The following is a 230,686-nucleotide window of genomic DNA, read 5'->3' on the forward strand; positions in this document are numbered from 1 at the left end:
CATCAACTTCTCCCGTCCGGCGGGTCAGGTGATTGCGCAGTACTATGAATTCCTGCGCCTCGGTCGTGAAGGCTATACCAAAGTACAGAACGCCTCTTACCAGGTTGCTGCTTACCTGGCGGATGAAATCGCCAAACTGGGGCCGTATGAGTTCATCTGTACGGGTCACCCGGATGAAGGTATCCCGGCGGTGTGCTTCAAACTGAAAGACGGGGAAAATCCAGGATATACCCTGTATGACCTCTCTGAACGTCTGCGTCTGCGCGGCTGGCAGGTTCCGGCATTTACTCTCGGCGGTGAAGCCACCGACATCGTGGTAATGCGCATTATGTGCCGCCGTGGCTTCGAAATGGACTTCGCTGAACTGTTACTGGAAGACTACAAAGCCTCCCTGAAATACCTCAGCGATCACCCGAAACTGCAGGGCATTGCCCAGCAGAACAGCTTTAAACATACCTGATAACCGAATGTCACCTGCATGCCAGGAGCATGCGGGTGTAATTCATTCACGGTAAAGAAATATATCCTATAAATAAGAGCAGTGGCGTAATGATCAGGATGCTAATTCTGATCATTTTTTTGTTTTTTGGGAAATTCATATAATTGAATAATTTGCAATATAAATTAAATCTTGTACAAATTAAAATAGAATACATCAGTTATTATTCATATCCGTTATTATTGCTTATTTTTTTCTCTAACAGATTGAAAAATAAGTGACCCGGAACAATGCTTCTAACCACTTAGGATGCTACTCTTTTTTTTTCGTTTAAGCTTTGTTTAAGTCGCGATTTGACTTAGGGTGTTGGCGTGCTACATTAAATACAATAATATGTTTCTGTTATAGTGTATTAATGATGCAATCACTACATGGAACTTGTTTAATTGCGTACGCAAAGCATAAATATATTCTCACCATGCAGAATGGTGAATATCGCTGTTTTAACGGTGGTGATTTGGTTTTTGCGGATGCAAACCAGATTTTAATTGATAAATGTGCAGAGAACGTCGTCTTTGTCACTAAGGAAACACTTTCATTATTTCTCCCGATGCTCAAGGAGGAGGCATTAAATCTTCATGCCTGTAAAAAAGTTCCTTCGTTAATTGTGCATCACTGTACCCGAGATATCCCTGTTTTTCAGGAAGTTGTGCAGCTTTCACAGAGTAAAAATCTCCGCTATGGTGAGGTCTTACGTAACAGGGCATTAATATTCGCGATATTGTCGGTTTTTCTTGAAGATGAACAGTTTATAGCGCTACTCATGAATATCCTACAGCCCAATATGCGAACGCGGGTTTGTACGGTTATTAACCGTAATATCGCTCATGAATGGTCATTGGCGAAAATAGCCAGCGAGTTATTGATGAGTCCTAGTTTGTTAAAGAAAAAATTACGTGAAGAAGAGACGTCTTATTCGCAATTGCTTACCGAATGTAGAATGCGAAGAGCGTTACAACTCATTGTAATACATGGCTTTTCTATAAAGCGAGTGGCCGTGTCGTGTGGCTATAACAGTGTGTCGTATTTTATTTATGTTTTTCGCAATTATTATGGCATGACACCGACAGAGTATCATGAACGAATAGCTGAAAGAGGGTGTGATAACCCTCTGATGATGGATATTTGTGTAGCAGAAAAGTGTTGTCACCCTGAAAGGATAGTAAGGTTATAATTGCTTTTTGAAGATAAAAAAAACCCGGCATAGGGGACCGGGAAGAGGATAGTCTGCCGTCTCCAGACTAATAAGCCGTTATAACACTCCATGTTGGCACGGGAAACTTTGTGCTCTCAGTGGGTTAAATATAACTTTTGCTGGAGATAAGATCAGCCAATTTTTTATAAACATAAGCTATACACAAATTTAAGATATATCACGCATGCATTTACTTTTTATGGCTTAACTGATATATGCGCTTATGTATGTGATTACTTTTTGGTCCTACCAATTTTGGCAGTTTTGGCTTTTTACAGGAGTCATACATCATTTCATTTGTATACTGAAATTGTAATGGTTGTAGTAATGGAATATAAGGGCTTGTCATGACACACGTTTGCTCAGTGATCCTCACCCGCCGTTCATTTGATATTTATCATGAGCAGCAGAAACTCTATTTGCAAAAAGAGAGTATTCTTTTGATGGACAAAAATATGGTGGAGAGTTTTCCTTTTGATGAATCCTATGCCCGCAGACTAGATATCGATGAAAGGATCATTAGCTATTACTTGCACAATATCCGTCTTTCGGGGCGGTGTTTAGGGCTGCATGGTAAAAAACGGTTGCTAGTTAACCCAACACCACCAATGCCGCTGGTCACTGCGATATTTGATAGTTTTGCTCAAGAAGATATTGCGTCCAGGACATTAAGTAATATGCTTTACTTTTCCTGCCTTTCGATGTTTTCACGAAATAAAGAACTTATTCCTTTCCTTTTTAATAGCATTAGTACCGTTTCAGGTAAAGTTGAACGCATTATTGGCTGTGATATAGCCAAACGTTGGTATCTGCGTGATATCGCCGAAAAAATGTATACCAGTGAAAGCCTAATCAAGAAAAAATTGCAGGATGAAAATACCTGCTTCAGTAAAATATTATTGGCCTCGCGAATGTCGATGGCCAGACGATTACTCGAGTTACGACAAATCCCGCTGCCGATGGTCGCAGAAAAATGTGGCTATAGCAGTACGTCGTACTTTATTAATACTTTCCGCCAGTACTATGGCGTAACACCGCACCAGTTTGCGCAACAGTCAACTGGGACCTTTAACTGACTGGATTTCTCATTCGAAAGTCGGTCAGGATCTCCCTCACACTTCATGTGAAAATCTTTCCTCATTAACTCTGCCGGGTCACCGGCAAGTTTGCTTTCGCAGTTTGCAAAACAGTAAACGTATTTTCAGGAGGAAAAGACGCGACATGTTCAGGATTATTAAGTTTGCAATTCATACAATTACGGGAATTCTGGTCAGTGTCGTGTTGTTTAAATTGATAACCAACGGTTGGAGCGGGTTCTACTTTCAATGCTGTTTACTGAGTCTGATGTTCCTGGCGGTAAGCTGGCTGTTGAGTGGCGAGTGGTTAGCGGGAAAGAGTAAGGCTGAACCCTCACGCTCAACCTTACTCTCGTTTACGCGTTACGCTTTTTTAAAGCGGGCAAAGAGATGTTCCACCACAACGAAAAAGACCGGAACGAAGTAAATCGCCAGCACCGTTGCTGCAAACATCCCCCCCATAACGCCTGTACCTACTGCGTTTTGCGCACCGGAGCCTGCGCCATGACTGATAACCAGCGGCAGCACGCCGAGAATAAAGGCCAGAGAGGTCATCAGGATTGGGCGTAAGCGCATCCGTGCCGCTTCGATAATCGCTTCCATCGGTGTCTTCCCTTCTTTTTGCATCATCTCAACCGCAAACTCGACAATCAGGATGGCGTTCTTGGCGGAAAGCCCAATGGTGGTCAGCAGACCAACCTGGAAGTAGACGTCATTGCTTAAGCCGCGCAGGTCTGTAGCCAGTAACGCGCCAATTACCCCAAGCGGTACGACCAGCATTACTGAGAATGGAATTGACCAGCTTTCATAAAGTGCGGCGAGGGCAAGGAACACCACGACCAGCGAGATGGCATATAGTGCCGGAGCCTGGTTGGAAGATAACGCTTCCTGATATGACAGTCCGGTCCATGAATAGCCAACGCCAGTCGGAAGTTTTGCGACCAGATCCGCCATAAATTTCATTGCGTCACCCGTACTTTTTCCTGCCGCCGCTTCACCTAAAATCTCCATTGCTGGAATACCGTTGTAGCGTTCCAGACGTGGTGAGCCGTAGGTCCATTCTGTTGAAGAATAAGCAGAAAGCGGCGCCATCGTGCCGGAGGCGTTGCGCACATACCATTGGTTTATATTGTCTGGCAGCATGCGGAACGGTGTTCCCGCCTGGACATACACTTTTTTCACTCGTCCCTGGTTAAGGAAGTCGTTCACGTAGCTACTACCGAAAGCGGTGGAAATGGTCTGGTTGATATCGGACAACTCCACGCCCATCGCCTCAGCTTTCGCGGCGTTAACGTTGACTTTGAACATCGGTGTATCTTCCAGGCCGTTCGGGCGTACCCCGGTGACCTGGTCAGGGGATTGTGCTGCCAGAGACAGTAACTCGTTTCTCGCCTGGGTCAGCTTTTCATGTCCCAGGTTACCGTTGTCCAGCAGTTCCATATCAAAACCTGACGCTGTCCCCAGTTCTGCTACCGCCGGTAAGTTGAACGGGAAAATAACTGCTTTATTGATGCGGCTAAGAGCCACCATCGCCCGCTGAATAATCGCGGTCACCGAATTTTCTTCGCCGACGCGTTCAGACCACGGCTTCAGGCTGATAAACGCCAGACCGTTGTTTTGCCCCTGGCCGCTGAAACCAAAGCCGCCAACGGTAAACACCGACTGAACATTATTTTTCTCTTTTGTCAGATAGTAATCGGTCACCTGCTGCAGCACTTTAGTGGTGTTAACCATCGTGGAACCTGATGGTAGCTGTGCAGTGGTCATAAATACCCCCTGATCCTCTTCCGGCAAGAAGGAGGTCGGTGTACGCAGAAATAGCACCGCCATCCCGGCACAAATCAGCAGGTAAACCACCATATAGCGACCCGTGCAGCGCAGCAGTGAGCGGGTACTGTCGGTATAGTGTTGAGTTGATTTTTCAAACAGATGGTTAAATCGCACAAATAACGCATTCTGTTTGTGACCTCCTTCTGGAACGGCTTTCAAAATGGTGGCGCAAAGGGCAGGCGTTAGACTCATCGCCACAAACACCGAAAGCAACATGGAGGAGATCAGCGTAATGGAGAACTGACGATAAATTTCCCCTGTCGCGCCGCTCATAAAGGCCATTGGCATAAACACCGCGGAAAGCACAACGGCAATCCCGACCAGCGCACGTTGGATTTGCCCCATTGATTTATGCGTCGCTTCCTTCGGCGGCAGCTTATCTTCTGCTATCACGCGCTCGACGTTTTCTACCACCACGATAGCATCATCAACCAGCAACCCTATCGCCAGCACCATCCCGAACATGGTGAGGGTGTTGATGGTAAAACCGACCGCCGACAAAATCGCAAATGTGCCGAGAATAACGACCGGAACGGCAATAGTCGGGATGATCGTAGCGCGAATGTTTTGTAAAAACAGATACATGACCAGGAAGACGAGGATGATGGCCTCAACCAGCGTTTTGAAAACTTCCTGGATTGAAATCTTAATAAATGGTGTCGTGTCGTAAGGATAAACCGTCTTCAGGCTGGCGGGGAAATAGGCCGATAAACGGTTGAGCTCTGCTTTTACCGCCCGCGAGGTATCGAGCGCGTTTGCTCCTGTAGCCAGTTTGATAGCGATCCCGGCGGCAGGTTTGCCGTTAAAGCGCGCTACGGTGGAGTAATCTTCCGCTCCCAGCTCGACGCGGGCAACGTCGCGCAGCAGCACTTGTGAACCATCTTGCTGAACTTTCAGCAGGATTTTGCCAAATTCTTCCGGTGTTTGCAGACGTGTCTGCACAATGATCGAGGCGTTCAGTTGTTGGTCTGCCGCCTGTGGCATTCCGCCCAGTTGACCGCCGGAAATCTGGTTGTTCTGTACCTTAATTTGGGAAATAACATCGGCAGGAACAAGGTTGTATTTATTGAGTTTTTGCGGGTCCAGCCAGATACGCATGGCGTACTCTGAACCAAAGAGCTGCACGCTACCGACACCTGCGGTACGACTTAATGGATCTTTAATATTAGAAGCCACATAGTCTGCAATGTCGTACTGATTGAGGCTGCCGTTTTCAGAGATAAACGCTGCCACCATCAGGATATTGCTGCTCGACTTATTGACGCTAATCCCTTGTTGCTGTACTGCTTCGGGGAGTGATGGCATGGCAAGTTGTAGTTTATTCTGCACCTGAACCTGCGCAATATCGGGCGACGTTCCTGTCTCAAAGGTCAGTGTGATGGACGCATTACCCGCCGCATCACTGGTTGATGACATATACATCAGGCCATCAAGTCCATTCATATTTTGCTCAATCACCTGAGTGACTGAATCTTCTACCGTTTGCGCATCAGCACCCGGATAGGTGGCGCTAACGGTGATGGTCGGTGGTGCAATCTGCGGATATTGCGCCACCGGTAAGTTCATGATCGCCAGCCCGCCTGCGAGCATCAAAATAATGGCAAGTACCCAGGCAAAAACCGGGCGATCAATAAAATAGTTAGCCATGAAAGTCCCCTTAAGCCTGCAACGTTATTGTTTCGATTCGGTGCTGGCGTTTTCCTGGCTGGAGGAAATTGCGCGTGCTTTGATACCTGGGCGAATGCGTTGCAAACCGGAAACGATCACCCGATCGCCAGCTTGCAAGCCAGAAGTGACGACCCACTGGTCACCAATGGCTTTAGTGGCCTCAATTTCACGTAACTGCACGACGTCATCTTTATCAAGAATGAGCGCCGTTGCTTTGCCCTGAGCGTTATGGGTAACGCCTTCCTGAGGCACCAGTAACACATTCTGGCGACTACCTTCATCCACTAATGCTGTGACGTACATGCCTGGCAGTAAGTCACCGTTTGGATTGGGGAAAATCGCCCGTAACGTCACGGAGCCGGTGGTTTCATCCACCGTCGGGTCAGAGAATTTCAGCGTACCGGTCTGGCTGTAACGTTTACCATTTTCCAGATTGAGCTGTACTGGTGTACTACCCTGAACCTGTTTGATTTGCCCACTGGCGACCTCTTCTTTCATGCGCAAAAAATCTTGTACCGACTGCGTGAGATCGACATAAATCGGGTCCAGACGCTGTACGGTAACCAGTGAATCCGCCTGGTTAGCGGTAACGAGTGCGCCGACGGTCACTGATGATTTCCCGCTGACGCCCGTAATGGGCGAGGTGACATTTGCGTATTGCAGATTGATGGTCGCCTGCTCAACAGCCGCTTTGGCAACGGTGACATTGGCTTCCGCCTCATTCAGCTGGGTGCGCGCGGTGTCGTAATCCTGACGGCTGACGTAGTTGGTTTTCAGCAACGATGCCTGGCGATTAAAGGTAATGCGGGCATTGCTGGCGGTAGAGAGGGCTTTCGCCAGCGAACCTTTGGCTGAGTTCAACTCTGCCTGCAAGGGCGCAGGGTCAATCTGATACAACGAATCGCCCTGGTTAACTTTATCGCCTTCGATAAAATTGCGTTTAATGATGATGCCACCCACCTGCGGGCGAATCTCAGCAACTTCATAAGGAACAGTTCTGCCAGGCAATTCGCTCATGACATTGATTGAGCCGGGGGAGAGCTTCACCACGCCCACTTCTGGCGTCATGGCGGCAGCATTTTGCGCTGATTTGTCGTCGCATGCGGTGAGTATTACGCCGCAGAATAACAACGGTATTAACAGTTTTCTTTTTCTGTTCATTTTATTCCCTGAAAATTCGTGAAAAATTACGGATTTTTTGAATGTGTGCGGGGAGAGGCATGAGGGATTTACAGACCAGCGGCATAGTGCAGGCCATGGGGATGTATGCCTGTGATGGCGCATGCAGGCCGAGTGACCAATGTGGTGATTTAGATGGCAAAAAAAATGTTGCCGTTCTGCTGACAGTCTCTGCCTGCGTCCGGGCAACGAATGTTTCTACTGGTGGATACATAAACCAGGGGAATAAGTTCGTTTTTGCTTCTCCTTTGGTTATCACCGGGAGTAATGGAGTCAGCATTTGCATCCCTCGTCATGCCAGCCGTCAATTTCAGGCACTTATCGCTGGGCCACATCAACGCCTTCTTAAAAATAAGAAGAGATCCCCAGAGTCACGATGTCGCTCATACGTCTAAGTTTCAGCTTGTACATAATATTGAATTTCTGGATCTTTAATGTCTGCTGTGAAATTTTCAGTGTTGACGTGATATTACTTTCATTTTTGTTCTTAAGGATTAATTGCATAATTTTGAATTGATTATGCGAGAAACATAATTGAGAATTCTTATGAGGCAAGTGTTTTCCATAAGTAATATCAATCAGGTTTTTAATGCTTTCTTTACGGCTGATAAAAAAGATAGGCGACTGACTTTTAAGTTTACTGATGTGGTAAGGTGCCAGAACAATGATTCTTTCAGCATCTAACTTCTCAAGAAACTTAATCGCTTCTTCATCAAGGATATGATTATGATAGGTATCAATGATCACCTTGAATGGTTTGTTACCTATGCTTTTTATCTCTGACAGGGAATTGATTTTTATCATTTCGTGATTATCTTTCAACTGCAAAAAGCCCTGTAAAAGAAAAGAATCCTTCGTCATGAGAAAAATCATAACTTGCTCCTTAGCCGTTATTGTTTCGAACATGTCATCCTTTTCATTATTTACATCCATGTCCGAATTCGTTGTTCAATATAGTAAACGCCTATAAGAACGTTGCCCTTCGTGAACTAATACGTCTATTAACACTAATCAAAACTTGAGATTTATCCATCACGCACTCCATATATTGATCCTAGGTAATATTCCTGGTTGTTATAAATTTGTTAGTACTAACAGGAAATTAACAACTCCCATATTTTTACCAAGAATAAGTTATCAATTTAAAGTTTGTGATTTCTGAATGATAAAACTAAAATAAAAAAGTAATCCGATTTAAATATCGAGTCTCCTTGTTTCTACTTAAGCTGGCAATTGGATTGCCAGCTTTCTTTTTAATTTTTGGGGAAAATTAACATAAACTGCATTAATTACCTTCTTATTGAGACAATGCTTGCCAAATCTTGATTTCATTTTCCCACAGCACTTTTAAACATTAAACCTGACTACAGAAAATATCAGCCATGATAATGTTTGAAATGGCTAATTTGCTGTGAAATTTATAAAACCATAAAGGTTTCAGCGAGTTGTTTAATGAGTCGCACGGTAATTATTTCAACGATGGTTTATGTTTTGCCCTGGTGGCGATATGAAGCGGGAGTGTTATATGCCTCATAGTCACCATAAGTGATTATGAGGCGGTGTGGGAAATACTGTGTCGACGGTCTGATATTGATTATTTTTTAACGAATAAACTAGCGAAGCTAAACAAGCTGGCAGCGCTGAATATTAGTTCTATCCCCACCAGTGTAGAAACTAGTGTTACAGAAACCATTGGCGTTGCACCCAGGAATATCCATGCGATGATGATATCCAGGATACCAATGACTAGTTGTAGCCAGCTGCCTTTCATTGAACGCTGGCGATACCAGCTCATCAAGCGAATAACCCCAGCGACACAAAACAAGCCAGCGATAAACGCCGCAATAGCAAAAATTCCCAGTTCTGGTGCGCGGATGAAGAAATAGCCGATCAACAAATAGGCGACAGCGACAAGGAAGCCGGATAATACAGGCCAGAAATTATGACTCCGGTTGCTGAATAAACCGACAATAAGCGCAATACCTGAGCAGATTAATAATGCGCCAACGACCGTGCTAAGGATATCGCCAGAGACAAACGGGAAGCTTATACACAGCAAACCGACAATAAACAGTAGCACAGCAATAAACTGGATTGCTCTCCGATGCTTCTTAAGCATATCCAGATCAAATTTCAAAATTGTTGCCTTATCTATATATAACATAGAACCACCCTATAAATTTAAGAAGAAAAACCCCTGCTATCAATCTATGCCAAAAATGCATCCAGGAATGCATGTGATTTAATAAAAATTTCCTAATTAATGTGTATGACACCCATGTAACTTGTTGTATTTAAATAAAAATATCTGATTTTGATATTTTATCTCAACATGACATACCCAAAAAACCAGGTTATAACCTCAATGTCGAAATTGATTCGTGACGGCTCTTTCACTTTATAGTTGAGGATATTACGATGAAAAAAGTATTAGGTGTAATTCTTGGTGGCCTGCTTCTTCTGCCAGTTGTGAGCAATGCCGCGGATGCACAAAAAGCAGCTGACAATAAAAAACCTGTCAACTCCTGGACCTGTGAAGATTTCCTGGCTGTGGACGAATCCTTCCAGCCGACTGCAGTCGGTTTTGCTGAAGCACTGAATAACAAAGATAAACCAGAAGATGCGGTTATGGATGTTCAGGGCATTGCAACCGTAACCCCAGCTATCGTTCAGGCTTGTACTCAGGATAAACAAGCCAGCTTTAAAGATAAAGTTAAAGGCGAATGGGACAAGATTAAGAAAGATATGTAATTCATGGAATGCGTTGCATCGTATTTCCTTGAATATTGAACAGGCAGGAATACCTCGCGTTAAAAGCAGATAATCCTCCTGTTCATATATACTTTATTTGTTGAATGGGTTGTAAAATGAATATTTCATCTCTACGTAAAGCCATGATTTTCGTTGGCGCTGTAGCGGCACTTTCACTGGTTAATGCACAATCTGCACTGGCTGCTAATGAATCTGCTAAAGATATGACTTGTCAGGAATTTATTGACCTGAATCCAAAAGCGATGACACCGGTTGCATGGTGGATGCTGCATGAGGAAACGGTTTACAAAGGTGGTGATACTGTAACCTTAAATGAAACTGATCTGACTCGGATTCCTAAAGTGATTGAATATTGTAAGAAAAATCCGCAGAAAAATTTGTATACCTTCAAAGATAAATTGGCAAATGTCCTGCCGAATTAACAGGAATAAAGCAAAAAGGAGTAGCAAGTTGAGCCATCTTGCTGCTCCTTTTTGCATTTTTATATGACTGCAGAATTTATTATTCGTCTAATCCTGGCTGCTATTGCCTGTGGTGCTATTGGCATGGAAAGGCAAATCCGCGGCAAAGGGGCAGGGCTTCGTACACATGTCTTAATCGGTATGGGTAGCGCCCTGTTTATGATTGTGTCGAAATATGGTTTCGCTGATGTGCTGGCGCTGGATCATGTCGGGCTTGATCCCAGCCGTATTGCCGCTCAGGTTGTCACTGGCGTCGGTTTTATAGGCGCGGGTAATATCCTCGTTCGTAATCAAAATATTGTCGGCCTCACCACCGCTGCGGATATCTGGGTAACAGCAGCAATCGGTATGGTGATTGGTAGCGGCATGTATGAGCTGGGGATTTACGGTTCTGTAATGACCTTGTTGGTACTGGAAGTCTTCCATCAATTAACTTTCCGGCTGATGAACAAGAATTACCATTTACAGCTGACGTTGGTGAACGGTAATACGCTGTCGATGCTCAACTGGTTTAAACAACAAAAAATAAAAACTGATTTAGTTTCGTTGCAAGAAAATGAAGATCATGAGGTGGTTTCCATTGATATTCAGCTTCATGCCACGACGTCGATAGAAGACCTGTTGCGATTATTAAAAGGCATGGCAGGGGTGAAAGGCGTTTCAATTAGCTAATCTGTATCGCTATTTATTCGGCAGGAGTACCAGAGCGGTACTCCTGTTGGTTTAATGATCGAGGACAATCAGCGGAGAATGATTGGCAGGGGCGTTTAATACAGTAATATCCGCGCCATAGAGCATAGTCAGCGCCTGCTGTGTCAATACGTCCTGCGGTTTGCCATTTGCGACAACCTTTCCTTTTTGCATCAAAACAACACGGTCAGCATAACGGGCTGCAAGATTAAGATCGTGCAATACGCAGCAGACGTTAAATTGCCGTTCGCGAACTAACTGGCGTAATAAACGAAACAGATGCTGCTGATGATGAATATCCAGCGCCGACGTTGGTTCATCAAGAAATAACCATTTCGGCGAGGGTATTGCTTCCCAAAGTTGTACCAGCAGGCGCGCTAATTGCACACGCTGTTGTTCACCGCCGGATAATTGCCGATAGTCGCGGTTTGCTAACGCCTGACAGTCGCATAGCGCCATTATCTGTGCCGTTTCATCCCCCTGATTACCGGTACGATGCGGATGGCGCCCCATCTGGATCACTTCTTGTACGCTGAATGGAAACGCCATATGGCTATTCTGACGCATCACGGCCCGGTGTTTCGCCAGTTCGGTAATTGACCATTCATTTAATGGCTTATTAAATAAGCGGCATTCACCGCTATCAGGTTGAAGATAGCCGGTGAGCTGGCGAAGCAACGTAGATTTTCCCGCACCATTAGGGCCGAGAATGGCAACAATTTCCCCGCCGGGAAAAGTCAGCGAGACATTGTCAGTCAGGCGTCGCCCATGAAGGCTATAAACCAGGTTCCGGGCGCTAATCATGCGATCCTCCGGTTGCGCAGAATCAACCACATGAAATACGGACCGCCAAGCAGGCTGGTTAGTAATCCTACAGGCATTTCTGCGGGCTGTACCAGTGTGCGGGCAAGCGTGTCTGCCATCAGTAATAAGCAGGCTCCGGCAAGGGCAGAGCAAGGAATTAGCCAGCGATGATTTGCTCCGGTTATCATGCGAATCAGATGCGGGATCACCAGGCCTATAAAGCCAATAATGCCGCTTACCGATACGGCAGCGCCAACGAGCAGTGAGCTAATCAACAGTAATTGTTGGCGTTTACGCTTTACGTTCACGCCGAGGTAATGGGCTTCTTCATCACCAAGTTGCAGCAAATTCAGCGTTCCGGCGAGACACGTTGTTGCCATAATGGCGGGCAGAATGAAGGAACTGGCAACCAATAACGTTGGCCATTGCGCCTGACCGAGATTGCCCATCATCCACAACGTGAGTTGTCGTAGCTGTTGCTCATCGCCGATATAGCTCAGTATGCCGATCGCTGCGCCGCACAGGGCATTGATGGCGATACCGGCGAGTAACAATTGCATCATGCTGCCATCGCGATGGCGCTGCGTGATGAGAAAAATGATGGTGCAGACCACTAAACTTCCGGCGATGGCAAACACCATTTGTTCATAAAGCACCAGCACCACGGGGAAGGAGAAGGGCAGCACAATAGCAACGCCAACCATTAATGCCGAACCGCTACTGACGCCAAGTAATCCAGGGTCAGCCATTGGGTTGCGAAAAAGCCCCTGCATAATTACCCCTGCGGTTGCCAACGCTGCACCTACCAGCACCGCCAGCAAAACCCGTGGTAGACGAATATTGAGCCAGATATCGCGGTATTCCTCATCAAAAAGGGCATCAAAACTGATCTTTAACGCTCCCTGACTGGCACCGAACAGCACCAGAGCTAGCAATAATAGTGATAGCCCCATAAAGACCCTGGAGGAAGAGAGTGAATCCTTGAGCACGCAAAACTCCGTTATGACGTTGCGGCGCGGAGAGTCTGCGCCGCATGGGATTACGCCGGTTTCAGGTCCGGTTCAATCAGACTGTAGATCTGCTTGTTGAGTGCTGGCGCGTTTGCCAGTTCATGAATGTGTGCGGCGACATCGGCACGGTGAACAAAACCATGACACTCCTGATTTTGTATCCGTTGTGCTTTGCCTGTTGCTGCGCCGTCAAGCAGACCGCCAGGGCGGAGAATGGCGTAGTCTAGCTGGCTGGTTTGCAGCCAGCTTTCCGCCAGTGTCTTTTCGCGCACCGCCTGACCAAACGCGGCTTTTGCCCGATCCGATAAGAACGGCCAACTATCGCCGCATCCCAAAGAAGTCACCAGAATCATGCGACGGATGCCTGCCTTTTCGGCCTCATCAATCACCGTTCTGTGGGCCAGATAATCCTGTGCGCCGCCCATTGTTGAGATGATAAGTGCTTGCGGACCAGCCGCGCGGCAGGCGGCTGCGACTACGCTGGCGTCACAAGCGTCGCCAGTAAAAACCTGCACACCTTGTTGCGCCAGTTGAGCCGCAGCGTCTGCACGGCGAACGACAGCGACGACCGGACGTTGTTCTGTCAGCGCCAGTTCAAGCGTTCTGGCGCCCACACCTTTTCCGCCCGCACCAAAGAGTAGCCACGGTGTCATCAGGCGTGTTCCTTCAACGATGCTGCCAGAGCATGGAAGGCGCTGACTTGTTCGCTCAGGAGCTGACGATGGTCATCCCTACCGAGGAAGATTTTCAGCATGGCGCTGCCTTCTTTGTTGAAAAAGAGAATGGATGCGGTGTCCATGCCCATAAATTTACGTTCGATTAAGGCAATATGCGTGCAGTTTTCTGCTTTGATATGCCCGGACATGCCGTGCTTTCCACGCAGATTGAAATAGCCGTGGCGGTGGAAACCCGAAGGCAGTTCGCCGCTAAATTCGAGGATCACATCGGCAGTATGCACCAGCGTGGTGACGTTGCCCCATTCGCAGACGGTATCCCAGACAGTATCGAATTTATCGCCTGACACAACTGTCGGAGAGGGCAGATTTTTCACTACCTCCAGCAGCGTGGTGTTGTATTGTTCGGCGATCGCCTCCAGCGTACCGTCTGGCTCCGTTTTCAAAAATTCCTGTAACGAGACATGGCTCATAAATCACTCCTGTTATGGTTTTTCAAGCGCAATCGCTGGCGCATTAAGTACCTGAATCAGTTCATTAAGAGACTGCAAAATGTTGCTTGCCCAGAAACGACCTTCATTGGTCAACCGCAGGCACGTTGAAGCATCGCGGCTTAAGCCTTTTTGGTGCCACTGGGCCAGTAATGGTGCGAGTTTTTCAGCATGTGGCGTAAGTTCGTCCAGCGGTACACGCGCCGTTTCAATGCCCGACTGCAAGATATGACGCCACTGCGCGTTACGTTCGGCGTTACGCATGATCATCATCAGCGGTTTTTTGCCTGCCGCGACGGATTCATGCCAGGTCTGTAGATTGCGTTCGTTCATCCAGGAGTAACCATTAATCGAACCGCCGGCGCCGGAACCAAAGGCCAGACAATCGGCACCTTGTTTTATCAGCAGGTTATAGAGATTGCGTTCGCGTGTGGTACGGCCCCAGTGGCTGTTACTGATGCAGCGCCAACCAGCATCGTCCATAAAATCACACCCTTGCAGGTAAAGATCGCGACGCTCCGCCGGAGAGGGCACGGTAGTGCGCCCGTTTTCCACGGCTTTGCCCAGTGGCGTGTTGGGCAGGACGTTGAGCGCATAGAGGTCGACACCGTCAAGACCGATATCGCGGGCAATAGCCAGATCTTCTCCCCAGGTTTGCGCATCCTGACCTGGCAGGCCAAACAGCAGGTCACAGACCACCGCAGCACGGTCGCGTTTGACCAGGCTTTCCATAAACGCAATGGCGGTTGGGCCATCCGAGGTGCGGGCCATTTTCTTGCGGATTTTGCTGTTAAACGACTGAATACCAATTGAGAAGCGGTTTGCTCCCGCATCAAGGCAAGCGTCGATTCGCTCAGCGTCAAAATTCAGTACCCGGCCTTCAATGGTGATTTCACAATCGGGTGCCAGTGGTAATTTCTCTCGTAGTGTGGTGATGATTCTTGCCAAATCGCGCGCGGAGAGTGCGGAAGGCGTACCGCCACCGAAATAGACCGCATGGATGGGCGCGGACTGATGCAATACACTGTCTGCCTCCTGTTCGATTTCTCGAATCAGGGCATCGGTATAATGAGCACACGCATCTTCATTAAAACGATTCTGATAAAAACCACAAAACGTGCAGTGTGTCGCGCAAAAAGGAATATGAAGATAAACCAGTCGCTTACGAGGTGAGGTTGTTTGACTGATCATCTCTTGCCAGGTCTGTGCCAGTTGTTCTTTGGCGACCGGAATGGCCCCACGAAACGGCATCATGGCACGCCTGTCTTTAAATGGCTGGTCACCGTCTAAAGCAAAATGAGGCGTGAGATCCAGGGTATTTTTCATGTTCATACGTCTGATTTAAATCCGTTTATTGCGGCCAAATTTGCTGGTGTAAAGACTCAACGACATCAGCAATACGCGGGCCCATTCCCAGAATCAGGTTTTGATCAACGGTGATAATGCGCTGGTTCTTCCAGGCGGCGGTGTGGGTAATTCCGGCAATAGAACGTAGCCGATTAATATCGCCATCGACCATTTGTGAGGTTACGACAATCACTTCAGGGTTAGCCGCAATCAGCGATTCCGCGCTGTAGCTTTTGTACTGCTGGTGGGTAGCGACGTTTTCTGCTCCGGCAAGCGACAGAATGGCGTCCGCGACGCTGCCTTTACCGGCAACCTGTGGCGCACTTCCGCCTGCGGAGAGAATAAACATGGCTTTAACCGGGGCTTTTTTGGCCGCCACGTTTTGCTGTACTCGCTCCAGGCGTTGGTTGATCTGTGTCACCAGCGCCTCGCCTTGTTCAGGAACCTGTAACGTTTTTGCCAGTTGGCGAATGTTGGCGTACATCTGCTCAAGGGTGGCTGGTACACGCGGCAGAGTGACGACGTTGACTTTTTGCGCCCGCAGTTGGTCGAGCACAATTTGCGGTCCTGCATCCTGCCAGGTAATTACACTATCCGGGCGAAGTGACAAAATGCCTTCGCTGCTGAGTTGTTTCCAGTAGCCAATATGCGGCAGTTTGGCGGTTTCTGGTGGATAAGATGTCGTTTCATCGACACCCACCACGCGCTCGCCAGCACCCATCGCGTAGATTAGCTCCGTCAGTGATCCTCCAGCGACCACAATGCGTTCGGCAGCCGTTGCGCTAAAAGCCCAGCTAAGAGCCAGTACTGCCGTAAACAATTTTTTTCGTTTTACCGCAGTCTTCGCGACAGAGGCCACGGCTGAAATACATAACATTAGTGGGGAAAAAAGATACGGCCTGTTGGTGATCCTTGGCATCATATGAGAACTCTTATCGAATTGAGAATGATCATGATTATCATTTGAGTTATATATGAAACACAACCGTCGATTCAATACGCAAGGCGTTACAAGCGTATTTATTTTTGATTTTTATCAAGATGCTTCGTCAGCTAACGTTCTTGTTACCGACAAAATTTCAGGGCGGGAAAAAGCTGAGATCTCCGAGATATCGCGGCTTGCAGAGCAAAGAGAAAAGAAAATTATTGCGGTTAACGACAACGTTTCGTTATGAGGTCGTGGGGGACTGCCACAAGAAAAAAATGGTTTTCTGGATACAGGATAGCTTTCATAACCCCCTGTTTATTGTGTTAATGGCGGTTAAAAAAAAGCTTGATCATAAAAAATTGATCGATAATAATTCTCATTATCACGTCTGGCTTTAACAAAATATGACTATATGGATAACAAAATCATAGCTTTTGCAAGGGATAGCGCACAGCGCTCTTCACTCCAGATGCGGCATATCGCTTTGCCTGACAAAGAGGGCGAATTGTCCGGGATACCAGGCAATTTCTCCGGATATAAACGCCTGTTAACTCACCCGGCGAATATTATCGCTTTGAATTGTAAATAAATTTATTTTTCGCCAGCCATCCCGGTATTAATCCAGGTAGCCAGCATTTTTTATTTTCCTCATGGAGAATCGCTATGTCACGTCCGCAATTTACCTCGTTGCGCTTGAGTTTGTTGGCTTTGGCTGTTTCTGCCACCTTGCCAACGTTTGCTTTTGCTACTGAAACCATGACCGTTACGGCAACGGGGAATGCCCGTAGTTCCTTCGAAGCACCAATGATGGTCAGCGTCCTCGACACTTCCGCTCCTGAAAACCAAACGGCGACTTCAGCCACCGATCTGCTGCGTCATGTTCCTGGGATTACCCTTGATGGTACCGGACGAACCAACGGTCAGGATGTAAATATGCGTGGTTATGACCATCGCGGCGTGCTGGTTCTTGTCGATGGCGTTCGCCAGGGAACGGATACCGGACACCTGAATGGGACTTTCCTCGATCCAGCGCTGATCAAACGTGTCGAGATTGTCCGTGGACCTTCGGCATTATTGTATGGCAGTGGCGCGCTGGGTGGCGTTATCTCCTACGATACGGTCGATGCAAAAGATTTATTGCAGGAAGGACAAAGCAGCGGTTTTCGCGTTTTTGGCACCGGTGGCACGGGGGACCATAGCCTGGGATTAGGCGCGAGCGCGTTTGGGCGAACGGAAAACCTGGATGGTATTGTGGCCTGGTCCAGTCGCGATCGTGGTGATTTACGCCAGAGCAATGGCGAAACCGCGCCGAATGATGAGGCTATTAATAACATGCTGGCGAAAGGAACCTGGCAAATTGATTCTGCCCAGGCTCTGAGCGGATTAGTGCGTTACTACAATAACGACGCGCGCGAACCAAAAAATCCGCAGACCGTTGAAGCGTCTGACAGCAGTAATCCGATGGTTGATCGTTCAACGATTCAACGTGATGCACAGCTTTCTTATAAGCTCTCTCCAGTGGGCAACGACTGGTTAAATGCTGATGCAAAAGTTTACTGGTCGGAAGTTCGTATTAATGCGCAAAACACGGGAAGTTCCGGTGAGTATCGCGAGCAGACAACGAAAGGTGCCAAACTGGAGAACCGTTCCACTCTGTTTGCCGAGAGTTTTGCCTCTCACCTGCTGACGTATGGCGGTGAGTATTATCGTCAGGAACAGCATCCGGGCGGCGCGACGACGGGCTTCCCGCAAGCAAAAATTGATTTCAGTTCCGGCTGGCTACAGGATGAGATCACCTTACGCGATCTGCCGATTACCCTGCTTGGCGGAACCCGTTATGACAGCTATCGCGGTAGCAGCGACGGTTACAAAGATGTGGATGCCGACAAATGGTCGTCTCGTGCAGGGATGACTATCAATCCGACCAACTGGCTGATGTTATTTGGTTCATATGCCCAGGCATTCCGCGCGCCGACGATGGGCGAAATGTACAACGATTCAAAGCACTTCTCGATTGGTCGCTTCTATACCAACTATTGGGTGCCAAACCCGAACTTACGTCCGGAAACCAACGAAACTCAGGAATACGGCTTTGGGCTGCGTTTTGATGACCTGATGTTGTCCAATGATGCCCTGGAATTTAAAGCCAGCTACTTTGATACCAAAGCGAAGGATTACATCTCCACAACCGTCGATTTCGCGGCGGCGACAACCATGTCTTATAACGTCCCGAACGCCAAAATCTGGGGCTGGGATGTGATGACGAAATATACCACTGACCTGTTTAGTCTTGATGTGGCCTATAACCGTACCCGCGGCAAAGACACCGATACCGGGGAATATATCTCCAGCATTAACCCGGATACCGTTACCAGCACCCTGAATATTCCGATCGCTCACAGTGGCTTCTCTGTTGGTTGGGTCGGTACGTTTGCCGATCGCTCAACACATATCAGCAGCAGCTACAGCAAACAACCTGGCTACGGCGTGAATGATTTCTACGTCAGTTATCAAGGGCAGCAGGCGCTCAAAGGCATGACCACGACTCTGGTATTGGGCAACGCCTTCGATAAAGAGTACTGGTCGCCGCAGGGCATCCCACAGGATGGACGTAACGGCAAAATTTTCGTGAGTTATCAATGGTAATCATCAGCCCCGATATTTCGGGGCATTTATCTGGAAGGAAGAGAGGCAATGAACCACTACACACGCTGGCTTGAGTTAAAAGAACAAAATCCCGGAAAGTACGCGCGTGACATCGCAGGTTTAATGAATATTAGCGAAGCAGAACTGGCATTTGCGCGCGTCACTCACGACGCGTGGCGGATGCGCGGCGATATTCGTGAAATTCTGGCGGCGCTGGAAAGCGTTGGTGAAACCAAATGTATTTGTCGTAATGAATATGCAGTCCATGAGCAAGTTGGCTCGTTCACAAACCAGCATTTGAACGGTCATGCCGGATTAATACTCAACCCGCGCGCGCTGGATTTGCGACTGTTTCTCAATCAGTGGGACAGTGTTTTCCATATAAAAGAAAACACGGCTCGCGGTGAACGTCAGAGTATTCAGTTCTTTGATCATCAGGGCGATGCATTACTGAAAGTTTATGCTACTGACAATACCGATATGGTGGCATGGAATGAGCTTCTGGCACGCTTTATCGTCGAGGAAAATACGCCGCTTGAGTTAACAACGATTGATGCGCCTGCCGCACAAACCGACGTCGATGCCAGTGTTGTAGAACAAGAGTGGCGTGCGATGACGGATGTCCATCAGTTTTTTACGTTGCTCAAGCGCCACAATCTGACTCGTCAGCAGGCGTTCAATCTGGTGGCAGACGATTTGGCCTGCAAAGTATCTGGTAGTGCGCTGGCGCAGATTCTGGAATCTGCACAGCAGGATGGCAATGAAATCATGGTGTTTGTTGGCAACCGTGGCTGCGTACAGATTTTCACGGGAGTGGTCGAAAAAGTGGTGCCAATGAAAGGTTGGCTGAATATTTTCAACCCGACGTTTACTCTTCATCTATTAGAAGAGAGCATTGCTGAAGCCTGGGTTACCCGTAAACCGACCAGCGATGGCTACGTAACCAGCCTGGAACTGTTTGCTCATGATGGTACGCAGATTGCGCAACTTTATGGTCAGCGTACTGAAGGGGAACAGGAGCAGGCGCAATGGCGTAAACAGATTGCGGCGCTGACGCAGGAAGGCGTTGCTGCATAACGAGTCATTGTCCGGAGGTCTGGCTGTCGCCGGGCCTCTTTATAAATATCAGCTGGAGATTTCAGACCAGATAATCAATATGTTGATGACGTACCAGTTCGTTGATCCGTTTAAGATTGAGGATCATCATAATATTGTGTTTATGGCAGTAGAATGTTTTCAGCGATATTTTGAGTTTACCCAGAATATCTTCTGTCGTCATTTGATTCGCAATGCAGCTCAGAACCTGATGCTGTTTGCGCGAGAGTGACACGTCCGCTTCTGGTACAGAGCAATAACTGCCATTGAGCAGCGCGACGAAGTCAATAATCGTAATATTTCTCTGGACAAAGGTTACCGGAACTTTCCCCAGACAGCGTTTAATATTAAACGGCGAGAAAACAATGACATGAACAGGCCGCAGGCGTTCAATTTTGTTGAGCATTGATGAGTGGAATACATTATTCATTAATGTATCAATAATCACTAAGGCATTCTGATGCAACGTTAAGTCAATCTCTTTTTCGTTCTGTATATGAACGACATCACCTTTACTTACAATGTTTTTCATCGCGGTGAAAAACATGGTGTCTTTGGTAATTATAAGAAACATAACCGACTCCCGTTGCGAACATTAACTTTATAATCAGGTCGCCAAAGGTAATAAAAAGGTCAGGGCTTGTAATTATAGTTATATAGAAATGATTTTATTGAAGATGCAGATATTTGAAAAATATCTGCATCTTTAAACCAAATTATTTCACCAGTTCTGGCGTTACCTGGCTAACTGCATTGGTGTAGTACGGTGTGCCCCAGCCGGGTTCAGGCCAGAATGCGCCGTAGCCGTAATCCCACAAGTTGTAGGTGGTATTGACCACTTCTCTCAAATGCCATACCTGAATCCCCTGCACATTTACGTCAACGAAGTTATATGGGACTTTATTGATAAATCCAGGTTGTTCGCCCTGAATAGTGCCGAGAACGGTGACAAAGTGGTTACGGTAGTTCACTGGGTCAAGGAAGCCGCTTTGTCTGGCGAGCAGTCGCCCTTGATAGTTGGCCTCAATGTCAGGTTTCGCATAGCTATCCAACGGCAATACGGCGATTTCTAGCAACGTATCTGTTTTACCGTTGATAACGTTGATAACCTTCCCGCCGAAGCGTGCCTGTTGGCCAACATACAAATTCGGTTGGTTATGAACAGCAACAAAACTTTTTTGAATATCAGGTTGGTTATTGCCTTTGATATTTTGCGGAATCGAACTACATGCGGCAAGAAAAAATGAAAGGCTGAAGATGAGTGCACCTTTTGTCTTGTTCATGTTACTATCCTTATCAACAAATGTTAAAACCATAATAGATATTTCTTTATAGTTTTCATCTGATTTTCAGGTGATATGCCTGATAGTAACGTAAACCTGTCTGATATTTATATCCTTGCAGATGAGTTCCGGAAAGCATTGATGTGTGATGTTATTATGTGTCTCCTTATTAATATGGGATATTATTAAGGAGGCTCTTATTTCTAATGGCACATGGCGTAAAAATTGTTATTGATGTGATGATAATGGTTTATAAATGTTAGATATGCAAGCCATTCGTAATTTTAACTTTGGGGATCTTCAATTTTAAAACGCTTATTATATGACTCATTTTATCTGTTCATTAAAAAACATTGTTTATCCGTCCTGCGTGGATATCAATAATTTACTGAAATTGCACGATCGAAATTATGTATTTTTTGTCAATAATGAGAGGGCGCAGCCGCCCCCTTTGTTTATTTTAATCGTTTACCCGCCTCATCAACCACTTTCTCGCCATCTTCCTTGGTGAACGCGCCTTGTTGCGCATCTGGCAGAATTTCCAGCACCACTTCTGAAGGGCGACACAGGCGAGTTCCCAGCGGCGTCACTACAATCGGGCGGTTAATCAGGATGGGATATTGCAGCATAAAATCAATTAACCGATCGTCAGTAAATTTATCTTCTGCAAGGCCCAGTTCCTCATACGGTTCGACGTTTTTACGCAGCAGCGCGCGTACGGAAATCCCCATATCGGCAATGAGTTTGACCAGTTCATCGCGCGTCGGCGGTGTTTCCAGATAATAGATAATGGTCGGTTCTGTACCGCTGTTGCGGATCATCTCAAGCGTATTACGCGACGTGCCGCAGGCCGGGTTGTGATAAATGGTAATGTTGCTCATATCAGTATCTCATTACGATGTGAAAGAGAGGCGTAGCGCCAGCGCGGCGAGCGTCACAAACAGTACAGGCAGGGTCATGATAATCCCTGTACGGAAGTAATATCCCCAGCTGATTGTCATATTCTTCTGCGAAAGTACGTGCAGCCAGAGCAGCGTTGCCAGGCTACCAATCGGGGTAATTTTCGGTCCCAAATCGCAGCCAATCACGTTGGCATAAACCATCGCTTCTTTGATAACGCCAGATGCCGTGCTGCCATCAATGGACAACGCGCCAACCAGTACCGTCGGCATATTGTTCATAATAGAAGAGAGGAAGGCGGTGATGAATCCGGTGCCGAGCGTCGCGGCCCACAGGCCGTTATCCGCCAGCATGTTGAGTACGTCAGAAAGATGTTCCGTTAATCCGGCATTGCGCAGGCCATAAACCACCAGATACATGCCGAGCGAGAAGATGACAATCTGCCAGGGTGCACCGCGCAGGACTTTGCCCGTATTAATCGCATGACCGCGTTTAGCGACGACAAATAATATCAGTGCGCCCACAGCTGCAATGGCGCTCACCGGAATGCCGAGCGGTTCCAGGACGAAAAATCCCACCAGCAGAAGCAGTAAAACAACCCAGCCAGTTTTGAACGTAGCAGGATCTTTAATCGCTTCGGTGGGAGATTTCAGCAGCGCCATATCGTAGTTCTGCGGAATATCTTTGCGGAAATAGAGATGCAGCATTACCAGCGTGGCAACAATTGCGGCGATATCCACCGGCACCATCACCGAAGCGTATTCGCGAAAGCCAAGACCAAAGAAATCTGCCGAAACGATATTCACCAGGTTGGAGACAATAAGCGGCAGGCTGGCGGTATCGGCAATGAATCCCGCTGCCATCACGAACGCCAGCGTCGTGCCTTTACTGAACCCTAAAGCCAGCAGCATGGCGATGACAATCGGCGTTAAAATAAGCGCCGCGCCATCATTGGCAAACAGGGCCGCAACGGCGGCACCGAGCAGGACAATCCAGGTAAACAGCAAGCGACCGCGTCCATTGCCCCAGCGTGAAACGTGCAGCGCTGCCCATTCAAAAAAGCCGGACTCATCCAGCAGCAGGCTGATGATAATGACGGCAATAAACGCAGCCGTCGCGTTCCAGACGATATTCCACACCACCGGAATATCACCCGGATGGACCACGCCCGTAACTAACGCCAGTACTGCGCCGAGGGTTGCACTCCAGCCGATGCCTAAACCTTTCGGCTGCCAGATAACCAATACGATGGTCAGGACAAAGATAGCGCCTGCCAGTAACATAATGCCTCCCGGATAAAACACATGTGCAAATCCATATGTGTTTAGCTAAATTTTTTAACCGCAAATGTTCTTACTGTCTGCGGAACAGTTTTGCCGAGCCAGGTTGCGGACAATCGCCTGAACCTTTTCCTGTTCACACCGCCAGGCCTGCTCAATAATTTTCGCCGCCCATGCTGGAATATGCGGCGATAAGCGGTAATGAACCCACTTACCTTGCTTGCGATCCAGCAATAGCCCGCTTTCACGCAGCAATGCCAGATGGCGGGATATCTTGGGCTGCGACTGATCGAGGGCAGTGCAGAGATCGCAGACGCATAACTCTCCCAGTTCGCTGAGCAGTAAAACGATGCCCAGACGGGTTTCATCGGCAAGAATTTTGAACAGTTGGATGGGTAACAGAAATGACATATTGCGCTCCTGATTGTTGCAGGTAGTGTCTCTCTTCGAAGCGGATAAGTCAAAAACATATATGACTTAACGAATGTGTAAGTGCAGAGGAAGGTAATAGGTGTGAATTTTGAGTTGGCTATTCATTTGAAAGGAGGTCTGAATCAGGACGTAAAAAAACCGACTTCGCGTCGGTTTTTTACTCTTCAGCCTGAGTTGGTGGCTCTGGCTGGAGTGAGAATGCCCACATCTAACGGTTCAATACTATTAGCCAGTGGCTAACATTACAAGCGTTAGCGATTTCTTCAGCTGGCGAAGGGACAGTTTGCTATACATGTTGGTGAAAGAGGATTTATATACTTTCACCGGATTATCGCCGTATTAAGGCTTGTCCGAATCAGGACGTAAAAAAACCGACTTTGCGTCGGTTTTTTTACTCTTAAGCCCAGAGTTGGTGGCTCTGGCTGGAGTGAGATAGCCATCATCTAACGCATCAATGCTAATACCATACTGAAACTATTGCAAGGACATGCTGGTTTTATAACCTGAATATACTGTATGATTATCCAGTTAGCTCTGAGACATTTTCACTCTGGCAATGCGCATAAACGCTTTCAAAGTCCTGGTCAGAAGTACGGGTGGTGCCGTTCACTGATGCTCTGGCCGGAGTGAGATAGTCGTCATCTAACAATGAGACATGCGCCGTGACAGGCAATGGATGAGTAAGCGGATGCATTCTCACTCCATCGCATGGAGAAAACGGGTGATTGACAAAGCAATCATCGTTCCTGGAGCGTTAATTGCGCTGCTGGAACTGATCCGCTTTCTGCTTCAGCTTCTGAACTGATAGCGGAAACGTAATTAAGGGCTAAGAGCACACTACTCTTAGCCCTTTAACATTTAACGCATTGTCACGAACTCTTCTGCCGCCGTCGGGTGAATGGCGACGGTATTGTCGAAGTCTTTTTTGGTTGCGCCCATCTTCAGCGCCACCGCGAAGCCCTGCAACATTTCATCCATACCAAAACCAATGCCGTGAATACCGACAATCTTTTCTTCTGGCCCAACGCATACCAGCTTCATGCGGCACGGCTGGCGATGAGTGGTGACGGCGGTATACATTGCGGTGAAAGAGGATTTATACACTTTCACCTGATCGTCGCCATACTGCTCGCGCGCCTGCGGTTCCGTTAAACCAACAGTACCAATCGGCGGATGGCTGAAGACCACGGTCGGAATGTTGCTGTAATCCAGATGCTCGTCCGGCTTGTTATTAAACAGGCGTTCAGAGAGACGGCGACCCGCTGCAACTGCCACCGGTGTCAGTTCCACTGCACCCGTGTTATCGCCCACTGCGTAAATACCTTCAACGTTGGTGTTTTGATATTTATCGACGACGATATAGCCTTTTTCGTTGGTTTTAACGCCAGCGGCTTCCAGGTTGATGTTGTCATTGGCAGGCTCGCGACCAATCGCCCAAATCAGGCAATCCACCGTTTCACTACGCCCATCTTCCAGCTCCAGCGTCAGGCTGCCGTCGGCATTTTTCACCACCGCTTTCGGAATGGCATTGGTATGCAACTGTGGGCCTTCGGCGTTCATCACTTCGAGCAGCGTTTCAGAGATCATCGGGTCGAAGCTGCGCAGCGGCGCATGTTTACGCACAAACAGATGCGTTTTCGCGCCCAGGCCGTTAATCACGCCCGCCAGCTCAACAGCGATGTAACCTGCGCCAACAACCGCCACGCGCTCTGGCAAAGCAGGAAGGGCGAAGAAGCCATCAGAATCAATACCGTATTCCACGCCTGGAATATCCGGGTGGCTCGGACGACCGCCGGTGGCGATCAGAATATGATCGGCCGTGATGGTTTCGCCGTTTACCTCCAGCGTTTTGGCATCAACGAAACGGGCAAAACCTTTGATTACATCAACGTTATTTTTACCGAGCACGTTTTCATAGGAAGTATGAATACGGTCGATATAGGCGGTACGGCTGGCGATCAATGTTTCCCAGTTGAATTTATTGATAGTGGTATCGAAACCATAATCCGGGCCGTACATATGGATCGCTTCACGGATTTGCGCCGCGTGCCACATCACTTTTTTCGGCACGCAGCCGACGTTCACGCAGGTGCCGCCCAGCTCTTTGGCTTCAATCAGCGCGCATTTCTGGCCGTACATAGCCGCGCGGTTGATGGAGGCGATACCGCCGCTGCCGCCGCCGATGGCGATGTAATCATAGTGTTTAGTCATGACAGAGTGTCCTTATCGTTGATTACCGCGATTGTAGCGCGAGACGTAATAGGTGCCAGCAATGGCTGCAATTACTCCGGCACGATCCAGCTTACGGTGGCGTGCCCGGTGCCAGCCGGAACCAGTTTGCTGTGCAGCCACGGCAGCACGTTATTCATCTGCTGTTCCAGCTTCCACGGCGGGTTAATCACAATCATGCCGGAAGCGGTCATGCCGCGGCGATCGCTGTCTGGCAGTACCGCCAGTTCAATTTGCAGAATTTTGCGAATGCCGGTTGCTTCCAGGTCGTGGATCATGCGCTTAATTTGCTGGCGCAGCACCACTGGATACCACAATGCGTAAGTGCCAGTGGCGAAACGTTTGTAACCTTCTGCTATCCCGCTGACCACCGCCTGATAGTCGGTTTTCATTTCATACGGCGGGTCGATAAGGATTAAACCACGGCGGGAAACCGGCGGCAGTTTGGCCTTAAGCTGCTGGAAACCGTCGGCTTTTTCCACGCGCGCACGGTTGTCTTTCTGAAATTCAGAACGCAGCAACGGGTAATCGCTCGGGTGCAGTTCGGTCAGTTGCAGGCTGTCCTGTTCACGCAGTAGCTGGCGAGCAATCAACGGCGAACCGGGGTAGTAACGCAACTGACCGCTACGGTTGAAGTGTTTTACCACATTGATGTACGCCTCCAGTTCTGCGGGCAAATCGTCCTGCTGCCAGATACGGGCGATACCTTCGAGATATTCGCCGGTACGCTCGGCATGTTCGCTGCTTAACTGATAACGCCCGGCACCCGCGTGGGTATCGAGATAGAGAAACGGTTTATCTTTCTCTTTCAGCGACTCGATGATCAGGCTCTGAACGGTATGTTTAAGGACGTCGGCGTGGTTGCCAGCGTGAAAGCTGTGGCGATAACTGAGCATGGGTAAAGGTGTTCCGGTAAGTAAAAATCGGCCCGTATTCGGGGCGCACAAAAGCCTATCAGGACAGTATACCGAAAAGAGGCCGCCGCCGCGAAAGCGTAACGTTTCTCATTGAAATTCACTACACTTAACCCCATGCTACACACATTATGTAAAGCGCCTGTTGAGCGCTTCCTTAACCTCTTTAACCAGGACTGCGCTAATGACGAATCCGTTACTGACCCCCTTTGAATTGCCTCCGTTTTCTAAAATTCTCCCGGAACATGTGGTTCCAGCCGTGACTAAGGCGCTGAACGACTGCCGCGAAAATGTGGAGCGCGTAGTCGCGCAAGGAGCACCGTACACCTGGGAAAATCTCTGCCAGCCGCTGGCGGAAGTGGACGATGTGCTGGGGCGTATCTTCTCCCCGGTCAGCCACCTGAACTCGGTGAAAAATAGCCCGGAGCTGCGCGAAGCGTACGAACAAACCCTGCCGCTGCTGTCGGAATACAGCACCTGGGTAGGGCAACATGAAGGGCTGTATAAAGCGTACCGCGACCTGCGCGATGGCGATCATTACGCCACGCTGAACACGGCGCAGAAAAAAGCGGTTGATAACGCACTGCGCGACTTCGAACTTTCTGGTATCGGTCTGCCGAAAGAGAAACAGCAGCGTTACGGTGAGATTGCCACCCGTCTTTCCGAGCTGGGCAACCAGTACAGCAACAACGTCCTTGATGCGACGATGGGCTGGACCAAACTCGTTACCGACGAAGCTGAGCTGGCGGGGATGCCAGAAAGCGCGCTGGCTGCGGCAAAAGCCCAGGCCGAAGCGAAAGAACTGGAAGGCTACCTGCTGACGCTGGATATCCCAAGCTACCTGCCGGTAATGACCTACTGCGACAACCAGGCTCTGCGCGAAGAGATGTATCGCGCTTACAGCACTCGCGCCTCCGAGCAAGGCCCAAACGCCGGTAAATGGGATAACAGCAAGGTGATGGAAGAGATCCTCGCGCTGCGTCACGAACTGGCGCAACTGCTGGGCTTTGAAAACTACGCCTTTAAATCCCTTGCCACTAAAATGGCAGAAAACCCGCAGCAGGTGCTGGATTTCTTAACCGATCTGGCAAAACGCGCGCGTCCGCAAGGTGAAAAAGAGCTGGCGCAACTGCGCGCCTTCGCCAAAGCCGAATTTGGCGTCGATGAGTTGCAACCGTGGGATATCGCATACTACAGCGAAAAACAAAAACAGCACCTTTACAGCATCAGTGACGAACAACTGCGTCCGTACTTCCCGGAAAACAAAGCGGTTAACGGCCTGTTTGAAGTGGTGAAACGTATTTACGGCATCACCGCTAAAGAGCGTAAAGATGTTGATGTCTGGCATCCGGATGTACGTTTCTTCGAACTGTATGACGAGAACAACGAACTGCGCGGTAGCTTCTACCTCGACCTGTATGCCCGTGAAAACAAGCGCGGCGGGGCGTGGATGGATGACTGCGTAGGCCAGATGCGTAAAGCCGACGGTTCGCTGCAAAAACCGGTCGCGTATTTGACCTGTAACTTCAACCGCCCGGTAAATGGTAAACCGGCGCTGTTTACCCATGACGAAGTGATCACCCTGTTCCACGAGTTCGGTCACGGCCTGCATCATATGCTGACCCGCATCGAAACTGCCGGAGTGTCTGGTATCAGCGGGGTACCGTGGGATGCGGTCGAACTGCCGAGCCAGTTTATGGAAAACTGGTGCTGGGAGCCTGAGGCGCTGGCGTTTATCTCCGGTCACTATGAAACTGGCGAACCGCTGCCGAAAGAGTTGCTGGATAAAATGCTGGCGGCGAAGAACTACCAGGCGGCGCTGTTTATTCTGCGTCAGCTGGAGTTCGGCCTGTTCGATTTCCGCCTCCATGCAGAGTTCCGCCCGGATCAGGGAGCGAAAATCCTCGAAACTCTGGCAGAAATCAAGAAACTGGTTGCCGTGGTACCGTCTCCGTCATGGGGCCGTTTCCCACATGCATTTAGCCATATCTTTGCTGGTGGTTATGCCGCAGGTTACTACAGCTACCTGTGGGCCGATGTGCTGGCAGCAGATGCCTTCTCGCGTTTTGAGGAAGAGGGCATTTTCAACCGTGAAACCGGGCAGTCGTTCCTCGACAATATTCTGAGCCGTGGCGGTTCAGAAGAGCCGATGGATCTGTTCAAACGTTTCCGTGGTCGTGAACCGCAACTGGATGCGATGCTGGAGCATTACGGCATTAAGGGCTGATCATTCAGTGAAAATCTGCTTAATTGATGAAACGGGCGCCGGAGACGGCGCCTTATCTGTTCTGGCGGCCCGCTGGGGGCTGGAACATGATGAAGACAACCTGATGGCGCTGGTGTTAACGCCGGAGCATCTGGAGCTGCGCAAGCGCGATGAGCCAAAGCTTGGCGGCATTTACGTTGATTTTGTTGGCGGGGCGATGGCACACCGCCGCAAATTTGGCGGTGGTCGCGGTGAGGCGGTGGCGAAAGCGGTGGGCATTAAAGGCGATTATTTGCCGGATGTCGTCGATGCTACCGCAGGACTTGGTCGCGATGCCTTTGTGCTGGCTTCGGTCGGCTGCCGCGTGCGGATGCTGGAGCGTAATCCAGTGGTTGCTGCATTGCTCGACGATGGCCTGGCGCGTGGTTATGCGGATGCGGAGATCGGCGGCTGGTTGCAGGAGCGTTTGCAATTAATTCACGCCTCCAGCCTGACGGCGCTGACTGATATTACCCCGCGCCCGCAGGTGGTCTATCTCGACCCGATGTTCCCGCATAAGCAGAAAAGCGCGCTGGTGAAAAAAGAGATGCGCGTGTTTCAGTCGCTGGTGGGGCCGGATCTTGATGCCGATGGATTGCTGGAGCCTGCGCGGCTGCTGGCGACCAAACGTGTGGTGGTAAAGCGCCCGGACTACGCGCCGCCGCTGGCGAATGTTGCTACGCCAAACGCGGTTGTCACCAAAGGGCATCGCTTTGATATTTATGCTGGTACACCGGCGTAAAAGTAAAACAGGGTAGCGATAACGCTACCCTGTTTTCTGCAAGAATAATCAATGGCTTTCCGGCGTCTCAATCATTCGTTTCAGCCACGGCACCATCAACAGCATCACTACAGCAACGCCCAGCGTGACCAGACCAATCTTACCAAACACGTTGGTATAGACAGGCAGCGTCTCAAGCGGGTCGGTAATGTTGTCTGGTACTGCGGTAAATGTTGCCACATAGCCGCCCAGCAAGAACGCGGCAGCCTGCGTAAGGAACCACATCCCGAGAATAAAGCCCATCAAATGTTGTGGCACCAGAGCGGCAATCATTGCCAGGCCCAGGGCGCTAATAAGCAGTTCACCTAAGCTCTGGAATAAGTAAACCAGCACGATAAACCATGGCGATGTCAGCCCCTGGGCATCCGCAAACCACATTCCCGCTGCGGCGGCTGTCAAAAAGCCCAGCGAGCACATAAACATACCGAGGGTAAATTTCATCGGCATGGAGAGGTCTTTGCCTTTGTTACCCAGATGCGTGTAAATGCCTGCCAGAACTGGGCTAGCGAGCACCACCCAGAACGGGTTAAGCGCCTGGAAGCTCACCGGGTTGATGGAAAAACCGAGAATTTCATGATGCACGTTGTTGATAGCAAAGAAGTTCAGCGACGTTGGCATCTGGGCGTAGAGGATGTAAAACACTACCGCTTCAAGCATCAGCACAAAGGCGACAAACATCTTATTGCGCCCGGTTTTATCCAGCTTGAATGCCTGACGGAAGAAGATAATGGTCACGACGATAGAGAGCACAATCAGTACCAGATTGGCGACTTCCACGTTGTGCATCAGCCATGCGCAAACGAAAATCATCACCACGCTGCCAAGCAGCACGTACAACAATTTGCTGAAGTTCATCGGTCGGAAATCTGGTTCAGAACCAATATCTTTCACCATTCCGCGACAGGCGATGTAAACCAGTAGCGCGACAATCAATCCTGCTCCGCATAAGTTATAGGTGACGGAATAGCCAAATCTGTCAGCGATAACCGGTGCTAGCGACAGCGCAATCAACGAGCCGATATTGATCGACATATAGAACAGGGTGAAAGCGCCATCGAGACGTGGATCTTTCGGTGGATAGCACTTCGAAAGCAGGCTTGCCGGGTTGGCTTTAAACAGGCCGTTGCCGACGGCGATTGTTCCCAGCGCGATGAATATCAGGTCTGGCTTGAGTAGCGACATCCCGGTCATAAAGTAGCCCATCGCCAGAACAATTGCCCCAAGGACAATGGTGCGTTTAGTTCCTAACAGATGGTCGCCAACATAACCACCGATCGAGATAAGGCCATAGACCAGCGCAGCGAAGGCACCAAAGGTGACAAAAGCCTGTTCTTGCGAGAAACCGAGCTGTTTAACGAAGAAAACGGCCAGGACGCCTTGCACGCCGTAGTAACCGAATCGCTCCCATAGTTCGACAAAAAAGATCATGAAGAATGGGCGAGGTTGTTGCAGCATCCCAGTGGGTGTTGTTGTATTCATAATTTTTAGCCTTTCAATACCATCATGAAAAGTATGAACGCGTAAGTGATTGCGTGCGAAAGAGTTTACACACGTCTAAAATTCTTAATATTGATGTAATGAATGCATTAATGCACTATCACAATAAAAAACAACCAGCTAATCATGCTGGTTGTTTGAGATATGATGGCGCTAAATGCTATTTTGTCGTGATGTAAATTTGAATTATTCGATGCGTAGTGGAACTTTCTGACTGCGGATGAACACCGGCTTGATTGAGCACTCCCGTGTTTGTACCCGCACGTCGCATTCGGGTACAACACAAAAAGCAGAACGCCCGCATAAGCGGGCGCTCAGGAGCAAGTGGGGGAGATATTATTCTTCTTCGTCGCGCAGCGGAACAATCAGCATATCAACGTGAACGGTGTTGATCAGCTGACGCGCGGAAGACATCAGTTTGCTCCAGAAGTCCTGGTGGTGACCACAAACAACCAGGTCCATGTCGTATTTCTTGATCGCATCAACCAGAACCTGACCCAAATCGCCGCTGCCGCTAAGGGTTTCAGTGATGGGGTATCCTGCGTTGGTGGAGAGTTCGGTCAATGCATGATGAGTCTCTTCGGAAATGCGTTTCTGCATGTCACCCAGATTTACATCAATAAGTCCGGTGTATAGGTCAGAGTAGTTTACATCTACGTGGATCAGAGAAACTTTCGCATTGTAGGGGCGAGCCATAGAGACTGCTTTCTCTACCAGAACTTTGCTTTCCGGGGAGAGATCGACCGCGATGAGAATGTGTTTATAAGCCATAGTGTTACTCCTTCCATAAAGTTGTCGATGACTGGCCAGCTTGCGTTTCTTGTGCCGTTACGTCACCCGCGTCCTGCGAACTACGTGCGCGGGGCTAACCCAGCCGTAAAGATTCAGTGAAAAGACCATCCTTACCTTATAGCGACCCGGATGATCCGTCAATCCGCCTTGCTTACCAATCAGATAATCAAATTTTCTACATGAATGTATTGATAGTGGTTAACCTTATGGAAAAAAAACAACCTGATCTCCTACACTATCTATAGAGCCGCTCGGATGTTTGCCATCACAAAAGCGGTTTCTCCAGGACCTGGTGTTAACTGATTGGCAGCGTATCGGGAGCGGTAGCCCCGGAGGGGAACTCCGCGGGCAGGTCGCCGGGGAGGGGGTATGATAAGCACCGTCGCATTATTTTGGGCTTTATGTGTCGTTTGCATTGTTAACATGGCGCGCTATTTCTCATCACTACGCGCGTTGTTAGTGGTACTGCGTAATTGCGATCCATTGCTCTATCAATATGTTGATGGAGGGGGCTTTTTTACCTCACATGGCCAACCCAACAAACAGGTGCGTCTCGTTTGGTATATCTATGCCCAACGTTATCGCGATCATCACGATGATGAGTTTATCCGTCGCTGCGAGCGCGTGCGTCGTCAGTTTATTCTGACCAGCGCATTGTGTGGCCTGGTGGTGGTAAGCCTGATTGCGTTGATGATTTGGCATTAAGCGCCACGGTAATAACGCATAAAAAAAGCGGGCCAGTAAACTGACCCGCCCGAGACTGATTACAAACGCAAAATTGCCTGATGCGCTACGCTTATCAGGCCTACATAATCTCTGCAATCTATTGAATTTGCATGTTTTTGTAGGCCGGATAAGGCGTTCACGCCGCATCCGGCATGAACAAAGCGCACTATGTCAACAATCTGAAGCGGGTCAGTAAACTGACCCGCCCGTTTTTATGCGTGCGATTACAGGAACTGCAAGGAGATCCAGTACAGCGCACCGGAGAGCAGAACTGCAGCCGGGAGGGTAAACACCCAGGCCATCAGAATGCTGGTCACGGTTTTACGCTGTAAGCCGCCGCCGTCAACCACCATTGTCCCCGCTACGGAAGAGGAGAGTACGTGAGTGGTGGAAACCGGCATCCCGGTATAACTCGCCAGACCGATAGACACCGCTGCCGTCATCTGAGCAGACATCCCCTGAGCATAGGTCATGCCTTTCTTACCGATTTTCTCACCGATAGTGGTCGCCACACGACGCCAGCCAATCATCGTACCGATACCTAACGCCAGCGCGACCGCCATGATGATCCACACCGGAGCATACTCGATGGTGCTCAGCATATCGGACTTCAGTTTCTTCAACAGACGCTGATCATCCGCAGTGACGCCAGGCATTTTCACCACTTTGTCGATAGTGTCAGAAACGCACAGCATAATGCGGCGCATCTGGCTACGTTGGTCAAGCGACAGCTTGTCGTAGCTTTCCACATCGGCGGTCAGCATGCCTTTCAGGCGGTTGAGCGCGTTAATGGTATTCGACGGATGGCAATGGAACTCCGCAGGTTGTGTTGCGCCTGCTTCTGGTGTCGGTACTAACTGATCGGCACCGGTAGCCTGTTTAAGCAGCGCAGGATGCTGCTCAAAGTAAGCTTCCACATTGTTGATGGCATCACGGGTACGGGTGATTTCGTAGCCAGTGGCATTCATATTCACCACGAAGCCCGCTGGTGCGACGCCAATCAGAACCAACATAACCAGACCAATGCCTTTCTGACCATCGTTCGCGCCGTGAGAGAACGCCACGCCGATAGCGGAAAGGATCAGCGCGATACGCGTCCAGAACGGCGGCTTTTTCTTGCCGTCTTTCTTTTCACGTTCCGCTGGGGTCAGGTGGATACGGGCGCGTTTCTTGGTGCCGCTCCAGTAGCGACGCAGCAAGAAAATCAGACCGCCAGCAAACACCAGGCCGACAATAGGGGAAACGATCAGAGATGCGAAAATACTTAATACTTTCGGGATATTGAGTGCATCCACCACTGACGTACCGGTCATCAACGCATTGGTTAAACCAATACCGATGATCGCGCCAATCAGCGTATGGGAGCTGGATGCAGGTAAACCAAAGTACCAGGTACCAAGGTTCCAGATAATTGCTGCCAGCAACATAGAGAACACCATGGCAAGACCATGGGACGATCCCATATTAAGCAGCAGATCTGTCGGCAGCATATGCACAATGGCATAGGCAACACTAAGACCACCCAGCAAAACACCCAGGAAGTTGAACACTGCCGCCATAACCACAGCGAGCTGAGAACGCATCGCGCGGGTATAGATGACAGTTGCCACGGCGTTGGCTGTGTCATGGAAACCATTGATGGCTTCGTAGAACAGCACAAAAGCCAGTGCAAGCAATAATAACAGCCCGGTATGCAAATCCAGGCCAGCAAACAAATGTAGCATAGGACGTTACGCCATTTTGAGGACATGAACGCGGCGCATTATCAGTGACTTTCGCGGCGCGGGCAAAGTGAAATATAGATTTTTTTGATTTGCCTCCTGTATGAATTTCGCTCAAAAAATAATTATCTTATATAATTCAGGCAAATACTTCCCCTAAGTAATATTGCTGCTGGTGCGGCCACTGAGGAATCTTTACAATTCACGCCCATTTTTTCTAAGAGGAGCGCAACGTGGAAAGGTTTGATGCCATTATTATAGGCGCTGGTGCGGCGGGTATGTTCTGTTCTGCACTGGCAGGTCAGGCAGGACGCCGGGTTCTGCTGATCGATAATGGTAAAAAACCAGGGCGCAAAATCCTCATGTCTGGCGGTGGGCGCTGCAACTTTACCAACCTTTATGTCGAACCAGGCGCTTATCTGAGCCAAAATCCGCATTTTTGTAAGTCTGCACTCGCGCGTTTTACCCAGTGGGATTTCATTGATATGGTCAATAAACACGGTATCGCCTGGCACGAGAAAACGTTAGGGCAACTCTTCTGTGATGACTCCGCTCAGCAGATTGTCGACATGCTGGTGGATGAGTGCGAGAAGGGCAATGTGACCTTCAGATTACGTAGCGAAGTGTTGAGCGTGACGAAGGATGACGCGGGATTCACGCTTGAACTGAACGGCATGACCGTAGGTTGCGATAAACTGGTCATCGCGACCGGAGGCCTCTCGATGCCGGGTCTGGGCGCGTCGCCATTTGGTTATAAGATTGCCGAACAATTCGGGCTGAACGTGTTGCCGACGCGCGCAGGCCTGGTGCCATTCACCCTGCATAAACCGTTGCTGGAAGAGTTACAGGTGCTGGCAGGCGTTGCAGTACCTTCAGTGATCACCGCTGAAAACGGCACCGTGTTCCGTGAGAACTTACTCTTCACCCATCGCGGCTTGTCTGGCCCTGCAGTATTGCAGATATCCAGCTACTGGCAACCGGGTGAATTTGTCAGCATCAACCTGCTACCGGATGTCGATCTGGAAGCCTTTCTGAATGAACAGCGTAACGCGCATCCGAATCAGAGCCTGAAAAACACGCTGGCGGTTCATCTGCCGAAACGGTTGGTTGAACGGTTACAACAACTCGGGCAGATCCCGGACGTCTCGTTAAAACAGCTCAACGTGCGTGACCAACAGGCGCTCATTGCCACATTGACCGACTGGCGCGTACAACCTAACGGCACTGAAGGCTATCGCACCGCCGAAGTGACGCTCGGCGGCGTGGACACCAATGAACTCTCTTCACGGACGATGGAAGCGCGTAAAGTTCCGGGCTTGTACTTTATCGGTGAAGTGATGGACGTTACCGGCTGGCTAGGGGGCTATAACTTCCAGTGGGCGTGGTCGAGCGCATGGGCTTGTGCGCAGGATTTGGCCTCTGTGAATAAATAATAAAGTTAGGTCATTAATACAATATTTGTGTCAGTAATTCATTTTTTACGACATAAAGTGGTATCAATTTTTCTACATTATGTTTTTATTGTTTTTTTGCACTGTATATGAATTTTTATGTGCTGAGCATTTTATCCACTAAACTTATCTTAGGTGCAGTGAACCCGTGAGCGGCCTGAGATTTATCGAGGTTGGTATGAGCAGAGGCAGGCGGTTTACATCCCTTGAAAGCTATGAAAAGGCTCTTAAAGATGGTGTCGGTGTTGGTTCTGGTGAGTTCTACCAACCCTGGATACGCCCCCAGGATTTTACTGGTTCAAGAGGTAATCGCTCAGCCATTCGGGGACTTAAAACATTCAGGCAGCACAGTACGCTTTCAGGGCTTGAGACTGAGTTCTTTTATCTCGCAGAATTCAATGATGCTGTAATTGACATTCGCGAACAATTCCCCCTTTTACCGCTTACGTTAACTCAGAACATCGCTCGCATAATCGATGTCGAGCATCCATCTTTACGCAGAAAATCAAGTGACAAAGGCTCTCCACCCGTCCCCTCAATTATGACCACTGACTTTGTTCTCACTTTTCAAAACCCTGATGGTTCAGTCAGATATCAGGCCTATTCGATTAAATCAGATGATGTGATCACAAAAAGAAATGCTGAAAAGCAGGAGATTGAGCGTCTGTTTTGGGAAGGTATCAATGTACGTTTTCAGGTGTACACGGGAAGCGATATTACCCGAACGAAAAGTGACAACATCCGCTGGGTAACGTCCCCTTTCCGTATGAAAGGATTGCCTGATTATCGGCCTGAGAGAGGACTACTTAATGCATTCCCTCCGGGAAATTATGCTCTAGAACATATGGTAAGCAAAATCTCTTCAATGAGTGGCATTGACAGCGATACTGCCCTTGATTTACTGAAGTTGCTGATAGCAACTAAAGAGATTGAAGTTGATTTGTCTTTTAATATTCCAGCGACTCAGGCCCTTGTTGTATTGCGTAATAGCGCCTACAACATGGAGGTAGTAAATGAAAATCATTAGGAATTCTGTCTGGTCTACCAAAGATATGGTGGGGTTGAATGACGCAATTTACCGGGTTCTGCAGTTATGTCCAGAAGTGAACTCTTTGATTTTGTATGGGTTGGATAGCGATAAATCCAGCCGCCCGAAATTCTATCGAATTGAGCAATTCACCAGAGGCATACAGGAAGGGCTAATAAAACCATCCGAGGATCCGGTTCCCGTATGGATGTTGGTTGCGGAAGATAAAATCCCTGAGAAGCACCGCGCCAGAAGAGATAAAAATTATGCTTTGATTAGCCCTTTACTGGATGATCCTGATTTTCTTTACAATTTTGTAATAAATCAGCGAAGTCCCTTACTCCGTCGTTATGCTGTCGATAATGATTTACCGTATTCATCATTAAAAAAACTCCTCTGTTTGTGCTGGAAGTACGGAAGGGGCAAACAGTCTCTTCTTCCTGCATATGCGAAGAGTGGCGGACTCGGCATAAAAAAAACCGTCAAATCATCCCCAATAGGCAGGATGAAAAAGGGGAGAGTGTTGGCTGATGGGCGCGCTCAGATTTACATCATGCAAGAGAGTGACTCAAAAAATATAAAAAAAGTGCTCGTACGCAATTATCTCAAGCCCAATGGCAAAAGCCTTAGGGCATGCTGGCGGTTATTCCTGGGTATCTATTTTCCCAATATAACCACAATGACAACGAAAAACACGGCACCATACCCTTCCTATACACAGTTTCGTTATTGTGCCCGGCAACTGTTCTCACTGGATGAAATAGCTCGCAGAAGGACAACCGAGAGAGAGTTTTTGCGTAATAAGAGGGCATTATTGGGTTCATCGGCGAATATTAATACGTTGCCAGGTGAATTTTATGAAATTGATGCCACTGTAGCAGATGTCCATCTGATTTCAGAATTTGGTGGAAAGCTTATCGGCCGTCCTACTATCTATCTCATTACTGACCGGGCCACCCGGATGATTACCGGAATGCACGTATCGTATCTTTATGCTTCATGGAGAGCTGCAGCTCAGGCTTTAGCTAACTGCTTTTTGCCTAAGCAGCCATACTGCAAGATATTTGGTGTGAATGATATCAGTAATACTCGCTGGCCGTGTAGCCATGTCCCTGTAAGACTGGTTTGTGATAATGCAGAAATGCTGGGGCTGAAATCACAAAATACTGTTGTGCCGTTTACGGAGCTACAATTTGTACCTTCATACCGACCTGACCTGAAAAATATTGTTGAAAGCCGTTTTGGTATTTTGAATCGCGAGAAAATTCATAGCCTTATGGGGACAACAAGAGGTGGCTCTTTAGTGAGAGGAGAGGAAGATCCGAAAGCAAGAGCATGTTATACCTTACGGCAATTTACGGAATTCATGATTCGGGTAGTGGATGAGTATAATCACGCACTAAACGAAGAGCTCCTCTATATTAATCCACTTTTGCTGAAAAATGATATTGCGGCAACACCTGTAAATAGCTGGAATGTTAGCATCAATGCGTTACGGTTCAGTGGGTACAAAGTGACTGAACAGGAGGTGATTTCAAGACTCCTTTACGCAGATGAAGCAAGCATTACTGGCAAAGGTATTCAGTACTTCAATCGGTACTACACCTGTTCCGTTACAGAAATGATCAGAGCCCGAAATTTTGGTGTAACACGTTGTGATGTTCGTATCGATGACAATTGCATGGACAACATCTATGTCCAGTTCGGGAAAAATATGCCTTTTGTGCAAAGTACACTTCTTTCGCGTCGTAATATCTTTCGTGGCTTACCTCATATGGAAGCAGATATTGTTGCAGATATTTGTGATATCCAGCGAGAACGGTATGTCATAACACCCGAATCTATTGCAATGCAAGAGTACAATAAGAAATTAGAACAGGAAGGAAAGGCATCGCTTGCTGATCTGAAAACACAAGGGAAGGGGCGATTGAAAAATATGAGGGAGAATCGTAGACAGGAGCTATACCATGCGCAGAGAGGTGCCCCAGTCTCATCGGAAGAGGAATACCTTCTGCCTCTTGCCAATAATATTCATCTGCTCCCCGGCCCAGAAGCGCGTAAAGAATGGTTAGAAAAGCGTAATGCCCCGGACAAAAAGGGGAAATAATCATGATTGAAAGAGCCGTGTATTGCCAGGCGGATTTACCTGAATACCGGAATAACCCGCTTATAGAGGCCCTTCCGCTCCAGCTATCAAAATCGGAGGCAATGGTAGCCCTTAGTAATTTTCCGGAAATTAATGAAGCTGAAAGAGATTTGAAAGACATTTTGCGAGAGCAATACGTTGATCGTATTGGTTCCTTTCGTTGTCCGCAGGAATCCTTTTATGAGTGTTATAAAACGATAATCAGGCTTCTTAGAAATGGTTATATAAACAGGAATCCTTTAGATATAAAAACAGTTCATTATTTACACTATAATAATGACAGTATATCCGGCAATACCTTAGGTGATGGAACCTATCAACACCGAGCCGGAACATGCTCCATGACAGGTATTAGCGGTGTTGGTAAATCAACCACACTTGAGCAAGTATTAGGGTATTTCCCTCAGGTAATAGAGCATCAAAATTATAAAGGTTTTGAGCTTAGTGGGATGCGACAAATTGTCTGGTTGAAAGTGAACTGTCCTCCCAATGCTAAACCAAGAGACCTCAGCGAGTCGTTACTCATTGCTATTGATGATGCACTCGGTAACGAGCCGACTAAACCGCCATCAAGAGCAGGAACCCTTCTTAGGATCATTGCGCAAAAAATAAAATCATCTTTTATCGGCGTACTAGTCATCGATGAGATGCAGAGATTGACAAGAACTAACGGTGAAAATCATCTGATTGATTTTCTTCATGAGATTGTTGACTCACTGGGAGTTCCTTTAGTTTTCTGTGGTAATCCGGAGTTTGAAAATAAAATGCGTCATCGGTTACGCTTTGCCCGTCGAGCGGAAACCGCTGGTTTTATGCGGTTAAATCCTCTGGCATATCAGTCATCTGACTGGCAAACCTTTGTCCATTATCTCTGGCGATATCAATGGACAAATGTGGTGACCCCACTCACAAATGAATTGAATATAAGGCTTCATAAGCTATCTAAGGGGATACTTGCCATCGCTCAGCAAATATATATTACAGCTCAGCTGAAAGTGATTGGCTCGGGAAATGAAGTTATCACACCGGCATTATTAAATATTTCTGAATCTGTTTTATCCAGCCGTTCAGATGAGTTTATTCGAACAGAAGCACTGATCATCAATGATAATGACTATCCTTTGGAGCTAGCTGAAACAGCACCGAACAACAGGCCTTCACTATCTTCTCCATTTAAACCAACGCTTGTTTTGCCTGTGTATAAGCCCACCACGATTTTAGGCGATCTTAGCAGACCCCAACACGATGAGTTTGCTGCCCCACTTAACAACTACCTGGGGCAGACTGAAGCTATCATGGCTCAAACAACTGAGCAGGTTCTGATAAGGGCATTGTCGCTCAATAAGGGGCGCTACAGTGCGCTGAAGCACTATGCTCGATACTGTACAGATCCCAGTATTGAAAGCTGAACGTGGTCGAAGGAGAAGATATGTTATTAAAAGCATTTCCGGGAGAGCTTTTATTCGGCAGGCTTTGTAGAACCTTGTCTGTGCAGGGCTATACACCTCAGCAGTTTGCGGTTGGCCTCCATCTTTCTCCGAGAGCCTCATTTCATCCCTGTCTGACGGTTTACCTAGACAACATTGCCAGGATGTGCCCGGAGACGCCTGAGGAACTCTGGTTAAGACAAACGCTATTTCCGCTTTGGGCTTGGTCGATGCCGAAGCACATTAACGAGTTGAGACAACTAAAATGTTCACCAGCTCACCTTATTCGTGTTTGCCAGCTTACAAGTAACAATGAATACCGGGGGATGGTTCTTCGGTTTTGTCCTGTGTGTGCCGGGGAGGATGAACAGCGGTTTGGGGTTGCTTACTGGCATTGTGAACATCAAATTCCTGGTATCAATGCATGTTGCCGCCATGGTTGCCGGTTAATTTCAAAACCAGTACCACCTAGGCCCCATATTGCTGCGGAGTTTTATCCCGATGAAAACCATGATGAAATACCATGTGCCGAAAGCGAGCTAAGGTTTACCTGCTATGCCTGCCGAACCTTCTCTGATTTGATCGTGGGGCATATACATCAAGAAGTCGATTTAATGAGTATTCTTGCCGTAAAAGGTTATTTGAGTGGTGAGGGTAATGTTCGAAAAGAGAAACTTTTTGATGCGTTGCATGAGATTGTTCAGGATTTATGGCATACAGATGGCTTCTCTGAACCTTTAAATGAAAAACGCTTGCTGGCGAAACTTATCCATCACTCCAGCAATCTTTTCCCCTCTCACAAACTACTGGTTCAGTATTGTGTTGAAAATCTTCCAAGGCTTCCAGAGCAAAAAACACAGACATATAGCTCTCTTCCCGACAAGACAGGGCAGGATGCCATTTTGAAATTTTATCGCGCTGGCCACTCTATGAGCGAAATCAGCCGCCGGACAGGGAGAAGCCGATGCTACATCCGGGGGATCATAAGAAGAGAGGTTGGTACTGATTTCACTCAAACCAAAAAACTAACTCCTCAGATTGAAAAATATGTTATCACCATGGCCAGAAAAGGTTTCCACCGCAGATATATTGCGCAAGAGACGGGGCTGTCTGTTGGTAGTATTGAAGCTATCATTTCGGCCAGCAAGGGACTGGTTCAACGCAGAAAACAGATTCGGGAAGAGTCTAACAGGCGACGCTCTCGTTATCATGTGATCAACTGGATGCTAAATCATCCGGAAGGACGAAAAAAGGAGTTGCAGATTGCCTGTAGTCGACATTTTTACTGGTTATATTTTAACGATCATAATTGGCTTGTTGAGAATCTTCCTGCTGTGGTCTTGAGACGTCCTTCAGGAAGAGTTAACTGGGCAAAAAGAGATCTGGAACTGGCTAAAAAAGTACAGGCACTTTCAGAAGATAAAAGATTCAGGTTTTCACTTTCTCATTTAGATGCTGTCGTTGGAGCCAGAGGCGCAATTGTTCGTTACGGGCATAAACTTCCTCGAACAATGCAGGCTATTAATCAGTATTTAAAAACACGTAGATAGAAACAGTACTTAAATATATTTTACAAGGAGGAGTTGAAATGGGATTGATATCTGGCGGACGAGTTTTTTATGATGATGAACATATCATCAGTTTTTTGTTTCGGATGCAATTAATACATGGAATCTTTGATTTTTCGAATTTATTTCATCTCAATGGAAAACTTCGACATAATATTCAGACCCCTAAGTCTATTCTAGATATTTGCAGGGAGTATGATGAGTATCAGTTTGCGTATTCTTTTGCTTCCCATACAGATGAAGAAGGTATTGGTTGGGGGCCAATAAATTTTTCAAGAATGACAGTTGGACAATTTCTGGATAGTGGCGAAGTAACGATAGCGAAAAGAAATCATAATAATTTAAAGATATATTATTGCAAGACCTGTATTCAGGAGAGTATTGAAAAAAATGGTGTTGGCTATCTGAAGAAAAGTTGGTTAATGGGGGGGGGGTGTAAAATTCATAATAAAAAATTATTACCCCTAAAGCAAATTCCTATGCCACAAATGATAGATGTGTTATCTGATCTTCTAGTATCCGGAATTTTCACAGAGGATTACCCTGATGATGGAGGTACAGTCAACGTTGGGGAAAAACGGGTTAACATTGATGATGAGAATGTATATTATTCTTCAAATACATTTGAACCCAGCTTTGTATATATTAAACCATGTGTAAAGGAGTATTTTGCTCACTGGCTTTGTCTCCATCGGCGTTCACTTTCACGCCGCTACTATAAAGAACTGAGATATAAATATGCTGAACTGTTGGCTGTGGATTTGCAGGAAAACCCCGTTTTCTTTGTCCCCTATCTTTATTCAATTTTGATGGCTGATCAGCAATGTTCTTTCAAAGAGTATGTTGAAAAATCGACAAAAATTGACACGGAACTTGTCGGCATTCGGAATCAACGTCGTATACCTTTGAAGGTGATGAAGCTTTGCGGTGTTAATTGCAATCGTTGCCCATTGCCTGCAGTGACTGCTGATTGTCGAAATTATGGGAAGATTGCTTGGTTTCACCTGATGTCACCGGTGGTGAAGGAAATTCAATCGGGGATAATATCGACATTTACAAACAGGGATACGTCACGCCTTCAGATTTATCCAAGGTTGAATTTACAACACTGTCCATTCGATCTTTGGTGGCGACGCCGGGTCGATGTGGAAATCATTGGCTGGATAGATTCTGATATTTACTATTGCTGGCAACGTGATGTTTTATCATTACAATCGACCAGTTTAAATTCGTCAGAAGTGCTAGAAGATAAAAGGAGTTATTCATTGAGTTTAACAAGAAAAAATAAAGAGATTGAGAAATTTCAGAGAAAGGTTGTTTTTATCAGTCGGCAAAATGAATTGATAAAAAATTTCCTTGATACAATATATCACTCAGATTAAAAAGGGCTTTGTTAGCGTTTTTTAAAATCTTCAAAAGACCTGCATCCCGTTATTATCGGCGGCGAAGGCTTATTTTTTCTATACCAAGGTACTATCCTTTTCATCACTGCCCCCATAGACGCATTGGTCCATGGATGGGTTGTACATGTAGTCCATCAGAAAACTCGATTTCTCACCGTAGATGCTACTGCTTTATAGCAGATAGTGAATCAAGAGATTACCCCATGCTCCAACCGCGAGATCAACATCATGACCTCGTAGGCGCCAGTCTCTGATGTCATCAGTTCTACAGGCGTTTTCCAGCGCAAAGCCCTATTAGGTTCATTCAACCATTTTTGGGCCCCTTCCTTATTACCTTCAAACAATTCTACTGCATGATCAATAGCGCGGATGAGTCGTACCAGTCGCTCGCTTTGTTCAGCGCTGAATCGTGTTTTTGTGCTGCGACTAAATTCCATTGACGAAATACCGCATGCTTTACTCAAATCGTTTTGCGTCATATTTGCCCATTTCATAATTAGTCTGGCTACTTTGCCATCTAGTCCTTTGTGGATTTGATCAAGCACAGCCATACCATGAGAATGTCTTAACCCGACTACCTGCCATAAGCGTGGCGGCTTAGACTGAGTTGTAGCTAACCCAAAAGTTTTCATACCTAGTCCTCCGGTTCATAATTTCAGCATATTCGTATAGCTGATAGGGTGCAAATATTTGCCTTTTATCTCATGTGCTAATGACATCCTGATTTTTACCAAACTCGACCGACGAGGGCACAATGCAATGGGCATCAGAAAAACGGAGGAATAGCTGGCTGCTTCAGACACTGCAGTATGTGGCATTGATTAGTCCTGCTTCAAGACTCAAAACACTGTTTATAGGAACAGTATTTCTATGATCTGAATCATAATTAGTCTTTGCAATACCGTTGTTATAAATGTTTTTCTTTAATACTATATGTAGATGTAGGTGTTCTCATGTTGTCAATATATTGTGTTTCTTTCGGAGATATTCTATGCCTATCAACAAAAAGCAATCCTCACCTAAGCTAGCCTCTCAAGCAGCAAAAGCTCTACAAAATGAAAATTCCTCTGAAATTAAGAAGAAGCTTGCTGCTTCTGTGGTTGCCCAAGCTCATACAGGTAAGCAAACTGGTGCTGAGTTGGAGACGATAGCTTCCGCTGTTATGAAAAGTTCAAAGTACAGCGAGGAAACCAAAAGCTATGCAGCGTCACTGTTATCGCAGTCGAATAAATCTCGTTAAGTTCAGCTAAAGGAATTGATAAGTGGCAAGGACTGAAGAGCAGCGAGCTCAGGCAACAGCAATTTTCGCAACTTACAAAGCAGAAGTTGAGAAGCGTGAGCTCTCTAATACTGACAACTATGATAAGCATATTCTGACTTTATCATCTGCTGGCCTTGCTATCTCATTAACTGTCTTTAAAGATATAGCTCCTCAAGGTCAAACAGCACATATTTGGCTGCTTTTCTCTGCATGGGTATTATTTGGATGTGCAATATTATCAACTATATTTAGTTTCTTGATTAGTAATGCAGCATTGAGGGCTGAGCTAGAAATTGCTCATAAATATTACATCGAAGAAGATGAAAGTGTTTTTGGAAAAGTAAGCCTGATATCAAAGGTTTTGAGTTGGGTGAACAGATTCTCAGGTATTTTTTTTGTTCTGGCTATAAGCTCGGTCATCACATTTGGTGTGATCAACTTTGATAGAAGAGCAGAAGTCAGCAAAAGCGATATGGTAAAAAAAACGCAACAAATTAATAACGATTGGTTGCCGCCGCCAGTGATGGAAAGAATACCCACTGATAAAGGTAATATGGTCCAATTCATGCACCAAGGTACATCAACGATTCAGCCAGATACACCTGCGATTGATCCACGGTCATCTGCAAGTTCTACTGGTTCCCCCAAAGAATAAGGTAATGATAGGAGCTAATTTGAACGATAAATCTAAGATAATACAGTCAGTTTCAGCCATGATGGAGGGAGCTCCAATTCCCTCTATGCAGCGCGTATTTGTAGGAAATGGTGCAAATGTTCCTCAGATGCAGGCGATCCCTACCGCACCCGCTCCTCAACAATCATCTGGAGAGTCTACTCTGCAACCATCCACAACTTCGTCCAATAGAAGTGAGTAAATAAGGAGCCTAGTAATGAGTTCAAATAATTACAAAGCAGTTCGTATTGGAGATGGTGCCATATCACCTATGATGGTTAAAGTATCAATCTCTAATGTTGAGAAACATGGCGCAACAATGCCAAAAATGCAGCCAGTTCCCAGCCAATCATCAGGTAGCGCAACCTCAGCCACTAAAACAACGAATAATAAACAGTAGCCAAACCATCGATACGGGCCTTTGCGCTGAAGTAAAGGCTTGTAATTACACATATACGGGGTCTGAAGCCCAACCGTACGAAAACGTACGCTAAGTACGTTTTTTAACCAACTTCGTCTACTGGGATATTCTCCGGTTCAAAAAACAAACATGTATAGAGTCTTTGTTGGATGACAGGGACAAGCGCAAGCTTGCCCCTACGGGAATGATTAAGCACATGACGTTACTCTGGAAGTGTATAGATGCTACCTTTATCATCACGTTTCAACAGCTTCCAACACGCGCGATGCTGCTTACCGTATTTATCCTCAAACGCTGGCATTTTCTGCCCTTCGCGGGTCTGAATATATTCAGTGGTACCGTTAATAATCGACGCCCACTGCCCGGCGTGGGGCGCAATTTCATCAGTCCAGCGGGTAATACGAACAGGGTCGTACGATTTACCGATTTCGTCTTTATCCAGCAGGGCGCTGGCTTCATCAAAGCGGGCAAACCATTTCATTGAAGACTCTTTATCAAACTGAAGATTTTCGTATTCAGAGTAGAAATGCAGGCCATTGTGCCCATCATAGCGGATGGGTCGAATAATCTGGTTCACCTTCACCAGCAGAGGGGGCAGGCCTTCGGTTTTCAGCTCCCCCAGTGGAGGGGGTAGTTCACCGGCTTTAAGTACGACACCATTGTTATAGGGCAGCAGACTGATTTCAGGGGTTTTGGCTAAGCGATGCTTTAATTTTTCCGCTCCCCCCAGTTTTTCCAGCCACGGCGTACCCAGAATAGTGTACCAGCAGGCTCCTTTTAGCCCCTCCACGGCTTCGCCACCTTCAAGCGTTCCGAGAGAATCCACCATCACGCCGGAAAAACGCTGGGCCAGGGCATATTCATAGGGGAACATCCGTTCGAATGCGTAGGGAAGAACAAACGACAGTCCGGCATGTCCACTTTCCACGGTGAAGGTGTCACAGAGCCACATCAGCCAGTCTTCATAACGCTGCTTTCCATCAGGTTCTTTCAGCATAGACAGTGGAAATGTCAGTTTGATAACTGAACGGTCGTTGTCGTTGTGAAACACCCGTTTGCCCATGATGAGAATGTCATAGTCTGGGGCTAAATAAGACTCTGTGGCGCTACTTAGTGTCCAGTCGAAGATTTCTTCAGGCGTAGAATCAAGTATTGCCTGTTTTTGTTTGGCGTAGTTTTTCTCAGTGATCGCAGTCCACTTCTTCCCGGGTAATGTTTTTTTCAGATGTGGCTTAAATTTCGCATAGAAGCGATCGACGCACTCCACCATCCTGCGGCGGATTTCCGGCGTATGCCCGTCTTTAAAAAAGACGGTGATAATCAGACCGAGATTGACCGCCGGGCTGCCGTCTTTATACTTCACGGCGGCTTCCGGTAGCCATTTCTCGATGTAGTTCAGCTCAAAATCCTGTAATTCCATACCTGCTCCTGTTTAACCGGCTGCCAGTGCCGCCGTCCCCGTACCGAGAATAGCCGCCAGTGTTCCCCAGGCGCTGATTGCCAGGCGAACAATCAGTAAAAACGCGCCAATAATGGCTTCCGGGATACCCAGCGTTACCACCAGAACGCCGATACCTACGGCAACCAGAATAACGCCGACCGTTTTCGCGACGTTGGTTAAAACCTGTACCCAGTCCACCTGTTTGAGCATCTCGAGCGTCATATCAGTAGCGTGCTGTATTTCTGACCATGCGGCCTTAATCTGGGCGCTGGTCCAGGACTTCACCGACTTCCCGGTTTTACTGGCCCAGACCCAGGCCTCGCTTCCCTGCCGGTAAACCCACTCGCCGCTGTCGTTAAGCCAGCCAACCGCTGAATTCAGGACCTGCTGCGTCTCTTTTGACAGGGCATTCCAGCCTTCAGCGACACCACGCACCGCCCCCTCACTGAGGTCGGCCACGGCTTTACCGGCATAAGTCCAGGGCTCTATTCTGGCAGCAACAGGGGTGGATGGCGGACGGGGCATAAAGATTGGCGGGTAGAGAGCCAGCGGCCAGTATTTCGCACCGCTGGTCTGCCAGGCTTTCATCGTCACGTTGACCACCTGGTCCACCCACTGCTGCTCTTCCGGGCGGCAGTCGTGGATCTCCAGAATGGTCATGCGGCTACGGTCCTTGCCAACAATTTTCATATATTCGTCGTATTGCCCACGTTTTAGCTCATCTTCTGGAAACTTCACCTCTACCAGGCGGGCCAGATTGTCACCGTGCATATGGCCTTCGGTATCTGGCCCTGCCAGTCCCGGCCAGCGATCCTGTTTATCTTTAACAATAATGATATCCGGACGGCGGTAAATGCCCTTGCCGGGCACCGGGAAGGGATTGGTGGTATGACGTCTGCCAGAGCCATCTTTTTTCAACAGCGTACTGCTCAGAAAAGGACGGGGCGGCGTGGTGCGCATATCAAACGCCACCTCAGCCTTGTAGTACCAGCAATAATTTCGGGCGATCTCATCCACGCGAATAAGCCCACTCATCATGGTCTGCTTAAGGCTCATCCGGTAAGTTTTACCTTCCCGACGGATTTGTGCCGACAGTTGCGGAAAACGCATGGCGTATTCCACCTTGATGTGCAGGTACTGACGGTTTTCTGTGGTTGGCAGACGCGACTGCTTTTCGATCATTTCGACACCCGTCGTGGTGCAGTCCCACGGCTGGTTGTTCGCCCCGGTAGGAATATCAGATGTCGGTGTCTCGGGTAAATCGGGCATTTCCATTATGACTGGCTCTCCCTGAGTTCGGTTTCCAGTTGCTGCGTATCGGTTTCCCCCACAAACCACATCGTTTCTTCGGGTTGTGGTTTTTTAACAAGAACATGCAGTTCCACATCCTCCTGTTGACGGGTATAAACCGGCACGGAGCGGCCTGCGTTATCGCTGTACCCCGTTGCTGTCTGGCCTGATGGAGTGGTGAGGCGATAGGGGGTATTGACCAGAATATTGCCGTTTTTGTCCTGCAACTCATAGATAGCCGAGTAGATATGCGAAGTACCCATACGGGGGAATGTCATCGGCATACTCTGCGCAGCCGCCGTCATCGTCCGCTTCACCCGACGCATATAGGTTGCCGTCGTGCCGTATTCGACTTTTCCCGCTTCCAGCTTCAGGTAGCTGCCACCGCCAGTCAGGATGATGCGTTTCTTGCCGGTAAACGAAATATCACTTTCCGAAGCCAGGGTGAGTTTTTTCTCAGCAAACAGCCGCAGATTGCCGTTCCGGACTTGTACATCTATCGGGCCTTCACCTGATTTCAGGCTCAGTGGTCCGGTACGGGCAAACAGGCCGAGTTTGTCACCCGCCAGCGCCGTCATATTCCCCATCACTCCGGTACTGATATCGCCTCCGGCGTTGATGGCCACGTTCTGTACAGCCGCCAGCTGCATATCTTCCCCGCTGGTGAAGGCCATCCCTTCCGGAGCCGAGAAAAGCACGGCTTCGTTGAGCGGTTTCAGCCGCTGCTCAAACATCTGCATCTGGTCGTCCACATGTGCCTTCAGCGCCTGTGCCTGCTCCGCCGCCATTTCCAGCTGTTGCAGTTGCTGGTTGAGCCGCTCAATCTCCTTCAGCGCCACCTCCATGTCCAGCGCATCACCCTGCGCTTTGGCCTGTGCATCCGCGCTCACAAACACCCCTTTCCCCGCCCGGACAACACCATATTCATCGGTGCGCAGCTCGATACCCGCGCCTCTTTGCTGCTCCTGGTTATCCACCAGGTGCCCGCTGTTGAGCTGCGTTTTACCGTATTCCGTGGCGAGCTTGATATGCTCTTCACCCCGCTTATCCTCCATCCTCAGCTTATTGTTCGCCGGAGTTCGCAGGATATTACGGGTGTGATTGTCACGATTAACCAGGTCAGGATGCGCCGAATCGTGCATCGCGTGGGAGATATAGGGCAGGTCAATGTCGCCGTTGCTGTACGCAATCGCCACTTCGGTGCCGTCGATGAGTGGCGTATGCCAGCCGCATGTTTCACCGCTGTACGGCTTTGCCATCCGCAGCCACAGATAGCCATAGCCCTGTTCTGTTTCTTCCCTGTCAAAGTCCAGCTTTACCCGGTAGCGACCGTACCCGTCGAGATGCGCATAAATATCGTTTTTCTCCCGGCTCTCAATCCGTGCCGGAAGGGTGCCGTGAATTTCAGGACGAACGGTTTCAGCCGGGCGGAAGCTATATTCCTCGCGATACGGCATACCCCACACTGAGACATGCAGGCGGGAATCGCGGGATGCAATGTAAGACGCGAAGGTGATTATCATGCCATCCTTCAGATCCTGCAAAGTAACGCCTTCGGGGTCAATAACCATGCCCGGACCCAGCCAGGCAGCATTGCTGAACAGATGCACGCGTGCGGATTTATTGAGTTCCCGCTCATGGTGAATGCGGGCATAAAACGCGCCGCTTTCGGTTTCCGGCTCAGATGTGGTGTCGTCTCCGGCATCACGATACGGTTCAGCATAACGATAATGCTCTCCCGTGGTGACGGCAGGAGAACGGACGGAGACTGATGTATCCATTGGCTCTGATGCGGTAAGGGGGTTGTAATCACGGGCACTGACCCTCCCCGTCACCGTATTATGCCAGGTGCGAACACCCCAGCAACACAATTCAGCGCCATCATACAGGCCGGAAGGCTCGTGATACGGCAGTGCACCGTTAAAGAGATAGTGAAGCTGGCTGTCACCGAAGATCGTCAAATCAAGTTTCGTGACGTCGTTCATCTCCTGGCGAAACCAGATACCGACTTCAGATAGAATGCGCTGAATAAATTCAAGATCGGTTTCCCGCCACTGAGTGATCAGTTCACGAACCGGGTACTGGCGGGACAGCGAAAATTCAAAGTCCGGGCCTTCCATGCCATGTGCACGCAGCACCAGTTCCACGACTTCCGGCACGGAGACATTCTGATAAAGGGCACAGCGGCGTGAGCGGGAGAGGAGAGAAAGGCGGGATTCAAGTGTCACGCTGTAGTGGGACTCATCAGCACTGGTGGAGAGCCATTCCAGTCGGGTAATGATGCCGTGTACCACCTTGCTGTCCCGCATGGCAAAACTGGCGTACTTCATCAACACCTGTTCAGGGAGGATACTGCTCTGCGGGATTGTGAATTCAATACGCCAGGAGAAAGGTTTGCTTAATGCCTCAGTCCCCCGAAAACGCAGCACATCGGGGATAACCGGACTGTCATTAATCTCGAGCGTATAGGCGTTACCTGTAACTGCTGTTATATCCGTCAACACAGTGCCATCCTGAATGTGATTATCCGGTCATGTCCGGTGTGGAAACCCTTCTTTATATCCGGGTATTGTCTTCATATTAATCAGTGAGTACAAGCGTTCCCGGCTGTCCGCAAGGCCCTTTGAATTTCGGGCAACCGCTCGCTATGCTGGCCACCATCAAAGATGGGTCACAGTTTTTGCTTCATCAATGTATTTATAGAGCGTGGGTCTCGATACCCCCATTAATTCACAAATTTGTGCAACTGTATGTTTTTTTTCATCATACAGTCGAACAGCCAGGGCCTGCTTATCCTTATTCAGCACCTTCGGCCTCCCACCTTTCCGTCCTCTGGCCCGTGCAGCCTGAAGTCCAGCCTGCGTTCTTTCCCGCGTCAGATTGCGTTCAAATTCAGCCAGTGCGCCAAACAGATGAAATATCAGCATCCCGGAACTGGAAGTGGTATCAATAGATTCCTGAAGACTTTTTAAACCGATATTTTTTGACTCCAGCAGTTTAACCATTTCAATCAGGTCTTTCAGCGAACGGCTCAGGCGATCCAGTCGCCAGATAACCAGGGTATCTCCGGGACGGGCAAACGCTAATACATCCTGAAGCCCTGGTCGTTCCGCTTTAGCTCCACTGATCTGGTCTTCAAAAATTTTTTCACACCCGGCCACCTGAAGTGCATCCCGCTGCAAATTCAGATTCTGGTCATCGGTTGAGACCCGTGCATACCCGACTAACATGATTTCACCTACAAATTGTTAATATACCCGCCGATGCTCCATCAATATTAACATTGTTTTATTTACCGCGTATTTTACAAAGAATTCTTCAGTCATTCCGTTGAGATCCGAAACGGGAAATCAGAGTAAAGAAAACGACCGTTTTCTTTACTCATGCCAGGGAGGCCTTTTTGCCAGCCGATTTTTTAAATGCCGATCAACGGGCCAGCTATGGTCAGTTCTCCGGCGAGCCCAATGATGTTCAGTTGGCCCGCTTCTTTCTGCTGGATGAAGCAGATATGGAGTTCATTAACAACCGGCGCGGCAGAGCCAACCGTTTTGCAGTGGCATTGCTGATTGGATGTGTTCGTTTCCTTGGCACATGGCCTCACGACCTGCCATCGATTCCGGCTAACGTACAGTGGTTTGTTGCACGACAACTGGGCATATCTGATACACGCGTTCTTTCTGAATATTCCAGAAGAGAAACCACACTGCGCGAGCATCAGGCACTGATACGACGGCGGTATGGCTATCGTGATTTTGCCTGGCCGTGGACCTTCAGGCTGAGCCGGTTACTGTTCACCCGCAGCTGGCTAAGCAACGAACGACCGGGTCTGCTTTTCGATCTGGCTACCAGCTGGCTCCTGCAAAACAAAATACTGTTGCCTGGCGTAACCACATTGACCCGTCTGATATCGGAAGTTCGTGAAAAATCGGCAGACAGACTCTGGTCACGTCTTTCCGGACTGGCATCAGGAGAACAGTGCTCATTGCTTGAAGAACTGTTACAGGTGCCTGATGGAAGGCGCACTTCACGTTTTGATCAGTTAAGAAAAGGTCCTGTTGCCATTAGCGGTCCGGCATTTAATCAGGCCGTCGCGCGCTACCTGAAACTGAAAGCATTTGGTATGCAGGGACTCGACTTTACCGGTATTCCTCCGGTGCGTTTTAATGCTCTCGCACGGTATGCCGATATGATTTCAGTGTACAAAATAGCCAGGATGCCACCCGCAAGACGAACGGCGATGCTGGTTGCGTTTGTCCGCTCCTGCGAAATATCAGCACTGGATGACGCGCTGGACGTTCTGGATGGGGTTATTGCTGATATCGGTCGGGAGGCGAAAAAAATTGGGCAGAAAAAACGGCTGAGAACGCTGAAAGATCTTGATAAATCAGCACTGGAACTGGCACATATCTGCTCGGTACTTCTGGATGAAAATATCGACAGTGAGTTGCTTCGCTCGACAATATTTGAAAAATTTCCTCCGGCCAGGCTGGCCGATACCATCACATTTATAAACGCTATTGCCCGGCCTCCTGATGCCAGCTTTCATGATGAAATGGTGGAACAGTACGGGAGAGTCCGCCGTTTTCTTCCCTGTTTGCTGGAAAATATTGAATTCAGCGCTGCGCCGGCAGGTGAAAGCACGCTGGAGGCTATACGTTATCTTGCGGCGATCCGATCAACACGGAGGCAGCATATTGATGATGCGCCAATAGCGATAATTACCGGTCCCTGGAAACGGCTCAGCTATGGCAAAGACGGTCATTTATCCCGACAGGGCTATACCCTCTGCGTTATGAATAAGTTGCAGGACAGTCTGCGGCGACGGGATATTTACGTCGCACGGAGCGAACGCTGGGGAGATCCACGGGCTAAACTTCTCCAGGGGCAGGACTGGCACACCAACAGAGTGCAGGTGTATCGTTCCCTAGGCCATCCTCTTAATGCCGGGGACGCTGTCAATGCGTTGGCCCGACAGCTCGACACGGTGTACCGACAGGTTGCCCAAAATTTTTCCGATAATCAGGCCGTTTCGCTGGATTTCAGCGGAAAACGCACGAAACTGACCATTGCTCATCTGAGTGGACTGGATGAGCCGCCAACGCTGAAGTTACTCTCAAAACGTATATCTGACCTGCTGCCAGTTGTCGATCTGACAGAACTTCTTCTTGAAATTAACGCGCATACAGGATTTGCTGATGAGTTTACTCATGCAAGTGAGGCTGGCGCCCGAATGGAGGGCCTGACCGTCAGTATCTGTGCTGTGTTACTGGCCGAGGCCTGTAATATTGGGCTGGATCCATTTATCCGCCCGAATATCCCGGCGCTGACCCGTCATCGGCTGAACTGGACCAGACAGAATTACCTGCGTGCTGAAACGCTGGTCAGTGCCAATGCACGGCTGGTTGATTATCAGTCTACTCTGCCTCTGGCTCAGAAATGGGGCGGTGGTGAAGTGGCCTCTGCGGATGGTATGCGGTTTATTGCACCTGTCCGTACAGTGCATGCAGGGCCAAACCGAAAATATTTTGGCTCCAGCCGCGGGATCACCTGGTACAACTTTATTTCAGATCAGTATTCCGGATTTCATGGCGTTGTCGTTCCAGGCACGCTAAGGGATTCTATCTTTGTTCTGGAAGGGCTACTGGAGCAGCAAACCGGGCTAAACCCAACGGAAATAATGACCGATACGGCAGGCTCCAGCGATCTGATTTTTGGCCTCTTCTGGTTACTGGGCTATCAGTTTTCTCCGCGTCTGGCTGATGCAGGTGCTTCAGTGTTCTGGCGCGTGGATAAAGATGCGGATTATGGCGTACTGAATGATCTTGCCCGTAACACAGCCAGTCCGCGGAAGATAGAGCAGCACTGGGATGACATGATGCGTATGGCCGGTTCCCTGACACTGGGAAAAATCCGTGCTTCAGTGGCGATCCGTTCATTGTTGAGCAGCGAACGACCTTCCGGCCTGACGCAGGCGATTATCGAAGCGGGGAAAATAAATAAAACGTTGTATCTGCTTAATTATATTGATGATGAAGACTATCGCCGCCGCATCCTGACCCAACTTAACAGGGGAGAAAGCCGACATGCTGTAGCCAGAGCGATTTGCCACGGACAAAAAGGTGAAATCAGGAAACGCTACCAGGATGGGCAGGAGGATCAGCTGGGTGCGCTGGGACTGGTGACCAATGCTGTCGTTCTCTGGAATACCATCTACATGCAGGCTGCACTGGAGCATTTACGTAATGAAGGTGAAACCATAAATGAAGAGGATGAAGCCAGACTTTCACCACTGAGACACGCGCATATCAACATGCTGGGGCATTACACATTCTTACGGAGCAGGTAACAAAAGGCCAGCTAAGGCCATTGAAGCAAGCGGAAGAAACGGATGAATGGCCTCTGTGACGGTCATCAAGCCCCGAAAAACAGCTGCTGAGCGCATTAGAGCAGCTACAACAGGACTACTCGAAAAGGCTGGACGAGTGGGAGAACGCCTTCGAGGAATGGCGGATGATGTCTGGTCTTATGCAACGGGAGAACGCGGCGCTGAGCGAGCAGCGCAATTTACCGAGGGCTTTGCTGCGGGTTTTACCCGGTAGGCACCATATTCTCACCGAACCCGCCCTTAGCGGTGTGGGCAAGGGATGTTATGATAAATTATCTGCCAGTCTGAAAGCTGGCTGGCGAAGCAAAGGGAAAGGAGAACAACCTGATGAGCATTTTAGTGACGGTACAGGCCCAGCTAGTTGTCGGGGAGGAACAGGTGATAAAGAGCCTGGCTCCTGAGGGTATGCTGGCCGCCGTGTTCGAAGACGACGGCCAGACCGGGTATTTCTACGCGCTCGATGAGTCTGTCGAAGGAAACCCGATCATGGACGCAGTACACATCTACAATGCTGACGATGTTTCAGACGGACACATTCCTTCTGACGTTAAAATTGGCTGGTCAGAAGACAGTCAGAAATGCGTGCTCCTGATTAACGGATACCCGCACGGGGCATTCGATTTTGTGGGTAAAAATGGTTACTGCAGGAGCGGTTTTCCTCCCCCGATAAACAAGGTGTGGTCTGCTTCTGGCCACGAGTGGAGCGATTCTGTGGATGACTTTTTCCGGTGAACAACGGCGGGCTTGGCGCCTGCCGTCATGGTTCGAACATCGGATGAAAGAAGCGGCAAAGCGAAAACTATTTCTCCACAGGGAAAGGGTATAACAGACCATCACGACTGAGGTCATATTGAAAACCGTAATAGTCATTGGCTAGGGGAATAGAGGCGATGGTTTTACCGCTTAAGCCCCCTTTCGACACCACTAGCAAGGTACTACTCCCTTTACGAGGATCTCTTGTTGTTTCTAGGTGATAGAAATAGTTCCCGTTACGCATAGCGAACCCGACACTCTTATTGCTCTCATACCAGCCAATATCTTCATCGGTTTTTAATACCTGAAGTTCAGGCTTATTAATCGGACCATACGTGTAACGATAGACACCATAACCTGTCCCTGCTCGACACACCTCCACAGCCTTTTTATGGTCTTCAGTGTAGGAAAAGTAAAGGGTTTGGTAAGGATAGCAGTCGGCAAAGTTAATCGGCCGACCACTGTCTGCCACGATGTTCGCGTGAGCTAACAGATGGGTGGTCAGCAGAATGCCGCCAATAACGGTATTGCGTAGAATCATCATTGATTTGCACCATGAGGTATATTGCTGCAGTAGTGAGGACATGCGGTAAGTTTTTCCATCAAAAGTGCGTATTCTGATCGCGCTTCCCGCACTGGTTATTTCATACTGTAGTTTTTAACTTGTTTGATCGGTCGGCGCCAGTTTACGCATTTATTTACCTCTGAGATCAACTCGGTGCTCGTTATGTAGAAGCCGGTCCATCAGCGCATCGGCTACTGTCGGGTTTAGTCTATTTTTTTCGCATGGATTATCCTGCAGATTTGGTTGTAAACGGGGGTTGACACTCAACGGAACGATTTCATACGTTAAGTACTTTTTGTCTGATAATATTGTGGACAGTGAAAAATACGCCTAAAACGGTGTGTTTTTAATCGGTAAATGGCACTTAACATCGCGGGGCTTGATGACATCCTGTTCAAAAAACGTACTTAGCGTACGTTTTCGTACGGTTGGACTTCAGACCCCTATACCTGACTGTCTCCCCAATGACTCACACACCGCGATTTAAGTGATACCTCCATCAGATGTGAAAACAAGTGCGAACTTCCGCCCCTCGCTTACATCGGACTTTCAGCCCAATGAGCTTGCCTACTCCGTGTTAATAGCGAACCTTGTAAAAATCGATCACTTCTAACCAGCGGGGATCAGGTCAAGGTGGATGGTTATGTGATAGATATCGTTACATATCAATTTGTTGTGTTTTTAGTGACATTATTTTCATGTCAAATATTGAATTAGTAGCAGAACTTTTTTTTAACGCTACAGCCTCAAAATAACGCTTGCGTTACATATCCCATAACCACGGCCATTCCTAAAATTACCATCAGAAAGGCAATAATCATCGGCGTGCGAAACATCGATTTCAGCAAAATAACTTCTGTTAAGCTAGCACCCGCACTGCCGATGATGAGTGCCATTACGGCTCCCATCCCCATGCCTTTGGTCATTAATACCGAAGCGAGGGGAATTACGGCCTCTGCACGTATATAGAGCGGGATACCTATAACCGCGCTCAAGGGGATAGCCAGTGGATTATCCGTTCCGGCATGTGCTGCAATCCATTGTGCTGGAATAAAGCCGTAAATAAATGAGCCAATTAGCACCCCAATTAACAGGTAGGGAAGCACTTCTTTAAATTGCCGCCATGCATCCTTTATTGCCTGAGTCGGCAGGCTGGGGGGAGCCGTTTTGGCAGCACTACAGCAATTAACAGCAGGTTTTGCGGTACAGCAAGATGTGGTTTGCGGTGTAAACGTCACGGAGCGCAAGCTAATTACGGGTTTATCGAACACCGGTTTGCAGCAGCTCGCGTTGCTCCCCTTCGCCGGTATGACGTATCGTTCAAAGCCAACAAAATCCAGTAACAAACTGGCGGTCAGCGAAACGCCGCACGCAATAACGGCGTACAGCAACGTGACCTTCCAGCCAAATGTTGCCCACATTAGCCCGACGATAATCGGGTTGAGTAATGGTGAAACAAACAAAAAGGTGAGCGTTGGGCCAAATCCCGCTTTTGCAGAAAGAAGACCGCGAAGCATGGGAATGGTTGAGCAACTGCAAAACGGAGTCATTGCACCTAACATTGCTGCCAGCAAATAACCGCGCCCTTTACGCGCACCCATCATTTTCTGGATCTTATGATCCGGGATTTTATGACGGATTATGCTGACACCAGCACTGATAAGAAGAAAAAGTAACGATAGCTCTACGGCTAAGAACAGGAACATCCCGGCGGCGTCGCGCAGCCCTGGTAACCATTCAAACATTTTATACCCTCTTTAAAACTATATTTCTAAAATTATCGAAATAAAGAGCGGTGAGCAAGATATTTCTGGTATTATCGAAATATCAATTAGCCGGAGAAACTACTTATGGAACTGGAAGATGTCGCTAAGGCACTGAAAGAATTAGGTCATCCGACCCGTTTGTTTATTTTTCGTCATCTGGTCAAAGCGGGAGAACGCGGGATGCCGGTAGGCGAGTTACAGAAGGAACTTGCGATCCCCGCATCGACCTTGAGCCACCATATCTCGGCGCTGGTCTCCGTTGGTCTGGTTAAGCAAAACCGAGAAAGTCGCACGTTGATGTGTGTCTCGCAATATGATGTTCTGGAAGGGATTATTAGCTTTCTGCGTGAAGAGTGCTGCGTGAATAACGGGAAGTATTAATATTCGCCGGGCTGTAGCATAACCACAATCCGGCGAGAGTCATTATTTTTTCGCAGACCCCGCTTCTAATATAGAAACGATGGAAAACAGTGTAAAACACACTGCACCTAAGCCAACCAAAACTCGCGAAGGAATAAAATAAGCCATATCGGTTTGCGCAATTTCAGCAAGGAACGCTGCAAGGAACAGGCAAAACAGACAGGTAAATACTGGAATCATGGGTATTCTGTTGGCTAACGAACAGGTGCGTCGCCATACCAGCGCCAACAGCCACACTTTGGAGAAAATACTGTAGCAGATCATTCCCAGACAAATAAGAATAATGCCGGGTGCCAGTCTGGCACTTGCATCTGAACTGACTAAAACGTAGATGCCCTGAATAACAGTAAGTGAGCCAAGCAAAATAACCCAATAGCACCACAGCCAATGCTCTTTCATTGAGAACGTATTCCGCGTTTGATGGACAATAGTGGCGACAAGACCAATAAGACAAGCGCAAATTGCCGTTAACCCCAGCAGTACGTGACCAGCAACATAATGTGGTGTGATATTTGCACTACGTAACAGCGCGACTGACCAAATGAAACCAAAGAGAGTAAGCAGAACGGGAACGGCAATTAAGCCATTACCGATTGTTGAAGAATAAGCCTGCAACGGCGTACCATCACTCTTACTGCCCGAGGCGTTTTTGGGAATTAGCAGAAAATGCCCGGAAGACGCCGCCACGGTTGATACGCAGGCAGCAATCATCCCAACACCGAAAATAACATGTCCGGCAACAAATTCATCGGCCATGACATTATCACTTGCCAGCAGCAACCATCCCCAAATCATAGTTGCGACAGACCCAGCGTAACCAATAATAGGGAATAATGTGTTGTATAATTTATTCACACCATGAGTTAACTGAGAGATAATAATAAATGCCGTAGTGAACAACGCCAGGCATATTGCAGAAAGCGAAATAAGTACATGGCCCGCCACAAAATACTCACTTTGCCCGGAACCTGCTAATACAAAATCACCCAACGCAATACATATTATCCCCATAATTAAAGGGATTAATTTAAATAGCCATCCGATATATATGTTCATCTCAATCTCCATATGCGTTGCCGCTAATGTCAGAAAGCGTGTAAGTAGTATTTTTAGTTAGTTAAATATAACAATGAGATACCACTAATTGTAAAAAGTAACTTTACTATAGCCGGATTTATTGTTCTGAGTATCGATTTTTAGAAGCAAGTTAATGCTGGTAAATAAATATTTATCCTACGGCTAATTCTGAATTAATATCTTTTTCTTATTTTTCATCGTTGCTTAAAACGCTTTTTTTCTCATCTACCCTCTTTTTGCAAAAATACCTTATTACCTTTCGTTAAGATATTTGTACACAAGATAATAATAACACTGCGTGATAGTCACCTTTCCTGTTTAAGACTATTTTGGGTTAAAAACGCTATCGAACAGAAGAACATCGCGATGTATCACAAGCTGATGGTAATCAAATAGACAACATGAATATAACTGTTAGTATTTAATTGATTTCACTTATGAGTATGCGTGTTTCATTTACGGCCAGGAATGCTGATGATGACAACATTACTACCCGTTTTCACCAGACCTTCCCCGTTGGCGCTCAGTTTGCTGCGCCCTGGCCGCCTTTGCCGTTTCCTTCTTATCCCGGATGGAATAATTCGCTGAACATCGTTCGGTGGCAGTTGTAACACGCGTCGATTGCTTACAGGGATTATGGCGGGTCGATTATGGATAATATTAAGCGCCATCTGGCGTGGTGGGTTGTCGGGTTACTGGCGGTGGCGGCTATCGTGGCGTGGTGGCTGTTGCGCCCGGCAGGTGTGCCGGAAGGCTTTGCCGTCAGCAATGGGCGCATTGAAGCGACGGAAGTGGATATCGCCAGCAAAATTGCCGGGCGTATCGACACCATTCTGGTGAAAGAAGGCCAGTTTGTTCGCGAAGGTGAAGTGCTGGCGAAGATGGATACTCGCGTGTTGCAGGAGCAGCGACTGGAAGCCATCGCGCAAATCAAAGAGGCGCAAAGTGCCGTTGCCGCCGCGCAGGCTTTGCTGGAACAGCGGCAAAGTGAAACTCGCGCCGCTCAGTCGCTGGTTAATCAACGTCAAGCTGAACTGGACTCCGTAGCCAAACGTCATACCCGTTCCCGCTCGCTCGCCCATAGTGGGGCTATTTCTGCGCAACAACTGGATGATGACCGCGCCGCCGCCGAAAGCGCCCGTGCTGCGCTGGAATCGGCAAAAGCCCAGGTTTCTGCCTCTAAAGCCGCTATTGAAGCGGCACGTACCAATATCATTCAGGCGCAAACTCGTGTAGAAGCCGCGCAAGCCACTGAACGGCGTATCGCGGCAGATATCGATGACAGTGAACTGAAAGCCCCGCGTGACGGACGCGTGCAGTATCGGGTTGCCGAGCCAGGCGAAGTGCTGGCGGCAGGCGGTCGGGTGCTGAATATGGTCGATCTCAGCGACGTCTATATGACCTTCTTCCTGCCAACCGAACAAGCGGGCACGCTGAAACTGGGTGGTGAAGCCCGGCTGATCCTCGATGCCGCGCCAGATTTGCGTATTCCGGCAACCATCAGTTTTGTCGCCAGTGTTGCCCAGTTCACGCCAAAAACTGTCGAAACCAGCGATGAACGGCTGAAACTGATGTTTCGCGTCAAAGCGCGTATCCCACCGGAATTACTCCAGCAGCATCTGGAATATGTCAAAACGGGCTTGCCGGGCGTGGCGTGGGTGCGGGTGAATGAAGAACTTCCGTGGCCTGAAGACCTGGTGGTGAGGTTGCCGCAATGACGCATCTGGAACTGGTTCCCGTCCCGCCTGTCGCGCAACTGGCGGGCGTGAGCCAGCATTATGGAAAAACCGTTGCGCTGAACAATATCACTCTCGATATTCCGGCCCGTTGCATGGTCGGGCTGATTGGCCCGGACGGCGTCGGGAAGTCGAGTTTGTTGTCGTTGATTTCCGGTGCCCGCGTCATTGAGCAGGGCAACGTGATGGTACTGGGCGGCGATATGCGCGACCCGAAGCATCGCCGCGACGTCTGCCCGCGCATCGCCTGGATGCCGCAGGGGCTGGGCAAAAATCTCTACCACACCTTATCGGTGTATGATAATGTCGATTTTTTCGCTCGCCTGTTCGGTCACGACAAAGCGGAGCGGGAAGTCCGAATTAATGAGTTGCTGACCAGCACCGGGTTAGCACCGTTTCGCGATCGTCCGGCAGGTAAACTCTCCGGCGGGATGAAGCAAAAACTTGGGCTGTGCTGTGCGTTAATCCACGATCCGGAATTGTTGATTCTTGATGAGCCAACAACGGGGGTTGACCCGCTCTCCCGCGCCCAGTTCTGGGATCTGATCGACAGTATTCGCCAGCGGCAGAGCAATATGAGCGTTCTGGTCGCCACCGCCTACATGGAAGAGGCCGAACGCTTTGACTGGTTGGTGGCGATGAATGCCGGAGAAGTGCTGGCAACTGGCAGCGCCGAAGAGTTGCGACAGCAAACGCAAAGCGCCACGCTGGAAGAAGCATTTATAAATCTGTTACCGCAAGCACAACGGCAGGCGCATCAGGCGGTAGTGATCCCACCGTATCAACCTGAAAACGCAGAGATTGCCATCGAAGCGCGCGATCTGACCATGCGTTTTGGTTCCTTCGTTGCCGTTGATCACGTCAATTTCCTCATTCCACGCGGGGAGATTTTTGGATTCCTCGGTTCGAACGGCTGCGGTAAATCCACCACCATGAAAATGCTTACCGGACTGCTGCCTGCCAGCGAAGGTGAGGCGTGGCTGTTCGGGCAACCGGTTGATCCAAAAGATATCGATACTCGCCGTCGGGTGGGCTATATGTCGCAGGCGTTTTCGCTCTATAACGAACTCACCGTGCGGCAAAACCTTGAGTTACATGCCCGTTTGTTTCACATCCCGGAAGCGGAAATTCCCGCGCGAGTGGCTGAAATGAGCGAGCGTTTTAAGCTCAACGACGTTGAAGATGTTCTGCCGGAGTCATTGCCGCTCGGCATTCGCCAGCGGCTTTCGCTGGCGGTGGCGGTGATTCATCGCCCGGAAATGTTAATCCTCGATGAGCCTACTTCTGGCGTCGATCCGGTGGCAAGGGATATGTTCTGGCAGTTGATGGTCGATCTCTCGCGCCAGGACAAAGTGACCATTTTCATCTCCACCCACTTTATGAACGAAGCGGAACGTTGCGACCGCATCTCACTGATGCACGCCGGAAAAGTGCTCGCCAGCGGTACACCGCAGGAGCTGGTTGAGAAACGCGGAGCCGCCAGTCTGGAAGAGGCATTTATCGCCTATTTGCAGGAGGCGGCAGGGCAGAGCAACGAAGCCGAAGCGCCGCCCGTGGTACACGACACCACCCACGCGCCGCGTCAGGGATTTAGCCTGCGCCGTCTGTTTAGCTACAGCCGCCGCGAAGCACTGGAACTGCGCCGCGATCCGGTACGTTCGACGCTGGCGTTGATGGGAACGGTGATCCTGATGCTGATAATGGGTTACGGCATCAGTATGGATGTGGAAAACCTGCGCTTTGCGGTGCTCGACCGCGACCAGACTGTCAGTAGCCAGGCGTGGACGCTCAACCTCTCCGGTTCCCGTTACTTTATCGAACAGCCACCGCTCACCAGTTATGACGAGCTTGATCGTCGGATGCGTGCGGGCGATATCACGGTGGCGATTGAGATCCCGCCCAATTTCGGGCGCGATATCGCGCGTGGTACGCCTGTGGAACTCGGTGTCTGGATCGACGGTGCGATGCCGAGCCGCGCCGAAACGGTAAAAGGCTACGTGCAGGCTATGCACCAGAGCTGGCTACAGGATGTGGCGAGCCGACAATCGACGCCCGCCAGCCAAAGCGGGCTGATGAATATTGAGACGCGCTATCGCTATAACCCGGATGTAAAAAGCCTGCCAGCGATTGTTCCGGCGGTGATCCCGCTTCTGCTGATGATGATCCCGTCAATGCTAAGCGCCCTTAGCGTGGTGCGGGAAAAAGAGCTAGGGTCGATTATCAACCTTTACGTGACCCCCACCACCCGTAGCGAATTTTTGCTTGGCAAACAGCTGCCGTACATCGCGCTGGGGATGCTGAACTTTTTCCTGCTCTGCGGCCTGTCGGTGTTTGTATTTGGCGTGCCGCATAAAGGCAGTTTCCTGACGCTCACCCTGGCGGCGCTGCTGTATATCATCATCGCCACCGGAATGGGGCTGCTGATCTCTACCTTTATGAAAAGCCAGATTGCCGCCATTTTCGGAACGGCGATTATCACGTTGATCCCGGCGACACAGTTTTCCGGGATGATCGATCCGGTAGCTTCGCTGGAAGGGCCTGGACGTTGGATCGGCGAGGTTTACCCGACCAGTCATTTTCTGACTATCGCCCGCGGGACGTTCTCGAAGGCGCTTGATCTGACTGATTTATGGCAACTTTTTATCCCGTTGCTGATAGCCATCCCGCTGGTGATGGGCTTAAGCATCCTGCTGCTGAAAAAACAGGAGGGATGATGCGCCATTTACGCAATATTTTTAATCTGGGTATCAAAGAGTTGCGCAGTCTGCTCGGTGATAAAGCGATGCTGACGCTGATTGTTTTCTCGTTTACGGTGTCGGTGTATTCGTCAGCGACCGTCACACCAGGATCGTTGAACCTCGCGCCGATCGCTATTGCCGATATGGATCAATCGCAGTTGTCGAACCGGATCGTTAACAGCTTCTATCGCCCGTGGTTTTTGCCACCGGAGATGATCACCGCCGATGAGATGGATGCCGGGCTGGACGCCGGACGCTATACCTTCGCGATAAATATTCCGCCTAATTTTCAGCGTGATGTCCTCGCCGGACGCCAGCCGGATATTCAGGTGAACGTCGATGCCACGCGCATGAGCCAGGCATTTACCGGCAACGGGTATATCCAGAATATTATCAACGGTGAAGTGAACAGCTTTGTCGCGCGCTACCGTGATAACAGCGAGCCGTTGGTATCGCTGGAAACCCGGATGCGCTTTAACCCGAACCTCGATCCCGCGTGGTTCGGTGGGGTGATGGCGATCATCAACAACATTACCATGCTGGCGATTGTGCTGACCGGATCGGCGCTGATCCGCGAGCGTGAACACGGCACGGTGGAACATTTACTGGTGATGCCGATAACGCCGTTTGAGATCATGATGGCAAAGGTCTGGTCGATGGGGCTGGTGGTGCTGGTGGTATCGGGATTATCGCTGGTGCTGATGGTAAAAGGCGTGCTGGGCGTACCGATTGAAGGCTCGATCCCGCTGTTTATGCTGGGCGTGGCGCTCAGTCTGTTTGCCACCACGTCAATCGGCATTTTTATGGGGACGATAGCGCGTTCAATGCCGCAACTGGGGCTGCTGGTGATTCTGGTGCTGCTACCGCTGCAAATGCTTTCCGGTGGCTCCACGCCGCGCGAAAGTATGCCGCAGATGGTGCAGGACATTATGCTGACCATGCCGACGACACACTTTGTTAGCCTCGCGCAAGCCATTCTCTACCGGGGTGCCGGATTTGAAATCGTCTGGCCGCAGTTCCTGACGCTGATGGCAATTGGCGGCGTGTTTTTCACCATCGCGCTGCTGCGATTCAGGAAGACGATTGGGACAATGGCGTAAGGAAGGGAAACTTGACTTCATACTGTGATGTCATACTATTGATGTCATAAAGTGAAGTCATAAGGACATGCCATGAGAATCCAGGTACAGGCTTTACGGAAGAAACAAAAAAATACATTGGATCAAATAGTTAAATCTCCTGTTCCTCAAGGGATCAAGTGGTCTGATATAGAGTCACTGGTTAAAGCATTAGGCGGAGAAATTAAGGAAGGAAGAGGTTCGCGTTGTAAGTTCATACTAAATATGAGCGTTGCGTGTTTCCATCGGCCTCATCCGTCGCCAGATACCGATAAAGGCGCTGTAGAAAGCGTGCGTGAATGGTTACTAAGTATAGGGGTAAAACCATGATCAAACTGAAGACGCCAAACTCTATGGAGATTGCCGGGCAACCAGCTGTTATTACCTACGTGCCAGAACTGAATGCATTTCGTGGCAAATTCCTGGGCTTGTCAGGTTATTGTGATTTTGTCTCTGACAGTATTCAGGGGCTGCAAAAAGAAGGGGAGCTTTCCCTGCGAGAGTATCTTGAGGATTGTAAAGCTGCGGGTATTGAGCCGTATGCGCGTACAGAAAAGATTAAGACCTTTACGTTACGCTATCCAGAATCGCTGAGTGAACGCCTTAATAATGCGGCTGCGCAGCAACAAGTCTCTGTTAATACCTATATTATTGAAACACTGAATGAGCGTTTGAATCATTTATAAATTTTAGCGGCGTACATTACGCAGAATATCTGCCTTTACAGGATCTATCTATGCAACTGAACTTAATTTTATAAATTAAGTTCAGTTAATATCTTTTCTTTCCTCGTTTTAGAAATAACTCAATCTTCCTTCGGCAAGCACTGCAAATGCCCGTGCCGCACGCCGCGCTGGGCGATGACGTCATCGGCAAAATGCTGCACGTCGCCCATGTCACCTTTCAGCACGGCGATTTCCAGACAGTCGTCGTGATTAATGTGCACATGCAGCGTGGCGACCGAGAGATCGTGGTGATGATGCTGGGTGGAGACAATACGGCTGGCTAAGTCGCGTTTTTCGTGTTCATACACATACGACAGCACCGCGAAACCTTGTGTGCCGTGCTGCTGGGTAGCTTCCTGCGCCAGGGCGCTACGCAGAATATCGCGGATAGCTTCGGAACGGTTGTTATAACCACGACGCTGGCTCAGGCTGTCCAGCGTCTCCAGTAAATCGTCATCAAGCGTGATGGTGACTCGTTGCATTTGCGTTAAACCTTTTCTGTGGCGCGACGGCGCACGGGGAATGCGGGTAATACCGCGTTTTGTAGCACACGTCCGGCGTCAGAGGAAAAGGTTAATTTATCTCCCACCACTTGGGTTTCGACGATTTGTCCGTTGTCCATCACCATCACTCGCTGGCAAAAGCGTTCTACAAGACGTAAGTCGTGGGTGATGAACAGGCAGGCGGTGCCAAACTGTTGTTGCAGCTTTTTCAGCAGGCGAATGACGCCCGCCTGTAACACGAGGTCAAGGTTAGAAACCGCTTCATCCAGAATCAGCAGTTTCGGTTCGACCGCCAGCGCGCGTGCCAGGCAGACGCGCTGGAGTTGGCCGCCGCTTAACTGCGGTGGGCGTTTGTCGAGCACGCTGTCGTCAAGATCTACCGCCTTCAGCATTTCGCTGGCGCGCGCCAGTTGTTCGGATTTTTTCAGCGATAGCAGATGGCGCATCGGTTCACGCAGGATCTCGCGCACGGTTTTGCGCGGATTCACGGCGCTGATGGAGTCCTGAAACACCATTTGAATATCGCGGCGGAACGCTTTACGTTGCGCGCGATTAAGTTTCGCCAGCGGTTCGCCGCGCCATTTAATTTTCCCCTGCGCGGGCGACTCTAAGCCTACCAGCAGCCGCGCGAGAGTGCTTTTTCCGCAGCCGCTGCGCCCCAGCAGGGCGACGGTTTCGCCGCTTTTCAGGGTCAGGGAAACGTTATTAAGCACCGCCTGATGCTGGTGCTTACCGCTGAAACCACCGTGTGCGTAGTGATGGGAAAGGTCGCAGACGTTAAGTAAAGTCATGATGCCAGCTCCATACCGTAGAGGGCGAGATGAGCAGAAACCAGGCTGCGCGTCACCGCATGTTTGGGGGCGTTAAACAGCGTTTCGACATCGCCCTGTTCGACAATTTTACCGTGTGACATCACCGCCACGTCATCCGCCAGACGCGCCACAACGCCCATATCATGGGTGACCAGCAGCATTCCCGGTGCTTGTTTTTGCATAATGCTTTCCAGCAGATCGAGGATGCGCGCCTGCGCTACCACGTCGAGATCGGTGGTCGGTTCATCGGCGATGATAAACGGCGATTCACACAGCACCGCCATCGCAATCATCATGCGCTGCAACATACCGCCGCTCATCTCGAACGGGTACAGCTTCAATACGCGCGCGGCGTTTTCCAGCCCCACCGCTTCTATGGCAGCGGTAAGCGTGGCGTCGTCGGCGGGTTTCCCCAGCGCCAGGCAGGTTTCCCGCGCGTGGGTCTGCATGGTGTGTAGCGGATTAAAGGCGCTGCGCGGGTTCTGCATGATGGTGGCAATTTTGATGCCGCGCAGGGCGCAGGGAGAAACCGGTTTGCCATCGGCTAAAATTTCCCCCGCCGTCTGGCGAACGCCTGCGGGCAGAATGCCCAGCGCCGCGGCGCAGGTTAATGATTTCCCGCTGCCGCTACCGCCGACTAACGCCAGCACGCGCCCGCGTTGCAGGGTTAACGATACGCCGTGCACCAGCGGCTGCGCGGCCTGTAGCGCGATATTACGTAGTTCAATCTGTTGCGGCATTAGTGTGCGTGCTCCGTCACCAGATGAGGATCCAGATGATCGCGCAGTGCGTCACCCACCAGGTTAAAGGCCATCACGCTGATAAACAGCGCCAGCCCCGGCCAGAACATTTGCAGCGGCTGGGTCCAGATATACTGGCGCGCGTCGTTAATCATCACGCCCCATTCGGCGGTCGGCGCGGTCACACCGAGGCCAAGGAAGGACATCCCCGCGACGTGCAGCATCATATGGCCGATATCCAGCGTTGCCAGCACCAGCAGCGAGGGGATCACCGCACCTGCCAGATGATCAACAAACACCCGCACATGGCCCGCGCCGGAAAGCCGTGATGCCAGCACAAACTCGCGCTGGCGCAGTGAAATCACCAGGCTGCGCACCATGCGCGCGTACCATGCCCAGTGCGACAGGGCGATGGCGATAATCACGTTGGTTAACCCGGTGCCGAGCACGCCAACCATAAAGAACGACAGAATCGAGGTTGGGAAGGTCATAAACATATCCGCGACGCGCATGGTGGCCTGATCAACGCGCCCGCCAATCAGTCCGGCGCTGCCGCCGATAACCAGCCCTAATGTCAGCACCAGCAGCAGACAGGCCATTACCGAACCGAGCGACACGCGGGTCGCTGCCATCAGCCGCGAGAAAATATCGCGCCCTAAATGATCAGTGCCCAGCCAGTGCTGCGCATCCGGTGAAAGTAGGCGCGACGGCAGATCAATCGCCTGGGGGTCATACGGCAGCCACCACTGGCTGGTGAGCGCAATCAGCGCCAGCAGGGCGATAATGATCAGCGCCAGGCGTACCGACCAGCGGGAAGAGAGGAAAAAGTTCACGCGTGCGCTCCTTCATGACGACGAATGCGCGGGTCCAGCGCGGCGTTGAGCAAATCGACAATTAAATTACAGACCACAAAAACCACCACCATCATCAGCGTAAAGCACTGAATGACCGGATAGTCACGGTTAAAAATCGCCGACACCGCATAGCGCCCGACGCCCGGCCAGGCAAAGATGTTTTCGATAATCATCGTCCCGCCGATCAGTTCGCCGATGTGCATCCCCACGGCAGTAATCATCGGCAGCGAGGCATTGCGCAGAATATGGCGACGTTCGGTCTGTTTGTCGTTCAGGCCGCGCAACCGCGCCCAGGTGACGTGACGCTGACCGGCGACGTCCAGCATACTGGCGCGCAGCAAACGCGCGTTAATCGCCAGCGACATAAAGGCAATGGAAACCGCAGGCAAAATGATGTGCTGCCAGCCGCCGTAACCCATCGCGGGTAGCCATTGCAGATACACCGAAAACGCCATCACCAGTAAAAACGCCAGCCAGAAGTTAGGCATCGACACGCCAAGAAACGCGATGAAACGTACGGCGAAATCCGGCAGACGGTCGCGATGGCGCGCCGCCCAGATACCGAGCGGCACGGAAGTGAGCAGAATTAATACCAGCGCGGCACCTGCCAGTTCCAGCGTGGCGGGCAGGAAGTTCAGCATATCGTCCAGCACCGGGCGTTGGCTGGCGAATGAGATACCAAAGTCGAGATGCAGCGCCTTCCACAACCAGGTACCGTACTGGACGTACAGCGGCTGATCCAGCCCCAGCATGGTGCGGGTAGAGGCCAGCATCTCCGGCGTCGGCGGCAGGTTAGACAGACGCAGATAATCGAGCGCCGGGTCGCCGGTGCCGAGGCGCAGCATCAGAAAAATGATCACCGAGGCGGCGAGCACCATCGGGATCAGCAGCAGAAAGCGGCGTAATACGTAACGCAACATTAAGGTTTCACCGGTTTAATCTGTTCGAACGGAATTTCGGTGGCGATCGGCGCGTAGGGGATGTTACCCAGCTCCGGTTTTGATACCACCATCATTGAGATGTAACTGATAGGCAGATAAACCGCCTCGTCATGCAGACGGGTCAGAATGTCGCGATACAGCGCCTGACGTTGCGTTTCGTCATGGGTCGCCAGCACTTCGCCGATCTCTTTATCAATCAGCGGCTTGTCGGCTAATCCTTGCTGTGCCTGGAAGTCAGCGTGCGACGGTACGCGCATTGAACTCAGGAAGGCGTGTGGATCGTATGGCGCGCCCCAGGTGCGGTGGAAAATCATGCCAAAACGACCGTCGCGCTGACGAGCATAGATACTGCTCTCTTCTTCGCCAATCAGCGAGACATCTGCGCCAATCTGGCGCATATCAGCCTGAATGATTTCCGCCATCGATTTGCTTAACGCATCGGTGCCGATGAACGAAAGTTCAATGCGCAGCGGCTGACCATTTTTCTCGCGGATGTCTTTGCCTGCAGGCAGCGTCCAACCGGCTTTTTCCAGCAACTCTTTCGCTTTCTGCGGATCGTACTGGCGTGGTTTCAGGCCGAGATTAGCGTAAGGCACAGAAGGGGCAAACAGGGTGTCGGCAACCTGCTGGGTGCCATACAACGCGTTATCAATCAGCGATTTTTTGTTTACCGCGTAATTAAGAGCTTCACGTACTGCCAGCTCGTTGGTAGGGGCTTTGGCGGTATTAAGCGCCAGCATCACGGTTTCGATCGGCTGTGACAGTTGAGTGTGGTAAGCCGGGTTCTGGCTAAAGCGGGCGAAGGTATCGAGCGGTAATAACCCTTCGTTTCCGTACAGCAGGTCGATATCGCCAGTTTCAAACGCTACCGCGCGGGTAGTCGGGTCCGGGATGACGTTAAAAGTGATCTTCTTAATCGCCGGCTTTTCGCCCCAGTAGTTTTCGTTACAGACGAAGACATCGTACTGATTCAGTTTCGATTCCTGCAAAACCCACGGTCCGGTGCCAATCGGCGCTTTAATCCCGTTCATGGTTTCATGGTTTTTAAACTGCGAGGGGGCGATAAAGCGGAAAGGGCGTGGCAGGGCCAGTTCTTGCAGGAAAGGATAGTAGGCGCTTTTCAGGGTGATTTGCAGCTCTGTTTTACTGAGTGCTTTGACATCAACAATCTGGTTTGCCAGCTCCAGCCAGGCGTGACGTTGACGGTTATCGAGCACTGCGCGGAAGTTTTCTGCCGCCGCCTCTGCATCAAACGGTTCGCCGTTGGAGAATTTCACGTCATCACGCAGGGTGAAGGTCCAGGTTTTGCCATCTTCCGAATGGGTCCAGCTTTTTGCCAGCCACGGGATCACCGAACCATCAGCCTGATATTTCACCAGCGGTTCATAAACCATGCTCTGGGCGAACATCTGGTTAGGCGTGTAAAGGTGCGGGTTTAGTGGCCCGACGTTCACCGGCCAGGCGGTGGTGATTTCATCTGGCGCGGCGGCATGGACGATAAAAGACGCACAAGCCAGCAGCGCAAATAGAGTGCGGCGGAGTGTGGAGAGCATGGTAACCCCAATGGATTAAAATAGATGGCGGAAATAAGTATGACGATTTTAAGTATTCGTCATACTGATTACCTGTTCTGGATCAAGAGATGGACAGTCGGGTGGGCGGATCAGTTAACTGAATCGATCCATTGCACACTGTCGGCAGTGAGCGTAAAGGGGGTAGGGGTGCAGATTGCCAGGCTTAAATTGTCGAGCTGGCAATGGCTGACTGACAGCGAGGACTGATAGGTGCTGTCTACGCTGACGATTTGCCAGGCGCTGCCGCCACGCTGTTTAACGATGGCTTCTTTGCGCGTCCAGATGCGCCAGAACATTTCCAGCTGCTGATCAGGATGCACGGCGTCCATCTCAGCGTGTTCCCCGAGGCTGAACACCGCGTTCGCCAGCCAGCGCCAGTTGGCGCGCGGGCGAATCACTTCGATATCGCAGCCGACTTCGCCTTCATCGCTCAACAGCAGGGCGATATCGTCACCGCTATGGCTTAAGTTGAACCATAGCGGCGTTTCCGGCGCGAATGCAGGTTTGCCTTGTTCGCCATAGATGATCTCCGGTAGCGGGGAAAGCGTGTGCGAAAGCAATGCACGCCCCGCTAGCCAACGTTCGCGTCGTGGACCTTGCGGTGCTTGATCGCGTAAATCCGGTGGCAGTGGAGCTGCGCTTAAGGTCGAAACTTTCCCCAGAACTATCCGATACATATCAGGGCCAACGTTTAATGATGATGGATGTATTAATGCCGCCAAAGGCAAAGTTGTTACTCTGCAAAAACTCACAATCAACCTTGCGGGCTTCATGCATGATGTAATCCAGCGCGCCACAATTCGGGTCTGGTTTATTCAGGTTTAGCGTAGGCGCAAACCAACCTTCGCGCATCATTTGCAGACTCATCCAGGCTTCGAGCGCGCCACAGGCACCAAGCGTATGACCAAAATAACTTTTCAGCGAGGAGAGCGGCACATTATCACCGTAAATGGTTGCTGTCGCCAGACTTTCTGCCATATCACCGCGATCGGTCGCCGTACCATGCGCTGAAATATAGCCGATATCTTGTGCGCTTAACCCGGCGATTTTCAGCGATTGCTCCATACAATACTGCATGGTTTCGCGCTGCGGCTGGGTAATATGTGCCGCGTCGCAGTTAGTCGCAAAGCCGACGATTTCACCGTAAATGGTCGCGCCGCGCGCTTTGGCGTGCTCCAGTTCTTCGAGAATGAGCGTACCTGCGCCTTCACCAATCACCAGCCCGTCGCGGTTTTCATCGAACGGTGAAGGTGTGGTTTTCGGCGCATCATTGTGCTGGCTGGTGGCAAAAAGGGTATCAAACACCGCCGCTTCTGAAGGACATAACTCTTCGGCACCACCGGCAACCATCACCGTTTGATAACCGTGGCGAATGGCTTCCCACGCATAACCGATTGCCTGGCTGCCGGAGGTACAGGCGCTGGAGGTTGGGATCACCCGGCCGCGCAGGCCGAAAAAGAGGCCAGTATTAACGGCGGTGGTGTGTGGCATCATCTGCACATAGGTGGTGCCAGTGATGTTATTGGTGTGCTTTTCCGTCAGCATGGTGGCGAACTCGCTTACCGGGCCGGTACTGCCGGTCGATGAACCGTACGCAATGCCCGTTTCGCCGCTGGTTAATATCGGATCGCCAATCAACCCTGCCTGCTCTAACGCCAGCTCGCTGGCACGGGTCGACATTTGCGACACGCGGCCCATCGCACGGATACGCTTGCGGGTGTAGTGCTCCGGTAGCGTGAAATCATCAACAGGCGCGCCAAGCAGGGTGTGCAGACCATCGTAGACCTGCCACTCCGGCATTTTGCGCACCGCATTTTCATACGCCAGTAAGCGTGCAGAAACGTCCTGCCAGTTTTCACCAAAGGCAGTCACGCCGCCCATTCCTGTAATCACTACGCGACGTGTCATAACATCCCTCCGTTGATGGAAATAACCTGGCGGGTGACGTAACCCGCAATATCAGACATTAAATAGCTGGCAAGCCCGGCAACTTCTTCCGCCTGGCCCATGCGTTTCATGGGGATCATCGACATTGCCTCTTTCAGGGCGCTCTCTTCCATTTCGATCATCCCGGTATCAATAAGCCCCGGCGCGATGCAGTTGACGGTGATTTTGCGCTTCGCAAGTTCGATAGCCAGTGCTTTTGTTGCGCCGATAATTCCGGCTTTGGCAGCGCTGTAATTCACCTGGCCGCGATTGCCCATTACGCCGGAAACCGAGGATAGCGTGATGATGCGCCCACCCTGGCGTGCGCCGATCATCGGCATAATGCACGGCTGAATGACGTTGTAGAAACTGTCGAGGTTGGTGTGGATCACCGCATCCCAGTCGTCATCGCTTAAAGCCGGAAAAGCGGCATCGCGGGCGATCCCGGCGTTACTAACCACGCCGTACCAGGCACCGTGTTGCGCGATCTCGTGCTCCAGCACTTCCCGACACTGTTCGCGGTTTGCGACGTCGAAACTGAGCAAACGCCCGTTACCCCCGTTGGCGACAATGGCATTCAGCGTTTCCTGAGCGCCTGTGGCGTCACGGTGATAGTGAACGCCAATGTTAAAGCCGTCTGCCGCCAGTTGGCAGGCGATGGCGCGACCAATGCCTTTGCTGGCACCAGTAACCAGAACTGAACGACTCATCAGGACGCTCCTTGTTGAAACAGGGTGGTAAGTTCTTCCGCGGTCGGCTGGAAGGTGTTAATGCGGCCCGTCGCCTCGCCGTCGTTGATGCTGCACTCAAAACTGCCGAAGCGATCGTCTTGCATCAGCAGTTTGACGGTAATGGTCAGCGTCTGGCCTGCGGGCAGAATGCCAGCGGCGCAAAGCAATTCACGCGCGCCCAGTACCATCCCTAACTCAATACTGTTTTTGCCCTGCTGGTGGCGATGCCAGCCAGACCAGACGCCGACGGTTTGCGCCATCAGTTCAAGGGCAAACCAGCCAGGGAGATTGCCGTCCGGGTCGAGAAACGGTGCCAGTACGCCACCGGGCGAAACCGTTACGCGGCAGATCGCGCTGTCATCGCTGACGCTCACCACTTCTTCCAGCAGTAACATGGGCGCGTCGTGGGGCAGATAAGCGCCGGGTGATAAATAGTGGCTCACGAAACCCTCCCGAGCAGAATGCTGGCGTTATTGCCGCCAAAAGCGAAGGAATTGGACAGGATCACCGGACGTGCCAGCGGCTGCGGTTTTTCGATAATGCCGCACGGTGGCAGCGTGGGATCGCGCGGCGACAGGCTGAAGTCCTGAGCGGGCAGCGGTAAATCACGCTGTAAGATCAACATGCTGATTGCCGCCTCGGTAATGCCCGCCGCGCCCAGCGTGTGTCCGGTCAAATGTTTGGTGGAGCTGCACGGTACGCGTTCGCCAAACAGGGCGTTAACCACCATTGATTCAATCTGATCGTTGAGTTGTGTGGCGGTGCCGTGCAGGTTGATATAGCCGACGTCATCTGGCGTAAGCTGCGCATCGGTCAGCGCCTGATTAATAGCGCGGATCGCCCCTTCGCCCTGCGGATGCGGGGCCGAAATATGGTAAGCGTCGCTTGATTCACCAACGCCCAGCAACGCGATGGGCTGCGGTTCGCGGGTCAGCAGCATTAGCCCCGCCCCTTCACCAATGGTGATACCTGCGCGGTCACGACCAAACGGCTGACATAAGGTTGGCGACAGCGATTCGAGGCTGTGAAAACCGTTAATCGGCATCCGGCTCAGGGTGTCTGCGCCACCCACAATGGCGGCATCGACCAGCCCCGCTTCGATGAGTCTGCGCCCGCTGATCATCGCTCTGGCGCTGGAAGAGCAGGCGGTTGAAAGGGTATAGGCCGGGCCGTCGAGCGCCAGCCAGTGGCTGAGAAAGCGCGACGGATCGCCGAGTTCCTGTTGCGCATAGTGCCATGTGGTGCTTGGCTGCCCGTGGGTGCGCAGGTTAACGTGCGTGTCGCCTTCATGCAGGCCGGAGGTGCTGGTGCCAAGCACAATCGCGATGCGCTCGCGGCCATATTTCGCAATAGCGTCATCAACCTGCGGCTGGATCTGCGCCAGCGCCGCCAGCAGGATCTGATTGTTACGCGAGCGGTGCGCAGCGAATTTTTCCGGGATAAGCGGAAGCTCGCCATCCACGCCAGCCAGGACCGCCTGCGGATGCCCCTGCAACCAGCCTGCGCGCGGGCGCATTCCGGGAGCAACACCGCGAGTCAGGTTGGCTGCGATTTCGTCAAGGTTATTTCCCAGGGCGTTGATCATGCCGACGGCGGAAACATAAATCATATCAGTCACCTAAGTATTGAATGGTGATGTGGTATTTAAAGACATGCTGCTCAATGCTGATTGGCACGCGTTTGCCCTTGCGATTCAGATAGGTGATTTCCGTGACCAGTTTGCCGCTGGCGTTACGTAGCTCGCGTTTGTCACCGTTGTCGCGAAGTGTCCATCCTGCGGGAAGTTGCGGTTGCCAGGCGCTAATTGGCCAGTGGCTAAGCATCACGTCAGCCAGCACCTGACTTGCGGGCGGCAACTGTGGGACGACGATGGATTGCTCGGCGCGTAGCCCTTGCGCATCGTAGGTCACCAGAAACAGGCGAATGCCGACCGATGATAGTCCGGCAAGGGTGATTTTCTGGTCGTCGGCGTTAAGCATCACTAGCAGCGACTGGGTTTTGCCGTTGAAGCTGCCGGTCAACAGTTGCTGGGAATTGACGGCGGGTGAAATCCCCGGCGCAGGCAGCGTGATGCGCGTGCCAGGTTGCAGCCATGCCTGCGGGCGGCCTTCCTGTTCCGGTTGCGAGTGGCTACAGCCGGTGAGGATAAGCGTAGCGGTCAGGGCGAACGCTCGCCAGAATGTGGGTTTGATCATTTTTTTGTTCTCTTTTTATCGGGCATAGCCAGCGGCGAAAGCAGGAAGGCGGTGAAAATACCGCTCACCAGCACAATGCCAAAACTGCTGATGGCCTGAGTGGCGCTGAATACCAACATTCCCAGCGTCAGCAAGGTGGTGAGCATTGCCAGCGTGATCGCCAGTAGGGAAGTTAACGGTGTACCGCGCGGATTACTGAAAAACAGCGTGTAGTTGATACCGATGCCAAGCACCAGCACCAGCGCCAGCAGCGAAAAGAGATTCACCGCCTGCCCGCTCATCGCCAGCACCGCCAGACCGCAGCTCAGCGAAAGCACCGAAGGCACCAGGCTGATAAGCCCTTTGCGCCAGCCGAGGCGAGCTACCGCGCCGCAGGCAATCACCGCCAGCGCCACCAGCAACAAGCCGGTTAAGACGTAGCGGTAAAGTGCGAACAATTCATCAAAGGTGCTTTTGCGATCAACCCAGGCAATGCCGCAAGGGTAATATGTGGAGATTTCCTGTAGCGCCGCACTATTTTTAACCCCTTCAACCGGCACCAGCACGCCGCTTGCGCCGTTTTCCAGCGTCAGCCACAGCAGACGCCAGCCTTCACTGGCGGGGCTTGCCAGCCATTCATCAACCTTCACCGGCATGGCGTTGAGGTCTGGTTTCACTGCCATCATCCCGGCGTTTTGCAGTGCTTTCGTTACCGTCGGGGTAGCCGTTTTCAGCAGATGTAAATCTTCCTCCTGCCGCGCCAGGGAGTTCAGCGGAATAGTGCGGTAGTTGCTGATAAGGCCGTCTTTTTTCGCTTTCTCCAGCGAAGCGGTAAATGTCTCCAGCCGTCCCAATGTTTGCTGTGGCGAATCGCCGTAAACCACAAACCATTTTTGATCGACGCTTTGTCCGGTCAGGGCGGTAATGGCTTTTTCCTGCGCCAGAATATGCTGCGGCAGCGCCTGTAACTGCGAGATATCGTCATCGACGCGCAGCATTGACATCCCTGCCAGCGAAAACAGCGCCAGCGCGACGGGCAGACCCAGCGACAGTTTTTTATTACGCCGCCATGCCGCCAGCCAGCGCAGCATCAGCGCCATCGCCGGAACCGGGCGCACCGGCAGGCCACGGCACAGCCACGGATGCCAGAACAGGACGGTCAGACAGGAGGCGCTCAACCCGACGGCGGCAAAAATCGCCATCTGGCGAATACCAGGGAAAGGGGCGAGCATCATAATCAGATATGCTGCTACGGTGGTGAGCAGCGCCAGCAGCAGGGCATTACGCACTTTCGCCAGGCTTTGCCACGGCGAAACATCGTTGCCGTGCACCATCCGCTCGGTAAGGTAATAGAGCGTGTAGTCAGCGGAAATGCCGATAACGCTCATGCTCATCACCAGCGTCATCAGGTGTAATTCACCGAAAATCAACAATGTGGCGACCGTTCCCGCCAGCGCGCCGATGCCGATGGAAATCACGCAGAGCAGCAACGGACGTAAAGAGCGGAACACCGCCACAATCAGCAATATCACCCCCAGCAGCGTTGCCACGCCCAGGGTGGAGATGTCCTGCTTCGCCTGTTGGCTGGCGTAATCGCTGTAAAACACCGTGCCGCGCGAGAGCAGCTGCGCCTGCGGGTAACGCGTTTTTAGATCTTTTTCCAGCGTATTCAGGGTCGTGATGAGCAGGTGGGTTTGCTGCATATCAAACGACGATCCCGCCAGTTCGCCGTGCAGCAGATACCAGTAATTGCCCTGGTGATCCTGCGTCACCAGCCAGCCGTCCATCAGTCGTAAACGCTGGCCGTTTTTCGCCATCGCCAGCTGCGAGCCGCGCATTAACATCAGCGGATCGTTTTGCAACTCTTTGCCGCTTACCCCGGAGAACGCGGAATAAAGCTGGGAGAGGATCCACTGCGCCTGCGCTTCGCCGCCGTTTTGCAGGCGGGCGCGGGTGTCGGGGTCAATCAGGCCGTTGCGGTGCTGCCAGAAAAACGCTCCCCACGCTTGCTGGCTGGCGGCATCCATTGGCCCTTTAACGTCGCCGAGCGCAGCGGATTTTTGCAGCAGCGTCAGCCATTCCTGAGCGACTCTGGGATTAGCCTCTTTACCGGGGCTGACCAGCCACACCAGTTGGCGGTCCAGACGCTGCATAAAGCCGTCATTCAGCGCTGGAGGAATATCGCCCATCGCCTGTTTGGGTAACATAGCCAGCACGCTACTGTTCAGTCGTGATTGCGGCAGCAGGATCAGTAACGCCGCCGCCATGACCAGGCAGACTAGCCCCCATAACAGCGCGGGGCGGTTACTGTGCGGCAAAACGTTGGCGTTCGTCATCGGTCAGTTGTGCTGGCGTCAGTTGATGTTGGGTAAGAGCGATATCGGTGCGATCGCCCTGTTTATCATTAAGCTGAATGCTCTCCAGATAGGTTTGCCCGGCGAGATCGATGGTGTTGAAAATTTTATCCAGCGGCGTGGTGGTCGGCGTCAGGCGCAGCGTCCAGCGGCCTTCGCCTTTGTCAGCAAATTCGACGCAGAAGTTTTGTTCCAGCACTTTGCGATCGGCCTGGAACAGCGCGCGCAGCAGGTGGTTAAACTGGAACATCTGCGGGTTGTTTTCTGCCGTGATGATTTGCGGCGGCTGACCGTTGATCACCTGCACCATGCGTTTATCGTCGAGCAATAGCTGCATGGGGAATGGTGAGGTTTGATCCCACAATAACCCCTGGTCGCGGGCGATCAACATCTGGCCCTGAGATCGCAGCGGCTGCGGCAGATCTTTAATCGTCCGGGTTTGATCAAAATGGGCGCGGATCACCGGTTGTTCGGTAAAGCGTTGCTGAAGATCGTCCAGGGTCAGGGCGCTCACAAACGGGCTAATCAGCAGCGCCAGCAGCGGCAAAAATTTCATGGTTTGACTCCCATGCGTTCAAACAGAATATCGGGGCTGACAAAGCACAGTTCGCGGCTTTGCTCGTCTACTGCGACCTGGATGGTGTATCCGGTGGTGGCGCGTTTGCCCGTTTCGGCATCGAAAATCTGATAGCCAATCCGCAGACGGTTTTCGAACTCTTCGATATGCGCACGCACGCGGATGCGCTGCTCAAAGGTGAGAGCGTGGCGATATTTCACCCGCGCATCGACCACTGGCCACAAATAACCGGACTCTTTCATCTGCCGATAGCCGTAATTGAACTGGTTGAGCAGCGCCTCGCGGGCCACTTCAAAGTAGCGAAAATAGTTACCGTGCCAGGCCACGCCCATCATATCGACGTCGTGAAAGGGAATGGTCAGCTCGACTTCAGCGGTAAATCGGGGATCGTTAAGCACCCTTTACTCCTTGTCCTGAATTTCCGGCAGTTGCCAGAAATCGAAAAAATTAAACCAGTCGAGGGGCGACTGGAGCGCGTAATGTTCCAGGCGCGCGGCGTAGTGGTCGATAGCGTTTTGCAGCGCCTGCTGGCGTTCGCCACGCGGCAACAGCAGCGGGTCGGCAAAGGTTTCGCAGTGAATATGCAGCTTGCCGTGCTGGCGTAGGGCGAAAATCAGATTCACCGGGCAGCGCAAAATGGACGCGAGAATAAACGGCCCCTGTGGGAAAGGCGCAGGTTTGCCCATAAATGGACTCCAACAGACGCGCCAGTCGCCGCCGCGTTGCGGGTTGACGGCGATGCGGTCACCGACAATCGCCACCCATTCGCCGTTATCCAGCTTCTCTTTCAGCAGAATGGCGGTTTCCGGGCCGATATCTGTTATCGGGAGCAGGTTGATGCCAGCCTGCGGGGCCATCTCCTGCATTATCTGTTTAAAGCGTTGGGCGTTTTCGCTAAACACCAGCGCGTTAATGGTTTTGTAGCCCTGAATTTTTGCCAGCGCCCGGCACACTTCCACATCGCCAAGATGCGAGGCCAGCAGCAATTTGCCGCGCGGATCGCGGACGTCAAGCGCCGCTTCTGCGCCTGGCGCAAACAGCACATCGCGCCCCAGTTGCAGCTCGCCGCGCCAGCTGGCGATTTTGTCGAGCATGGCGTTGCCGAAACGTAGAAAGTGCTGATAGCTGTTGAGTTTTGCTGCCTGTGGTTGATGTTGGCGCACACGGGCGAGCCAGTCTTGTGATGCCTGGCGCGCCCGGCTGGCGGTGAGCCAGTAGACGCCCACCACCGGGTAAAGCAGCGCGCTAAACGCCGTTCTGCCCAGCAGACGCCAGACCAGCAGCATCAGGCGCATTCCCCATAACCCTTTCACCTCACTCTGCCGCGCCCAGTGGCTGGAAGAGCGGCGCATCAGCAGTGAAGGAATACGCGGCAACATGCCGAAAAACAGACGCGTGTGCATGAGCGAGATGCGGACGTTATCTTTCAGGGCATCAAAATGCGAAAGCCCGTCCTGCGGATAAGTGACGCGGGTCGGCACGAAATAACTGGTATTTCCCTGCCAGTAGAGGCGCACCATCACTTCGGTGTCGAAATCCATCCGCTTGCCGATGGTGGCGTGTTTTGCCAGTTGCAGCGTTGGCGCAACCGGATAAACGCGAAAACCGCACATGCTGTCTTTCAGTTGCAGGGAGAGCGTTTCTACCCATACCCAGACGTGGGTGACCCAGCGCCCGTACAGCCGTGAGCGGGGAATGGATTCATCGTAAATCGGCTGGCCGGAGATCAGCGCCGCAGGGTGTTGTTCGGCAAGTGTTAGCAGTTTGGGGATATCTTCAATCGCGTGCTGACCGTCAGCATCCACCTGTACTGCATGGCTGAACCCTGCGTCTGCCGCCGCCTGTAAGCCACGCATCACCGCCGCGCCTTTACCTGCGTTTTCAGCTAAGCGAATTAAGGTCACGCCAGGCTGTTCGCTAACCAGCTTATCCAGTTGCTGTTGCGTGGCGGCATCGCTGCCGTCATCCACCACAATACAGGGCAGATTAAATGGCTTAAGACGCGCCAGCACGCCCGGCATCATCGCGCCGTGGTTGTAGCAGGGGATCAACACGCAGGGAGAAAAGTTTACCGACATAGGCGGATCTTCCCGCTACTGGCGGTGTGGCGGGCGTCACCGTCGTGACGCTGATAGCTAAAGCTCAGAATCTGGCGTTCTTCCTGCCAGTTAAGCGTGAGCGTGACACGGTTTTCCGGCAGCAACGGAGACTGGAATTTTATGTTCTGAATGGAGTGAAAACGCCAGCCGGGCGCGAGCAGAGTGAGCGCGTAGCTCATCGCCCAGTCGATTTGCGCCACGCCGGGGAGTAATGGTTGCACGGCAAAATGACCGCGAAACCAGAACAGATCTGCCCTGAGATGCAAAACAATCTCAAGGTGATTCGCTTGTGCCTGATGGCGCTCGATTTCATGGGGCTTCATGAAATAACTCCTGTAATTGCGCATAGACACGCTTGTTCATACTGTTTACTGGTATTTCATCAATAACGCGCCAGTAACGCGGAATGGCAACTGGCTCCAGCGTCGGGCGCAGTAATCGCCGCCAGGTCATTTCCTGGCTATGCCCGCCGCCGTTCTGCCATTGCAGATGAGCTTCGTCATCCAGCACCAGCAAAACGCCAATGCACTGACGCCCGCCGCGCGTAACGGGAACTGCCGCCACCTCGCGAATACCGTCCAGCGCCAGCAGACGTTGTTCCACTTCCTGCAGAGAAATACGTTTTTCTTCAATCTTAACGATGCGTCCGCGACGCCCCATCAGATGGAACTGACCATCTTCGCTAAACTGTAAGGTATCGTCGAGTAACAAGCCGTTATCATCCGCCATCAGCGGTGAAAAGAGGCGAAAAACATCACCTTCTGCCTGGAACTTCATACCTGGGAAAGGCAGCCAGCGGCGTTGCTCTTGTTCGCGGTAACGCCAGGCGATGACGCCGGTTTCCGTGCTGCCGTAGATTTCATCAGGCCAGACGCGCAGCCAGCTCGCGGTGTGTTGTACATCCTGCCACGGTAGCTCACCGCCAGCAGAGAGAAGCACCTGAACGGGCGGCGGGGATAGCTGAGCATCCAGGCGCTTCAAAAATGCCGGGCTGCTGATGAAGATATAGCGATGCTGATGGCTCAACGCGGCAAACTGTTCGACATACCAGAGCATGGCGGCGTGCAGCGGTAATCCCAGCGCCATTGGCAAGAAAATGCGAAAAGTCAGGCCGTACAAATGCTGCGGCAATACGGAACCGACCACCCGACAACCCGCCAGACGTGCGCCTAATCGTTCAGCCAGCAGTTGTGCTTCACGGTCCAGCAGGCGAACAGGTTTAATCACTCGCTTCGGCTGTCCCGTGGAACCAGAGGTAAATAGCTCGATATAAGCATCTGGCGCTATGGCGGCAAAGGTGAATGATTGTGTAGCGACTTGTGGGGAACTTGCTACCAACAGCAATGAACCTTGCCAGTTAAGTTCGCTGTCGCTAAGCACACCATCAAAAAGTTCACGTTGCTCGTTAAGCTGGATAACACGGTTATGCCCCGGAAGCACTGGCGTTTTTCCGGCGTGTAGCGTGGCGAGCAGGGCAACGATAAACAGATAGCTGTTCTCAAAGCACAGCGCCCAACGTTCACCCGGCTGTTGCTGCAAGCGGCAGATAAGTTGCGCGACATCGTGACGCAAATCGCCCAGCGTCCAGGTGCTTTCGTCCAGCCACGCAATGGGCGTGTCATCAGGGCGTGGCGCAGTCAGCCAGCGTGCAAGCGGTAAGGTCTGCTTCATGAGCGATCTCTTTTCATCACCTGACGGCGCACCAGCCATTCACCTGCCATTAACGTCCCCATCAACAAATAAGCAATCATGCCGTTCCAGGCAGTCCATAACGACATATCGCCATGCAGCGCGGTAAAGAGGGCAATTCCGCCGTTGATGATGAAAAAGCCGCACCAGATTTGCGTGACGTGGCGGGTATAGCGCACGCCCTTTTCCGGAAGGTCTGGCTCCTGCAAACGCGCCAACCGCTCAACTATCGGCATTGCCGACCACAGCGAACCGCCAAAAACCGCCAGCATTACCGTATTAACCACTACCGGGTAAAACAGCAGTAGCTGGTGCGTTTTCAACGCAAAGCTGGCGACACACAAGGCGATGCCTACGACAGCGACGATTTGTGTTACGGCTTGTAGCGGCCCCGCCTGGCCACGGGTCTGGCGCAGGCGCAACAAAAGCAGCAGCGCCATCAGCGGCAACAGCCAATGCAGGCCGTTATGTGCCAAACCAAGCCAAATCACAAACGGCCAGGTGAGCAGCAATAATCCGGTCAGCAGCTTAATAATCGGTAGCGAGCGAATGCCCGACATCAGATCAGGCTTCTTGTAGCAGGCGTTCTACGGCCTCTACGACATCCTGGACTGTACGCACTGCTTTAAACTCTTCCGGCTTGATTTTCTTACCGGTTTTCTTTTGCAGGTGCACAATCATGTCAACGGCGTCGATGCTGTCCAGTTCCAGATCTTCGTACAGGCGCGCTTCAGGTTTGATGTCCTGCGGATCGATTTCAAACAGCTTGACCAGCAGGGCAGAGACTTCCTGATAGACGGTTTGTTGTTCTGTCATGATGGCTTTCCTCAGGCACGTTGCGCAGCAATGAAAGAGGCCAGAGTGGCGACGGAGAAAAAGTGCTGACGCATCTCTTCACTTTCCGCAGAAAGTACAACGCCATATTCATTTTTCACTGCCAGCCCCAGTTCCAGGGCATCGATGGAATCCAGCCCTAAACCGTCGCCGAACAGCGGCGCATCGGTATCGATATCATCAGGCGTCAACTCGTCGAGATTGAGGGTGCTGATGATGAGGTTTTTAATTTCCAGATAAAGCGCTTGCATTATTTATTCCTGAGAGAGGTAAACAACCTTGTTGTAATTGAAGCAAAAGATGCCGGTTTAACTGCCTTGCTGCCAGCGCCGGTTCTTGTGAAGTTGCATCGTAAAATTTATTGATTTCTACCCGCTCACGGACTTCAACCGTAAAAAACGGCCTGGCAGGCGGAACGTCATACCATTTACTTTGTTTATCCAGCAGATGCTCGCTACAGCCGATCGTCACGATGCGCATATCGCTGGCGCAGCGCACGGCAATATTCGCCGCCCCGCGCTGCAACGTCATTTTTTCACCGGGCTTCGTTCGTGTGCCTTCGGGGAAAATCAGGATAGTGTCTCCCTGTGCCAGTCGCTGTTGGCAGCGGGGTAACAGGGTTTCAGCTTCGCTGTTGATTAAATAATCTGCCGCCCGCACAACGCCGCCAAGAAAAGGATTTTTTAACAGCGCGCTTTTCACCAGGCAGTCAGTTTCTGGCATGACTGACGCCAGCAGTACGTAATCAATAAGCGTGGGATGATTAGCTACGACGAGGCAACCGCGTTCCTGACGTAAGATTTCAGCCCCATTAATCCGATAATCCAGCACGCCAAGCCCTTTTGCGACTGTTAAAAACAGGCGAAAACTGACGGCAATGCTGCGACGCGCCAAACGACGGCGGCGGGAAGTATCCCACACCAAAACCAACAATACGTTAAACCACACTACAGAGAGCAGTAGTCCGCCGAGGCCAAACAGGGCAAAACACAACCCGGTCATAACCAGTCGCCATGTCCACTCCAGGCGCGACATCAGCTTACTCATCTGCGGCTCCAGCGCCATTGCACGCGCTCGCCAGGCAGTGAAAATTTATCAACGTTTTGTAAAAAGTGCTGTAAAAACAACATGCTTTGCGGCAGTGATGTTTCATTGCCCGCAATGACTGGCTGTGTTTCACATTGCCAGTCATCGCCAGCTTCAATCACCAGCGCGACGGCGTACGGCCAGGTCGGCATTTCTGCTGGCAGTTGTGGGTGATAGAACTCAGGCAGAAAGCCATCAAAATCGACCATCAACACGCGCTGGTATCCCGCTTGTAACAGGCTAAGCACTTCACACAAACCTTGCTGGAAACTGTCGCGACCAGCCGAAAGCGATGACGAAACGATCGGTTGCTTGGCCGCAATGGTCAGGTTACCCACGGAAGAGTTGTGTACGGAGAGCGCGAAGTCTGTCGGAGAGAGTGCCTGTTCGGTTGCCAGTGCATGAACAATGCGGTAATTGCGTTCCAGTTCGCCATGACGACTGGTATACAAAACGGCGTCTGGCTGATGGCGGCGTAGCATTGCCAGACCGCACTCCACGGCCAGTTTGCTGCCTGAACTGAGGCGGCGGGCGGTCATCATTGGCAATTCGCATAATTTTGCCAACGGTGCAGCAGGGTCAACCGCCCACGGCTGGCGCGACCATGCTTGCCATTGCTGGGCTTCGCTAAGTCCAGGCGCCAGTGCCTTCCAGTCGGTAATATTTAATGTAAATTTCATCAACGCGCGCCCGCGGTAAACCAAAATTATTAAGTGACGATTATTTCTTTTGGCATATCAGTAATGTATGCCCAACGCCTAAATTATCGTGGCGCTCTGCTACCTGAAATCCTGCTTTATTCAGATAGTCGTAAAATTTCTCTGCGCTATAGAAACGGCTGTTACCGTTTGCCATGCAGGTGAAATAAAGTGAGGAGGCATTCAGGCTAAACGATGCCGCTTCAAACCGCTGCGCATCCCAGAACAACTCCATAATGCAAAGTTTTGCGCCGGGCTTCATTACGCTGGCAACTTTGCTGAGTATGCTAATTATTTGTTCGGGTGAAAAACAGTCTAAAAATTGACTCATCCACCAGATATCAGCCTCGCCCGGTAACGGCGCATTGCTTAGCATATCCACAGCATGGAAATCTATACGATCAGAAAAGCCTGCATTCGCGATATTTTCTTTGGCGAGCACGATTTGTTGTGGCAGATCTAATAACGTAACGGTGATGTTTTCGTTGTATTTACAGCAGCGCAAAGCCCACTTACCGGTATTGCCGCCTACATCGTACAAGGTTGTGGGGTTGTTGGCGAATACATAAGGCAGTGCGGCGTTAAATGCGCCATCTGAATAGTAATGATCAAACGCGAACCAGCTTTCACGGGCGGCGTCAGGTAATTGTGAAAGTGCCGGATATATCGTCGGCCAGTCGCCAAATACTTTTAACCCGGAAGGTTTGCCTTCATTGAGTGAATCGGCGAGGAAGAATAGCCCCTGATAACAGACATCCTGGGTGAAATCCATATTCACGCGCGTCATGGTGTCATGCAGGAGGTAATGACCGATTTTCGCCAGGTAATAAATTCCCTCTTTGCAGGTAATAATTCGCCCGCTTAAGCCCATATCTAACAGAACGCTGGCAGCATATTCGTTGATATGACTATTTTCGGTGATATCAGCCAGCGTTGCGCCATGTTTGCCTTGCCGATCCAGATAAGAAAGTACACCCGCATTACGCAGGCAGAGAGCTGTTTGAAAAAGCATGGGGGCAAAGGCAATGCGTTGAGCTTCGGTAATCGCATCCAGTGCGCTAAGAGAATCCTGTTCGTACATGTTGGGCACAACCTGTTAAGAGGGAATTAAATTATTATCGGACCGAAGCGGCCCGACTTTAGGGGAAATTACAAATCTGCGCCAGCCGACAAATTCAGTTGAATATCTTTGTCGAGATTGCGGACCCAGCGATTATAGTTTTTATGAATTTGTCCGCCTGATGCTTGCAGGTTCTGACTATTTTCATAATTGATATCGTAGCTGGATGCCGTGTAGTTAATGCGAATTTCTGCTGAATGATCGCGTGATTGTTGACGTGCTTTAATTACACCTTGTCCGGCTTCGGACATAATCCATTTGCGTTCAACGCCAGCTTTCAGAATCGCTTTTTTAACTTGATCCTGAGTATGACCGGCGCTGACGGTTGAGTGAACTTGATCAATAGGCACAGTACGCGCACAACCCGCTAAAGCACCCACAACAGCAATAGCAGCAAACCATTTCATGTAGTGTTTCATTATAACCCCATTAAAGTATTGTTTTTACGAGTAAAGCAGGATTTAACTGTAATTGCTGGTCTCACTATTCTTTATTTAGCGAAAAATTTACTTATGAGATAAGTCAGTAAGTGCACATCAGAACAAATCATTTTGAGATGACTAAATTACTGCCAGCGGGGACCAACTATAAGTGAGTGAGAAAAATGAGGCAATAAAAATAACACAATATAATCAGTGCGTTCTCTGGGATGGGAATTTAATAATTATTCGGTGTTTATATATATTTGACTTAAGGAGTGGTTTTTAGAAATTAATTTTCTGAATAATATTGCATCATTTTCTCGAATCAAATGGCCACCGTTAGATAAACGGTGGTCATTGTCTGATCAGGGTGCGCTATTACCCCGGTAACCGACTTTTCGGTCTGCCTGGCCCCAGTAAAATCGCCAGTTTGCTACCGCCTTTAGTGGTTTCCATCCAGATTTTACAGACGCTGGTTAATGGCACCGAGAGTAGCATTCCTACCGGACCGAGCAGCCATCCCCAAACCAACAACGAAAGAAATACCACCATGGTGGACATCCCCAGGCGATGGCCCATCATCCGTGGTTCTAAAATATTGCCGATGACCATATGGACAACTAAAAACAATGCGCCGACCAGAATACATTCGTAAACACCATTAAACAGCAGCACCTGAATCATTGGCGGTACGGCGGAAATTACCGCGCCGATATTGGGGACGTAGTTGAGTAAAAACGCCAGTACCGCCCACATCAGCGCAAACTGCACACCCATCAGCGCCAATCCAAGCCAGACGATAACGCCCGTCCATAAACTTAGCAGCGTTTTTAATGCCAGGTAATGCGAAACCCCTTTTAATGCGCGGTGTAATCCGGCGATGTGAATCTGTGGGTTATTCAACGCAAAGCGCATTTTGTAAGGGACGTGGCGTACTTCAAACAGCATAAAAACAACGGTCATCACCAGCAGAAGTACGCTCGCCATTGCCCCGGAAAGCCCGGTCATTAAAGCGGTGGTGAAGGTAACCACTTTTTCTGAATCCATCCGCTGCAACATTCGTTCCGGCGACATATGCAAATTAAGAAAAGGCAGCATCTCCTGCAATTTAAAAAGCTTGCGCGTCAGCTCCTTATTAAACTTCGGCAGCATAGAGATGAACTCGTTAAACGATGCCGCCAACACACCGACCAGCGCAGTAAGCGCAATCAACATCACTACGACCACAATCGTAATGGCAACGGGACGCTGAACTCCGCGACGAATAAACCAGGTCACCAGTGGATTGAGGACGATGGCGAAAAACAGCGCCAGTAACAATTGCACAATGATGTCTGCTGCTGCGTGAATACCTGCGAGGATTACTACCAGTGAAGCCAGCTTGAGTAGAATGTGCATACCCGTTTTATCGGATTGAGATGTTTCCATTGGGGCTTCCTTATGACTTTTTGTATTAAGTGTAGCGGGAGTCACGCCAGCAATATTCTGATTCTTCTTGCTGATTTACACGCCACCACGTGGTAAAAATGAAACACTGTTGTAAAAATGTGGTGCTCCTCATGCCCGTACCTGTTGCCGAACCGGCGCTTAACGGAATGCGCCTGAATTTGCGCATTGTCTCCATTGTCATGTTTAACTTCGCCAGCTATTTGACCATTGGGTTACCGCTCGCCGTGCTACCGGGCTATGTCCATGATGTGATGGGCTTTAGCGCCTTCTGGGCGGGATTGGTTATCAGTCTGCAATATTTCGCCACGTTGCTGAGTCGTCCTCATGCCGGGCGTTATGCTGATTTGCTGGGGCCAAAAAAGATTGTCGTCTTCGGTTTGTGCGGCTGCTTTTTGAGCGGGCTGGGTTATCTGGTGGCTGGGTTAACCGCCAGTCTGCCAATTATCAGTCTGTTATTACTTTGCCTGGGGCGCGTGATTCTTGGGATTGGGCAAAGTTTTGCCGGAACGGGGGCGACACTGTGGGGCGTTGGCGTGGTCGGTTCGCTGCATATCGGGCGAGTGATTTCGTGGAATGGCATTGTCACTTACGGAGCGATGGCGATGGGCGCGCCGTTAGGTGTGGTGTTTTATCACTGGGGCGGTTTGCAGGCGTTAGCATTAATCATTATGGGCGTGGCGCTGGTGGCTATTTTGTTGGCAATACCGCGTCCGACGGTGAAAGCCAGTAAAGGCAAACCTCTGCCGTTTCGCGCGGTGCTTGGGCGCGTCTGGCTGTACGGTATGGCGCTGGCGTTGGCTTCCGCTGGGTTTGGCGTTATCGCCACCTTTATCACGCTGTTTTATGACGCTAAAGGCTGGGACGGTGCGGCCTTCGCGCTGACGTTGTTTAGCTGTGCGTTTGTTGGAACGCGATTGTTATTCCCTAACGGCATAAACCGCATGGGTGGCTTAAACGTGGCGATGCTCTGTTTTAGCGTTGAGATAATCGGCCTGCTGCTGGTTGGCGTGGCGACTATGCCGTGGATGGCGAAAATCGGCGTCTTACTGGCGGGGGCGGGCTTTTCGCTGGTGTTCCCGGCATTGGGCGTAGTGGCGGTCAAAGCGGTGCCGCAGCAGAATCAGGGGGCGGCGCTGGCAACCTACACTGTATTTATGGATTTATCGCTTGGCGTGACCGGACCACTGGCAGGGCTGGTGATGAGTTGGGCGGGCGTACCGGTGATTTATCTGGCGGCGGCGGGGCTGGTCGCAATCGCGTTATTGCTGACGTGGCGATTAAAAAAACGGCCTCCGGTGGAAGCACCTGAGGCCGTTTCGTCATCTTAAAACTTACTGAATAACCAGCGTGTTAATGATGTTTTCTGCGGTGGTCTGCGCTTTTTGCTGATCGTCAGCAGGCAGTGTGATTTGCATGGTCAGCAGTTGGTTGCCCACGTTACCCAGAATGACGGAAGAGTACGCCGTCTGGCCTTTAGCAGAGATAACGCTGTCTAACTGCTGCATTTTGTGACCTTTCAGCTCAATGGCTTTGTTGGTCACCACTTGCAGCTGTGGATCGCGGCTACGTTGCTGATCTTCCAGACGCTTCGCCAGCACAGCCAGGTCTTCTTTCGGATCATCGCCCATAATAACAATCACCGCTTTCTGCCCGGTGGCGTCGGACCAGACGTGCATGTTATTGGCCTGTGTTCCCAGCTTACCGCTCTGGTCGGTCATATCCGCTGGCAGCGAGAAGCTTAACTTGCCATCAAGCAGGTTGACGGGATTCGCGGTAGCGTTACTTTCCGCGACTGTACCTTCCGCTGTAGTGTTAGTGTCTTTATCATCACAGGCCGCAAGCCCCATAACCAGCAGGCCAATTCCGACATATTTAACCAGATTGCGCATTGACATCTTCCTTTCGATAAACGGCCATAACGGCTCATTCATCCATCTTATCACAAGTCTGATAACGAACCTTTAACTGGCCTGCAAAGCGTTGATTTCGGATTTATCTGCCAGTCTTTTCAATAGCATATTGAGTAATACGCCATACATTGGCAGGAAAAAAACGATGCTGATTAACACTTTGAAACAGTAATCAACCAGCGCGATTTCCATCCAGTGTTCGGCCATAAAGGCATCCGGACTCCGCCAGAAAGCAATGAAGAAGAATGCCAGTGTGTCACTGACGTTACCAAACAGCGTGGACGCCGTCGGCGCCAGCCACCAGCGACGACTCTGACGCAGGCGGTTAAAGACATGCACGTCGAGGATCTGCCCCAGCGCGTAGGCCATAAAGCTGGCAGTAGCGATACGAGCGACAAACAGGTTGAAGTGGGCGAGAGCACCGAATCCCTGCCATGAACCCATATAGAACAGCGACGAGATGACATAGGAGATCAATAACGCCGGGATCATCACCGCAAAGATGATACGACGGGCCAGCGGTGCGCCAAAAATACGCACGGTCAGGTCGGTAGCAAGAAAAATAAACGGAAAGCTAAACGCGCCCCAGGTGGTGTGAAAACCAAAAATGGAGACGGGAAGCTGAACCAGATAGTTACTGGAGGTGATCACCAGCAGATGAAATAACGATAACCAGAACAACGCCTTGTAGCGCAGTGGTTGTGTTGAAACGTTCATATTTTACCTTTTTGATTAACCATTGGGGTGAGGGAACCCAATACGTACGACACGCTATTTTACCTTGATTAAATAACGTTCTTACCCTTTTTTCGAGCCGCCGCATGATACTGCTTTACGTTGACAATGCAATGGCTAATTTTCACGCAATCGTTAACCTGGTTTGCTAACGGACATACAGAGCGTAAACTAGCGCCGTTTTTTTATGTGATGAGAAGAAAATGACCGATCTCTTTTCCAGCCCTGACCACACACTCGACGCGCTTGGCCTGCGCTGCCCGGAACCGGTGATGATGGTGCGCAAAACCGTGCGCAATATGCAGCCTGGCGAAACGTTGCTGATTATCGCCGATGATCCAGCCACGACTCGCGATATTCCTGGGTTTTGTACCTTTATGGAACACGAACTGGTTGCTAAAGAGACGGATGGCTTGCCTTATCGTTATTTGATTCGTAAAGGCGGTTGATAGGGGCAGACGGGCTTCGATGCCGCCTTTTCCTCTCACCCTAACCTTCTCCCCAGATGGGCGAGGGGACCGAACGTGCTCAATGTTGCGGCTTGCAACCGGTTTGCAGGACGGATAAAGCGTTCAAGCTGCATCTGCGATACGGTGCACAATGCCTGATGCGACGCTGCCGCGTCTTATCATGCCTACGAGTTCGATGCTCTGTGTAGGCCAGATAAGGCGTTCACGCCGCATCCGGCACGCAAGTGTAATGGAATGCACAAATGGATTATTTAATTCCAGTTTGTCTGGGATTGCTGGGATTGCTGGCGATATTCGCCCCCAATTGGCTGATGCCTGTTTTTATCATCATGGGGGGATGGCTGGGGGTACTTGCCTGGGGTTGGCTCTGGCTAATGATTTTTTTACCTTTACTTAACGGTGTCGGGCTTGCTTATGCCCTGTGGTTGATGTTCAAAAGGCCATCATTAGCATCCCGTCTGGTTGCAGCATTCAGTGTTATCTCCGTCATTCTGATGTTAGCGCTATATTACGCTTTCCTGACCATGCCGCCGTTCCCGCCTCAGCACTAATCACGGTATACGGAAATGATTCCAGAAGTGCTGCCAGGGGGATCCTGGCGGCAAAAAGGTTTAACTTTCCCAGGTAATATCCAGCAACTCACCCTGCTCATCAAAATTAAATACCAGCAACTGATCCGAGATATCCTCTGATATCCCATAATCCACCGTCATTTTTAACCTGCCTGGGGCAGGAGCTGCTATCCAGAGATGAACGCCACGTAAAGTGACCTGGTTCGCACAGGCCTCGTGCGTAGGTGGAGTTATATCAAGAGATTGCAATGTTTCAGCATCGAGTTCCTCTAAATGAAACTCAATAAACTCATCAACAAACGCATTTGTTCCTTTCTTTTGCGCAAGTATGTTGCGGATAATTTCAGTACATGCAGGGAGGCTATCCAGAAGGGGAACGATTTTCTCAATGGGGGTATTTGGCAGGACATCTTCAAAAATATTTAGCCAGACAGTTCGTTTTTCATTGTTCAGCGTAACTGTTACGTATTCTGCGAAACCCTCTGACTCATCAACAGCGAGTCTTCCCCAGTAATTTGAATTTAACGTAATCATCCATTGATTCCATGTATATGTTATGTAATGAGATCCTGCGAAGCCCGTATTAGATAGCTTCGCAGGACTCACCGTATATCATGGTCAGGATGGCAGCAATCCGAAAAACTACCCCTTCCTGCGCAACAACCTTAACGCATTCGCCGTCACCAGCACCGTCGCCCCCGTATCTGCCAGCACCGCCAGCCACAGGCCGGTCATCCCTAACAGTGTGGTGACGAGGAAAACGCCTTTCAGCCCCAATGCAATGGTGATGTTCTGGCGGATATTGGCGTGAGTGGCGCGTGCCAGTTCAATCATTTGCACCAGGCCGCGCAGGTGGTTATGGGTTAATGCTGCATCGGCGGTTTCCAGCGCCACGTCTGTGCCGCTACCCATTGCAATCCCGATGGCGGCAGCTTTCATTGCTGGCGCGTCGTTAATACCGTCACCGACCATCGCCAGCGGCGCATGTTGATTCAGCTCGGTCACCGCTTTGACTTTATCTTCCGGCAATAGGCCCGCTTTAAATTCCAGCCCCAGTTCCCCGGCGATTGCCGCCGCTGCGCGTGGATTATCGCCAGTAAGGATCACCCCTTTGACGCCCAGCGCGTTCAGTTCATTGATAGCAGTTGCGGCATCGGCGCGCAGGGTGTCCTGCAATGCAATGACACCAAGTACGTCATCGTTACGTACCACCAGCACTACCGTTTGCCCGGCACTTTCCAGTTCATTAATCAAACCAGCAAATGCATCAGCAGGATGTTTACCAGCAGCGCATATCAATACGCGTTTACCGTTAACCTGCGCTTCAATACCTGACCCGACCAGCGCCCGCTGTGACTCGGCGGCGGGAATGGCGAGTGCTGCGACCTGCGCTTCACGAACTATGGCTTGCGCAAGTGGATGCGTTGCGCCTTGCTCGACCGCCGCTGCCAGTGTCAGCAGTTCAGATTCGCTAATACCCGTTGCCGGATGGATGGCGGTAACGCGTGGTTTCCCGATGGTCAGCGTTCCGGTTTTATCAAACGCCACCTGGGTAACGCGACCTAGCTGTTCCAGTGCCGCGCCACCTTTAATCAATGCCCCACGACGTGCCGCCGCAGCCAGCCCGGAGGTAATCGCCGCGGGCGTGGAGATAACTAACGCACACGGGCAACCAATCAGTAGCAGAGTCAGCCCTTTATAAATCCACTCCTGCCAGCTGGCGGCAAACAGCAGCGGCGGCACCAGCGTTACCAGCAGAGCGACGGCCATAATCGCGGGCGTATAGATACGGCTGAAACGGTCGATAAACCGCTCAATGGGCGCGCGGCGCTCTTCGGCTTCTTCAATAAGTTTCAGAATCCGGTCAATGGCGCTGGCACCCGGTTCTGACAGCACTTCCAGCGTTACCAGACGGTCTACGCTGGTGGCACCAGCAGGGACTTTATCGCCCGTTGTGCGCTCCACCGGAATAGATTCGCCGGTCAGGGCGCTTTCATCAAAACTGGCAAACGGTGAGAGCAGTTTACCGTCGGCAGGCAAACGCCCACCTGCCGCAACTTCAATCACATCGCCAGGCCGCAGGCTATTGATCGCCACCTCTTCCCGCTCACCGTTACGCAGGCGCGTGGCGGTTTCTGGTTTCAGCGCCATTAACGCGCTGACCCCTTGACGTGCGCGGCTGGCAGCCCAGCCTTCCAGTCGTTCGCCAATCAAAAACAGCAGCAACACCATCGCAGCTTCAGCCGTTGCGCCAATAAACAGCGCACCAATGGCGGCTACGCTCATTAACGTTTCAATAGCAAAGTAACTGCCGGATTTGATCAGCCGTAATGCCTGACGAGCAATTGGGTACAACCCAACCAGCGTGGTCGCGATAAACGCCAGTTGACCAAACGGATGATTGAACTGCTCCAGTCCCCAACTGATTGCCATCATCACGATAAGCGTAATCAGCGGCAGATTCTCTTTCAGGCGTGATTCTTGTGGTTCGTCGGTGGCCTGTTCATCGCGCAGGGAATAGCCTGCTTTTTGCACCGCAGATTCAACTTGTGCGCGGATGTCATTGTCGGCATCAACCACCAGCTTCTCGGTGGCAAACAACACCTGCACCTGATTCACGCCTGCAAGCTGGCGCACGGCATTTTCTACCTTGCGCGCACAGGCGGCACAGTCCATACCGCTGACTTTCCAGCTATAGCGGTTGCCGGAGATGTTTTCGGAGAGTGTTGGCGTACTGGAACATGCGCCGTCGCAGCAACAGTCGTTGGCGTTCTTTACCGGTGTTAGCGGTTTGAACGCAGCAAATTGAGGGGCTTTCTTGCCGAGATTGTCAGGAGTCGACATGGCATCCTCCGGTTAAGTTTTTTCTCATTAACCGAAGGATACACTCTGGAGTCGACTCCAGAGTCAAGTTTTATCAGAGATACAGCGAGCGGACGATGAGGAAGTGACCGGCAAAGTAGCAGGCAGCAGCAATCGCGTTATCGGCCCGGAAGCGGCGGCGATAGTGGCTACCCAGCCAGACAAAGTTGCTGATAAACAGTAACGAAGCGCCGACAAACGCAGAGAGCGCCGGAGCGGTCGGACGGAAGAACCACAGTTCACCTGCCAGCCACACCATCACCAGCGTCATACCGACAAAGGTACAAATGGGCCAACGTAACTCTTCCAGGCGCGTCCAGATAATGGCCAGCAACAGTGCGCCCAGTACCAGCAACACCAGCGGCAATGGCCAGAAGAAAGAGAGCGTCATCTGGCTGGCGAAATAGATGGTGTACAGCAGGTGAGAGAGGAAAAATGCGCCAATGGCGTACATCAGACGCTGACGTGGTAATAGCGTTAGCGCATCGCCCAGCAGCGACGCACATAGCCCCGCCAGTACCAGATAGCTAATGGCGTCGAACATCGGCGCTTGCCAGGCCAGTAATAGCAGGAGAAGAAGAGTTAACGGTTTAAACACCCAGCGTTGCCAGGTTGAACCACGATAGGAGGCATCCACAGATAGCCATGCGGAAAGACAGACAGCGATAAACGACCAAAGCATCTTAGTTCCTTGAATTCGTTATTATTTAGTAAGCGGAATGCCTACAGTCTTGCTATTCAGTTTAGTGGCGAGGGCGGACAGATGACAACACCATAACGGGCAGGGTATGCTTATTTCCGCATTTTCCGATAAGGTACAAAGATGAGTAAACCACCTCTTTTCTTTATTGTTATCATTGGCTTAATTGTTGTCGCTGCATCGTTTCGCTTTATGCAGCAGCGGCGGGAAAAAGTTGATAATGATATGGCACCGCTCCAGCAAAAGCTGGTGGTGGTGAGTAACAAGCGGGAAAAACCAATTAACGATCGCCGTTCGCGCCAGCAGGAAGTGACTCCGGCTGGCACCAGTATGCGCTATGAGGCAAGCTTCAAACCGCAAAGCGGTGGACTGGAGCAGACGTTCCGCCTCGACGCCCAGCAGTACCACGCCCTGACAGTGGGCGATAAAGGTACGCTGAGCTATAAAGGCACGCGTTTTGTCAGCTTTGCTGGCGAAGAATAAGGTTATTTTTTAACTTTAAATTTCTTCTGCCAGGCCAGCAGTTCAAACACGCCGAAAAGGAAAATACGCACCTTTTCGGCGGTGGTCATCTGCGGGCCATCTTTCGGCAAAGTGGATTTCAATAGCGCCAGCTGCATACCATGCATCAGCACGGTAAAAATCAGCGCCACGTTAACGAAAATATTCAGCGGTCGCGGAAATGGCTGAACAAGATTGAGGATTAAAAATCCCCATACGCAAAGCATTAACAAACGTCCAATATTAATCAGCATCACTTTCTCCTTGTGTTTCACGCTGATACAACCGATAAGCAACTTGACCCGCCACTTTTTCCCGATATAACGACCAGTTTGCCGGAACAGTAGGCAGGCCATTTTCTACTTCACTCTCGACATATATCCAGGCTTCGTCAGCCAGCCAGCCGTTGTCTTCCAGTAAATTAATGGTTTCTTCCAACAAGCCTCGGCGGAATGGCGGATCGACAAACACGATATTATGCGGTGTGCCTTTTTGCGCCAGGAATGACATTGCATTGCTGTTAACCACCCGCGCATTATCTGCTTTCAGGGTTGCCAGATTCTTGATTAATTGCTGATGCACCGCACGATCCATCTCAATCAGCGTGGCGCCCGCAGCGTAGCGAGACAAGGCTTCCAGCCCCAGCGCGCCGCTACCGGCGAAGCAATCCAGACATTGCGCATCGACGATAACCGGAGCCAGCCAGTTAAATAACGTTTCGCGCACGCGATCGGTGGTGGGGCGCAGGCCTGGGCTGTCCGGAACCGGGAGTTTACGGCCTCGCCACTGCCCGCCAATAATGCGGATTTGGCCGCTACCGGAATGATTCGGTTTTTTCATGATAAATTGCTCAATCCGCCAGATAACACATAATTGCAGGCGGTGATGTGTATTCAGTTAAGTGATAGACTATTTCATCATTTTTTTAGCTGCTATGTACATAGCGTTAACGCTGTGCCATGAAGCAACAGCGAGGAGTGTAGTCGCAGATGGCGAAAGAAAAAAAACGTGGCTTTTTTTCCTGGCTGGGCTTTGGTCAAAAAGAGCAGACCCCGGAAAAAGAGACAGAAGTCCAAAATGATCAATCGGTTGTAGAAGAAACTGTCCAGGCAGAAGAGCCTGCGAAGGTTGCTGAACAACCTGTTGAGGCGTTGCCGCAGGCCCATACTGAAGCCGAGGCGGAAACTTTTGCTGCCGAAGTGGTGGAAGTGACTGAACAGGTTGTCGAAAGCGAGAAAGTGCAGCCTGAAGCTGTTATCGAAGCGGAAGTCAGTGCGCAGCCAGAACCCGTAGTGGAAGAATCGCCAGCACCGGTAGTTGAACCTGAAGTTACGCCGGAGCCAGTGGCTATTGAACGTGAAGAGCTGCCATTGCCGGAAGACGTCAACGCCGAAGAGGTTTCGCCAGAAGAGTGGCAGGCCGAAGCGGAAACCGTAGAGATTGTCGAAGCGGCACAAGAAGAAGCGGCTAAAGAAGAAATCACCGACGAAGAGCTGGAAGCACAGGCGCTGGCTGCCGAAGCGGCAGAAGAGGCGGTGATGGTGGTTCCTCCGGCAGAAGAAGAGCAGCCGGTGGAAGAAATTGCCCAGGAGCAAGAAAAACCGACCAAAGAAGGTTTCTTCGCGCGCCTGAAACGCAGCCTGTTAAAAACCAAAGAAAATCTCGGTTCCGGATTTATCAGCCTGTTCCGCGGTAAAAAAATCGACGATGATCTGTTTGAGGAGCTGGAAGAGCAGCTTTTGATCGCCGATGTGGGTGTGGAAACCACGCGTAAAATCATCACCAATCTGACAGAAGGCGCATCCCGCAAGCAGCTTCGTGACGCCGAGGCGCTCTATGGCCTGCTGAAAGAAGAGATGGGCGAGATTCTGGCGAAAGTCGATGAACCACTGAACGTCGAAGGCAAAGCGCCGTTTGTGATCCTGATGGTCGGCGTCAATGGCGTGGGGAAAACCACGACGATTGGTAAGCTGGCGCGTCAGTTTGAACAGCAAGGTAAATCGGTGATGCTGGCGGCGGGCGATACTTTCCGTGCGGCAGCGGTTGAGCAGTTGCAGGTCTGGGGGCAGCGCAACAATATCCCGGTGATTGCCCAGCATACAGGTGCGGATTCCGCCTCTGTTATCTTCGATGCCATTCAGGCTGCGAAGGCGCGTAATGTTGACGTTCTGATTGCCGATACCGCCGGACGCCTGCAGAACAAATCGCACCTGATGGAAGAGCTGAAGAAAATCGTCCGCGTGATGAAGAAACTCGACGTTGAAGCCCCGCATGAAGTTATGCTGACTATCGACGCCAGCACCGGGCAGAACGCGGTAAGCCAGGCCAAACTGTTCCACGAAGCGGTTGGCTTAACCGGCATCACGTTAACGAAACTGGACGGCACGGCGAAAGGCGGGGTAATTTTCTCGGTGGCTGACCAGTTTGGTATTCCTATCCGCTATATTGGTGTCGGCGAACGTATTGAGGATTTGCGTCCGTTTAAAGCGGACGACTTTATAGAGGCACTTTTTGCCCGAGAGGATTAACAATGATTCGCTTTGAACATGTCAGCAAGGCTTATCTCGGTGGGAGACAGGCGCTGCAGGGCGTTACGTTTCATATGCAGCCGGGTGAGATGGCGTTTCTGACCGGTCATTCCGGTGCAGGGAAAAGTACCCTCCTGAAGCTGATCTGTGGGATTGAGCGGCCCAGCGCCGGGAAAATCTGGTTTAGCGGCCATGACATCACGCGTCTGAAAAACCGTGAAGTTCCGTTTCTGCGCCGCCAGATCGGCATGATTTTCCAGGATCACCATCTACTGATGGACCGTACTGTCTATGATAACGTGGCGATCCCGTTGATTATCGCCGGTGCCAGCGGTGACGATATTCGTCGCCGTGTATCGGCGGCGCTGGACAAAGTCGGGCTACTGGACAAAGCGAAAAACTTTCCAATACAGCTTTCTGGCGGTGAACAGCAGCGCGTTGGTATTGCCCGCGCGGTGGTGAACAAACCTGCGGTACTGCTGGCGGACGAACCGACCGGTAACCTGGATGATGCGCTGTCAGAAGGGATTTTACGTCTGTTTGAAGAGTTTAATCGCGTTGGGGTAACAGTATTGATGGCAACACACGACATCAACCTGATTTCACGACGTTCCTATCGCATGCTCACCCTGAGCGATGGTCACTTGCATGGAGGCGTGGGCCATGAATAAGCGCGATGCAATCAATCATATCCGGCAGTTTGGCGGGCGTCTTGATCGCTTCCGTAAATCGGCTGGCGGCTCTGGCGACGGTGGGCGTAACGCGCCGAAACGCGCGAAGTCCTCGCCAAAACCGGCAAATCGCAAAACCAACGTTTTCAACGAACAGGTGCGCTATGCGTTCCACGGCGCTTTGCAGGATCTGAAAAGCAAACCGTTCGCCACGTTTCTAACCGTGATGGTCATCGCCATCTCCCTGACGCTGCCAAGCGTCTGTTATATGGTGTACAAAAACGTTAACCAGGCGGCGACGCAGTATTATCCGTCACCGCAAATTACCGTTTACTTGCAAAAAACGCTGGATGATGACGCCGCTGCGGGCGTGGTCGCGCAGCTACAGGCCGAGCAGGGCGTGGAGAAAGTGAACTATCTTTCTCGTGAAGATGCACTGGGCGAGTTCCGTAACTGGTCTGGTTTTGGTGGTGCGCTGGATATGCTGGAAGAAAACCCGCTTCCGGCAGTAGCGGTGGTGATCCCAAAACTCGATTTTCAGGGGACGGAGTCACTGAATACGCTGCGCGATCGTATCACTCAGATTAACGGCATTGACGAAGTTCGGATGGATGACAGCTGGTTTGCCCGTCTGGCGGCGTTGACCGGGCTGGTCGGGCGCGTTTCGGCGATGATTGGCGTATTGATGGTGGCGGCCGTGTTCCTCGTCATCGGCAACAGCGTACGTCTGAGCATCTTTGCTCGCCGTGACTCCATCAACGTGCAGAAACTGATTGGTGCGACGGATGGTTTCATCCTTCGCCCGTTCCTGTACGGCGGTGCACTGCTGGGATTTTCTGGCGCATTGTTGTCATTAATTTTGTCAGAAATTCTGGTACTGCGTTTGTCGTCAGCGGTGGCGGAAGTGGCGCAGGTTTTCGGAACTAAGTTTGATATCAATGGCTTATCGTTCGATGAATGTCTGCTTTTGCTGCTGGTGTGTTCGATGATTGGTTGGGTGGCAGCCTGGCTTGCCACGGTACAACATTTACGCCATTTTACGCCTGAATAATAAAAGCGTGTTATACTCTTTCCCTGCAATGGGTTCCGTAGCAGGGAAAGAGACCCCGTTGTCTCTTCCCGGTATTTCATCTCTATGTCACATTTTGTGCGTAATTTATTCACAGCGTTGCATTGAACTTGTGGATAAAATCACGGTCTGATAAAACAGTGAATGATAACCTCATTGCTCTTAAGCTCTGGCACAGTTGTTGCTACCACTGAGGCGCCAGAAGATATCGATTGAGAGGATTTGAATGACTGACAAAATGCAAAGTTTAGCTTTAGCCCCCGTTGGCAACCTGGATTCCTACATCCGGGCAGCTAACGCGTGGCCGATGTTGTCGGCTGACGAGGAGCGGGCGCTGGCTGAAAAGCTGCATTACCATGGCGATCTGGAAGCAGCTAAAACGCTGATCCTGTCTCACCTGCGGTTTGTTGTTCATATTGCTCGTAATTATGCGGGCTATGGCCTGCCACAGGCGGATTTGATTCAGGAAGGTAACATCGGCCTGATGAAAGCAGTGCGCCGTTTTAACCCGGAAGTGGGTGTGCGCCTGGTCTCCTTCGCCGTTCACTGGATCAAAGCAGAGATCCACGAATACGTTCTGCGTAACTGGCGTATCGTCAAAGTTGCGACCACCAAAGCGCAACGCAAACTGTTCTTCAACCTGCGTAAAACCAAGCAGCGTCTGGGCTGGTTTAACCAGGATGAAGTCGAAATGGTGGCCCGTGAATTGGGCGTAACCAGCAAAGACGTGCGTGAGATGGAGTCGCGTATGGCGGCACAGGACATGACCTTTGACCTGTCTTCCGACGACGATTCCGATAGCCAGCCGATGGCTCCGGTGCTCTATCTGCAGGATAAATCATCCAACTTTGCCGACGGTATTGAAGATGATAACTGGGAAGAGCAGGCGGCAAACCGACTGACCGACGCGATGCAGGGGCTGGACGAGCGTAGCCAGGATATCATCCGCGCGCGCTGGCTGGACGAAGACAACAAGTCCACGTTGCAGGAACTGGCTGACCGTTACGGTGTTTCCGCTGAGCGTGTGCGTCAGCTGGAAAAGAACGCGATGAAAAAACTTCGCGCTGCTATTGAAGCGTAATTTCCGCTGTTAAGCAGAGAACCCTGGATGAGAGTCCGGGGTTTTTGTTTTTTGGGCCTCTGCAATAATCAATTTCCCCCTCCGGCAAAACGCCAATCCCCACGCAGATTGTTAATAAACTGTCAAAATAGCTATTCCAATATCATAAAAATGGGGTATGTTTTAGCAGAGTATGCTGCTAAAGCACGGGTAGCCATGCATAAAACGAAATAAAGTGCTGAATAACAACACCACAACACACGTAATAACCAGAAGAATGGGGATTCTCAGGATGAATATAAAGGGTAAAGCGTTACTGGCAGGATGTATCGCGCTGGCATTCAGCAATATGGCTCTGGCGGAAGATATTAAAGTTGCGGTCGTGGGCGCGATGTCTGGCCCGGTGGCGCAGTACGGTGACCAGGAGTTTACTGGCGCAGAGCAGGCGGTAGCGGATATCAACGCCAAAGGCGGCGTTAAAGGTAACAAACTGCAAATCGTAAAATATGACGATGCCTGTGACCCGAAACAGGCGGTCGCGGTGGCGAACAAAGTCGTTAACGACGGCATTAAATACGTGATTGGTCACCTCTGTTCTTCATCAACGCAGCCAGCGTCTGATATCTACGAAGACGAAGGCATTTTAATGATCACCCCTGCGGCAACCGCACCAGAGCTGACCGCGCGTGGCTATAAGTTGATTATGCGCACCACTGGCCTGGACTCTGACCAGGGACCAACGGCGGCGAAATATATTCTTGAGAAAGTGAAACCGCAGCGTATTGCTATCGTTCACGATAAGCAGCAGTACGGCGAAGGTCTGGCGCGTGCGGTGCAGGACGGTCTGAAGAAAGGCAATGCTAACGTGGTGTTCTTTGATGGCATCACCGCCGGGGAAAAAGATTTCTCAACGCTGGTGGCGCGTCTGAAGAAAGAGAATATCGACTTCGTTTACTACGGCGGTTACCACCCGGAAATGGGGCAAATCCTGCGTCAGGCGCGCGCGGCAGGGCTGAAAACTCAGTTTATGGGGCCGGAAGGCGTGGCTAACGTCTCGCTGTCTAATATCGCGGGCGAATCAGCGGAAGGGCTGCTGGTGACCAAGCCGAAGAACTACGATCAGGTTCCGGCGAACAAACCGATTGTTGATGCCATCAAAGCGAAAAAACAGGACCCAAGCGGCGCGTTCGTCTGGACCACCTACGCCGCGCTGCAATCTTTGCAGGCGGGTCTGAATCAGTCTGACGATCCGGCTGAGATCGCGAAATACCTGAAAGCGAACTCGGTGGATACCGTGATGGGGCCGCTGACGTGGGATGAGAAAGGCGATCTGAAAGGCTTTGAGTTCGGCGTATTTGACTGGCACGCCAACGGCACGGCGACTGATGCGAAGTAACAGATAGATAAATGAAAATGCCCGATGCGCTTAACGCCCATCGGGTTTTTTTGTGTTTGTTGAAATGGTTGTAGAAAGATTAAACAATCCAGGATATGCTTATTGTACGGTGATGTGCCGTACATTTTATACGGAGCAGGAGAGTTAACATGTCTGCTGTTAAAAAGCAGCGTATCGATCTGCGTTTAACTGACGATGACAAAAGTATGATTGAGGAAGCGGCAGCGATATCTAATCAGTCCGTCAGCCAATTTATGTTGAACAGCGCTTCGCAGCGGGCTGCGGAAGTGATTGAACAGCATCGGCGGATGATCCTCAATGAGGAATCCTGGACGCGGGTGATGGATGCGCTGAGTAATCCCCCGTCACCAGGTGAAAAGCTAAAACGCGCGGCAAAACGTCTTCAGGGAATGTAATAATTTATGGATGATCTGACGATAGAGATTCTGACCGATGATGCAGATTATGATCTACAGCGATTCGACTGCGGCGAGGAAGCGTTAAATCTCTTTCTGACGACACATCTGGTTCGTCAACATCGCAATAAAATTCTGCGAGCGTATATCCTTTGTCGCAACACTCCAGAACGTCAGGTGCTGGGATATTACACATTATCCGGCAGTTGTTTTGAACGAACCGCATTGCCCTCGAAATCGAAACAGAAAAAAATTCCCTACAAAAATATTCCCAGCGTCACTCTTGGGCGTCTGGCAATTGATCGTTCATTACAGGGGCAGGGATGGGGAGCAACACTGGTTGCTCATGCCATGAAAGTCGTCTGGTCAGCCTCTTTAGCGGTAGGTATTCACGGTCTTTTTGTCGAGGCGCTGAATGAAAAAGCCCATACCTTTTATCAGTCGCTGGGCTTTATCCCTTTAGTCGGGGAAAACGAAAATGCGTTATTTTTCCCAACCAAATCCATTGAACTGCTTTTTACACAGAGCGATTAACGCTTCTCCCAGCCGCCCTGCTGTGCCGTAAATCCCAGTGCCTGCATAAACGCCGTCATCACACCGCGATCTTCCACGCCTGCATCCGCCATCCACCAGCATGAAACGCCAGGATTGTTACGCAAAACCTCTTCCAGCAGATATTGCCCCACACCGCGACGTCGGGTGACTTCCCGCACGCGCAGGGAATCCAGTGCTCCCTCGGTGCCGCTTAAGGTTACCCGTACGGCAGCGAGCAGGCGCTCGTTAAAACGCGCGGCGTAGATACAGTGGTTATAGTCAACCTGTAAAGAGGAAGGGGAATACTCCGGCCAGATCTTTTGCAGGTCAATCCGGTCCTGGTCGCTAAAGTTTTCTAATCGAATGATGGTCAGCTTCATGGGTAACCCGTGTAAATCACAAAAGTGGAACCAGTGTAGCGAAATAATTTAATCGGAGGCTTTCTCTTTTTTATTTCTTTTGGCAGGTGATTAATTTTTTTTCAGCAATAATTACAAAGTTAAAACATTAGAGAATGAAAAATGTTCAGCATAATCCCCTGAATGGTAGTGAATTATTCCGCCCTTTGTACCGTTATTTTATGCTGACAACGGCGCTTTTTTCTGTTTATCTATCAATAAATTCAGAATATTATCTGTTCTTAATCGACTGAAAAATAGGGATTTTAATCGCTATTATCACAAAATACTGCGCTAAACCCTTAATCAGACAGGCAAAAACAGTGCAGTATAAAAAAAGAACAGTCTGATTTGTTAACACATAAAAACAAAGCAACACAACATTACGAGTGGGGATTTTGAATAATGAAACGGAATGCGAAAACTATCATCGCAGGGATGATTGCACTGGCAATATCACACACCGCTTTAGCCGACGATATTAAAGTTGCCGTTGTCGGCGCGATGTCCGGCCCGGTTGCCCAGTGGGGCGATATGGAATTTAACGGCGCGCGTCAGGCAATCAAAGACATCAATGCCAAAGGGGGAATTAAAGGCGATAAGCTGGTTGGCGTGGAATATGACGACGCCTGCGACCCGAAACAGGCCGTTGCGGTCGCCAACAAAATCGTTAACGACGGCATTAAATACGTTATTGGTCATCTGTGTTCTTCTTCTACCCAACCTGCGTCAGATATCTATGAAGACGAAGGTATTCTGATGATCTCGCCGGGAGCGACCAATCCGGAGCTGACCCAACGCGGTTATCAACACATCATGCGTACTGCCGGGCTGGACTCTTCCCAGGGGCCAACGGCGGCAAAATACATTCTTGAGACGGTGAAGCCCCAGCGCATCGCCATCATTCACGACAAACAACAGTATGGCGAAGGGCTGGCACGTTCGGTGCAGGACAGTCTGAAAGCGGCTAATGCCAACGTCGTTTTCTTCGACGGCATTACCGCTGGCGAGAAAGATTTCTCTGCGCTGATTGCCCGCCTGAAAAAAGAAAACATCGACTTCGTTTACTACGGCGGTTACTACCCGGAAATGGGGCAGATGCTGCGTCAGGCCCGTTCCGTCGGCCTGAAAACTCAGTTTATGGGGCCGGAAGGTGTGGGTAACGCATCATTGTCGAATATTGCCGGTGATGCCGCTGAAGGCATGTTGGTCACCATGCCAAAACGCTATGACCAGGATCCGGCAAACCAGGGCATCGTTGATGCGCTGAAAGCAGACAAGAAAGATCCATCCGGGCCATATGTCTGGATCACCTACGCGGCGGTGCAATCTCTGGCAACTGCCCTTGAGCGTATCGGCAGCGATGAGCCGCTGGCGCTGGTGAAAGATTTAAAAGCTAACGGTGCAAACACCGTGATTGGGCCGCTGAACTGGGATGAAAAAGGCGATCTTAAGGGATTTGATTTTGGTGTCTTCCAGTGGCACGCCGACGGTTCATCCACGGCAGCCAAGTGATCATCCCACCGCCCGTAAAATGCGGGCGGGTTTAGAAAGGTTACCTTATGTCTGAGCAGTTTTTATATTTCTTGCAGCAGATGTTTAACGGCGTCACGCTGGGCAGTACTTACGCGCTGATTGCCATCGGCTACACAATGGTTTACGGCATTATCGGCATGATCAACTTCGCCCACGGCGAGGTTTATATGATTGGCAGCTACGTCTCATTTATGATCATCGCCGCGCTGATGATGATGGGCATTGATACCGGCTGGCTGCTGGTGGCGGCGGGATTCGTCGGCGCAATCATCATTGCTAGCGCCTACGGCTGGAGTATCGAACGGGTGGCCTATCGCCCGGTGCGCAACTCTAAGCGCCTGATTGCGCTCATCTCTGCAATCGGTATGTCCATCTTCCTGCAAAACTACGTCAGCCTGACCGAAGGTTCGCGCGACGTGGCGCTGCCCAGCCTGTTTAACGGGCAGTGGGTGGTGGGCCATAGCGAAAACTTCTCTGCCTCTATTACTACCATGCAGGCGGTTATCTGGATTGTCACCTTCCTCGCCATGCTGGCGCTGACGATTTTCATTCGCTATTCCCGCATGGGTCGCGCGTGTCGTGCCTGCGCGGAAGATCTGAAAATGGCGAGTCTGCTTGGCATTAACACCGACCGGGTGATTGCGCTGACCTTTGTGATTGGCGCGGCAATGGCGGCGGTGGCGGGTGTGCTGCTCGGTCAGTTCTACGGCGTAATTAACCCCTACATCGGCTTTATGGCCGGGATGAAAGCCTTTACTGCTGCGGTGCTCGGTGGGATTGGCAGTATTCCGGGGGCGATGATTGGCGGGCTGATTCTGGGGATTGCGGAGGCGCTCTCTTCTGCCTATCTGAGTACGGAATATAAAGATGTAGTCTCATTCGCCCTGCTGATTCTGGTGTTGCTGGTGATGCCGACCGGTATTCTGGGTCGCCCGGAGGTAGAGAAAGTATGAAACCGATGCATATTGCAATGGCGCTGCTTTCTGCCGCGATGTTCTTTATCCTCGCTGGCGTCTTTATGGGCGTGCAGCTGGAGCTGGACGGCACCAAACTGGTGGTCGACACGGCTTCGGATGTCCGTTGGGAGTGGGTGTTTATCGGCACGGCGGTGGTCTTTTTCTTCCAGCTTTTGCGACCTGCTTTCCAGAAAGGGCTAAAAAGCGTTTCCGGACCGAAGTTTATCCTGCCAGCGATTGATGGCTCCACGGTGAAGCAAAAGCTGTTCCTCGTGGCGCTGCTGGTGCTTGCGGTTGCGTGGCCGTTTATGGTCTCGCGAGGGACGGTGGATATCGCCACCCTGACCATGATCTACATTATCCTCGGCCTCGGGCTGAACGTGGTGGTGGGGCTTTCTGGTCTGCTGGTGCTGGGGTACGGCGGCTTTTACGCCATCGGCGCCTACACCTTTGCACTGCTCAATCACTATTACGGTCTTGGGTTCTGGACCTGTCTGCCGATTGCCGGGTTAATGGCAGCGGCGGCGGGCTTCCTGCTCGGCTTCCCAGTGTTGCGTTTACGTGGCGACTATCTGGCGATCGTTACCCTCGGTTTCGGCGAAATTGTGCGCATATTGCTGCTCAATAACACAGAGATTACCGGCGGCCCGAACGGTATCAGCCAGATCCCAAAACCGACTTTCTTCGGCCTTGAGTTTAGCCGTACCGCCCGCGAAGGTGGCTGGGACACCTTCAGTAATTTCTTTGGCCTGAAATACGATCCCTCCGATCGCGTCATCTTCCTGTACCTGGTGGCGTTGCTGCTGGTGGTGTTAAGCCTGTTTGTCATTAACCGCCTGCTGCGGATGCCGCTGGGCCGTGCGTGGGAAGCATTGCGTGAAGATGAAATTGCCTGCCGTTCGCTGGGCTTAAGCCCGCGTCGTATCAAGCTGACCGCCTTTACCATCAGCGCCGCGTTTGCCGGTTTTGCCGGAACGCTGTTTGCTGCGCGCCAGGGCTTTGTCAGCCCGGAATCCTTCACCTTTGCCGAATCGGCGTTTGTGCTGGCGATAGTGGTGCTCGGCGGTATGGGCTCGCAATTTGCAGTGATTCTGGCGGCAGTTCTGCTGGTGGTGTCGCGCGAGTTGATGCGTGATTTCAACGAATACAGCATGTTAATGCTCGGTGGTTTGATGGTGCTGATGATGATCTGGCGTCCGCAGGGCTTGCTGCCCATGACGCGCCCGCAACTCAAGCTGAAAAACGGTGCAGCGAAAGGAGAGCAGGCATGAGTCAGCCATTATTATCTGTTAACGGCCTGATGATGCGCTTCGGCGGCCTGCTGGCGGTGAACAACGTCAATCTTGAACTGTACCCGCAGGAAATCGTCTCGTTAATCGGCCCTAACGGTGCCGGAAAAACCACGGTCTTTAACTGCCTGACCGGATTCTACAAACCCACCGGCGGCACCATTTTACTGCGCGATCAGCATCTTGAAGGTTTACCGGGGCAGCAAATTGCCCGCATGGGCGTGGTGCGCACCTTCCAGCATGTGCGTCTGTTCCGTGAAATGACGGTAATTGAAAACCTGCTGGTGGCGCAGCATCAGCAACTGAAAACCGGGCTGTTCTCTGGCCTGTTGAAAACGCCTTCTTTCCGTCGCGCCCAGAGCGAAGCGCTTGACCGCGCCGCCACCTGGCTTGAGCGCATTGGTTTGCTGGAACACGCCAACCGTCAGGCGAGTAACCTGGCCTATGGTGACCAGCGCCGTCTTGAGATTGCCCGCTGCATGGTGACGCAGCCGGAGATTTTAATGCTCGACGAACCTGCGGCAGGTCTTAACCCGAAAGAGACGAAAGAGCTGGATGAGCTGATTGCCGAACTGCGCAATCATCACAACACCACTATCTTGTTGATTGAACATGATATGAAGCTGGTGATGGGAATTTCGGACCGAATTTACGTGGTCAATCAGGGGACGCCGCTGGCAAACGGTACGCCGGAGCAGATCCGTAATAACCCGGACGTGATCCGTGCCTATTTAGGTGAGGCATAAGATGGAAAAAGTCATGTTGTCCTTTGACAAAGTCAGCGCCCACTACGGCAAAATCCAGGCGCTGCATGAGGTGAGCCTGCATATCAATCAGGGCGAGATTGTCACCCTTATTGGCGCGAACGGGGCGGGGAAAACCACCTTGCTCGGCACGTTATGCGGCGATCCGCGTGCCACCAGCGGGCGAATTGTGTTTGATGATAAAGACATTACCGACTGGCAGACGGCGAAAATCATGCGCGAAGCGGTAGCGATTGTTCCGGAAGGGCGTCGCGTCTTCTCGCGGATGACGGTGGAAGAGAACCTGGCGATGGGCGGCTTCTTTGCCGAACGTGACCAGTTCCAGGAGCGCATAAAGTGGGTGTATGAACTTTTTCCGCGTCTGCATGAGCGCCGTGTTCAGCGGGCGGGAACGATGTCCGGTGGTGAACAGCAGATGCTGGCGATTGGTCGCGCGCTGATGAGCAACCCGCGTTTGTTGTTGCTTGATGAGCCATCGCTCGGTCTTGCACCGATTATCATCCAGCAAATTTTCGACACCATCGAGCAGCTGCGCGAGAAGGGGATGACTATCTTCCTTGTCGAGCAGAACGCCAACCAGGCGCTGAAGCTGGCTGATCGGGGCTACGTGCTGGAAAACGGTCATGTGGTGCTCTCCGATACCGGCGATGCACTACTGGCGAACGAAGCGGTGAGAAGTGCGTATTTAGGCGGGTAATAACACGTTGATTGATAAGGAGTCAAAAGACTCCTTTGAGACAGGTGATAAATGTAAAATTGCCTGATGCGCTGCGCTTATCAGGCCTACTGGGTGAGTTGCAATATATTGAATTTGCACGATCTTGTAGGCCGGATAAGGCGTTTACGCCGCATCCGGCATGAAACGATGAGTAATCTGTAGAGTTTGATTCAGACCTTCTATTTTTCCGCTTATCCGTGCCCCATCTCCCATTTTCCCTCACCCACGCCGTCACCGCCTTGTCATCTTTCTGACACCTTACTATCTTAAAAATGTAACAAAAGAGTTATTTTTCTGTAATTCGAGCATGTCATGTTACCCCGCGAGCATAAAACGCGTGAATTCGCGCATTCGGTACAACAAGAGAGATAAACGATGAAACCGTTACATTATACAGCTTCAGCACTGGCGCTCGGACTGGCGTTAATGGGCAATGCGCAGGCAGTGACAACTATTCCGTTCTGGCATTCTATGGAAGGGGAACTGGGTAAAGAGGTGGATTCTCTGGCCCAACGTTTTAACGCCGAAAACCCGGATTACAAAATTGTACCGACCTATAAAGGTAACTACGAACAGAATTTAAGCGCGGGGATTGCCGCATTTCGTACCGGCAACGCACCGGCTATTTTGCAGGTTTATGAAGTTGGCACCGCCACCATGATGGCGTCGAAAGCCATTAAACCAGTGTATGACGTGTTTAAAGAGGCGGGGATTCAATTCGATGAGTCGCAGTTTGTGCCGACGGTTTCCGGTTACTACTCTGACAGCAAAACGGGCCACTTACTCTCCCAGCCATTCAACAGCTCGACCCCCGTTCTCTATTACAACAAAGACGCCTTCAAGAAAGCGGGGCTAGACCCGGAACAGCCGCCGAAAACCTGGCAGGATCTGGCTGACTATGCCGCGAAACTGAAAGCCTCCGGCATGAAGTGCGGCTACGCCAGCGGCTGGCAGGGCTGGATCCAACTGGAAAACTTTAGCGCCTGGAACGGTCTGCCGTTTGCCAGCAAAAACAACGGCTTTGACGGCACGGACGCGGTGCTGGAGTTCAACAAGCCGGAGCAGGTGAAACACATTGCCATGCTCGAGGAGATGAACAAGAAGGGCGACTTCAGCTACGTCGGGCGTAAGGATGAATCCACCGAGAAGTTCTATAACGGTGATTGCGCAATGACGACTGCCTCTTCTGGTTCGCTTGCCAACATTCGCGAGTACGCCAAATTCAACTACGGCGTAGGCATGATGCCTTACGACGCCGATGCGAAAGGTGCGCCACAAAACGCCATTATCGGCGGGGCCAGCCTGTGGGTGATGCAGGGCAAAGATAAAGAAACGTATACCGGTGTGGCGAAGTTCCTCGATTTCCTCGCGAAGCCAGAAAACGCTGCTGAGTGGCATCAGAAAACCGGTTATCTGCCAATTACCAAAGCGGCGTATGACCTGACCCGTGAGCAGGGCTTTTATGAGAAAAACCCAGGGGCGGATACCGCGACACGTCAGATGCTGAACAAGCCGCCGTTGCCGTTCACCAAAGGGCTGCGTCTGGGCAACATGCCGCAGATCCGCGTGATTGTGGATGAAGAGCTGGAGAGCGTGTGGACCGGTAAGAAGACACCGCAGCAGGCGCTGGATACCGCCGTTGAGCGTGGGAATCAGTTGCTGCGCCGCTTTGAGAAATCGACGAAGTCTTAACCAGTGAAATGTCGGGTGCGCTTCGCTTATCCGACCTGCCATCGTGTGTAGGCAGAATAAGTGAAGCGTATCCGGCACAGTTCAGGAATTAACCGTAATGTCATCATCCCGTCCGGTGTTCCGCTCGCGCTGGCTGCCTTATCTGCTGGTCGCGCCGCAGCTCATCATCACCGTTATCTTTTTTATCTGGCCTGCGGGCGAAGCGTTGTGGTACTCGCTACAAAGCGTCGATCCGTTTGGTTTCTCCAGCCAGTTTGTCGGCCTGGATAACTTCGTCACGCTGTTCCATGACAGCTACTATCTCGACTCCTTCTGGACGACGATAAAATTCAGTACCTTTGTCACCGTCAGCGGTTTGCTGGTGTCGCTGTTCTTCGCGGCGCTGGTGGAGTACATCGTGCGCGGCAGCCGTTTCTATCAAACCTTAATGCTGCTGCCGTATGCCGTGGCTCCCGCCGTTGCCGCCGTATTGTGGATCTTCCTGTTTAACCCCGGTCGCGGGCTGATCACTCATTTTCTCGCAGAGTTCGGCTACGACTGGAACCATGCGCAAAACAGCGGTCAGGCGATGTTTTTGGTGGTGTTTGCCTCGGTGTGGAAGCAAATCAGCTACAACTTCCTGTTCTTCTATGCCGCGCTGCAATCCATTCCCCGTTCGTTGATTGAAGCCGCAGCTATCGACGGTGCAGGGCCTATTCGCCGCTTCTTTAAGATTGCGCTGCCGCTTATCGCCCCGGTGAGTTTCTTCCTGCTGGTGGTGAACCTGGTGTATGCCTTCTTCGACACCTTCCCGGTGATCGACGCCGCCACGTCCGGCGGGCCGGTTCAGGCTACCACGACGCTGATTTATAAGATCTACCGCGAAGGCTTTACCGGACTGGATCTGGCTTCGTCTGCCGCGCAGTCGGTAGTGTTGATGTTCCTCGTCATCGTGCTGACGGTGGTGCAGTTCCGCTATGTTGAAAGCAAGGTGCGTTACCAATGATTGAGAACCGTCCGTGGCTGACGATATTCAGCCATACCATGCTGATCCTCGGGATCGCGGTGATCCTCTTCCCACTGTACGTGGCGTTTGTCGCGGCGACGCTGGATAAACAAGAAGTCTACGCCGCGCCGATGACGCTTATTCCCGGCACGCATCTGCTGGAAAACATCCACAACATCTGGGTGAACGGGGTAGGCACGAATAGCGCGCCGTTCTGGCGGATGTTGCTTAACAGCTTTGTGATGGCGTTCAGCATTACGCTCGGCAAAATTACCGTCTCGATGCTCTCGGCATTTGCCATTGTCTGGTTTCGTTTTCCGCTACGTAACCTCTTCTTCTGGATGATTTTTATCACCCTGATGTTGCCGGTTGAAGTGCGTATCTTCCCGACGGTGGAAGTCATCGCCAACCTGAAGATGCTCGACAGCTACGCCGGTTTAACGCTGCCGCTGATGGCCTCGGCGACCGCCACGTTTCTTTTCCGCCAGTTCTTTATGACGCTGCCGGATGAACTGGTGGAAGCGGCGCGGATCGACGGCGCGTCGCCAATGCGTTTCTTTTGCGACATCGTTTTTCCGCTGTCAAAAACCAATCTGGCGGCGCTGTTTGTGATCACCTTTATTTACGGCTGGAACCAGTATTTGTGGCCGTTGTTGATTATTACCGACGTTGATCTCGGCACCACCGTGGCAGGGATTAAAGGGATGATCGCCACTGGCGAAGGTACAACGGAATGGAACTCGGTGATGGCGGCGATGTTGTTAACCCTGATCCCACCAGTAGTGATTGTTTTAGTGATGCAGCGTGCCTTTGTGCGCGGCCTGGTCGATAGTGAGAAATAAGATGGCAGGACTGAAATTACAGGCAGTAACCAAAAGCTGGGATGGCAAAACCCAGGTCATTAAACCGCTGACCCTTGATGTGGCGGATGGCGAATTTATCGTGATGGTCGGGCCGTCTGGCTGCGGGAAATCGACGTTATTGCGAATGGTGGCCGGACTGGAGCGGGTAACGACGGGCGATATCTGGATCGACCGCAAGCGTGTCACTGAAATGGAGCCGAAAGATCGCGGAATTGCGATGGTATTCCAGAACTACGCGCTCTATCCGCATATGAGCGTTGAGGAGAACATGGCGTGGGGGCTGAAAATCCGCGGCATGGGCAAGCAGCAAATTGCCGAGCGCGTTAAAGAAGCGGCGCGTATTCTGGAACTGGACGGCCTGCTCAAACGTCGCCCGCGCGAGCTTTCCGGCGGTCAGCGCCAGCGTGTGGCGATGGGCCGCGCGATTGTGCGTGAGCCGGCGGTGTTCTTGTTTGATGAACCGCTCTCTAACCTCGATGCCAAGCTGCGCGTGCAGATGCGGCTTGAACTACAACAACTGCACCGTCGCCTGAAAACGACTTCACTCTATGTTACTCACGATCAGGTTGAAGCGATGACGCTCGCCCAGCGAGTGATGGTAATGAACGGCGGTGTTGCCGAACAGATTGGCACACCGGTTGAAGTGTACGAAAAGCCCGCCAGCCTGTTTGTGGCGAGCTTTATCGGCAGTCCGGCGATGAACCTGCTGGCTGGCCGCGTGAATAACGAAGGCACGCATTTCGAACTGGACGGCGGTATTGTGCTGCCGCTAAACGGTTACTATCGCCAGTATGCCGGGCGTAAAATGACCCTCGGTATCCGCCCGGAACATATTGCGCTAAGTTCGCAGGCAGAAGGTGGCGTGCCACTGGTGATGGACACGCTGGAGATCCTCGGCGCTGATAATCTGGCGCACGGACGCTGGGGCGAGCAGAAGCTGGTGGTGCGACTGGCGCATCAGGAGCGCCCGACGGCAGGCAGCACGCTGTGGCTGCATCTGCCGGAAAATCAGCTACATCTTTTTGATGGTGAAACAGGACAACGAGTATGAGTAACTGGCCTTATCCCCGCATCGTCGCTCATCGTGGCGGCGGTAAGTTGGCCCCGGAAAACACCCTGGCGGCAATCGACGTAGGGGCAAAATACGGTCATAAGATGATCGAATTTGACGCGAAGTTATCGAAAGATGGCGAGATCTTTCTGCTCCATGATGACAACCTCGAACGTACCAGCAACGGTTGGGGCGTTGCGGGCGAACTAAACTGGCAGGATTTACTGCGCGTGGATGCAGGCAGTTGGTACAGCAAAGCGTTTAAAGGTGAGCCGCTGCCGTTGCTTTCGCAGGTGGCGGAACGCTGTCGCGAACATGGGATGATGGCGAATATCGAAATCAAACCCACCACTGGCACCGGGCCATTAACGGGCAAAATGGTGGCGCTGGCGGCACGCGAACTGTGGGCCGGTATGACGCCGCCGCTGCTGTCATCGTTTGAGATTGATGCTTTAGAAGCCGCACAATTGGCGGCACCGGAACTGCCGCGTGGTTTGTTGCTTGATGAGTGGCGCGACGACTGGCGCGAACTGACCACGCGGCTGGGCTGCGTCTCTATTCATCTCAATCATAAGTTGCTCGATAAAGCGCGAGTGATGCAGTTAAAAGACGCCGGACTGCGGATTCTGGTGTATACCGTCAACAAACCCCAGCGCGCGGCAGAGTTGCTGCGCTGGGGCGTGGATTGCATCTGTACCGATGCGATTGATGTAATTGGTCCGAACTTTACGGCCCAATAGTTTTCAACGGAATGTCAGGCTGCGACGTGCTGGGCGGATTCAGCATGTCGCCGTTTTTCCTCTCTTGCAGCATATGCTGCTGATTTAGCGAACTATCCGGATTATGGTTACTGTTTAACATCCCGCCGTTGGTGTTGGGCAGCATTTGCTGCCGGGCGGGATTTAGCTCCCCCGGCTGCGACTGCAATACCCGTTGCGAGTTACTGTTAATCTGATTTTCTAAATGCTGCTGTTGTAATTGCGTCTGAGTTTTCAGTTGCTGATTCAGCATCCCTTTTTGCTGGATTTGCTGAGTCTGCATTTGAGTTTGCATCCGCTGCTGGCTGGGGATCTGATACCCCGGCTGGTTAGGATTATTCAGAGTATTAATGGGCTGTGCAAAGCCGACAAACGGCAGGAGTGCCGTCAAAAGCAGAAGTCGTTTCATCGCGTATCCTCCTCTGAAGATATCCTTTAAGTTTACTCGCTTCCCGGCAAAACGATGATTAATTCAGAGTTATATACCAGGCTTAGCTGGGGTTGCCCCACACATAACTGGAGAATAACGATGATAAAACCGACGTTTTTACGCCGGGCGGCGATTGCAGCTTTGCTTTCAGGATGTTGTTTTAGTGCGGCAGCCGCGCCACCTGTTTCTTATGGTGTGGAGGAAGATATCTTCCATCCGGTACGCACAAAGCAGGGGATGGTGGCGTCTGTAGATGCTACTGCCACTCAGGTGGGGGTGGATATCCTCAAGGAGGGCGGGAATGCCGTTGATGCTGCCGTGGCGGTGGGCTACGCGCTGGCGGTAACGCATCCGCAGGCGGGGAATCTGGGCGGCGGTGGTTTTATGTTAATCCGCTCGAAAAATGGCAATACCACGGCTATCGATTTCCGCGAAATGGCGCCGGCCAAAGCGACCCGCGATATGTTCCTTGATGATCAGGGCAACCCGGACAGCAAAAAATCACTCACTTCGCATCTGGCTTCCGGCACGCCCGGTACGGTAGCAGGTTTCTCGCTGGCGTTGGATAAATACGGCACCATGCCGTTGAACAAAGTGGTGCAGCCAGCGTTTAAACTGGCACGCGATGGTTTTATCGTTAACGACGCGCTGGCAGACGATCTCAAAACCTACGGTAGCGAAGTGTTGCCGAATCACGAAAACAGTAAAGCTATCTTCTGGAAAGAGGGCGAGCCGCTGAAAAAGGGCGACAAGCTGGTGCAGGCGAACCTGGCAAAGAGCCTGGAGATGATTGCTGAAAACGGCCCGGATGAATTCTACAAAGGCAAGATAGCGGAACAGATTGCCCAGGAGATGCAGAAAAACGGTGGCTTGATCACGAAAGAAGATTTAGCGGCGTATAAAGCGGTCGAACGCACGCCGATAAGCGGCGATTATCGCGGGTATCAGGTTTACTCCATGCCACCGCCATCTTCCGGCGGTATTCATATCGTACAAATCCTCAATATTCTGGAAAACTTCGATATGCAGAAGTACGGCTTTGGCAGCGCCGATGCGATGCAAATCATGGCAGAGGCCGAGAAATATGCCTACGCCGACCGCTCGGAATATCTTGGCGACCCGGATTTTGTCAAAGTCCCGTGGCAGGCGCTGACCAATAAAGCCTATGCCAAATCCATTGCCGAGCAAATCGATATCAATAAAGCGAAGCCATCCAGCGAAATTCGCCCAGGCAAGCTTGCGCCTTATGAGAGTAATCAAACTACCCATTACTCAGTGGTGGATAAAGACGGTAACGCGGTAGCGGTGACCTATACGCTGAACACCACCTTCGGTACGGGTATTGTCGCAGGCGAGAGCGGTATTTTGCTCAATAACCAGATGGATGATTTCTCCGCCAAACCGGGCGTACCGAACGTTTACGGGCTGGTGGGCGGTGATGCCAACGCCGTCGGGCCGAACAAACGTCCGCTGTCGTCGATGTCGCCGACTATTGTGGTGAAAGACGGTAAAACCTGGCTGGTGACTGGTAGTCCTGGCGGTAGCCGGATTATCACCACTGTGCTGCAAATGGTGGTAAATAGCATCGATTATGGGATGAACGTCGCCGAAGCGACCAATGCGCCGCGTTTCCACCATCAGTGGTTGCCGGACGAGCTGCGTGTCGAGAAAGGATTTAGCCCGGATACGATCAAGCTGCTGGAAGCAAAAGGTCAGAAAGTGGCGCTGAAAGAGGCGATGGGCAGTACACAAAGCATTATGGTTGGGCCTGACGGTGAGTTGTACGGCGCATCCGACCCACGCTCGGTGGATGATTTAACGGCGGGGTATTAAGGTTAGCGGCCCTCTTCGTGGGAAGAGGGCCGTATTGTCAGGGCAAGCCGAAGGTAGCTTTTTTTATTTCGTAATCCTGTAGATATTCTTCCAGCGGCTTTGCCGTTCCCAGAGAATGAATTTCACCACTGTCTTTATCAATAATAAAAGGTGCGTTACCAGCTAAGCGCGCGGCCTCATCACCAGTTTCGAGAAATTCTCGTGCTTCGAAACAGAAATACCAGCCCTGGCTAAAACGTCCATGCAGAGTGATGACGACAGGGAGATCTGCATCATCAAGGTAATGGTTCGCTTTCGCGAATGCGTCGTGATAAGTAATCATAATTATAATAAATATTATTATTGAGTGTTATATTATTATTCCTGCGTTATACATTGAGCAAAGACGCGTTCATCTTCGTCAAAGATATTATTAAATGCTAGTTTTGAAAAAAAGTTCATCGGATAAGATATAGTCACGAAATAAGTTCCTGCTAATCTTTTGAGATTTCTTTTTCAGAAAGTCGAACGGGTTTTTTTTTCATTTAAGTTATCAGAATCTAATTATTCGGGTAAAATTCTAACTAAATAAACAATGTCACTAAAATAATCATAACCATTAGCTATTTCGGCTAAAATAGCGACTACATGTCTTCGGTCCATCTCATTTAAGGAGTGTAGTTCCGTTGTAAGTTTTTTTTCATAGCTTGCATTACTAAATTTCGAACAAGAAATTTACTGCTGGTAATCTCTAAAAAGATGGTATGGTTTACAATTATTTTAGTTACCTTTTGATTATTATGAACAACTGTCCATGATTTCGTTTAGGAATGAAGAGAAATCACTAAACGAACTGAATATATTTTCTGTGCCAATATTATCTCTAATTTCAAAAAAGTTACTTTTAATGTCATAAGTAAATATTGAAATGCTATCATCCCCGATCACTAACCGTTCTTGTAAGTCAGGATTTATGAAATCATCATTATCTCTATAAAATTCATTTACGGCAAAAAGGTTTTTAACTGAAGGTTCTGGAATCGAGAGACTAAATAATCGTAATCCATTAGCTTCGAATCCATCCATTGCTCTTAAAAAAGTAAGATAATCAGGTTGGTTATTAAAAAGAATCATAACTTCATTACATAATTTCTCCAGGCAATTAGTTGAATAAGAATTAAATTCCATTTGGATTATACTTTCAATAAATGATTCCTTGAGCGGTGCCTCAAATGGATAGTCTAAATCATTCATCATTTTTTTTAATTTATTTATTTGGGTTTTAATCATCATTTTGTGGGTTCCATAATATTTTTCATGGGAGGATAAATTGAGCCAGATGGAATGGCCCAGGGAGTGATTTTGCTTTCACCCACTAATATTCCCTTAGCTATTCGTGATTGCATGTTAGTAAAAACTTTATGATATGGTTCGTTTTCGATTAATACTAAATTTTCCAAATCATTAGTACCACCATCATCTAGAGATAGTTTATGGTGAACATTATAATTTAGAGGAACGTTGCCCTTTCTCATTCTTAAAAGGTCTTCGGCGTTGAATCTTCCAGATGCTTCGGAGGTTTTTGCAAGTTTGATAAGAAAATTTTTTCTTACAGTTTTATTAAACTCCTTTCGTAAGTTAGCTAAGTCTTTTGAAGGTCTCTTAATGTATATTATTTCTATTATGTCTATACCATCAAGAAGTTTTTGTTGACCTCTAAGTTTGCCTAAGTAACTATTTATTTCTGTATATGTATCAACATTATAACGCTTTGTTAAAAGAATAGATGCTGTTGCTATCGCTATGCCCGCTGTTTTTTCATTTAGTATTTGGTCATAGCCTTTGATTGCATCTCCACCCAGTTTTTCCGCAGTATCTCTGAATCCTTCAATGTTCCCATTGTATACGCCACCAGCAGCAAGTAGCCTGCCAACAGCTTTGCTGTTTAACGTTTTGAAACTATTATTTGTTTGGTTTTTTGAATTTGGTAAAAACAAACGGTTATAATTTTCAGGGAGTGCCAAATAGCTGAACTCGGTATTTGCGATAAGATGTTGACAGAGGATGAATTCATAACTAACAGTTATTGTTTCTGTATCCAATTGATTTTCAATGATCTGATGATGAATAGCCGATAAAAAAGCGCCTCTTAGTTGTATATAATAATACTTTTCCCATCTACCAAATCTATTGATTCTATAAAAGTCAAATTCCATAAATAATTGTTCATTATTGTTAATGGAATTAATAAGTAATGGAGTGCTTTTATCAATTAATTTACAAAATGTCATGCCCTGTAACTGTGAACCAAGCCCCGTATTAGTAATGCTATTTGCGAGTGAGAATGTAAATATTTCATTCTCATGCCCGCTCTGCCAGCGATTACCTATAGATTCAGTAGTCCCACAACCTGCGGAGATGCTTCCTTGTTGTTCTCCCGTTACTGTCAGGTAAACAATATTATTCATCCCTGAAAACTCCTTTTATGGCATGCTATTTTATTAATGGCACTATTATGCTTGTTAATTGTTATTTATTTACTCCAGGAAATTGTAGACGTATATATTAAAAATAAAATATTACACTTTAGGAATTAATTATGAGGTGAATCTCAATATACTTATTGGGAAAATAAATACATTAAAGGAAGGTATGCCGATTTTGAATGACACCCTTTTTCCATCTCAGAAAAAGGGCACTATCTTACTTCACCCGCGCCATATAATACGCATCAACATATTCACCATTACGCAATGCGTACTTCTTGCCGGTCCCTTCAATCTCAAAGCCGAATTTTTTATAGACCTTAATTGCTGGCGCGTTATCGACGAACACCGTTAGTTCAATACGATCTACCCGCAACCAGTTGTCGCACATTTCAATCATCTCTCGTATCAGGGTGCTGGCGACACCGCGATTCTTCCAGCGGGCGTCGACACAGATACCAAAATCGGCAACATGACTGCGGCGTGGGCGTTGCTGTACATCAATGGTGAGATGACCTACTACAGTTCCATCAATACAGGCGACGAGTTGCTTGATGCCGGGGCGAGCGGTGAGTCGCTCCTGCCACATTGGCTCTGACGGATGAGGCACCTGTAGTGTGTTGTAATACACCTCCGGCTGGGCGTGGATATGCCGAATGGCCTCATAATCGCGCGTTTCTGCGTGGCGTATTACTATCTCACTCATTCCTCTGTCCTCTTTAGGGTAAATGTCCCTTTCAACATCATTGACTTTCAAATACGAGTCAAATGGATTTTTTTGCAAAAAGTGTTGGACAAGTGCAAATGAGAATGATTATTATTGTCTCGCATTCAGGAAGACCCTCGCGGAGAACCTGAAAGCACGACATTGCTCACATTGCTTCCAGTATTACTTAGCCAGCCGGGTGCTGGCTTTTTTTTTTCTTTCGTACTGGTTTGTTTGCCATTTTGTCCACGGGAAGTGTTCCTCGTGTTGAGACAAATGCAAAATTGCCTGATGCGCTACGCTTATCAGGCCTACAAACCGATGCCATTTTGTGTAGGCAGGGTAAGGCGTTCACGTCGCATCCGGCATGAATAAAGTGCACTTTGCCAACAATCTGACGTACTGAAGCCCAGGCATAGGAACCACGTCCGCTTTGCGCTAAGGTGTAAATAACCACCTTAAAAAGGACGAAATTATGGTCATCAACTGCGCCTTTATTGGCTTCGGCAAAAGCACCACCCGTTACCATCTGCCGTATGTACTTAACCGCAAGGATAGCTGGCATGTCGCGCATATTTTTCGCCGCCATGCAAAGCCGGAAGAACAAGCTCCCATTGACTCTCATATCCATTTCACCAGCGATCTCGACGAAGTGTTAAACGATCCCGATGTTAAGCTGGTTGTCGTCTGCACCCACGCGGACAGCCACTTCGAGTACGCGAAGCGCGCACTGGAAGCCGGGAAAAATGTACTGGTCGAAAAACCGTTCACCCCGACGCTTGCGCAGGCGAAAGAGCTGTTTGCGCTGGCGAAAAGTAAAGGGCTGACCGTCACGCCGTATCAGAATCGTCGCTTTGATTCCTGCTTCCTGACGGCGAAAAAAGCGATTGAAAGCGGCAAGCTAGGAGAGATTGTCGAAGTGGAAAGCCATTTTGACTATTACCGCCCGGTGGCAGAAACCAAACCTGGACTGCCGCAGGATGGCGCGTTCTATGGGCTTGGTGTGCATACCCTGGACCAGGTTATCTCGCTGTTTGGTCGCCCGGATCACGTCGCTTATGACATCCGCAGCCTGCGTAATAAAGCCAATCCTGACGATACCTTTGAAGCGCAGCTGTTTTATGGCGACCTGAAAGCGATCGTTAAAACCAGTCATCTGGTGAAAATCGATTATCCGAAATTTATCGTTCACGGTAAGAAAGGTACATTTATTAAATACGGCATCGACCAGCAGGAAACCAGCCTGAAGGCTAATATTATGCCGGGCGAACCTGGATTTGCGGCGGATGATTCGGTCGGTGTGCTGGAGTATGTCAATGACGAGGGCGTGACGGTCAGAGAAGAGATGAAGCCGGAGATGGGCGACTATGGACGTGTGTATGATGCGTTGTACCAAACCATCACCAGCGGTGCGCCAAATTACGTCAAGGAATCTGAAGTTCTTACCAATCTGGAAATCCTTGAACGCGGTTTTGAACAAGCCTCTCCCTCCACAGTGACTCTCGAGAAGTAAGTTTGATGGCCCCTCGAATAGTTCAATTTTTTTGAACAGATGGGTCAATTTTCACCCTCTATCATCCCAGGCAGATCGGGTCCACACTAAGCCCATCGAAATCATTCAGGGGGCGAATACAAATGATCTACTTACGCAAAGCAAATGAACGCGGTCATGCAAATCATGGCTGGCTGGACTCCTGGCATACTTTCTCTTTTGCCAACTATTATGATCCGAACTTTATGGGCTTCTCCGCGCTGCGCGTGATTAACGACGACGTGATTGAAGCAGGGCAGGGCTTCGGCACTCACCCGCATAAAGATATGGAAATTTTGACCTACGTGCTGGAAGGTACTGTTGAGCACCAGGACAGCATGGGCAATAAAGAACAGGTTCCGGCGGGCGAGTTCCAGATTATGAGTGCGGGTACGGGTATTCGTCACTCAGAGTACAACCCAAGCAGCACCGAGCGTCTGCATCTGTATCAGATCTGGATCATGCCGGAAGAAAACGGCATTACGCCGCGTTATGAACAGCGTCGCTTCGATGCCGTGCAGGGTAAACAACTGGTGCTCTCGCCGGATGCGCGTGACGGTTCGCTGAAAGTGTATCAGGATATGGAACTGTACCGCTGGGCGCTGGTAAAAGATGAGCAGTCGATACATCAGATTGCCGCTGAACGCCGCGTCTGGATCCAGGTGGTGAAAGGTAATGTCACTATTAACGGCGTAAAAGCCTCGACCAGCGATGGTCTGGCGATTTGGGATGAGCAGGCGATTTCCGTCCACGCTGATAGCGACAGTGAAATTCTGCTGTTCGATTTACCGCCAGTCTAAATTTATCTCACAAACCTTCCTGAGGAATCAGGAAGGTTGTGATGCGTCCGTGGTAAACTAAAGGAATCTATCCCTTTTGTACCTTTCAGGACGATGAAAAAGAAAAGACCCGTACTTCAGGATGTGGCTGACCGTGTAGGCGTGACCAAAATGACGGTCAGCCGTTTTTTGCGTAACCCGGAGCAAGTTTCCGTCGCTCTACGTGGCAAGATTGCCGCCGCTCTTGATGAACTGGGTTATATTCCCAATCGTGCGCCCGATATCCTCTCTAACGCCACCAGCCGGGCGATTGGCGTCCTGTTACCTTCTCTCACCAACCAGGTTTTTGCGGAAGTATTACGCGGAATCGAAAGCGTCACCGACGCGCACGGTTATCAAACCATGCTGGCGCACTACGGTTATAAACCGGAAATGGAGCAAGAACGCCTTGAATCGATGCTCTCCTGGAATATCGATGGCCTGATCCTTACCGAACGTACCCACACGCCACGCACCTTAAAGATGATTGAAGTGGCGGGTATTCCGGTGGTGGAGCTGATGGACAGCCAGTCGCCGTGCCTCGATATCGCTGTCGGTTTTAATAACTTTGAAGCGGCACGCCAGATGACTGCTGCCATTATTGCTCGCGGGCATCGACACATTGCTTATCTCGGCGCACGTCTCGACGAACGTACTATCATCAAACAGAAGGGATATGAGCAGGCGATGCTGGATGCAGGCCTGGTGCCATATAGCGTGATGGTTGAACAATCTTCTTCTTACTCTTCCGGTATTGAACTGATTCGTCAGGCGCGGCGGGAATATCCACAGTTGGATGGCGTGTTCTGTACCAACGATGACCTGGCGGTCGGCGCGGCGTTTGAATGTCAGCGTCTGGGGTTGAAAGTTCCTGACGATATGGCGATTGCCGGTTTCCACGGTCATGACATCGGCCAGGTGATGGAGCCACGGCTGGCAAGTGTGCTGACGCCGCGTGAGCGGATGGGCAGCATTGGCGCTGAACGCCTGCTGGCGCGTATTCGTGGCGAAGCGGTGACGCCGAAAATGTTAGATTTAGGTTTCACCTTGTCACCGGGTGGATCTATTTAAGCCTACAAATTTGAAGTAGCTCACACTTATACACTTAAGGCACGGATGGATATTGCTTCTGTTTTTGTCCGGCTGGAGAATGTTACCGATAACAGTTACCCGTAACATTCTTAATTCTTGTACTGTGGGGGCACCACTTTGAGCACGACTAATCATGATCACCACATTTACGTCTTAATGGGCGTATCGGGCAGCGGCAAATCTGCGGTCGCCAGTGAAGTGGCGCATCAACTTCATGCCGCGTTTCTTGATGGCGATTTCCTCCATCCGCGCCGCAATATCGAAAAAATGGCGTCTGGTGAACCGCTGAATGACGACGATCGCAAACCGTGGTTGCAGGCGCTGAACGACGCCGCGTTTGCCATGCAGCGTACCAATAAAGTGTCGCTGATCGTCTGCTCTGCACTGAAAAAACACTATCGCGACCTGCTGCGTGAAGGTAATCCGAATCTCTCTTTCATCTACCTGAAAGGCGATTTTGATGTGATTGAAAGCCGCCTGAAAGCGCGCAAAGGCCATTTCTTTAAAACCCAAATGTTGGTGACGCAGTTTGAAACGCTGCAGGAGCCGGGTGCGGACGAAACCGATGTACTGGTGGTGGATATCGATCAACCGCTGGAAGGTGTTGTGGCAAGCACCATTGAGGTTATTAAAAAAGGCAAATAAGTAGTGACTACATTAACGCTTGTTTTAACAGCAGTAGGGTCTGTTTTACTGCTGCTGTTTTTAGTCATGAAGGCGCGTATGCACGCTTTCCTGGCTTTGATGGTGGTGTCTATGGGGGCTGGCCTTTTTTCCGGTATGCCGCTCGATAAAATCGCAGCGACGATGGAAAAAGGGATGGGAGGCACCCTCGGCTTCCTGGCGGTGGTTGTCGCCCTGGGAGCCATGTTTGGCAAGATCTTACATGAAACCGGCGCAGTCGATCAGATTGCCGTCAAAATGCTCAAATCCTTCGGTCACAGCCGCGCGCATTATGCCATCGGCCTTGCGGGGCTGGTCTGCGCGCTACCGCTGTTCTTTGAAGTGGCGATTGTTCTGCTGATTAGCGTTGCTTTCTCGATGGCGCGCCACACCGGCACGAACCTGGTGAAACTGGTAATCCCATTATTCGCAGGCGTGGCAGCAGCGGCTGCGTTCCTGGTGCCTGGACCAGCGCCGATGCTGCTGGCATCGCAGATGAATGCCGACTTTGGCTGGATGATCCTGATTGGCCTGTGTGCGGCAATTCCGGGGATGATTATTGCCGGGCCGCTGTGGGGCAATTTCATCAGCCGTTACGTGGAGCTGCATATTCCTGACGACATCAGCGAACCGCATCTCGGCGAAGGCAAAATGCCGTCTTTTGGATTCAGCCTGTCGCTGATCCTGCTGCCGCTGGTGCTGGTAGGTCTTAAAACCATTGCTGCGCGTTTTGTACCAGAAGGATCAACTGATTACGAATGGTTTGAGTTTATCGGTCATCCGTTTACTGCGATTCTGGTTGCTTGTCTGGTAGCGATTTATGGCCTGGCAATGCGTCAGGGCATGCCAAAAGACAAAGTGATGGAGATTTGCGGTCACGCGCTACAACCAGCGGGAATTATTCTGCTGGTGATTGGTGCAGGCGGCGTGTTCAAACAGGTGCTGGTTGACTCTGGCGTAGGTCCGGCGCTGGGCGAAGCATTAACCGGCATGGGCCTGCCGATTGCTATCACCTGCTTCGTGCTGGCAGCTGCAGTGCGCATCATTCAGGGGTCTGCCACCGTTGCCTGTTTAACGGCGGTGGGGCTGGTGATGCCGGTCATTGAACAACTGAACTACTCCGGTGCGCAAATGGCGGCACTGTCGATTTGTATCGCTGGTGGTTCGATTGTCGTCAGCCACGTTAACGACGCTGGTTTTTGGTTGTTCGGTAAATTTACCGGTGCGACCGAAGCCGAAACGCTGAAAACCTGGACCATGATGGAAACCATCCTCGGCACTGTCGGTGCCATCGTCGGGATGATTGCGTTCCAGCTGTTGAGTTAATTACTGCGACAAATTACTGCGAGCTTGCTCGCAGTAATTCATTTCTCTTTTCTCCCCTCTTCATCTTTTTGATCTCTCTCGCAAATTTACCTGCTAATAATCCGTTCTAATCACTGCCTAAAGATTGCAGGAGATAAAGATGGAAAAGCACGGAGCTGAATTGCTTTTAAAGCGGATGTTAGGAAATACCACCGCTACTTTCAGGGAAGGGCAATGGGAAGCCATAGACGCGGTGGTGAACCAACGGCGAAAACTGCTGGTTGTCCAACGCACTGGCTGGGGGAAAAGTGCCGTGTACTTCATCGCCAGTAAAATCTTCCGCGATCGCGGCGTTGGCCCGACAATTATCATCTCTCCTTTGCTTGCCCTGATGCGTAACCAGGTTGCCGCCGCTGAACGGTTAGGTATTACGGCTGAAACGTTGAATTCTACAAACAGAGAAGAATGGCAGCGCATTAGCGATAAGTTGCTGCAAGGTGAGGTCGATTGCTTGCTGGTTTCCCCGGAACGTTTGGCAAACCAGGACTTTATCGAAACGGTTTTATATCCTATAGCCGATCGTATTGGCTTGCTTGTGGTCGACGAGGCGCACTGCATCTCTGATTGGGGCCACGATTTTCGCCCGGATTACCGACGTATATTAGATATTTTGCGCCAACTGCCTGCGAATACCCCTGTTCTGGGTACAACCGCGACAGCGAATAACCGTGTCGTTGAGGATATCCGTCAGCAATTGGGTGACATTGTGATTCAGCGTGGAACGCTGGCTCGCGAAAGTTTGGCGCTTGATGCCTTAGTCTTAGGTGAACAGTCATCCCGTCTGGCATGGTTAGCAACGGTTATCCCTCAGTTTTCCAAATCGGGAATTGTTTATACCCTGACTACTCGCGATGCCGAACTTGTCGCCGAGTGGTTAAGGAAAAATGGTATCAGTGCATTTGCTTACTACAGTGGCGTGACTTGTGAAGGCGCGGAAGATTCTAATACTGCCAGGGAATATCTGGAGCAGGCACTGCTGGCAAATAAAATTAAAGTTCTGGTCGCGACGACGGCGCTGGGAATGGGCTTTGACAAACCGGATTTGGGGTTTGTTATTCATTACCAGATGCCAGGTTCGATAGTTGGTTACTACCAACAGGTGGGGCGTGCCGGTCGCGGTATCGATTCTGCTGTTGGCATACTGCTTTGTGGCAGTGAAGACCGCGCTATTCATAAATTCTTCCGTGAAAGCGCCTTTCCTGCGGAGGCGCAAATTCATGAAATACTCAACGTACTTAGCGAGAATGACGGTCTTACCCTACGAGGCATTGAACAACGGACGAATCTTCGTTATGGGCAAATAGAAAAAGCACTGAAGTTACTGGTAGCTGAAAATCCATCGCCTGTGGTGTATACCGAGAAATTATGGCGCAGAACAATTGTCAGTTTTTCTCCTGACCATGAACGAATTAACCATTTGATGAATCAGAGAAAAAGTGAGCTGGAAGACGTTGAAAGCTATATCACGACCAAGGAGTGCAAAATGCAATTTCTGCGCCGCGCACTCGATGAGCCAAGTGCCGAACGTTGTGGTAAATGTAGCAGTTGTCTTCAGCATCCGTTGTTGTCGCCCGACATTGATAGCAGCTTACTCCATGCGGCAAATTTATTTATTAAACACGCTGACCTGCCATTAAATCTCAATAAACAGGTGGCAGCTGGGGCTTTTACGCAATACGGATTTAAAGGGAACTTGCCTGCGGGTTTACAAGGATCTACGGGGCGAGTCCTTTCTCGTTGGGGCGATTCCGGGTGGGGAAAGCAGGTAGCACAGGAGAAAAAAATGGGGCGCTTCAGTGATGAGCTGGTGGAGGCATGTGCGGAAATGGTTCGCCAACGCTGGAATCCGCATCCTGAACCAACCTGGGTATGCTGCGTTCCTTCATTAAGGCACCTCGACCTGGTTCCTGATTTTGCCCGGCGACTGGCGGCGAAACTAGGCTTACCTTTTATTGATGCCATTGGAAAAGTCGTGGACAATCCACCGCAGAAAATGCAGCAAAACCGTTTTCACCAGTGTCAAAATCTCGACGGGGCGTTTGTGATTACCCCTCCTTTGATGCCAGGTCCGGCGTTGCTGGTTGACGATATCGTGGATTCTGCATGGACGCTGACAGTTCTGACAGCACTGTTACGCCAGGCAGGTTGCCCGACGGTTTATCCTCTTGCCCTTGCTTCTACCTCGGTAAAAAATTGATGAATCTTTCAGCCAATGCACAAGCGACTCTCCTGCTAACCAGCGATTTTTCTCGCGCGGTGGCGAGTGAGCATAAACCTCTTAGCAATAGTGAATGGGGGAAGTTTGCATTATGGCTGAAGCACCAACGTATCAGTCCCGCCGATCTTCTGGTGCCACAACCGCAAGAGAAACTTACAGGCTGGAGCGATCCGCGTATTTCACAGGAGCGTATTCTTGGCTTGCTGGCGCGGGGTCATAGTCTGGCGTTGGCGGTAGATAAGTGGCAACGCGCCGGTTTATGGATCTTAACTCGAGGAGATGCCGATTATCCCGTTCGCTTGAAAAACCGATTGCGAACGGATGCACCTCCTGTTTTATTTGGCTGCGGGAATAAAGCATTACTGCAAGCGGAAGGTATGGCGATTGTTGGCTCGCGAGATGCTCCGACTGCCGATTTGCGCTATACCCAACAACTGGCAGCGAAACTGGCCCAACAGGGGATTTGCGTTATCTCTGGTGGTGCGCGAGGTATTGATGAGTGTGCAATGGCGTCGGCACTAGAGGCCGGGGGAACTGCCGTTGGCGTATTAGCTGATAGCTTGTTAAAAACGAGCACGTTAGTGAAATGGCGTGAAGGGCTTATAGCAGGCAACCTGGTGTTGATTTCGCCGTTTTACCCAGAGGTACGTTTCACTGTCGGCAATGCGATGGCGCGGAATAAATATGTTTATTGCCTTGCTGAAAGCGCAATGGTTGTACGTGCGGGAATGACCGGTGGAACGATAACTGGGGCGATGGAGGCATTAAAACATCAGTGGCTGCCTGTCCTGGTTAAACCAAATCAGGATGTGCAATCAGCCAATTCACGATTAGTAGAAAATGGGGCGTCATGGAGTGCTGAACAGGCTGAAAATGTGACGATCAGACTGCCAGACGTTCCTGGGCAGATGTATGACAGAGCATTCCGTAACGCTCAACCAGAACTGTTTTCGCTGCATGAAGATGACGCAAATTATGCAGTAATGCCTGCGCATACGCCTGTCGATTTTTATCAACTCTTTGTAGCGGAACTGGCGATCCTTGCAAAGGAATCGATAAGTATTGAAAGGCTGGCGTCTTGTACTGGTTTAACCATCGAACAAGCTAGTGTATGGCTGAATCGCGCAGAAGAAGAGGGAAGGGTTATCCGATTGGGCGAAGGTCATTATCAGTTCAGGTAATAAAACAGGTGCCGCGTCTGATTGTTTGCAGCACCTGTTTGAACCTTACCCCTTCATCCACATCCGAATGCCGTCGAGGAACATCTGGGTTGCCATCATCACCAGAATCAATCCCATCAGGCGTTCCAGCGCGTTCACCCCTTTCTCGCCCAGCAGACGTAAAAATAGCGAAGACTGTAGCAGGATGACAAAGGTGCCGCCCCAGGCCAGCAGCAGAGCAATTACCAGATGTCCCATCTGATTCGGGTACTGGTGAGACAGCAACATTAATGTGGCGAGAATAGTCGGCCCTGCTACTAATGGGATTGCCAACGGCACAATAAACGGCTCTTCACCTGCCGGAAGCCCACTGCTATTGCCTGAAGCACTGGGGAAAATCATCTTAATGGCGATCAGAAAGAGAATGATGCCGCCAGAAATGGAGACGGTTTCCGCCCGCAGGCTAAGAAATGCCAGAATTTTCTCACCCGCAAACAGGAACACCAGCATCACCATGAGAGCAATAAGCAACTCTCGCACCATGATTGCCCGACGTCTTTTCGGTTCTGTATGTTTCAGTACGGACATAAAAATAGGTAGGTTTCCGAGCGGATCCATAATCAAGATCAATAAAACTGCTGCAGAAATGATTTCATTCATAACTCAAGTTCCCTGATAATTGCCGTGGACTTTCTGCGTGCTACGAAAGCAGGATAAGTCGCATTACTGATGGCTTCGCTATCATTGATTAATTTCACTTGCGACTTTGGCTGCTTTTTGTATGGTGAAAGATGTGCCATGAGGACACCGGCACATATATACAGCACACATCTTTGCAGGAAAAAACGCTTATGAAAAATGTTGGTTTTATCGGCTGGCGCGGTATGGTCGGCTCCGTTCTCATGCAACGCATGGTTGAAGAGCGCGACTTCGACGCCATTCGCCCTGTCTTCTTTTCGACTTCACAGTCTGGTCACGCTGCGCCTTCCTTCGGCGGTGCTTCTGGCACACTTCAGGATGCCTTTGATCTGGAGGCGCTGAAGGCTCTCGATATCATCGTAACCTGTCAGGGCGGCGATTATACCAACGAAATCTATCCAAAGCTCCGTGAGAGCGGATGGCAAGGTTACTGGATTGACGCAGCATCGTCTCTGCGCATGAAAGATGACGCCATCATCATTCTTGACCCAGTCAATCAGGACGTCATTACTGATGGATTAAATAAAGGCATCAGGACTTTTGTTGGCGGTAACTGTACCGTAAGCCTGATGTTGATGTCGTTGGGCGGTTTATTCGCCAATGATCTTGTAGATTGGGTTTCCGTTGCAACCTACCAGGCGGCTTCCGGCGGTGGTGCGCGACATATGCGTGAGTTGTTAACCCAGATGGGCCAACTGTATGGTCATGTGGCGGATGAACTCGCGACACCGTCCTCTGCTATTCTCGATATTGAACGCAAAGTCACGACTTTAACCCGCAGCGGCGAGTTGTCAGTGGATAACTTTGGCGTGCCGCTGGCGGGTAGCCTGATTCCGTGGATCGACAAACAGCTTGATAACGGTCAGAGCCGCGAAGAATGGAAAGGGCAGGCAGAAACCAACAAGATTCTCAACACATCTTCCGTTATTCCGGTAGATGGTTTGTGTGTGCGTGTCGGGGCGTTGCGCTGCCACAGCCAGGCATTCACCATCAAACTGAAAAAAGATGTGTCTATTCCGACCGTGGAAGAACTGTTGGCGGCCCATAACCCGTGGGCAAAAGTGGTTCCAAACGATCGCGAAATCACTATGCGTGAGCTAACCCCAGCTGCCGTCACCGGTACGCTGACCACGCCGGTAGGGCGTCTGCGTAAGCTGAATATGGGACCTGAGTTCCTGTCAGCCTTTACCGTGGGCGACCAGCTGCTGTGGGGGGCCGCGGAGCCGCTACGCCGGATGCTTCGTCAACTGGCGTAATGTTTATTCATTAAATTTGGGGCGTAATGCTGCCCCTTTTAGTGCGTAGTACAGGAGTAAGCGCAGATGTTTCATGATTTACCGGGAGTTAAGTAGAGCATTGGCTATTCTTTAAGGGTGGCGGGATATATACGTATTCAATGCCTTACCTGAAGTGAGGACGGCGTAGAGAGGATGCACATAGTGCTGCGCCGTTCAGGTCAAAAAAATGTCACAACCAGATGTCAAAAATTAGTTGGATGGGGTGACACAATAAAACAGGAAGACAAGCATGTCCGATCGTATCGATAGAGACGTGATTAACGCGCTAATTGCAGGTCATTTTGCGGATCCTTTTTCCGTACTTGGAATGCATAAAACCACAGCGGGACTGGAAGTCCGTGCCCTTTTACCTGACGCCACCGATGTGTGGGTAATTGAACCAAAAACTGGACGCAAAGTCGCTAAACTGGAGTGTCTCGACTCTCGTGGATTCTTCAGCGGCGTCGTTCCTCGGCGTAAAAATTTTTTCCGCTATCAGTTGGCGGTTGTCTGGCATGGCCAGCAGAATCTGATTGATGATCCTTACCGTTTTGGCCCTTTAATCCAGGAAATGGACGCCTGGCTGTTATCTGAAGGTACCCACCTGCGCCCGTATGAAACCTTAGGTGCGCACGCAGATACTATGGATGGCGTTACCGGCACGCGTTTTTCTGTCTGGGCGCCAAATGCCCGCCGTGTCTCGGTTGTTGGGCAATTCAACTACTGGGATGGTCGTCGTCACCCGATGCGCCTGCGTAAAGAGAGCGGCATCTGGGAACTGTTTATCCCTGGCGCGCATAACGGTCAGCTCTATAAATACGAAATGATTGATGCCAATGGCAATCTGCGTTTGAAGTCTGATCCTTATGCCTTCGAAGCGCAGATGCGCCCGGAAACCGCTTCCCTTATTTGCGGACTGCCTGAAAAGGTCGTACAGACCGAAGAGCGCAAAAAAGCGAATCAGTTTGATGCGCCAATTTCTATCTATGAAGTTCACCTGGGGTCATGGCGTCGTCACGCCGACAACAACTTCTGGTTAAGCTACCGCGAACTTGCCGATCAGTTGGTGCCTTACGCGAAATGGATGGGCTTTACCCACCTCGAACTGCTGCCAATTAACGAACATCCATTCGATGGCAGTTGGGGCTATCAGCCGACAGGTTTGTATGCGCCAACTCGCCGTTTTGGCACTCGCGATGATTTCCGCTATTTCATTGATGCCGCCCACGCCGCAGGTTTGAACGTGATTCTCGACTGGGTGCCGGGTCACTTCCCGACAGATGACTTTGCACTTGCCGAATTTGACGGCACAAATCTGTATGAACACAGCGATCCGCGCGAAGGCTACCATCAGGACTGGAACACCCTGATCTACAACTATGGCCGCCGTGAAGTCAGTAACTTCCTCGTTGGTAACGCGCTGTACTGGATCGAGCGTTTTGGTATCGATGCGCTGCGTGTCGATGCGGTTGCTTCGATGATTTATCGTGATTACAGCCGTAAAGAAGGTGAGTGGATCCCGAACGAGTATGGTGGACGCGAGAATCTGGAAGCGATTGAATTCCTTCGCAATACCAACCGTATTATCGGTGAACAAGTTCCTGGTGCAGTAACGATGGCGGAGGAGTCTACCGACTTCCCGAACGTTTCCCGCCCGCAGGATATTGGTGGTCTGGGCTTCTGGTACAAGTGGAACCTTGGCTGGATGCACGACACTCTGGATTACATGAAGCTCGACCCGGTTTATCGTCAATACCACCACAATAAACTCACCTTCGGGATGCTCTACAACTACACTGAAAACTTCGTCCTGCCGCTGTCGCACGACGAAGTGGTGCACGGCAAAAAATCGATTCTCGACAGGATGCCAGGCGATGCATGGCAGAAGTTTGCCAATCTGCGAGCCTACTATGCCTGGATGTGGGCGTTCCCGGGCAAGAAACTGTTGTTCATGGGTAACGAATTTGCCCAAGGGCGTGAGTGGAACCACGATGCCAGCCTCGACTGGCATCTGCTGGAAGGTGGCGACAACTGGCATCACGGTGTCCAGCGACTGGTACGCGATCTGAACCATACTTATCGTCACCACAAAGCTCTGCACGAGCTGGATTTCGACGCCTACGGCTTTGAATGGCTGGTGGTGGATGACCATGAACGCTCGGTGCTGATCTTTGTGCGTCGCGATAAAGAGGGTAACGAAATTATCGTTGCCAGCAACTTTACGCCGGTGCCGCGCCATGATTATCGCTTTGGCATTAATCAGCCAGGTAAGTGGCGTGAGATTCTCAACACCGATTCCATGCACTACCACGGCAGCAATGCTGGCAATGGTGGCGCGGTACATAGCGATGAGATCGCCAGCCACGGTCGTCAGCATTCATTGAGCCTTACTCTACCACCGCTGGCCACTATCTGGCTGGTGCGGGAGGGAGAATGACACAACTCGCCATTGGCAAACCTGCTCCCCTTGGTGCGCACTATGATGGCCAGGGCGTCAACTTCACGCTCTTTTCCGCTCATGCTGAGCGGGTAGAGCTATGTGTGTTTGATGCTCAGGGCATAGAACACCGGTATGACTTGCCAGGACGCAGCGGCGATGTCTGGCACGGTTACTTGCCGGATGCGCGCCCGGGTTTGCACTATGGGTATCGCGTACATGGCCCCTGGCAACCTGCCGTGGGGCATCGCTTTAACCCGGCGAAGTTGTTGATTGATCCTTGCGCGCGGCAAATTGAGGGTGAGTTTAAAGATAACCCGCTGCTGCATGCAGGCCATAATGAACCTGATTATCGTGACAACGCCGCCATTGCGCCGAAATGCGTGGTGGTGGTCGATCACTATGACTGGGAGGATGATGCCCCGCCGCGCACGCCGTGGGGCAGCACCATCATTTATGAAGCCCATGTCAAAGGCTTAACCTATCTGCATCCGGAGATCCCGGTTGAGATCCGCGGCACCTATAAAGCGCTCGGCCATCCGGTGATGATCAACTATTTAAAACGGTTGGGCATTACCGCACTGGAACTGTTGCCAGTGGCGCAGTTTGCCAGTGAACCGCGCCTGCAACGCATGGGGCTAAGTAACTACTGGGGCTACAATCCGGTGGCGCTGTTTGCGCTGCATCCGGCATATGCCAGCTCGCCCGAAACGGCGTTGGACGAGTTTCGCGACGCAGTGAAAGCCCTGCACAAGGCGGGTATTGAAGTCATTCTCGACATCGTACTCAACCACAGTGCGGAACTGGACCTCGACGGCCCGGTATTCTCACTGCGCGGGATCGACAACCGTAGCTATTATTGGATAAGAGAAGACGGCGATTATCACAACTGGACTGGTTGTGGTAATACGCTCAATTTGAGCCATCCGGCGGTAGTGGAGTACGCCAGCGCCTGTCTACGCTACTGGGTGGAAACCTGCCACGTTGATGGTTTCCGCTTCGATCTCGCAGCAGTCATGGGGCGAACACCGGAGTTTCGTCAGGATGCGCCGCTGTTTACGGCTATCCAGAATTGCCCTGTGCTTTCGCAAGTGAAGTTAATTGCCGAACCGTGGGATATCGCGCCAGGTGGTTATCAGGTGGGCAATTTCCCACCGCTGTTTGCCGAGTGGAATGATCATTTCCGCGACGCCGCACGCCGTTTCTGGCTGCACTATAACCTGTCGCTGGGTGAGTTTGCCGGGCGTTTTGCCGCCTCCAGCGATGTTTTTAAACGTAATGGCCGTCTGCCGAGTGCTGCGATTAATCTCGTCACTGCGCATGACGGTTTTACGCTTCGCGACTGCGTTTGTTTCAACCATAAACACAATGAAGCAAATGGAGAGGAAAATCGCGACGGGACCAACAACAATTACAGTAACAATCATGGTAAAGAAGGATTAGGCGGTACTCTTGATTTGATTGAACGGCGGCGCGACAGCATTCACGCCCTGTTAACGACGTTGTTGCTCTCCCAGGGTACGCCGATGTTACTGGCAGGTGATGAACATGGTCACAGCCAGCATGGCAATAACAATGCCTACTGCCAGGATAACCAACTAACGTGGTTGGACTGGTCGCAGGCAAACAGTGGGTTAACGGGGTTTACCGCCGCGTTAATCCATTTGCGCAAGCGCATTCCTGCTTTGGTAGAGGATCGCTGGTGGGAAGAAGGCGATGGCAATGTCCGTTGGCTGAATCGATATGCTCAACCTTTAAGCTCGGACGAGTGGCAAAACGGGCCAAAGCAGCTGCAAATTTTGCTTTCGGATCGTTTTTTGATCGCAATAAACGCCACGCTTGAGGTAACAGAGATTGTTTTACCTGCTGGGGAGTGGCACGCCATTCCCCCATTCGCTGGAGAGGATAACCCAGTGATTACGGCTGTCTGGCCGGGACCTGCACACGGATTGTGTGTGTTCCAGAGATGATAAAAAAGGAGTTAGTCATGGTTAGTTTAGAGAAGAACGATCACTTAATGTTGGCGCGCCAGCTGCCATTGAAATCTGTTGCCCTGATACTGGCGGGAGGACGTGGTACTCGCCTGAAGGATTTAACCAATAAGAGAGCAAAGCCTGCCGTACACTTCGGCGGTAAGTTCCGCATTATCGACTTTGCGCTGTCCAACTGCATCAACTCTGGGATCCGTCGAATGGGCGTGATCACCCAGTACCAGTCTCACACCCTGGTGCAGCATATTCAGCGCGGCTGGTCGTTCTTCAATGAAGAAATGAACGAGTTTGTCGACCTGCTGCCCGCGCAGCAGAGAATGAAAGGGGAAAACTGGTATCGCGGTACCGCAGACGCGGTCACTCAAAACCTCGATATCATCCGCCGCTATAAAGCGGAGTATGTGGTGATCCTGGCTGGTGACCACATCTACAAGCAAGACTACTCGCGAATGCTTATCGACCACGTCGAAAAAGGTGCGCGTTGTACTGTTGCTTGTATGCCAGTACCGATTGAAGAAGCCTCTGCATTTGGCGTTATGGCAGTCGATGAAAACGATAAAATTATCGAATTTGTTGAAAAACCGGCTAACCCGCCATCAATGCCAAACGATCCGAGCAAATCTCTGGCGAGTATGGGTATCTACGTCTTTGACGCCGACTATCTATATGAATTGCTGGAAGAAGACGATCGTGATGAAAACTCCAGCCACGACTTTGGTAAAGATTTGATTCCAAAAATCACCGAAGCAGGCCTGGCTTATGCGCATCCATTCCCTCTCTCTTGCGTACAGTCTGACCCAGACGCCGAGCCGTACTGGCGCGATGTGGGTACGCTGGAAGCTTACTGGAAAGCGAACCTTGATCTGGCCTCTGTGGTGCCGGAACTGGATATGTACGATCGCAACTGGCCAATTCGCACCTACAATGAATCATTGCCACCAGCGAAATTTGTTCAGGATCGCTCCGGTAGCCATGGGATGACCCTTAACTCACTGGTTTCCGGCGGTTGTGTAATCTCTGGTTCAGTGGTGGTGCAGTCCGTTCTGTTCTCACGCGTTCGTGTTAATTCATTCTGCAACATTGATTCCGCCGTATTGTTACCGGAAGTATGGGTAGGTCGCTCGTGCCGTCTGCGCCGCTGCGTCATTGACCGCGCTTGTGTCATTCCGGAAGGCATGGTGATTGGTGAGGATGCAGAGGAAGATGCACGTCGTTTCTATCGTTCAGAAGAAGGCATCGTGCTGGTTACGCGCGAAATGCTACGGAAGTTAGGGTATAAACAGGAGCGATAATGCAGGTTTTACATGTATGTTCAGAGATGTTCCCGCTGCTTAAAACCGGCGGTCTGGCTGATGTTATTGGGGCATTACCCGCAGCACAAATCGCAGACGGCGTTGACGCTCGCGTACTGTTGCCTGCATTTCCCGATATTCGCCGTGGCGTGACCGATGCGCAGGTGGTATCTCGTCGTGATACCTTTGCCGGACATTTCACGCTGCTGTTTGGGCATTACAACGGGGTTGGCATTTACCTGATTGATGCACCGCATCTCTACGATCGTCCCGGAAGCCCGTATCACGATACTAACTTATTTGCCTACACCGACAACGTGTTGCGTTTTGCGCTGTTGGGGTGGGTCGGGGCAGAAATGGCCAGTGGGCTGGACCCATTCTGGCGCCCTGATGTAGTGCACGCGCACGACTGGCATGCAGGCCTTGCGCCTGCGTATCTGGCGGCACGCGGGCGTCCGGCGAAGTCTGTGTTTACTGTGCACAATCTGGCCTATCAAGGCATGTTTTATGCACATCACATGAATGACATCCAATTGCCATGGTCATTCTTTAATGTTCATGGGCTGGAGTTCAACGGGCAAATCTCTTTCCTGAAAGCCGGACTGTATTACGCTGACCATATTACAGCGGTTAGTCCGACCTACGCTCGCGAGATTACTGAACCACAGTTTGCCTACGGTATGGAAGGTTTACTTCAGCAGCGTCATCGTGAAGGACGACTTTCCGGCGTACTGAACGGCGTGGATGAGAAAATCTGGAGTCCAGAGACGGACTTACTTTTAGCCTCGCGTTACACCCGCGATTCATTGGAGGATAAAGCGGAGAATAAGCGCCAGTTGCAAATCGCAATGGGGCTTAAGGTTGACGATAAAGTGCCGCTTTTTGCAGTGGTGAGCCGTCTGACCAGCCAGAAAGGCCTGGATCTGGTGTTAGAAGCCTTACCGGGCCTTCTGGAACAGGGCGGACAACTGGCGCTGCTCGGCGCGGGCGATCCGGTATTGCAGGAAGGTTTCCTTGCTGCAGCAGCGGAACACCCCGGTCAGGTTGGTGTACAGATTGGTTATCACGAAGCATTTTCGCATCGCATTATGGGCGGCGCGGACGTCATTCTGGTGCCCAGTCGTTTTGAACCGTGCGGTTTAACACAACTTTATGGATTGAAGTACGGCACGCTGCCTTTGGTGCGGCGTACCGGTGGGCTTGCTGATACAGTCTCTGACAGTTCTCTAGAGAACCTCGCAGATGGCGTCGCCAGTGGGTTTGTCTTTGAAGATAGTAATGCCTGGTCGCTGTTACGGGCTATTCGACGTGCTTTTGTACTTTGGTCCCGTCCTTCACTTTGGCGGTTTGTGCAACGTCAGGCTATGGCAATGGATTTTAGCTGGCAGGTCGCGGCGAAGTCGTACCGTGAGCTTTACTATCGCTTGAAATAGTTTTCAGGAAACGCCTATATGAATGCTCCGTTTACATATTCATCGCCCACCCTTAGCGTAGAAGCGCTTAAGCACTCTATCGCTTATAAGCTGATGTTTACGATTGGAAAGGATCCTGTCGTTGCCAATAAACATGAGTGGCTGAACGCAACGTTATTTGCTGTGCGCGATCGTCTCGTGGAGCGTTGGTTGCGCTCGAACCGTGCCCAACTGTCGCAAGAAACTCGCCAGGTTTACTACCTGTCGATGGAGTTTTTGATTGGCCGTACTCTCTCCAACGCCATGTTGTCGTTAGGTATTTATGACGATGTTCAGGGGGCGCTGGAGTCGATGGGGTTAAATCTCGAAGAGTTGATTGATGAAGAAAATGACCCGGGCCTCGGGAATGGTGGTCTGGGACGTCTGGCAGCTTGCTTCCTGGATTCACTGGCGACTTTAGGGTTGCCAGGTCGCGGCTACGGTATTCGTTACGACTACGGCATGTTCAAGCAGAACATCGTTAACGGCAGTCAGAAAGAGTCACCGGACTACTGGCTGGAATACGGCAACCCGTGGGAATTTAAACGACACAATACGCGCTACAAAGTGCGTTTTGGTGGACGTATTCAGCAAGAAGGCAAGAAAACTCGCTGGATTGAAACTGAAGAAATTCTGGCCGTTGCTTATGACCAGATAATCCCCGGCTATGACACTGACGCAACTAATACCCTGCGTTTGTGGAGCGCACAAGCCAGTAGCGAAATTAACCTGGGTAAATTCAACCAGGGGGACTACTTCGCGGCGGTGGAAGACAAAAACCACTCCGAGAACGTATCCCGCGTACTGTACCCGGACGACTCCACTTATTCCGGGCGTGAACTGCGTCTGCGTCAGGAATACTTCCTGGTTTCCTCGACCATTCAGGACATTTTAAGCCGCCATTATCAGCTGCATAAAACCTACGATAATCTGGCAGATAAAATCGCGATTCATCTCAATGACACTCATCCGGTGCTGTCGATTCCTGAGCTGATGCGTCTGCTGATTGATGAGCATAAATTCAGCTGGGATGACGCTTTTGAAGTGTGCTGCGAGGTCTTCTCTTACACCAACCACACGCTGATGAGCGAGGCGCTGGAAACCTGGCCGGTCGATATGCTGGGTAAAATTCTGCCGCGTCACTTGCAGATAATCTTTGAAATCAATGACTATTTCCTGAAAACCTTGCAAGAGCAGTATCCGAACGACACTGACCTGCTGGGACGGGCGTCAATCATTGATGAATCCAACGGGCGTCGTGTGCGGATGGCCTGGCTGGCGGTTGTCGTGAGTCATAAAGTTAACGGTGTTTCAGAGTTGCACTCTAACTTGATGGTGCAGTCGCTGTTTGCTGATTTTGCGAAAATCTTCCCGGGTCGTTTCACCAACGTTACCAACGGTGTGACGCCGCGTCGCTGGCTGGCGGTAGCGAACCCATCGCTTTCAGCTGTGCTGGACGAACACCTGGGCCGTAACTGGCGCACCGACCTTAGCCTGCTGAGCGAGCTGCAACAGCATTGTGATTTCCCGATGGTCAACCATGCGGTGCATCAGGCGAAGCTGGATAACAAAAAACGTCTGGCCGAGTACATCGCCCAGCAGTTGAATGTGGTGGTGAATCCGAAGGCGCTGTTTGATGTGCAGATCAAACGTATTCACGAATACAAACGTCAATTGATGAATGTGTTGCACGTTATCACTCGTTATAACCGTATCAAGGCCGATCCGGATGCTAATTGGGTGCCGCGCGTGAATATTTTTGGCGGCAAGGCTGCTTCGGCTTATTACATGGCGAAGCACATTATCCATTTGATCAACGATGTAGCTAAAGTGATCAACAACGATCCGCAGATTGGCGACAAGTTGAAAGTGGTGTTTATCCCGAACTACAGCGTTAGTCTTGCGCAGTTGATCATTCCGGCGGCCGATCTGTCTGAACAGATTTCGCTGGCGGGGACGGAAGCCTCCGGCACCAGTAACATGAAGTTTGCCCTTAACGGCGCGCTGACTATCGGTACGCTGGACGGTGCGAACGTCGAAATGCTGGATCATGTCGGTGATGACAATATCTTTATCTTTGGTAACACAGCGGAAGAAGTGGAAGAACTGCGTCGTCAGGGTTACAAACCGCGTGAATACTACGAGAAAGATGAAGAGCTGCATCAGGTGCTGACGCAAATCGGCAGCGGTGTATTCAGCCCTGAAGACCCAGGCCGTTACCGCGATCTGGTTGATTCGCTGATCAACTTTGGCGACCACTATCAGGTACTGGCGGATTATCGCAGCTATGTCGATTGTCAGGATAAAGTCGACGAACTCTACGAGCGTCAGGAAGAGTGGACTGCCAAAGCGATGCTGAACATCGCCAATATGGGCTACTTCTCTTCAGACCGTACGATCAAAGAGTACGCCGATCATATCTGGCATATTGATCCAGTGAGATTGTAAGTTCGTAAAGTGATAACTGCCGTGTGTTCCCTTAAAGCTATCGTTAATGGGCACACGGCATTTTTATATCAGATAAACGATATGTTATGACAATTTACATACAGTATCGATATATAATTAATATTTATTAATTCTTAATAAAAATCCTCATCTGAGTATGTATCATATAATAAGCATTATAAGTGACTAATAAATTATTTATTATATTTATATATTGCCGCGCTCCTCAGTTATACTGCCTAAAATAAATCTCTTTGTTTTCAAATGACTGTATTTTTATATAAAGTCAATCATTGCGAGCATGGATTCTTTTAGTTACATTACCAGGCTGCTTATATAATATTTTCCAGCCATTATATCTCTTAATTTTCTGGGGTTAACCACACCAGCTTTATTCATTTAAATAATGTGCTTTGTTAAAGCTGAATGTAAAAATAATCGCCAATATTGCTTGGATTTTTTAACAAAAGGAAAGGTATAAATGAAATTCAATCTATCTAATTTATCCGTGGTTTTACTCGCATCAGGTATGCTGATGTCAACTGCGGTAACCGCTGCGCCAGACGATGCATCACAATTTGGTGGTGCGGATAAAAACTGGAGCACCGTTGATTATCCAAAACTCACCGATATGGATGACAACACTGATGCGATGGGCGGAAACATTCGCTTTACTGGTCGAGTGGTTAAAGCGACGTGTAAGGTCGCTACAGAATCAAAACAGATTGAAGTGGTACTGCCAGTCGTACCTTCTAACGCTTTCACGGGCATTGATACCGAAGCGACGGGCGCCAGTAACCAGACTGACTTCAACATTAAACTGACCGACTGTAGCAATACGGACAGTCAAAACATTGAATTTCGTTTTACTGGCGTAGCAGACAGTGCCAACCAGACGCTTGCCAATGAAGTTGAAGGGGCCGCTGATGCTGATAGTACTGGCGAAGCAGGTGCAACAGGTGTAGGGATTCGTATTTATTCTAAAAATACGACAACTAATGGCCTGATTAAACTGAATACACAAACTCCTCAGGGGAGTAGTTCTTCGGCAGCCTACGTGATTCCTGGCGATGCAGCCACTCATGATTTTACTGCCGCATTTACCGCAGGCTATGCGCAGAACGGTAGTTCCGTTGCACCAGGTCTGGTGAAAGCTACGGCAAGTTTCGTCGTGCTGTACGAATAATTACAGCAAAATAATTTCAGGTTACAGTTACTTGTAGCCTGAAATTAATATTACGTGTTTATTTATAATGAATATACACGCATCAGTAATTGTAATTAAATTTCATCTACAAGGATGCAGTATGAGATGGATTTCAAAAAATAAATTTTTAGCCAATAGAAATATAAATTCTTTGCTAAAGACTCAATATGCCATAAGAGCAGCGGTTCTATTTTTGCTGTCCGCCATATCTGTCAATGCTATGGCAGCGGGTGGTTTCGGTCTTGGTTCTACGCGTCTGGTTTATCCATCTGACAGTCAGCAAATTACGTTAAGTGTACAGAATGGTGGGGCTAACACCAGCTATTTAATCCAGTCATGGATTGATGACAATCAAAGCAGTAAAAAAAGTCAGGATTTTGTGGTTACGCCTCCTTTATTTATGTTGCCAACGCGAAAAGAAGCCTCATTGAGGATAATGTTTATTGGTAAATCACAGTTACCGACTGATCGCGAAACATTATTCTGGATGAATGTGAAAGCGATTCCGCCAACGGATGAGAAGAATACCCAGAAAAACACGTTACAACTGGCGTTACAAAACAGAATTAAATTATTTTACCGTCCGAATAATTTACCCGTTCAAGCTGGTAAAGCACGGGATATGCTGCGATTTAAATACGAAGGTAAACAGCTGAGAGTCATTAACCCTTCTCCCTATTATCTGACGGTGACTGGAATCAGGGTGCAAGGGGCAAAATTACCCAATGCGTTTGTTCCACCGAAAAGTGACGTAACAGTGTCTTCACCAGTGACGTTAGCCGGTGAAATTACTTATCAAACTATCAATGATTACGGTGCCACAACGGCCAGGCAAAAGGGAACGATGCAATAAACCTGGAAGATTAAAACGTTAAAGCAACTCAGGTCAGGGATATGAACCTAAAGCTCATAAAACTCGAACACAGGATGGCAAGGCACAAGCAGATGAGGCGGTGTATGCTGCTTCTACTGACACTTTTGCCTACGTGTTCAGTGGCGGGTATGCGCTTTAACCCTGCATTCCTGTCGGGTGATACTGAAGCTGTTGCTGATTTATCTCGTTTTGAGAAAGGGATGACGTATCTTCCTGGTAGCTATGAGGTTGAAATATGGGTCAATGATTCGCCTTTGACATCACGTAAGGTTACTTTCAAAGCTGATGATCAGAATCAGTTGATCCCCTGTTTTTCGCTCGATGAGTTAGTTACTTTAGGAATTAACAAAAGTGCATTGCCGGAGCAGGCGCAAGCAGAGGGGAATAATTGTCTCGATTTACGTATATGGTTTGCAGAAGTTCAATATACTCCTGAACTGGATGCGCAACGACTCAAACTGACCTTTCCGCAGGCAATATTAAAGCATGAAGCACGTGGTTATATTCCACCTGAGGAATGGGATAATGGTATCCCAGCCATTCTTATTAATTATGATTTTTCTGGCAACAGCGATCGTGGAGACTATGCGTCTGATAGTTATTATTTAAATCTTCGTTCAGGTTTAAACTTAGGAGCGTGGCGTTTTCGTGATTATTCTACATGGAGTCGTTCAGGTAATTCACCGGGTAAAATTGCACATGTGAGTAGTACGTTACAACGGGTCATTATTCCGTTCAAAAGTGAATTAACACTGGGTGATACCTGGTCTTCATCAGATGTTTTCGACAGCGTGAGTATTCGGGGTGTCAAACTTGAGTCCGATGAAAACATGCTGCCGGATAGCCAAAGTGGCTTTGCCCCGACTGTGCGCGGCATTGCTAAAAGTAATGCCCAGGTCACGATTAAACAAAATGGCTATGTTATTTATCAGACATATACTCCCCCTGGGCCTTTTGAAATCAACGATCTGAACCCTACGTCTTCCGCAGGGGATTTAGAAGTTACGATCAAAGAGTCTGATAATTCCGAAACTATCTATACCATTCCTTACGCCGCTGTACCCATCCTTCAACGCGAAGGACATATTAAATATTCCGCAACTGCCGGTAAATATCGTAGTAATAGCTATAATCAAAACAATCCGAATATCTTTCAAGGAGATTTGATTTGGGGGTTACCCTGGGATATTACTGCCTATGGAGGAATACAATACTCTAATAATTATCGGGCAATAGCACTCGGGCTTGGGTTCAACCTTGGTATGTTTGGAGCGACCTCATTTGATTTGACACAAGCCAATAGCACGCTTGCTGATGGCAGTAAACATCAAGGGCAATCGTACCGTTTTCTATACTCAAAATCGTTAGTGCAAACAGGTACGGCTTTTCAGATTATTGGTTATCGTTACTCGACGGAGGGATTTTATTCGTTGAGTGATACGACATACAAACAAATGTCGGGTACGGTTATCGATCCAGATACCCTTAATGAAAAAGACTATGTTTATAACTGGAATGATTTTTATAATTTACGTTATAACAAAAGAGGAAAATTTCAGGCGAATATATCACAACCATTGGGTGAATATGGCTCTATGTATTTGGCAGCGAGTCAACAAACTTACTGGAATACGAATAATAAAGATACCTTATACCAGGTTGGCTATAATACGAGTGTGCATGGGGTTTATTTAAATATTGCTTATAATTACAGCAAATCACCAGGTTCAGATGCGGACAGAATCTTATTCGTCAACATATCATTGCCGATCAGCAATTGGTTATCACCAGCAGTCGATGGGCGCACTGCGACAAATTCTATGACTGCGACCTATGGTTACAGTCAAGATAATAGCGGTCATGTGAATCAGTATGCTGGAGTATCTGGTTCACTGCTGGAACAACATAATCTCAACTATAATATTCAACAAAATTTTGCCAACCAGAATAATGGCGAAAATGGCTCGGTAGGGTTAAATTACCGCGGTACTTATGGTTCACTAAATTCCGGATACAGCTACGATAATAATGGTAACCAGCAATTTAACTATGGTTTAAGTGGTGCCATGGTTGTTCACGAAAATGGTTTAACGCTAAGTCAGCCGTTAGGTGAAACAAATATACTGATAAAAGCACCAGGAGCAAACAATGTAAATGTGGAGCGCGGAACGGGGGTTAAAACAGACTGGCGTGGCTATGCTGTCGTGCCTTATGCCACGGAATATCGGCGTAATAATATCTCTTTAGACCCTATGTCTATGAGCATGCATACAGAATTAGATGCCACTACTATGGAAGTGATACCCAGTAAAGGTGCTTTAGTTCGCGCTGAGTTTAATGCACATGTCGGTATTCGTGGTTTATTTAATGTTCACTATCGTAATAAACCAGTTCCATTTGGTGCGACGGCCAGTGTACCCACTGAGGGGACCACTCAGATTACAGGAATAGTGGGTGACAGTGGGCAGGTTTATCTCTCCGGTTTGCCTTTACAAGGCATAATAAATATACAGTGGGGAGAAAGTTCTTATCAGCAATGTCAGGCAAGCTATCAATTACCAGAAAGCGAGCTGGATAATGCCATTAGCTATGCAAATCTGGAGTGCCGCTAATGAATATATTACAGAAATTTATTCTATTAATTTTTACATCATTGTTCATGATGGTGATTTCATGTAACGCACTGGCTAACGATACCGTAATAGTCACATTTACAGGTCAATTACTGGCAAAAACGTGTGATATTACAGCTGGAAGTAAAGACCAGCCAGTAAACATGGGAACTTATGACGTCAATGATTTTATGAATGTAGGGGATGTTTCTGACAGCCATACATTTACGATCAATCTGGAAGGATGTCCTACAACAACCAGTACTGTTTATAGTTCAGGAGTAAGTGCTAATGTGAGGTTTACTGGAGATACTGATGCTATTAATACCACTTATTACGCCTTACTTCCAGTGCAGATAGTGCAACTGGAGTGGGCGTCGAAATTTTAGATAGCAATGATAAAATTATAGCGATTAATAGTGAGTCAGGGTTCAAAGAATTAATTTTAGATAATAATGGCGATGCCAGTTTAGCCTTTAAACTCCGCTATAAGTCAACTCAGCAAAACGTACATGCGGGGCAGGCGAATGCGCTGTTGTACTTTGATATAGATTATCAGTGAGGATAATATGACGCGCTCCTGGAATTTAATTGCTCTGTTATTCTCTGTGATATCAATGCCATCCATTGCTGATGATACAACACATACAGGTGTTGTACGGATAGAAGGAATAATAACGGCAAAGACTTGTATTGTTGCCGATGAGTCTAAAAATTTCACAGTTAACATGCCTGATGTTCCCAGTTATAGGGTGAGAAATTCAGGGAGTGTTACTGAAAAAGTTGGCTTCTCTGTAAAGTTAACCCGTTGTGGCAGTGATGTCGGTCATGCCAATGTCACGTTTGATGGAACATCAGTTAGTGAAGACACGGCCCTATATAAACTGGAAGAGGGCTCAGTCGAGGGGTTAGCACTGGCTATTTTTGACAACAACAAACAAAGTATTAGTAATGGTATAAAGAGTACAAGTTATGCCCTTACACCATTGGTAGATAATACATTGCATTTCTTTGCTGCTTATAAAGCTATAAAAAATGATGTACAACCAGGAGAGGCGAATGCATCAGTTTCCTTTATCGTCACTTATGATTAATGTGCTGATATGCTTTTTAATATGTTGCACAAATGCGCAGGCAGGAGTTGTTGTTGGCGGTACCCGTTTTGTTTACCCAGAAAAGCAGTCATCAATTTCGGTCGAGCTTAAAAATACTGCCAGTAAAGATATGCTGGTTAAAATTTCCGTGACACCTGATGATGGACGTCAGTTAAAAGGGACTATGGAATCCCAACCTTTACTACCAAATAAGGCGTTTATTGCCACGCCACCATTATTGGTACTTAAACAAGATAAAAATACCAAAATAAGAATTAATCGCGTGGGTGGTCAGTTACCTGTGGATCGTGAGAGTTTATTTATACTGAATGTTGCAGCGTTACCTGCTCAGGAACAAAACTCACAACTTAAGAACGAAAATCAACTCCAGGTAGCTGTACGCAACAGGATGAAAATATTTTATCGCCCGGAGACGTTATCAGGTAACCCACTTGATGCTTATCAACAGTTACGCTGGTCGCGACACAATGAAGCTGTCACCATTTTTAACCCTACGCCCTGGTATGTGACACTCTATAATTTATCTATTGATGGTAAAAGCATAAATGGTGGCATGGTCGCACCATTTAGCCATCGTCAACAGAATTGGTGTCAGCGGCAAGGATATTGTGAGATTAACTGGCAAACGTTGGATCTTTACAATAATGCTTTACCTGTTTGGAGCGTAAAATTAAATGTTTTACAAAATAATGCTATGGGTGCAGTAGCGATACATGGATAACCGGAGAAGCATGATGCTTACTTATTTTCGGGGAAATATAAAAGCAATTTGTATATTGTTTGTTCTTTTAGTCAGTAGCTGCTATAACATCGTATATGCTGAAGATATGGGACGGGATCGTGCTTTTTGTTATCCTGGTTCACCAGGTAATAATACTACCCCTGCGACATTTTCTTATAATTTTGGTACGGTGACTGTCTCAGATGTTAATAATAATTCGCCTGGGACAGTATTGCCAGCACAGAACTGGAAAATAGGGCGTTACAAGGCTTATTGTAATTCATTGGATGATTATGAAATTTATTTTACAGCTACATCTGGCATAGATCCGTCAGGCGCATCTGGTGATCATCAGGGGAGCGATATATTTATCCCTTTGACACATGAGATATCTGTTTCGACACATATTAAACTTTATAATAAAAACGGCACAATGACAGATAAGACGGTACCTTTTGAGAACTATAGCACCAATTATCCAGCGGACAGAAGTAAACCAGATAATTGGTCCTCTGGAACAGAAGGTTATATAAAAATTAGACTTGATAAAAAAATAATATCCGATATATCGATAAATAACGTATTGCTGGTTTCTTTGTATGTCAGCCAATTCCCAACAGAGCACGGACCAATTCCCGTATTTAATGCTTATATTGGCAACTTAAATATTGAGGTTCCACAAGGCTGCACAATTAATGAGGGCACCAGCTTCACGGTTAATATGCCGGATGTTTGGGCCAGTGAGTTAAGTCGTGCTGGCGCTGGAGCAAAGCCAACAGGTGTTTCTCCAGTTGCAACCACTATTCCTATAAATTGTACGAATAAGGATATTGATGCCGTAATGACGCTGGTTTTTGATGGCAATATCTCATCAACGAGAGATGTTAATGGCCGGCAAAGCATTATTCAGGCGGAGGATAACCCAGACGTTGGCATTATGATTATGGATAGCCAACAGGAATCCGTAGACTTGAACGCCCTTGCTGCGCATGTTGGTGTGCCATTTAAGTTAATTGAAAACCGAGCTGAGTCAGCTCAGACAGCAGACGTGACTTTTCTGTCTCTACCCGTTAGTACCACAGGGCGACTACCCGCTGCGGGTCGTTATAATGCCCTGGCTGTTTTGCGGGTGGAATACCAGTGATGTATGAGTCAGTGCAGAAACGGATTAGCCCGCTTTTAGCCATCGGTGCAAAATAAAGCACAGTAACAGCAAGGATGAATAATATGCAAAACAGAAAATGGATTTTGACCTCGCTGGTAATGACTTTTTTCGGCATCCCCATACTGACGCAATTTTTGGCAGCGGTTGTTGCCATGCTGGGTGCCGGGCTTGCCGCCATTCTTGAAGTTTGCAATTTACTCTTCACGCCAACAATTTACCTTCTGCTTAACATTTTTATGTTGGCGCTGGGTGCGATAATGCTATTTTTCTCGGGGCGAGTATGGGCGGGCGATAGTGCACCAGAAAAAAGAGAAATAGCCGCCTGGCGGCAATGTCTTTTTTTAGTTCCCGCTTTATTAACCCTGATTGGCTGGATAATCACGCTGCATCTGGCAGATTATCAATTTCGCCAGATGGGATCAGGTTGGTTGGCAGACCTTATGCTCCCCTGGCTGGGCGTTTTGTTAGTCTCATTAGTCGGTGGTGAGTACTGGTGGGTAGTCATTATTCCCGTTGGGGCGCATATCAGTTTTTCGCTAGGATACAGCTGGCCAACCAGACATTCTTTAACCGGCACATCCGGGCTACGTTGCCGTAATTCCCTCCTGTTTATCCTTCTCATGCTTGGTTTTATCGCTGGTTATCAGGCTCATTTATATAAAGAACTTAATCCAGGCGTTGGTGTACGCGAAAATATTGATACCTGGGCCTGGCAACCCGATAAACTCAATAATCAACTGACGCCACTGCGTGGTAAACCGCAAATTCAGTTCACTCAAAACTGGCCGCGACTCGATGGCGCCACGGCAGCGTACCCAATTTATGCTTCTGCCTTTTATGCGTTAAGCGTAATACCAGAGGATTTTCACGTCTGGGAATATCTGGATAACTCTCGTACCCCCGAAGCATATAATAAGATTGTTAAAGGTGATGCCGATATTATCTTTGTGGCTCAACCTTCCGGTGGGCAGAAAAAACGCGCAGGGGAATCGGGCGTCACTTTGAACTACACACCTTTCGCCCGTGAAGCGTTTGTTTTCATCGTCAATGCGGATAACCCGGTTAATTCCCTGACTGAACAACAAGTGCGTGACATCTTCAGTGGCTCAATTACCAACTGGCGCACGGTTGGCGGTAATGATCAGGAGATCCAGACCTGGCAACGCCCGGAAGACTCTGGCAGTCAGACGGTGATGCAATCACAGGTTATGAAAAATGTCCGCATGATCTCACCACAGGAAACTGAGGTGGCTAGTATGATGGGAGGAATGATTAAAGTTGTTGCCGAATACCGTAATACAAACAACGCAATAGGCTACACCTTCCGCTATTACGCGACGCAAATGAATGCTGACAAAAATATCAAATTGTTATCGATTAACGGTATTACACCGACTGCGGAAACATCCGTAACGGCAAATATCCGTATATCGTCGATGCCTTTATGGTAACGCGGGAAAATACGACGTCAGAGACACAAAAATTGGTGGAATGGTTTTTAACTCCGCAAGGGCAGAGCCTGGTGGAAGATGTGGGATATGTGCCGATGTATCCAACAATGAAATAACCCTCGAGGGAAAGGAATCAACGCGATGAATAAATTCACAGGCGTTTTACTGTTAGGTGCAGTATTACTGGCGGGATGCGCCGACCGGGAAGGGTACTATAACAGCGTCAGGGAAGAAGAGAGCCATGGCCTGACGTCTCTGCGGGGACAACCTGAATTCCGTTACAGCGAAGATTGGACAAGATGGCCGAGAGTGTACGGTGCAACAGCTTTATACCCGCTGTATGCTTCTGCATATTATGAATTAGTACCGGAGCCGAAAGATGCGGATCAAACCTCGCTGGCCTGGCAGGCGTATGGTTTACAGCAAACCCGAACAGCGGAAGCCTACGATAGTCTGATTAAAGGTACTGCGACTGTTATTTTTGTCGCGCAACCCTCTGAAGGGCAGAAAAAACGTGCAGGAGAAGCGGGCGTTAAGCTGAAATATACCGCGTTTGCCCGCGAAGCCTTTGTCTTTATCGTTGATATCAAAAACCCGGTTAATTCACTTAGCGAACGGCAGGTCAAAGACATTTTTAGCGGTAAAGTGAGTCGCTGGAATAAAGTGGGCGGCAGTGACGAAAGTATAAAAGTCTGGCAGCGGCCAGAAGATTCAGGAAGCCAAACGGTTATGAAGGGACTGGTTATGCAAGATACTCCAATGCTGCCAGCCAAAAAATCCACTGTTATTGATCTTATGGGCGGTTTAATTACCGAAGTCGCCGACTACCAAAATACACCATCTTCCATTGGATACACCTTCCACTATTACGTCACACGTATGAATGACAATATGCTTAAAATGCGCAAACAGATCAAACTGTTGGCTATAAACGGCGTTGCGCCTACAGAGGAAAATATTCGTAACGGATCTTATCCCTATGTTGTGGATGCCTATATGGTGACGCGTGAAAACCCCACGCCGGAAACGCAGAAATTCGTTGACTGGTTTTTAAGCCCGAGGGGCAGCAATTGGTAGAGGATGTGGGCTATGTGCCGCTGTATAAAACGCAACCTTAGAGCAGGGAAATAATATGGATACTACCATTATTCGCCTGAACGCGGCGAATGCTCGTTTTGTTTATCAACCGTTTACACGCGACCAGCGGGCGAGGGGGTAATTATGCAACCCAGCCCCGCCATGCAGGCATTAATTGAGCAGATATATCACACCTTTCACCGTTATCCGGTGCCGAAGCAATTTGTGGTTTGTTGTGAATATTGCCTGAGTCAGCAGGAACAAAAGGCATTACGGAATACATCGTTACGAGCGATCCCTTATTCTTTAATCAATGCCTGGAATAGTAGTCCTGGTCCTGATCCGCAAAACAGCGATGAAGTCCGTTATTTTCTGCCGCGTCTACTGGAATTTGTTGCGCAGGGGTATTTTGACAATATTCACGAAGTCTTTTCTCTGCGGCGTATCAACCTGGCTAATAAAGCAAACTGGCGTGCGGATGAACTGGCGATATTGCAGCAATTTGCCTGCCAGTATATGGCTGATTGGGTATCTGGCGATGAAGCTGTCGAATTACAGTACATGCTGGAAATGTTTTTCCGTGCCGATATCGCCCTTGCGCCATTGCTTGATGCCGTTATCTCTGTACCCGGTTACCAGCCCACAGTGTCAGTGGCATGTTTACTGTGGCATAACAGGGAAGAGAATATCCAGAATAGTAGCTTTGAGCAGGATGATGACGATAAAGCTATTACCGCCCAAATCAATACCTGGGCTGACAACAATCAATCCATCCTGAAAGAACGCTCGCGGCAAGCGATTGAGAACCCGCTTAGGCAGCCTGAACAGGGCACACGATATCAGGTCTGGGAAGATGACTGGATGATTGATGAGTGTTTATGCGCGATGTATGACGCATCATCCGAATCACCAGGGCAATAAAGATGAATAAAATCAGACTTTATATTCCACCGCTAATTCTCGGCTTTGTTATTGTGCCGTTGTTGGTGTGGCCGACGGTGGTTGCGCTGGCTGCTTTTGGTATCACGCTGAGTTTTCTGATGGAAATACTGTTCTCAATCCCGCTCATGATCAGGCGTATTTCACTTCTGCAATTACAACTTGGGTTGTTGGCTGAATATGCGTTTTCTTCTGTGCAATGGTGGGTGTTGGTTGGCAATTTGCGCGTAGAACGTCACCTGAACTGAAGAGCAGACAACATTGTTGGCTGGTATTTGCACCAGTTTATTTCTGGTTGCTCCTGTGGAATATCATTTTTTATGTCGCGCCAGCGCAAATTGCTTTGCTGGAAAATATGCGCAGTTTCTTTCTGACAGTCGTCTGGCTCCCACTGAATTTTTCGCCATTTTGGTCCCAACCGTGGACTGGCTTTGTCGGCCCGATAAGTGCACAGCTTGGTTTTGCGTTGGGATATTATTGCCAGTGGCGTAGCAAAAATAGAAGCCAGAGGAAGAAGTGGGGCGAGTGGGTAATGTGTCTGAGTTTTGTTACGTTGGGTATGATGGCGTGGGCTTTGCGGTAATTCCCTGAATCAAAAAGTAGGTTAGATTGAAATTTGACCTCAGATTGTTGACGAAGTGCGCTTTGTGCATGCCGGATGCGACATGAACGTCTTATTGGCCTACAAGACCATGCAAATTCAATATATTGCATAAACCACGTAGGCCTGATAAGCGTAGCGCATCAGGCAATTTTATGTTTGTCATCAGTCTCAGGTCAGATTGAAATCTGACCTGACCACCTTACGTTAATTTACGACGCCAGCGACAACTTCTGCTGCGTATACTCCACCAGCCACTGACTCACACGAGACTGTTGTTCCGCATTCAGCCACATGCCTTGTTTTGTGCGACGCCACAGGGCATCGTCGGCGCGACGGACCCATTCGTGGTCGACCAGATATTTCAGTTCCGCTTCGTAGAACTCATGACCGAAATCCTCCCCGAGGTCGCTTATCGCCCCCGCATTGCCGAGCAGCAGCTCGCTGTTGCTGCCGTAAGTGCGCGCATAATGACGTGCCAGCGATTCGGTCAGGAATGGGTAACGGCGGCGCAGACGCGCGGCATAATCGTCGCGGTCGCCTTCAATGGCACCACCCGGCAGCACGCTCTCTTTCGTCCACGCCGGGCCAATACCCTGATAATACGGCGTTAGTTTTTCCAGCGCATGTTCCGCCAGTTTGCGGTAGGTGGTCAGCTTGCCGCCAAATACCGACAGCAGCGGTGCTTTGCCGTTTTCATCATGGATATCAAGGGTGTAATCACGGGTGATTGCCTGCGGTGAGTCGGATTCATCATCACACAGCGGGCGCACGCCGGAGTAGGTCCAGACGATATCGTCACGGCTTAGCTGCTTTTTAAAGTGCGTGTTATACACTTTCAGCAGGTAATTGATTTCACTCTCTTCAATCTTCACTGCTTTTGGATCGCCTTTGTATTCCACATCGGTGGTGCCGATGATGGAAAACTCGTCCATCCATGGGATCACGAACACAATACGTTTATCTTCGTTTTGCAGAATGTAGGCTTGCTTCTGGGTATGCACGCGTGGCACCACAATATGGCTGCCTTTGATCAGGCGAATGCCATAAGGCGAAGGCAGATGCATCCCATCGTCGAAGAACTGCTTCACCCACGGGCCGGTGGCGTTCACCAGGCCGCGTGCCTGCCAGCTGTATTTTTTACCGGTATCGATATCTTCCGCTTCCACAATCCACAGGCCGTTTTCGCGGCGAGCAGAAGTGGCACGAGTACGAGTAAGCACTTCGCCGCCTTTACGCACCACCATCTGGGCGTTGGCGAGTACCAGACGGGCGTCGTCAACCCAACAGTCGGAATATTCGAATCCGCGCTTAATTTCCGGTTTTAACACTGAATTTGCGCCAAAACGCAAACCGGTTGATCCCGGCAGGCTGGTGCGTTTGCCCAGATGATCGTACATGAACAGACCAATACGAATCATCCACGCCGGGCGCAGATGCGGACGATGCGGCAAGCGAAAACGCATCGGGAAGGCGATATGCGGGGCCATTTTCAGTAGCACTTCACGTTCGGCCAGCGCCTCGCTGACCAGTCGGAATTCATAGTGCTCAAGGTAGCGCAGGCCACCGTGAATGAGTTTTGAACTGGCGGAGGAGGTCGCGCAAGCGAGATCCTGGGCTTCCAGCATCAGCGCGGATAAACCGCGTCCAGCGGCGTCTGCCGCGATACCAGCACCATTGATGCCGCCACCTATCACAATCAGATCTTTGGTTTCCATGCTGCCCTCATTCACTTTCGTTAAAGCTCATAAATGTTCGTTATCGAACATATTAGCAAAGAATCGCGCTTTGGGTAACATTGAAAAAACATTTTAGAGTGATATGTATAACATTATGGCGTTTATCTGCCGCTTCGACGTAAACTGTGCGGTAAATTTGCCCACTTGTTTGTAAAGAAAGAGAGACGCATGGATCAGTTCGAATGTATTAACGTTGCCGACGCGCACCAGAAGTTGCAGGAAAAAGAGGCGGTGCTGGTCGATATTCGCGATCCACAGAGTTTCGCAATGGGGCATGCGGCGCAGGCTTTCCATTTGACTAACGACACACTGGGCGCGTTTATGCGTGATAACGACTTCGATACGCCGGTGATGGTGATGTGTTACCACGGTAATAGCAGCAAAGGCGCGGCGCAGTATCTGCTGCAACAGGGCTACGATGTGGTCTATAGCATTGATGGCGGTTTTGAAGCCTGGCAACGTCAGTTTCCCACAGAGGTGGCGTACGGCGCGTAAGGCTTTATACTGTCCCCTTTTGTGTGGAATAAGCGACAGCAACAATGTTGATGATTACCTCTTTTGCTAACCCCCGCGTGGCGCAGGCGTTTGTCGATTACATGGCGACGCAGGGTGTTATCCTCACGATTCAACAACATAATCAAAGCGATGTCTGGCTGGCGGATGAATCCCAGGCTGAACGTGTGCGGGCGGAGCTGGCGCGTTTTCTCGAAAACCCGGCTGATCCGCGTTATCTCGCTGCCAGCTGGCAGGCGGGCCATACCGGCAGTGGCCTGCATTATCGCCGTTATCCTTTCTTTGCTGCCTTGCGTGAACGTGCAGGTCCGGTAACCTGGGTGATGATGATCGCCTGCGTGCTGGTGTTTATCGCCATGCAAATCCTTGGCGATCAGGACGTGATGCTATGGTTGGCCTGGCCATTCGATCCGACGCTGAAATTTGAGTTCTGGCGCTACTTCACCCATGCGTTAATGCATTTCTCACTAATGCATATCCTCTTTAACTTGCTCTGGTGGTGGTATCTCGGCGGTGCGGTGGAAAAACGCCTCGGTAGCGGTAAGCTAATTGTCATTACTCTCATTAGCGCCCTGTTAAGTGGCTATGTGCAGCAAAAATTCAGCGGGCCGTGGTTTGGCGGGCTTTCTGGCGTGGTGTATGCGCTGATGGGCTACGTCTGGCTACGTGGCGAACGCGATCCGCAAAGTGGCATTTACCTGCAACGTGGGTTAATCATCTTCGCGCTGATCTGGATTGTTGCCGGATGGTTTGATTTGTTTGGGATGTCGATGGCGAACGGAGCACACATCGCCGGGTTAGCCGTGGGTTTAGCGATGGCTTTTGTTGATTCGCTCAATGCGCGAAAACGAAAATAATTCCAGGGATTTATAAATGAAACAAACACAACGTCACAACGGTATTATCGAACTGGTTAAACAGCAGGGTTATGTCAGCACCGAAGAGCTGGTAGAGCATTTCTCCGTCAGCCCGCAGACTATTCGCCGCGACCTCAACGAGCTGGCAGAGCAAAACCTGATCCTGCGCCATCATGGTGGAGCGGCGCTGCCTTCCAGTTCGGTTAACACGCCGTGGCACGATCGCAAGGCCACCCAGACCGAAGAAAAAGAGCGCATCGCCCGTAAAGTGGCGGAGCAAATCCCCAACGGCTCGACGCTGTTTATCGATATCGGCACCACGCCGGAAGCGGTGGCGCACGCGCTGCTCAATCACAGCAATTTGCGCATTGTCACCAACAATCTCAACGTTGCTAACACGTTGATGGTAAAAGACGATTTTCGCATCATTCTCGCCGGAGGCGAATTACGCAGCCGCGATGGCGGGATCATTGGCGAAGCGACGCTCGATTTTATCTCTCAGTTCCGTCTGGACTTTGGCATTCTGGGGATCAGCGGCATCGATAGCGACGGCTCGCTGCTGGAGTTCGATTACCACGAAGTTCGCACCAAACGCGCCATTATTGAGAACTCGCGTCACGTTATGCTGGTTGTCGATCACTCGAAATTTGGCCGTAATGCGATGGTCAATATGGGTAGCATCAGCATGGTTGATGCCGTCTACACCGACGCCCCGCCGCCAGCGGGCGTGATGCAGGTGCTGACGGACCATCATATTCAACTGGAGCTGTGCTGATCCTGCACGGCTTCCCACGTCAGACCAAAACGCGCCAGGTATTTGCGTAGCCGATCCGCGTCATTGACGCTGGCTTTGCCCTGGCGCGAAACATCAAAAAGCTGTCGTCCAGCTGCGGAAAGCGACTTTGCCTGGCGGCAGATAGCGATAACGTGTTCCAGTTGCATACGGTCGAAGAGATCGATGTTTTCTGCCTCTGCGCCCAGCAACGCCGTAAGCGCGGAGGGGCGGCTCTCCTGCCAGTTATAGCGCAGACGGTTTATCTCATCTTCAACCACGTCCAGAGTGATGCGTCCGCTAGTGGCAAAGGTGGCCATCCGCGTGACGCTGGCAGAAAGTTCGCGAAAGTTACCGCGCCATGTTGCCTGGGGAGATGTCGCAAAGGCCAGCCAGGCGCGCCGTGCTTCGGTGTTAAAACGCACGCTGTCGCCGGTGAGTGAGGCGTGGCGCTCCACTTCATAATCCAGGTTAGGTTCAATATCTTCCTGGCGCTGGCGCAGCCCCGGCAGGGTGAAGGTCCAGAGATTGATCCGTGCGTATAGATCTTCGCGAAATTTGCCTTCGGCAACCAGCTGGCGTAAATCGCGCACCGTTCCGGCGATGAGCTGAAAATCACTGCTCACCTGGCGATCGCTGCCAAACGGGTAAAAGGTTTTCTCTTCAATGGCTTTCAGCAGCATTGCCTGTTCGTCTGCGCCCAGTTCGCCAATCTCATCAAGAAACAACATTCCACCGTTGGCGCTGCGTAACAAACCTTCCCGCGATTCCCGCGCCCCGGTAAACGCGCCTTTTACATGACCAAACAGCGTCGACATGGCGGTATCGCCGCGCAGGGTGGCGCAGTTCACTTCCACAAACGCGCCGCTAAACTGATGCCGTGCCTGTTTTAACTCGAAGATGCGTCGCGCCAGAAATGACTTGCCCGCACCGGTCGGGCCGTTAAGCAGGATCGGTGCGCGGGATTTGATCGCCACTTTTTCGATCTGCTCAATCATGCGGTTGAAGTGGGGGTTACGCGTGGCAATGCCGGACTTAAGAAAATCAAGCGTTTGCTGGCGTTCCTTGGCAAAGCGGCTGGCGATGGCGTTATAACGGCTTAAATCGAGATCGATAATCGTCACCGCGCCTGGACTATCGGGTTGCTCTTTTTTGCGCGGAGGCGAGGTCTGCGCCAGCCGGGCGGGCAGGTAACGCGCTTCCGCCAGCAGAAACCAGCAAATCTGCGCGACGTGGGTGCCGGTGGTGATGTGAATTAAATAGTCTTCTTTATCAGGTTGGAACGCGTAACCACGGGCGAAGTCATGCAGGCAGGCGTAAACCTCTTCGAAATCCCATGGGTTATGCAGTTCAATCTCAACGCTCACCACTTCTGTTTCTGGCGAAACGCTGGCGATATCGCGTTTAAGCGTTTCAAATAGCGAGCGCGAGCGGGCGTCGTGCAATAATTCCAGTCGATCGATGACCAACGATTCTTGCTGGCATAAACAGAGTGTCGGACGCCATTTTGACCAGCGCTGACTACCGCGCCCGGCATAATCCAGCACCGTTCCGACAAAGCCAAAAGCCACTGTTTTACGCATCTTAGATATCCTTATAAAAGACGATATTTCATTATCGGTAAATTGGCTTTGCGGGAAATCTCCGTTTACGGACGTAAAGATTTTATCTATTTAAAAACAATGAATTAAAAAATTAACCTGCATATTTAATTTTCTGGCACGATGGTTGCAATTATCAGGACATACCAACGAAAAGAGAAAAACAAAATGAATTACGAATTACTGACCACTGAAAATGCCCCGGTAAAAATGTGGACCAAAGGCGTGCCGGTAGAACCCGATGCACGTCAGCAACTTATTAATACGGCGAAGATGCCGTTTATTTTCAAACATATTGCGGTAATGCCTGATGTACACCTGGGTAAAGGTTCCACCATTGGTAGCGTGATCCCGACTAAAGGGGCGATTATTCCGGCGGCGGTGGGCGTGGATATCGGTTGTGGAATGAACGCACTGCGTACCGCGTTAACGGCGGCAGACCTGCCTGAAAACCTGGCGGAGCTGCGTCAGGCAATTGAAACGGCCGTGCCGCATGGGCGTACCACTGGCCGTTGTAAACGTGATAAAGGCGCATGGGAAAACCCGCCTGTTAACGTCGATGCGAAATGGGCTGAGCTTGAAGCCGGTTATCAGTGGTTAACGCAAAAATATCCCCGTTTCCTTAACACTAACAACTATAAACACCTGGGAACGCTGGGAACGGGTAACCACTTTATTGAAATCTGCCTTGATGAGTCGGACCAGGTGTGGATTATGCTGCACTCCGGTTCACGCGGAATCGGTAACGCCATCGGAACATATTTTATCGATCTGGCACAAAAAGAGATGCAGGACCAGCTTGAGACGTTGCCGTCGCGTGACCTGGCGTACTTTCTGGAAGGAACAGAATACTTTGATGATTACCTGAAAGCCGTGGCCTGGGCGCAGCTTTTTGCCAGCCTTAACCGCGATGCGATGATGGAAAACGTGGTAACGGCGTTGCAGAGCATTACGCAGAAAACGGTAAGACAGCCACAAACGCTGGCGATGGAAGAGATCAACTGTCACCACAACTATGTGCAAAAAGAACAGCACTTTGGCGAAGAGATCTATGTGACGCGTAAAGGCGCGGTGTCTGCGCGTGCTGGTCAATATGGAATTATTCCCGGTTCGATGGGAGCGAAAAGCTTTATCGTCCGTGGGCTGGGAAATGAAGAGTCGTTCTGTTCATGCAGCCACGGTGCCGGGCGGGTAATGAGCCGTACTAAAGCGAAAAAACTGTTCAGCGTGGAAGATCAAATTCGTGCCACCGCGCATGTGGAATGCCGTAAAGATGCCGAAGTGATCGACGAAATCCCGATGGCGTATAAAGATATTGATGCGGTGATGGCGGCACAAAGCGATCTGGTGGAAGTTATCTACACCCTGCGTCAGGTGGTGTGCGTAAAAGGATAAATGATGAAAAGGATGATTGCGCTGGATGGCGCACAGGGCGAAGGCGGCGGGCAGATCCTGCGTTCGGCGCTGAGCCTGTCGATGATAACCGGCCAGCCATTTACCATCACCGGCATTCGTGCCGGGCGGGCGAAACCGGGGCTGTTGCGCCAGCATCTGACTGCGGTAAAGGCGGCGACGGAAATTTGCGGAGCAACGGTGGAAGGCGCGGAGCTGGGATCGCAGCGTCTGGTCTTCCGGCCTGGTACCGTGCGCGGCGGCGATTACCGCTTTGCTATCGGTAGCGCCGGAAGTTGTACGCTGGTGCTGCAAACGGTGCTGCCCGCGCTGTGGTTTGCCGATGGGCCTTCGCGTGTTGAAGTGAGCGGCGGCACCGATAACCCGTCGGCCCCGCCTGCGGATTTTATCCGCCGGGTGCTGGAGCCGCTGCTGGCGAAAATAGGAGTTCATCAGCAAACCACATTATTACGCCACGGTTTTTACCCTGCCGGAGGCGGCGTGGTGGCAACGGATGTCTCGCCCGTGGCATCGTTTAACACCTTGCAACTTGGCGAGCGCGGGAACATTGTGCAGATGCGTGGAGAGGTGCTACTGGCTGGTGTGCCGCGCCATGTTGCTGAGCGTGAAATCGCTACACTGGTGGGTAGTTTTTCCCTGCATGAGCAGAATATTCATAACCTGCCGCGCGACCAGGGGCCGGGTAATACCGTCTCGCTTGAAGTCGAAAGTGAAAATATCACCGAACGCTTTTTTGTCGTCGGTGAAAAGCGCGTCAGTGCCGAGGTGGTCGCGGCACAGTTAGTGAAAGAGGTGAAACGCTACCTGGCAAGCCCAGCGGCGGTGGGGGAATATCTCGCTGACCAGTTGGTTCTGCCGATGGCGCTGGCGGGCGCGGGACAATTTACGGTCGCCCATCCCTCATGCCATCTGCTGACCAATATTGCCGTGGTGGAGCGTTTCTTGCCCGTGCAGTTCAGTCTGACAGAAACAGACGGCGTAACGCGAGTGAGCGTTGAATGATGCAGAGATGTCAGCCGGATCTGGCGCGTTATCCGGCTAAATTCACACTCCATACCCCATCATCTTCAGCAGTTTCTGCGCGTGTTGTACCGCAGCCTGGCGGTGGGCGACGCCGAGTTTCTGATACAGGTTGCGGATATGCGTCTTGATAGTGGTCGCTGCGACTTCCAGCTCGCCCGCAATTTGTTCGTTGCTGTAACCGGAGTAAATCAGCCCCAGTACTTGCCATTCACGTTGTGTCAGCGGGCTGGTGCGGATAAGTTCTGGCACTTCCGGATGATTTAGCAGACGTTCAACGAAACTCTCATCGAAATGGGCGAATTTATGTCGATGATGTTGATTGATTTCCCGCAGAATACGCTGCGCGCGGTGCTGTTCCAGTTCCGGCAACGTATTGAGTTGAATCAGCTGACGTAACTGTTGCGCCATCGCTTCGCCTTCAATAACAAAATGACTGATAAATCCAGTGCGGTTTGCCAGTTTTAATGCATCCAGCAACACACGCTGGGCGTCGCTTTTACGCCCAGCTTGCCAGTACAACTGATTGAGTAAAAGCAGGTTCCGGTTGAGGTCGCTCATTAACCGCAGACTGCGGGCGTTTTCGTTCAGTTCTTCGAGGACTATTTCCGCCGGTTCAAACTCTCCCAGCAAGATTTGTGCGCGGGCAATGTTGCGCCATTGACCTTGCAGGAAGTGATTGTTCGCAAACTCTGGTTTCGCAGTATGGCTCAGCCAGTTGGCGGCAGCCGCTTTATCTCCGGTCATTTGCCAGTAAATCACCCGGACTTTGTTGGCGTTAGAGATCCAGTCGCTGTGATATTTGCCATTCCCCAGCAGGTTTTCCAGACGGTTTAGCTGGCTACGGGCGTTATCTAAATCGCCACGAGCCAGCGAGCATTGAATCAACATTGCCAGGCACTGAAGCTGTTGCTGCGGCTGATAAGACGACAAGACTTCAATCCCGCTTCGCGCCGAGGCTTCGGCTTCATCCAGCCGCGCCCAGGCCCATAGCAGCTGTGCACGGATGCGCACCAGAAACTCATGCATCGGCAACTGTTCCAGATGCTGCTCGTTTATCAACTGGAACGCTTTTTCCTGTGTTTCCCATGCAGTTTGCAGGAACCCTTGGGCAAACAGAATTTCACTTTGCTGAATCAGACTCCACAAAGCGTAGTGCCAGACATCGTGCTGACGCGCCATTTGTTCGGTTTGCTGCATTAACGCCAGTGAGCGGGTCAATTCGCCTTTGCAGTGCAACACTTCGCCAAGCACGGATGTCGCGACAATGCGGCTGTAGAACCAGCCCGGGGGCAGTTCTTCCAGCGCCAGTTTTGCCAGCCGCTCGGCTTCATCCGGATTGCCGTCGTTAATAGCCACCTGGGCGCGCAGAGCGTTAAATTCTGCGTGCATGGTACCTTCCCTGATATCCTTGATCTCATGCTCGGCACGCGCCAGCAGGGTGTTCACTTCGCCATAGCGATGTTGGCTTTGCATCAGCCACGCCTGCAACAACACCAGCTGTGGGTTTTCCAGCAGGCTGTCCCACGGCAGGGCGTTGAGCGACTCTTCCAGCAGTGACAGTTCGCTATGGTTGAACAAACTCCAGGCGTGATTAAGCAGAATATCGCGCAGCATCAGCGCGTCGCCTGCGGCCAGCGCATGATGAATAGCTTCGCTGGGAAAACCTTGCGCCATCCAGCTTTCTGCGGCAGCACGGTGAATTTCCGGCAGTTCCGCCGCCAGTTCCCACTGGCAGCGCTGGCGCAGGAAGTTGCCAAACAACGGGTGATAGCAGAACCACTCGCCGGTATCATCCATCCGTTGCAAAAACAGTCCCTGACGTTCAATTTCTTCGAGGCGCATTTGCCCGTTGTCTTCACCGGTCACGCGGGTGATTAGCGCATCGTTCATCGAGCGTAAAATGGCACTTTTCAGTAGAAAATGGCGTGTCGCCAGATCAACGTTATCCAACACTTCATCGACCAGATAATCAGAAAGATGGCTGGCATTAATGCCCGCCAGGCGACGTGCGGATTTGTGCGCAGAGTGGGTATTCTGTCGGACGGAGAGGGCGATTAATTGTAAAGCCGTTGCCCAACCAGAAACGTCATCGCAAATCCGGCTACTTTCAGCGGCTTCAATGGGCGAAGACAGACGGCAATCAAAAAACTGCTTGGCTTCCTGGTGGGTAAACGCCAGTTGCTGGCTGCCAATTTCCAGCAGTTGGTCACGTACACGCAAATTGGCAATACCCAGTTGCGGAAGATTGCGCGACAAAACCACCAGGGTCAGATTTTCTGGTTGATGACGAATAAAGAAGCGCATTGACTCGTGAATCACTGGGTTGGTGATCAGATGATAATCGTCAATAACCAGGTAGAGCGGCTGGTGCCACTCTGCCAGTTCGATAAACAGTTGGGCAAAAAGTGAGGATAGACTGGCATATTGCCGCTTTTGCGCCATCACTTCACTGGCGGGGCAATGCCCGTTGGTGGCCTGTTGAATTGCGGCAATCAGGTAGCTGGCGAAACGTTCTTGCTGGTTATCGCCGTCATCCAGCGAGTACCAGCCCAAATCGTTTTTGCCTGCCGCCCATTGGGATATGAGCGTTGTCTTTCCGTAGCCCGCAGGACTTGTGATCAGCACCAGCCTGAAGTTGTTCGCGCCGGAAAGTTTAGCCAGCAGGCGCTCACGAACCACGGTATGGTCGAGTCGAACCGGACGACTTAATTTTGACGGAATCAGCATAGTTAATCACTTCACTGTGGAAATTGAGGAAATATTATTTTTTTTGCGCTTCGTAATTAATGGTTATAAGGTCGGCCAGAAATCTGTGCAATGCAAGCGATGACGGTTTTTTATGTGTCTGAATTTGCACTCTGTCACAATTCAAAACCTTTATTAATGTTTCATCTTAAAACTACGCTGATCCAGCGTAGATACTGGATCTTATGGTGTTTTCTCGTGGTTCAATAGTGTTATTAAAGCAATGATGCTTCCTTAATTCATGATGAAAGGTCTATCTAAAAAGATGATCTTAATAAATCTATTAAGAATGAGATGAATCACGATTGGTATTTCATTGCTGAAACTATTTCGCTGCTTTACTTAATTTATAGAGTGGCTTTCCGCTTTTTGATAATACGCGACGCCCTTTCTTACTGTTAATCGTCGATTTTTTTGCGCTCTTTGGCACTGGGCCGATGCTTTTGCAGTTGATTGCACTACCTTTAAGTGTTCGCGATCACATTTTCTTGCTCATCCCCGTCACTCCTCCCCGCCTAATCCCCCGTAGGATGAGGAAGGTCAACATGGAGCCTGGCAAACTAACGATAACGTTGTGTTTAATGTCTAAGAAAACTGGAACTCCTATGTCACAACCCATTTTTAATGAAAAGCAATTTCAGGAAGCCCTGTCACGTCAATGGCAGCGTTATGGCTTAACTTCTGCAGCTGAGATGACCCCTCGTCAGTGGTGGCAGGCCGTGAGTGAAGCGCTGGCGGAAATGTTGCGTGCCCAGCCTTTTGCCAAACCGACGGCGAATCAGCGCCATGTTAACTACATCTCAATGGAGTTTTTGATTGGTCGTCTGACGGGCAACAACCTGTTAAATCTCGGTTGGTATCAGGCTGTTCAGGATTCGCTGAAATCCTATGACATCAACCTGACAGAACTGCTGGAAGAAGAGACTGACCCGGCGCTGGGCAACGGCGGTCTGGGCCGTCTGGCGGCATGTTTCCTCGACTCAATGGCGACCGTCGGACAGTCCGCAACAGGCTATGGTCTGAACTATCAATATGGTCTGTTCCGTCAGTCGTTTGTTGACGGTCAACAAATGGAAGCGCCAGATGACTGGCATCGCGGTAACTATCCGTGGTTCAGCCATAATGAAGCGCTTGACGTGCAGGTTGGGATTGGTGGCAAGGTCACGAAAGACGGACGTTGGGAGCCCGCATTTACCATTACCGGCCAGGCGTGGGATTTACCTGTGTTGGGCTACCGAAATGGTGTGGCGCAGCCGCTGCGTTTATGGCAAGCGACACATGCGCATCCGTTTAACCTCACCAAATTCAACGACGGCGATTTCCTGCGTGCTGAACAACAGGGCATCGACGCTGAAAAACTGACTAAAGTGCTCTATCCAAACGACAACCATACTGCCGGTAAAAAACTGCGTCTGATGCAGCAATATTTCCAGTGTGCTTGTTCGGTTGCCGACATTCTGCGTCGTCACCATCTGGCGGGGCGTAAACTGCACGAGCTGGCAGATTACGAAGTCATTCAACTGAACGATACCCACCCGACTATCGCTATTCCGGAACTGCTGCGCGTGCTAATCGATGAGCACCAGATGAGCTGGGATGACGCATGGGCAATCACCAGCAATACCTTTGCTTATACCAACCATACCCTGATGCCAGAAGCACTGGAGTGCTGGGATGAGAAACTGGTAAAAGCCCTGCTGCCACGCCATATGCAGGTAATCAACGAAATTAACAACCGCTTTAAGAAGTTGGTGGAAAAAACCTGGCCGGGCGATAAAGCGGTATGGGCGAAGCTGGCGGTGGTGCATGACAAACAAGTTCGCATGGCCAATATGTGCGTGGTAAGCGGCTTTGCGGTAAACGGTGTGGCGGCGCTGCACTCGGATCTGGTGGTGAAAGATCTGTTCCCGGAATATCACCAGCTATGGCCGAACAAATTCCATAACGTCACCAACGGTATTACACCACGTCGCTGGATCAAACAGTGCAACCCGGCACTGGCAGCATTGTTGGATAAGTCACTGAAAAAAGAGTGGGCTAACGATCTCGATCAACTGATTAATCTGGAAAAATTCGCTGATGACGCGAAATTCCGTCAGCAATATCGCGAGATCAAACAGGCGAATAAAGTTCGTCTGGCGGAGTTTGTGAAAGTTCGTACCGGTATTGAAATCAATCCTCAGGCGATTTTCGATATTCAGATCAAACGCCTGCACGAGTACAAACGCCAGCACCTGAATCTGCTGCATATTCTGGCGTTGTACAAAGAAATTCGTGAAAACCCGCAGGCTGATCGCGTACCGCGCGTCTTCCTCTTCGGCGCGAAAGCGGCACCGGGCTACTACCTGGCGAAGAATATTATCTTTGCGATCAACAAAGTGGCTGACGTGATCAACAACGATCCGCAGGTGGGCGACAAGCTGAAGGTTGTATTCCTGCCAGATTATTGTGTATCTGCTGCGGAAATGCTGATCCCGGCGGCGGATATCTCCGAACAGATCTCCACCGCAGGTAAAGAAGCTTCTGGTACTGGCAATATGAAACTGGCGCTTAACGGTGCGCTCACTGTCGGCACGCTGGATGGCGCAAACGTGGAGATAGCCGAGAAAGTCGGTGAAGAGAACATCTTTATCTTTGGTCATACCGTCGAGCAGGTTAAGGCGCTGAAAGCGAAGGGCTATGACCCGGTGAAATGGCGGAAGAAAGATAAGGTCCTTGATGCGGTATTGAAGGAGCTGGAAAGCGGCAAATATAGCGATGGCGATAAACACGCGTTTGACCAGATGCTGCATAGCCTCGGTAAGCAGGGCGGCGATCCGTATCTGGTGATGGCGGACTTTGCGGCTTATGTCGAAGCGCAAAAACGCGTGGATGTGCTGTACCGCGACCAGGAGGCTTGGACTCGCGCGGCGATCCTCAATACCGCCCGCTGCGGTATGTTCAGCTCGGATCGCTCAATCCGTGATTATCAGGCTCGTATCTGGCAGGCAAAACGCTAAGGAAGCGCGATGGAAAGCAAACGTCTGGATAAAGCCGCGTTGGCGGCGGGGATCAGCCCCAATTACATCAATGCCCACGGAAAACCGCAGTCGATTAGCGCCGAAACCAAACGGCGTTTGCTTGATGCGATGCATCAAAGTACCGCCACGAAAGTGGCGGTAACACCAGTGCCAAATGTCATGGTGTATACCGCCGGGAAAAAAATGCCAATGGCGGTAGAGGGCAGCGGCGAATTTAGCTGGTTGCTGACCACCGAAGAAGGTACGCAGTACAAAGGCCACGTGAGCGGTGGTAACGCGTTCAATTTGCCGGCAAAACTGCCGGAAGGTTATCACACGCTGACGCTTACTCAGGATGAACAGCGTGCTCATTGTCGGGTGATTGTCGCCCCGAAACGTTGCTACGAACCGCAGGCATTGCTCAACAAGCAAAAGCTGTGGGGGGCCTGCGTTCAGCTTTATACGCTGCGATCGGAAAAAAACTGGGGTATTGGGGATTTTGGCGATCTCAAAGCGATGCTGGTGGATGTGGCGAAACGTGGTGGAGCGTTTATCGGCCTGAATCCGATTCATGCGCTCTATCCGGCAAACCCGGAAAGCGCCAGCCCATATAGCCCGTCTTCTCGCCGCTGGCTGAACGTGATTTATATCGACGTCAACGCCGTTGAAGATTTTCAGCTTAGCGAAGAGGCGCAAACCTGGTGGCACATGCCGACGACGCAGCAGACGCTGCAACAGGCGCGGGATGCCGACTGGGTCGATTACTCCACGGTTACCGCCTTAAAAATGACAGCATTGCGCATGGCGTGGAAAGGTTTCGCGCAACGTGATGATGAGCAGATGACAGCGTTTCGCCAGTTTGTTGCAGAGCAGGGCGACAGCCTGTTCTGGCAGGCAGCCTTTGATGCGCTACATGCCCAGCAAGTGAAAGAGGACGAAATGCGCTGGGGCTGGCCAGCATGGCCTGAGATGTATCAGAACGTGGATTCGCCAGAAGTGCGTCAGTTCTGCGAAGAACATCGCGATGACGTCGATTTTTATCTCTGGTTGCAGTGGCTGGCTTACAGCCAGTTTGCCGCTTGCTGGGAGATAAGCCAGGGCTATGAAATGCCGATTGGCTTGTATCGTGACCTGGCGGTTGGTGTAGCAGAAGGTGGGGCAGAAACCTGGTGCGACCGTGAACTGTATTGCCTGAAAGCGTCGGTTGGCGCGCCGCCGGATATCCTCGGCCCGTTGGGGCAGAACTGGGGATTGCCGCCGATGGATCCGCATATCATCACCGCGCGCGCCTATGAACCGTTTATCGAGCTGCTGCGTGCCAATATGCAAAACTGCGGCGCATTACGAATTGACCATGTGATGTCGATGCTGCGTTTGTGGTGGATACCGTATGGCGAGACGGCGGATCAGGGGGCATATGTTCACTATCCGGTGGATGATCTGCTCTCGATTCTGGCACTTGAAAGTCAGCGTCATCGCTGCATGGTGATTGGCGAAGATCTCGGCACTGTACCAGTAGAGATTGTCGGTAAACTGCGCAGTAGCGGTGTTTACTCCTATAAAGTGCTCTATTTCGAAAGCGACCATGAGAAGACATTCCGCGCGCCGAAAGCGTACCCGGAGCAGTCGATGGCAGTTGCGGCGACACACGACCTGCCAACGCTTCGCGGTTACTGGGAGAGCGGGGATCTAACGCTGGGCAAAACGCTGGGCCTGTATCCGGATGAAGAGGTGCTACGCGGTTTGTATCATGATCGCGAACTGGCGAAGCAGGGGCTGCTGGATGCACTGCATAAATACGGTTGTCTGCCTAAACGAGCCGGGCATAAGGCGTCGCTGATGGCGATGACGCCGACGCTTAATCGTGGTTTGCAACGCTACATTGCCGACAGCAACAGCGCCCTGTTAGGGCTACAGCCGGAAGACTGGCTCGATATGGCGGAACCGGTAAATATTCCTGGAACCAGTTACCAGTACAAAAACTGGCGACGCAAGCTTTCCGCAACGCTTGAGACGATGTTTGCCGATGATGGGGTGAACAAGTTGATTAAGGATCTGGACAAGCGGCGCAGGGCGGTAGCGAAGAAGAAGTAGAGTGCGGTTGATGCCGGATGCGACGCTTGACGCGTCTTATCCGGCCTACTAATTAATGCCGAATCGTAGGCCGGATAAGGCGTTCACGCCGCATCCGGCCATCAGTATTATCAAATCACCATATTCAGCAGCAGACAGCCAACCAGACCGCACACTGAGATAATGGTTTCCAGCATCGACCAGGATTTGATGGTCTCGCCGATAGTCAGGTTAAAGTACTCTTTGAACAGCCAGAAGCCCGGATCGTTCACGTGCGAGAAAATCACACTACCGGAACCAACCGCAATAACCATCAGCTCTGGGCTAACGCCTGTCGTTGCAATCAGCGGTGCCGCGATACCCCCCGCAGTGATTGCCGCAACGGTTGCGGAACCCAGCGCGATACGCAGTACGGCAGCAATCGACCATGCCATCAGCAGCGGAGAAATGTTGGTTTCGTGCATCATGGAAGCAATGTATTTGTCCACGCCGCTGTCTACCAGCACCTGCTTGAACGCACCGCCACCGCCGATGATCAACAGCATCATCGCGATGATTTTGATGGAAGAAACCAGCGTGTCGTTAATCTGATCCATTGAACGGCCACGGTTCAGACCAAAGGTGAACATCGCAATCAGCACAGCAATCAGCGTTGCCATTACCGGGTCACCGAGGAACTCCGCCACCGGCAGGAAAGCGTGACCTTTCGGCAGGATCATTTCGGCAATCGCACGCATCGCCATCAGCACAACCGGCACCAGAGAAGTCCAGACGCTGACGCCAAAGCTCGGCATCTCTTCTTCACTGAAGGTTTTCGCGCTGTACAGACCTTCCGGGATTGGCTTATCGATACCTTTCAGCACGCGAGCGTAAACCGGACCAGCAAGAATAACGGTCGGGATTGCCAGAATGGTGCCGTACAGCAGGGTTTTACCCATGTCGGCCTGGAAGATGGTAGCAATCGCAGTCGGACCCGGATGCGGCGGCAGGAAACCGTGAGTAACAGACAGCGCAGCAGCCATCGGTACACCAACGTACAACAGTGGAATATTCGCCGCTGCAGCGATAGTGAACACCAGAGGCAGCATCAGTACGAAACCCACTTCATAGAACAGGGCAAAACCAACGGTGAAACCGGTCAGTACCACCGCCCACTGGATGTGTTTTTTACCAAATTTGGCAATCAGCGTGGTGGCGATACGTTGTGCACCACCGCAGTCTGCCAGCATTTTGCCCAGCATCGCGCCAAAACCCATGATCAGGGCAAGGCTGCCGAGCGTACCGCCGACACCGGCTTTGATTGAGCCAATAACTTTATCCAGTGGCATACCTTGCATTAATCCAACAGCAAGCGCCACCAGGACGAGAGCGATGAAACCGTTCATTTTGAAGCGGATCATCAGGAGTAATAACAAGATTACACCGATAGCAACAATGACTAATGGCATGATTTACCTGGCCTTTCATTTGTTATGGGTAACGTCAGGCTTCTGACGATAAATTCTGATCGTCCCAACTGGGAACAGAGATATAACAGCACCATGGCTGACGACTTCTAAAACTAATTAGTGTAGTCAGATGTTATGAGTGTGTTTGGTGCCCACGCAAATGATACGGGTAACATTGTGTGCTTGAGAATCACCAGAGCGGGGTAAATTTAAATTATGAGAGGTTGGTCATATTATCGCGGGGAAACGAAGGGATGGATTTGCCGAGCCAATGTAGAGCCAATGCCTGGCAGACGGCCCGATAAGGCGCTTTAGCGTCGCATCGGGCTATCTGCAAAAGAGGGGATAACTTAGTAGTAAGAGTGCTCGCCGCGCTGGTGTTCGGTGAGATCGCGTACACCTTTCAGCTCCGGGAATTCGTTCAGCAGCTGCTTCTCGATCCCTTCTTTCAGCGTCACATCGACCATAGAACAACCGTTACAGCCGCCGCCGAATTGCAGAATGGCGTAACCGTCTTCGGTGATTTCCATCAGCGAAACGCGACCACCGTGACCGGCAAGTTGCGGGTTGATCTGCGATTGCAGCATATACTCCACACGCTCCATCAGCGGCGCATCGTCAGCCACTTTACGCATTTTGGCGTTCGGGGCTTTCAGCGTTAACTGGGAACCCAACTGGTCGGTAACAAAGTCGATCTCTGCATCTTCCAGGTATGGCGCGCTTAACTCATCAACATACGCAGTCAGCAGGTCAAATTTCAGGGCGGTGTCGGTGGCTTCCACAGCGTCCGGCGGACAATAAGAAACGCCACATTCAGCGTTAGGCGTGCCAGGGTTAATCACAAATACGCGGATTTGTGTCCCTTCTTCCTGGTTTGCCAGCAGTTTGGCAAAGTGCGCTTGTGCAGCATCGGAAATACGGATCATAGTAATGGCCTAATAGTTGACTATTTTAGTTGGTTATAATACGCCCATCATCGAGGCTCTACAAGGTTCGACAAAGGCACCAGACCTGGACTGTCGCCGCACCATTGCGTAAAAGCAGCTGCGCAATCTCTGCGACGGTACTTCCGGTGGTAACGACATCATCCACAATCACCATATGGCGACCTTGCACAGGCAATTCAAGGCGAAAAGCATTTTTCAGGTTGTGCTTGCGCAGCCGGGCACTGAGAAAATGCTGGATAGCGGTGGCCCGTGTTCGTGCGACGGCTTCGCTATCCCACTGGCAGTGCAACCAGCGTGATAACGGCTGACACAGCAAATCGCTCTGATTAAATCCCCGACGCCAGTGACGCCGCTGCCATAACGGAACGCTGATGATGCGATCCGGCAGTTGTAATCCGGTAGTCCGACGGGCGTGTAAGACTTCCAATAGTAACAGACGTGCCAGGGCGCTGGCGATTTCACTACGTCGCGAAAACTTAAGCTGGTGGATGAGCGGACTTAATGGCGGCGCATAGTTGGCGACCGTGACTAGTCTTTGCCAGGGCGGCGGTTTTTGCAGGCAGCGACCGCAAGGAAGATGTGAGTGTGTGGCAGGTAATCCACATTGTGGGCATAACGTTTTATCTGTACGGGCGGCGCGAGAGCATACCGAACAAATCCCCCAATGACCTAACGCCAGCGGCATTCGGCATAGCCAGCATAATCCCGGTACTGTTAGCATATGTTCATCCTTGTAAGTAAAAAGAGAACAATAGCGGATGAATAACATCTGGTGGCAGACCAAAGGTCAGGGGAATGTTCATCTTGTGCTGCTGCACGGATGGGGACTGAATGCCGAAGTGTGGCGTTGCATTGACGAGGAACTCAGCTCGCATTTTACGCTGCACCTTGTTGACCTGCCCGGCTTCGGGCGTAGCCGGGGATTTGGTGCGCTGTCGCTTGCTGATATGGCCGAAGTCGTGCTGCGACAGGCGCCGGACAAAGCTATCTGGTTAGGCTGGAGTCTGGGCGGGCTGGTGGCAAGTCAGATTGCGATAGCCCATCCCGAGCGTGTTCAGGCGCTGGTCACCGTGGCGTCGTCGCCATGTTTTAGTGCTCGTAACGAGTGGCCGGGGATAAAACCGGACGTGCTGGCAGGTTTCCAGCAGCAACTGAGTGAAGATTTTCAGCGCACAGTAGAACGGTTCCTTGCGTTACAAACCATGGGTACAGAAACGGCACGCCAGGATGCGCGAGCGCTGAAGAAAACCGTTCTGGCGCTGCCGATGCCGGAGGTTGACGTGCTTAATGGTGGGCTGGAAATTCTGAAAACGGTCGATCTCCGTCAGTCGTTGCAAAACGTACCCATGCCGTTTTTGCGATTGTATGGCTATCTCGACGGTCTGGTGCCGCGCAAAGTGGTGCCGATGCTGGATGAACTCTGGCCGCACAGCGAGTCATACATCTTCGCCAAAGCGGCCCATGCGCCGTTTATTTCGCATCCGGACGAGTTTTGTCACCTGCTGGTGGCATTGAAGCAGAGGGTGTAGGCAGGAAGTGAGGGTTACTGTTGTGGGTCGATTATATTCACCAGTTTACCGATCACCTCACTAATCAATGCTTCATCGGCAACAGTATGAAATTTAGCGCCACGGGCAATAAGATCGACGGCTTTCAGCTGGTGACAAAGCACAACGCCATGCAGGTTACCGGTTTGCGTATCATGGGGGAGGACGTTCACCGTCACCCCTGTGGAACGTGCTGCATTTGCCCCTGTTGAAATCGGACAGCACATAGCAACTTTTAAAACATTGTTGAGTTCTTTGTCTGTTACCACAATGCAATAATGTGGCCCCCGAAGTTCATGCCCGGCAACCGGATCAGGGTTAAAATACCAGATCTCACCACGATGTGGCGTCCGTGCCTTTACCATGCTTCATTACCTTTTTTCCCTTCAGCCCATCCTTCTGTGGACTGATTTAGCTCCGTAATTTCGCTTTCATCGATCTGACTCAACAACTGCGCGACGGTAAGACGCCCACGTGGTTTGTGCTCTGTTGCGCGCAAATTAACGCTATCGCCTTTTTTCTCCACGGTAAGCTCTGTGCCCGGTGACCAGCCAAGATCGGTGGCAAGATCTCGTGGGATAGTAACGATCATGGCTCCTCCTTGTTGCCGTAATTTCACTGTCTGCATATCAGTTCCTAAGTGCTACTTTGTGTTACACGTAAGATAGCACAAAGTAGCACTTAAGCAGGGGATAGTGTCTACTGGCTCGCCGCAGCCAATTCTTCCTCTGACAGCCCGGTAAATCGCAGAACGTCCTCAAGAGGGACTCCGGCATCCAGCATGGTTTTGGCAATAGCACGTATACCTTTCTGAAACCCCTCCTGCCGCAATCTTTCCGCAATAGTCATTAAACTCTCCTTGTGTTTCGGTGAACGTTCGGCAACGCCGTCGATAAAATCGTTAAAACGTACCGCGTCGCCGGTTTGCAGTATGTAATTAAACAGCCCTTTGATTTGTCTGTCATTAGCGTATCCACTACTTAATAAGCAGGCCATTTGCTCTACCAGCCCCATCAGGTCGCGTTGGCTATATGTTTTTGAATTAACTCCAGCAGCGCCATGCGTCGGTGTTGCATGATTTCATCATCAGGCATGACGGTGACATCAATCAGCGGAAATGCAGAGGCATAGAGCTGCCTGGCCAGGTTGGGATCGGCGAAACAATCCAGCCAACACAGCGAATAGGGATAGGGGCTTTCAATGCCGTGGTAAAACAACAACGGCACCACCATCGGCAACGTTTTGTATCCGGCATCAAGGTGATTTTGCATTGCGGCAATGGCGTAACGCATCATGCGAAATGCGATCAGTTTGTTTGAGGTGCTTTGATGTTCAATCAGGCAATAGATATATCCCGGTCCTTGTTCCGTTTTCACCGACCACAGCACGTCGGAGTAGCTTTCACGCAGATCGTCATCAATAAAACTGCTCGACTCCAGCTTGAGGGTTTTCATATCACAGAGCGCGTGAATGGGGGCCGGTAAATGGAACGCAAGAAAATCGCGTGCCGTGTCCAGTTGGCGTAAAAAGAGTTTGAACAGTGCATCGTGTGGGGTGGAACTCTGCTTTTTGCTCATGGCGTTCCTTCACCTGTTGTTTGAATGCCGCGACTCTACGCGCCACTCCACACCTGTGCATTAGCCAGTTTTCATCCCTGCGAGACACTTTCAGAGGAACTTACTCTGTGCTGCAAGAATTGCATTTTTATGGAAAGCCGCACGCAAAAAAAGCCCGGTTGCAAACGCATACCGGGCTTTTCAAAACAGGCGGTGGAGTATGGTTAACGCAGCGCCCACCACTCGCGCAGACAGGCTTTTCCTTCCGGGCAGCTTTTACAACTGCCGGAGAGGCAGCCGTCGGGTTCTTCCTGAATCCGCACGGCTTTGCCCATACTTTCCAGTTGTTGCAGCATGGCGTTAATCATTGGCTGTGGAGTGTTCAATGTCTGGCTTATCTGGGCCGCTTCCATACGACCCCGTAACGCCAGCAAATCACGCACCTGAATGAGCGAAGCCATTGCTGTATCCTTAGTGGCAATCGCCAGTCGTGCTGGCTGCACAGCAACTGCTTACCGACTTGCGCGTTGCCAGCAGTTCGATATCCACCCGGCTACGCGCGCGGCGCAGCAGACCGATAACCACGATGTTAAACAGGATAACCGCCAGAATGCACACCAGGCTGTAAGTTGGATGCTGACTGTAGCTGGCGACCTGATAGAACAATGTTGCCAGCGAGTAAGCGATATTCAGCCCCCACAGGATGGAGAAGCCCATCCAGCCACGGCTTGATTCACGCGCGATGGCTCCCATCACCGAGATGCACGGTACATACAGCAGGACGAAAATCAGGTAGCTGTAAGCGGCTGCGGCGCTACCGAATTTCTGATCCATCACGCCCATCGCCCCGGTACCCATTTCGCCGTCGCCTTTGCTTGCTTCAATGGGGTTCATCAGTACGCTCAGGCTGAAGGTGTCTTTCAGGCTCTGCCAGGTTTCATCTACCGCACTGAACAGCTCTTCACCGAGGTTAAATTCTGCCGGATTGAACTCTTCGTCCTGAATATTTTCTGCGGTGTAGAGGGTGTTGAGCGTACCCACCACCACTTCTTTCGCCATGGCACCTGTAAACAGGCCAACCGTTGCCTGCCAGTTATCTTCATGTACGCCAATCGGCTTGAAGACCGGAGTGATCACACGGCTGACGGAAGCCAGCGCCGAGTCGTTGATGTTATCGACGATTTTCCCGCTCAACGAGAAGCTGTTGAAGGCGCTCAGGAAAATGCTGACGATGATGATCACTTTACCTGCGCGCATCACGAAGCCTTTCAGACGCTGCCAGGTCTGGATAATCAGACTCTTAACGTGTGGTACGTGATAGACCGGTAGCTCCATGACGAACGGCGTCGCTTCACCGCGCATGATGGTGTACTTGAGCATCAGGCCAGTCAGCACCGCCATCACGATACCCAGCATATACAGCGAGAAGACCGCCAGCGCGCCGTTCTGCCCGAAGAAGGCAGCCGCAAATACTGCGAAGATAGCCAGACGCGCGCCGCAGGACATAAACGGTGCCATCATAATGGTCATCAGGCGTTCACGCGGAGCATCAAGAGTTCGCGCGCCCATTACCGACGGTACGTTACAACCGAAACCAACGATCAGCGGCACAAAGGATTTCCCCGGCAAGCCCAACGCCTGCATCAGACGGTCCATCACAAACGCCGCACGCGCCATATAACCGGAGTCCTCGAGGAAGGAGAGGAACAGGTACATCATGCCGATCTGCGGCACCAGTGGCAGCACGGTGTTAATACCGCCGCCCAGACCCTGGGCGAGGAAGATAGTCAGCCAGTCCGGGAAGTGGAGCGTGTAGCCGATCCACTGAATACCATGCACAAATAGCGCCACGGAGCCGACGTCAAACAGCGGCTGTAACGCCCCGCCGATGTTGATAGCCAGCAGGAACATCAGGTACATCACAAAGAGGAAAATCGGCAGACCGAGGAAACGGTTGAGCACGATTTTATCTACAGCAGTGGTGAAACGGCTGGGTTCTGCCGTCAGCGTGTTGCTTACCACATCGCAGATAGCAGCAATACACTGGTAACGCGCATCGGCAATGTGCAGCGCCGGATCATCCATCTCAGTACGCAGACGGGCGAGGGCGGCATCCAGATGCTGCGACGCTTCACCGGCGTAGGCGCGGCTGTAAATATCGCCTTCCAGCATTTGCAGGCCCAGCCAGCGACGCTGCTTGAGCGGGATGTCGGACGGCATCACTTTTGCCAGCGAGTCGGCTTCATTGATTAGCGGCTGGGCGTAATGCACCAGTTCTACATTGTCGTTGGCTTTATAGCGGTCAATCGCCAGTTTCAGAGCTTCGATACCGCGACCACGCGTGGAAACCAGTGGAACTACCGGGCAGCCAAGACGCGCCGACAGCGCATCAATTTCAATGCGAATATTTTGCTTCTCGGCAATGTCGAGCATGTTCAGCGCCACGATGCAGGGAATGCCGAGTTCCAGCAGCTGTAGCGTCAGGTACAAGTTACGCTCAAGGTTAGACGCATCTACCACGTTAATCAGCAGATCGGCGTCGCCACTCAAAATGTAGTGACAGGCGATTTGCTCGTCCAACGACGTCTGCGATGAAATAGTAGTCAGAGAATAAGTACCGGGCAGATCCACCAGCGTGACCTGATGATCGGTGGTAGAAAACTGACCCTCTTTACGTTCGACGGTAACGCCGGCCCAGTTTCCTACACGCTGACGTGCGCCGGTGAGCTGGTTAAATAAGGTTGTCTTGCCAGAATTTGGATTACCAATTAAGCCAATGGTTAATTTTTTCATTGTTGTTATCACCGTATTAACAGGAAACCGCTTCCACTTCTAATAAGGCCAGATCTTTTTTCCGTAATACCAGGCTTACACGACGGGTTTCGATATGAATGGGGTCGCCGAGTGGAGCGACGCGCACCACATTAAAAGAGGAGCCAGGTAACATGCCAAGAGAAAGCAGTTTTTGGCGATATGCCGGGCTGATTTCACGGGAAAAGCCAGTGATTTTCCACGCAGTATCTGGAGTGTATTGCATAGGTGCCTACTTGTTTCTCATTAACTGGATAACTACCTCATGGGGCGTTTGACAGCGACATGAGACCAGATGATTTGCCAACGAAGGAGAGATTAAATAATCAACAGTACAATGATAATGAGAATGGTTTCTATCAGCAATACTTAAAATGTGTGCGAATGTTGGTTTAGATAATAATCTGACTCAATGTTGATGTGGCTCAAGGTTATATCGCAGCCAAAATATAATTCGAATGACGAATTATTAGGGCGGGTTAATGTTTAATTAAGGTTTCAGTTGTTAATGAGGTGATAAATATTAACGGAATATATTGTGAGTTTGGCTGTGGAATAAATATGCCGGAGAATATCTCCGGCATATTTATGTCAGGCAGGGCGTTCGTTGGCAGATGCGGCGTGAACGCCTTATCTGGCCTACGATTTCGTGCAAATTTGAACCGTAGGCCAATCAGGGTGTTTAACGCTTTTTACCCATTGCTGCCGCCAGCGCATCCATCATCGCGCTGTTACCGGCAGGCTGCGCTTCACGCCCACGCGGTTTGGCTGCCGGGCGGTTGTTTTGCGGGCGATCGTTACCGCCGCCGCGACGAGCGTTGGTTTCGCCAGGCTGCTCGTCCAGGCGCATGGTCAGGGCGATACGTTTACGCTGAAGATCCACTTCCAGCACTTTCACCTTCACAATGTCGCCTGCTTTCACCACGGTATGCGGATCTTCCACAAACTTGTTCGACAAAGAAGAGATGTGAACCAGGCCGTCCTGATGTACGCCGATATCAACAAAAGCACCAAAGTTGGTGACGTTGGTCACCGCGCCTTCGAGGATCATACCCGGTTGCAGGTCGTTCATTGTCTCGACGCCATCGGCAAACTGAGCGGTTTTAAATTCCGGACGCGGATCGCGACCCGGTTTTTCCAGCTCTTTGATGATGTCGGTTACCGTCGGCACACCGAATTTCTCATCGGTAAAATCAGACGCTTTCAGGTTACGCAGCTCGCTGCTGTTACCCATCAGATCTTTCAGTGCCTGCTGTGTCGCCGCCAGAATGCGTTCCACCACCGGATAGGCTTCCGGGTGAACGGTAGACGCGTCCAGCGGGTTATCACCGTGGTTAATGCGCAAGAAGCCCGCACACTGCTCGAAGGCTTTCGGCCCCAGACGGCTCACTTTTAACAGTTGCTGACGATTCTGGAACTGACCGTTCTCATCGCGCCAGGCCACGATGTTTTGCGCCATCATGCGCGTCAGGCCTGCTACGCGAGTTAACAGCGGAACGGAAGCAGTGTTGAGATCGACGCCAACGGCGTTTACGCAGTCTTCTACTACTGCATCCAGCTTGCGGGCCAGTTGCGTCTGGCTGACGTCATGCTGATACTGACCCACGCCGATAGATTTCGGATCGATTTTCACCAGCTCCGCCAGCGGATCCTGCAAACGGCGGGCGATAGATACTGCGCCACGCAGAGAAACGTCGAGATCCGGGAACTCCTGCGCTGCCAGCTCGGAAGCCGAGTAAACCGACGCGCCAGCTTCGCTGACGATCACTTTCTGCGCGGTAACCTTCGGGAACTGCTTCTGCACGTCGAGATAGAAACGCTCAGTTTCGCGGGAAGCCGTACCGTTACCGATCGCTACCAGTTCAACATTATGTTTTTCACACAGGGCGGCAACGGTCATCGCCGCCTTTGCGGCCTGTCCGGTGTGCGGATAAATGGTATCGGTTGCTACCAGTTTGCCCGTTGCGTCGACCACCGCTACTTTTACCCCGGTACGCAGACCCGGATCGAGGCCCATCGTCGCACGCAGTCCGGCAGGGGCCGCCATCAGCAGATCGTGCAGGTTACGGGCAAAGACGTTGATTGCTTCATCTTCCGCGCGTTCGCGCACGGTGCCCATCAGTTCAGTTTCCAGATGCATCAACACCTTGATGCGCCACGTCCAGCTCACTACACCTTTGCGCCAGCTATCCGCCGGGGCATTGTTCAGGCGCAGGCCGAGATGATCCATGATGATTTGCTCGCAATAGCTCTCTTTTGGCGGCTCGTCGAACTGCGGATCGGCATTCAGCGAAAGCTGGAGTATGCCTTCGTTACGCCCACGGAACATCGCCAGCGCACGGTGCGAAGGCACCGTTGACAGCGGTTCGTGATGATCGAAATAGTCGCGGAATTTCGCCCCTTCCTCTTCTTTACCGCTCACCACCGTAGAAACCAAATGCGCGTTTTTCCACAGATAATCACGCACTTTTGCCAGCAGCGCGGCATCTTCGGCAAAGCGTTCCATCAGGATATAGCGCGCGCCGTCCAGCGCGGCTTTGGTATCTGCCACGCCTTTATCGGCATCAACATATTGTGCGGCGGCGACTTCTGGCGTGTGTGACGGATCGCTCCACAGCAGGTCAGCCAGTGGCTCAAGACCTGCTTCAATGGCGATTTGCCCGCGGGTACGACGTTTAGGTTTGTAAGGCAGGTAGAGGTCTTCGAGTTCGGTTTTGCTCAAGGTAGCGTTAATGGCATTCGCCAGCTCGTCGGTGAGTTTACCTTGCTCAGAAATGGACTTGAGAATAGCCTGACGTCTCTCTTCCAGCTCGCGCAGATATCCCAGACGTGTTTCCAGATTACGCAGCTGCGTGTCATCCAGACCGCCGGTGATTTCCTTACGATAACGTGCGATAAACGGCACGGTATTCCCTTCGTCAAGCAGGCGAACGGCAGCGTCAACCTGTTCCGGGCGCGCCTGAATTTCACCCGCAATAATGCGGCAGAACGAATCATTCATCATGGTTTGAGTTCATCTTTTCGGATCAAAAATCAGGGGATAGTTATACGGACTGGCTGGCAAAAATGCCAGCCATCGGCAGGAGGTTAAGACTCTTCCTTACGGTTTCACGTACTCGATAGCATTAACATACCAGCTCGCTTCCCCGGCAGGGGTATTCACCACCGCCAGATCGCCCACCTCTTTTTTCAGCAATGCGCGGGCCATCGGGGAATCGATAGAGATGTAGTCTTTACGGCCAAAGATTTCATCATAGCCGACGATACGGAAACGGTGAGTCACGCCATCGTCGTTTTCAATCTCTACCCACGCGCCAAAGAAAACTTTGCCTTCCTGCTGGGGCGAGTAATCGACGATTTTGAGATTTTCCATGCATTTAGTGAGATAGCGCACACGACGGTCGATTTCACGCAGGCGCTTTTTATTATACTGATAGTCAGCATTTTCGCTGCGGTCGCCCAGACTTGCGGCCCAGGTCACCTTCTTTGTGACTTCCGGGCGCTCTTCACGCCAGAGATAATTTAGCTCTTGTTTGAGTTTTTCATACCCTTCCCGGGTAACCAGGGGCGTTTTCATCTCGTTGATTCCCTTTGTCTGTTTGATAATGCGCACATTGGGTATAACGTGATCATATCAACAGAATCAATAATGTTTCGCTGAATAAATTGTATACTTAAGCCGCTGTTTAATATGCTTTGTAACAATTTAGGCTGAAATTCATACCAGATTTAGCTGGTGACGAACGTGAGCTTTTTTAAGAATACACGCTTACAAATTGTTGCGAACCTTTGGGAGTACAAACAATGCAAGAGAACTACAAGATTCTGGTGGTCGATGACGACATGCGCTTGCGTGCGCTGCTGGAGCGTTATCTCACCGAACAAGGCTTCCAGGTTCGAAGCGTCGCTAATGCAGAACAGATGGATCGCCTGCTGACTCGTGAATCTTTCCATCTTATGGTACTGGATTTGATGTTACCTGGTGAAGATGGTTTGTCGATTTGCCGACGTCTTCGTAGCCAGAGTAACCCGATGCCGATCATTATGGTAACGGCGAAAGGGGAAGAAGTTGACCGTATCGTTGGCCTGGAAATTGGTGCTGACGATTACATTCCAAAACCGTTTAACCCGCGTGAATTGCTGGCCCGCATCCGTGCGGTGCTGCGCCGTCAGGCGAATGAACTGCCGGGCGCGCCGTCACAGGAAGAAGCTGTGATTGCTTTCGGTAAGTTCAAACTTAACCTGGGTACGCGTGAAATGTTCCGCGAAGATGAACCGATGCCGCTGACCAGCGGTGAATTTGCGGTACTGAAGGCGCTGGTCAGCCATCCGCGTGAGCCGCTCTCCCGCGATAAGCTGATGAACCTTGCCCGTGGCCGTGAATATTCCGCAATGGAACGTTCCATCGACGTGCAGATCTCTCGTCTGCGCCGCATGGTGGAAGAAGATCCGGCGCATCCGCGTTACATTCAGACCGTTTGGGGTCTGGGCTACGTTTTCGTGCCGGACGGTTCTAAAGCATGAGGCGATTGCGCTTCTCGCCACGAAGTTCATTTGCCCGCACGTTATTGCTCATCGTCACCTTGCTGTTCGTCAGCCTGGTGACGACTTATCTGGTGGTGCTGAACTTCGCGATTTTGCCGAGCCTCCAGCAGTTTAATAAAGTCCTCGCGTACGAAGTGCGTATGTTGATGACCGACAAACTGCAACTGGAGGACGGCACGCAGTTGGTTGTGCCTCCCGCTTTCCGTCGGGAGATCTACCGTGAGCTGGGGATCTCCCTCTATTCCAACGAAGCTGCCGAAGAGGCCGGGCTGCGTTGGGCGCAACACTATGAATTCTTAAGCCATCAGATGGCGCAGCAGCTGGGCGGTCCGACGGAAGTTCGCGTCGAGGTTAACAAAAGCTCGCCTGTTGTCTGGCTGAAAACCTGGCTGTCGCCCAATATCTGGGTACGCGTGCCTCTGACCGAAATTCATCAGGGCGATTTTTCTCCGCTGTTCCGCTATACGTTGGCGATTATGCTGATGGCGATTGGCGGGGCGTGGCTGTTTATTCGTATCCAGAACCGACCGTTGGTCGATCTCGAACATGCAGCTTTGCAGGTCGGTAAAGGGATTATTCCGCCGCCGCTGCGTGAATATGGCGCTTCGGAGGTGCGTTCGGTTACCCGTGCCTTCAACCATATGGCGGCTGGTGTTAAGCAACTGGCGGATGACCGCACGCTGCTGATGGCGGGGGTAAGCCACGACTTGCGTACGCCGCTGACGCGTATTCGCCTGGCGACCGAGATGATGAGCGAGCAGGATGGCTACCTGGCAGAATCGATCAACAAAGATATCGAAGAGTGCAACGCCATCATTGAGCAGTTTATCGACTACCTGCGTACTGGTCAGGAGATGCCAATGGAACTGGCGGATCTTAATGCGGTGCTTGGTGAGGTGATTGCCGCGGAAAGTGGCTATGAGCGTGAAATTGATACCGCGCTTTATCCTGGCTGCATAGAAGTGAAAATGCATCCGTTGTCAATCAAACGTGCGGTGGCGAATATGGTGGTGAACGCTGCCCGCTATGGCAATGGTTGGATCAAAGTCAGCAGCGGAACGGAGCCGAATCGCGCCTGGTTCCAGGTGGAAGACGACGGTCCGGGTATCGAGCCTGAACAGCGTAAGCATCTGTTCCAGCCTTTTGTCCGCGGCGACAGTGCGCGCACCATTAGCGGCACGGGACTAGGCCTGGCGATTGTGCAGCGTATCGTGGATAACCATAACGGGATGCTGGAGCTTGGCACCAGCGAGCGGGGCGGGCTTTCCATTCGCGCCTGGCTGCCATTACCGGTAACGCGGGCGCAGGGCACGACAAAAGAAGGGTAAATAAACGGGAGGCGAAAGTACCTCCCGTTTTTTTCGCTTCTAATACATTATGCTCACAACACGAGAATATAGACTCATCGTGTTGATAAGATTATTCAACTTCCATATTGCTACTTACATTGCAAAAGCCAACCTGATGAATGTGAGCTATTTCACGAACTTTTTTCAATGCGTCATCTGCTACAGACCAGCTGAATGCCATATAGATAATATTTTTTCCAATTGAATAGTCGGTCAAATAAACATCTAATCCTGACTCCTCCAGCTTATCGAACTGTTCGTCATCGGGGGCATCCGGCCCATTTAAATTAGGGAAGGTTTGAATCAGAGTTGAGTAAAAATTTCTAAGGGCGGGGCTGCTTATTTCTGAATTATTGTAGTCGTGTTGTTCACTCCACGAAGTTTGCTTCTCATACCATTCCATAAAAACAGCCGGATCTTGTGGGGCTGCACTACGTTCAAACACCATTAAATCGTAGCTCATTGATGCTTCCTTTCTACTATAAAAAATCCCCCGAATCTCGCGAAACGGGGGATTTCGTCGCTTAACTTAACCGATTACAGCTTCGGACCAGCCGCTACCAGCGCGGCACCCGCTGGGGTGTCGGTGTATTTATCGAAGTTGTCGATAAACAGTTTCGCCAGCGTTTCAGCTTTTTCCTGCCACTGTTCCGGAGAAGCGTAGGTGTTACGCGGATCGAGGATCTTCGTGTCTACGCCCGGCAGTTCGGTTGGGATCGCCAGGTTAAACATCGGCAGAGTGAAGGTTTCTGCGTTATCCAGCGAACCGTTGAGGATGGCGTCGATAATGGCGCGGGTATCTTTAATGGAGATACGTTTGCCAGTGCCGTTCCAGCCAGTGTTAACCAGATATGCCTGCGCGCCCGCTGCCTGCATACGTTTTACCAGCACTTCTGCGTACTGAGTTGGGTGCAGCGACAGGAATGCCGCGCCGAAGCAGGCAGAGAAGGTTGGCGTCGGTTCGGTGATGCCACGCTCTGTACCAGCCAGTTTGGCGGTGAAGCCTGAGAGGAAGTGGTACTGAGTTTGATCGGCAGTCAGGCGAGAAACCGGTGGCAGTACGCCAAAAGCATCTGCGGTCAGGAAGATAACTTTAGTCGCGTGGCCCGCTTTGGAAACTGGCTTAACGATGTTATCGATGTGATAGATCGGATAAGAAACGCGGGTGTTCTCGGTTTTTGAACCATCATCAAAGTCGATGGTGCCATCTTCACGTACAGTGACGTTTTCCAGCAGTGCATCGCGACGGATAGCGCCATAGATTTCTGGCTCTGCTTCTTTCGACAGTTTAATGGTTTTCGCGTAGCAGCCGCCTTCGAAGTTAAACACACCGTCATCGTCCCAACCGTGCTCGTCATCGCCAATCAGACGACGTTTCGGGTCGGTGGAAAGGGTGGTTTTACCGGTGCCGGAAAGGCCGAAGAACACCGCAACATCGCCTTTCTCGCCAACGTTGGCGGAGCAGTGCATAGAAGCGATACCTTTCAGCGGCAGCAGGTAGTTCATCATTGAGAACATCCCTTTCTTCATTTCGCCGCCGTACCAGGTGCCACCAATCAGCTGCATGCGCTCGGTGAGGTTAAACGCCACGAAGTTTTCAGAGTTCAGACCCTGTTCTTTCCACTGCGGGTTGGTGCACTTCGCTCCGTTCATGACGATAAAGTCAGGTTTGAAACCTTCCAGCTCTTCATCACTCGGGCGAATAAACATGTTCTTGACGAAATGCGCTTGCCAGGCCACTTCGGTGATGAAACGTACGGAAAGGCGAGTATCCGGGTTAGCGCCACAGAAAGCATCAACCACGAACAGGCGTTTGCCGGAAAGCTGTTTGGTCACCAGGCCTTTCAGATGTTGCCAGGTTTCCGGAGAGAGAGGTTTGTTGTCGTTCTTACCTTTGCCTTTGTCTGCCCACCAGAATGTATCGCGAGTCGTATCGTCACGGACGATATACTTATCTTTTGGTGAACGCCCGGTGAAGATCCCGGTATCCACGGCAACGGCACCCAGATTAGTTAACACCCCGCGCTCATAACCTGTCAGGCTCGGATCGAGCTCTTCCTGATACAGCAGGTCGTAGCTTGGGTTGTAAACGATATCATGAACATCACTGATACCATAAGCCTCGAGTTCTTGCGGGGTCAAACCATTGTTAACGCGCATTTCACTGCTCCTTAGCCAATATGTATTGCCTGAATAGTAAAGTCTTTTTGGGGGTGTTAACCGCGACAAGGCTCATAGATTTACGCATCTGGAGAAATTCATATTTGACAAAAAACTCCGTGATTCCTGTCACGAAACGGTTGCTATTATCGCAGAAATGGCATTCCAGGTGTGGAAAATGTTCCCAAAAGGTTAAAAGTTAGTTTGATTGACCATTATAATGTGAGTTAAATCTCATTCCTGATTGAAATTTATGCAAAATCAATCAGTAAAGTATCGATTCACCACCGCAAAATTTTTTGTAAATTTTTCTTAAAATAAATACTAGTACTGCCTGAATGCAATAATTAACCTTCCTTTTGATTCCGGATCACGAACATGGATAACGTTGAACTGTCACCTGCAACACTGTGGGGAATGGTCGCCACTGGATTAATCCAGGGGCTGGTTTGCTATTTTCTGATAACCTGGCTGGCTGTGGACAATAACAACTGGATTGTTTACGGCATTCCTGCGACCGTGGCGCTTTCATCCGTTTTGTTATTCACCGTGGAATCCTTCAAACAGAAGCGTTTGTGGGGGTGGCTGGCGCTGGTATTTATTGCCACCCTGGCGATGAGCGGCTGGCTGAAATGGCAAATTGATGGCATGAGTCCCTGGCGAGCGGACCAGGAACTCTGGGAATTTGGTTGTTATCTGCTGTTAATGGCGATGTTGTTATTGCCCTGGATACAACTGAATTTGCACGACAGAAAAGAGCAAACGAACTATAGCTTTTTTTACCAGTCAGCGTGGCATAACGCTCTAATATTGATGGTGATTTTGATCACTAATGGTCTGACATGGCTGGTGCTTTTACTGTGGAGTGAGTTATTTAAACTTGTTGGCATCACGTTTTTCAGTACCCTCTTTTTTTCAACCGACTGGTTTATTTATCTTACGCTGGGCCTGGTTAGCGCGCTGGCAGTCATTCTTGCGCGGACTCAATCGCGGTTAATCGCCTCTATTCAAAAGCTCTTCACGTTAATCGCCACAGGTTTGCTACCACTGGTTTCACTGCTGACGCTGCTGTTTATTATCACTTTACCCTTTGCTGGTTTGAATGCGATTTCCCGCCACATCTCCGCCGCTGGGCTGCTTTTAACTCTGGCCTTTTTGCAGTTGCTCTTAATGGCCATTGTCCGCGATCCGCGAAAAGCATCGCTTCCCTGGACTGGCCCATTGCGTTGCCTGATAAAAATGTCTCTGCTGGTGGCGCCGCTCTATGTGCTGATCGCCGCCTGGGCTATATGGATGCGGGTCGCTCAATACGGCTGGACTACCGAACGCTTGCACGGCGCACTGGCGGTGGTGGTGTTACTGGTCTGGTCGCTGGGGTATTTCGTCAGTATTGCCTGGCGTAAAGGGCAAAATCCCCTTGTTCTTCAGGGCAAAGTGAACCTTACGGTTTCGTTATTGGTGCTGGTGATACTGGTGCTTCTTAATTCGCCTGTGCTGGACAGTATGCGCATTAGCGTGAACAGCCATATGGCGCGTTATCAGAGTGGCAAGAACACGCCAGACCAGGTAAGTATCTACATGCTCGAACATAGCGGTCGCTATGGACGTGCAGCGCTTGAGTCGCTGAAAAGCGATGTCGAGTATATGAAAGACCCGAAACGCAGGCGGGGTCTGCTGATGGCGTTTGATGGAGTGCAACGTCTTCAGCAGCAGATATCGGAAAAAGCATTAGCTGATAATGTATTTATTGCCCCAGGTTCTGGAAAGCCGGATATGACATTCTGGTCGGCAGTGATGAAAAATCGCTATAACGCAATGATATGTATTGAAAAAGATGCCTGCGTGCTGGTAGAGCAAGATCTGAATAGTGATGGTAGGGAAGAGCGGATCCTGTTTGCTTTTAATGATGAAAGATACATTGTCTATGGTATTGATCCTGCCGGGAAAGAATGGAAAGAGATTGCGATGAGTTCACTCCCGCGTGTAATAACGAAAGAGAAATTACTCACAGCGGCGAAGAATGGAAAACTGGGGACGAAGCCTAAAGTGTGGCGCGATCTTACGGTGGATGGTGAAACGCTGGATTTGAATCTGAATGAGTGACAGCGCGTTTGGATGCTGCGCCTTATCTTACATGCGATAAATTGCATTTAATCCGTAGGCCAGATAAGCGCAGCGCATCAGGCAATTTAGTTATGATATCCGGCAGAGTCATCTCTGCCGGACATGGCGATTAATGAACCTGCGGATCTGCCGGAGACGCATTGTTGCGGATCTCGGCAATATCCATTGCATTGAACAGATAGTGGTTACCACAGTAATCACAATGCATGTCAATTTCGCCTTCTTCCGCGAGGATGCTATCAACTTCTTCATCCGGCAGCGTTTTCAGCGCGCCTGCGCAACGTTCACGCGAGCAGGTGCATTTGAATTCAACATCCTGCGGATCGTAAACCGTCACCTCTTCTTCGTGATACAAACGCCACAACACTTCGTTTGCCGGTAACGTCAGCAGCTCTTCAGTTTTGATGGTTTCGGTCAGCGTCGCCAGGTGGTCGAAGTCGTCTTGCTGGGCATTTTGCGCAGGCATTACCTGCAACAACATACCGCCCGCAGCCGGTTTGCCGTCTACGTCACCGGTGCGAATAAACAGGCGCGTCGGCAGCTGTTCAGAACGCATAAAGTAATCTTCCAGGCAAGCCGCCAGGGTATCACCTTCCAGACCAACTACGCCCTGATAGCGTTCGCCTTCGCTCGGGGTAATGGTGATCACCACGTAACCATTGCCGACCAGCGTTTTCAGGTCGGCATTTTCTGGAATTTCGCCCTGCACGCGCGCCACACCGCGCATCTGCTGTTTGTTGTTACCGTTAATAACCGCCAGATTCATCGGACCGTCGCCTTGCAGCTGTACGGTGATATCACCATCAAACTTCAGCGTAGCGGTCAACAGGCTGGTCGCGACCAGCAGTTCTGCCAGCACGTTTTTCACGGGCTGCGGATAATCGTGATTCTCAAGGATCTGTTGCAGGGTTTCCGAAACGGTTACCAGTTCGCCGCGGACGGCAAAGTTTTCAAACAGATAGCGATGTAATTGGTCATGTTGCGGCATAATCATCTCTCTTGCAGGTGACAGTTATTCACTGTCGCCGTGTTTAAATCGTAACAGGTCGCGGCGCTCTTTTTTGTCCGGGCGTCGGTCCGGATGCGGCATGGTTAAGGCATTAAGTTTACGTGCCAGCGCCATTTTTTCGCGTTTCTCTACACTTTCCGCAGTCTCTTCATACAACAAGACCGCCTCGCTGGCGGGGCGACGCTGTTCAGTAATCGCCTTTACAATCACCGTTCGTTCGTCATTTCCCTGGCGCAGCGTGAGCGTGGCATTCAGCTCGACGATTTTACTCGGCTTGCTGCGTTGCCCGTTGTAATGCACCTTACCGCCTTCAATCATTTCGCGGGCCAGCGCGCGGGTTTTATAAAAACGGGCGGCCCATAGCCATTTATCCAGTCGAACCTCAACAGCCGGTTTTTCTTTCATGGCGTCTCCTTCACATTAGCGAGGGGATCAGGCGGCGGTAGTCATTCAGTGACGGATGGCGTTCATACTGTTTTTCGGCTATTCCAGAGTCAGGGTTGGTGACGCCGAGACAGTAACGAATACCAAATTGCGCGGCAGCATCGAGAATGGCTTCGCTGTCATCAATAAACAGCGTTCTTTCAGCTTTCAGACCCGTAGCTTCGGCCACCGCATGCCATAACCGCTGATCCTCTTTCGGATAACCAAATGTGTGGGTGGAAAGTAATAAATCAAGGTGTGCGTCCAGACCCGTATGCTCAAGTTTAACGGCCAGGTTATGTGGATGGGCGTTAGTGAGCAAAATTCGCTGCTTGCCGCTGGCTTTCAGCGCTTCGAGAAACGGAATAGTATCTTCACGCAACACTGCACGCGGCCCCATCTCGGTGGTCATCGCACAGATATCCAGACCCAGTTGCTCGCTCCAGTAATCAAGACAGTACCAGTTTAGCGTATGCTGCACGTCGTGATATTGCTGGCGCATATATTCCATTGCTTCCTGTGGCGTAACACCGTTTTGCGCGCCCCATGTTTCAGGCACCAGCTTTTGCCAAAAATAGTTATCGAAGGCGAGGTCGAGCAACGTGCCGTCCATATCCAGCAGAACGGTGTCTACGTCCTGCCAGGCAATGTTGATATGCATGGGGGAAATCTCCAGAGTGAAGCAATTTGCGCGACAGGGTAGCATAACCTGCCGCGCAAACGTGTTATTCGATGAGGCTTTCTGAAGACGTGAGCAGCGTCGGATTCAGGCAGCTTTCGTAATATTCCTTAATCTCCATCATGCGGGTGCGATGACGCTGGTAACGACGCCAGGCCTGCACGCCATTATAGATGGCACAGCCGAACATCGTCAGTAGCAGTAATGTGGTGCCGAGATAGCGCCACAGGCCAGAACGGTCCGGAATAGGGTGCAAGCTGATATGCTGCGTGCCGTTGGCATCGGTGAAAATATTGGTGACGATCCCCTCGGCGTTAAACGGTGTATGCATCAACATTTGCGCCAGCTTCTGGAAAGCGTTCCATTGTTCTTGCGCCGGGTAGTCATAAAGCGAGGCTGCTGGCCACGGTTGATCGACAAAATCGCTGCCTTCGTCGCTGACAATCAGGAAGCCGCCAGGCGCTGGGCTATTCAGTGATTGTGCCGCTCGCGCCGTTTCATGAGTGATAAACGGTGCGGTGGAAGTCGCCACCAGATTATCCAGCGATTCTGCGCTCACCGGGCGGAGTAATACATTCACACCATCAAGTTTTCCTGCGTTGGCGCGTTTTACCAGTGCGTCCCAGTCCTTACTGTTGCCAAGATTCACCAGGGCGTTTTTTAAGCGCACACAATCATCTTTGGCTGCACAGAGATCTGCGGTCTTCAGTACGATGTCGCCAAAGTCATCAAGCAAAACCATGCCGGATTTCTGAATCGCAGAACGTAATGAGGCACTGACGCGCGATTCATCTTCCGGTTTAGGGTGCAGTTGACGGTTTACTGCTTCGGTCAACGCCGTAGCTTTGTTAACCAGTTCCGATTCTGGTAATGGCAATGAACGGGCGTCATTCCAGATGATTTGCGAGCAGTCAAACGGCAAAAACGGTGAATTGGTTTTCGCGCTCCAGGTGCCGGAAGTGCGGATATTACACATGCCTGTACCACTTAGACGTAAGGTATCGCCTACGCGTACGCCAGCGTCCGCAAGTTGTTTAACACTGGTGGCCTCAATAGTCTGCGCGCCTTTCATCCACGAGAGAGTGAATTTCAGCGGCATATCCAGTGGGATCCAGAACAGCAGCATAAACAAGACTATCAGCGAACCGGCTGCGATAACCGTGCTGCGTAGCCAGTGCTGCAACGGGAAGTTTTTTACTTCGTCATGCAGCGAAAGATAGCGCCCCTGGCGCACGACGTGACGGTCGAGGTAGATATCGATATCGGTTTGTTGTCCGAGATCCTGGGCAATGTAAGGTTGCCAGTGCGCGGGGTAGACCAGATCGATAATACCAAGCGAAATATTGTTAATCTGTTCCTGAGAGTTTTCACCAAACAGCCCCCAGCGACGCGGTGTCCCGCGCAGGCAGTGGATTTCCCTTAGGGAAGATTTGGCAGGTGGCGCATATAATCCCCACAGGCCCGCGCCCAGCAGCAGTAGCGCGCCGCCAACCAACCACGGGACAAATACATCTGGGGTCACCAGGCAGAAATAGAACATCAGGAATGAGGCGACAATCAGCAGCGCTTCCCGCAATCCTCGTGGGCGGCTAAGTGCATACTCTTCGTGCGTTTCCTGGCGAATGTTGAGCAACTCAATTTGTTCGCTCTCTTCACCGCGAATCGATGCCTGCGTTGATGGAATAGGTTGTAACGTGTAACCGCGAGTCTCCTGCATATACTCTTGCAGCGTATGGCCGTTGAGTGAAATGACTAATGGGAGTGAGTCGGTATAAATCAGTTCAACGGTGTTTTCGTCGTTGATGTACTGCTCCCAGAAAGGCGGCAGGTGGACTTCTACCGAGTCAAGGTAGTAGCGCCATTTATTGGGATCGTCGGTAGAGATGCCATAACGTGTGATAGCGTGCGTCAGCATCATCACATTATTGCTTTCGGCGTTCAGCGTCAGAGAGACAGGCGCCGTGCTGGCACCCGTCGGGCCGGGAACCTGCAAAATCTGCGTCAGGCTCTCGAGATAATTTTCAACAGCGCTACGTTCTTCCGGAGTGAGTTTGCGCGTTTGCGCATCAGCGAAGGCGTTAGCCCAGGGCAACTGTCGCCGCCTGGTGCGGGTTTTTATCAGCCATCCCGCAAGTAGTGAGCAGGCCAGCAAAGCAGCTAAAAAAATCACAATGGTGCTCATGCTTTCCCCATCTTACTTAATTTGTCAGGCGTGATTATTCGCACCCTGGACACAATATAGGATTCTGCGGTTGGCTATCGGCAAGCGTGGAGTTGAACTTGAGCATCATTAAGCGCATCCCAGTAACCGCTGATCATAGCAAACCCTCTGAGGGCGGAATATCAGCAAATTCCTGGAGTTATTTCAACCTATTGACTTTTAATTTGATTTGAGAACGATTATTTATCAGGTTGCATAAATGTAAATAACATGCAATTCACATTGCCGAAACGGTGTCCGATATCGCACAATAAATACTGATTTCACTGCAAAGATTCCACAATGAGAAAATCATTACAAAAACCCACCATTCTGAATGTTGAAACTGTAGCCCGTTCCCGACTGTTTACCGTCGAAAGCGTGGATCTGGAGTTCAGCAATGGCGTGCGGCGTGTTTATGAACGAATGCGTCCAACCAACAGGGAAGCGGTGATGATTGTGCCTATTGTGGACGACCATCTGATCCTGATTCGTGAGTACGCGGTGGGAACTGAATCCTACGAGTTAGGGTTTTCGAAAGGGCTGATTGATCCCGGTGAAAGCGTCTACGAAGCAGCTAACCGCGAGCTAAAAGAAGAAGTGGGATTTGGTGCGAACGATCTGACTTTTTTGAAGAAACTCAGCATGGCGCCGTCTTACTTTTCCAGCAAAATGAATATCGTGGTAGCGCAGGATCTCTACCCGGAGTCGCTGGAAGGCGATGAGCCAGAGCCGCTACCGCAGGTTCGCTGGCCGCTGGCGCATATGATGGATTTGCTTGAAGATCCTGACTTCAATGAAGCGCGCAATGTCAGTGCGCTGTTTCTGGTACGTGAGTGGTTGAAGGGGCAGGGGCGGTTGTAAATATGTAGAGCTTGCCTGATGCGCCATGCTTATCAGGCCTACGGGATTCCTGCAATGTATTGAATTTTCAATGTGTTGCATGCCGGCTAAGGCGTTCATGCCGCATCCGGCATGAACAACGCGCACTTTGCCAGCAAACTGAAAAGGCGCCGAAGCGCCTTTTTAATCAGAACAATTCCTGTGCCTCACCATTATCGATAATGGTCGTTCCCACCTCGCGCACCGCCTGCTGTGTAGGCTGTGTACCTTCGATGAAATACTCTTCGCGGCTGTTGCCGCCGCTGGCCAGTTGCCCAGTGCTGCGATCGATATTCACCGTCACAATACCCGGCGGCGGCGTCAGCGGTTGTTCCGGTACGCCTTCCAGAACGGCTTTCATATAAGCGTCCCATGCAGGCTGCGCGCTTTTAGCACCACCTTCATAACCAGAGATCTGATCTTTAATTGCCCCGGAAGCCGTGGTATGACCGAGATTACGACGGTGATCGTCAAAGCCAATCCATACTGAGGTTACTACGCCTGGTCCGTAACCCGAGAACCATGCATCCTTCGAGCTGTTGGTGGTCCCGGTTTTCCCGCCGATATCATGACGTTGCAAATCACGACCTGCGCGCCAGCCAGTACCTTGCCAGCCTGGTTCACCAAAGATATTGGTGTTCAGTGCGCTCTTAATCAGGAATGCCAGCGGAGTGCTGATAACGTGCGGTGCATACTCCTGCGCGCCGGTCTTCGCGACTAATGTCTGATTAGCTTGCTCTAGTTGCGGCATCGGCACCGAAACATTTTGCTGCTCGCGGGAGATAGCCACGTCTTCAACGTCGTTATTTTCCAGCACGTTCGATTTTTGCGTATCGCCGTAAATCACCGGGATATCGCATTCCGGGCAAGCTACTTTCGGTTTCGCTTCGAAAATCACGCCGCCCTGGTCGTTTTCAATTTTGCTGATAAACCACGGATCCACCAGGAAGCCACCGTTCGCCATTACTGCGTAGCCGCGCGCCACCTGCAGCGGCGTGAAGGACGCGGAACCCAGCGCCAGCGATTCGGTATGAACAATGTTTTGCGCCGGGAAGCCGAAGCGTTGCAGATACTCTGCAGCGTAGTCAACGCCCATAGCCCGCATTGCACGCACCATCACTACGTTCTTCGACTGGCCCAGTCCCTGACGTAAACGGATTGGACCGGCATATTGCGGCGGTGAGTTTTTCGGCTCCCAGTCAGAACCAGCACCGGCGTCCCAGCGGGAAATCGGCACATCGTTCAGCATACTTGCCAGCGTCAGACCTTTATCCATTGCTGCGGTGTAGAGGAACGGTTTGATATTCGAACCCACCTGACGCAGCGCCTGAGTTGCGCGGTTAAACTTGCTCTGGTTGAAGTCAAAGCCACCAACCAGCGCCATGACGGCACCGTTTTGCGGATTGATCGACACAAGCGCCGAGTTCACCTCTGGCACCTGCGCCAGCCACCAGGCATCGCCAACCTGGCGAACCCAGATTTGCTGACCCGTTTGCACCACATCAGTCACTTTACGCGGCGTTGGTCCCTGTTGAGTGTCTGAACGGTAAGGACGCGCCCAGCGAACGCCTTCCATACGCAACGTTACGGACGTTCCGTCAGCCAGCATCGCTGTCGCTTCCTGCGGATTGGTGCTGGTAACTGCGGCAGGCAGCAGCGGACCGTAAGTCGGCAACGCTTTCAGAGTATTGGTTATCTTTTTGGTGTCCCACGCCGTCTCACCCACTTTCCACAGCACATTAGCCGGGCCGCGATAACCGTGACGCATGTCGTAGTCCAGCACGTTGTTACGCACCGCTTGCTGCGCGGCCTGCTGAACTTTGCGGGTAATGGTGGTGTAAATGCGATAACCGTCTTCATAAGCGCTTTCGCCGTAACGGCTATACATCTCCTGACGCACCATTTCGGTGAGATACGGCGCCGAGAAGGCAATTTCCGGCGCGTGATAATTGGCGTTAATCGGCTCACTACGCGTCTGATCATATTGCTGCTGGGTGATATACCCTTCGCTCAACATACGTGACAGCACAACGTTACGCCGCGCGACGGCGCGATCCATTGAGTAGAGCGGGTTGAAAGTGGATGGGGCTTTTGGCAGCCCGGCAATCACCGCCATTTCGTTCAGCGTCAGTTGGTCGACCGTTTTACCGAAATAGACTTGTGCCGCAGCACCGACACCATAGGCACGGTAACCGAGGTAAATCTTGTTCAGATAAAGCTCGAGGATCTCGTCTTTAGTCAGCAACTGTTCAATACGAATCGCGAGGAAGACTTCCTTAATCTTACGCATCAGCGTGCGTTCCGGACTGAGGAAGAAGTTTCTCGCCAGTTGCTGGGTAATGGTACTCGCCCCTTGTGACGCGTGACCAGAGAACAACGCCACACTTGCCGCACGGAAGATCCCCACCGGGTCAACGCCGTGATGCTCATAAAAGCGGCTGTCCTCCGTCGCGATAAAGGCTTTCACCATTTCCGGCGGGATTTGATCCAACGTAACCGGAATACGACGCTTTTCACCATATTGCGCAATTAGCTCGCCATCGGCGCTGTAAATCTGCATCGGAATTTGTAGGCGAACATCTTTTAATGTCGCCACATCCGGCAGTTGTGGCTCGATGTAGCGGTAGAGGCCATAAATCGAGCCTGCTCCCAGCAGAATGCAACAGACTGCAAGGATCAATAAATACTTTACGAACTTCACTGGAAATTTCCGATTTGGTTTCATTTGGGCAGTTTATAAACAAACGCGCGGTAGTATAAAGGCAAGCCAGACGCATTGATATACCCGTCAGAGTGACGGGTGATAAGGAGATCATCACAATGGCATTTAAGAACTGGCAAATTGGGTTGCATTTACAACAGCAAGAAGCGGTGGCGGTTGCTATCGTGCGTGGTGCAAAAGAATGTTTTTTGCAACGTTGGTGGCGTTTGCCGCTGGCGACAGACATTATCAAAGATGGACGCATTCTCGATACAGAGCGGCTGGCAAAAACGTTGTTACCGTGGAGTCGTGAACTGCCGCATCGACATCACATTATGCTGGCATTTCCTGCTGGTCGAACGTTACAGAGGGCATTTCCACGCCCGGCGATGTCTCTCGGTGAGCGAGAGCAAACGGCATGGCTGGCAGGCACAATGGCACGCGAGCTGGATATGGAACCGGACTCTCTGCGCTTCGATTATAGCGAAGATTCACTAAGCCCGGCCTATAACGTGACCGCCGCGCAAAGCAAAGAGTTGGCAACGTTACTTACCCTGGCAGAAAGATTGCGTGTTCACGTTAGCGCGATTACCCCAGATGCCTGCGCTTTACAACGGTTTCTGCCTTTTTTACCCCCTCACAAGCAATGTCTGGCCTGGTGTGACCACGAACAGTGGTTGTGGGCGACGCGTTATAACTGGGGGCGCAAGCTGGTGGTGGGGATGACAAGCGCGAATGACCTTGCAGCGATGTTATCCGTGGACCCCGACAGTATCGCAATCTGCGGCGAAGGCGGATTTGACCCCTGGGAGGCGGTTTCTGTTCGTCAGCCGCCGCTACCGCCACCAGGTGGAGACTTCGCCATTGCGCTGGGGTTGGCGCTTGGGGAGAGTCGCTAATGAACCCACCAATCAATTTTTTGCCCTGGCGACAGCAACGCCGTGCGGCCTTTTTTCGCTTCTGGTTGCAGATGTTTGTTGCCCCTCTGCTGCTGACCGTAGGGATAACGCTAATGCAGCGTCTGGCATATAACGCCGAAGCACGTGTAGACGCCATTTTGCTCGAGGGAGAACAACAACTCGCCCGTAGCTTACAGGTCACTAAGCCACGTTTGCTGGAACGCCAACAGTTACGCGAACAGCATTTGCGACGTCAGCGTCAGCGACAATTTACCCGCGACTGGCAACCAGCGCTGGAAGCGCTGGCGACGCTTTTACCAGAAAAAGCCTGGCTGACCACGCTGAGCTGGCAGCAGGGAACGCTGGAAGTCAAAGGACTTACGTCGAACATCACCGCACTAAATGTGTTGGAGAAGTCACTCCGTGAGGATGCCTCTTTTCAGCTTAACCAACGAGGGGCCACGCAGCAGGATGCACAAGGGCGCTGGCAATTTGAGTATCAGTTAACAAGGAAGGTTAGCGATGAACTCACTCTTTGACTGGTGGTTTGCCACATCGCCTCGTACCCGTCAGTTTGGCTGGGCAGTCTGGTTGCTGGTGTTATTCACAATCATCGTTCTTTCATTGGCCCATCAGGAAGAGAGCGACGCATTAATTCGACTGCGGGCAAGTAATCACCAGCAGTGGGCTGCAATGCATCGCCTGGTAGACACCACACCCATCCGCGAAGAAAAGACGTTGCCCTTTTCGCCGCTGGATTTTCAGTTGCCTGGCGCGCAACTGGTTTACTGGCATCCGTCAGCCCAGGGAGGCGAGTTGGCGTTGAAAACGCTCTGGGACGCGGTGCCGTCGGCATTTACACGACTGGCAGAGCGCAACGTCAGCGTAAGTCGTTTTTCGTTAAGCGTGGAAGGTGATGAACTCTTGTTCACGCTCCAACTGGAGGGGGCGAATGATGGCTAAACGTTGGCTGCTGGCTGGTGTTGCATTATGGCTATTAACCGGCATGCGCGACCCGTTTAAACCACCGGAAGATCTATGCCGGATTAGCGAACTTACCCAGTGGCGCTATCAGGGGATGGTAGGAAGAGGCGAGCGCGTTATCGGCGTAATAAAAGATGGGCAAAAGAAATGGCGACGGGTGCAGCAAAACGATGTGCTGGAAAACGGCTGGACGATCTTACAGCTGACGCCAGACACACTAACGCTGGGAACCGGGACAAACTGCGAACCGCCACAGTGGTTGTGGCAACGGCAAGGAGATACAAATGAAGCAATGGATAGCCGCACTACTGTTGATGATGATGCCCATCGTGCAGGCGGCAAAGCCGCAAAAAGTCACGCTGATGGTGGATGACGTTCCGGTTGCTCAGGTTTTGCAGGCGCTGGCCGAACAGGAGAAGCTAAACCTGGTGGTGTCGCCAGACGTCAGCGGTACGGTATCGCTACATTTAACGGATGTTCCCTGGAAGCAGGCGCTACAAACCGTAGTGAAAAGCGCCGGGCTGATAACGCGTCAGGAAGGCAACATTCTTTCAGTGCATTCCGTTGCCTGGCAAAATGAAAATATCGCCCGCCAGGAGGCAGAGAAGGCACGGGCGCAGGCAAACCTGCCGCTGGAAAATCGCAGCATTACTCTGCAATACGCCGATGCCGGAGAGTTGGCGAAAGCGGGGGAGAAGCTACTTAGCGCCAAAGGCAACATGACCGTTGATAAACGCACCAATCGCCTTTTGCTGCGCGATAACCAGGCGGCGTTAACTGCACTGGAACAGTGGGTCATGCAAATGGATTTGCCGGTAGGCCAGGTTGAACTGTCGGCACACATTGTCACCATTAATGAAAAAAGTCTGCGCGAGTTAGGCGTGAAATGGACGCTGGCCGATGCGCAACACGCTGGCGGCGTTGGGCAAGTAACTACGCTCGGTAGCGATCTCGCGGTGGCGACGGCGACGACGCATATCGGTTTTAACATTGGGCGGATCAACGGACGTTTGCTGGATCTGGAGCTTTCCGCACTAGAACAGAAACAGCAACTGGATATCATCGCTAGCCCACGTTTACTGGCTTCGCATCTCCAGCCTGCCAGCATTAAACAGGGAAGCGAAATTCCGTATCAGGTTTCCAGTGGTGAAAGTGGTGCAACATCGGTGGAGTTTAAAGAGGCGGTACTGGGAATGGAGGTCACGCCCACGGTGTTACAAAAAGGTCGCATCCGGCTGAAATTACACATCAGCCAGAACGTTCCGGGGCAGGTCCTTCAACAAGCCGATGGCGAAGTACTGGCAATTGACAAGCAGGAGATCGAAACGCAAGTCGAGGTCAAAAGCGGAGAAACGTTGGCGCTGGGCGGCATTTTTACCCGTAAAAATAAATCGGGTCAGGATAGCGTACCGCTGTTGGGTGACATTCCCTGGTTCGGGCAATTATTTCGTCATGATGGAAAAGAAGATGAACGACGTGAGTTAGTGGTGTTTATCACGCCACGACTGGTTTCCAGTGAGTAAACCGCCGCAAAAGCGGTGATGTTTTTACGTTGAACGTGTTTCATCTATTTGACGCGCGCAGGTATTTAGCATACAAGGAGTACCGTTTTGAGAGTTGGTGCTCTTAGCTGCCTGCGTTTTATGATGATGATTTATCATTCAGGCGGCATTTTGCTGTCTTTTTTACGCTAATCTTACCCGGTGATTTATCGCCAAAGCGGTGATAGCAAGGCAGCATGCCTGCAGCGACCAGATATGCAGAGGGATGGGCGATTTATTCAGTTGCCAAACCTGCTGGAGTATTGAGATAATTTTCAGTCTGACTCTCGCAATATCTTATGAGGTTTCAGTTCATGTCCTGCTGCGCTCTCTGAGCGAAGCGGGTTTATCATTAACGAATAGTCTTAGTAGTACCGAAAAAATGGCAGAGAAACGCAATATCTTTCTGGTTGGGCCTATGGGTGCCGGAAAAAGCACTATTGGGCGCCAGTTAGCTCAACAACTCAATATGGAATTTTACGATTCCGATCAAGAGATTGAGAAACGAACCGGAGCTGATGTGGGCTGGGTTTTCGATTTAGAAGGCGAAGAAGGCTTCCGCGATCGCGAAGAAAAGGTCATCAATGAATTGACCGAGAAGCAGGGTATTGTGCTGGCTACTGGCGGCGGCTCTGTGAAATCCCGCGAAACGCGTAACCGTCTTTCCGCTCGTGGCGTTGTCGTTTATCTTGAAACGACCATCGAAAAGCAACTTGCGCGCACGCAGCGTGATAAAAAACGCCCGTTGCTGCACGTTGAAACACCGCCACGTGAAGTTCTGGAAGCGTTGGCCAATGAACGCAATCCGCTGTATGAAGAGATTGCCGACGTGACCATTCGTACTGATGACCAAAGCGCTAAAGTGGTCGCAAACCAGATTATTAACATGCTGGAAAGCAACTAATTCTGGCTTTAAATACACTCGTCTGCGGGTACAGTAATTAAGGTGGATGTCGCGTTATGGAGAGGATAGTCGTCACTCTCGGGGAACGTAGTTACCCAATTACCATCGCATCTGGTTTGTTTAACGAACCAGCTTCATTCTTACCGCTGAAATCGGGCGAGCAGGTGATGTTGGTCACCAACGAAACCCTGGCTCCTCTGTATCTCGATAAGGTCCGCGGCGTACTTGAACAGGCGGGTGTTAACGTCGATAGCGTTATCCTCCCTGACGGCGAGCAGTATAAAAGCCTGGCAGTACTCGACACCGTCTTTACAGCGTTGTTGCAAAAGCCGCATGGCCGCGATACTACACTGGTTGCACTGGGCGGCGGTGTGGTGGGCGATCTTACCGGTTTCGCGGCGGCGAGCTATCAGCGCGGCGTTCGCTTCATTCAAGTCCCAACGACGCTATTGTCGCAGGTTGACTCCTCCGTTGGCGGCAAAACCGCGGTAAACCATCCCCTCGGTAAAAACATGATTGGCGCGTTTTACCAACCTGCATCGGTGGTGGTAGATCTCGATTGTCTGAAAACGCTTCCTCAGCGTGAGTTGGCTTCGGGGCTAGCGGAAGTCATCAAATACGGCATTATTCTTGACGGCGAGTTTTTCCATTGGCTGGAAGAGAATCTCGACGCGCTGCTTCGTCTGGATGGCCCTGCAATGGCGTACTGTATTCGCCGCTGCTGTGAGCTGAAAGCAGAAGTTGTTGCCGCCGACGAGCGTGAAGCTGGCTTACGTGCTTTACTCAATCTTGGACATACCTTTGGTCATGCCATTGAAGCTGAAATGGGCTATGGTAATTGGCTACACGGTGAAGCGGTTGCTGCGGGTATGGTAATGGCGGCGCGCACATCGGAACGTCTCGGGCAGTTCAGTTCTGCCGAAACGCAGCGTATTATTACCCTGCTCACGCGGGCTGGGTTACCGGTCAATGGGCCGCGCGAAATGTCCGCGCAGGCATATTTACCGCATATGCTGCGTGACAAGAAAGTTCTTGCGGGAGAAATGCGCTTAATTCTTCCGCTGGCAATTGGTAAGAGCGAAGTTCGCGGCGGTGTTTCGCACGATATCGTTCTTAACGCCATTGCTGATTGTCAGTTAGCGTAACAACAAGAAAGGTCAGGCCGCTTATCCGGCGGTTTATTAGCTTCAGGTTAATTGCAACGTGGTAAGCATTAACCTTTTAGTGGGGTGTTAAATGGATGAATTCAAACCAGAAGACGAGCTGAAACCCGATCCCAGCGATCGTCGTACTGGTCGTTCTCGTCAATCTTCTGAGCGTTCTGAACGTACTGAACGTGGCGAACCGCAAATCAATTTTGATGATATTGAACTTGATGATACGGATGATCGCCGTCCGACCCGCGCGCAAAAAGAGCGCGATGAGGAACCGGAAATCGAACAAGAATATGACGAATCCGAAGATGAAACGGTGGATGAAGAGCGCGTAGAGCGGCGTCCGCGTAAGCGCAAAAAAGCAGCCAGTAAACCCGCTTCTCGTCAGTATATGATGATGGGCGTCGGTATTCTGGTTCTGTTGCTGTTGATCATCGGTATCGGTTCTGCGTTAAAAGCCCCCTCGACCTCTTCCAGCGATCAAACTGCGTCTGGCGAGAAGAGTATTGATCTTGCTGGCAATGCGACTGATCAGGCGAATGGCGTGCAGCCAGCACCGGGAACCACGTCTGCGGAAAATACTCAGCAGGATGTTTCTCTGCCGCCGATTTCTTCTACGCCGACCCAGGGGCAAACCCCGGCGGCAACGGATGGTCAACAGCGTGTTGAAGTACAGGGTGATCTGAACAATGCCCTGACCCAGCCGCAAAATCAGCAACAGCTGAACAATGTGGCGGTAAATTCGACATTGCCGACCGAACCCGCAACGGTTGCGCCAGTACGCAATGGCAATGCATCGCGTGACACGGCAAAAACGCAAACCGCTGAACGTCCGACCACCACGCGTCCGCCGCGTCAGCAGGCAGTGATTGAACCGAAAAAACCGCAAGCAACTGTGAAAACCGAACCGAAGCCGGTAGCACAGCAACCGAAGCGTACCGAACCGGCTGCACCTGTGGCAAGCACGAAGGCACCGGCTGCGACTTCTACGCCAGCGGCAACGCCAGCGCCGAATGCGACTGCCAGCACGGAGCCGGCACAAACGGCATCTCCGGCGCAAACCACGACAACACCAGCTGCTGGGGCGAAGAGCGCGGGTAATGTTGGTTCGTTGAAATCGGCACCGTCAAGCCATTACACTCTGCAGTTGAGCAGTTCCTCTAACTACGACAACCTGAACGGTTGGGCGAAGAAAGAGAACCTGAAAAACTACGTTGTCTATGAAACGACGCGTAATGGTCAGCCGTGGTATGTCCTGGTTTCTGGCGTGTACGCTTCGAAAGAAGAAGCGAAAAAAGCGGTATCTACATTGCCAGCCGATGTCCAGGCCAAAAATCCTTGGGCGAAACCGCTGCGTCAGGTACAGGCCGATCTGAAGTAATCAAGGCTATTTCCCGCAATGGATAACCGTTGCGGGAACTGCCTGAAGCGCTGGATGCTGTCGGAGCTTTCTCCACAGCCGGAGAAGGTGTAATTAGTTAGTCAGCATGAAGAAAAATCGCGCTTTTTTGAAGTGGGCAGGGGGCAAATATCCCTTGCTTGATGATATTAAACGGCATTTGCCTAAGGGCGAATGTCTGGTTGAGCCTTTTGTTGGTGCCGGGTCGGTGTTTCTTAACACCGACTTTTCTCGTTATATCCTTGCTGATATCAACAGCGATCTGATTAGTCTCTACAACATTGTAAAGACGCGTACCGAAGAGTATGTGCAGGCTGCCCGCGAGCTGTTTGTTCCCGAAACAAATTGCGCCGAGGTCTACTATCAGTTCCGCGAAGAGTTCAACAAAAGCCAGGATCCCTTGCGTCGGGCAGTACTGTTTTTATATTTGAACCGCTACGGTTACAACGGTTTGTGCCGTTACAATCTGCGTGGTGAATTTAATGTGCCGTTTGGCCGTTATAAAAAGCCCTATTTCCCGGAAGCTGAGTTGTATCATTTTGCCGAAAAAGCGCAGAATGCCTTTTTCTATTGTGAGTCTTACGCCGACAGCATGGCGCGCGCAGATGATGCATCCGTCGTCTATTGCGATCCGCCTTATGCGCCGCTTTCTGCGACCGCTAACTTCACGGCGTATCACACAAACAGTTTTACGCTTGAACAACAAGCCCATCTGGCGGAGATCGCAGAAGGTCTGGTTGATCGCCATATTCCTGTGCTGATCTCCAATCACGATACGATGTTAACGCGTGAGTGGTATCAGCGCGCAAAATTGCATGTCGTCAAAGTTCGACGCAGTATAAGCAGCAACGGCGGCACACGTAAAAAGGTGGACGAACTGCTGGCTTTGTACAAACCAGGAGTCGTTTCACCCGCGAAAAAATAATTCTCAAGGAGAAGCGGATGAAACAGTATTTGATTGCCCCCTCAATTCTGTCGGCTGATTTTGCCCGCCTGGGTGAAGATACCGCAAAGGCCCTGGCAGCTGGCGCTGATGTCGTGCATTTTGACGTCATGGATAACCACTATGTTCCCAACCTGACAATTGGGCCAATGGTGCTGAAATCCTTGCGTAACTACGGCATTACCGCCCCTATCGACGTGCATCTGATGGTGAAACCGGTCGATCGTATTGTGCCTGATTTCGCTGCTGCTGGCGCCAGCATCATTACCTTTCATCCAGAAGCCTCCGAGCATGTTGACCGCACGCTGCAACTGATTAAAGAAAATGGCTGTAAGGCGGGGCTGGTATTTAACCCGGCGACACCATTGAGCTATCTGGATTATGTAATGGACAAGCTGGATGTGATCCTGCTGATGTCCGTCAACCCTGGTTTCGGCGGTCAGTCTTTCATTCCGCAAACATTAGATAAACTGCGCGAAGTGCGCCGCCGCATCGATGAGTCGGGCTTTGATATCCGTCTGGAAGTGGACGGTGGCGTGAAGGTGAACAACATTGGCGAAATCGCTGCGGCGGGTGCCGATATGTTCGTCGCCGGTTCGGCAATCTTCGACCAGCCAGACTACAAAAAAGTCATTGATGAAATGCGCAGTGAACTGGCAAAGGTAAGTCATGAATAAGTTTGAAGATATTCGCGGCGTCGCTTTTGATCTCGACGGTACGCTGGTGGACAGTGCTCCTGGTCTTGCTGCTGCGGTAGATATGGCGCTGTATGCGCTGGAGTTGCCTGTTGCAGGTGAAGAACGCGTTATTACCTGGATTGGTAACGGCGCAGATGTTCTGATGGAGCGCGCATTGACCTGGGCGCGTCAGGAACGTGCGACTCTGCGTAAAACAATGGGTAAACCGCCCGTTGATGACGACATTCCGGCAGAAGAACAGGTACGTATTCTGCGTAAACTGTTCGATCGCTACTATGGCGAAGTTGCCGAAGAGGGGACGTTTTTGTTCCCGCACGTTGCCGATACGCTGGGCGCGTTGCAGGCTAAAGGCCTGCCGCTAGGCCTGGTTACCAACAAACCGACGCCGTTCGTCGCGCCGCTGCTCGAAGCGTTAGATATCGCAAAATACTTTAGCGTGGTTATCGGCGGCGATGACGTGCAAAACAAAAAACCGCATCCGGACCCGCTGTTACTGGTGGCTGAGCGGATGGGAATTGCCCCACAACAGATGCTGTTTGTTGGCGACTCACGCAATGATATTCAGGCGGCAAAAGCGGCAGGTTGCCCATCAGTTGGCTTAACCTACGGATATAACTACGGCGAGGCTATCGATCTCAGCCAGCCTGATGTAATTTATCACTCTATAAATGACCTTCTGCCCGCATTAGGGCTTCCGCATAGCGAAAATCAGGAATCGAAAAATGACTAAGCCCATCGTTTTTAGTGGCGCACAGCCCTCAGGTGAATTGACCATTGGTAACTACATGGGTGCGCTGCGTCAGTGGGTAAACATGCAGGATGACTACCATTGCATTTACTGTATCGTTGACCAACACGCGATCACCGTGCGCCAGGACGCACAGAAACTGCGTAAAGCGACGCTGGATACGCTGGCGTTGTATCTGGCTTGTGGTATCGATCCTGAGAAAAGCACCATTTTTGTTCAGTCCCACGTACCGGAACATGCGCAGTTAGGCTGGGCGCTGAACTGCTATACCTACTTCGGCGAATTGAGCCGCATGACCCAGTTTAAAGATAAATCTGCGCGTTATGCCGAGAACATCAACGCTGGTCTGTTTGACTATCCGGTGCTGATGGCAGCGGATATCCTGCTGTATCAAACCAATCTGGTGCCGGTGGGTGAAGACCAGAAACAGCATCTGGAACTGAGCCGCGATATCGCCCAGCGTTTCAACGCGCTGTATGGCGATATCTTTAAAGTACCGGAGCCGTTTATTCCGAAATCTGGTGCGCGTGTAATGTCGCTGCTGGAGCCGACCAAGAAGATGTCCAAGTCTGACGATAACCGCAATAACGTTATCGGCCTGCTGGAAGATCCGAAATCGGTAGTGAAGAAAATCAAACGTGCGGTTACTGACTCCGACGAGCCACCGGTAGTTCGCTACGATGTGCAGAACAAAGCGGGCGTTTCCAACCTGCTGGATATCCTTTCTGCAGTTACTGGCAAGAGCATCCCGGAACTGGAAAAACAGTTCGAAGGCAAGATGTATGGTCATCTGAAAGGCGAAGTGGCTGATGCCGTTTCCGGTATGCTGACTGAATTGCAGGAACGCTATCACCGTTTCCGCAATGACGAAGCCTTCCTGCAACAGGTGATGAAAGACGGTGCAGAAAAAGCCAGCGCGCACGCTTCCCGTACGCTGAAAGCGGTGTATGAAGCGATTGGTTTTGTGGCGAAGCCGTAATTTAACATTAATGCCAAAAAAACCGGGGAAACCCGGTTTTTTTATCCTCTTTTCGCAACTACCCGAAAAAATGTGAAGTGCCTCGCCGTTTCCACATCTCTTGGTTGCCACTTATCTTCATTTTAATGAAGATATAAATATTCACTTTATTGAAAATATACTATGCGTCGAACGTTTATCAAAAAAGAAGGCGTCGTCATCACGACTCTGGCTCGTTATCTGTTAGGTGAAAAGTGCGGTAATCGATTGAAAACCATAGATGAACTGGCAACTGAGTGCCATTCATCGGTTGGTCTGACACAGGCCGCGCTGAAAACGCTGGAATCAAGCGGCGCGATACGAATTGAACGCCGTGGGCGCAATGGCAGTTATCTGGTCGAGATGGATAACAAAGCATTGCTGACTCATGTGGATATCAACAACGTGGTATGTGCGATGCCCTTGCCCTATACCCGTTTGTACGAAGGACTGGCGAGCGGGCTGAAAGCCCAGTTTGATGGCATTCCTTTTTACTATGCGCATATGCGTGGCGCGGATATTCGCGTGGAGTGTTTGCTTAACGGCGTGTATGACATGGCGGTAGTGTCCCGCCTGGCGGCAGAAAGTTATCTCACGCAAAAAGGGTTATGCCTCGCGCTGGAGTTGGGGCCGCATACCTACGTTGGCGAGCACCAACTGATTTGCCGTAAAGGGGCGTCCGGCAACGTGAAACGCGTGGGGCTGGATAACCGCTCGGCGGATCAGAAAATCATGACCGATGTCTTTTTTGGCAATAGCGATGTGGAGCGCGTTGACCTCTCATATCACGAGAGTTTACAACGCATTGTTAAAGGCGATGTCGATGCGGTTATCTGGAACGCGGTGGCGGAAAGCGAACTGGCCATGCTGGGATTAGAAGCGACGCCGCTGACGAACGATCCGCTATTTTTACAGGCCACTGAAGCCGTGGTGCTAACGCGAGCCGATGATTACCCGATGCAACAATTGCTACGTGCGGTTGTTGATAAACATGCCCTGCTTGCTCATCAACAGCGAGTCGTCAGTGGGGAACTTGAACCCAGTTATTAAGCGAAAGGCGTCTTAAATGGAAAACAGACTCAACCTGCTTTGCGAGGCAGGAGTCATTGATAAGGACATCTGCAAAGGCATGATGCAGGTCGTCAAAGTACTGGAAACAGAATGCCATCTTCCCATACGCAGCGAGCAGGGAACGATGGCGATGACGCATATGGCGAGTGCGCTGATGCGCAGTCGTCGGGGCGAACACATACTGCCGCTGGATGACGAATTACTGGCGGAACTGGCGCAATCCACATACTGGCCAGCGATTGTGCAATTGCATCAGGTGCTATTGAAGGAATTCGCGCTGGAAATTAACCCGTGTGAAGAAGGGTATTTGCTGGCCAATCTCTATGGATTATGGATGGCCGCCAACGAAGGTGTCTGAGTCATACGGCAAATCCGCGTCACATAACTTAAATATTCAAAAAAATGAATGTTTAATTCAAGGAATAGAAACGAGGCAACAAGATGTTTGTAGAAGCATTGAAACGCCAGAACCCAGCGCTGATTTCCGCCGCACTAAGCTTGTGGCAACAGGGCAAGATCGCCCCGGACAGTTGGGTGATCGACGTGGATCAGATACTGGAAAACGGTAAGAGGCTGATTGAGACGGCACGGCTTTACGGCATTGAGCTGTATCTGATGACCAAGCAGTTTGGCCGTAATCCGTGGCTGGCGGAAAAACTTCTGGCACTGGGCTACAGCGGCATTGTGGCGGTGGATTACAAAGAGGCGCGGGTCATGCGCCGCGCCGGTCTGCCGGTGGCGCATCAGGGACATCTGGTGCAAATCCCTTGTCACCAGGTTTCTGACGCCGTTGCACAGGGAACTGACGTCATCACCGTGTTTACTCTCGATAAAGCGCGGGAAGTTTCTGCAGCAGCGGTGAAGGCCGGACGTGTGCAGTCTGTGCTGCTCAAAGTTTATAGCGATGATGATTTTCTTTATCCGGGGCAGGAGAGTGGTTTTCCCCAAAACACGCTGCATGACATTGTCGCTGAAATCCAAAAACTACCAGGACTAGATTTAGCGGGACTTACCCATTTCCCTTGCCTGCTTTGGGATGAGGCTGCCGGGAAAGTTTTGCCGACACCGAATCTTCACACGCTGGTACAAGCACGGGATCAACTGGCGAAATCTGGTATTGCGATTGAGCAACTGAACGCGCCTTCAGCGACCAGCTGCACTTCGCTGCCATTGCTGGCGCAATACGGTGTGACTCATGCCGAACCTGGGCATGCGCTGACCGGTACTATTCCGGCAAACCAGCAGGGCGATCAGCCTGAACGTATCGCCATGCTCTGGTTAAGTGAAATCTCCCATCATTTCCGTGGCGACAGCTACTGCTACGGCGGCGGTTACTACCGTCGTGGTCATGCTCACCGCGCTCTGGTTTTTACTAAAGAAAATCAAAAGATTACTGAAACAAACCTCAAAACTGTAGATGACAGCAGTATCGACTACACCCTGCCGTTAGCAGGCGAGTTTCCGGTGAGCAGCGCGGTGGTGCTCTGTTTTCGTACACAAATTTTTGTTACCCGCAGTGATGTAGTGCTGGTATCGGGTATTCAGCGTGGCGAACCGGAAATCGTCGGTCGTTATGACAGTCTTGGAAACTCTCTGGGGGCGTAATGGCGCGATTCGTGGTGTTAGTGATTGATAGCTTTGGCGTAGGCGCAATGAAAGATGTCACGCTGGTGCGCCCGCAAGATGCGGGAGCGAATACCTGTGGTCACATTTTGAGCCAGCTACCGCATTTGCAGCTGCCAACGCTGGAGAAAATGGGGCTAATCAACGCATTAGGTTATGCGCCTGGAGATATGCAACCGTCAGATTCCGCAACCTGGGGTGTGGCAGAGCTGCAACATGAAGGTGGCGATACCTTTATGGGGCATCAGGAAATTTTAGGCACGCGCCCGTTACCGCCGCTACGGATGCCCTTTCGCGATGTGATTGACCGTGTTGAGCAAGCATTACTTAACGCTGGCTGGCAGGTGGAGCGTCGTGGTGATGATCTGCAATTTCTGTGGGTCAATCAGGCGGTTGCGATTGGCGATAATCTCGAGGCGGATTTAGGCCAGGTCTATAACATTACCGCCAATCTCTCTGTGATCTCTTTTGACGACGCAATCAAAATTGGTCGTATCGTGCGTGACCAGGTACAGGTCGGTCGGGTCATTACATTTGGCGGCCTGTTAACCGACAGTCAGCGTATTCTCGATGCCGCAGAAAGCAAAGAAGGGCGCTTTATTGGCATCAACGCGCCGCGTTCTGGCGCTTATGACAACGGTTTCCAGGTCGTGCATATGGGCTATGGCGTCGATGAAAAAGTGCAGGTGCCACAAAAACTGTATGAAGCAGGTGTGCCAACCGTGCTGGTGGGTAAGGTGGCAGATATCGTCAACAATCCTTATGGCGTGAGCTGGCAAAACCTGGTGGATAGCCAGCGGATTATGGATATCACCCTCGACGAATTTATCACCCATCAGACAGCGTTTATTTGCACCAACATTCAGGAAACCGACCTCGCTGGTCACGCAGAAGACGTCGCACATTATGCCGAACGTTTGCAGGTCGTTGACCGTAATCTTGCTCTCCTGGTTGAGGCGATGCAGCCAGATGACTGCTTGATCGTCATGGCTGATCATGGTAACGACCCGACAATCGGTCACAGCCACCATACCCGCGAAGTCGTGCCGGTGCTGGTTTTTCAGCAAGGCCTGGCTGCTACTCAGCTAGGTGTTCGCACCACGCTTTCTGATGTGGGGGCTACCGTGTGTGAATTTTTCCGTGCGCCACCGCCACAAAATGGTCGCTCTTTTCTTTCCTCCCTCCGGTTTGCAGGAGACACCCTATGAGTTTTGATCCGAAGGGTTACACCCTGGCCCATGAGCATCTGCATATTGATCTCTCCGGCTTTAAAAACAACGTGGACTGCCGCCTTGATCAGTATGCGTTCATTTGCCAGGAGATGAACGACCTGATGGCCCGGGGCGTGCGTAATGTGATTGAGATGACCAACCGTTACATGGGGCGCAATGCGCAATTTATGCTCGATGTAATGCGCGAAACCGGGATCAACGTGGTGGCCTGTACCGGTTATTACCAGGACGCGTTTTTCCCGGAACATGTAGCGACCCGCAGTGTGCAGGAACTGGCGCAAGAGATGGTCGATGAAATTGAACTGGGTATCGATGGCACGGAACTGAAAGCTGGGATCATCGCGGAGATTGGTTCCAGTGAAGGAAAGATTACGCCGCTGGAAGAGAAGGTGTTTATTGCCGCCGCGCTGGCACATAACCAGACCGGACGCCCGATCTCCACGCATACCTCTTTTAGCACGATGGGGCTGGAACAACTGGCTCTGTTGCAAGCCCACGGAGTTGATCTTTCGCGCGTCACCGCTGGTCACTGCGATCTGAAAGACAACCTCGACAACATTTTGAAGATGATCGATCTCGGCGCGTATGTGCAGTTCGACACCATCGGCAAGAACAGCTACTACCCGGACGAAAAGCGCATTGCGATGCTCCACGCGCTACGTGACCGTGGGTTGCTGAACCGCGTCATGCTGTCGATGGATATTACGCGCCGCTCTCATTTAAAAGCCAACGGTGGTTATGGCTATGACTTTTTATTGACCACCTTTATTCCGCAATTGCGCCAGTCAGGATTCAGTCAGGCCGATGTGGATGTGATGTTACGTGAAAATCCCTCTCAATTTTTCCAATAAGGACAGACTAATGAAAAAGATTGGCGTTGCAGGCTTACAGCGTGAGCAGATTAAAAAAACCATCGAAGCGACGGCTCCTGGCTGTTTTGAAGTTTTCATTCACAACGACATGGAAGCGGCAATGAAAGTGAAATCCGGGCAACTGGATTACTACATCGGCGCGTGTAATACCGGTGCGGGCGCGGCATTGTCGATTGCCATCGCGGTGATTGGCTATAACAAAAGTTGCACCATTGCCAAGCCGGGCATTAAAGCGAAAGACGAGCATATCGCCAAAATGATCGCCGAAGGGAAAGTGGCGTTTGGGCTTTCCGTTGAGCACGTCGAACACGCGATTCCGATGTTGATTAACCATCTGAAATAAAAGGCACGACTATGGATCTGTATATTCAGATTATCGTGGTGGCGTGCCTGACGGGTATGACATCGCTTCTGGCGCATCGCTCGGCGGCTGTTTTTCATGACGGTATCCGACCGATCCTGCCGCAACTGATTGAAGGCTATATGAACCGTCGCGAGGCGGGGAGTATCGCTTTTGGTCTGAGCATTGGTTTTGTGGCCTCGGTGGGGATCTCTTTTACCCTGAAAACCGGGCTGCTAAACGCATGGCTACTCTTTCTTCCTACCGATATCCTCGGCGTACTGGCGATAAACAGCCTGATGGCGTTTGGCCTTGGCGCTATCTGGGGGATATTGATCCTCACCTGCCTGTTGCCAGTAAACCAGCTGCTGACCGCGCTACCGGTGGATGTATTAGGTAGCCTGGGAGAATTAAGCTCACCGGTGGTTTCAGCTTTTGCACTGTTCCCGTTGGTGGCGATTTTCTACCAGTTTGGCTGGAAGCAAAGTCTGATCGCCGCCGTGGTTGTGCTGATGACCCGTGTGGTAGTCGTGCGCTATTTCCCGCATCTCAATCCGGAATCCATCGAAATCTTTATTGGCATGGTAATGCTGCTGGGGATCGCGATAACTCACGACCTGCGTCATCGTGATGAAAATGACATCGATGCCAGCGGGCTTTCGGTGTTTGAAGAGCGCACGTCGCGGATTATCAAAAACTTACCCTATATCGCTATCGTGGGGGCATTGATTGCTGCCGTTGCCAGCATGAAGATTTTTGCTGGTAGCGAAGTTTCGATCTTCACACTGGAGAAAGCATATTCCGCAGGCGTAACGCCGGAACAATCGCAAACGCTGATTAATCAGGCGGCTCTGGCAGAATTTATGCGCGGACTGGGATTTGTGCCGTTGATTGCCACCACCGCGTTAGCCACCGGCGTATATGCAGTTGCGGGCTTTACCTTTGTTTATGCGGTGGGCTATCTCTCGCCGAATCCGATGGTTGCAGCGGTATTAGGCGCAGTGGTTATTTCGGCAGAAGTCTTGCTGCTTCGTTCGATCGGCAAATGGCTGGGGCGCTACCCGTCGGTGCGTAATGCGTCGGATAACATCCGTAACGCCATGAATATGCTGATGGAAGTGGCTCTTCTGGTCGGTTCGATTTTCGCAGCAATTAAGATGGCGGGTTATACCGGATTCTCTATCGCGGTTGCCATTTACTTCCTCAACGAATCTCTGGGCCGTCCGGTACAGAAAATGGCGGCACCGGTCGTGGCAGTAATGATCACCGGCATCCTGCTGAATGTTCTTTACTGGCTTGGCCTGTTCGTTCCGGCTTAAGGAAGGCATCGATGAAGACGTTTCCTCTGCAAAGCCTGACGATTATTGAGGCGCAGCAAAAGCAGTTTGCGCTGGTGGATAGCATTTGTCGCCATTTCCCCGGCAGCGAGTTTCTTACTGGCGGTGATTTAGGGTTAACTCCAGGTCTGAATCAACCGCGTATTACCCAGCGGGTGGAGCAGGTGCTGGCTGATGCATTTCACGCACAGGCCGCGGCGCTGGTGCAGGGCGCGGGGACTGGAGCGATTCGCGCCGGGCTGGCGGCTTTGCTCAAACCGGGGCAGCGTCTTCTGGTGCATGACGCGCCTGTTTATCCGACGACTCAGGTCATTGTTGAGCAGATGGGGCTGACGCTTATCACTGCTGATTTCAATGACCTGGCGGCACTGAAGCAGGCCATTGAAGCGCAACAACCGGATGCGGCGCTGGTACAGCATACGCGCCAGCAGCCACAGGACAGCTACGTGCTGGTAGATGTGTTGGCAACGTTGCGCGCGGCAGGTGTGCCAGCGTTAACCGATGATAACTATGCGGTGATGAAGGTAGCGCGAATCGGCTGCGAATGCGGGGCAAATGTCTCGACATTCTCCTGCTTCAAGCTGTTTGGGCCAGAGGGCGTTGGCGCGGTGGTAGGTGATGCCGATGTTATTCGTCGGATTCGCGCCACGCTTTACTCCGGCGGCAGCCAGATTCAGGGCGCTCAGGCGCTGGAAGTGTTGCGTGGATTGGTGTTCGCGCCGGTAATGCATGCGGTGCAGGCGGGGGTATCTGAACGGCTGCTGGCCTTGCTCAACGGTGGCGCAGTACCGGAAGTGAAAAGCGCCGTCATTGCCAATGCGCAGTCGAAGGTGTTGATTGTGGAGTTTCATCAGCCGATTGCCGCCAGGGTGCTGGAAGAGGCGCAAAAGCGCGGCGCGTTGCCTTACCCGGTGGGCGCGGAGTCGAAATATGAGATCCCGCCGCTTTTTTACCGTCTTTCCGGAACGTTTCGTCAGGCGAATCCGCAATTAGAACATTGTGCGATTCGCATTAATCCTAATCGTAGCGGTGAGGAGACGGTGTTGCGGATTTTGCGTGAGAGTATTGGCTGTATTTAATCGTTGTGAATGACGTTTACGGAGTTAATACAAAAACAAATACGCCCTCAGGTAATCCCGAGGGCGTCAGGTAATTAAATCAGCGTTAGCTAATTTCAGTCAGAGACTTACTGTGCAGTAGGACCGCAGCCGCCAATGATTTTAGAAATAGAAATTGCCGGGTGCAGCAGGTAGTCATAAGAGCAGTTCTTTTCACGGTTTTCAATATGACCAGTACATGCAGTTAATGTTGCCAGGACTGCACCAACCAGTGCCACTTTAATAAACTTGTTCATTTTCATTCCCTATGTAAAATATATCGAGTAATATTCATTGATTATGTGAATATAAGCAAACAGCTCGCTAAAGACGATACAGGAATATCTATTATGCGTCAGTGAACGGACTATGAATATTATGCTTATATTTGTAAGCCGCTGTAACTGCAGGGCGTTATTAAAATAAATTAGTTAAAAGTTTGTTTTATGTATGCTGAAAATAAACATTAATATAAGTATGTTTGTAAATAAAAAAAGGCCAGAAATATCCGGCCTTAGTTAATTTTTTTTAAATTAATGGTTAGAGAACCAATTTAATTTATTGCGCAGGCCAACGACCCGACCAATAATAATTAATGATGGGCTGTTCATTTGTTGAGCCAGTTCACCTAGCTGCGCGAGCGTACCGTCAATCACGCGTTGCGTGACCGCCGTGCCGTTTTCAACAATCGCCACTGGCATTTCACCAGGCATTCCGTGTTCAATCAGTTTTTGCTGAATGGTCGCGGCCTGATTCAGCCCCATATAGAACACCAGCGTCTGTTTTTCTGCCGCCAGATTTTCCCAGTCCAGCTCGCCACCGGTTTTTAAGTGTCCGGTAATTAAGCGTACGCTCTGAGCATAATCGCGATGCGTAAGTGGAATACCCGAATAGGCAGAGCAACCAGAAGCTGCGGTAATACCCGGAACCACCGAGAACGGAATGCCCGCGTTGCACAGTGTTTCCAGCTCTTCGCCACCACGGCCGAAAATAAACGGATCGCCGCCTTTCAGACGCACCACGCGTTTGCCTTTTTGCGCTTCCCGCAGCAGGATCTGGTTAATCTCTTCCTGCGGTACGCAGTGATATCCCGCGCGTTTACCGACGAAGACACGATCCGCATCACGGCGTACCAGATTCATAATATCGTCAGAAACCAGACGGTCGTAGACCACCACATCTGCCTGCTGAATTTGTTGCAGACCTTTCAGCGTCAGCAGCCCGGCATCGCCCGGACCTGCACCAACCAGCACCACTTCACCACGATGATCGAGCGGTTCGTTGATTAACTGTTCGGTGGTTTCAGTAATGGCTTTCTGATCGTTGTTTGCCAGCGACTGCGCCAGGCGGTCGTTAACGAACAATTTTTCCCAGAAGCGGCGACGTTCACCCATCGTGGCGAACTGTTGTTTCACTCGACCGCGTAACTGCCCGGCATATTTCGCCACCTGGCCCAGATGCAACGGCAGCAGTGATTCAAGTTTTTCGCGCAACAGACGTGCCAGTACCGGCGAGGTGCCGCCAGAGGAGACCGCCACCATCAGCGGTGAGCGGTCAATAATCGACGGCATAATAAAGCTGGCGGCTTTCGGCGCATCGACCACGTTACAGAAGATGCGACGAGCTTCAGCGGCTTCGCTGACACGCTGGTTAAGCGCGTCATCATCCGTCGCTGCAATCGCCAGCCAGCAGGTGTCGAGAAGGCTTTCATCAAATGGCCCTTCGACGAGGGTTAACATGCCTGCATCTGCCCATGCGGTGAACTGTGGAATAAACGCTAATGCATTCACCGTTAAGCGAGCACCTGCGTCTAACAGCAACCTTGCTTTGCGTTCCGCGACATCACCACCGCCGACAATCAGACAGTCGCGATCGCGTAATTGGCAAAATATAGGCAAATGATCCACGTAAAAACCCCTTAGTAATTAACCGGCAGCCGTTTCAGTTTGATTAAATTTGTCCGCAATCGGACGATTCGCTTTCGGCGTAGCATACCAATAACCCAATCCCATGAATACGGCGCCCGATAAAGTATTACCCAGCGTCACCCACAGCAGGTTATGACCAATACCCGCCAGCGTGTAGGCTTCGCTGTGGTTGCCGAACCAGGAGAGCGCGAACAGCGTCATGTTAGCGATGGAGTGCTCGTAGCCGGACGCGATAAATGCCAGCAGACACCACCAGATAGCGATAAATTTCGCCGCCCCTTCAGTGCGCAGCGCCATCCAGATTGCCAGACAAACCAGCCAGTTACACAATGCGCCTTTGAAGAACAGTACCATTGCCGGTGCGGTAGTTTTAGCCAGTGCGACGGAGTGAACGATGCTGGTATCTACCGGCAGCAGGCTACCGCCGCCCCAGCTATAGAGCATGGCAACAAAGACGGAACCGACCAGGTTACCCAGCCAGGTTTGCGGCAGGATTGCCCACATTTGCCCGTGGCTGATGGTGCCCGCTTTCACTCCAAAGGTGAGGAACATGGTGTGTCCGGTGAACAGTTCAGAACCGGCGATAATCACCAGCGTTAAGGCGATACCAAAGGTCGCGCCCATCACCAGCGGACGTATGGACGGATCGAGCAAATTACCGAGCGTGAAAATCAGGATGATCCCAAGACCCACATATGCACCCGCCATGGCAGAGCTGACCCAAAAGCCGAGCGGGTTATTTGCCGACAGGCGTGCAATGCGCGCAGCATTAGCCGCACACTTATTAATAGTGTCTGTAAACATTTGATTATCCTTTAAAAAATAAAAACAAAAAATAAAACAAAAAGTTTAAAAAATGTCCTGCAATATACCGAAGGTCATTACAGGACAATGCAAAAAGGGGAGGCATTGCGCCTCCCGTTAAAACATTAACCGCGCAGCTGTACCACGCCGTCTTTCACTCGTGCTTCGTAATGCTTGACGGAAAACTGCTCGTCTTCCATGCACAAGCCGTCGCTTAAGCGAAAACGCTGTTTTTTCAGCGGGCTGGCGACCCACAGCTCGCCCTGGTGTTCCGCAATCAGCCCGCGTGACAGCACGCTGGACTCGAAGAACGGATCGATGTTGCTGATCGCAAACACCTGGTCGCTGTGATACGGGCGGAAAATTGCTACCTGCTCGTCACCTAACAGCGCGCAGACGCCGGTTTCAGGCAGGATGTCATCGATTTTGCAGATGTCTTTCCACTGGCTCATGCGTTGTCCTCCACCAGAGTTACCGGGATACGTTCATACGGCGTTGCCGGACGGTGCTGTTCGCGCTCTGGCACCATCTGTACGTTCGGGTCACGCTTGTCGCTGTTGATGAAGTGTTTGAAGCGAGTCTGCGCAGACGGCGTATTGACCGTTTCAGTCCACTCACACACTACCGCTTCACGCAGGCGCGCCATCTCTTCTTCCAGATGTGCGTTCAGCCCCAGTTTGTCGTCAATGATCACCGCTTTCAGGTAATCGATGCCGCCTTCGAGGTTTTCTAACCACGGTGCGGTACGCGTCAGTTTGTCGGCGGTACGGATGTAGAACATCATGAAGCGGTCGAGGTATTTGATCAGCGTTTCGCGATCGATATCCGCCGCCAGCAGATCCGCATGACGCGGTTTCATGCCGCCGTTACCGCAAACATACAGGTTCCAGCCTTTTTCAGTGGCGATAATACCCACGTCTTTACCCTGAGCTTCTGAACATTCACGGGTACAGCCGGAGACACCAAACTTCATTTTGTGCGGCGTACGGATGCCTTTGTAGCGGTTTTCCAGTTCCACGCCGAGGCCGACGCTGTCGCCAACACCGTAGCGGCACCAGGTGCTACCCACGCAGGTTTTCGCCATACGCAGTGCTTTCGCATAGGCATGACCGGTTTCGAAGCCTGCTTCAATCAGCTGACGCCAGATCTCCGGCAGATCGTCTTTTTGTGCGCCAAACATCGCCAGGCGCTGGGAGCCGGTGATTTTGGTGTAGAGATTAAATTCACGCGCGATACGACCCACTGCCATCAGCCCTTCCGGGGTGATTTCACCGCCCGGAGAACGCGGGATCACCGAGTAGGTGCCGTCTTTCTGGATGTTAGCGAGGAAGTTGTCGTTAGAATCCTGCAATGGAGTATGTTCCGGCTTCAGAATGTATTCGTTCCAGCAGGAGGCCAGCAGCGAACCGACGGTCGGTTTACAAACTTCACAACCGTAGCCTTTGCCGTGTTTCGCCAGCAGTTCTTCGAAGGTTTTAATGCCTTCAACGCGGATCAAATGGAACAGTTCCTGACGCGAATAAGCAAAGTGTTCGCACAGGTTGTTGTTAACTTCGATACCCTGTTTCGCCAGTTCCGCATTCAGCACCTGAGTGACCAGCGGGATACAGCCGCCGCAGCCAGTACCGGCTTTGGTTTCGGCTTTCAGCGCCGCAACGGTGTGGCAGCCTTTGTTGATGGCCGCAATCAGGTCGCCTTTGGTGACGTCGAAGCAGGAGCAGATTTGCGCGCTGTCCGGCAGTTTATCAACACCGATAGACGGCTTACCGCTACCAGAGTGCGCTGGCAGGATCAGGGAATCCGGGTTTTCCGGCAGCTCGATAGCGTTCAGCACCAGTTGCAGCAGGTTACCGTAGTCGCTGGTATCGCCCACCAGTACCGCGCCGAGCAGGGTTTTGTTGTCTTCGCTGACAATCAGGCGTTTGTAGATCTCTTTGCTTTCGTCGAGGTAAACGTAGCTACGTGCGCCAGGCGTGCGACCGTGTGCATCACCAATACCGCCTACGTCTACGCCCAGCAGTTTCAGCTTGGCGCTAAGGTCAGCACCTTCAAAGGCGTTTTCGCTGCCAAGAATGTGGTCAACGGCGACCTGCGCCATTTTGTAGCCAGGTGCTACCAGACCAAATACACGGTTGTTCCAGCTTGCGCATTCACCGATGGCGTAGATATCCGGATCGGAAGTCTGGCAGGAATCATTAATGACAATACCCCCACGCGGAGCTACGTCCAGACCACACTGGGTTGCCAGTTTATCGCGCGGACGGATACCGGTAGAGAAGACGATAAAGTCAACTTCCAGCTCGCTGCCGTCGGCAAAACGCATGGTTTTACGCGCTTCAACACCTTCCTGCACAATCTCAAGGGTGTTTTTGCTGGTGTGAACGCGTACACCCATGCTCTCGATTTTGCGACGCAGCTGCTCGCCACCCATCTGATCAAGCTGTTCCGCCATCAGCATAGGGGCAAATTCGATAACGTGGGTTTCAATACCTAAGTTTTTCAGCGCGCCAGCGGCTTCCAGACCTAACAGGCCGCCACCAACAACGGCACCGCGCTTGCTGCGACGGGCGCAGGATTCAATGGCGTTGAGGTCTTCAATGGTGCGATAGACAAAGCAGTCCTGAGTATCAGAACCTTTGATTGGCGGGATCCACGGGTAGGAACCGGTTGCCATGATCAGCTTGTCATAAAAAACGGTACGCCCGGCGCTGGAGTGGATCACCTTCTCCTGACGGTTGATGGTGATAGCGCGTTCGCCGACCAGAACTTTGATGCCGTGTTTCTCGTAGAAGCCTTCGCGCACCAGCGACAGCTCTTCGGCGGTGTGGTGAGAGAAGTAAGACGAGAGGTGTACGCGGTCATAAGCGATGCGCGGTTCTTCACAGAAAACGGTAATATCAAAGTTGGCCGCATCAGATTTATCAAGAAGATCTTCGATAAAGCGATGGCCGACCATACCGTTACCGATAATTGCGAGTCTGACTTTGCTCATTTTTGCCTCGATTTCTTTTTTATTACCGCCTACCTTAACGATTCAGCAACCCCGCTTATTGATGTAAATCAAATTCACCTTTATATACTCCTTAAGTGGTATATTGCTGATTTGTATAAATTTTCTTAAGTCACGGAATTGTCTGATATTTCATGTTTGTGTAAAAAACACACAAAATGAAAGGTTTTATAGAGATGAAGGCACGTTGCGGGGGAAGAGAAGAAAAGGCCGGACGACGATAGCGCCGCCCGGCATGAGCAATTAATGAGAGGTCAGGGTGTTGTGCTGACGGTGACGGCTGACAAAACCTAACAGGAAGCACATCACGAATACCACAGCGTACAGACCGTTTGCAGTGAGCAGTGCTGCCTGTGGACCGCTATGTTCAACAATCGGTCCGGTAACCACAAAGGTCAACATGGTGCCGATGGTCCCGCAGGTCAGGACAAAGTTAACCAGTTTTGGCGATGGTACTTTGGTCTGCTGTGAACCCAGGGTGATGATGGTGGTATAGATCGCGCTGGAGAAGAAGCCCAGGGCGAGAATTGACCACGCCATATGTGCCGGTGTTCCGGTGTTAAAGACATACATCAGAATCGCAGCCAGACCAGCCAGTACGGTCAGAATGCGTTGCAGATCAAAGAAGCGAAGAATAAAGCTGAATGCCCACATGCCAACCATGTACGACATCCAGAAGTTGCTTACCAGCGTACCTGCATCGTTCAGGCTCATGCCCAGACCTTTGGCATACTCCGGCACCCAGGAGATAAAACCTAACTGGCCGAGGATGTAGCACAGTGCCGCAATGGAGAGAAACAGCACGCCGATCCCCCATTTTTCTTTCGCTACCGGAGCGTCAGTTTTTGGCGCATGTTTACCCAGTGCCGGGAACTCACAGCCGAAGGTCAGAATAAAGATAGCGACGTAAACCAGTCCGATGCAGGCATAAACCCAGTACCACTCAATGCTGCGTGCCAGCAGATACGCGGCGATCATCGGGAAAATCATCCCGGCCATACTGAAGAAGGAGTCGGTAAATAACAGGCGGGAACCGCGCTGACGCCCTTCATACATTTGCGTTATCAGGAACGTACCAATCGACATGGTGATGCCGCTAACCACCCCGAGAATGAACATCGCCGCCGAGAACAGCGCCAGGCTGTGGCTGAACATCAAACCGGCAACCGCCAGCACCATCAGGAGAAAGCCAAAACGTAACTGCGTTTTCAACGGGACGATTTCCATCAGCCAGGCGTTAAGGAAGATAGAGATTAAAATGCCGGCATTGAGGAAGGTGAAGGTATTACTCATACTGGAAACAGGCAGATTGAAATAATCGGCGATGTTTCCCATCACCATCCCGGTGACAATAACCAACGCACCGGTCAGTGCGTAGGAGAGAAAGCTAATCCATGTGAGCTTGATGCGATTGCTGTTAGTCATGATTGGCCTGCGTTAAAAGATAAAATGGCATAGTGGATATGCTGCGAGCGGGCGATTTTAGGTGATTTTGTGATCTGATTAAATATTTAATTGCAAACGGTTGCTAATTTGCAATATTTAAAGTGATTCTCATCACGAAATATACGTGATCATCAGGTTACATATATTTCAAGTGCGTAAAATTAGGTAAAGGAATGGCCTTGTCATTGAAGGCTATTTAGAATCTCTCCACTTGCTTTTTTTCTGCTCTGTTAAGGAAATCTCATGTTCAAATCGACCCTGGCAGCTGTTGTAGCTGTTTTCGCTCTTTCTGCTCTCTCACCTGAAGCAATGGCAGCGAAAGGGGATCCGCACGTATTGTTAACAACTTCTGCTGGTAATATCGAACTGGAGCTGGATAGCCAGAAAGCGCCAGTGTCTGTGCAAAACTTTGTCGATTATGTGAACAGCGGTTTTTATAACAACACTACCTTTCACCGGGTGATCCCGGGCTTTATGATTCAGGGTGGTGGATTTACCGAGCAGATGCAGCAGAAAAAACCGAATCCGCCGATCAAAAATGAGGCTGATAACGGTCTGCGTAACACCCGTGGCACCATCGCGATGGCGCGTACCGCCGACAAAGACAGCGCCACCAGCCAGTTCTTTATCAACGTTGCCGATAACGCCTTCCTCGACCACGGTCAGCGTGATTTCGGTTACGCGGTATTTGGCAAAGTGGTGAAAGGCATGGATGTTGCTGACAAGATTTCCCAGGTCCCAACCCATGATGTTGGCCCGTACCAGAATGTGCCGTCAAAACCGGTAGTTATCCTTTCCGCTAAAGTCCTGCCGTAATGATTTCTCGCGCGGGTAATCTTGCCCGCGCCTCTGCTCTCCCGGCGTAACCTGGATTTGCCGCTTATACTTGTGGCAAACGGACACGTTCAGGGAGGCATCAAGTGAAGAAACTCACCGATAAGCAAAAGTCCCGTCTCTGGGAGCTTCAGCGTAATCGTAATTTCCAGGCCAGCCGCCGCCTTGAAGGCGTCGAGATGCCATTAGTCACTCTTACTGCCGCAGAGGCTTTAGCACGCATTGAAGAGCTGAGGAGGCATTATGAGCGATAAATTTGGCGAAGGGCGCGACCCGTATCTTTATCCTGGCCTTGATATCATGCGTAATCGACTGAACATTCACCAGCAGCAGCGGCTGGAACAGGCCGCTTACGAAATGACGGCACTGCGTGCCGCGACCATTGAGCTTGGTCCACTGGTGCGCGGTTTACCGCATTTGCGTGCTATTCACCGCCAGCTGTATCAGGATATTTTCGACTGGGCAGGGCAACTGCGCGAAGTTGATATTTATCAGGGCGATACGCCGTTCTGCCACTTTGCCTATATCGAAAAAGAGGGCAATGCCCTGATGCAGGATTTAGAGGAAGAAGGTTATCTGGTTGGTCTTGAGAAAGCGAAGTTCGTCGAGCGGCTGGCGCACTACTATTGTGAAATCAACGTCCTGCACCCATTCCGTGCGGGAAGTGGCCTGGCACAGCGGATCTTCTTCGAGCAACTGGCGATTCATGCCGGCTATCAACTGAACTGGCAAGGTATTGGTGAAGAGGCCTGGAATCAGGCGAATCAGAATGGGGCAATGGGGGACCTTACGGCTCTGCAGACGATATTTAGCAAAGTGGTAAGCGAAGCCGGGGAATCTGAGTAAAATAGCGCGGTTCTTTCGTACCGGAGCCGCCATGATCCTGCTTATTGATAACTACGATTCTTTCACCTGGAACCTCTACCAGTACTTTTGTGAACTGGGGGCCGATGTGCTGGTTAAGCGCAACGATGCGTTGACACTGGTGGATATCGACGCCCTTAAACCACAAAAAATTGCCATATCACCCGGCCCCTGTACGCCAGATGAAGCCGGGATCTCCCTTGAAGTTATTCGCCACTATGCCGGGCGCTTGCCGATTCTTGGCGTCTGCCTCGGTCATCAGGCGATGGCGCAGGCTTTTGGTGGCAAAGTTGTGCGCGCCGCAAAGGTCATGCACGGTAAAACCTCACCGATTACGCATAACGGCCAGGGCGTATTCCAGGGGCTGGCGAATCCACTCACCGTGACGCGCTACCATTCGCTGGTGGTGGAATCTGACTCATTGCCAGCGTGCTTTGACGTGACTGCCTGGAGCGAAACCGGGGAGATTATGGGGATTCGTCATCGCCAGTGGGATCTGGAAGGTGTGCAGTTCCATCCGGAAAGCATTCTCAGCGAGCAGGGGCATCAACTGCTGGCGAATTTCCTGCATCGCTGATTTCTGGTTGCTATCTAGTGATTTTTTATGCATATTTTGTGATTATAATTTCACATTGGTTTATGCGTAACAGGGTGATCATGAGATGGCAACTGAACAAGCAGCAATTACACGCGCGACTTTCGATGAAGTGATCCTGCCGATTTATGCACCGGCAGAGTTTATTCCGGTAAAAGGTCAGGGCAGCCGAGTCTGGGATCAGCAAGGCAAAGAGTATGTCGATTTCGCGGGTGGGATTGCGGTAACGGCGTTAGGCCATTGCCATCCGGCGCTGGTGGAAGCGTTAAAAACCCAGGGGGAAACCCTGTGGCATATCAGCAACGTTTTCACCAATGAACCGGCGCTGCGTCTTGGGCGTAAACTGATTGAGACGACGTTTGCCGAACGCGTGGTGTTTATGAACTCCGGTACGGAAGCCAACGAAACCGCCTTTAAACTGGCGCGTCACTACGCCTGCGTGCGTCATAGTCCGTTCAAAACCAAAATCATCGCCTTCCATAACGCCTTTCATGGTCGCTCGTTGTTTACCGTTTCTGTGGGCGGGCAGCCGAAATATTCCGACGGCTTTGGGCCAAAACCGGCAGATATCATCCACGTTCCCTTTAACGATCTCCACGCAGTGAAAGCGGTTATGGATGATCACACCTGTGCGGTGGTGGTTGAGCCGATTCAGGGCGAGGGCGGCGTGACGGCGGCGACGCCAGCGTTTTTGCAGGGCTTGCGTGAGTTGTGCGATCAGCATCAGGCATTGCTGGTGTTTGATGAAGTGCAGTGTGGAATGGGGCGGACTGGCGATTTGTTTGCCTATATGCACTACGGCGTGACGCCAGATATTTTGACCTCTGCGAAAGCCCTGGGCGGCGGCTTCCCGATTAGCGCCATGCTGACCACGGCGGAGATTGCTTCAGCGTTTCATCCTGGTTCTCACGGTTCCACCTACGGCGGTAATCCACTGGCCTGTGCAGTCGCGGGCGCGGCATTTGATATCATCAATACACCGGATGTGCTGGAAGGCATTCAGGTGAAACGTCAGCGTTTTGTTGACCATTTGCAGAAGATTGACCAGCAGTTTGATGTGTTTAGCGATATTCGCGGCATGGGGTTGTTGATTGGCGCGGAGCTGAAACCTCAGTACAAAGGTCAGGCGCGTGATTTCCTTTATGCGGGCGCAGAGGCTGGCGTAATGGTGCTGAACGCCGGGCCGGATGTGATGCGTTTTGCGCCGTCGCTGGTGGTGGAAGATGCGGATATCGATGAAGGGATGCAACGTTTCGCCCACGCGGTGGCGAAGGTGGTCGAGGCGTAAATAAGACGCGTCATCGTCGCATCAGGCAAAAGATGTCGGATGCGGCGTGAACGCCTTATCCGACCACGGTTCGAGTGTATGCTTGTCGGCTGATAAGACGCGTCAGCGTCGTATCAGGCAAAGGGTGTCGCTTCTGGCAATGAATTGATTACGCCTTCGAATCCCGCAACTTGCGACTCAACCAAATCCCGTGATGCGGTCGCTGACGCCACGCCATCGACGATATGGTGTGCATGGTATTCAGATGGCCAATAACCCGTTGTAAATGCTGTTCCAGGGTACCAGCCGCGCCTTCGTGCGGCAGCATCTCTGGCGCGTCTATGATATTGGCGTCACCAGACCCGCCCGGCTCGTCATATTCCAGCCGCTGTTGACAGCGTTGAATAGCGATTTCACAAGACTGCAAATACTCTTGCGCCAGCTCCTGTGGTAATGTCCGGTGTTCTCGCGCCAGCGTGGTCATGGCATTAATATGTTCAACAATAAACTGACTATGTGTTACCCACAGTTTCATGTCAGCCAGATAATGGCTGTTAAATGCGGGTTCCTGCATCGCTTGATTTAATGAGTTATACAGAGTGTTATGTGCCTGATTAACCCGCATTCGCTGCCAGGCCAGTGGTGTTGGTTGCGGATCTTTACTCAAGATCAGACGAATCGCTTCCTGGTAGGTTTCTAAAGCATCATGGGCGTTCTTACGCAATAACCCGCTCTGCCACTGCGGCCACAGCCATACCGTGCCACCGAAGGCAATCAAACAACCAATAATGGTATCGATAAGACGCGGAATGATGTATTGCTCGCCGTTCAGCCACAACAGTTGCAGGGTATACACCGCAGTAATGGTAAAGCCGACCGTTGCCCAGCCGTAGTTTTTGCGCAATATCAGGTAGCTGGCGAGGGTGGTAAACAGCATCAGCGTCAGGGTGTAACCTTCGGGAATTTTAAAGTGCAGCGCCACGCCCGCAATGATTAACCCGACCACGGTTCCCACGGAGCGATTCACAATCCTCAGACGGGTCGCGCCGTAACCATTTTGTGTCACCAGCAACACCGTCATCAGGATCCAATACGACTTCGGCAGATGCAGCGCGGTCCCCATCAAACTGGCGACGCTTAACATCACACTGAGTCGCCCGGCATTGCGCAGTGCCGGAGATTTCAATGAAAGATAACTTTTTAACGCCGGAAGTAATGGCATCCGCCGCTGTTTATCCGCCAGCAGATCGCGGGCATAGAGCGGTTTCTGGGTACGCAGCACACGAGCGATGCGGCTGAAGTGCCAGTAGCAGAATTGCCCAACAGGATTATCCGTGTGCTGACGGGCGATTTTCTCCAGTGCGCCAATTTGCTTCTCCATCGTAAAACGCGTCGGCAGGCGATGGTAAAGAATGTCATCAGCCAGCACGCGCAGGCGAGCGGCGACGGTTTGCGCATTCCAGCGGATAACTTCCTCCGCATGGCTACGCTCGACCAACTTTTGCACCTCTTCAGGTTGATGCAAACTGACCGAAATATGTTCCTGTAAATCCAGAGCTTCCTGGAAAATGCGCAACATCCGCTTGTAGTCAGTATTATTTTGCGCGGAAAGCATGTGCATTTGCTGATAGCACTGGGTAATTAAATCGACCGCTTTTTGCTGGCGTACCAGTAGTGGCGGGAGCGCTTTTTCGGGATCGGTGTGCTGAGTGAGCAGACTGTATTTGATTTCACAGTAATCAGCCAGTTCACGGTAGAGCAGACTAAGTGATTCGCGTAGGGGTTGTTCGCGCCAGATCCAGAACCAAAACCAGTTAAACAGCCCGTACCAGAGTGTGCCTAACGCATAAATGAGCAATGGCTCCCAGACCGGCATATATCCCGCCAGACTGAGGGTAAAAATGGCAGCCAGCAACGATGCAGGAAGCAATTTTGCGTGTAATGGCCCAAGCTCGGCAGTGACGCCAAGTACCAGCGTTAACCCGGTCAGCAGAAAGGGCAGGGGGATATCTTTTTCCAACAGCAGCTGTGTCAATAAGCTACAGGTAGCAAACAGCGACGCGCCAATAATCAAGCGTTTGAAAAAACGTTTATGGGGGGTATCAAGCCCCGCAATATTGCAACAGGCAGGGACGAGTGAAAACAGCAGGCCGAGTCTTAATTCGCCAAACAACAGACCAACGGCCACGGGCAAACATAGCACCAGTGTTTGTCGTAGTGCATAGTTGATATCAGGATGATAAATCAGTCTGCGCCACATCGGTTTAAACAAAATGGCGCGCTACCAGGTAACGCGCCACTCCGATGGGGTTAACGGGTGCCGTAAACGACGATGGTTTTACCGTGTGCGGAGATCAGGTTCTGATCTTCCAGCATCTTCAGAATGCGCCCCACGGTTTCACGAGAACAGCCGACAATTTGACCAATTTCCTGACGGGTAATTTTAATTTGCATACCGTCCGGGTGAGTCATGGCATCGGGTTGTTTTGCCAGATTCAGCAGCGTCTGCGCGATGCGACCTGTAACGTCGAGGAAAGCGAGGTTGCCCACTTTCTCTGAAGTGACTTGCAGACGACGCGCCATCTGCGCGGAGAGACGCATCAGAATATCCGGGTTAACCTGAATTAATTGACGAAATTTTTTGTAGGAAATTTCAGCTACTTCACAGGCGGTTTTTGCACGTACCCATGCGCTACGTTCCTGGCCTTCTTCAAACAGGCCCAATTCGCCAATAAAATCACCCTGATTCAGATAGGAGAGGATCATTTCTTTACCCTCCTCGTCTTTGATCAGCACTGCCACAGAGCCTTTAACGATGTAGTACAGCGTTTCCGCTTTTTCACCCTGGTGAATAAGCGTGCTCTTGGATGGATACTTATGAATGTGGCAATGAGACAAGAACCATTCGAGAGTCGGGTCTGTTTGCGGTTTGCCAAGCACCATGCGCGGTTATCCTCTGTTATAAGCTTTCTCCAGAGCCAGAAAACGGCGCTGTCTCTGGGTTGCCGAAATGTGCTTCCCGCTACCTGGGAAGGGGCTATCAACTGAACTGCACGGTAATGTGACGTCCTTTACATACATGCAGTACATCAATGTATTACTGTAGCATCCTGACTGTTTTAGCATAGCTTTCGCTCTGTGTCTCCTGGTGTCTCGCTTCAGCATGACCCAGGTCGCCTTCCGTTGCGCGATTTGGTCAGTACGCGTACTCTGTCAGGAAAATTGACGCAATGGAGTTCCGATTATGCAAGCGCGTGTGAAGTGGGTTGAAGGGTTAACTTTTTTGGGCGAATCCGCCTCTGGTCACCAGATTTTAATGGATGGCAACTCCGGCGATAAAGCGCCCAGCCCGATGGAAATGGTGCTGATGGCGGCGGGTGGCTGTAGCGCCATTGATGTGGTTTCTATCCTGCAAAAAGGGCGTCAGGATGTGGTTGATTGTGAAGTAAAACTGACCTCTGAACGCCGCGAAGAGGCCCCGCGCCTGTTTACCCATATCAATTTGCATTTTATCGTCACAGGTCGCGACCTGAAGGACGCAGCGGTTGCGCGTGCGGTGGATCTCTCTGCTGAGAAATATTGTTCAGTGGCGCTGATGCTGGAAAAAGCCGTGAATATTACCCACTCGTATGAAGTGGTTGCTGCGTGATTTAACTATCCCGTTGTGACGCCGGATAGTATTTTATCCGGCTTATTAGCGGCGCTACTCGATTTTCTTCCCTTCCATCAGTCGTTGCACCAGCGGCAGCATAATTAACTCCATTGCCAGACCCATTTTGCCGCCCGGCACCACTAATGTATTGATGTGGGAAATGAATGAGCCCTGCAACATCGCCAGTAGCCAGGGGAAATCGATCCCTTCCAGATTACGAAAATGGATCACCACAAAGCTTTCATCCAGCGATGGAATGCCTTTTGCCGCGAACGGGTTTGAAGTGTCGACGGTGGGAACGCGCTGGAAGTTAAGATGGGTGCGGGAAAACTGCGGCGTGATGTAGTTGATATAGTCTTCCATTGAACGCACTACAGAGTCCATCACTGCTTCTCGTGAGTGCCCGCGCTCGCTGGTGTCGCGGATCAGTTTTTGAATCCACTCAAGGTTAACGATAGGCACCACGCCAACCAGTAAGTCTACATGCTGCGCAACGTTATGCTGTGGCGTGACTACGCCGCCGTGTAAACCTTCATAAAACAGTACATCAGTCGGTTCCGGTAAAGGTTGCCAGGGGGTGAATGTCCCCGGTACCTGATTCCACGGTACGGCTTCGTCGTAGGTATGCAGATATTTGCGAGATTTCCCTTTGCCGCTCTGGCCGTATTCAATAAAGGTCTGTTCCAGCAGGCCGAAGTCGTTGGCTTCGGGACCGAAGTAGCTGATATGCCGCCCGGCGTCGCGCGCTTTGCGGATCGCCATGTCCATTTCCGGGCGGGTGTAGCGGTGAAAACTGTCGCCTTCCACCTCGGCGGCTTGCAGATTTAACTGGGCGAATATTTTACGAAACGCGAGGCTGGTGGTGGTAGTCCCCGCGCCGCTGGATCCTGTTACCGCAATGACCGGATGTTTGGCAGACATAGTAACTCCATGACTTGGCTATCATTATTATTTCGTCCGCCGACGGTTGCAGGTTATTCGCGAAACTGACTGCGCGGCATGATATTGACCGTCTCGTGCAGTTCCGACCAGACCAGTACCGCTTCTCCGCACTGTAGCTGGCGTTTGACGTCGGCGACTTTCTGTTCAAGCGTACGCTCTTGTTCACCATAATCGGTGCCTTCACGTAACACAAAGCTTTCAATTAAATTTTCCAGCGTTTCAGGGGAGATGTCTTGCCAGGGAATCAACATGATTTCGCCTCCAGATACGTTGTTAACCAGTCAGGAATGCGTGACTCCAGCCACATTTGCGGGTGAAGTAATGTACCGCCAATAAAACCAACATGACCCCCATGTTCGGTCAGTTGATACTCTACTTGCGGAGGAAGATTTTCCGGTTTCGGGATCACCTGGTGATCCATAAACGGATCGTCTTTGGCGTGAATAATCAGCGTCGGTTTGGCGATCCGGTTCAGCATCGGCATGGCGCTACACTGACGATAATAGTCGATAGCGTCGGCGTAGCCGTGAATTCTGGCGGTGATCAGATCGTCAAATTCACGGATGCGACGTACCGATTTTAACTGCGCGAGATTAATCGGCAGCGTACCGGGGTAGGCCGCCAGCTTGCGCGCAGCATTGGCTTTTAGCAGGTTCAGCAAATAACGCTGATAAACGCGGGAAAAGCCCTTTTCCATATGGTAACTACAGGCTTCCAGCACAAACGGCGCAGAGACAATCACCGCCGCATCAATCGGGAGATCATTGCCTTCTTTTGCCAGCAAACAGGCCAGCATATTACCGCCGAGCGAATAGCCGACGGCAGCCGTTGGCGCATGACCAAACTCGCGTTGCAGCCAGCGTAAAAACCAACTGGCGTCTTCGGTTTCGCCCGAATGGTAAATGCGGTGCATGCGGTTAGGTTCACCGCTGCATCCGCGAAAATGCATCACCACACCCAGCCAGCCGCGCTTTTTCGCCGCATCAACCAGGCCGTGGGCGTAAGGGCTATTGAGGCTGCCTTCGAGCCCGTGAAACACCACTAAACGCGGTTTATGTTGCGCCTGTGCAGGGTCTTCACTCCACGCGAGATCGACAAAATCACCGTCGGGCAACTCCAGCCGCTGCCAGTGCGGAGTAAATTTCACCTGACGACGAAACAGACGCGGCAGCATGGTTTGTAGATGGCAATTGCTGAAACCGCGCATAGGGATGAATTCAGCACTGCTGCTGAATTCATTGGCATCGGTCGTCGTTATCTGCGCCATCAGTTACTTTGGCCTTCAAGCAGCATCTGCTCAAGCTGCTCCTGGGCCTCCAGCCATGCCATTTCGCACTCTTCCAGGCCGGATTTGGCGCTGGCTTGCTGTTGCAGGCAGGCGGTCAATTCCGCTTTACGGCTCTGATCGTACAGCTCGCTGTCGCCCAGCTTTTCTTCCGCCTGCGCCAGTTGCGCATTCAGCTTCTCCATCTCTTTTTCCAGACGGGCGATCTCTTTACGCAGTGGTTGGGTTTGCGCACGCAGCTCCGCTTCCCGACGCTTCTGATCTTTACGTGCCTGGGCGCTGTTCGCGTTCTCTTTTGGTGCGTCGTCGGCCTGGTTTTCCTGCTTTTGTACGTCGCTCAACCACTGTTGATAATCTTCCAGATCGCCGTCGAACGGTTCGACTTTACGATCGTGAACCAGATAGAGATCGTCAGTGGTGGAACGCAGCAAATGACGGTCGTGCGAAACGACAACCAGCGCGCCTTCAAACTCGATCAACGCTTCAGTCAGTGCCTGACGCATGTCGAGGTCAAGGTGGTTAGTCGGTTCGTCGAGCAGCAGCAGATTCGGACGCTGCCAGACGATTAATGCCAGCACCAGGCGGGCTTTTTCACCACCGGAAAAGCGGCGCGTTTCTTCCGTCACTTTATCGCCCTGGAAACCAAAGCCGCCGAGGTAGTCACGCAGTTTTTGCTCCAGCTCCTGCGGCGCTAAACGTGCCAGATGTTGAATAGGCGATTCGTCGGCGCGCAGGTATTCAAGTTGATGCTGGGCGAAGTAGCCGAGCTTGATCCCTTTCGCCAGACCAATTTCACCGCTGACTGGCGCAAGTTCACCGGCTAACAGTTTGATTAATGTCGATTTACCCGCGCCGTTGCGGCCTAACAGACCAATGCGCGAGCCGGGGACCAG

Annotated in this window: 211 protein-coding genes and 11 pseudogenes (1 of these 222 cut by a window edge); 118 read left to right on the plus strand and 104 right to left on the minus strand. The window is 50.8% G+C overall.

Features of this window, described 5'->3' with window-relative positions; translation table 11 throughout:
* From D9597_RS00005 to gadW, 3 genes are all read left to right on the plus strand, one after another.
* Window positions 1-460: pyridoxal-dependent decarboxylase (locus D9597_RS00005; RefSeq protein ID WP_240780417.1), on the plus strand; the 460-nt coding region annotated here is incomplete at its 5' end.
* A 397-nt stretch (window positions 461-857) separates the two neighbouring features.
* Entirely contained in the window at window positions 858-1,673 is an 816-nt protein-coding gene (gene gadX, locus D9597_RS00010; RefSeq protein WP_130221411.1) for a DNA-binding transcriptional regulator GadX, read from the plus strand.
* 368 nt (window positions 1,674-2,041) lie between these two features.
* Entirely contained in the window at window positions 2,042-2,770 is a 729-nt protein-coding gene (gene gadW / locus D9597_RS00015; RefSeq protein ID WP_130217846.1) for an acid resistance transcriptional activator GadW, read from the plus strand.
* A 363-nt stretch (window positions 2,771-3,133) separates the two neighbouring features.
* On the opposite strand, the gene mdtF is transcribed toward gadW, so the two are convergent.
* Together mdtF and mdtE are read right to left on the minus strand one after the other, a co-directional pair.
* A complete protein-coding gene (gene mdtF / locus D9597_RS00020; RefSeq protein WP_130221290.1) occupies window positions 3,134-6,247 on the minus strand; it encodes a multidrug efflux pump RND permease MdtF in 3,114 nt (1,037 codons plus the stop codon).
* 24 nt (window positions 6,248-6,271) lie between these two features.
* Window positions 6,272-7,381 carry a multidrug transporter subunit MdtE gene (gene mdtE, locus D9597_RS00025; protein ID WP_346461452.1) on the minus strand — a complete coding sequence of 370 codons (1,110 nt, stop codon included), beginning with the start codon at window positions 7,379-7,381 and terminating at the stop codon, window positions 6,272-6,274.
* A 107-nt stretch (window positions 7,382-7,488) separates the two neighbouring features.
* On the opposite strand from mdtE, the pseudogene D9597_RS23560 reads away from it, so the two are divergent.
* Window positions 7,489-7,773, plus strand: a pseudogene (locus tag D9597_RS23560) (hypothetical protein); the annotation flags it as partial.
* A gap of 19 nt (window positions 7,774-7,792) precedes the next feature.
* Here the strand turns inward: D9597_RS23560 and gadE are convergent.
* Complete coding sequence (gene gadE, locus D9597_RS00035) at window positions 7,793-8,320, minus strand: acid resistance transcriptional activator GadE (protein WP_064527778.1); 528 nt, start codon at window positions 8,318-8,320, stop codon at window positions 7,793-7,795.
* Window positions 8,321-9,041: 721 nt separating this feature from the next.
* Window positions 9,042-9,611, minus strand: a complete 570-nt coding sequence (gene hdeD / locus D9597_RS00040) for an acid-resistance protein HdeD (protein WP_130221293.1) — start codon at window positions 9,609-9,611, stop codon at window positions 9,042-9,044.
* A gap of 254 nt (window positions 9,612-9,865) precedes the next feature.
* Between hdeD and hdeA the strand changes: the two genes are divergently transcribed.
* The 3 genes from hdeA to D9597_RS00055 all read left to right on the plus strand — a co-directional run bounded on the left by hdeA (window position 9,866) and on the right by D9597_RS00055 (window position 11,352).
* A complete protein-coding gene (gene hdeA / locus D9597_RS00045) occupies window positions 9,866-10,198 on the plus strand; it encodes an acid-activated periplasmic chaperone HdeA (protein ID WP_130209189.1) in 333 nt (110 codons plus the stop codon).
* A gap of 116 nt (window positions 10,199-10,314) precedes the next feature.
* Complete coding sequence (gene hdeB / locus D9597_RS00050; RefSeq protein WP_130221294.1) at window positions 10,315-10,641, plus strand: acid-activated periplasmic chaperone HdeB; 327 nt, start codon at window positions 10,315-10,317, stop codon at window positions 10,639-10,641.
* Window positions 10,642-10,704: 63 nt separating this feature from the next.
* Window positions 10,705-11,352, plus strand: a complete 648-nt coding sequence (locus tag D9597_RS00055) for an MgtC/SapB family protein (protein WP_130221295.1) — start codon at window positions 10,705-10,707, stop codon at window positions 11,350-11,352.
* A 51-nt stretch (window positions 11,353-11,403) separates the two neighbouring features.
* Here D9597_RS00055 and D9597_RS00060 read toward each other — a convergent pair whose 3' ends face one another.
* Genes D9597_RS00060 through shuT form a run of 6 tightly spaced genes read right to left on the minus strand, consistent with a single transcriptional unit; the run spans window position 11,404 to window position 16,615 of the window.
* Window positions 11,404-12,174, minus strand: coding sequence for a heme ABC transporter ATP-binding protein (locus D9597_RS00060; RefSeq protein ID WP_130221296.1), 771 nt, complete (start codon window positions 12,172-12,174; stop codon window positions 11,404-11,406).
* The gene (gene shuU / locus D9597_RS00065; RefSeq protein WP_240780418.1) at window positions 12,171-13,163 is read right to left on the minus strand and encodes a heme ABC transporter permease ShuU/ChuU; all 993 of its coding nucleotides are present in this window, start codon (window positions 13,161-13,163) and stop codon (window positions 12,171-12,173) included. Before shuU ends, D9597_RS00060 begins: the two co-directional genes overlap by 4 nt.
* 50 nt (window positions 13,164-13,213) lie before the next feature.
* Window positions 13,214-13,837 (minus strand): anaerobilin reductase, encoded by a 624-nt coding sequence (gene chuY / locus D9597_RS00070; RefSeq protein ID WP_130221297.1) that lies wholly within the window; start codon window positions 13,835-13,837, stop codon window positions 13,214-13,216.
* The gene (hutX, locus tag D9597_RS00075) at window positions 13,837-14,331 is read right to left on the minus strand and encodes a heme utilization cystosolic carrier protein HutX (protein WP_000020032.1); all 495 of its coding nucleotides are present in this window, start codon (window positions 14,329-14,331) and stop codon (window positions 13,837-13,839) included. Before hutX ends, chuY begins: the two co-directional genes overlap by 1 nt.
* 12 nt (window positions 14,332-14,343) lie before the next feature.
* On the minus strand, window positions 14,344-15,681 hold the full coding sequence (gene hutW, locus D9597_RS00080) for a heme anaerobic degradation radical SAM methyltransferase ChuW/HutW (protein WP_130221298.1): 1,338 nt from the start codon (window positions 15,679-15,681) through the stop codon (window positions 14,344-14,346).
* Between the two features lie 19 nt (window positions 15,682-15,700).
* Window positions 15,701-16,615, minus strand: coding sequence for a heme ABC transporter substrate-binding protein ShuT (shuT, locus tag D9597_RS00085; protein WP_130221413.1), 915 nt, complete (start codon window positions 16,613-16,615; stop codon window positions 15,701-15,703).
* A gap of 55 nt (window positions 16,616-16,670) precedes the next feature.
* Between shuT and D9597_RS23065 the strand changes: the two genes are divergently transcribed.
* The 3 genes from D9597_RS23065 to chuS all read left to right on the plus strand — a co-directional run bounded on the left by D9597_RS23065 (window position 16,671) and on the right by chuS (window position 20,347).
* The gene (locus tag D9597_RS23065) at window positions 16,671-16,871 is read left to right on the plus strand and encodes a hypothetical protein (RefSeq protein ID WP_165383523.1); all 201 of its coding nucleotides are present in this window, start codon (window positions 16,671-16,673) and stop codon (window positions 16,869-16,871) included.
* A 416-nt stretch (window positions 16,872-17,287) separates the two neighbouring features.
* Window positions 17,288-19,270 carry a TonB-dependent heme/hemoglobin receptor ChuA/ShuA gene (gene chuA / locus D9597_RS00095; RefSeq protein WP_130221299.1) on the plus strand — a complete coding sequence of 661 codons (1,983 nt, stop codon included), beginning with the start codon at window positions 17,288-17,290 and terminating at the stop codon, window positions 19,268-19,270.
* Between the two features lie 48 nt (window positions 19,271-19,318).
* Entirely contained in the window at window positions 19,319-20,347 is a 1,029-nt protein-coding gene (gene chuS / locus D9597_RS00100; RefSeq protein ID WP_130221300.1) for a hematinate-forming heme oxygenase ChuS, read from the plus strand.
* A 61-nt stretch (window positions 20,348-20,408) separates the two neighbouring features.
* Here chuS and D9597_RS00105 read toward each other — a convergent pair whose 3' ends face one another.
* The 6 genes from D9597_RS00105 to D9597_RS23070 form a co-directional block, all read right to left on the minus strand.
* A complete protein-coding gene (locus D9597_RS00105; RefSeq protein ID WP_130221301.1) occupies window positions 20,409-20,939 on the minus strand; it encodes a LuxR C-terminal-related transcriptional regulator in 531 nt (176 codons plus the stop codon).
* Between the two features lie 142 nt (window positions 20,940-21,081).
* Complete coding sequence (slp, locus tag D9597_RS00110) at window positions 21,082-21,648, minus strand: outer membrane lipoprotein Slp (RefSeq protein WP_130217824.1); 567 nt, start codon at window positions 21,646-21,648, stop codon at window positions 21,082-21,084.
* A gap of 455 nt (window positions 21,649-22,103) precedes the next feature.
* Complete coding sequence (gene arsC / locus D9597_RS00115; protein ID WP_130221302.1) at window positions 22,104-22,529, minus strand: glutaredoxin-dependent arsenate reductase; 426 nt, start codon at window positions 22,527-22,529, stop codon at window positions 22,104-22,106.
* A 12-nt stretch (window positions 22,530-22,541) separates the two neighbouring features.
* Window positions 22,542-23,831: an arsenite/antimonite:H(+) antiporter ArsB gene (arsB, locus tag D9597_RS00120; protein ID WP_130221303.1), complete on the minus strand. Its 1,290-nt coding sequence runs from the start codon at window positions 23,829-23,831 to the stop codon at window positions 22,542-22,544.
* Window positions 23,832-23,885: 54 nt separating this feature from the next.
* Window positions 23,886-24,239 (minus strand): As(III)-sensing metalloregulatory transcriptional repressor ArsR, encoded by a 354-nt coding sequence (gene arsR / locus D9597_RS00125; RefSeq protein ID WP_130221304.1) that lies wholly within the window; start codon window positions 24,237-24,239, stop codon window positions 23,886-23,888.
* 541 nt (window positions 24,240-24,780) lie between these two features.
* Window positions 24,781-24,954 (minus strand): hypothetical protein, encoded by a 174-nt coding sequence (locus tag D9597_RS23070; protein ID WP_001297979.1) that lies wholly within the window; start codon window positions 24,952-24,954, stop codon window positions 24,781-24,783.
* Window positions 24,955-24,981: 27 nt separating this feature from the next.
* Between D9597_RS23070 and dinQ the strand changes: the two genes are divergently transcribed.
* Complete coding sequence (dinQ, locus tag D9597_RS00135; RefSeq protein ID WP_130221415.1) at window positions 24,982-25,065, plus strand: damage-inducible type I toxin DinQ; 84 nt, start codon at window positions 24,982-24,984, stop codon at window positions 25,063-25,065.
* Between the two features lie 53 nt (window positions 25,066-25,118).
* Here dinQ and gorA read toward each other — a convergent pair whose 3' ends face one another.
* Both gorA and rlmJ read right to left on the minus strand, forming a co-directional pair.
* Window positions 25,119-26,471: a glutathione-disulfide reductase gene (gene gorA, locus D9597_RS00140; RefSeq protein WP_130221305.1), complete on the minus strand. Its 1,353-nt coding sequence runs from the start codon at window positions 26,469-26,471 to the stop codon at window positions 25,119-25,121.
* Window positions 26,472-26,542: 71 nt separating this feature from the next.
* Window positions 26,543-27,385: a 23S rRNA (adenine(2030)-N(6))-methyltransferase gene (rlmJ, locus tag D9597_RS00145; RefSeq protein ID WP_130221306.1), complete on the minus strand. Its 843-nt coding sequence runs from the start codon at window positions 27,383-27,385 to the stop codon at window positions 26,543-26,545.
* A 202-nt stretch (window positions 27,386-27,587) separates the two neighbouring features.
* On the opposite strand from rlmJ, the gene prlC reads away from it, so the two are divergent.
* Complete coding sequence (prlC, locus tag D9597_RS00150; RefSeq protein WP_130221307.1) at window positions 27,588-29,630, plus strand: oligopeptidase A; 2,043 nt, start codon at window positions 27,588-27,590, stop codon at window positions 29,628-29,630.
* Between the two features lie 7 nt (window positions 29,631-29,637).
* Window positions 29,638-30,390, plus strand: a complete 753-nt coding sequence (gene rsmJ, locus D9597_RS00155; protein ID WP_130221308.1) for a 16S rRNA (guanine(1516)-N(2))-methyltransferase RsmJ — start codon at window positions 29,638-29,640, stop codon at window positions 30,388-30,390.
* A 48-nt stretch (window positions 30,391-30,438) separates the two neighbouring features.
* Here rsmJ and dtpB read toward each other — a convergent pair whose 3' ends face one another.
* Window positions 30,439-31,908: a dipeptide/tripeptide permease DtpB gene (gene dtpB / locus D9597_RS00160; RefSeq protein WP_130221309.1), complete on the minus strand. Its 1,470-nt coding sequence runs from the start codon at window positions 31,906-31,908 to the stop codon at window positions 30,439-30,441.
* A gap of 354 nt (window positions 31,909-32,262) precedes the next feature.
* Complete coding sequence (gene uspA, locus D9597_RS00165; protein WP_000323571.1) at window positions 32,263-32,697, minus strand: universal stress protein UspA; 435 nt, start codon at window positions 32,695-32,697, stop codon at window positions 32,263-32,265.
* Window positions 32,698-33,087: 390 nt separating this feature from the next.
* On the opposite strand from uspA, the gene uspB reads away from it, so the two are divergent.
* The gene (uspB, locus tag D9597_RS00170; RefSeq protein WP_000626187.1) at window positions 33,088-33,423 is read left to right on the plus strand and encodes a universal stress protein UspB; all 336 of its coding nucleotides are present in this window, start codon (window positions 33,088-33,090) and stop codon (window positions 33,421-33,423) included.
* A gap of 74 nt (window positions 33,424-33,497) precedes the next feature.
* On the opposite strand, the pseudogene D9597_RS23465 reads toward uspB, so the two are convergent.
* Together D9597_RS23465 and pitA are read right to left on the minus strand one after the other, a co-directional pair.
* Window positions 33,498-33,605: pseudogene (locus D9597_RS23465) on the minus strand (hypothetical protein); the annotation flags it as partial.
* Between the two features lie 63 nt (window positions 33,606-33,668).
* Window positions 33,669-35,168: an inorganic phosphate transporter PitA gene (gene pitA / locus D9597_RS00175; protein WP_130217812.1), complete on the minus strand. Its 1,500-nt coding sequence runs from the start codon at window positions 35,166-35,168 to the stop codon at window positions 33,669-33,671.
* 230 nt (window positions 35,169-35,398) lie between these two features.
* Here pitA and D9597_RS00180 point away from each other — a divergent pair, with 230 nt between their 5' ends.
* From D9597_RS00180 to D9597_RS00205, 6 genes are all read left to right on the plus strand, one after another.
* Window positions 35,399-36,598, plus strand: coding sequence for an NAD(P)/FAD-dependent oxidoreductase (locus D9597_RS00180; protein ID WP_130221310.1), 1,200 nt, complete (start codon window positions 35,399-35,401; stop codon window positions 36,596-36,598).
* Window positions 36,599-36,794: 196 nt separating this feature from the next.
* Window positions 36,795-37,643, plus strand: a complete 849-nt coding sequence (locus tag D9597_RS00185) for a TnsA endonuclease N-terminal domain-containing protein (protein WP_130221311.1) — start codon at window positions 36,795-36,797, stop codon at window positions 37,641-37,643.
* Complete coding sequence (locus D9597_RS00190) at window positions 37,630-39,750, plus strand: transposase (protein ID WP_130221312.1); 2,121 nt, start codon at window positions 37,630-37,632, stop codon at window positions 39,748-39,750. Before D9597_RS00185 ends, D9597_RS00190 begins: the two co-directional genes overlap by 14 nt.
* Before the next feature lie 2 nt (window positions 39,751-39,752).
* Window positions 39,753-41,198, plus strand: a complete 1,446-nt coding sequence (locus D9597_RS00195; protein ID WP_130221313.1) for an ATP-binding protein — start codon at window positions 39,753-39,755, stop codon at window positions 41,196-41,198.
* Between the two features lie 20 nt (window positions 41,199-41,218).
* Window positions 41,219-42,766, plus strand: coding sequence for a TnsD family Tn7-like transposition protein (locus tag D9597_RS00200; protein WP_130221314.1), 1,548 nt, complete (start codon window positions 41,219-41,221; stop codon window positions 42,764-42,766).
* Between the two features lie 38 nt (window positions 42,767-42,804).
* Complete coding sequence (locus D9597_RS00205; RefSeq protein ID WP_130221315.1) at window positions 42,805-44,166, plus strand: hypothetical protein; 1,362 nt, start codon at window positions 42,805-42,807, stop codon at window positions 44,164-44,166.
* Window positions 44,167-44,375: 209 nt separating this feature from the next.
* On the opposite strand, the gene D9597_RS00210 is transcribed toward D9597_RS00205, so the two are convergent.
* Entirely contained in the window at window positions 44,376-44,819 is a 444-nt protein-coding gene (locus D9597_RS00210) for an antitoxin Xre/MbcA/ParS toxin-binding domain-containing protein (protein WP_130221316.1), read from the minus strand.
* Between the two features lie 359 nt (window positions 44,820-45,178).
* Between D9597_RS00210 and D9597_RS00215 the strand changes: the two genes are divergently transcribed.
* The 3 genes from D9597_RS00215 to D9597_RS00225 all read left to right on the plus strand — a co-directional run bounded on the left by D9597_RS00215 (window position 45,179) and on the right by D9597_RS00225 (window position 46,521).
* On the plus strand, window positions 45,179-45,427 hold the full coding sequence (locus D9597_RS00215) for a hypothetical protein (RefSeq protein WP_130221317.1): 249 nt from the start codon (window positions 45,179-45,181) through the stop codon (window positions 45,425-45,427).
* A gap of 22 nt (window positions 45,428-45,449) precedes the next feature.
* Complete coding sequence (locus D9597_RS00220; protein ID WP_130221318.1) at window positions 45,450-46,103, plus strand: hypothetical protein; 654 nt, start codon at window positions 45,450-45,452, stop codon at window positions 46,101-46,103.
* A 235-nt stretch (window positions 46,104-46,338) separates the two neighbouring features.
* A complete protein-coding gene (locus D9597_RS00225; RefSeq protein WP_130221319.1) occupies window positions 46,339-46,521 on the plus strand; it encodes a hypothetical protein in 183 nt (60 codons plus the stop codon).
* A gap of 223 nt (window positions 46,522-46,744) precedes the next feature.
* Here the strand turns inward: D9597_RS00225 and D9597_RS00230 are convergent, their stop codons facing one another.
* The 4 genes from D9597_RS00230 to D9597_RS00245 all read right to left on the minus strand — a co-directional run bounded on the left by D9597_RS00230 (window position 46,745) and on the right by D9597_RS00245 (window position 52,503).
* Window positions 46,745-47,962: a DUF3396 domain-containing protein gene (locus tag D9597_RS00230; RefSeq protein ID WP_130221320.1), complete on the minus strand. Its 1,218-nt coding sequence runs from the start codon at window positions 47,960-47,962 to the stop codon at window positions 46,745-46,747.
* 12 nt (window positions 47,963-47,974) lie between these two features.
* Window positions 47,975-49,258 carry a VRR-NUC domain-containing protein gene (locus D9597_RS00235; RefSeq protein ID WP_130221321.1) on the minus strand — a complete coding sequence of 428 codons (1,284 nt, stop codon included), beginning with the start codon at window positions 49,256-49,258 and terminating at the stop codon, window positions 47,975-47,977.
* Window positions 49,258-51,777 carry a type VI secretion system Vgr family protein gene (gene vgrG, locus D9597_RS00240; RefSeq protein ID WP_130221322.1) on the minus strand — a complete coding sequence of 840 codons (2,520 nt, stop codon included), beginning with the start codon at window positions 51,775-51,777 and terminating at the stop codon, window positions 49,258-49,260. The genes D9597_RS00235 and vgrG overlap by 1 nt, the downstream gene beginning before the upstream one ends.
* A 156-nt stretch (window positions 51,778-51,933) precedes the next feature.
* Entirely contained in the window at window positions 51,934-52,503 is a 570-nt protein-coding gene (locus D9597_RS00245; RefSeq protein ID WP_130221323.1) for a recombinase family protein, read from the minus strand.
* Between the two features lie 170 nt (window positions 52,504-52,673).
* Here D9597_RS00245 and D9597_RS00250 point away from each other — a divergent pair.
* From D9597_RS00250 to D9597_RS00260, 3 genes and pseudogenes are all read left to right on the plus strand, one after another.
* Window positions 52,674-55,678, plus strand: a pseudogene (locus D9597_RS00250) (Tn3 family transposase).
* A gap of 24 nt (window positions 55,679-55,702) precedes the next feature.
* Window positions 55,703-55,831 (plus strand): annotated as a pseudogene (locus D9597_RS00255) (MbeD/MobD family mobilization/exclusion protein); the annotation flags it as partial.
* Between the two features lie 154 nt (window positions 55,832-55,985).
* The gene (locus D9597_RS00260; protein WP_130221324.1) at window positions 55,986-56,390 is read left to right on the plus strand and encodes a DUF2251 domain-containing protein; all 405 of its coding nucleotides are present in this window, start codon (window positions 55,986-55,988) and stop codon (window positions 56,388-56,390) included.
* Window positions 56,391-56,457: 67 nt separating this feature from the next.
* Here D9597_RS00260 and D9597_RS00265 read toward each other — a convergent pair whose 3' ends face one another.
* On the minus strand, window positions 56,458-56,955 hold the full coding sequence (locus D9597_RS00265; RefSeq protein ID WP_130221325.1) for a hypothetical protein: 498 nt from the start codon (window positions 56,953-56,955) through the stop codon (window positions 56,458-56,460).
* 767 nt (window positions 56,956-57,722) lie between these two features.
* On the minus strand, window positions 57,723-58,721 hold the full coding sequence (locus D9597_RS00275) for a permease (RefSeq protein WP_130221326.1): 999 nt from the start codon (window positions 58,719-58,721) through the stop codon (window positions 57,723-57,725).
* 105 nt (window positions 58,722-58,826) lie between these two features.
* Between D9597_RS00275 and D9597_RS00280 the strand changes: the two genes are divergently transcribed.
* Window positions 58,827-59,123, plus strand: a complete 297-nt coding sequence (locus D9597_RS00280; RefSeq protein WP_000418114.1) for a metalloregulator ArsR/SmtB family transcription factor — start codon at window positions 58,827-58,829, stop codon at window positions 59,121-59,123.
* Between the two features lie 42 nt (window positions 59,124-59,165).
* Here the strand turns inward: D9597_RS00280 and D9597_RS00285 are convergent, their stop codons facing one another.
* Window positions 59,166-60,218, minus strand: a complete 1,053-nt coding sequence (locus tag D9597_RS00285) for a DUF2776 family protein (RefSeq protein ID WP_130221416.1) — start codon at window positions 60,216-60,218, stop codon at window positions 59,166-59,168.
* A gap of 495 nt (window positions 60,219-60,713) precedes the next feature.
* Here D9597_RS00285 and D9597_RS23235 point away from each other — a divergent pair, with 495 nt between their 5' ends.
* The 6 genes from D9597_RS23235 (at window position 60,714) to D9597_RS00310 (ending at window position 66,517) form a co-directional block, all read left to right on the plus strand.
* Window positions 60,714-60,827 carry a hypothetical protein gene (locus D9597_RS23235; protein ID WP_214251098.1) on the plus strand — a complete coding sequence of 38 codons (114 nt, stop codon included), beginning with the start codon at window positions 60,714-60,716 and terminating at the stop codon, window positions 60,825-60,827.
* 62 nt (window positions 60,828-60,889) lie between these two features.
* Window positions 60,890-61,957 (plus strand): HlyD family efflux transporter periplasmic adaptor subunit, encoded by a 1,068-nt coding sequence (locus tag D9597_RS00290; RefSeq protein ID WP_130221327.1) that lies wholly within the window; start codon window positions 60,890-60,892, stop codon window positions 61,955-61,957.
* Entirely contained in the window at window positions 61,954-64,689 is a 2,736-nt protein-coding gene (gene rbbA, locus D9597_RS00295) for a ribosome-associated ATPase/putative transporter RbbA (protein WP_130221328.1), read from the plus strand. The genes D9597_RS00290 and rbbA overlap by 4 nt, the downstream gene beginning before the upstream one ends.
* The gene (locus tag D9597_RS00300) at window positions 64,689-65,813 is read left to right on the plus strand and encodes an ABC transporter permease (RefSeq protein WP_016262635.1); all 1,125 of its coding nucleotides are present in this window, start codon (window positions 64,689-64,691) and stop codon (window positions 65,811-65,813) included. The genes rbbA and D9597_RS00300 overlap by 1 nt, the downstream gene beginning before the upstream one ends.
* 72 nt (window positions 65,814-65,885) lie before the next feature.
* Window positions 65,886-66,161 (plus strand): type II toxin-antitoxin system HicA family toxin, encoded by a 276-nt coding sequence (locus tag D9597_RS00305; protein ID WP_130221329.1) that lies wholly within the window; start codon window positions 65,886-65,888, stop codon window positions 66,159-66,161.
* The gene (locus tag D9597_RS00310) at window positions 66,158-66,517 is read left to right on the plus strand and encodes a type II toxin-antitoxin system HicB family antitoxin (protein ID WP_000593555.1); all 360 of its coding nucleotides are present in this window, start codon (window positions 66,158-66,160) and stop codon (window positions 66,515-66,517) included. The genes D9597_RS00305 and D9597_RS00310 overlap by 4 nt, the downstream gene beginning before the upstream one ends.
* 119 nt (window positions 66,518-66,636) lie before the next feature.
* Here D9597_RS00310 and nikR read toward each other — a convergent pair whose 3' ends face one another.
* From nikR to D9597_RS00440, 26 genes are all read right to left on the minus strand, one after another.
* Entirely contained in the window at window positions 66,637-67,038 is a 402-nt protein-coding gene (gene nikR, locus D9597_RS00315; RefSeq protein WP_001190062.1) for a nickel-responsive transcriptional regulator NikR, read from the minus strand.
* Window positions 67,039-67,043: 5 nt separating this feature from the next.
* Window positions 67,044-67,850 carry a nickel import ATP-binding protein NikE gene (nikE, locus tag D9597_RS00320; RefSeq protein WP_130221330.1) on the minus strand — a complete coding sequence of 269 codons (807 nt, stop codon included), beginning with the start codon at window positions 67,848-67,850 and terminating at the stop codon, window positions 67,044-67,046.
* The gene (gene nikD / locus D9597_RS00325) at window positions 67,847-68,611 is read right to left on the minus strand and encodes a nickel import ATP-binding protein NikD (RefSeq protein WP_130221331.1); all 765 of its coding nucleotides are present in this window, start codon (window positions 68,609-68,611) and stop codon (window positions 67,847-67,849) included. The genes nikE and nikD overlap by 4 nt, the downstream gene beginning before the upstream one ends.
* On the minus strand, window positions 68,611-69,444 hold the full coding sequence (gene nikC, locus D9597_RS00330; RefSeq protein ID WP_001008963.1) for a nickel ABC transporter permease subunit NikC: 834 nt from the start codon (window positions 69,442-69,444) through the stop codon (window positions 68,611-68,613). Before nikC ends, nikD begins: the two co-directional genes overlap by 1 nt.
* Entirely contained in the window at window positions 69,441-70,385 is a 945-nt protein-coding gene (nikB, locus tag D9597_RS00335) for a nickel ABC transporter permease subunit NikB (protein WP_000947068.1), read from the minus strand. Before nikB ends, nikC begins: the two co-directional genes overlap by 4 nt.
* Entirely contained in the window at window positions 70,385-71,959 is a 1,575-nt protein-coding gene (gene nikA / locus D9597_RS00340; RefSeq protein WP_130221332.1) for a nickel ABC transporter substrate-binding protein, read from the minus strand. The genes nikB and nikA overlap by 1 nt, the downstream gene beginning before the upstream one ends.
* A gap of 110 nt (window positions 71,960-72,069) precedes the next feature.
* Complete coding sequence (acpT, locus tag D9597_RS00345) at window positions 72,070-72,657, minus strand: 4'-phosphopantetheinyl transferase AcpT (RefSeq protein ID WP_130221333.1); 588 nt, start codon at window positions 72,655-72,657, stop codon at window positions 72,070-72,072.
* A gap of 1 nt (window position 72,658) precedes the next feature.
* Window positions 72,659-73,888 (minus strand): beta-ketoacyl-ACP synthase, encoded by a 1,230-nt coding sequence (locus tag D9597_RS00350; protein WP_000198472.1) that lies wholly within the window; start codon window positions 73,886-73,888, stop codon window positions 72,659-72,661.
* Entirely contained in the window at window positions 73,885-74,616 is a 732-nt protein-coding gene (locus D9597_RS00355; RefSeq protein ID WP_000091664.1) for a 3-ketoacyl-ACP reductase FabG2, read from the minus strand. The genes D9597_RS00350 and D9597_RS00355 overlap by 4 nt, the downstream gene beginning before the upstream one ends.
* Complete coding sequence (locus tag D9597_RS00360) at window positions 74,616-75,080, minus strand: 3-hydroxy-fatty acyl-ACP dehydratase (protein ID WP_130221334.1); 465 nt, start codon at window positions 75,078-75,080, stop codon at window positions 74,616-74,618. Before D9597_RS00360 ends, D9597_RS00355 begins: the two co-directional genes overlap by 1 nt.
* Complete coding sequence (locus D9597_RS00365) at window positions 75,077-76,246, minus strand: beta-ketoacyl-[acyl-carrier-protein] synthase family protein (RefSeq protein WP_130221335.1); 1,170 nt, start codon at window positions 76,244-76,246, stop codon at window positions 75,077-75,079. The genes D9597_RS00360 and D9597_RS00365 overlap by 4 nt, the downstream gene beginning before the upstream one ends.
* Window position 76,247: 1 nt before the next feature.
* A complete protein-coding gene (locus D9597_RS00370; RefSeq protein ID WP_000595148.1) occupies window positions 76,248-76,832 on the minus strand; it encodes a DUF3261 domain-containing protein in 585 nt (194 codons plus the stop codon).
* Complete coding sequence (locus D9597_RS00375; RefSeq protein ID WP_130221336.1) at window positions 76,829-79,147, minus strand: MMPL family transporter; 2,319 nt, start codon at window positions 79,145-79,147, stop codon at window positions 76,829-76,831. The genes D9597_RS00370 and D9597_RS00375 overlap by 4 nt, the downstream gene beginning before the upstream one ends.
* Window positions 79,116-79,721, minus strand: a complete 606-nt coding sequence (locus D9597_RS00380) for an outer membrane lipoprotein carrier protein LolA (RefSeq protein WP_130221337.1) — start codon at window positions 79,719-79,721, stop codon at window positions 79,116-79,118. Before D9597_RS00380 ends, D9597_RS00375 begins: the two co-directional genes overlap by 32 nt.
* Window positions 79,718-80,140, minus strand: a complete 423-nt coding sequence (locus D9597_RS00385) for a thioesterase family protein (protein WP_000930891.1) — start codon at window positions 80,138-80,140, stop codon at window positions 79,718-79,720. The genes D9597_RS00380 and D9597_RS00385 overlap by 4 nt, the downstream gene beginning before the upstream one ends.
* Window positions 80,141-80,143: 3 nt before the next feature.
* Window positions 80,144-81,820 (minus strand): glycosyltransferase, encoded by a 1,677-nt coding sequence (locus tag D9597_RS00390; RefSeq protein WP_130221338.1) that lies wholly within the window; start codon window positions 81,818-81,820, stop codon window positions 80,144-80,146.
* Complete coding sequence (locus D9597_RS00395) at window positions 81,811-82,164, minus strand: 3-hydroxyacyl-ACP dehydratase FabZ family protein (protein WP_001592834.1); 354 nt, start codon at window positions 82,162-82,164, stop codon at window positions 81,811-81,813. The genes D9597_RS00390 and D9597_RS00395 overlap by 10 nt, the downstream gene beginning before the upstream one ends.
* Complete coding sequence (locus D9597_RS00400) at window positions 82,151-83,512, minus strand: acyl-CoA synthetase (RefSeq protein WP_130221339.1); 1,362 nt, start codon at window positions 83,510-83,512, stop codon at window positions 82,151-82,153. The genes D9597_RS00395 and D9597_RS00400 overlap by 14 nt, the downstream gene beginning before the upstream one ends.
* Window positions 83,509-84,090 carry a hypothetical protein gene (locus D9597_RS00405; protein ID WP_130221340.1) on the minus strand — a complete coding sequence of 194 codons (582 nt, stop codon included), beginning with the start codon at window positions 84,088-84,090 and terminating at the stop codon, window positions 83,509-83,511. The genes D9597_RS00400 and D9597_RS00405 overlap by 4 nt, the downstream gene beginning before the upstream one ends.
* 4 nt (window positions 84,091-84,094) lie before the next feature.
* On the minus strand, window positions 84,095-84,346 hold the full coding sequence (locus tag D9597_RS00410) for an acyl carrier protein (RefSeq protein WP_000139646.1): 252 nt from the start codon (window positions 84,344-84,346) through the stop codon (window positions 84,095-84,097).
* An 11-nt stretch (window positions 84,347-84,357) separates the two neighbouring features.
* Entirely contained in the window at window positions 84,358-84,615 is a 258-nt protein-coding gene (locus D9597_RS00415) for a phosphopantetheine-binding protein (RefSeq protein WP_047643688.1), read from the minus strand.
* The gene (locus D9597_RS00420) at window positions 84,590-85,411 is read right to left on the minus strand and encodes a lysophospholipid acyltransferase family protein (RefSeq protein ID WP_130221341.1); all 822 of its coding nucleotides are present in this window, start codon (window positions 85,409-85,411) and stop codon (window positions 84,590-84,592) included. Before D9597_RS00420 ends, D9597_RS00415 begins: the two co-directional genes overlap by 26 nt.
* Window positions 85,408-86,130 carry a beta-ketoacyl synthase chain length factor gene (locus D9597_RS00425; RefSeq protein ID WP_130221342.1) on the minus strand — a complete coding sequence of 241 codons (723 nt, stop codon included), beginning with the start codon at window positions 86,128-86,130 and terminating at the stop codon, window positions 85,408-85,410. Before D9597_RS00425 ends, D9597_RS00420 begins: the two co-directional genes overlap by 4 nt.
* A 40-nt stretch (window positions 86,131-86,170) precedes the next feature.
* Window positions 86,171-87,229 (minus strand): methyltransferase, encoded by a 1,059-nt coding sequence (locus tag D9597_RS00430; protein WP_130221343.1) that lies wholly within the window; start codon window positions 87,227-87,229, stop codon window positions 86,171-86,173.
* A gap of 68 nt (window positions 87,230-87,297) precedes the next feature.
* A complete protein-coding gene (locus D9597_RS00435; RefSeq protein ID WP_130221417.1) occupies window positions 87,298-87,675 on the minus strand; it encodes a hypothetical protein in 378 nt (125 codons plus the stop codon).
* 393 nt (window positions 87,676-88,068) lie between these two features.
* Window positions 88,069-89,118 carry an AI-2E family transporter gene (locus D9597_RS00440; RefSeq protein WP_130221344.1) on the minus strand — a complete coding sequence of 350 codons (1,050 nt, stop codon included), beginning with the start codon at window positions 89,116-89,118 and terminating at the stop codon, window positions 88,069-88,071.
* 98 nt (window positions 89,119-89,216) lie between these two features.
* Between D9597_RS00440 and D9597_RS00445 the strand changes: the two genes are divergently transcribed.
* The gene (locus tag D9597_RS00445; RefSeq protein WP_130221345.1) at window positions 89,217-90,467 is read left to right on the plus strand and encodes an MFS transporter; all 1,251 of its coding nucleotides are present in this window, start codon (window positions 89,217-89,219) and stop codon (window positions 90,465-90,467) included.
* A gap of 3 nt (window positions 90,468-90,470) precedes the next feature.
* Here the strand turns inward: D9597_RS00445 and dcrB are convergent, their stop codons facing one another.
* Complete coding sequence (dcrB, locus tag D9597_RS00450) at window positions 90,471-91,028, minus strand: phage sensitivity protein DcrB (protein ID WP_130221346.1); 558 nt, start codon at window positions 91,026-91,028, stop codon at window positions 90,471-90,473.
* Window positions 91,029-91,100: 72 nt separating this feature from the next.
* A complete protein-coding gene (locus D9597_RS00455) occupies window positions 91,101-91,766 on the minus strand; it encodes a 7-cyano-7-deazaguanine/7-aminomethyl-7-deazaguanine transporter (RefSeq protein ID WP_130221347.1) in 666 nt (221 codons plus the stop codon).
* 221 nt (window positions 91,767-91,987) lie between these two features.
* On the opposite strand from D9597_RS00455, the gene tusA reads away from it, so the two are divergent.
* On the plus strand, window positions 91,988-92,233 hold the full coding sequence (tusA, locus tag D9597_RS00460; RefSeq protein WP_000130621.1) for a sulfurtransferase TusA: 246 nt from the start codon (window positions 91,988-91,990) through the stop codon (window positions 92,231-92,233).
* A 263-nt stretch (window positions 92,234-92,496) separates the two neighbouring features.
* Complete coding sequence (locus D9597_RS00465; RefSeq protein ID WP_130221348.1) at window positions 92,497-92,805, plus strand: hypothetical protein; 309 nt, start codon at window positions 92,497-92,499, stop codon at window positions 92,803-92,805.
* 60 nt (window positions 92,806-92,865) lie between these two features.
* On the opposite strand, the gene D9597_RS00470 is transcribed toward D9597_RS00465, so the two are convergent.
* From D9597_RS00470 to D9597_RS00480, 3 genes are all read right to left on the minus strand, one after another.
* Complete coding sequence (locus tag D9597_RS00470; RefSeq protein WP_240780419.1) at window positions 92,866-93,360, minus strand: DUF2004 domain-containing protein; 495 nt, start codon at window positions 93,358-93,360, stop codon at window positions 92,866-92,868.
* 108 nt (window positions 93,361-93,468) lie between these two features.
* Window positions 93,469-95,670 (minus strand): Zn(II)/Cd(II)/Pb(II) translocating P-type ATPase ZntA, encoded by a 2,202-nt coding sequence (zntA, locus tag D9597_RS00475; RefSeq protein ID WP_130221350.1) that lies wholly within the window; start codon window positions 95,668-95,670, stop codon window positions 93,469-93,471.
* Window positions 95,671-95,743: 73 nt separating this feature from the next.
* Window positions 95,744-96,370: a lysoplasmalogenase gene (locus D9597_RS00480; RefSeq protein WP_064527705.1), complete on the minus strand. Its 627-nt coding sequence runs from the start codon at window positions 96,368-96,370 to the stop codon at window positions 95,744-95,746.
* 141 nt (window positions 96,371-96,511) lie between these two features.
* Between D9597_RS00480 and D9597_RS00485 the strand changes: the two genes are divergently transcribed.
* The gene (locus tag D9597_RS00485; RefSeq protein WP_130221351.1) at window positions 96,512-96,871 is read left to right on the plus strand and encodes a DUF2500 domain-containing protein; all 360 of its coding nucleotides are present in this window, start codon (window positions 96,512-96,514) and stop codon (window positions 96,869-96,871) included.
* Window positions 96,872-96,873: 2 nt separating this feature from the next.
* On the opposite strand, the gene D9597_RS00490 is transcribed toward D9597_RS00485, so the two are convergent.
* Together D9597_RS00490 and rsmD are read right to left on the minus strand one after the other, a co-directional pair.
* The gene (locus tag D9597_RS00490; RefSeq protein ID WP_130221352.1) at window positions 96,874-97,143 is read right to left on the minus strand and encodes a DUF1145 family protein; all 270 of its coding nucleotides are present in this window, start codon (window positions 97,141-97,143) and stop codon (window positions 96,874-96,876) included.
* Complete coding sequence (gene rsmD, locus D9597_RS00495) at window positions 97,133-97,729, minus strand: 16S rRNA (guanine(966)-N(2))-methyltransferase (protein ID WP_130209084.1); 597 nt, start codon at window positions 97,727-97,729, stop codon at window positions 97,133-97,135. The genes D9597_RS00490 and rsmD overlap by 11 nt, the downstream gene beginning before the upstream one ends.
* Before the next feature lie 149 nt (window positions 97,730-97,878).
* Here rsmD and ftsY point away from each other — a divergent pair, with 149 nt between their 5' ends.
* From ftsY to ataT, 7 genes are all read left to right on the plus strand, one after another.
* Entirely contained in the window at window positions 97,879-99,417 is a 1,539-nt protein-coding gene (gene ftsY, locus D9597_RS00500; RefSeq protein ID WP_130217748.1) for a signal recognition particle-docking protein FtsY, read from the plus strand.
* Between the two features lie 2 nt (window positions 99,418-99,419).
* Entirely contained in the window at window positions 99,420-100,088 is a 669-nt protein-coding gene (ftsE, locus tag D9597_RS00505; protein ID WP_000617723.1) for a cell division ATP-binding protein FtsE, read from the plus strand.
* Window positions 100,081-101,139, plus strand: coding sequence for a permease-like cell division protein FtsX (ftsX, locus tag D9597_RS00510; protein ID WP_130209080.1), 1,059 nt, complete (start codon window positions 100,081-100,083; stop codon window positions 101,137-101,139). Before ftsE ends, ftsX begins: the two co-directional genes overlap by 8 nt.
* Before the next feature lie 244 nt (window positions 101,140-101,383).
* Window positions 101,384-102,238: an RNA polymerase sigma factor RpoH gene (gene rpoH / locus D9597_RS00515; RefSeq protein WP_000130217.1), complete on the plus strand. Its 855-nt coding sequence runs from the start codon at window positions 101,384-101,386 to the stop codon at window positions 102,236-102,238.
* 271 nt (window positions 102,239-102,509) lie between these two features.
* Window positions 102,510-103,613, plus strand: a complete 1,104-nt coding sequence (livJ, locus tag D9597_RS00520; protein WP_130209078.1) for a branched chain amino acid ABC transporter substrate-binding protein LivJ — start codon at window positions 102,510-102,512, stop codon at window positions 103,611-103,613.
* Between the two features lie 149 nt (window positions 103,614-103,762).
* Window positions 103,763-104,029 (plus strand): type II toxin-antitoxin system antitoxin AtaR, encoded by a 267-nt coding sequence (gene ataR / locus D9597_RS00525; protein ID WP_001277106.1) that lies wholly within the window; start codon window positions 103,763-103,765, stop codon window positions 104,027-104,029.
* A gap of 6 nt (window positions 104,030-104,035) precedes the next feature.
* Window positions 104,036-104,563 (plus strand): type II toxin-antitoxin system toxin acetyltransferase AtaT, encoded by a 528-nt coding sequence (gene ataT, locus D9597_RS00530; RefSeq protein WP_130221353.1) that lies wholly within the window; start codon window positions 104,036-104,038, stop codon window positions 104,561-104,563.
* Here ataT and panM read toward each other — a convergent pair.
* The gene (panM, locus tag D9597_RS00535; protein ID WP_130221354.1) at window positions 104,560-104,943 is read right to left on the minus strand and encodes an aspartate 1-decarboxylase autocleavage activator PanM; all 384 of its coding nucleotides are present in this window, start codon (window positions 104,941-104,943) and stop codon (window positions 104,560-104,562) included. The genes ataT and panM overlap by 4 nt on opposite strands.
* Before the next feature lie 423 nt (window positions 104,944-105,366).
* On the opposite strand from panM, the gene livK reads away from it, so the two are divergent.
* From livK to ugpQ, 10 genes are all read left to right on the plus strand, one after another.
* Window positions 105,367-106,476, plus strand: a complete 1,110-nt coding sequence (livK, locus tag D9597_RS00540; RefSeq protein WP_130221355.1) for a high-affinity branched-chain amino acid ABC transporter substrate-binding protein LivK — start codon at window positions 105,367-105,369, stop codon at window positions 106,474-106,476.
* Between the two features lie 47 nt (window positions 106,477-106,523).
* A complete protein-coding gene (gene livH / locus D9597_RS00545) occupies window positions 106,524-107,450 on the plus strand; it encodes a high-affinity branched-chain amino acid ABC transporter permease LivH (protein WP_130209070.1) in 927 nt (308 codons plus the stop codon).
* Entirely contained in the window at window positions 107,447-108,724 is a 1,278-nt protein-coding gene (gene livM / locus D9597_RS00550; RefSeq protein WP_130221356.1) for a branched chain amino acid ABC transporter permease LivM, read from the plus strand. Before livH ends, livM begins: the two co-directional genes overlap by 4 nt.
* Window positions 108,721-109,488, plus strand: coding sequence for a high-affinity branched-chain amino acid ABC transporter ATP-binding protein LivG (gene livG, locus D9597_RS00555; protein WP_000082101.1), 768 nt, complete (start codon window positions 108,721-108,723; stop codon window positions 109,486-109,488). Before livM ends, livG begins: the two co-directional genes overlap by 4 nt.
* Window position 109,489: 1 nt before the next feature.
* Window positions 109,490-110,203, plus strand: coding sequence for a high-affinity branched-chain amino acid ABC transporter ATP-binding protein LivF (gene livF / locus D9597_RS00560; protein ID WP_130221357.1), 714 nt, complete (start codon window positions 109,490-109,492; stop codon window positions 110,201-110,203).
* Window positions 110,204-110,599: 396 nt separating this feature from the next.
* Window positions 110,600-111,916: a sn-glycerol-3-phosphate ABC transporter substrate-binding protein UgpB gene (ugpB, locus tag D9597_RS00565; protein WP_130221358.1), complete on the plus strand. Its 1,317-nt coding sequence runs from the start codon at window positions 110,600-110,602 to the stop codon at window positions 111,914-111,916.
* Between the two features lie 97 nt (window positions 111,917-112,013).
* Complete coding sequence (gene ugpA / locus D9597_RS00570; RefSeq protein WP_000099289.1) at window positions 112,014-112,901, plus strand: sn-glycerol-3-phosphate ABC transporter permease UgpA; 888 nt, start codon at window positions 112,014-112,016, stop codon at window positions 112,899-112,901.
* Window positions 112,898-113,743, plus strand: coding sequence for a sn-glycerol-3-phosphate ABC transporter permease UgpE (gene ugpE, locus D9597_RS00575; protein ID WP_000572183.1), 846 nt, complete (start codon window positions 112,898-112,900; stop codon window positions 113,741-113,743). Before ugpA ends, ugpE begins: the two co-directional genes overlap by 4 nt.
* A 1-nt stretch (window position 113,744) precedes the next feature.
* Window positions 113,745-114,815 (plus strand): sn-glycerol 3-phosphate ABC transporter ATP binding protein UgpC, encoded by a 1,071-nt coding sequence (gene ugpC, locus D9597_RS00580; RefSeq protein ID WP_130221359.1) that lies wholly within the window; start codon window positions 113,745-113,747, stop codon window positions 114,813-114,815.
* Window positions 114,812-115,555: a glycerophosphodiester phosphodiesterase gene (ugpQ, locus tag D9597_RS00585; RefSeq protein WP_130221360.1), complete on the plus strand. Its 744-nt coding sequence runs from the start codon at window positions 114,812-114,814 to the stop codon at window positions 115,553-115,555. Before ugpC ends, ugpQ begins: the two co-directional genes overlap by 4 nt.
* On the opposite strand, the gene D9597_RS00590 is transcribed toward ugpQ, so the two are convergent.
* A complete protein-coding gene (locus tag D9597_RS00590) occupies window positions 115,542-115,982 on the minus strand; it encodes a DUF2756 family protein (protein WP_130209058.1) in 441 nt (146 codons plus the stop codon). The genes ugpQ and D9597_RS00590 overlap by 14 nt on opposite strands.
* Window positions 115,983-116,102: 120 nt before the next feature.
* Between D9597_RS00590 and ggt the strand changes: the two genes are divergently transcribed.
* Window positions 116,103-117,836, plus strand: coding sequence for a gamma-glutamyltransferase (ggt, locus tag D9597_RS00595; RefSeq protein WP_130221361.1), 1,734 nt, complete (start codon window positions 116,103-116,105; stop codon window positions 117,834-117,836).
* Between the two features lie 37 nt (window positions 117,837-117,873).
* On the opposite strand, the gene D9597_RS00600 is transcribed toward ggt, so the two are convergent.
* From D9597_RS00600 to yhhY, 5 genes and pseudogenes are all read right to left on the minus strand, one after another.
* Window positions 117,874-118,158, minus strand: a complete 285-nt coding sequence (locus tag D9597_RS00600; protein ID WP_000634159.1) for a YrhB family protein — start codon at window positions 118,156-118,158, stop codon at window positions 117,874-117,876.
* 244 nt (window positions 118,159-118,402) lie between these two features.
* Window positions 118,403-118,550, minus strand: a pseudogene (locus D9597_RS23470) (hypothetical protein); the annotation flags it as partial.
* A 63-nt stretch (window positions 118,551-118,613) separates the two neighbouring features.
* A complete protein-coding gene (yrhA, locus tag D9597_RS00605) occupies window positions 118,614-119,108 on the minus strand; it encodes a protein YrhA (RefSeq protein WP_130221362.1) in 495 nt (164 codons plus the stop codon).
* On the minus strand, window positions 119,105-120,283 hold the full coding sequence (locus tag D9597_RS00610; protein ID WP_130221363.1) for an Hcp1 family type VI secretion system effector: 1,179 nt from the start codon (window positions 120,281-120,283) through the stop codon (window positions 119,105-119,107). Before D9597_RS00610 ends, yrhA begins: the two co-directional genes overlap by 4 nt.
* A 235-nt stretch (window positions 120,284-120,518) precedes the next feature.
* On the minus strand, window positions 120,519-121,007 hold the full coding sequence (gene yhhY, locus D9597_RS00615) for an N-acetyltransferase (protein ID WP_130221364.1): 489 nt from the start codon (window positions 121,005-121,007) through the stop codon (window positions 120,519-120,521).
* A gap of 475 nt (window positions 121,008-121,482) precedes the next feature.
* Between yhhY and D9597_RS00625 the strand changes: the two genes are divergently transcribed.
* From D9597_RS00625 to D9597_RS00655, 7 genes are all read left to right on the plus strand, one after another.
* Entirely contained in the window at window positions 121,483-122,520 is a 1,038-nt protein-coding gene (locus D9597_RS00625; protein ID WP_130221366.1) for an oxidoreductase, read from the plus strand.
* Between the two features lie 122 nt (window positions 122,521-122,642).
* Window positions 122,643-123,338: a quercetin 2,3-dioxygenase gene (gene yhhW / locus D9597_RS00630; protein ID WP_130209049.1), complete on the plus strand. Its 696-nt coding sequence runs from the start codon at window positions 122,643-122,645 to the stop codon at window positions 123,336-123,338.
* Between the two features lie 93 nt (window positions 123,339-123,431).
* Complete coding sequence (gene gntR, locus D9597_RS00635; RefSeq protein WP_130209047.1) at window positions 123,432-124,427, plus strand: gluconate operon transcriptional repressor GntR; 996 nt, start codon at window positions 123,432-123,434, stop codon at window positions 124,425-124,427.
* A 138-nt stretch (window positions 124,428-124,565) separates the two neighbouring features.
* On the plus strand, window positions 124,566-125,093 hold the full coding sequence (gene gntK, locus D9597_RS00640) for a gluconokinase (protein WP_000108330.1): 528 nt from the start codon (window positions 124,566-124,568) through the stop codon (window positions 125,091-125,093).
* Window positions 125,094-125,096: 3 nt separating this feature from the next.
* Window positions 125,097-126,437, plus strand: coding sequence for a gluconate transporter (gene gntU / locus D9597_RS00645; RefSeq protein ID WP_039072112.1), 1,341 nt, complete (start codon window positions 125,097-125,099; stop codon window positions 126,435-126,437).
* Window positions 126,438-126,576: 139 nt separating this feature from the next.
* Window positions 126,577-128,673 carry a RecQ family ATP-dependent DNA helicase gene (locus D9597_RS00650; RefSeq protein ID WP_130221367.1) on the plus strand — a complete coding sequence of 699 codons (2,097 nt, stop codon included), beginning with the start codon at window positions 126,577-126,579 and terminating at the stop codon, window positions 128,671-128,673.
* A complete protein-coding gene (locus D9597_RS00655; protein WP_130221368.1) occupies window positions 128,580-129,875 on the plus strand; it encodes a DNA-processing protein DprA in 1,296 nt (431 codons plus the stop codon). Before D9597_RS00650 ends, D9597_RS00655 begins: the two co-directional genes overlap by 94 nt.
* Window positions 129,876-129,920: 45 nt before the next feature.
* Here the strand turns inward: D9597_RS00655 and yhgN are convergent, their stop codons facing one another.
* Entirely contained in the window at window positions 129,921-130,514 is a 594-nt protein-coding gene (yhgN, locus tag D9597_RS00660) for an NAAT family transporter YhgN (protein WP_130217718.1), read from the minus strand.
* 191 nt (window positions 130,515-130,705) lie between these two features.
* Between yhgN and asd the strand changes: the two genes are divergently transcribed.
* The 18 genes and pseudogenes from asd to D9597_RS00745 all read left to right on the plus strand — a co-directional run bounded on the left by asd (window position 130,706) and on the right by D9597_RS00745 (window position 153,193).
* A complete protein-coding gene (asd, locus tag D9597_RS00665; RefSeq protein ID WP_130221369.1) occupies window positions 130,706-131,809 on the plus strand; it encodes an aspartate-semialdehyde dehydrogenase in 1,104 nt (367 codons plus the stop codon).
* A gap of 271 nt (window positions 131,810-132,080) precedes the next feature.
* The gene (glgB, locus tag D9597_RS00670) at window positions 132,081-134,267 is read left to right on the plus strand and encodes a 1,4-alpha-glucan branching enzyme (RefSeq protein WP_130209043.1); all 2,187 of its coding nucleotides are present in this window, start codon (window positions 132,081-132,083) and stop codon (window positions 134,265-134,267) included.
* Window positions 134,264-136,237 (plus strand): glycogen debranching protein GlgX, encoded by a 1,974-nt coding sequence (glgX, locus tag D9597_RS00675; protein WP_130209041.1) that lies wholly within the window; start codon window positions 134,264-134,266, stop codon window positions 136,235-136,237. The genes glgB and glgX overlap by 4 nt, the downstream gene beginning before the upstream one ends.
* A gap of 17 nt (window positions 136,238-136,254) precedes the next feature.
* Window positions 136,255-137,550 carry a glucose-1-phosphate adenylyltransferase gene (glgC, locus tag D9597_RS00680; protein WP_130217714.1) on the plus strand — a complete coding sequence of 432 codons (1,296 nt, stop codon included), beginning with the start codon at window positions 136,255-136,257 and terminating at the stop codon, window positions 137,548-137,550.
* The gene (glgA, locus tag D9597_RS00685; protein WP_130221370.1) at window positions 137,550-138,983 is read left to right on the plus strand and encodes a glycogen synthase GlgA; all 1,434 of its coding nucleotides are present in this window, start codon (window positions 137,550-137,552) and stop codon (window positions 138,981-138,983) included. The genes glgC and glgA overlap by 1 nt, the downstream gene beginning before the upstream one ends.
* An 18-nt stretch (window positions 138,984-139,001) precedes the next feature.
* Window positions 139,002-141,449: a glycogen phosphorylase gene (gene glgP, locus D9597_RS00690; protein WP_130221371.1), complete on the plus strand. Its 2,448-nt coding sequence runs from the start codon at window positions 139,002-139,004 to the stop codon at window positions 141,447-141,449.
* A gap of 481 nt (window positions 141,450-141,930) precedes the next feature.
* Window positions 141,931-142,635, plus strand: a complete 705-nt coding sequence (locus tag D9597_RS00695) for a fimbrial protein (RefSeq protein WP_130221372.1) — start codon at window positions 141,931-141,933, stop codon at window positions 142,633-142,635.
* Window positions 142,636-142,756: 121 nt separating this feature from the next.
* Window positions 142,757-143,509, plus strand: a complete 753-nt coding sequence (locus D9597_RS00700; protein WP_130221373.1) for a fimbria/pilus periplasmic chaperone — start codon at window positions 142,757-142,759, stop codon at window positions 143,507-143,509.
* Window positions 143,510-143,550: 41 nt separating this feature from the next.
* Entirely contained in the window at window positions 143,551-146,142 is a 2,592-nt protein-coding gene (locus D9597_RS00705) for a fimbrial biogenesis usher protein (RefSeq protein ID WP_165383524.1), read from the plus strand.
* Window positions 146,142-146,704 (plus strand): annotated as a pseudogene (locus D9597_RS23475) (fimbrial protein). Before D9597_RS00705 ends, D9597_RS23475 begins: the two are co-directional and overlap by 1 nt.
* Before the next feature lie 7 nt (window positions 146,705-146,711).
* Complete coding sequence (locus D9597_RS00715; protein WP_130221374.1) at window positions 146,712-147,236, plus strand: fimbrial protein; 525 nt, start codon at window positions 146,712-146,714, stop codon at window positions 147,234-147,236.
* A complete protein-coding gene (locus D9597_RS00720) occupies window positions 147,202-147,978 on the plus strand; it encodes a molecular chaperone (protein WP_130221375.1) in 777 nt (258 codons plus the stop codon). Before D9597_RS00715 ends, D9597_RS00720 begins: the two co-directional genes overlap by 35 nt.
* A gap of 13 nt (window positions 147,979-147,991) precedes the next feature.
* Window positions 147,992-149,122 carry a fimbrial protein gene (locus D9597_RS00725; protein WP_130221419.1) on the plus strand — a complete coding sequence of 377 codons (1,131 nt, stop codon included), beginning with the start codon at window positions 147,992-147,994 and terminating at the stop codon, window positions 149,120-149,122.
* 83 nt (window positions 149,123-149,205) lie between these two features.
* Window positions 149,206-149,424 (plus strand): annotated as a pseudogene (locus D9597_RS23485) (phosphate ABC transporter substrate-binding protein); the annotation flags it as partial.
* A pseudogene (locus D9597_RS00730) lies at window positions 149,401-150,710 on the plus strand (PstS family phosphate ABC transporter substrate-binding protein). The pseudogenes D9597_RS23485 and D9597_RS00730, both read left to right, overlap by 24 nt.
* 25 nt (window positions 150,711-150,735) lie before the next feature.
* Window positions 150,736-151,712, plus strand: a pseudogene (locus D9597_RS00735) (PstS family phosphate ABC transporter substrate-binding protein).
* A 103-nt stretch (window positions 151,713-151,815) separates the two neighbouring features.
* A complete protein-coding gene (locus D9597_RS00740; RefSeq protein ID WP_130221376.1) occupies window positions 151,816-152,592 on the plus strand; it encodes a hypothetical protein in 777 nt (258 codons plus the stop codon).
* 2 nt (window positions 152,593-152,594) lie between these two features.
* A pseudogene (locus D9597_RS00745) lies at window positions 152,595-153,193 on the plus strand (hypothetical protein).
* 230 nt (window positions 153,194-153,423) lie between these two features.
* On the opposite strand, the gene glpD reads toward D9597_RS00745, so the two are convergent.
* Window positions 153,424-154,929: a glycerol-3-phosphate dehydrogenase gene (gene glpD, locus D9597_RS00750; RefSeq protein WP_130221377.1), complete on the minus strand. Its 1,506-nt coding sequence runs from the start codon at window positions 154,927-154,929 to the stop codon at window positions 153,424-153,426.
* Window positions 154,930-155,118: 189 nt separating this feature from the next.
* On the opposite strand from glpD, the gene glpE reads away from it, so the two are divergent.
* The 3 genes from glpE to D9597_RS00765 are packed head-to-tail and all read left to right on the plus strand — an operon-like array spanning window position 155,119 to window position 157,095.
* Complete coding sequence (glpE, locus tag D9597_RS00755; RefSeq protein WP_130221378.1) at window positions 155,119-155,445, plus strand: thiosulfate sulfurtransferase GlpE; 327 nt, start codon at window positions 155,119-155,121, stop codon at window positions 155,443-155,445.
* A 44-nt stretch (window positions 155,446-155,489) separates the two neighbouring features.
* Window positions 155,490-156,320 carry a rhomboid family intramembrane serine protease GlpG gene (gene glpG / locus D9597_RS00760; protein WP_130221379.1) on the plus strand — a complete coding sequence of 277 codons (831 nt, stop codon included), beginning with the start codon at window positions 155,490-155,492 and terminating at the stop codon, window positions 156,318-156,320.
* A 16-nt stretch (window positions 156,321-156,336) separates the two neighbouring features.
* On the plus strand, window positions 156,337-157,095 hold the full coding sequence (locus D9597_RS00765; protein ID WP_021550071.1) for a DeoR/GlpR family transcriptional regulator: 759 nt from the start codon (window positions 156,337-156,339) through the stop codon (window positions 157,093-157,095).
* Here the strand turns inward: D9597_RS00765 and rtcR are convergent.
* Entirely contained in the window at window positions 157,077-158,675 is a 1,599-nt protein-coding gene (gene rtcR, locus D9597_RS00770) for a DNA-binding transcriptional regulator RtcR (RefSeq protein WP_130221380.1), read from the minus strand. The genes D9597_RS00765 and rtcR overlap by 19 nt on opposite strands.
* Window positions 158,676-158,861: 186 nt before the next feature.
* Here rtcR and rtcB point away from each other — a divergent pair, with 186 nt between their 5' ends.
* Entirely contained in the window at window positions 158,862-160,088 is a 1,227-nt protein-coding gene (gene rtcB / locus D9597_RS00775; RefSeq protein WP_130221381.1) for an RNA-splicing ligase RtcB, read from the plus strand.
* A 3-nt stretch (window positions 160,089-160,091) separates the two neighbouring features.
* Window positions 160,092-161,108, plus strand: coding sequence for an RNA 3'-terminal phosphate cyclase (gene rtcA / locus D9597_RS00780; protein ID WP_130221420.1), 1,017 nt, complete (start codon window positions 160,092-160,094; stop codon window positions 161,106-161,108).
* A gap of 42 nt (window positions 161,109-161,150) precedes the next feature.
* Here the strand turns inward: rtcA and malT are convergent, their stop codons facing one another.
* On the minus strand, window positions 161,151-163,856 hold the full coding sequence (gene malT / locus D9597_RS00785; protein WP_130217682.1) for an HTH-type transcriptional regulator MalT: 2,706 nt from the start codon (window positions 163,854-163,856) through the stop codon (window positions 161,151-161,153).
* A gap of 623 nt (window positions 163,857-164,479) precedes the next feature.
* Between malT and malP the strand changes: the two genes are divergently transcribed.
* Together malP and malQ are read left to right on the plus strand one after the other, a co-directional pair.
* Entirely contained in the window at window positions 164,480-166,873 is a 2,394-nt protein-coding gene (gene malP / locus D9597_RS00790) for a maltodextrin phosphorylase (RefSeq protein WP_130221382.1), read from the plus strand.
* Window positions 166,874-166,882: 9 nt separating this feature from the next.
* Entirely contained in the window at window positions 166,883-168,967 is a 2,085-nt protein-coding gene (malQ, locus tag D9597_RS00795; protein ID WP_130221383.1) for a 4-alpha-glucanotransferase, read from the plus strand.
* A gap of 110 nt (window positions 168,968-169,077) precedes the next feature.
* On the opposite strand, the gene gntT is transcribed toward malQ, so the two are convergent.
* From gntT to gntX, 3 genes are all read right to left on the minus strand, one after another.
* Window positions 169,078-170,394 (minus strand): gluconate transporter, encoded by a 1,317-nt coding sequence (gntT, locus tag D9597_RS00800; RefSeq protein ID WP_001131744.1) that lies wholly within the window; start codon window positions 170,392-170,394, stop codon window positions 169,078-169,080.
* Between the two features lie 350 nt (window positions 170,395-170,744).
* Window positions 170,745-171,320, minus strand: a complete 576-nt coding sequence (gene nfuA / locus D9597_RS00810; RefSeq protein WP_000619389.1) for a Fe-S biogenesis protein NfuA — start codon at window positions 171,318-171,320, stop codon at window positions 170,745-170,747.
* Between the two features lie 58 nt (window positions 171,321-171,378).
* The gene (gene gntX / locus D9597_RS00815; RefSeq protein ID WP_130221385.1) at window positions 171,379-172,062 is read right to left on the minus strand and encodes a DNA utilization protein GntX; all 684 of its coding nucleotides are present in this window, start codon (window positions 172,060-172,062) and stop codon (window positions 171,379-171,381) included.
* 37 nt (window positions 172,063-172,099) lie between these two features.
* Here gntX and bioH point away from each other — a divergent pair, with 37 nt between their 5' ends.
* A complete protein-coding gene (gene bioH, locus D9597_RS00820) occupies window positions 172,100-172,870 on the plus strand; it encodes a pimeloyl-ACP methyl ester esterase BioH (RefSeq protein WP_130221386.1) in 771 nt (256 codons plus the stop codon).
* 14 nt (window positions 172,871-172,884) lie between these two features.
* Here the strand turns inward: bioH and D9597_RS00825 are convergent, their stop codons facing one another.
* The 8 genes and pseudogenes from D9597_RS00825 to greB form a co-directional block, all read right to left on the minus strand.
* On the minus strand, window positions 172,885-173,253 hold the full coding sequence (locus D9597_RS00825) for a type II toxin-antitoxin system PemK/MazF family toxin (RefSeq protein ID WP_130221387.1): 369 nt from the start codon (window positions 173,251-173,253) through the stop codon (window positions 172,885-172,887).
* A complete protein-coding gene (locus tag D9597_RS00830; RefSeq protein WP_032218497.1) occupies window positions 173,247-173,516 on the minus strand; it encodes a hypothetical protein in 270 nt (89 codons plus the stop codon). Before D9597_RS00830 ends, D9597_RS00825 begins: the two co-directional genes overlap by 7 nt.
* Window positions 173,517-173,587: 71 nt before the next feature.
* A pseudogene (gene rpnA, locus D9597_RS00835) lies at window positions 173,588-174,465 on the minus strand (recombination-promoting nuclease RpnA).
* Between the two features lie 203 nt (window positions 174,466-174,668).
* On the minus strand, window positions 174,669-174,905 hold the full coding sequence (gene feoC / locus D9597_RS00840) for a [Fe-S]-dependent transcriptional repressor FeoC (RefSeq protein WP_000157586.1): 237 nt from the start codon (window positions 174,903-174,905) through the stop codon (window positions 174,669-174,671).
* Between the two features lie 10 nt (window positions 174,906-174,915).
* Window positions 174,916-177,237 (minus strand): Fe(2+) transporter permease subunit FeoB, encoded by a 2,322-nt coding sequence (feoB, locus tag D9597_RS00845; protein WP_130221388.1) that lies wholly within the window; start codon window positions 177,235-177,237, stop codon window positions 174,916-174,918.
* A gap of 16 nt (window positions 177,238-177,253) precedes the next feature.
* Entirely contained in the window at window positions 177,254-177,481 is a 228-nt protein-coding gene (feoA, locus tag D9597_RS00850) for a ferrous iron transporter A (RefSeq protein WP_001200455.1), read from the minus strand.
* Between the two features lie 456 nt (window positions 177,482-177,937).
* Window positions 177,938-180,259: a Tex family protein gene (locus D9597_RS00855; protein WP_130221389.1), complete on the minus strand. Its 2,322-nt coding sequence runs from the start codon at window positions 180,257-180,259 to the stop codon at window positions 177,938-177,940.
* Between the two features lie 96 nt (window positions 180,260-180,355).
* The gene (greB, locus tag D9597_RS00860; protein ID WP_000856744.1) at window positions 180,356-180,832 is read right to left on the minus strand and encodes a transcription elongation factor GreB; all 477 of its coding nucleotides are present in this window, start codon (window positions 180,830-180,832) and stop codon (window positions 180,356-180,358) included.
* 227 nt (window positions 180,833-181,059) lie between these two features.
* Between greB and ompR the strand changes: the two genes are divergently transcribed.
* Both ompR and envZ read left to right on the plus strand, forming a co-directional pair.
* On the plus strand, window positions 181,060-181,779 hold the full coding sequence (gene ompR / locus D9597_RS00865; protein WP_001157751.1) for a two-component system response regulator OmpR: 720 nt from the start codon (window positions 181,060-181,062) through the stop codon (window positions 181,777-181,779).
* Complete coding sequence (envZ, locus tag D9597_RS00870) at window positions 181,776-183,128, plus strand: two-component system sensor histidine kinase EnvZ (protein WP_130217662.1); 1,353 nt, start codon at window positions 181,776-181,778, stop codon at window positions 183,126-183,128. The genes ompR and envZ overlap by 4 nt, the downstream gene beginning before the upstream one ends.
* A gap of 91 nt (window positions 183,129-183,219) precedes the next feature.
* Here the strand turns inward: envZ and D9597_RS00875 are convergent, their stop codons facing one another.
* Both D9597_RS00875 and pckA read right to left on the minus strand, forming a co-directional pair.
* Window positions 183,220-183,612 (minus strand): hypothetical protein, encoded by a 393-nt coding sequence (locus D9597_RS00875; RefSeq protein ID WP_130221390.1) that lies wholly within the window; start codon window positions 183,610-183,612, stop codon window positions 183,220-183,222.
* 74 nt (window positions 183,613-183,686) lie between these two features.
* Window positions 183,687-185,309: a phosphoenolpyruvate carboxykinase (ATP) gene (gene pckA / locus D9597_RS00880; protein WP_130208983.1), complete on the minus strand. Its 1,623-nt coding sequence runs from the start codon at window positions 185,307-185,309 to the stop codon at window positions 183,687-183,689.
* A gap of 378 nt (window positions 185,310-185,687) precedes the next feature.
* Here pckA and D9597_RS00885 point away from each other — a divergent pair, with 378 nt between their 5' ends.
* A complete protein-coding gene (locus D9597_RS00885; RefSeq protein WP_130221391.1) occupies window positions 185,688-187,412 on the plus strand; it encodes a DUF4153 domain-containing protein in 1,725 nt (574 codons plus the stop codon).
* Between the two features lie 130 nt (window positions 187,413-187,542).
* Here D9597_RS00885 and hslO read toward each other — a convergent pair whose 3' ends face one another.
* The 4 genes from hslO to igaA form a co-directional block, all read right to left on the minus strand.
* Entirely contained in the window at window positions 187,543-188,421 is an 879-nt protein-coding gene (hslO, locus tag D9597_RS00890) for an Hsp33 family molecular chaperone HslO (RefSeq protein WP_130208979.1), read from the minus strand.
* Between the two features lie 24 nt (window positions 188,422-188,445).
* Entirely contained in the window at window positions 188,446-188,847 is a 402-nt protein-coding gene (hslR, locus tag D9597_RS00895; protein ID WP_000660487.1) for a ribosome-associated heat shock protein Hsp15, read from the minus strand.
* A gap of 10 nt (window positions 188,848-188,857) precedes the next feature.
* A complete protein-coding gene (gene yrfG / locus D9597_RS00900; RefSeq protein WP_130221392.1) occupies window positions 188,858-189,526 on the minus strand; it encodes a GMP/IMP nucleotidase in 669 nt (222 codons plus the stop codon).
* Window positions 189,527-189,590: 64 nt separating this feature from the next.
* Complete coding sequence (igaA, locus tag D9597_RS00905) at window positions 189,591-191,726, minus strand: intracellular growth attenuator protein IgaA (RefSeq protein WP_130221393.1); 2,136 nt, start codon at window positions 191,724-191,726, stop codon at window positions 189,591-189,593.
* A 321-nt stretch (window positions 191,727-192,047) separates the two neighbouring features.
* Here igaA and nudE point away from each other — a divergent pair, with 321 nt between their 5' ends.
* Window positions 192,048-192,608 (plus strand): ADP compounds hydrolase NudE, encoded by a 561-nt coding sequence (gene nudE, locus D9597_RS00910; protein WP_126511443.1) that lies wholly within the window; start codon window positions 192,048-192,050, stop codon window positions 192,606-192,608.
* Window positions 192,609-192,774: 166 nt separating this feature from the next.
* On the opposite strand, the gene mrcA is transcribed toward nudE, so the two are convergent.
* Window positions 192,775-195,327, minus strand: a complete 2,553-nt coding sequence (gene mrcA / locus D9597_RS00915) for a peptidoglycan glycosyltransferase/peptidoglycan DD-transpeptidase MrcA (RefSeq protein ID WP_130208973.1) — start codon at window positions 195,325-195,327, stop codon at window positions 192,775-192,777.
* Window positions 195,328-195,446: 119 nt separating this feature from the next.
* On the opposite strand from mrcA, the gene hofM reads away from it, so the two are divergent.
* The 20 genes from hofM (at window position 195,447) to D9597_RS01015 (ending at window position 213,148) form a co-directional block, all read left to right on the plus strand.
* Window positions 195,447-196,226 (plus strand): DNA utilization protein HofM, encoded by a 780-nt coding sequence (gene hofM / locus D9597_RS00920; RefSeq protein WP_130217654.1) that lies wholly within the window; start codon window positions 195,447-195,449, stop codon window positions 196,224-196,226.
* Window positions 196,226-196,765 (plus strand): PilN domain-containing protein, encoded by a 540-nt coding sequence (locus D9597_RS00925; RefSeq protein ID WP_130221394.1) that lies wholly within the window; start codon window positions 196,226-196,228, stop codon window positions 196,763-196,765. The genes hofM and D9597_RS00925 overlap by 1 nt, the downstream gene beginning before the upstream one ends.
* Complete coding sequence (locus D9597_RS00930; protein ID WP_130221395.1) at window positions 196,749-197,189, plus strand: DNA utilization protein HofO; 441 nt, start codon at window positions 196,749-196,751, stop codon at window positions 197,187-197,189. Before D9597_RS00925 ends, D9597_RS00930 begins: the two co-directional genes overlap by 17 nt.
* A complete protein-coding gene (locus D9597_RS00935) occupies window positions 197,179-197,583 on the plus strand; it encodes a DUF2531 family protein (RefSeq protein WP_130221396.1) in 405 nt (134 codons plus the stop codon). The genes D9597_RS00930 and D9597_RS00935 overlap by 11 nt, the downstream gene beginning before the upstream one ends.
* Window positions 197,495-198,733: a DNA uptake porin HofQ gene (gene hofQ, locus D9597_RS00940; protein ID WP_130221397.1), complete on the plus strand. Its 1,239-nt coding sequence runs from the start codon at window positions 197,495-197,497 to the stop codon at window positions 198,731-198,733. Before D9597_RS00935 ends, hofQ begins: the two co-directional genes overlap by 89 nt.
* 400 nt (window positions 198,734-199,133) lie before the next feature.
* Window positions 199,134-199,655, plus strand: a complete 522-nt coding sequence (gene aroK, locus D9597_RS00945; protein ID WP_001507994.1) for a shikimate kinase AroK — start codon at window positions 199,134-199,136, stop codon at window positions 199,653-199,655.
* A gap of 56 nt (window positions 199,656-199,711) precedes the next feature.
* Complete coding sequence (gene aroB / locus D9597_RS00950; RefSeq protein ID WP_130208963.1) at window positions 199,712-200,800, plus strand: 3-dehydroquinate synthase; 1,089 nt, start codon at window positions 199,712-199,714, stop codon at window positions 200,798-200,800.
* A 91-nt stretch (window positions 200,801-200,891) separates the two neighbouring features.
* Window positions 200,892-202,190, plus strand: coding sequence for a cell division protein DamX (gene damX / locus D9597_RS00955; protein WP_130221398.1), 1,299 nt, complete (start codon window positions 200,892-200,894; stop codon window positions 202,188-202,190).
* Between the two features lie 106 nt (window positions 202,191-202,296).
* Window positions 202,297-203,133: an adenine-specific DNA-methyltransferase gene (gene dam, locus D9597_RS00960; RefSeq protein WP_130217642.1), complete on the plus strand. Its 837-nt coding sequence runs from the start codon at window positions 202,297-202,299 to the stop codon at window positions 203,131-203,133.
* Window positions 203,134-203,150: 17 nt separating this feature from the next.
* Window positions 203,151-203,828: a ribulose-phosphate 3-epimerase gene (rpe, locus tag D9597_RS00965; protein WP_000816280.1), complete on the plus strand. Its 678-nt coding sequence runs from the start codon at window positions 203,151-203,153 to the stop codon at window positions 203,826-203,828.
* Complete coding sequence (gene gph / locus D9597_RS00970) at window positions 203,821-204,579, plus strand: phosphoglycolate phosphatase (RefSeq protein WP_130217640.1); 759 nt, start codon at window positions 203,821-203,823, stop codon at window positions 204,577-204,579. Before rpe ends, gph begins: the two co-directional genes overlap by 8 nt.
* Window positions 204,572-205,576, plus strand: a complete 1,005-nt coding sequence (gene trpS / locus D9597_RS00975) for a tryptophan--tRNA ligase (RefSeq protein WP_130208955.1) — start codon at window positions 204,572-204,574, stop codon at window positions 205,574-205,576. The genes gph and trpS overlap by 8 nt, the downstream gene beginning before the upstream one ends.
* A 162-nt stretch (window positions 205,577-205,738) precedes the next feature.
* Window positions 205,739-206,644, plus strand: coding sequence for a GntR family transcriptional regulator YhfZ (yhfZ, locus tag D9597_RS00980; protein WP_130221399.1), 906 nt, complete (start codon window positions 205,739-205,741; stop codon window positions 206,642-206,644).
* 16 nt (window positions 206,645-206,660) lie between these two features.
* On the plus strand, window positions 206,661-207,023 hold the full coding sequence (locus D9597_RS00985; RefSeq protein ID WP_130208951.1) for a PRD domain-containing protein: 363 nt from the start codon (window positions 206,661-206,663) through the stop codon (window positions 207,021-207,023).
* Window positions 207,024-207,106: 83 nt separating this feature from the next.
* A complete protein-coding gene (locus D9597_RS00990) occupies window positions 207,107-208,270 on the plus strand; it encodes a YhfX family PLP-dependent enzyme (protein ID WP_130221400.1) in 1,164 nt (387 codons plus the stop codon).
* Entirely contained in the window at window positions 208,270-209,496 is a 1,227-nt protein-coding gene (locus D9597_RS00995; protein ID WP_130221401.1) for a phosphopentomutase, read from the plus strand. Before D9597_RS00990 ends, D9597_RS00995 begins: the two co-directional genes overlap by 1 nt.
* A complete protein-coding gene (locus D9597_RS01000) occupies window positions 209,493-210,371 on the plus strand; it encodes a phosphotriesterase-related protein (RefSeq protein ID WP_130221402.1) in 879 nt (292 codons plus the stop codon). Before D9597_RS00995 ends, D9597_RS01000 begins: the two co-directional genes overlap by 4 nt.
* A gap of 10 nt (window positions 210,372-210,381) precedes the next feature.
* Entirely contained in the window at window positions 210,382-210,735 is a 354-nt protein-coding gene (locus tag D9597_RS01005) for a DUF2620 domain-containing protein (protein ID WP_000719728.1), read from the plus strand.
* A gap of 11 nt (window positions 210,736-210,746) precedes the next feature.
* On the plus strand, window positions 210,747-212,051 hold the full coding sequence (locus tag D9597_RS01010) for a YhfT family protein (protein ID WP_000366844.1): 1,305 nt from the start codon (window positions 210,747-210,749) through the stop codon (window positions 212,049-212,051).
* Window positions 212,052-212,062: 11 nt separating this feature from the next.
* Window positions 212,063-213,148: an aminotransferase class I/II-fold pyridoxal phosphate-dependent enzyme gene (locus D9597_RS01015; RefSeq protein ID WP_130221403.1), complete on the plus strand. Its 1,086-nt coding sequence runs from the start codon at window positions 212,063-212,065 to the stop codon at window positions 213,146-213,148.
* Between the two features lie 107 nt (window positions 213,149-213,255).
* Here the strand turns inward: D9597_RS01015 and D9597_RS01020 are convergent, their stop codons facing one another.
* The 6 genes from D9597_RS01020 to tsgA form a co-directional block, all read right to left on the minus strand.
* Complete coding sequence (locus D9597_RS01020) at window positions 213,256-213,423, minus strand: YhfL family protein (protein ID WP_064527562.1); 168 nt, start codon at window positions 213,421-213,423, stop codon at window positions 213,256-213,258.
* A 276-nt stretch (window positions 213,424-213,699) separates the two neighbouring features.
* Entirely contained in the window at window positions 213,700-215,073 is a 1,374-nt protein-coding gene (gene cysG, locus D9597_RS01025) for a siroheme synthase CysG (RefSeq protein WP_130217628.1), read from the minus strand.
* Window positions 215,074-215,091: 18 nt separating this feature from the next.
* Window positions 215,092-215,898 (minus strand): nitrite transporter NirC, encoded by an 807-nt coding sequence (nirC, locus tag D9597_RS01030; RefSeq protein ID WP_130208937.1) that lies wholly within the window; start codon window positions 215,896-215,898, stop codon window positions 215,092-215,094.
* Window positions 215,899-216,023: 125 nt separating this feature from the next.
* Complete coding sequence (nirD, locus tag D9597_RS01035; protein ID WP_000084764.1) at window positions 216,024-216,350, minus strand: nitrite reductase small subunit NirD; 327 nt, start codon at window positions 216,348-216,350, stop codon at window positions 216,024-216,026.
* Window positions 216,347-218,890 carry an NADPH-nitrite reductase large subunit gene (gene nirB, locus D9597_RS01040; protein WP_000049213.1) on the minus strand — a complete coding sequence of 848 codons (2,544 nt, stop codon included), beginning with the start codon at window positions 218,888-218,890 and terminating at the stop codon, window positions 216,347-216,349. The genes nirD and nirB overlap by 4 nt, the downstream gene beginning before the upstream one ends.
* Before the next feature lie 261 nt (window positions 218,891-219,151).
* The gene (gene tsgA / locus D9597_RS01045; RefSeq protein WP_130208935.1) at window positions 219,152-220,333 is read right to left on the minus strand and encodes an MFS transporter TsgA; all 1,182 of its coding nucleotides are present in this window, start codon (window positions 220,331-220,333) and stop codon (window positions 219,152-219,154) included.
* A gap of 264 nt (window positions 220,334-220,597) precedes the next feature.
* On the opposite strand from tsgA, the gene ppiA reads away from it, so the two are divergent.
* The 5 genes from ppiA to argD all read left to right on the plus strand — a co-directional run bounded on the left by ppiA (window position 220,598) and on the right by argD (window position 223,935).
* A complete protein-coding gene (ppiA, locus tag D9597_RS01050; RefSeq protein ID WP_064527557.1) occupies window positions 220,598-221,170 on the plus strand; it encodes a peptidylprolyl isomerase A in 573 nt (190 codons plus the stop codon).
* Between the two features lie 104 nt (window positions 221,171-221,274).
* A complete protein-coding gene (locus D9597_RS01055; RefSeq protein ID WP_130221404.1) occupies window positions 221,275-221,442 on the plus strand; it encodes a YhfG family protein in 168 nt (55 codons plus the stop codon).
* On the plus strand, window positions 221,432-222,034 hold the full coding sequence (locus tag D9597_RS01060; RefSeq protein WP_130217624.1) for a putative adenosine monophosphate-protein transferase Fic: 603 nt from the start codon (window positions 221,432-221,434) through the stop codon (window positions 222,032-222,034). The genes D9597_RS01055 and D9597_RS01060 overlap by 11 nt, the downstream gene beginning before the upstream one ends.
* A 31-nt stretch (window positions 222,035-222,065) precedes the next feature.
* Window positions 222,066-222,629, plus strand: coding sequence for an aminodeoxychorismate synthase component 2 (gene pabA, locus D9597_RS01065; protein WP_130221405.1), 564 nt, complete (start codon window positions 222,066-222,068; stop codon window positions 222,627-222,629).
* Window positions 222,630-222,714: 85 nt separating this feature from the next.
* Window positions 222,715-223,935 (plus strand): bifunctional acetylornithine/succinyldiaminopimelate transaminase, encoded by a 1,221-nt coding sequence (argD, locus tag D9597_RS01070; RefSeq protein WP_130221406.1) that lies wholly within the window; start codon window positions 222,715-222,717, stop codon window positions 223,933-223,935.
* Between the two features lie 148 nt (window positions 223,936-224,083).
* Here the strand turns inward: argD and D9597_RS01075 are convergent, their stop codons facing one another.
* Window positions 224,084-226,174, minus strand: coding sequence for a YccS/YhfK family putative transporter (locus tag D9597_RS01075; RefSeq protein ID WP_130221421.1), 2,091 nt, complete (start codon window positions 226,172-226,174; stop codon window positions 224,084-224,086).
* A gap of 50 nt (window positions 226,175-226,224) precedes the next feature.
* Window positions 226,225-226,857 carry a cAMP-activated global transcriptional regulator CRP gene (crp, locus tag D9597_RS01080; protein WP_000242755.1) on the minus strand — a complete coding sequence of 211 codons (633 nt, stop codon included), beginning with the start codon at window positions 226,855-226,857 and terminating at the stop codon, window positions 226,225-226,227.
* A gap of 301 nt (window positions 226,858-227,158) precedes the next feature.
* Here crp and D9597_RS01085 point away from each other — a divergent pair, with 301 nt between their 5' ends.
* The gene (locus D9597_RS01085; RefSeq protein ID WP_001148908.1) at window positions 227,159-227,563 is read left to right on the plus strand and encodes an OsmC family protein; all 405 of its coding nucleotides are present in this window, start codon (window positions 227,159-227,161) and stop codon (window positions 227,561-227,563) included.
* Between the two features lie 54 nt (window positions 227,564-227,617).
* Here the strand turns inward: D9597_RS01085 and D9597_RS01090 are convergent, their stop codons facing one another.
* The 4 genes in view from D9597_RS01090 to D9597_RS01105 are tightly spaced (at most 53 nt apart) and all read right to left on the minus strand, a layout consistent with a single transcriptional unit that may run on beyond the window.
* Entirely contained in the window at window positions 227,618-228,487 is an 870-nt protein-coding gene (locus D9597_RS01090; RefSeq protein ID WP_130208927.1) for a phosphoribulokinase, read from the minus strand.
* A gap of 53 nt (window positions 228,488-228,540) precedes the next feature.
* The gene (locus D9597_RS01095) at window positions 228,541-228,759 is read right to left on the minus strand and encodes a YheU family protein (protein ID WP_064527543.1); all 219 of its coding nucleotides are present in this window, start codon (window positions 228,757-228,759) and stop codon (window positions 228,541-228,543) included.
* The gene (locus D9597_RS01100; protein ID WP_130221407.1) at window positions 228,753-229,775 is read right to left on the minus strand and encodes a hydrolase; all 1,023 of its coding nucleotides are present in this window, start codon (window positions 229,773-229,775) and stop codon (window positions 228,753-228,755) included. Before D9597_RS01100 ends, D9597_RS01095 begins: the two co-directional genes overlap by 7 nt.
* On the minus strand, window positions 229,775-230,686 hold the end of the coding sequence (locus D9597_RS01105; RefSeq protein WP_042002854.1) for an ABC transporter ATP-binding protein. 1,002 nt of this gene lie beyond the right edge of the window; only the last 912 of its 1,914 coding nucleotides appear in the window; the start codon falls outside the window, past its right edge; the stop codon is at window positions 229,775-229,777. Before D9597_RS01105 ends, D9597_RS01100 begins: the two co-directional genes overlap by 1 nt.

It is taken from the genome of Escherichia sp. E13S3, from assembly GCF_004212325.1.
Taxonomy (GTDB): Bacteria; Pseudomonadota; Gammaproteobacteria; order Enterobacterales; family Enterobacteriaceae; genus Escherichia.

Coding starts and splice junctions, on each gene's coding strand:
- gadX (WP_130221411.1), top strand. CDS start 858: ATGCAATCACTACATGGAACTTGTTTAATTGCGTACGCAAAGCATAAA.
- gadW (WP_130217846.1), top strand. CDS start 2,042: ATGACACACGTTTGCTCAGTGATCCTCACCCGCCGTTCATTTGATATT.
- mdtF (WP_130221290.1), bottom strand. CDS start 6,247: ATGGCTAACTATTTTATTGATCGCCCGGTTTTTGCCTGGGTACTTGCC.
- gadE (WP_064527778.1), bottom strand. CDS start 8,320: ATGATTTTTCTCATGACGAAGGATTCTTTTCTTTTACAGGGCTTTTTG.
- hdeD (WP_130221293.1), bottom strand. CDS start 9,611: ATGTTATATATAGATAAGGCAACAATTTTGAAATTTGATCTGGATATG.
- hdeA (WP_130209189.1), top strand. CDS start 9,866: ATGAAAAAAGTATTAGGTGTAATTCTTGGTGGCCTGCTTCTTCTGCCA.
- hdeB (WP_130221294.1), top strand. CDS start 10,315: ATGAATATTTCATCTCTACGTAAAGCCATGATTTTCGTTGGCGCTGTA.
- D9597_RS00055 (WP_130221295.1), top strand. CDS start 10,705: ATGACTGCAGAATTTATTATTCGTCTAATCCTGGCTGCTATTGCCTGT.
- D9597_RS00060 (WP_130221296.1), bottom strand. CDS start 12,174: ATGATTAGCGCCCGGAACCTGGTTTATAGCCTTCATGGGCGACGCCTG.
- chuY (WP_130221297.1), bottom strand. CDS start 13,837: ATGACACCGTGGCTACTCTTTGGTGCGGGCGGAAAAGGTGTGGGCGCC.
- hutX (WP_000020032.1), bottom strand. CDS start 14,331: ATGAGCCATGTCTCGTTACAGGAATTTTTGAAAACGGAGCCAGACGGT.
- hutW (WP_130221298.1), bottom strand. CDS start 15,681: ATGAACATGAAAAATACCCTGGATCTCACGCCTCATTTTGCTTTAGAC.
- shuT (WP_130221413.1), bottom strand. CDS start 16,615: ATGCCAAGGATCACCAACAGGCCGTATCTTTTTTCCCCACTAATGTTA.
- D9597_RS23065 (WP_165383523.1), top strand. CDS start 16,671: ATGAAACACAACCGTCGATTCAATACGCAAGGCGTTACAAGCGTATTT.
- chuA (WP_130221299.1), top strand. CDS start 17,288: ATGTCACGTCCGCAATTTACCTCGTTGCGCTTGAGTTTGTTGGCTTTG.
- chuS (WP_130221300.1), top strand. CDS start 19,319: ATGAACCACTACACACGCTGGCTTGAGTTAAAAGAACAAAATCCCGGA.
- D9597_RS00105 (WP_130221301.1), bottom strand. CDS start 20,939: ATGTTTCTTATAATTACCAAAGACACCATGTTTTTCACCGCGATGAAA.
- slp (WP_130217824.1), bottom strand. CDS start 21,648: ATGAACAAGACAAAAGGTGCACTCATCTTCAGCCTTTCATTTTTTCTT.
- arsC (WP_130221302.1), bottom strand. CDS start 22,529: ATGAGCAACATTACCATTTATCACAACCCGGCCTGCGGCACGTCGCGT.
- arsB (WP_130221303.1), bottom strand. CDS start 23,831: ATGTTACTGGCAGGCGCTATCTTTGTCCTGACCATCGTATTGGTTATC.
- arsR (WP_130221304.1), bottom strand. CDS start 24,239: ATGTCATTTCTGTTACCCATCCAACTGTTCAAAATTCTTGCCGATGAA.
- D9597_RS23070 (WP_001297979.1), bottom strand. CDS start 24,954: ATGCATCCGCTTACTCATCCATTGCCTGTCACGGCGCATGTCTCATTG.
- gorA (WP_130221305.1), bottom strand. CDS start 26,471: ATGACTAAACACTATGATTACATCGCCATCGGCGGCGGCAGCGGCGGT.
- rlmJ (WP_130221306.1), bottom strand. CDS start 27,385: ATGCTCAGTTATCGCCACAGCTTTCACGCTGGCAACCACGCCGACGTC.
- prlC (WP_130221307.1), top strand. CDS start 27,588: ATGACGAATCCGTTACTGACCCCCTTTGAATTGCCTCCGTTTTCTAAA.
- dtpB (WP_130221309.1), bottom strand. CDS start 31,908: ATGAATACAACAACACCCACTGGGATGCTGCAACAACCTCGCCCATTC.
- uspA (WP_000323571.1), bottom strand. CDS start 32,697: ATGGCTTATAAACACATTCTCATCGCGGTCGATCTCTCCCCGGAAAGC.
- uspB (WP_000626187.1), top strand. CDS start 33,088: ATGATAAGCACCGTCGCATTATTTTGGGCTTTATGTGTCGTTTGCATT.
- pitA (WP_130217812.1), bottom strand. CDS start 35,168: ATGCTACATTTGTTTGCTGGCCTGGATTTGCATACCGGGCTGTTATTA.
- D9597_RS00185 (WP_130221311.1), top strand. CDS start 36,795: ATGAGCAGAGGCAGGCGGTTTACATCCCTTGAAAGCTATGAAAAGGCT.
- D9597_RS00190 (WP_130221312.1), top strand. CDS start 37,630: ATGAAAATCATTAGGAATTCTGTCTGGTCTACCAAAGATATGGTGGGG.
- D9597_RS00195 (WP_130221313.1), top strand. CDS start 39,753: ATGATTGAAAGAGCCGTGTATTGCCAGGCGGATTTACCTGAATACCGG.
- D9597_RS00200 (WP_130221314.1), top strand. CDS start 41,219: ATGTTATTAAAAGCATTTCCGGGAGAGCTTTTATTCGGCAGGCTTTGT.
- D9597_RS00205 (WP_130221315.1), top strand. CDS start 42,805: ATGGGATTGATATCTGGCGGACGAGTTTTTTATGATGATGAACATATC.
- D9597_RS00210 (WP_130221316.1), bottom strand. CDS start 44,819: ATGAAAACTTTTGGGTTAGCTACAACTCAGTCTAAGCCGCCACGCTTA.
- D9597_RS00215 (WP_130221317.1), top strand. CDS start 45,179: ATGCCTATCAACAAAAAGCAATCCTCACCTAAGCTAGCCTCTCAAGCA.
- D9597_RS00225 (WP_130221319.1), top strand. CDS start 46,339: ATGAGTTCAAATAATTACAAAGCAGTTCGTATTGGAGATGGTGCCATA.
- D9597_RS00230 (WP_130221320.1), bottom strand. CDS start 47,962: ATGGAATTACAGGATTTTGAGCTGAACTACATCGAGAAATGGCTACCG.
- D9597_RS00235 (WP_130221321.1), bottom strand. CDS start 49,258: ATGGAAATGCCCGATTTACCCGAGACACCGACATCTGATATTCCTACC.
- D9597_RS00245 (WP_130221323.1), bottom strand. CDS start 52,503: ATGTTAGTCGGGTATGCACGGGTCTCAACCGATGACCAGAATCTGAAT.
- D9597_RS00260 (WP_130221324.1), top strand. CDS start 55,986: ATGAGCATTTTAGTGACGGTACAGGCCCAGCTAGTTGTCGGGGAGGAA.
- D9597_RS00265 (WP_130221325.1), bottom strand. CDS start 56,955: ATGATGATTCTACGCAATACCGTTATTGGCGGCATTCTGCTGACCACC.
- D9597_RS00275 (WP_130221326.1), bottom strand. CDS start 58,721: ATGTTTGAATGGTTACCAGGGCTGCGCGACGCCGCCGGGATGTTCCTG.
- D9597_RS00280 (WP_000418114.1), top strand. CDS start 58,827: ATGGAACTGGAAGATGTCGCTAAGGCACTGAAAGAATTAGGTCATCCG.
- D9597_RS00285 (WP_130221416.1), bottom strand. CDS start 60,218: ATGAACATATATATCGGATGGCTATTTAAATTAATCCCTTTAATTATG.
- D9597_RS23235 (WP_214251098.1), top strand. CDS start 60,714: ATGATGACAACATTACTACCCGTTTTCACCAGACCTTCCCCGTTGGCG.
- D9597_RS00290 (WP_130221327.1), top strand. CDS start 60,890: ATGGATAATATTAAGCGCCATCTGGCGTGGTGGGTTGTCGGGTTACTG.
- rbbA (WP_130221328.1), top strand. CDS start 61,954: ATGACGCATCTGGAACTGGTTCCCGTCCCGCCTGTCGCGCAACTGGCG.
- D9597_RS00300 (WP_016262635.1), top strand. CDS start 64,689: ATGCGCCATTTACGCAATATTTTTAATCTGGGTATCAAAGAGTTGCGC.
- D9597_RS00305 (WP_130221329.1), top strand. CDS start 65,886: ATGAGAATCCAGGTACAGGCTTTACGGAAGAAACAAAAAAATACATTG.
- D9597_RS00310 (WP_000593555.1), top strand. CDS start 66,158: ATGATCAAACTGAAGACGCCAAACTCTATGGAGATTGCCGGGCAACCA.
- nikR (WP_001190062.1), bottom strand. CDS start 67,038: ATGCAACGAGTCACCATCACGCTTGATGACGATTTACTGGAGACGCTG.
- nikE (WP_130221330.1), bottom strand. CDS start 67,850: ATGACTTTACTTAACGTCTGCGACCTTTCCCATCACTACGCACACGGT.
- nikD (WP_130221331.1), bottom strand. CDS start 68,611: ATGCCGCAACAGATTGAACTACGTAATATCGCGCTACAGGCCGCGCAG.
- nikB (WP_000947068.1), bottom strand. CDS start 70,385: ATGTTGCGTTACGTATTACGCCGCTTTCTGCTGCTGATCCCGATGGTG.
- nikA (WP_130221332.1), bottom strand. CDS start 71,959: ATGCTCTCCACACTCCGCCGCACTCTATTTGCGCTGCTGGCTTGTGCG.
- acpT (WP_130221333.1), bottom strand. CDS start 72,657: ATGTATCGGATAGTTCTGGGGAAAGTTTCGACCTTAAGCGCAGCTCCA.
- D9597_RS00350 (WP_000198472.1), bottom strand. CDS start 73,888: ATGACACGTCGCGTAGTGATTACAGGAATGGGCGGCGTGACTGCCTTT.
- D9597_RS00355 (WP_000091664.1), bottom strand. CDS start 74,616: ATGAGTCGTTCAGTTCTGGTTACTGGTGCCAGCAAAGGCATTGGTCGC.
- D9597_RS00365 (WP_130221335.1), bottom strand. CDS start 76,246: ATGATTTATGTTTCCGCCGTCGGCATGATCAACGCCCTGGGAAATAAC.
- D9597_RS00370 (WP_000595148.1), bottom strand. CDS start 76,832: ATGATCAAACCCACATTCTGGCGAGCGTTCGCCCTGACCGCTACGCTT.
- D9597_RS00375 (WP_130221336.1), bottom strand. CDS start 79,147: ATGACGAACGCCAACGTTTTGCCGCACAGTAACCGCCCCGCGCTGTTA.
- D9597_RS00380 (WP_130221337.1), bottom strand. CDS start 79,721: ATGAAATTTTTGCCGCTGCTGGCGCTGCTGATTAGCCCGTTTGTGAGC.
- D9597_RS00390 (WP_130221338.1), bottom strand. CDS start 81,820: ATGTCGGTAAACTTTTCTCCCTGCGTGTTGATCCCCTGCTACAACCAC.
- D9597_RS00395 (WP_001592834.1), bottom strand. CDS start 82,164: ATGAAGCCCCATGAAATCGAGCGCCATCAGGCACAAGCGAATCACCTT.
- D9597_RS00400 (WP_130221339.1), bottom strand. CDS start 83,512: ATGAAGCAGACCTTACCGCTTGCACGCTGGCTGACTGCGCCACGCCCT.
- D9597_RS00405 (WP_130221340.1), bottom strand. CDS start 84,090: ATGTCGGGCATTCGCTCGCTACCGATTATTAAGCTGCTGACCGGATTA.
- D9597_RS00410 (WP_000139646.1), bottom strand. CDS start 84,346: ATGACAGAACAACAAACCGTCTATCAGGAAGTCTCTGCCCTGCTGGTC.
- D9597_RS00415 (WP_047643688.1), bottom strand. CDS start 84,615: ATGCAAGCGCTTTATCTGGAAATTAAAAACCTCATCATCAGCACCCTC.
- D9597_RS00420 (WP_130221341.1), bottom strand. CDS start 85,411: ATGAGTAAGCTGATGTCGCGCCTGGAGTGGACATGGCGACTGGTTATG.
- D9597_RS00425 (WP_130221342.1), bottom strand. CDS start 86,130: ATGAAATTTACATTAAATATTACCGACTGGAAGGCACTGGCGCCTGGA.
- D9597_RS00430 (WP_130221343.1), bottom strand. CDS start 87,229: ATGTACGAACAGGATTCTCTTAGCGCACTGGATGCGATTACCGAAGCT.
- D9597_RS00435 (WP_130221417.1), bottom strand. CDS start 87,675: ATGAAATGGTTTGCTGCTATTGCTGTTGTGGGTGCTTTAGCGGGTTGT.
- D9597_RS00440 (WP_130221344.1), bottom strand. CDS start 89,118: ATGGAAACATCTCAATCCGATAAAACGGGTATGCACATTCTACTCAAG.
- D9597_RS00445 (WP_130221345.1), top strand. CDS start 89,217: ATGAAACACTGTTGTAAAAATGTGGTGCTCCTCATGCCCGTACCTGTT.
- dcrB (WP_130221346.1), bottom strand. CDS start 91,028: ATGCGCAATCTGGTTAAATATGTCGGAATTGGCCTGCTGGTTATGGGG.
- D9597_RS00455 (WP_130221347.1), bottom strand. CDS start 91,766: ATGAACGTTTCAACACAACCACTGCGCTACAAGGCGTTGTTCTGGTTA.
- tusA (WP_000130621.1), top strand. CDS start 91,988: ATGACCGATCTCTTTTCCAGCCCTGACCACACACTCGACGCGCTTGGC.
- D9597_RS00465 (WP_130221348.1), top strand. CDS start 92,497: ATGGATTATTTAATTCCAGTTTGTCTGGGATTGCTGGGATTGCTGGCG.
- D9597_RS00470 (WP_240780419.1), bottom strand. CDS start 93,360: ATGATTACGTTAAATTCAAATTACTGGGGAAGACTCGCTGTTGATGAG.
- zntA (WP_130221350.1), bottom strand. CDS start 95,670: ATGTCGACTCCTGACAATCTCGGCAAGAAAGCCCCTCAATTTGCTGCG.
- D9597_RS00480 (WP_064527705.1), bottom strand. CDS start 96,370: ATGCTTTGGTCGTTTATCGCTGTCTGTCTTTCCGCATGGCTATCTGTG.
- D9597_RS00485 (WP_130221351.1), top strand. CDS start 96,512: ATGAGTAAACCACCTCTTTTCTTTATTGTTATCATTGGCTTAATTGTT.
- D9597_RS00490 (WP_130221352.1), bottom strand. CDS start 97,143: ATGCTGATTAATATTGGACGTTTGTTAATGCTTTGCGTATGGGGATTT.
- rsmD (WP_130209084.1), bottom strand. CDS start 97,729: ATGAAAAAACCGAATCATTCCGGTAGCGGCCAAATCCGCATTATTGGC.
- ftsY (WP_130217748.1), top strand. CDS start 97,879: ATGGCGAAAGAAAAAAAACGTGGCTTTTTTTCCTGGCTGGGCTTTGGT.
- ftsE (WP_000617723.1), top strand. CDS start 99,420: ATGATTCGCTTTGAACATGTCAGCAAGGCTTATCTCGGTGGGAGACAG.
- ftsX (WP_130209080.1), top strand. CDS start 100,081: ATGAATAAGCGCGATGCAATCAATCATATCCGGCAGTTTGGCGGGCGT.
- rpoH (WP_000130217.1), top strand. CDS start 101,384: ATGACTGACAAAATGCAAAGTTTAGCTTTAGCCCCCGTTGGCAACCTG.
- livJ (WP_130209078.1), top strand. CDS start 102,510: ATGAATATAAAGGGTAAAGCGTTACTGGCAGGATGTATCGCGCTGGCA.
- ataR (WP_001277106.1), top strand. CDS start 103,763: ATGTCTGCTGTTAAAAAGCAGCGTATCGATCTGCGTTTAACTGACGAT.
- ataT (WP_130221353.1), top strand. CDS start 104,036: ATGGATGATCTGACGATAGAGATTCTGACCGATGATGCAGATTATGAT.
- panM (WP_130221354.1), bottom strand. CDS start 104,943: ATGAAGCTGACCATCATTCGATTAGAAAACTTTAGCGACCAGGACCGG.
- livK (WP_130221355.1), top strand. CDS start 105,367: ATGAAACGGAATGCGAAAACTATCATCGCAGGGATGATTGCACTGGCA.
- livH (WP_130209070.1), top strand. CDS start 106,524: ATGTCTGAGCAGTTTTTATATTTCTTGCAGCAGATGTTTAACGGCGTC.
- livM (WP_130221356.1), top strand. CDS start 107,447: ATGAAACCGATGCATATTGCAATGGCGCTGCTTTCTGCCGCGATGTTC.
- livG (WP_000082101.1), top strand. CDS start 108,721: ATGAGTCAGCCATTATTATCTGTTAACGGCCTGATGATGCGCTTCGGC.
- livF (WP_130221357.1), top strand. CDS start 109,490: ATGGAAAAAGTCATGTTGTCCTTTGACAAAGTCAGCGCCCACTACGGC.
- ugpB (WP_130221358.1), top strand. CDS start 110,600: ATGAAACCGTTACATTATACAGCTTCAGCACTGGCGCTCGGACTGGCG.
- ugpA (WP_000099289.1), top strand. CDS start 112,014: ATGTCATCATCCCGTCCGGTGTTCCGCTCGCGCTGGCTGCCTTATCTG.
- ugpE (WP_000572183.1), top strand. CDS start 112,898: ATGATTGAGAACCGTCCGTGGCTGACGATATTCAGCCATACCATGCTG.
- ugpC (WP_130221359.1), top strand. CDS start 113,745: ATGGCAGGACTGAAATTACAGGCAGTAACCAAAAGCTGGGATGGCAAA.
- ugpQ (WP_130221360.1), top strand. CDS start 114,812: ATGAGTAACTGGCCTTATCCCCGCATCGTCGCTCATCGTGGCGGCGGT.
- D9597_RS00590 (WP_130209058.1), bottom strand. CDS start 115,982: ATGAAACGACTTCTGCTTTTGACGGCACTCCTGCCGTTTGTCGGCTTT.
- ggt (WP_130221361.1), top strand. CDS start 116,103: ATGATAAAACCGACGTTTTTACGCCGGGCGGCGATTGCAGCTTTGCTT.
- D9597_RS00600 (WP_000634159.1), bottom strand. CDS start 118,158: ATGATTACTTATCACGACGCATTCGCGAAAGCGAACCATTACCTTGAT.
- yrhA (WP_130221362.1), bottom strand. CDS start 119,108: ATGATGATTAAAACCCAAATAAATAAATTAAAAAAAATGATGAATGAT.
- D9597_RS00610 (WP_130221363.1), bottom strand. CDS start 120,283: ATGAATAATATTGTTTACCTGACAGTAACGGGAGAACAACAAGGAAGC.
- yhhY (WP_130221364.1), bottom strand. CDS start 121,007: ATGAGTGAGATAGTAATACGCCACGCAGAAACGCGCGATTATGAGGCC.
- D9597_RS00625 (WP_130221366.1), top strand. CDS start 121,483: ATGGTCATCAACTGCGCCTTTATTGGCTTCGGCAAAAGCACCACCCGT.
- yhhW (WP_130209049.1), top strand. CDS start 122,643: ATGATCTACTTACGCAAAGCAAATGAACGCGGTCATGCAAATCATGGC.
- gntR (WP_130209047.1), top strand. CDS start 123,432: ATGAAAAAGAAAAGACCCGTACTTCAGGATGTGGCTGACCGTGTAGGC.
- D9597_RS00650 (WP_130221367.1), top strand. CDS start 126,577: ATGGAAAAGCACGGAGCTGAATTGCTTTTAAAGCGGATGTTAGGAAAT.
- D9597_RS00655 (WP_130221368.1), top strand. CDS start 128,580: ATGGACGCTGACAGTTCTGACAGCACTGTTACGCCAGGCAGGTTGCCC.
- yhgN (WP_130217718.1), bottom strand. CDS start 130,514: ATGAATGAAATCATTTCTGCAGCAGTTTTATTGATCTTGATTATGGAT.
- asd (WP_130221369.1), top strand. CDS start 130,706: ATGAAAAATGTTGGTTTTATCGGCTGGCGCGGTATGGTCGGCTCCGTT.
- glgB (WP_130209043.1), top strand. CDS start 132,081: ATGTCCGATCGTATCGATAGAGACGTGATTAACGCGCTAATTGCAGGT.
- glgX (WP_130209041.1), top strand. CDS start 134,264: ATGACACAACTCGCCATTGGCAAACCTGCTCCCCTTGGTGCGCACTAT.
- glgC (WP_130217714.1), top strand. CDS start 136,255: ATGGTTAGTTTAGAGAAGAACGATCACTTAATGTTGGCGCGCCAGCTG.
- glgA (WP_130221370.1), top strand. CDS start 137,550: ATGCAGGTTTTACATGTATGTTCAGAGATGTTCCCGCTGCTTAAAACC.
- glgP (WP_130221371.1), top strand. CDS start 139,002: ATGAATGCTCCGTTTACATATTCATCGCCCACCCTTAGCGTAGAAGCG.
- D9597_RS00695 (WP_130221372.1), top strand. CDS start 141,931: ATGAAATTCAATCTATCTAATTTATCCGTGGTTTTACTCGCATCAGGT.
- D9597_RS00700 (WP_130221373.1), top strand. CDS start 142,757: ATGAGATGGATTTCAAAAAATAAATTTTTAGCCAATAGAAATATAAAT.
- D9597_RS00705 (WP_165383524.1), top strand. CDS start 143,551: ATGAACCTAAAGCTCATAAAACTCGAACACAGGATGGCAAGGCACAAG.
- D9597_RS00715 (WP_130221374.1), top strand. CDS start 146,712: ATGACGCGCTCCTGGAATTTAATTGCTCTGTTATTCTCTGTGATATCA.
- D9597_RS00720 (WP_130221375.1), top strand. CDS start 147,202: ATGCATCAGTTTCCTTTATCGTCACTTATGATTAATGTGCTGATATGC.
- D9597_RS00725 (WP_130221419.1), top strand. CDS start 147,992: ATGCTTACTTATTTTCGGGGAAATATAAAAGCAATTTGTATATTGTTT.
- D9597_RS00740 (WP_130221376.1), top strand. CDS start 151,816: ATGCAACCCAGCCCCGCCATGCAGGCATTAATTGAGCAGATATATCAC.
- glpD (WP_130221377.1), bottom strand. CDS start 154,929: ATGGAAACCAAAGATCTGATTGTGATAGGTGGCGGCATCAATGGTGCT.
- glpE (WP_130221378.1), top strand. CDS start 155,119: ATGGATCAGTTCGAATGTATTAACGTTGCCGACGCGCACCAGAAGTTG.
- glpG (WP_130221379.1), top strand. CDS start 155,490: ATGTTGATGATTACCTCTTTTGCTAACCCCCGCGTGGCGCAGGCGTTT.
- D9597_RS00765 (WP_021550071.1), top strand. CDS start 156,337: ATGAAACAAACACAACGTCACAACGGTATTATCGAACTGGTTAAACAG.
- rtcR (WP_130221380.1), bottom strand. CDS start 158,675: ATGCGTAAAACAGTGGCTTTTGGCTTTGTCGGAACGGTGCTGGATTAT.
- rtcB (WP_130221381.1), top strand. CDS start 158,862: ATGAATTACGAATTACTGACCACTGAAAATGCCCCGGTAAAAATGTGG.
- rtcA (WP_130221420.1), top strand. CDS start 160,092: ATGAAAAGGATGATTGCGCTGGATGGCGCACAGGGCGAAGGCGGCGGG.
- malT (WP_130217682.1), bottom strand. CDS start 163,856: ATGCTGATTCCGTCAAAATTAAGTCGTCCGGTTCGACTCGACCATACC.
- malP (WP_130221382.1), top strand. CDS start 164,480: ATGTCACAACCCATTTTTAATGAAAAGCAATTTCAGGAAGCCCTGTCA.
- malQ (WP_130221383.1), top strand. CDS start 166,883: ATGGAAAGCAAACGTCTGGATAAAGCCGCGTTGGCGGCGGGGATCAGC.
- gntT (WP_001131744.1), bottom strand. CDS start 170,394: ATGCCATTAGTCATTGTTGCTATCGGTGTAATCTTGTTATTACTCCTG.
- nfuA (WP_000619389.1), bottom strand. CDS start 171,320: ATGATCCGTATTTCCGATGCTGCACAAGCGCACTTTGCCAAACTGCTG.
- gntX (WP_130221385.1), bottom strand. CDS start 172,062: ATGCTAACAGTACCGGGATTATGCTGGCTATGCCGAATGCCGCTGGCG.
- bioH (WP_130221386.1), top strand. CDS start 172,100: ATGAATAACATCTGGTGGCAGACCAAAGGTCAGGGGAATGTTCATCTT.
- D9597_RS00825 (WP_130221387.1), bottom strand. CDS start 173,253: ATGGTAAAGGCACGGACGCCACATCGTGGTGAGATCTGGTATTTTAAC.
- D9597_RS00830 (WP_032218497.1), bottom strand. CDS start 173,516: ATGCAGACAGTGAAATTACGGCAACAAGGAGGAGCCATGATCGTTACT.
- feoC (WP_000157586.1), bottom strand. CDS start 174,905: ATGGCTTCGCTCATTCAGGTGCGTGATTTGCTGGCGTTACGGGGTCGT.
- feoB (WP_130221388.1), bottom strand. CDS start 177,237: ATGAAAAAATTAACCATTGGCTTAATTGGTAATCCAAATTCTGGCAAG.
- feoA (WP_001200455.1), bottom strand. CDS start 177,481: ATGCAATACACTCCAGATACTGCGTGGAAAATCACTGGCTTTTCCCGT.
- D9597_RS00855 (WP_130221389.1), bottom strand. CDS start 180,259: ATGATGAATGATTCGTTCTGCCGCATTATTGCGGGTGAAATTCAGGCG.
- greB (WP_000856744.1), bottom strand. CDS start 180,832: ATGAAAACGCCCCTGGTTACCCGGGAAGGGTATGAAAAACTCAAACAA.
- ompR (WP_001157751.1), top strand. CDS start 181,060: ATGCAAGAGAACTACAAGATTCTGGTGGTCGATGACGACATGCGCTTG.
- envZ (WP_130217662.1), top strand. CDS start 181,776: ATGAGGCGATTGCGCTTCTCGCCACGAAGTTCATTTGCCCGCACGTTA.
- D9597_RS00875 (WP_130221390.1), bottom strand. CDS start 183,612: ATGAGCTACGATTTAATGGTGTTTGAACGTAGTGCAGCCCCACAAGAT.
- pckA (WP_130208983.1), bottom strand. CDS start 185,309: ATGCGCGTTAACAATGGTTTGACCCCGCAAGAACTCGAGGCTTATGGT.
- D9597_RS00885 (WP_130221391.1), top strand. CDS start 185,688: ATGGATAACGTTGAACTGTCACCTGCAACACTGTGGGGAATGGTCGCC.
- hslO (WP_130208979.1), bottom strand. CDS start 188,421: ATGCCGCAACATGACCAATTACATCGCTATCTGTTTGAAAACTTTGCC.
- hslR (WP_000660487.1), bottom strand. CDS start 188,847: ATGAAAGAAAAACCGGCTGTTGAGGTTCGACTGGATAAATGGCTATGG.
- yrfG (WP_130221392.1), bottom strand. CDS start 189,526: ATGCATATCAACATTGCCTGGCAGGACGTAGACACCGTTCTGCTGGAT.
- igaA (WP_130221393.1), bottom strand. CDS start 191,726: ATGAGCACCATTGTGATTTTTTTAGCTGCTTTGCTGGCCTGCTCACTA.
- nudE (WP_126511443.1), top strand. CDS start 192,048: ATGAGAAAATCATTACAAAAACCCACCATTCTGAATGTTGAAACTGTA.
- hofM (WP_130217654.1), top strand. CDS start 195,447: ATGGCATTTAAGAACTGGCAAATTGGGTTGCATTTACAACAGCAAGAA.
- D9597_RS00925 (WP_130221394.1), top strand. CDS start 196,226: ATGAACCCACCAATCAATTTTTTGCCCTGGCGACAGCAACGCCGTGCG.
- D9597_RS00930 (WP_130221395.1), top strand. CDS start 196,749: ATGAACTCACTCTTTGACTGGTGGTTTGCCACATCGCCTCGTACCCGT.
- D9597_RS00935 (WP_130221396.1), top strand. CDS start 197,179: ATGATGGCTAAACGTTGGCTGCTGGCTGGTGTTGCATTATGGCTATTA.
- hofQ (WP_130221397.1), top strand. CDS start 197,495: ATGAAGCAATGGATAGCCGCACTACTGTTGATGATGATGCCCATCGTG.
- aroK (WP_001507994.1), top strand. CDS start 199,134: ATGGCAGAGAAACGCAATATCTTTCTGGTTGGGCCTATGGGTGCCGGA.
- aroB (WP_130208963.1), top strand. CDS start 199,712: ATGGAGAGGATAGTCGTCACTCTCGGGGAACGTAGTTACCCAATTACC.
- damX (WP_130221398.1), top strand. CDS start 200,892: ATGGATGAATTCAAACCAGAAGACGAGCTGAAACCCGATCCCAGCGAT.
- dam (WP_130217642.1), top strand. CDS start 202,297: ATGAAGAAAAATCGCGCTTTTTTGAAGTGGGCAGGGGGCAAATATCCC.
- rpe (WP_000816280.1), top strand. CDS start 203,151: ATGAAACAGTATTTGATTGCCCCCTCAATTCTGTCGGCTGATTTTGCC.
- gph (WP_130217640.1), top strand. CDS start 203,821: ATGAATAAGTTTGAAGATATTCGCGGCGTCGCTTTTGATCTCGACGGT.
- trpS (WP_130208955.1), top strand. CDS start 204,572: ATGACTAAGCCCATCGTTTTTAGTGGCGCACAGCCCTCAGGTGAATTG.
- yhfZ (WP_130221399.1), top strand. CDS start 205,739: ATGCGTCGAACGTTTATCAAAAAAGAAGGCGTCGTCATCACGACTCTG.
- D9597_RS00985 (WP_130208951.1), top strand. CDS start 206,661: ATGGAAAACAGACTCAACCTGCTTTGCGAGGCAGGAGTCATTGATAAG.
- D9597_RS00990 (WP_130221400.1), top strand. CDS start 207,107: ATGTTTGTAGAAGCATTGAAACGCCAGAACCCAGCGCTGATTTCCGCC.
- D9597_RS00995 (WP_130221401.1), top strand. CDS start 208,270: ATGGCGCGATTCGTGGTGTTAGTGATTGATAGCTTTGGCGTAGGCGCA.
- D9597_RS01000 (WP_130221402.1), top strand. CDS start 209,493: ATGAGTTTTGATCCGAAGGGTTACACCCTGGCCCATGAGCATCTGCAT.
- D9597_RS01005 (WP_000719728.1), top strand. CDS start 210,382: ATGAAAAAGATTGGCGTTGCAGGCTTACAGCGTGAGCAGATTAAAAAA.
- D9597_RS01010 (WP_000366844.1), top strand. CDS start 210,747: ATGGATCTGTATATTCAGATTATCGTGGTGGCGTGCCTGACGGGTATG.
- D9597_RS01015 (WP_130221403.1), top strand. CDS start 212,063: ATGAAGACGTTTCCTCTGCAAAGCCTGACGATTATTGAGGCGCAGCAA.
- D9597_RS01020 (WP_064527562.1), bottom strand. CDS start 213,423: ATGAACAAGTTTATTAAAGTGGCACTGGTTGGTGCAGTCCTGGCAACA.
- nirC (WP_130208937.1), bottom strand. CDS start 215,898: ATGTTTACAGACACTATTAATAAGTGTGCGGCTAATGCTGCGCGCATT.
- nirD (WP_000084764.1), bottom strand. CDS start 216,350: ATGAGCCAGTGGAAAGACATCTGCAAAATCGATGACATCCTGCCTGAA.
- nirB (WP_000049213.1), bottom strand. CDS start 218,890: ATGAGCAAAGTCAGACTCGCAATTATCGGTAACGGTATGGTCGGCCAT.
- tsgA (WP_130208935.1), bottom strand. CDS start 220,333: ATGACTAACAGCAATCGCATCAAGCTCACATGGATTAGCTTTCTCTCC.
- ppiA (WP_064527557.1), top strand. CDS start 220,598: ATGTTCAAATCGACCCTGGCAGCTGTTGTAGCTGTTTTCGCTCTTTCT.
- D9597_RS01060 (WP_130217624.1), top strand. CDS start 221,432: ATGAGCGATAAATTTGGCGAAGGGCGCGACCCGTATCTTTATCCTGGC.
- pabA (WP_130221405.1), top strand. CDS start 222,066: ATGATCCTGCTTATTGATAACTACGATTCTTTCACCTGGAACCTCTAC.
- argD (WP_130221406.1), top strand. CDS start 222,715: ATGGCAACTGAACAAGCAGCAATTACACGCGCGACTTTCGATGAAGTG.
- D9597_RS01075 (WP_130221421.1), bottom strand. CDS start 226,174: ATGTGGCGCAGACTGATTTATCATCCTGATATCAACTATGCACTACGA.
- crp (WP_000242755.1), bottom strand. CDS start 226,857: ATGGTGCTTGGCAAACCGCAAACAGACCCGACTCTCGAATGGTTCTTG.
- D9597_RS01085 (WP_001148908.1), top strand. CDS start 227,159: ATGCAAGCGCGTGTGAAGTGGGTTGAAGGGTTAACTTTTTTGGGCGAA.
- D9597_RS01090 (WP_130208927.1), bottom strand. CDS start 228,487: ATGTCTGCCAAACATCCGGTCATTGCGGTAACAGGATCCAGCGGCGCG.
- D9597_RS01095 (WP_064527543.1), bottom strand. CDS start 228,759: ATGTTGATTCCCTGGCAAGACATCTCCCCTGAAACGCTGGAAAATTTA.
- D9597_RS01100 (WP_130221407.1), bottom strand. CDS start 229,775: ATGGCGCAGATAACGACGACCGATGCCAATGAATTCAGCAGCAGTGCT.